The sequence below is a fragment of the Streptomyces sp. SUK 48 genome, from assembly GCF_009650765.1.
GTDB lineage: Bacteria > Actinomycetota > Actinomycetes > Streptomycetales > Streptomycetaceae > Streptomyces.
In genome coordinates this window covers 2,464,584-2,695,269 of sequence record NZ_CP045740.1, presented here as the reverse complement: position 1 = coordinate 2,695,269, position 230,686 = coordinate 2,464,584, and the positions used below count along the sequence as shown (strand labels likewise).

Sequence of the window (230,686 nt, the reverse complement as noted above, 5' to 3'; positions counted from 1 at the left end):
GTTCGGACAGAGCTTCACGGGCTGGGTGCGCTGACCGCACCCAGCCCCGCCCGACCGCTCCACTCAGACCACGTCCCACCAGCGGGGACGCCCCAAGGACTCATGAGGACGGCACAGCCATGCCTGCTTTCGACACCCCCGGACCCATTTCCGTCACCGCCCATGTGGGCGCGGGATCCATCCGCTTCATCGCGAGCGACCGCCCCGACACCGTCGTGGAGGTGCTGCCCGGCGGCAAGCGGGGCAAGGACGTACGGGCCGCCGAGCAGACCGAGGTCGCGTACGTGAACGGCGAGCTGAGCGTGCGGACCAGGGAGCGCGCCTTCATCGGACCCTCCGGCACCGTGGAGGTGACGGTCGAACTGCCCACGGGCTCGCGCGTCGACGTGGGCGGCTCCTGGGTCCAGGTGTTCGGCGAGGGCGGGCTCGGCGAGGCCCGGGTGAAGACCTCGGTCGGCGATGTCCGCCTCGATACGGCGGGGCCGCTCAAGCTGACCGTCTCCCACGGCTCGATCAGCGTCGACCGGGTCGCGGGCGGCGCCGAGATCACCACCAGCTCCGGCAGCCTGCGCGTCGGCACCGTGCAGGGGTCCGCGGTCCTGAAGAACTCGCACGGCAGCACGGTCGTCGGCGTGGTCACCGGCGAGCTGCGGGTGAACGGCGCCAACGGCGACATCGACATCGAGTGCGCCGAGGGCGATGTCGTCGCCACCACCGCCCACGGCACCCTGCGCGCCGTCGAGGTCGTGCGCGGCCGGGTCCAGCTGGAGACCTCCTACGGCGCCATCGAGGTCGGGGTCCGCGAGGGCACCGCCGCCTGGCTCGACGTCAGCTCCGAGCGTGGGCATGTGCGCAACACGCTCACCGCCTCCGGGGCCCCCGAGCGTTCCGAGGAGACCGTCGAGGTCCGCGCCCGTACCCGCTACGGAAGCATCGACGTGCGCCGCGCCCGGCACTGAGCGGCGACCCGCGACCGGCCCGCTTCCCACGCCGAGCGGCGACCCTCGGCCGGCCCGCCTCCCACTCCGTCTCAGTTCGCTTCACCTCACCTCACCTCACCTCTCACTTCACCTCGGCCTTCGAACGGGGGGCGTCATGCCTTCTTCTGTCATGCACACACCAAGAAAGGGTGACGGCGCGCGGACACCCGCCGCCGTCTCCGCCTTTGATCTGCGCAAGTCGTACGGCGACAAGACCGTCCTCGACGGCATCGACCTGCGCATCCCGGCCGGCACCGTGTTCGCGCTGCTCGGACCCAACGGGGCCGGCAAGACCACCACCGTGCAGATCCTGTCCACGCTCCTCGCCGCCGACGGCGGGCAGGCCCAGGTCGCCGGACACGACATCGCCACCGACCCGGACGGGGTGCGCTCCGCGATCGGCGTCACCGGGCAGTTCGCCGCGCTCGACGACCTGCTCACCGCCGAGGAGAACCTGCTCCTCATGGCCGACCTGCTCCGCCTCGGCAAGCGGGAAGGGCGTGCCCGTACGGCCGAGTTGCTCGAACGGTTCGGCATCGCGGATGTCGCCCGCGAGCGGGCCGCGACCTTCTCCGGCGGTATGCGGCGCCGGCTCGACCTCGCCATGACCCTGGTCGGCGACCCCCGGGTGATCTTCCTGGACGAGCCGACGACCGGCCTCGACCCGCGCAGCCGCCGCACCATGTGGGACATGGTGCGCGAACTGGTCGCGGGCGGTACGACGGTCTTCCTCACCACCCAGTACCTGGAGGAGGCCGACCAGTTGGCCGACCGGATCGCCGTGCTGGACGGCGGCCGGATCGTGGCCGAGGGCACCGCCGACGAACTGAAGGCGCGCATCCCCGGCAGCCATGTACGGCTGCGGTTCACCGACCCGGCCGCGTACGAGCGCGCGGCCGCGGCCTTCCCCGGCGCCGCCCGGGACGACGACGAACTCGCCCTGCGGGTCGCGGGCGACGGGGGACTCGACACGCTGCGGACCCTGCTCGACCGGCTCGACGCCGCCGGCGTGCGGGCCGCCGGTCTCTCCGTGCACACCCCCGACCTCGACGACGTCTTCCTCGCCCTGACCGGCCAGGGCACCGCAGTATCCGGCACCCCGCTGCACCTCGAGGAGAACCGATGAGCACGTTCGCCCACGCCGTGCACGACTCGCGGACCATGCTGCGCCGCAACCTCAAGCACGCCGTCCGCTACCCCTCCGTGGGGTTCGGCGCCGCCATGATGCCGATCCTGATGCTGCTGCTGTTCGTGTACGCCTTCGGGGGCTCGATCGGCGCGGGGATGGGCGGCCGGGACGCGTACATCGGCTATCTCACCCCCGGGATCATCATCATGGGCGTGGCCGCCGGTTCGATGTCGACCTCGATCGCGGTCTGCAACGACATGACCGAGGGCATCATCAACCGCTTCCGCACCATGAACATCACCCGCTCCTCGTTCATGACGGGGCACGTCCTCGGCAGCGTCGTCCAGACGATGCTCTGCTGCGTCCCGGTCGTCGGCGTCGCCCTCGCGGTCGGCTTCCGCTCCGGGGCGAGCCCGCTGGAGTGGCTCGCCGCGGCCGGTCTGCTCGCGGCCATCGCGTTCGCGGTGACCTGGCTGTCGGTGGCGCTCGGCCTGATCTCCAAGACGGTCGAGTCCGCCAGCAACAAGCCGCTGCTGATCCAGTTCCTGCCGTTCCTCGGCTCGGCGTTCGTGCCGGCCGGGTCGATGTCGCCGGGGCTGCGCTGGTTCGCGGAGAACCAGCCGTTCACGCCGATGACCGAGACGCTGCGCGGACTGCTCTGCGGCACCGCGATCGGCGACAACGGGTGGATCTCGCTGGCCTGGTGCGCCGGGATCGCGCTGACCGGCTACCTCTGGTCGCGCTCGCTGTTCAACACCGGCACCAGGCACTGACGGGCCGACCGGGCCGATCCCTCCGGGGGTTCAGTCCAGCCCGATCCCTCCGGGGGTTCAGTCCAGCCAGTGGTCCCGGCCGATGGTGATGAGCCGCAGCTGCCGGGTGGCCAGCCGGGCCACCCGGTCCCGCTCGTCCGCGGGACCCTCCAGCGCCTCCAGGAACAGGGAGGCGCTGATCAGCATCTGGTCGACGTACAGACGCGCGAGCATCAGCAGGTCGTCGTCGCTCCAGCCCGCCGCCCCGGGGTCCTGGGCGAGAGTGGCCCTCACCTCCTCGGCGAACCGGGCCAGTTGGCCGCCGATGGCCTCGCGCACCGGCTGCACCCCGCCGTGCCGCTCGCGGGCGATGAAGCGGACGTGGGAGGGGTGGGCCGCCACATAGCGGGCGATCAACTCCACGGCGCGCGAGATGCGTTCCTCGCTGTCGCCGGTCGTGGACACCGTCTCGCGCACCATCGGGTGCAGGCTGCCGAGCGCCTCGTCGACCAGGGCGACGCCGAGGTCGGGGATCGAGCGGAAGTGCCGGTAGAAGGCGGTGGGGGCGACCCCGACGGCCCGGGTGACCTCGCGCAGGCCCAGGCTGCTCAGGCTCTGCTCCTCCAGCAGCGCGAGCGCCGCGTCGAGGAACGCCTGCCGCGTCTTCTGCTTCTGGGCCTGCCGGGCGCCGAGGGTGTGACTCATGTCATCCAGTTAACAACTGTTCTCTGGAATTGGAAAGCCGCCGGACGCGCTAGACTCAAAGTCAGTGAACAACTGTTACTACAACTGTTCACCGAAACTTTACAGAGCTGGAACGCGAGGCATCCCGGAGGGGGATTCGATCCCATGCTGTTCCTCGTCGCCGCACTCATGCTGCTCGGTGTGGTGCTGGGCACCGTCGCCCACGCGCCGCTGCCCGTCACCGGCGTACTGGCCGCCGTCATCGCCGTCTGGCTCGGCGTCTTCGCCGTCCGCGAGCGGCTCGGCCGCCGCCGGCGCACCCCGGCCAACTGACCGCCACCGACCTTCGGGAGTCGAGCACCATGCAACTCACCGCACCGGCCGCGGGCCGCACCGAGGCCCCCGCCCGCAACCGCGACGCCGACGGCATGGCCGTCGCGTCCTTCATCCTCGGCCTCCTCGGCCTCCTCGTCCTGAACCTCTTCCTCGGCCCGGTCGCCATCGCCCTGGCCGCGGTCTCCCTGTGGCGCGGCACCGCCCGCCGCGGCCGCGCCTACCTGGGCCTGGCCCTGGGCGTCGCCGACCTCGCGGTCCTGCTGGTCGCCATCCAGGTCTCGAACACGGTCTCCTGGAGCCTGTGACCCGGCGGGCGGCACTCGTGGCGACGGGGAAGGCGGGCACCGCTGGGGGAGGGCGCACCGCCGAGGAGAAGGCCGCGCCGTAGAATCTCCCCACCATGGCTTACCTCGACCACGCCGCGACCACCCCCATGCTCCCGGAGGCGGCAGAGGCTCTGACCGCGCAGCTGGGCATCACGGGCAACGCCTCCTCCCTGCACGCCTCCGGCCGCCGGGCCCGCCGTACGGTCGAGGAATCCCGCGAGACCCTCGCGGACGCGCTCGGCGCGCGACCCAGCGAGGTCGTGTTCACCTCCGGCGGCACCGAGGCGGACAACCTCGCCGTGAAGGGCCTGTACTGGTCCCGCCGCGCCGCCGACCCCGCCCGTACCCGCGTCCTGTCCAGCCCCGTCGAGCACCACGCCGTCCTGGACGCCGTGCACTGGCTCGGCGAGCACGAGGGCGCCACCGTCGAGTACCTCCCCGTCGACGCCCACGGCCGCGTCCACCCGGACGCCCTGCGCGAGGCCATCGCCCGCGACCCCGGGAACGTCGCGCTGGCCACCGTGATGTGGGCCAACAACGAGATCGGCACGATCATGCCGATCCGCGAACTCGCCGACGTCGCCGCCGAGTTCGGCGTCCCGCTGCACGCCGACGCCGTCCAGGCGTTCGGTCAGGTCCCCGTCGACTTCGGCGCCGGCGGTCTCGCCGCGATGACCGTCTCGGGGCACAAGATCGGCGGCCCGTACGGCATCGGCGCCCTGTTGCTGGGCCGCGAGTACACCCCCGTCCCCGTCCTGCACGGCGGCGGCCAGGAGCGCCACGTACGCTCCGGCACCCTCGACGTCCCCGCCATCGCCTCCTTCGCCGTCGCGGGGCGCCTCGCGACGGAGCGGCGCGGCGAGTTCGAGCGGGAAGTGGGCGCCCTGCGCGACCGGTTGGCCGAGGCCGTGCTGGCCGCCGTACCGGACGCGATCCTCGGCGGAGACCCCGCCCCCGGCGGCCGGCTGCCCGCCAACGCGCACTTCACCTTCCCCGGCTGCGAGGGCGACTCCCTGCTGCTCCTGCTGGACGCCCAGGGCATCGAGTGCTCCACCGGCTCCGCCTGCACCGCGGGCGTCGCCCAGCCCAGCCATGTCCTGCTCGCCGCCGGCGTGGACCCCGACCTGGCGCGCGGCACTCTGCGCTTCTCCCTCGGCCACACCTCCACCCAGGCGGACGTGGACGCCGTCGCCCGGGCCATCGGCCCCGCCGTGGAACGCGCCCGCGCGGCCGGCCTCACCTGAACCCGCGACGGTGGGCGCCCCCGGAAAAGGGCATGAAAAACGACCTACGAGGCGGGTTCCCTTCGCCGGTATGGTCCGGATCAGGTGTCTGGAGGTCGCCTTCCGGTCCGTCCTGCGACCTTCCGGCCTCTCAGCCCGAGCGTCGACGTCGGCACCAGCGGATCCCTCGCGGTCTCACGCTGACGTCGGCTACTCCGCTTGGACTCCCTCACTCGTCTCGTAGGTCTGTCTTCAGAATAAGCCCGCCCATACCAGACATAAAGGGCCTGGTCCATGATTTTTCCGGGTTCCGGCACCCCGCCGCCCGGTCCCCGCGGCCCCGTACCCTGGAAGGGTTATGACTGAGACCCCGCAGCGCCCCCTCCGCGTCCTCGCCGCCATGTCCGGCGGGGTCGACTCCGCCGTCGCCGCCGCGCGCGCCGCGGAAGCCGGCCATGACGTCACCGGCGTCCATCTCGCGCTCTCCGCCAACCCCCAGTCCTTCCGTACCGGCGCGCGGGGCTGTTGCACCATCGAGGACTCCCGCGACGCCCGCCGCGCCGCCGATGTCATCGGCATCCCCTTCTACGTGTGGGACCTCGCCGACCGCTTCCGCGAGGACGTCGTCGAGGACTTCGTCGCCGAGTACGAGGCCGGCCGCACCCCCAACCCCTGCCTGCGCTGCAACGAGAAGATCAAGTTCGCCGCGCTCCTGGACAAGGCGCTCGCCCTCGGCTTCGACGCCGTCTGCACCGGCCACTACGCCCAGGTGATCGTCCGCGCGGACGGCTCCCGCGAGCTGCACCGCGCCTCCGACATGGCCAAGGACCAGTCGTACGTGCTCGGCGTCCTGGACGACAAGCAGCTCGCGCACGCGATGTTCCCGCTCGGCGACACGGTCACCACCAAGGAGGAGATCCGCGCCGAGGCCGAGCGCCGGGGCCTCGCGGTCGCCAAGAAGCCCGACTCGCACGACATCTGCTTCATCGCCGACGGCGACACCCAGGGCTTCCTCGCCCGGCGGCTCGGCAAGGCCGAGGGCGACATCGTGGACGAGTCCGGCACCCGCCTGGGCACCCACGAGGGGGCGTACGGCTTCACGATCGGCCAGCGCAAGGGCCTGCGCATCGGCACCCCGGCCCCCGACGGCAAGCCGCGCTACGTCCTCGACATCTCCCCGGTGGACAACACCGTCACCGTCGGCCCGGCCGCCGCCCTGGACGTCACCGCCCTCACCGCGATCAAGCCCCGCTGGTGCGGCACGGCCCCCACCGGGCCCGGCACCTACACCGCCCAGCTGCGCGCCCACGGCGGCGAGACCGAGGTACGGGCCGAGCCGGTCGACGGCGGACTCCGGGTCGCCTTCACCGAACCGGTCCGCGGCGTCGCCCCCGGCCAGGCGATCGTGCTGTACGACGGCACGCGCGTCGTCGGCTCGGCCACGATCGCCTCCACCACCCGGGCGACGACGGCGGCGTAACCCGGGCTATCCGGCGAAGAAGTCCGCCAGCACCGGCCCCAGCACCTCCGGCTCCACCATGTGGGTCTGGCCCTCCAGGACCCGGTACGCGCCGCCGGGCACCGCGTCCGCGATGTCCCGGCCCGCCTGCCGCATCCACTCCGGGCTCGCGCCGCCCGCGACCGCCAGCAGCGGCACGGAGACGGCCGCGAGGCGGGCGCGGGGGAGCAGCCCGTCGCCCAGCACGGCGTCGTCGTGGGCGAGGCTCGGCGCGGCGGCCTCCAGGCCCGGCCACATGGGGGACTGGCGGGCGCGCTGGATCATCTCCTCGCCGAGTCCGGTGAGCCGCAGGAACAGCTCGACCGCGGCCCCGCGCCGGCCGTCCGCGAGCGCCTCTCCCAGGTCCCGCTTGTACGCGGCCTCGCGTTCGGCGCCGCCCGCCAGATGGTCCGCGTACGGCACCTCGTACACCGCCGTACGGGTGATGGGCAGCCCGCTCGCCGCCGCCTGGAGCACCAGCGCGCCGCCGGAGGAGACGCCGAACAGCGCGGCCTTTCCGCCCACCGCGTCGAGCAGCGCGGCCAGGTCCTCGACCTCGCGGTCCACCGCGTACGGCGCCGTGTCGCCGCTCTCGCCGCGGCCCCTGCGGTCGTAGACGACGGCCGTCACCCGGTCCGCGAGCCGCTCGGCCAGGGGGGCCAGGGTGCCGCCGGTGGACATCGCGCCGCTCACCAGGATCACCACGGGCCCCCGCCCGGTCACCGCGTAGGCGAGGGAGGTGCCGTCGCGGGAAGTCGTCTTCTTGTCCATGTCCGTGCAGACTGCCGCACGACGGCGGACTCGTCGGTCACGACACGTCGACGTCGTAGAAGCAGAGGTGGTCCTTGATCGGGGCGACGTCCGCCTTGGGCTCCGGGTACGCCCAGACCAGGTCGGGCGCGTCCGGCAGCGACCAGTAGGACGCCGTGCCCTTGAACGGGCAGACGGTGTGGGTCCCGGACGGGGTCAGCAGGTCGAGGCGCACGTCCTCGGCCGGGATGTAGTAGCGATCCGGGCAGCCCGTCTCGCGCAGTACGAGGGGGCGGTCGGTCTCCGCGAGCACCTGGTCGCCGTGCACCACGCGCACGCGCCGCTCGACGGCTTCGATGGTGATGGTGTGTCCTTGGGCCATACCCGGGACAGCGCCGGCGGGCGCCCGGTTCTTCCCGCGTCCGGCGCCCGGTTCTCCCCGCGTACGGTAGGAGCCATGAACATCTGCGTCTTCCTCTCCGCCGCCGACCTCGACGAGCGGTACACCGGCCCCGCCCGTGAGTTCGCGAAGCTGATCGGCAAGGGGGGCCACACCCTGGTCTGGGGCGGCTCCAACGTCGGCCTGATGAAGGTCGTCGCCGACGGGGTGGAGGAGGCGGGCGGCCGGCTGGTCGGCGTGTCCGTGGAGTTCCTGGCCAACAAGACCCGGCCCGCCGCCGACGAGATGGTGATCGCCGCCGACCTCGCCGAGCGCAAGAAGCTGCTCCTGGAGAAGGCCGACGCCGTGGTCATCATGGTCGGCGGCACCGGCACCCTGGACGAGGCCACCGAGATCCTGGAGCTGAAGAAGCACGGCCGCACCGAGAAGCCGGTGGTGCTGCTGAACACGGCCGGGTTCTACGACGGGCTGCGCGAGCAGTTCCGCCGCATGGAGGAGGAGGGCTTCCTGCCCCGCCCTCTGGCCGACCTGGTCTTCTTCGCCGAGGAGCCGGCCGGGGCGCTCGCCCACCTGGAGGAGCGGCTCGGCGCCCGCTGATGCGAGCATGGCGGGTATGGCTACACATGTGATCACCGGGGCCGGTTCCGGCATCGGCGCGGCCCTCGCCCGCCGGCTGCACGCGCGCGGGGACGAACTCGTGCTGCACGCGCGGGACGCGGGCCGCGCGAAGGAACTGGCCGCGGACTTTCCCGGGGCCCGCACCCTGGTCGGCGACCTCGCCGAACCGGACCGGCTCTCCTGGGCGTTCTCCCACCAGACACTCCCGGACCGGGTGGACTCCCTGCTGCACATCGCCGGCGTCGTGGATCTCGGCGAGGTCGGCGAGCTGACCCCCAAGTCCTGGCGCCACCAGCTCGACGTCAACCTCGTCGCGCCCGCCGAACTGACCCGCCTCCTGCTGCCTCAGCTGCGCGCCGCCCGCGGCCACGTCCTCTTCGTCAACTCCGGCGCGGGCCTCGCCGCGGGCGCCGGCTGGGCCGCCTACGCCGCCGCCAAGCACGGCCTCAAGGCCCTCGCCGACGCCCTGCGCCAGGAGGAGCACGCCGCGGGCGTCCGCGTCACCTCCGTCTACCCGGGCCGCACCGCGAGCCCGATGCAGGCCAAGGTGCACCAGCAGGAGGGCAAGGAGTACGACGCCGGGAAGTGGATCGACCCCGAGTCGGTCGCCACGACGATCCTGATGGCCCTCGACCTGCCCCGGGACGCCGAGGTCAACGATCTGACGGTACGGCCGGGCCGCTGACCTGACGGTGCGACCGGGTGGCTGGCCTGACGGTGCCGCCCGGTCGCCGGCCCGACGGTACGACGGGCGGACGAGCCGCGCCCGCGGGTTCCGTAGGCTTCTCCGGTGAGCGAAAACAGCGTGTTCAGGTTCGCCGGGGCCACCGGGATCGGGTCCATGCCCGGCGGGGACGCCCGGGAGGCCGTCAAGACCGTCACCGGGTCCTTCGAGGACTTCCCGTACCTGCCCGAACTGCCCGCCCGCGGCCCCGGCGCCGACATGATCGGCCGGACCGCCGGGATGCTGGTCGAGCTGTACGCGCGGGTGGAGCCCAGCGGCTGGCGGATCGGCGACCGGCCGGGGCGGGACACCCGGCGGGCGCGGGCCTGGCTGGGGGAGGACCTGGACGCGCTGGAGGAGTTCACCCAGGGGTACGAGGGCGACCTCAAGGTGCAGGCGGTCGGGCCCTGGACGCTCGCCGCCGCCCTGGAACTGCGAGGCGGCGAGGCCGCCCTGTCCGACCCCGGCGCCTGCCGCGACCTCGCCGCCTCGCTCGCCGAGGGACTGCGGCTGCACCTCGCCGAGGTGCGGCGCCGCGTCCCCGGCGCCCGCGTCCTGCTCCAGCTCGACGAGCCCTCCCTCACCGCCGTGCTGCGCGGCCAGGTCCGCACCGCCAGCGGCTACCGCACCCACCGTGCCGTGGACCGCCAGCTCGTCGAGCACACCCTGCGCGACGTCGTCGGCGCCCACCCGGACGGACCCGTCGCCGTCCACTCCTGCGCCCCCGACGTCCCGTTCGCGCTGCTGCGCCGGGCCGGCGTCGACGCCGTCTCCTTCGACTTCGCGCTTCTCACCGAGCGTGACGACGACGTGATCGGTGAGGCCGTCGAGGCGGGCACCCGGCTGTTCGCCGGTGTCGTGCCCGGCACGGACGGCCCATTGTCGGACCCTGCCGGTAGCGTCAGGGGTGTCAGGACGTTGTGGCGCAGGCTGGGCTTGCACCCGGGCCTGCTCGCCGAGGCGGTCACCCTCACCCCGGCGTGCGGTCTCGCGGGCGCTTCCCCCGCCTACGCGCGCCAGGCGCTCGCCCACTGCGTCCGGGCGGCGAGATCCCTCGCGGACAACCCAGAGTAACGGGAGGACAACACGGTGGCCGGCGACAAGCAGGCGGAGACCACGGCGGTGCCCGCCGAGGCGCGCGACAGGCACGCGCAGCTGGCGGAGCAGATCGAGGAGCACCGCTTCCGGTACTACGTGAAGGACGCTCCCGTCGTCAGCGACGCGGAGTTCGACCAGCTCCTGAAGTCCCTGGAGGCGCTGGAGGAGCAGTACCCCGAACTGCGCACCCCCGACTCGCCCACCCAGAAGGTGGCGGGGTCGTACGCGACGGAGTTCACCGCGGTCGAGCACCGCCAGCGCATGCTCTCCCTCGACAACACCTTCAACGACGAGGAACTCGCCGCCTGGGCCGACCGCATCGCCCGCGAACTCGGCGACCAGACCTACCACTTCCTGTGCGAGCTGAAGGTCGACGGCCTCGCCGTCAACCTCACGTACGAACACGGCCGCCTCACCCGCGCCGCCACCCGCGGCGACGGCCGCACCGGCGAGGACATCACGCCCAACGTGCGGACGATCGCGGACATCCCCGACCGGCTGGGCGCCGACGAGGTCCCCGACCTGGTCGAGATCCGCGGCGAGGTCTACTTCCCGATGGAGAAGTTCCTCGAACTGAACGAGCGCCTGGTCGCGGCCGGCGACAAGCCCTTCGCCAACCCGCGCAACGCGGCGGCCGGTTCGCTGCGCCAGAAGGACCCCCGGGTCACCGCCACCCGCCCGCTGCACATGGTGGTGCACGGCATCGGCGCCCTGGAGGGCTTCAGCGGCATGACCCGCCTGTCCCAGGCGTACGACCTGCTCAAGACCTGGGGCCTGCCCACCTCCTCGCACAACCGGGTGGTCGACGGCCTCGACGGCGTCCGGGACTTCATCGCGCACTACGACGGCGAGAACCGCCACTCCGTGGAGCACGAGATCGACGGCGCCGTCATCAAGCTGGACGAGATCCGCCTCCAGGGCCGCCTCGGCTCCACCGCGCGCGCCCCCCGCTGGGCCATCGCCTACAAGTACGCGCCGGAGGAGGTCAACACCAAGCTCATCGACATCAAGGTGGGCGTCGGCCGCACCGGCCGGGTCACGCCGTACGCCCAGGTGGAGCCGGTCACCGTCGCGGGCAGCGAGGTGGAGTTCGCCACCCTGCACAACCAGGAAGTCGTCAAGGCCAAGGGCGTGCTGATCGGCGACACCGTCGTGATCCGCAAGGCCGGCGATGTCATCCCGGAGATCCTCGGCCCGGTGGTCGACCTGCGCGACGGCGACGAGCGGGAGTTCGTGATGCCCGGCGAGTGCCCCGAGTGCGGCACCCCGCTGCGGCCCATGAAGGAGGGCGACATCGACCTCCGCTGCCCCAACGGGCGCACCTGTCCGGCCCAGTTGCGCGAGCGGGTCTCCTATCTCGCGGGCCGCGAGTGCCTGGACATCGAGCACTTCGGCGGGGTGGCCGCGGCCGCCCTCACCCGTCCGCTGGAGCCGGCCGAGCCGCCGCTGGTGGACGAGGGCGACCTCTTCGACCTGACGGTCGAGAAGCTGCTGCCCATCAAGGCGTACGTCCTTGACCCGGACAGCGGACTGCCCAAGCGCGACCCGAAGACCGGCGAGGAGAAGGTCGTCACGGTCTTCGCCAATCAGAAGGGCGAGCCGAAGAAGAACACTTTGGCGCTGCTGGAGAACATCGAGGCGGCCAAGTCCCGTCCGCTGGCCCGTTTTCTGAACGGACTGTCCATCCGGCACGTCGGCCCGGTCGCCGCCCAGGCCCTCGCCCGCGAATTCCGCTCGGTCGACCGCATCGAACAGGCCACGGAGGAGGAGCTGGCGGCCACCGACGGCGTCGGCCCCATCATCGCGACCGCGGTCAAGGAGTGGTTCACCGAGGAGTGGCACCGCGAGATCGTACGCAAGTGGAAGGCCGCGGGCGTCCCGCTGGAGGACCAGGTCAGCGGGGAGGCGGAGGGTCCGCGTCCGCTGGAGGGGCTCACCGTGGTGGTCACCGGCACGCTGGAGAACTTCACCCGGGACGGCGCCAAGGAGGCACTCCAGAGCCGCGGCGCCAAAGTGACCGGCTCTGTTTCGAAGAAGACCTCTTTCGTGGTCGTCGGTGACAATCCGGGATCGAAATACGACAAGGCCATGCAATTGAAGGTTCCGGTGCTCGATGAGGACGGATTCGGCGTCCTGTTGGAGCAGGGTCCGGACGCCGCGACGGAGGCCGCGCTTCCGACCGAGGAGTAGCGGTTGAAGGCCACCCGTTCGGCGCATACCAGTTGCATACGGGTGGCCCCGGGCGCATTCGGGCAACCGCCGACGACCGGTGCCCGTGGAAGCCCCGCGCGGCCTAGTGTTGAGTTGTGCACCTGCCGTGCCCGGCGGCGGACGGGGACATTTCCCTGCCCGCCGTGGGCGCGGCAAGGATTTCTTCAGCGCGAAGCCGTCGATGGTGTCGGACATCGGGCCGCGTGGCGTGGGCACCGCCGGCTGTGAGAGGGACGGGAATGGAACCGACCGAGAGCGTCGCCCCGGACTCACGGCTGCGCCTGCGCCGCCGCGCGCTCGCCTGGCGGGAGATCCTGCGGCCCGGCCGCGCCGGCGGCCCCGCCCGCCCGCGCGTCCGCCCGCCCGCGCCCGGCCCCGTCACCCCGCCGGGCACCCGGGTGCCGCTCGCCATCGAACCCGCGCCCGGCCTGGCCGGCGCGGGCGTCAGCCTCGGCGGCGAGCCGGAGTCCGGACGGCCGGGCCCCTGGCCCGCGCTGCCCGCGGCCGTCACGGCGGCCGCGGGCCTCGTCCTGGCCGCCGGTTTCCTGCGCGCCTCCGGCGGCCGGCACGCCCTCTTCCCGTGCGGCGCCCCCGGCTGGTCGCTGGCCCTGCTCACCGGGATCATCGTCGGCCACCTCGTCATGCTGGGCCGCGCCCGCTGGTGGGGCGGCACCGGCTCGGGCGCCGCCCTCACCCTCGCCGTGCTGCTGCGCTACGGCTGGGCGCCCGCCGGCATGGTCAGCCTGACCGTCGTCGTCCTGGTCGGCATCGCCCGCCGGCACCGCTGGCGCCAGGGCGTGCTGCACGGCGCGACGGACATCCTCGGCATCGGCGTGGCCGCCCTGCTGCTCGGCGCGCTCGGCCGGGTGCCCAGCGTGGAGCAGCCCTGGCGGGCGCCCAGTTGGAGTCTCGCCACCGTGCCCGAGGTCGCGCTGGCCGCCGTCGCCTATCTCGCCGTCAGCCGCGGCCTGCTGTGGTACCTCACCGCGCCGCGCGAGCACGGACTGCCGAGCGTGCCCCGGCCCGCGCTGGTCCGGCAGGGCCTGGTGGCCGTGGCGCTGCTCGGCATCGCGCCGCTGCTGTGCGTGGTCGCCGACGCCCGGCCGGTGCTGCTGCCGCTGTTCGCCATCCCGCTCATCGCCCTCGACTCCGCCCTGTGGATGGCCCGCGCCCGCGCCGAGGAGCAGCTGCGCGACCCGCTGACCGGGCTGCCCAACCGGCAGTGGCTCCAGGAACGGATCTGGACCGCGCTGGACGACGCCGACCGCATCGGCGCCCGTTCCGCGCTGATGCTGATCGACCTCGACCGCTTCCGCTCGGTCAACGACACCCTCGGTCATCTCGCCGGTGACCGGCTGCTGTTGCAGATCGCCGAGCGGCTGCGGCTCGCCCTGCCGCGCGGCGCGGAGGCGGCCCGGCTCGGCGGCGACGAGTTCGCGGTCTTACTGCCCGTCGCCGACTCCATCACGTCGGCGATGCGGGTCGCCCGCGGCCTGGTGACCGCCCTCAGCTCCCCGCTCGACCTCGACGGCCTCACCCTCGTGCTGGAGGCCAGTGCCGGGGTCGCCGTCTTCCCGGACCACGCGCTGGACGCGGAGGGGCTGCTGCGGCGGGCCGACGTGGCCATGTACCAGGCGAAGCGGGACCGTACGGGCGTCGAGGTCTACGAGTCCAAGCGGGACTCCAACACCCCGGACCGGCTCGGCCTCCTCGGCGATCTGCGCCGGGCGCTGGACGCGCACCAGGTGCAGCTGCACTACCAGCCCAAGGTGCGCTTCGACGGCCAGGTCGCGGGCCTCGAGGCGCTGGTGCGATGGATGCACCCCGAGCGCGGGAAGGTGCCGCCGGACGAGTTCATCGCGATCGCCGAGTCCTCCGGGCTGATGCCCCATCTCACCGAGTACGTCCTGGAGACCGCCCTCGAACAGGTCGCCCGCTGGCGGGCGCAGGGCATCCGGGTGCCGGTCGCGGTCAACGTCTCGCCGCGCGATGTGCACACGCCCGGCTTCGCGGGCTCGGTCGCCGCGCGGCTGGCCCGGCACGGGGTGCCGGCGGCCGCGTTGCAGCTGGAGATCACCGAGCACGTCCTGCTGGAGGACCCGCAGCGGGCCGCCGACACCCTCGCGGCGCTGACCGGGCACGGCGTGAAGATGTCCCTGGACGACTTCGGGACCGGGTACTCCTCCCTGGTGCATCTGCGGCGGCTGCCGGTCAGCGAGCTGAAGATCGACCGCTCGTTCGTGGCCCGGCTCGCGGTGGACGCCGAGGACGCGGAGATCGTGCGCTGCACCGTCGACCTCGCGCACTCCCTCGGGCTGCTCGTCGTCGCGGAGGGCGTGGAGGACGACGAGACCTGGGAGCGGTTGCGGGACCTGGGCTGCGACGCGGTGCAGGGGTGGCTGGTGGCCGCGGCGATGCCGCCGGAGGAGGCGACGTCCTGGCTGCGCTTCCGCCAGACCAGCGTCGGCTCGCCCCTTCGCCGCCCCCTGCCGGAGGGCGAGGTACCCGTCCCGGGCGGCAGCGGCCCCCCGCCGGCGACAGCGGGCGGCCGCTAGCCCCACCTGCGACGGCGGGCGGCCGCCAGCCCCCGCCGCGACCCCTCGATCCCCCGATCTCGCTCCCGTCCCCGTCTCCCCGCCAACTCCCCCTACTTTCCTGCGAACCGGTCCACCAGCAGCTCCAGGCGCCGCTCGTGCGCCCACTCCGGCAGCCGGCCGCTGCGCATCAGGGTCGCCAGTCCGTGCAGGGCCGCCCAGAAGGTCTCGGTCAGCAGGCCGGCGTCCTCCTCGGTGGTGAGCGGTGCCACCGCGGCCAGCAGTTCGCCGAAGGCGTCCTGGAGCGGGGCCGGCGCCTCCGGGGTGGCGAACGGCAGGTCCACCAGGTGGGTGAACATCGCGTCGTACAGGGCGGGCCGGCGCCGGGCGAAGGCGGTGTAGGTCCGGGCGACCGCCGTGAGCGCGGCCCGCACGCCGTCCGCGTCCGCGCGTGCCGCCCGTAGCTCCGCCGCCAGGTCGGCGCAGCCGTCGACCGCGACCGCGGCCATGATCGCGTCCTTGCCCGTGAAGTGGCTGTAGAGGACCGGCTGGCTGTACTCGATCTCGGCGGCCAGCCGGCGCGTGGTCACCGCGTCCCAGCCCTCCGCCTCGGCGAGTTCCCGGGCGGCCGTCACGATCAGCTGCCTGCGCTCGGCTCGTTCGCGCTCCCTGCGCGTCTGGATCGTCATACCCGGAATCCTAGCAACGCTAGGCAATCTACCGGCGCTCTGCTAGCGTCACTCCTATTCCTAGCGTTGCTAGAAAATGTGGGAAGCGGGAAACCACCTCAACGGGAGACGTCATGACCATCGCCGCGTACACGCTGGCCGTCCTGCTCGACCTGTTCTGCCTCTTCCTCGGCTACCGGTTCTGGTTCCAGCCCGCCGCGGCCGCCGCCGGCTACGGCGTCCCCGCCGACCCCCGGGGCGACGCCGGTGCCTATCTGGCGGTCAAGGGCGGCCGGGACGGCACCTTCGGCCTGGTGGGTCTCGCCCTGCTGGCGTTCGCCGGCGCGCGCGCCGAGGCGTGGTTCATGCTCTGCGTGGCCCTCGTCCCGCTCCTCGACACCGTGACCGTCCTGCGCCACGGCGGCCGGAAGGCCGTCGCGTTCGGGATTCATTCCGCCACCGCCGCGGTTGTGCTCGTCTGCGCCGCGCTGCTGTTCGCGGCCTGATCGCACCGCACCGTGGGGAGAGGGACATGTCGCTTTTCGTGCCGAGGTTCGATGACACCGCGCTGGTGCGGGAGGCCGGGGCCGAGGTGGTCGGCCAGGACCCCGTCGCCGTACGGCTGCTGGCGGACAGCAGCGCCACCGGCGGCGCCCTGTCCACGGTGCGCGTCACGCTCGCGGCGGGCGCCGACGGAGCCCGCCCGCATGTGCACCACCGCTCCGCCGAGATGTTCTATCTGCTGGACGGCGCCGCCGAGGTGCTCTCCGGCGAGGAGGTGGTCACCGCCGAGCGCGGCGATCTGATCGTCGTACCGCCGGACCGTCCGCATGCCTTCGCCGCCGTCCCCGGCGCCACCGCCGACCTCCTGGTCGTCATCGCCCCGGGCGTCGAGCGCTTCGAGTACTTCCGCCATCTCCAGCGCATCCGCCTCGGCGAACTCACCCCGGAGAGCCTGCTGGAGGTACAGGAGCGGTACGACAATCACTTCCTGGAGAGCCCCGCCTGGGACACCCGCCACCCCTGAGCACACACCCCCGGGCCAAACCGTTTACCGGCCGAGCCCCCCGCCCCATAGGATTGGGTCTTAAACAACACGCACTCACCCCAGAGGATCGCTGCATGCCTGGCATCACGCGCGAGGAGGTCGCCCACCTCGCCCGGCTGGCGCGTCTGGAGCTGAAGCCCGAAGAACTCGACCACTTCGCCGGCCAGCTCGACGACATCATCGGCGCGGTCGCCCGCGTCAGTGAGGTCGCCGACCAAGACGTACCGCCGACCTCGCACCCGCTCCCGCTGACGAACGTCATGCGGGCGGACGAGGTCCGTCCCTCGCTCACCCCCGAGCAGGCGCTCTCCGGCGCCCCCGCCCAGGAACAGCAGCGTTTCAAGGTGCCGCAGATCCTGGGGGAGGAGTGACCATGACGGACAACATCATCAAGCTCACGGCCGCGCAGATCGCCGAGAAGATCGCCTCCGGCGAGCTGACGGCGGTCGCGGTCACCGAGGCCCACCTCGCCCGCATCGAGGCCGTCGACGAGAAGGTGCACGCCTTCCTGCACGTCGACCGCGAGGGCGCCCTCGCCCAGGCCCGCGCCGTGGACGAGAAGCGGGCCCGCGGCGAGCAGCTCGGCCCGCTGGCCGGCGTCCCGCTCGCGCTCAAGGACATCTTCACCACCGAGGGCGTGCCCACGACCGTCGGCTCGAAGATCCTCGAAGGCTGGATCCCGCCGTACGACGCGACGCTCACCAAGCGCCTCAAGGCCGCCGACGTCGTCATCCTCGGCAAGACCAACATGGACGAGTTCGCCATGGGGTCCTCCACCGAGAACAGCGCCTACGGCCCGACCGGCAACCCCTGGGACCTCACCAAGATCCCCGGCGGCTCCGGCGGCGGCTCCTCCGCCGCGCTCGCCTCCTACGAGGCTCCGCTCGCCATCGGCACCGACACCGGCGGCTCCATCCGCCAGCCGGCCGCCGTCACCGGCACCGTCGGCGTGAAGCCGACGTACGGCGCGGTCTCCCGCTTCGGCATGGTCGCCTTCTCCTCCTCCCTCGACCAGGGCGGCCCCTGCGCCCGTACGGTCCTGGACGCGGCCCTGCTGCACGAGGTCATCGCCGGCCACGACCCGATGGACTCCACCTCCATCGACGCCCCGGTGCCGCCGGTGGTCGAGGCCGCCCGCAACGGCAGCGTGGCGGGCATGCGCGTCGGCGTCGTCAAGCAGTTCCGCGGCGAGGGCTACCAGGCCGGCGTCATCCAGCGCTTCGACGAGTCCGTCGAGCTGCTGAAGGAGCTGGGCGCCGAGATCGTCGAGCTGGACTGCCCGTCCTTCGACCTCGCGCTGTCGGCGTACTACCTGATCGCGCCCTCGGAGTGCTCCTCCAACCTCGCCCGCTTCGACGGCCTGCGCTACGGCCTGCGGACCGGCGACGACGGCGCGCACTCGGCCGAGGAGGTCACCTCCCTGACCCGCGAGGCCGGCTTCGGCCCCGAGGTCAAGCGCCGTATCATGCTCGGCACGTACGCGCTGTCGAGCGGCTACTACGACGCCTACTACGGCTCCGCGCAGAAGGTCCGCACCCTCATCACGCGGGACTTCGAGAAGGCGTTCGAGCAGGTCGACGTGATCGTCTCCCCGACCACCCCGACCACCGCCTTCGCGATCGGCGAGCGCGCCGACGACCCGATGGCGATGTACCTCGCGGATCTGTGCACCATCCCGACCAACCTGGCGGGCAACGCGGCCATGTCCCTGCCCTGCGGTCTCGCCCCGGAGGACAATCTCCCGGTGGGCCTGCAGATCATCGCCCCGGCGATGCAGGACGACCGTCTGTACAAGGTGGGCGCCGCCGTCGAGGCCGCCTTCGTGGAAAAGTGGGGACACCCGCTGCTTGAGGAGGCTCCGTCGCTGTGAGCAAGCTGTCCAAGGCCAAGGACTTCAAGAGGTCCAAGTCCGGTACGTACCTGTCCATGGTCACCACCGCGTTCGGCGCGATCGGTGTCACCAAGCAGATCAAGAAGGCCCGCGCCGAGCACGACACGCTGCGGCTGATCGACGCCGCGGTCTCCGCCGCCGCGATCGTGACCGGCCTCGCGATCCTCTACCGCGAGCTGAAGCGGCTGGGCGACGACGACGTCCTGCTGGGCTGAGAGGGAAGTTTTCACCGTGACCACCACGACCGACCTGGTGTCGTACGAGGACGCGCTGGCGTCGTACGACCCCGTCATGGGCCTCGAGGTCCATGTCGAACTCGGCACCAAGACCAAGATGTTCTGCGGGTGCTCCACGGAGCTGGGCGCCGAGCCCAACTCGCAGACCTGCCCCGTCTGCCTCGGCATGCCCGGCGCGCTCCCGGTCGTCAACGCGACCGGCGTCGAGTCGGCCGTCCGGATCGGCCTCGCGCTGAACTGCTCGATCGCCGAATGGTGCCGCTTCGCCCGGAAGAACTACTTCTATCCGGACATGCCGAAGAACTTCCAGACCTCCCAGTACGACGAGCCGATCGCCTTCGACGGCTACCTCGACGTGCAGCTGGAGGACGGCGAGACCTTCCGCGTGGAGATCGAGCGCGCCCACATGGAGGAGGACACCGGCAAGTCGACGCACGTCGGCGGCGCCACCGGCCGTATCCACGGCGCGTCCCACTCCCTGCTGGACTACAACCGCGCCGGCATCCCGCTCATCGAGATCGTCACCAAGCCGATCGTGGGCGCCGGCGAGCGCGCCCCCGAGGTGGCCAAGGCGTACGTGCGCGAGCTGCGCGAGGTCATCCGTGCCCTCGGCGTGTCCGAGGCCCGCATGGAGATGGGCCAGATGCGCTGCGACGTGAACCTGTCGCTGATGCCCAAGGGCGCCGAGAAGTTCGGCACCCGCTCGGAGACGAAGAACGTCAACTCGCTGCGCTCGGTGGAGCGGGCGGCCCGCTTCGAGGTCATGCGGCACGCGGCCGTGCTCTCCTCCGGCGGCAGCATCGTCCAGGAGACCCGCCACTTCCACGAGGACACCGGGTCGACGACCTCGGGCCGCGTGAAGGAGGAGGCCGAGGACTACCGGTACTTCCCGGAGCCCGACCTGGTCCCCGTCGCGCCCGCGCGCGCGTGGGTCGAGGAGATCCGCGCGGCGCTGCCCGAGCTGCCGCTGGTGCGCCGTACCCGGCTGCTCGCCGACTGGGGCATCTCCGCGACGGAGATGCAGGCGATCCTGAACGCCGGCGCGCTGGACCCGATCGTCGCCACCATCGAGTCCGGGGCCGACGCGGCCTCCGCCCGCAAGTGGTGGATGGGTGAACTGGCACGCAGCGCCAACGAGTCCGGCACGTCCCTGGACGAGCTGGCGATCACCCCGCAGCAGGTGGCCCGGGTCACCGAGCTGGTCGCGAAGGGCGATCTGAACGACAAGCTGGCCCGCCAGGTCATCGAGGGCGTTCTCGCGGGCGAGGGCACCCCGGACGAGGTCGTCGACAAGCGCGGCCTCAAGGTCGTCTCCGACGACTCGGCGCTCGGCACCGCCGTGGACGAGGCCATCGCCGGCAACCCCGGCATCGCGGACAAGATCCGCGGTGGCAAGGTGGCCGCGGCCGGCGCCCTGGTCGGCGCGGTCATGAAGGCCACCCGCGGCCAGGCCGACGCGGCCCGCGTCAAGGAGCTGATCCTGGAGAGGCTCGGCGTCAGCGAGGGCTGAGACACCGTCAACCCGTGGGGGGACGCGCCGCACCGGCGCGTCCCCCCACGGGTTTTCCGTACCTTCTGTGAGTAAGCCCACGAACGCGGCAAAGGATCACTTTTGCCTGCAAGAGTGTCCAACGATTGCTCATACGTTCTTTGCGGGCTGTTCAGTTTATGGACGATCGTTCCCGGCCAAAGATCCACAAACCGTCCCTGGGAGCACGTCCGTGGCAGCCCTCGCGCGCTGGTGCGTCCGGCACCGACTGATCGCCGTCCTGCTGTGGCTGTGCGCCTTCGGCGGGGCCACTGCGGCCGCTTCCGTCGTCGGCACGTCGTACTCGAACGACTATTCGGTACCTGGTACCGAGTCGGGCCGCGCCGCGCAGCTCCTCCACGACGGCTTCCCGGGCCTCGGCGGGGACAGCGACACCGTCGTCTGGCACACCGCCAAGGGCACCGTCCGCACCGCCGGCGTCGAACAGAGCATGACCACCGCCCTCGACCGGATCGCCCGGCTGCCCGGCGTCGCCTCCGTGGACGGGCCGTACGACGGCCAGGGCGGCCGGCAGATCAGCGCCGACGGGCACACCGCCTACGCCACCGTCACCTTCGCGCGGCAGGCCGAGGACATCGGCAGGAACGAGGCCCAGGCCGTCGTGAGCACCGCGAAGGCGGCCGGGGGCGACGGGCTCCAGGTGGAGCTGGGCGGCAGCGCCATCGGGCTCACCGAGACACCGGACGACCGCACCGCCGAGGTGGTCGGCGTCCTCGTCGCCGCCGTCGTCCTCTTCCTCGCCTTCGGCTCCCTCGCCGCCTCCCTGCTGCCGATCGCCACCGCCCTGATCGGCGTCGGCACCGCCCACGCCGGCATCGGACTGCTCGGCCACGCCATGACGGTCGCCGACTTCGCGCCCATGCTCGGCATGCTCGTCGGCCTCGGCGTCGGCATCGACTACGCGCTGTTCATCGTCACCAGGCACCGGCGCGGCCTCAAACGCGGCCTGGACGTCACCGAGGCCGCCGTGAACGCCGTGGCGACCACCGGACGCGCCGTCGTCTTCGCGGGCGCCACCGTGTGCATCGCCCTGCTCGGCATGCTGATCCTGCGCCTCAGCTTCCTCAACGGCGTCGCCGTGGCCGCCAGCCTGACCGTCGTCCTCACCGTCGCCGCCTCGGTCACCCTGCTGCCCGCCCTGCTGTCGTACATCGGCCCGCGCGCCCTCGGCCGCCGCGAACGCCGCCGGCTCGCCGAGCACGGACCGCGCCCCGAGGTGCCCACCGGCCTCGCCGCCCGCTGGTCCGCGCTCGTGGAACGGCGCCCCAGACTGCTCGGCGCGCTCGCCGTCGCCGTGATCGCACTGCTCGCGCTGCCCACCCTCTCCCTGCACCTCGGCACCTCCGACCAGGGCAACGACCCCCGCACCTCCACCACCCGCAAGGCGTACGACCTGCTCGCCGACGGCTTCGGGCACGGCGTCAACGGGCCGTTGACCCTCGTCACCCGGGTGGACGGCGCCGCCGACCGGCTCGCCCTGGACAACCTCGACACCACCCTGCGCGCCACCCCCGGTGTCGCCTCCGCCACCCCGGCCGCCTACGCCACCGGCGGCGAGAGCGCCTACCTCACCGTCGTGCCCGACTCCGCGCCCCAGTCCCAGCGCACCAGCGCCCTGGTGGACCGGCTGCGCGAGACCGTGCTGCCCCGCGCCGAGCAGGGCACCTCCCTCGACATCCAGGTCGGCGGGGTGACCGCCAGCTACGACGACTTCGCCGACGTCATAGTCGGCAAACTTCCCCTGTTCGTCGGCACCGTCATCGGACTCGGCTGCCTGCTGCTGCTCGTCGCCTTCCGCTCGCTCGGCATCCCGCTCAAGGCCGCCGTGATGAACATCGCCGCCGTGGCTGCCGCGTTCGGCGTGGTCGTCGCCATCTTCCAGTGGGGCTGGGGCAGCGAACTGCTCGGCCTCGGCCGCGCGGGCCCCATCGAGCCCTTCCTGCCCGTGATCATGGTCTCGGTGCTCTTCGGGCTCTCCATGGACTACCAGGTCTTCCTGGTCAGCCGGATGTACGAGGAATGGCTGGCGACCGGCGACAACCGGCGCGCCGTCCGCGTGGGCCTCGCCGAGACCAGCCGGGTGATCAACTCCGCGGCCGTGATCATGATCTCGGTGTTCCTGGCCTTCGTGCTCAGCGGCGACCGCGTGATCGCCATGTTCGGCATCGCGCTCGCCGCCGCCGTCGCCCTGGACGCCTTCGTGCTGCGCACCCTGCTGGTACCCGCCCTGATGCATCTGCTCGGCGCCGCCAACTGGTGGCTGCCCGGCTGGCTGGACCGCGGGCTGCCGCGGATCAGCATCGAGCCGCCGGAGTGCCGCGCCGCGCATGAGAGGCTCGGACCGGTCCCGGACGACCGGACCGGCCGGGACCGGATCCACGAACAGCAGAAGGAAGCACAGCGCGATGTACGCGATATCCCTGGGTGACGGCGCCGAACTGCGCCCGTTGGAGGTCTGGCACGCCGCGGAGATGCTGGCCAACATCGACCGGGGGCGCGCCTTCATCGGGCGGCACATCGGACTGCCCGAGGTGGTGACCGACCTGGACGGCGCCCGCGCCTACCTGCGGTCGTACGGCGAGAAGCGCGCCACCGACACCGGCGCGCTGCACGGCATCTGGCAGGACGGGACGCTCGTCGGCGGCCTGCTCTTCCGTACCTGGGACACGCCGAGCGGGGTGTGCGAGGCCGGCTGCTGGCTGGAGCCCGCGGCGGCCGGGCGCGGGCTCGTCACCCGGGGCATGCGGCTCCTCGTCGACTGGGCGTTCGAGACACGCGGCATGCACCGCGTGGAATGGCGGGTGGCCACCGCCAACCAGCCCAGCATCAACGTGGCCCGGCGGCTCGGCATGACCCGTGAGGGTGTACTGCGCGAGAACTACCCGCACGACGGGGAGCGCACCAGCACCGAGATCTGGTCGGTGCTGGCCCCCGAATGGCCCACGGCACGCGAGGGCGCCGCGCAACACGCCCATTGACGATCATTAAGCGCCCTCTCAGACGGCATCCGTACGGTTGCTGCCATGGCAACGAAGACATCGGAAGACGCCGCGGCCGGTACGACGGCGGCGCGGCACGACGACGAGACGGCACAGGGGGCCGAGACCGCGGGGCAGGACACCGCGGGGAAGGACACCGCGGGGAAGGCGGAGACCGAGGGCGTGAGCGCCGAGGGCGCGCCGGCCGGGGGCACCGAGGGGGCGGCCGAGAGCGCGCCCGCCGCACAGACGGCATCGGAGCCCGTGGACGAGTTCGAGGACGAGGCGGCGGACGCCAAGGCGCCCTCCGGGGTCGGCCAGGGTGCCGGTGCCGTGGTCTCCGCCGCGCTGGGCCTGGTCTCGCTCAGCGGTGGCTGGATCGGCACGGTCGCGGGCGCCCGCCAGCAGCTCGTCGGCCAGCTGCGGACGTCCTCCACCGCGGGCGTCGCGACCCAGATCAAGGCGGTCTACGGCGACGCCTGGCACACCACCGCGCTGTGGGCCGGCTTCTTCGCGCTGCTCGCGCTGATCACCGGCGTGGTCGTCCTCGCCCGCCCCGCCTTCGGCACCCCCGGCCGCTCGCAGGCGCCCTGGATCAAGTCGGTGGCCTGGGCCGGCGTCTCGCTCGGCGTCATCGGCCTGCTGCTGGCCGTCCTGAAGTACTCGGACGCGCTGCTGGCACTGCCGTCGGCGAGCTGAGCGGGGAGTAACCCGCCCAAGTACAGGGGTCTCGGGGAATGCGTGCCTATGTCACGGGTCCCCGAGGCCCCTTACGTGTGCGGGGCGCGGGACAATGGCGTCGGTCCCGGGACAACCGGCAAGGGGGAGCAGCTGTGTTCGACGCCTTCAGTGAACTGTTCACGCCTGGTCGCAAGCACACCCGCGACGAACAGAACCGTCTCGAACTGACCCGGGAGGAGGTCGGGGACAGCGACCCGGGCCGCGGCCCCATAGACCTGACCTCCGGCAAGGCGGTCATACGCCTGTCCGCTCCGAACCCGGACCCCACCGAGCCCGGCAAGATCCAAACGAGAGGCCCTAACTCACCTGAAGCTCCAGCACCCTGTCATCCCCCTTCTTCGGATGCCCCCGCCCGTCCGTGTTGCTCGTGATCAGCCACAGCTTGCCGTCGCCCGCCGGGGCGACCGTGCGCAGGCGGCCGTAGGTGCCGGTGAGGAAGGACTGGGGGGCGGCCGCGGCGCGGGTGCCCTGGAGAGGGATGCGCCACAGGCGTTCGCCCTTGAGGGCGGCCATCCAGATGACGCCGTGGACGTAGGCGATGCCGCTGGGGGAGGCGTCGTCGGTGTGCCACGCGGCGATGGGGTTCTGGAAGCGCGGGTTCGTGGACCTGCCCTCGGCGTCGGGCCAGCCGTAGTTGCCGCCGGGCTTGATGGCGTTCAGTTCGTCCCAGGTGTCCTGGCCGAACTCGGAGGCGAACAGGCGCTGGCGGTCGTCCCAGGCGAGACCCTGGACGTTGCGGTGGCCCAGGGAGTAGACGGGGGAGCCGGGGAAGGGGTCGCCGGGGGCCGGTTCGCCGTCCGGGGTCAGCCGGAGGATCTTGCCGCCCAGGGAGTTCCGGTCCTGGGCGAGGCCGCGCCGGCCGCTCTCGCCGGTGCCGGCGTACAGCATGCCGTCGGGGCCGAAGGCGATCCGGCCGCCGTTGTGGACGGGGCCCTTGGGGATGCCCTTGAACAGCGTGTCGGGGGCGCCCAGTTGCTCACCGGCCGGTTTCTTGTCGTCGTAGAGCATGCGGACGACGCGGTTGTCCGAGGCGGAGGTGAAGTAGGCGTAGATCATGTGGTCCGAGGCGTAGTGCGGGGACAGCGCGATGCCCAGCAGGCCGCCCTCGCCCGCCGGGGAGACCCCGGAGACCGTGCCCAGCTCCGTCTTGCGGCCCGTGCCCGGGTCGATGCGGGTGATCGTCCCGTCGTCGCGGGAGGAGACCAGCAGATCGCCGTCCGGCAGCACGGCGAGACCCCACGGTGACTTCAGGCCCTCGGCCACCGTGCGCAGCACCCGTACCGAGCCCCTGGCCGGTGCCGCCGACTCCGAGGCGGGGGCGGCGGGCGCGGTGCTCGGGGGCGCCGTGCGGGGGAGTTGGCCCGGGAAGCCCACGCCGGGGGAGCCGGAGGAGCAGCCCGCCGTCAGCAGGAGGGCGGCGGCCGCGGCCAGCACGGTCGGCACAGCTCGGCGTCGCACGATCACGATCCCTTCGGGGCGGCGTTCCAGCGAGATCTTCCCCTCCCCAGGGTCCCTCAGTCCCACGACCCCCGCGCCCCCGGCAGCCGCCCTATCTCCGCCAGGTCCGCCGCCGACAGCCGCAGCCCGGCCGCCGCCGCGTTCTCCGCGGCCCAGCGCTCCCGTTTCGTGCCCGGCAGCGCGATCACATGGCGGCCCCGCGACAGCACCCAGGCCAGCGCGACCTGCGCCGGGGTGACCTCGGGGCCGTGCCGCCGGGCGACGCGGCGCAGGCCGGCCACGATCGGCTGGTTGGCGGCCATCATCTCGGCGGTGAACCGGGGGTGCCGGGCGCGGACGTCGTCCGGTTCGAAGCCCTCGCCCGGGGTGAGCGTGCCGGTCAGGAAGCCGTTGCCCAGCGGCATCGCCGCAAGGAAGCCCACGCCCCGCGCCTCGCACCAGGGCAGCAGCGTCCGCAGCGCCTCCGGCGACCACACCGACAGCTCGGCCTCGACCGCGGCCACCGGGAACACCTGCTGCGCCCGCTGCAACAGGCGCAGGGTGCCGTCGTGCAGGCCGGTGCCCGAGCGGCGGCCGCCGCGCGCGCCCAGCGCGCACAGGCCGAGCGAGCGCACCTTCCCGGCCCGCACCAGCTCGGCCATCGCGCCCCAGGTCTCCTCGATCGGCACCTCGGGGTCGGGGCGGTGCAACTGGTACAGGTCGATCACATCGGTCTGGAGGCGGCGCAGCGAGGCGTCGCAGGCCCGTTTCACATAGCCGGGGCGGCCGTTGGCCACGATGTGCTGCTCGCCCACCAGCAGCCCCACCTTCGTGGAGACGAACGCGTCGGCCCGCCGCTCCTTCAGCACCCGCCCGAGCAGCAGCTCATTGGTGAACGGGCCGTACATGTCCGCGGTGTCCAGCAGGCCCGACCCCAGGTCCAGCGCCCGGTGCACGCATCTCACCGACTCGTCGCCCCGTTGCCGTGAGGTGGTGTACGCCCAGCTCATCGGCATGCACCCGAGTCCGACGGCCCCCACCGCGAGCGCCCCCGCGCCGATCGTCCTGCGCTCCACCTGCTCCGGAACCTCCCCTAGCCTGACCCCCAACCTAACCTCTGCGCCGCGCGTACCTGACATAGCCTCCTGACCATGAGCGCAGACGTATGGCTTCCGCTTCCGCCCGAGGAGATCGAGGGGCTGCCCGGGGGCTCCGGTACCTGTTCTGGGACGGGGGCGAGGACGGCGACCAGGAGTTTCCGGGGGACCCCGCGCGGTGTGTGATGTACGTGGTGCCGTACATGAAGCGGTGGTCGGTGAAGGTGCGCCCGCTGGAGCGGTTGAGCAATGTCCGGGTGATCCAGACCCTCACGGCCGGCGTCGACGACATCACGGCGCGGCTTTCGGCCATCGTGCCGGGGGTACGGCTGTGCAACGCGCGCGGGGTGCACGAGGCGAGCACCGCCGAGCTGGCGCTCACCCTGACCCTGGCCGCGCTGCGCGGCATCCCGGACTTCGTGCGGGCCCAGCAACAGGGGCACTGGCAGGGGGCGTTCCGGCCCGCGCTCGCCGACAAGAACGTGCTCATCGTCGGCTACGGCTCGATCGCCGCCGCCATCGAGGACCGGCTCACGCCCTTCGAGCTTGCGCGGGTGGCGCGCGTCGCACGCTCCCGGCGCACCACGGCGCGCGGTCCCGTGCATCCGATCGCCGATGTGCTTTCTCTGCTTCCGGAAGCCGATGTCGTGATTCTGTCCACCCCCCTCACCGACGCCACCCACGGTCTGGTGGACGCCGAGTTCCTCTCCCGGATGAAGGACGGGGCCCTCCTGGTGAACGTCTCCCGAGGGCCGGTCGTGGACACGAACGCGCTGCTCGCGGAGCTGGAGCGGGGCCGGCTCCTGGCCGCCCTGGACGTCACCGACCCCGAGCCGCTGCCGCCCGGCCACCCCCTCTGGAAGGCCCCCGGCGCACTGATCACCCCGCATGTCGGCGGACCCACGTCCGCCTTCCTGCCGCGCGCCCAGCGGCTGCTGGTCGATCAGTTGACCCGGTTCGTGAACCACGAGCCGCTGCGGAACGTGATCCTGACGACGGGTCCGGACGCGAAGGACCCGGTCAAAACGGCCCCGGAAGATCCGGCCGGAACAGATCCGGAGGGCCCGGACACCCCGGGAACGAACGGGCGTTAGGGCTTTTCCGGCACCCTCCGCGACCTCTCGGACGCGGCCCGTGCCCGCATCCCCGCTGGTCGTCACGGAGCGTAGAGAAGCTATGTCCCTGAGTGACGAACCTGGTGTATCGTCCCGACAGGGGCAGCGCCGCCTACATCGGCGCCGGGGATGACATTTCAGATCTTGTGAGGGGGGCGACGGGCGATGCACGGCCTATGGACGAACGATCCGACGCGATGGAGCCGCCGAAGGCGGCCCTGGCGTACGGCCGCGGGCAGCCGCGGCCGGCACACCGCTCACCACACCCACCACCCGCGCCGGCCGGCCGGCCCCCGCAGGCACACACGCCCGGTCCGCCGGGTGCGGCGGGACACGAGCGCCTCACCCACCGGGAGGCCCCGGTGAACGCGCCCACGCCGACCACCACCGTCCACGCAGAGGTGCGCGCGCCGCACCCGCACCAGGACCCGCCGGTGCGCGGCCGGGTCCGCATCGGGCGCACCCGCGCCTCCGAGCAACTCGTCCTCGCCCTCGTGTGCGCTGCGTACGCCGTCGGCGCCGCGTTCGACTGGGGCACCGACGAGATCGCGCTGGTCATGGGCGACTTCGGGCTCAGCGCCGCGGCCGGCGCCGCCGCCGTCTCCTGCTTCCTCTACGCCCGCGGCCTCCGGGTGCGCTACCGCCCCGCCTGGCTGCTGTTCGGCCTTTCCTCGGCCATGGCGTCCCTGGGCAACGCCGTCTGGGGCTGGTACGAGGTCGTGCTCGGCCGGCCCGTGCCCAGCCCGTCGTACGCCGATCTGTTCTTCCTGTGCTTCGCGCCGCCCGCGATCGTGGGCCTGCTGGTGCTCGCCAGCCGTCCGGTGACCCGGGCGGGCTGGATCTGTCTGGGCCTGGACGCCTGGCTGATCGGCGGTTCCCTGCTCACTCTGTCGTGGAGCCTCGCGCTCGCCCAGGCGGCCCGGTTCGACGGGCCGAGCGTGGCGCACACCGCGCTGTCGCTGGCGTACCCGCTGCTGGACATCGCGCTGGTCAGCATGGTGCTCGCGCTGCACTTCCGGCGCGCGCCCGGCAACCGCACCGCCGTCAACACCGCGATCGGGGCGCTCGCCCTGACCGTGATGTGCGACGCGCTGTTCACCTCGCCGCTGCTGCACAGCAGTTACCGCTCCGGGCAGCTGCTGGACGCGGGCTGGTTCGCCGGTTCGCTGCTCCTCGCCTACGCCCCCTGGGCCACACCCCGGCCCGGGAGCACACCGGCGCCGCCGCACGGGCGCACCCGCGCGGCCTCCGGGCACCTGCCCGCACCGCGCGCCGCCGGGCACGGGGCACCGTCCGCGGCCGCCCCGAGCGCGCCCGTCCCGACCGCCGAGCACAGCCGGGACGCGGGCACCGGGCAGGACGCCGGTTCCGGGCACGACGGGTACGCGGGCGCCGGGCGCGACGCGTACCAGGGCGCCGGGCACGGCGGGTATTCGGACCAGGAACCGAGCCGCCACGCGGACACCGGGGACGGCCCGTTCGCCGGCGCCGGGCACGGTCCGCACCCGGCCCCCGACCCCACCGACCCCGCTCCTGACGCCGGTGCCGACCCCGTCCGCCACCCGGCCGACCGCCCGATCACCGGCTCGCTCGCCGCGCTCACCCCGTACCTCGCGGCGGCGGTGTGCACCCTGGGCATCCTGTACAACGTCCTGAACGGCCGCCGGCCCGACCACGTCGTGCTGATCACCGCGGGCTGCGTGGTGCTGGCGCTGGTGATCCGCCAGGGCATCATGCTGCTGGACAACATCACCCTGACCCAGGAACTGGCGCAGCAGGAGAACCACTTCCGCTCCCTGGTGCAGGGCTCCAGCGACGTCATCATGATCGCCGCGCCCAACGGCATCCTGCGCTACGTCTCCCCGGCCGCCGCCGGGGTCTACGGCCGTCCCGCCGAGGAGCTGGTGGGCACCGAGCTGGCCGCCCTGATCCACCCCGAGGACCTGGGCTGCGTGGTGCACGAGGTGCGCCGCTTCCTCGCGGCCAGCCCGCTGACCGAGCCCACCACCCGCATCGAGTGCCGCTTCCGCTCCGGCGGCGGCGGAGGCTGGCTGAACGTGGAGTCCACGGTCAACCGCCACCACGGCGGCCTGATCTTCAACAGCCGGGACGTCACCGAACGCGTGCGCCTCCAGGCGCAGTTGCAGCACAACGCGGAGCACGACCCGCTGACCGACCTGCCCAACCGCGCGCTGTTCACCCGGCGCGTCCAGCAGGCCCTGTCCGGCCGCCGGGCCACCGACCGGGGCGCCGCCCTGCGCGGCACCGCGGTGCTCTTCATCGACCTCGACGGCTTCAAGGCCGTCAACGACACCATCGGGCACCAGGCGGGCGACGAACTCCTCGTCCAGGCCGCCCGACGGCTCCAGGACGCGGTCCGCCAGGGCGACACCGCCTCCCGGCTGGGCGGCGACGAGTTCGCGGCCCTCATCGTCGGGGACGGCACCCATGACCGCGCCGCCCGGGAGCGCAACATCCTGGAGCTCGCCGACCGTCTCCGGATGACCCTCTCCCAGCCCTACGCGATCGACGGCAACGATGTCCGGGTCAACGCCTCCATCGGTGTCTCCTTCGCCGAACCCGGCCTCGGCGCAGGTGAGCTGCTGCGCAACGCCGACCTCGCGATGTACCGCGCGAAATCGGCCGGAAAGGGCCGGGTCGAGCTGTACAAGCCGCAGATGCAGCAGGACGTCGTACGCAAGGCGGAGCTGGCCACCCGGCTGCGCGCCGCGCTGCACGACGGGGAGTTCGCGCTGCTGCACCAGCCCGTGGTGCGGCTGGACGACGGCCGGATCACGGCGGTCTCGGCACAGGCCCGCTGGCGCTCCTCGCAGGGGGTGCTGTTCACCCCGGCCGAGTTCCTGCGGGTGGCCGAGGACGGCGACAAGACGGCCGAGCTGGACCGCTGGATCCTCCAGGAGGCCGTGGCGGGGGCCGCCGAGCGGGCCGCGAGCGGGCTCGTCGTCCCGGTGACGGTGCGGATGAGCGCGCGGCGGCTGCTGGACCGCTCGCTGCCGCCCGGCTCCGTGGAGGCGCTGCTGACCAGATACGGGCTGCCGCCCGGGGCGCTGGTCATCGAGCTGTCCGACACCGATCCCGGGCTCGGCCTGGACGAGCTGGAGCGGCGGCTGACCGCGCTGAGCCGGCTCGGGGTGCGCATCGCGCTGGACGGCTTCGGCAGCGGCCACGCGGCGATCACCGCGCTGCGGCGGCTGCCCGTGGACATCCTCAAGCTCGACCGCGCTCTGGTCGAGGGCGTGGTGGACTCCGCGCGGCTGCACAAGATCACCAGCGGGCTGCTGCGGATCGCCAACGACCTCGGCATCCAGTCCGTGGCCGAGGGCGTGGACCTGCCCGAGCAGGCGGTGGCGCTGCGCGCGATGGGCTGCACCCATGGCACCGGCGCGGCGTTCTCCGGACCGCTGGACGAGTACCGGCTGCGCCGGGCGCTCGGCGCCGGCTCCGTCCCGGTGCCGCACCCCGGAACCGGCGCGCACGCACCGGCCGGAGCGCATGCCTCGGGTGGAGCGCACGCCTCGGGTGGAGCGCACGCCTCGGCCGGAGCCCACGCGGGGACCGCTCTGCACGCGCCGAGCGGGCCCCACGCGTCGGCCGAACCGGCGTTCGCGGGCAGAGTTCGGGAAACCCAGGGGCGGCTGGGTGCCGCGGGGGTGTACACCGGAGGAGTACCCGCTGTTTTCGGAGGCGGCAGTGCCCTTCGCTCACATTCTGAGACGCCCGTCCCACCCACTTGACACGTGGTGCGCCCCGGGGGGAGGGTCAGTGCCATGCGCACCCGAATTCTCGTACTTGGACAGCGCGTCGGCTGAGCTGGGACCCACCGGAATGCGATCCGGAATCCCCAGCGACCCTCACCGGCGCGCTCCCCTCGCTTGCCTCACGGCACGAGGGGTTTTTTGTTGCACGAGCGACCCTCGTACGACCGACGAACTCCGCCCGAACCTCGCAAAAACCCTCAGCATCGAGAAGAGAAGCCGATGACCGAGCAGGCCACCGGGGCCCATCATCCGCAGCCCCGGCCCCGATCCGGCGGGCAGCACTCCGCCCCCGTCGAGCACGTCACGGGCGCGCAGTCCCTCATCCGCTCCCTCGAGGAGGTCGGGGCGGACACGGTGTTCGGAATTCCCGGCGGCGCGATCCTGCCGGCGTACGACCCGCTGATGGACTCCACCCGGGTGCGCCACGTCCTGGTCCGCCACGAGCAGGGCGCGGGCCACGCGGCCGAGGGGTACGCGCAGGCCACCGGCAAGGTCGGCGTCTGCATGGCGACGAGCGGGCCGGGCGCCACCAACCTGGTCACCCCGATCGCCGACGCCCACATGGACTCGGTGCCGATGGTCGCGATCACCGGCCAGGTGTCGTCGAAGTCGATCGGCACCGACGCCTTCCAGGAGGCGGACATCGTCGGCATCACGATGCCGATCACCAAGCACAACTTCCTGGTGACCAAGGCCGAGGAGATCCCGCGGGTCATCGCGCAGGCGTTCCACATCGCCTCCACCGGGCGCCCCGGCCCGGTGCTGGTCGACATCGCCAAGGACGCCCTCCAGGCGAAGACCACCTTCTCCTGGCCGCCGGTCATGGACCTGCCCGGCTACCGCCCGGTCACCAAACCGCACGCCAAGCAGATCCGCGAGGCCGCCAAGCTGATCACCGCCGCCAAGCGGCCGGTCCTCTACGTCGGCGGCGGCGTCCTGAAGGCCAAGGCGACCGCCGAGCTGAAGGTCCTCGCCGAACTCACCGGAGCGCCCGTCACCACCACCCTGATGGCGCTCGGCGCATTCCCCGACAGCCACCCGCTGCACGTGGGAATGCCGGGCATGCACGGTGCGGTCACCGCCGTCACCGCGCTGCAGAAGGCCGACCTGATCGTCGCCCTCGGAGCCCGCTTCGACGACCGCGTCACCGGCAAGCTGGACAGCTTCGCGCCGTACGCCAAGATCGTGCACGCCGACATCGACCCGGCCGAGATCGGCAAGAACCGCGAGGCGGACGTGCCGATCGTGGGCGACGCCCGCGAGGTCATCGCCGACCTGGTGCAGGCGGTGCAGAAGGAGCACAGCGAGGGCAACCAGGGCGAGGCCGCCCGCACGGGATACGCCGCCTGGTGGCAGGACCTCAACCGGTGGCGCGAGACCTACCCGCTCGGCTACGACCGGCCCGAGGACGGCTCGCTGTCCCCGCAGGCCGTCATCGAGCGCGTCGGACAGCTCGCCCCCGAGGGCACCATCTTCGCGGCGGGCGTCGGTCAGCACCAGATGTGGTCCGCGCACTTCATCCAGTACGAGCGGCCCGCCACCTGGCTGAACTCCGGCGGCGCCGGAACCATGGGCTACTCGGTCCCGGCCGCCATGGGCGCCAAGGCCGGCCGGCCCGAGCAGACGGTCTGGGCGATCGACGGCGACGGCTGCTTCCAGATGACCAACCAGGAACTGACCACCTGCGCCCTGAACAACATCCCCATCAAGGTCGCCGTCATCAACAACGGCGCGCTCGGGATGGTCCGCCAGTGGCAGACTCTGTTCTACAACCAGCGCTACTCCAACACCGTCCTGCACAGCGGTCCCGACGACGTCGACCCCGAGGCCCGGGGTACGCGGGTGCCGGACTTCGTGAAGCTGGCCGAGGCGATGGGCTGCGTGGGGCTGCGCTGCGAGCGCCCCGAGGACCTGGACAAGGTCATCGAGGAGGCCAACTCCATCAACGACCGTCCGGTGGTCGTGGACTTCATCGTCCACCAGGACGCCATGGTGTGGCCGATGGTCGCCGCCGGCACCTCGAACGACGAGATCATGGCCGCCCGGGACGTCCGCCCCGACTTCGGCGACAGCGAAGACGACTGAGCGAGAGAGACGTAAAAAGACCATGTCCAAGCACACGCTCTCCGTCCTGGTGGAGAACAAGCCGGGCATCCTCGCCCGGATCGCCGCCCTGTTCTCCCGCCGCGGCTTCAACATCGACTCGCTCGCGGTGGGCGTCACCGAGCACCCCGACATCTCCCGGATCACCATCGTGGTCGGTGTCGAGGAACTGCCGCTGGAGCAGGTGACCAAGCAGCTCAACAAGCTCGTCGAGGTGCTGAAGATCGTCGAGCTGGAACCCGCCCAGGCGGTCCAGCGCGAACTCGTTCTGGTGAAGGTCCGTGCGGACAACGAGACCCGCTCCCAGATCGTGGAGATCGTCCAGCTGTTCCGCGCCAAGACCGTGGACGTCTCCCCGGAGGCCGTGACCATCGAGGCCACCGGCTCCGGCGAGAAGCTGTCCGCCATGCTCAAGATGCTGGAGCCGTTCGGCATCAAGGAGCTGGTCCAGTCCGGCACCATCGCCATCGGCCGCGGCGCCCGTTCGATCACGGACCGCTCGCTGCGCTCCCTGGACCGCTCCGCGTAACACCCGGCACGGCGGCGTACGGGCGGCCGGTCCGCACCGCTCGCCCGTATGCCGAGACCCCCGAACCACACCACCGACCACCGTCATACGGTGGGACGCACCACCTGCACACATAGGGAGAGAACCCAAAGTGGCCGAGCTGTTCTACGACGCTGACGCCGACCTGTCCATCATCCAGAACCGCAAGGTCGCGGTCATCGGTTACGGCAGCCAGGGTCACGCGCACGCCCTGTCGCTGCGCGACTCCGGTGTGGACGTCCGGGTCGGTCTGCACGAGGGCTCCACGTCCAAGGCCAAGGCCGAGGAGCAGGGCCTGCGCGTGGTCACCCCGGCCGAGGCCGCGGCCGAGGCCGACGTCATCATGATCCTGGTCCCGGACCCGATCCAGGCCCAGGTCTACGAGGAGTCCATCGCCGCCAACCTGAAGGACGGCGACGCGCTGTTCTTCGGCCACGGCTTCAACATCCGCTTCGGCTTCATCAAGCCCCCGGCCGGCGTGGACGTCTGCATGGTCGCCCCCAAGGGCCCCGGCCACCTGGTCCGCCGCCAGTACGAGGAGGGCCGCGGCGTGCCCTGCATCGCCGCCGTCGAGCAGGACGCCTCCGGCAACGCCTTCGCGCTGGCCCTGTCGTACGCCAAGGGCATCGGCGGCACCCGCGCCGGCGTCATCAAGACGACCTTCACCGAGGAGACCGAGACCGACCTCTTCGGCGAGCAGGCCGTCCTGTGCGGTGGCACGGCCGCTCTGGTCAAGGCGGGCTTCGAGACCCTGACCGAGGCCGGCTACCAGCCGGAGATCGCCTACTTCGAGTGCCTGCACGAGCTGAAGCTGATCGTGGACCTCATGTACGAGGGCGGCCTGGAGAAGATGCGCTGGTCCATCTCCGAGACCGCCGAGTGGGGCGACTACGTCACCGGCCCGCGCATCATCACCGACGCCACCAAGGCGGAGATGAAGCAGGTCCTCGCCGAGATCCAGGACGGCACCTTCGCCAAGAACTGGATGGACGAGTACCACGGCGGCCTGAAGAAGTACAACGAGTACAAGAAGCAGGACTCCGAGCACCTGCTGGAGACCACCGGCAAGCAGCTGCGCCAGCTGATGAGCTGGGTGAACGAGGAGGCGTAAGCCTCACGTCAGGGGGCCGGGGCATGCTGCTCCGGCCCCCATTCGCCACGATCTCCGACAGCACTCCACATTGGAGTTCCCCGTCCGGGTGATCCTTCCGCAGCGGCGCAATCCGTAGCGCACGGCGCCACTAGACTGCTGCACAACATACGCGTCAGGCCCACAGCGTCGTGCGTCTTCCACGCGGCTAGCACCCCTCCGCCAGCGGCCGTCGGGACGGCCGTCCGCATTGGACTTGTGAGGACCCACGTGAGCTCGAAACCCGTCGTACTCATCGCCGAAGAGCTTTCGCCCGCGACCGTCGACGCCCTGGGCCCGGACTTCGAGATCCGGCACTGCAACGGAGCCGACCGGGCCGAGCTGCTGCCCGCCATCGCCGACGTCGACGCGATCCTGATCCGTTCCGCCACCAAGGTCGACGCCGAGGCCGTCGCCGCGGCCAGGAAGCTCAAGGTCGTCGCCCGCGCGGGCGTCGGTCTGGACAACGTGGACGTGTCCGCCGCCACCAAGGCCGGCGTGATGGTCGTCAACGCCCCGACCTCCAACATCGTGACCGCGGCCGAGCTGGCCTGCGGTCTGCTGCTGTCCACCGCCCGCAACATCCCGCAGGCCAACGCCGCGCTCAAGAACGGCGAGTGGAAGCGCAGCAAGTACACGGGTGTCGAGCTGGCCGAGAAGACCCTCGGCGTCGTCGGCCTCGGCCGCATCGGCGCCCTGGTCGCGCAGCGGATGTCCGCCTTCGGCATGAAGGTCGTCGCCTACGACCCGTATGTGCAGCCGGCCCGCGCCGCCCAGATGGGCGTCAAGGTGCTGTCCCTGGACGAGCTCCTCGAGGTCTCCGACTTCATCACCGTCCACCTGCCGAAGACCCCCGAGACCCTCGGCCTCATCGGCGACGAGGCGCTGCGCAAGGTCAAGCCGAGCGTGCGCATCGTCAACGCCGCGCGCGGCGGCATCGTGGACGAGGCGGCGCTGTACGCGGCGCTGAAGGAGGGCCGCGTCGCCGGCGCCGGCCTCGATGTGTACGCGAAGGAACCGTGCACCGACTCCCCGCTGTTCGAGCTGGACGAGGTCGTGTGCACCCCCCACCTGGGCGCCTCCACGGACGAGGCCCAGGAAAAGGCGGGCATCGCGGTCGCCCGCTCGGTGCGCCTCGCCCTCGCCGGCGAACTGGTCCCGGACGCGGTCAACGTGCAGGGCGGGGTCATCGCCGAGGACGTCAAGCCGGGCCTGCCGCTGGCCGAGCGCCTCGGCCGCATCTTCACCGCGCTCGCCGGTGAGGTGGCCGTGCGCCTGGATGTCGAGGTCTACGGCGAGATCACCCAGCACGACGTGAAGGTGCTCGAACTCTCCGCCCTCAAGGGCGTGTTCGAGGACGTGGTCGACGAGACGGTGTCGTACGTGAACGCGCCGCTGTTCGCCCAGGAGCGCGGTGTCGAGGTCCGCCTCACCACCAGCTCCGAGGCCAGCGAGCACCGCAATGTGGTGACCGTGCGCGGCACCCTGGGCACCGGCGAGGAGGTGTCGGTCTCCGGCACCCTGGCCGGCCCGAAACACATCCAGAAGATCGTCGCGGTCGGAGAGTACGACGTCGACCTCGCCCTCGCCGATCACATGCTGGTGCTGCGCTACGAGGACCGTCCCGGTGTCGTCGGCACCGTCGGCCGCATCCTCGGCGAGGCCGGTCTGAACATCGCCGGCATGCAGGTCGCCCGTGCCGCGGTGGGCGGCGAGGCCCTCGCCGTCCTCACGGTGGACGACACGGTGACGCCGAACGTACTGGCCGAGGTCGCCGCCGAGATCGGCGCCGCGTCGGCCCGCTCGGTCAACCTGGTCTGACCCGCTTCGAAGAAGACCGGACGGAAGGCCGGACGCGCCGAGGACCTCCTCGGCGCGTCCGGCCTTCCGCCGTCTTCCGGCCCGCGCTCTTTCACCGCCGTGCCGCCCCTACAGCCGCGCCCTCTTCAGCGCCATGTGCAGCAGCAGCCGGTCCTCGCCGTCGTCCAGATCGAGGCCCGTCAGCTGTTCCACGCGGTTGAGGCGGTAGTAGAGGGTCTGCCGGTGGATGCCCAGCTCGGATGCCGTACGGCCGGCCTGGCCCGCGCAGTCGAGATAGACCTCGGCGGTGCGGGCCAGTTCGCGGTGGGCGGGGGAGAGGAGGGGGCCGGCCGCCGGGTCCTGCGCGGATTCCGGGGGCAGCGACGTCAGCAGGCGGTACGGTCCGATGCCCCGCCACTGCGCGACCGGCCCGAGGTGCCGTTCGGCCAGCGCGGCCTGCGCCGCGGCGCGCGCCTCCTGCCAGACCGTGCCCAGCTCGGCCAGCCCGGTGCGGGGGTCCCCGATCCCGGCGGCGGGCCCGCCGAACCCGGCCGCCCCGAGGCCGCCGCCGTACCGGCCCGCCCCGGCGGCTCCCGCGGCGACCGCCGCCGCCACGGCGGCCCCGGCCCCCCGCGGCACCGCCCCGCGCGCCCCCTTGCCCGACGTCCCCCCGGCTCCCTTGCCCGAGGTGCCCCGCGTCCCGGTGCCGGAACCACCCGGTTCCGGGCCCTCCTCCGCCGGGGCCGCCGCCGAACCGCCCCGCGCGCCCCCTTGTCCGAAGTCCCCCCAGGCCCCCTCCGCCTCCTCCAGCACCCGGCCCGCCGCCGCCAGCGCCGGTGCCGCGACCGCCGTGGAGCGGAGCCGGACCAGTACCGCGAGGCTCTGGGCCGCCGTGCCCCAGGGGATCGTGCACAGGGCCGCCGCATGCGGGACGGAGCGGGTGGAGGGGGCGTCGTCCGGGTCGGGGGAGGGCCAGGGGGCCACGCAGATCAGGGTGTGGGGGCCGTCCGCGCGGGGGCCGAGCGCGGTGCGCAGTTCGGCCACCGCCATGTCCCGCTGCCAGCCGCCCTCCGCCGTGAGGACCGCCCGCAGTTCCCGGCTCAGGCCCGCCCCGGCCTCCGCCTCGTCCGCCAGCAGCGCGCCGATCCGGCCGGCCACCCGCATCGCGGCGTCGAGCTGGTCGTCCGCCGGCCCGGGCTCGCCCTCCAGGAGCCAGACGTAGCCGACGACGACGCCCCGGTGCCGCACCGGCAGGCAGATCCGGCCGCGGTAGACCCCGGCCTCGGGGCTCGGCGGGATACGGACCGGACCGGTGGCGCGGGTGATGCCGAAGCCCTCGAACCAGGTGCGCACCCCCGCCGTGGAGCGCCGGGTCAGGATCGAGCGGGTGCGCACCGGGTCCAGCGCCGAGGCGTCCAGCTCGGATTCGCTGTCGTACGTGCCGAAGGCGAGCAGCTCGAAGTCGCGGTTCTCCAGGGTCGCGGGCGCGCCCAGCAGCTCCGAGATCTCGTCGACCAGTTCCTGGTAATCACCCTTGTAATCCGCCGCCACCCGGGCATTCTCCCCCATTTTCCGGCCATCTTCATACAGATGTCTGAGATCCCGGGCACGGATGCGTGACAGCTGTCGATGGCCGACGATCAAAGCGATCCGTAGGTTTCACGGTGGTTCTCCGTGCCGTACCCGAATCGTCGGGTGATGGCCTCATTTGGTGCTTGTCTGTGGAGGTGCCCCGTGCTGGGTCCCGTGATTCTCGCCGCTTCGCGCAGCGACCGGATGCGTCGCCTGATCTCGGCGGCCCCCGTGACCAAGCAGGTCGTCGACCGCTTCATCCCGGGTGAGACGGTGTCCGACATCGTCCCGATCATCAAGGACCTGACGGGCCAGGGTCTTCAGCTGACGATGGACGTCGTCGGCGAGGACATCACCACCGCCGAGCAGGCCGCCCACGCCCGCGACGCCTACCTCGCGCTGGTCGACCACCTCAAGGACCTGGAGCTCGGCGAGAAGGTCGAGATGTCGGTCAAGCTGTCGATGTTCGGCCAAGCGCTGGAGGGCGGCCACGAACTGGCGCTCGCCAACGTCCGCCCCGTCGTCGAGGCCGCCGCCGCGATCGGTACGACCGTGACGCTGGACGCGGAGGACCACACCACCCTCGACTCGATGTTCGCCATCCACGAGGAGCTGCGGAAGGACTTCCCGCAGACGGGCTGCGTCATCCAGGCGTACCTGTTCCGCACCGAGGCCGACGCCAAGCGGCTCGCCGACGCGGGCAGCCGGGTCCGCCTGGTCAAGGGCGCCTACAAGGAGCCCGCCGAGGTCGCCTACCAGCAGAAGCACGAGATCGACAAGGCGTACGTGCGCGTCCTGAAGACGCTCATGGACGGCGAGGGCTACCCGATGATCGGGTCCCACGACCCGCGCCTGATCTCCATCGCGCAGGAGCTCGCCCACAAGGCCGGTCGTAAGCTCGACGAGTACGAGTTCCAGATGCTGTACGGCATCCGCGGCGACGAGCACCTGCGGCTGGCCGCCGAGGGCCACCGCATGCGCGTCTACACGGCGTACGGCACCGACTGGTACGGCTACTTCATGCGCCGCCTGGCGGAGAAGCCGGCGAACCTGCGCTTCTTCCTCCGCAGCATGGTCAGCAAGGGCTGAGCCCACCCACCCGCTCACGTACAAGGAGTTCGGATCTCATGGACGCTGTGACCCAGGTCCCCACCCCCGTCAACGAGCCGGTGCACGGCTATGCCCCCGGCTCGCCCGAGCGCGCCCGCCTGGAGGCCAAGCTCAAGGAGCTGGCCGAGAACCCGGTCGAGCTGCCGATGACCATCGGCGGCGAGAAGCGCCTCGGCGGCGGCGAGCCGTTCGAGGTCGTGCAGCCGCACAACCACAAGGCCGTCCTCGGCACCGGCCGCCACGCCACCCGGCAGGACGCCCAGGACGCCATCGACGCGGCCCTGGCCGCCGCCCCGGCCTGGCGCGCGATGGCCTTCGACGACCGCGCCGCGATCATCCTGCGCGCCGCCGAGCTGCTGTCCGGCCCGTGGCGCGAGACGATCGCCGCCTCCACCATGCTCGGCCAGTCCAAGACGGCCCAGCAGGCGGAGATCGACAGCCCCTGTGAGCTGGTCGACTTCTGGCGCTTCAACGTCCACTACGCCCGCAACATCCTCGCCGAGCAGCCCCCGGCGAACTCCCCGGGCGTGTGGAACCGCATGGACCACCGCCCGCTGGAGGGCTTCGTCTACGCGATCACGCCGTTCAACTTCTCGGCGATCGCGGCGAACCTGCCCACCGCCCCCGCCCTGATGGGCAACGTGGTGGTCTGGAAGCCGTCCCCGACCCAGACGCACGCCGCCGTGCTGCTCATGCAGCTGCTGGAGGAGGCCGGTCTGCCCAAGGGCGTCATCAACCTCGTCACCGGTGACGGCATCGAGGTCTCCGAGGTCGCCCTGGAGCACCGGGACCTCGCGGGCATCCACTTCACCGGTTCGACCAAGACCTTCCAGTACCTGTGGAAGACGGTCGGCAACAACATCGAGAAGTACCGCTCGTACCCGCGTCTGGTCGGCGAGACCGGCGGCAAGGACTTCCTGGTCGCCCACCCGAGCGCCGACCGCGCGATCCTGAAGACCGCCCTGACCCGCGGTGCCTTCGAGTACCAGGGCCAGAAGTGCAGCGCCACCTCCCGCGCGTACATCCCGGCCTCCCTCTGGAACGCCGGTTTCAAGGAGGAGTTCGCGGCCGAGGTCGACCACCTCACCATGGGTGACGTGACGGACCTGTCCCACTTCATGGGCGCCGTCATCGACGACCGCTCCTTCGCCAAGAACAAGGCCGCGATCGACCGCGCCCAGGCGGATGAGACCTGCACGATCGTCGCGGGCGGCACGTACGACGACTCGGTCGGCTACTTCGTGCGCCCGACCGTCATCGAGTGCTCCGACCCGGAGAACGAGGTCTTCACGACCGAGTACTTCGGCCCGGTGCTCGCGGTGCACGTGTACGAGGACGACCGGTACGACGAGATGCTGACCCAGATGGAGTCGGTCTCGGACTACGCCCTCACCGGCTCGGTCATCGCGGGCGACCGCGCCGCGGCCGCGTACACGATGGAGAAGCTCCGCTTCGCCGCGGGCAACTTCTACATCAACGACAAGTCGACCGGCGCCGTGGTCGGCCAGCAGCCCTTCGGCGGCGGCCGCGCCTCCGGCACCAACGACAAGGCCGGTGCCCCCCAGAACCTGATGCGCTGGACCCTGACCCGCGCCATCAAGGAGACCCTGGTCCCGCCGACCGACTACACGTACCCGCACATGGGCTGACCCTCGCCCTGACCCGAGCAACGGGCCGGGAAGCCTGCCCCCGAGCAGGCTTCCCGGCCCGTTTCCATTGCCGGGCACCCCGGGCGGGGCGATGACCGCGACCGGGGTAGGTTCCGTCCCATGACCGACGACTGGCGGACGGACCGGCTGTGCTCGGCGTACTGACAGCAGGTCGCCCTCGAACCGTCGGGGTCGGGGACCCGATCGACGGGGCGGTGCCGGGCGCGCCAGCCTGACACGGCGTCAATCCGCCTTTCGCATCATGACCTTGCCCGCTGCGCAGATGCGGTACGGCGAAGTCGTACAACTCCTCCTGCGCGTCAAGGTGGTCGGAGACCGGGAAGCCCTCGACGCGCAGCCGGCGTGCCACCACTGCGACGTGGTCGAGGGCGACGGGGCGGTCCTGTGCCGTCTGCTTGCGTCGCCGCCCCGGAGCCGGCCGCCGCCGTCCGCGCCCTGATCCGGACCCTGTGCTCGCTGGAGCTGCCCGGCGGTCCCCGGGAGCCCCGACGCCTCGGACAGCCCGCACTCGAACGCGCGTAAGCGCAGCTCAGAGCCGTTCGGGGAGGTTCGCCGTCTCAGATAGTAGGAAGTCCGAGTAACTATGCAGACAGACGCGGGCCACTCCCTTAGCTTGGAGGAAGCCGAACGTCTCGCTCGATCCAGCGAATGGCGGTCGTGAGCCGGGCCCCGTGCAGGCAACCCCTGCGGCCAGCGCTCCCCGCCTGCTCCGGCGTCTCGAACACTCCCCATTGCCGTGTTCCCTTCATGCCGAGGAGTCGATTTCCATGGCCGAGACGACCGTCCGCCGCCGCGTCCGCCACGTGCCCCGCACCGGCGAGTCCGACCGCAAGAACGCCGCCGCCGCCCTCCAGCGCGCCCTCGACCGCCGGGACAACGGCGGCCAGACCGGCCACTGACCAGCCAGGCCGCCGGACCTTCCGACCGCCACAGCCTTTCGAGCCGCTCGCCATGACACGGGCCGTCCGGATACTGGACGGCCCGTGTCATCAACTGGGACGAGGAGTAGGGTCGCCCGCATGTCTCGCAGCATCAATCTCGCAGTGATCCCCGGTGACGGCATCGGCCAGGAGGTCGTGGCCGAAGGTCTGAAGGTCCTCTCCGCCGTCCTTCCGCAGGATGTGAAGCTGGAGACCCAGGACTACGACTTCGGCGCCCGGCGCTACCACGCCACCGGTGAGACCCTCACCGACGCGGACCTCGCGCAGCTGAAGCGGCACGACGCCATCCTGCTCGGCGCCATCGGCGACCCGTCGGTGCCCTCCGGCGTCCTGGAGCGCGGCTTCCTGCTCAAGCTCCGCTTCGCCTTCGACCACCACGTCAACCTGCGGCCGAGCAAGCTGCTCCCGGGCGTGTCCACCCCGCTGGCCGGACAGCCGGAGATCGACTTCGTCGTCGTCCGCGAGGGCACCGAAGGCCCGTACACCGGCAACGGCGGCACCATCCGCAAGGGCACCCCGCACGAGGTCGCCACCGAGGTGTCCGTCAACACGGCGTACGGCGTCGAGCGCGTCGTCCGCGACGCCTTCGCCCGCGCCCAGGCCCGCCCGCGCAAGAAGCTGACGCTGGTCCACAAGAACAACGTGCTGACCTTCGCCGGCCACCTGTGGACCGACATCTTCAACCGGGTCGCCCAGGAGTTCCCCGAAGTCTCGACCGACTATCTGCACGTCGACGCGGCCACCATCTTCCTGGTCACCCAGCCCGAGCGCTTCGATGTGATCGTCACCGACAACCTCTTCGGCGACATCATCACCGACCTCGCCGCGGCCGTCTCCGGCGGTATCGGCGTGGCCGCGTCCGGCAACATCAACCCGGGCCGCGCGTACCCGTCCATGTTCGAGCCGGTGCACGGCTCGGCCCCGGACATCGCGGGCCAGGGCAAGGCCGACCCCACGGCCACGGTCCTCTCCGTCGCCCTCCTGCTGCGTCACCTCGGCTACGACGCCGAGGCCGACCGCATCGACGCGGCGGTCGCCGCCGACCTCACCGAGCGCGCGGGCCGGCCCGCCCGGAGCACCTCCGAGATCGGCGACGCGCTCGCCTCCCGAGTAGCCGGCTGATCCGGCGCTCCCCTCGTAAGAAGCCGCCGGGTCGCCCGACCGCCCGGCGGCTTCCGCATGTCTGCGCCGGGTGAAACGATCGCCCCGGGCCGCCACCACGACCCCAGGGCCGCCGCCCACCCGATTCCATCGGCCGGGGCCCGCGCGCGATAATCGAACGCGGAGCCGCGGTATGAGGGAAAGCTCGGACGCCCGAGCACCGGCCGCCAGCCGGTGTCAGGCGTGAGCGCGGCCCGTCACGACAACCGGTGAAGGACAATCACTCATGACGACGCCCACGATCGAGCTCAAGCCCTCCGCCAGCCCCCTCGCCGCCGCCGAGCGCGAGGCGATCCTGGCCAGCCCCGGGTTCGGCCGCCACTTCACCGACCACATGGTGACGATCCGGTGGACCGAGGGCCGCGGCTGGCACGACGCCCAGCTCGTGCCGTACGGCCCGATCTCCCTCGACCCCTCCACCCAGGTGCTGCACTACGGCCAGGAGATCTTCGAGGGACTGAAGGCGTACCGCCAGCCCGACGGCTCGATCGCGCTGTTCCGTCCCGAGGCCAACGCCCGCCGTTTCCGCACCTCGGCCCGCCGTATGGCGATGGCCGAGCTGCCCGAGGACCTGTTCATCGCCGCGCTGGACGCGCTGCTCGTCCAGGACGCCGACTGGGTCCCGCCGCACGGCGGCGAGGCGTCCCTCTACCTGCGCCCCTTCATGATCGCCACCGAGGCCGCCCTCGGCGTGCACCCGGCCAACGAATACATGTTCCTGCTCATCGCCTCGCCCTCCGGCGCCTACTTCGCCGGCGGCGTCAAGCCGGTCACCATCTGGGTCGCCGAGGACCATGTCCGCGCCGTCCCCGGCGGCACCGGTGACGCCAAGACCGGCGGCAACTACGCCGCCTCCCTGCTCCCGCAGGCCGAGGCCGCGTCCCACGGCTGCGACCAGGTCGTCTACCTGGACGCGGTCACCCGCACCAACGTGGAGGAGAGCGGCAGCATGAACGTCGCCTTCGTCTACGGCGACCGGATCGTCACGCCGGCCCTGACCGGCTCCATCCTGGAGGGCATCACCCGCGACTCCCTGCTCCAGGTCGCCCGCGACCTCGGCTACCAGGCCGAGGAGGGCGTGGTCACCCTGGAGCAGTGGCGCGCGGACGCGGCCTCCGGCGCGCTGACCGAGGTCTTCGCCTGCGGTACGGCCGCGGTGGTCACCCCGATCGGCCATGTGAAGACCAAGTCCGACGAGTGGACCCACGGCGACGGCACCCCCGGCGCGGTCACCATGCGGCTGCGCGAGGCCCTGCTGGGCGTCCAGCGGGGCATGACCGAGGACAAGCACGGCTGGATGCACAAGATCGGCTGACGACCGGCTCCCTCACGCTGGGCCGCCGCGGATTCCCTTCGGGGGATCGCGGCGGCCCTGCGCGTTTTTTGGATCGGTGTTCGATCCGTCACGTGCCCGCCCACCACCGCACCCCTTCTCTTCCTCGGAATCTCCGTTTAGAGTGCTGTTCTAAACGGTTAGAGCGTCACTCTAAAAGTGGGTGCGCGCTCGCCAGGGTTGACGAGAAGGAGGGCCCGCGCCGTGCGACTGACCCCCACGGAACGTGACCGGTTGCTGCTCTTCGGCGCCGCCGAATTGGCCCGCGCCCGCCGGGCCCGGGGCCTGCGGCTGAACGTGCCGGAGGCGACCGCGCTGATCGCGGACACCGTCTGCGAGGCCGCCCGGGACGGCCGGCGCCTCGCGGAGGCCGTCGAGGCGGCGCGCGGCGTGCTCGGGCCCGCGGACGTGCTGCCCGGGGTCGCCGACGTGGTGACCGAGGTGATGGTCGAGGCCGTCTTCGACGACGGCTCCCGGCTCGCGGTGGTCTCCGACCCGATCGGCGGCGGCCTGGGCGCGGACGCCCCCGGCGCGCTGCTGCCCGGCCCGGCGCACGCCGACCCCGAGCCGGTGCTCCGGCTCACCGTCACCAACACCGCGACCGTGCCGGTCTCCGTCACCTCCCACTTCCACTTCTTCGAGGCCAACCCGCGCCTCGACTTCGACCGCGCGGCCGCCTACGGCATGCGGCTCGCCGTACCCGCCGGCTCCTCGGTGCGCTTCGGGCCGGGCGAGAGCGAGGAGGTCGGCCTGGTGCCGATCGGCGGGGAGCGGATCGCGATCGGTTTCGCCGGGCTGGTCGACGGGCCGCTGGACGCGCCGGGCGCGCGGGCGGAGGCCCTGCGCAGGGCCGCGGCCTGCGGCTATCTGGGGGTCAGTGGCGACGAGGACGACCTGAGCGACGAGGGCGACCTGAGCGACCAGGGCGACCTAAGTGACCAGGACGACCTGAGCGACGAGGAGAAGGGGCAGGACCGATGAGCCGTTCCAAGGGGCGCGAGATCAGCCGGGCCATCCATGTCGACCCGGGCGCCTACGCCGCCACCCACGGCCCCCGCGCGGGCGACCGCGTCCGGCTCGGCGACTCGGGCCTGACCATCCGGGTGGAGTCCGACGCGCAGCGCTACGGCGACGAGTTCCTCGCCGGGTTCGGCAAGACGGCCCGTGACGGACTGCACCTCAAGGCCGCCGCCGTGCGCGAGACCTGCGACGTCGTGATCAGCAACGTCGTGGTGATCGACGCGGTGCAGGGCATCCGCAAGGTGTCCATCGGCATCCGCGAGGGCCGCATCAGCGCGATCGGCCGCGCGGGCAACCCGGACACCCTCGACGGCGTGGACGTCGTGGTCGGCACCGGCACCTCGATCGTCTCCGGGGAGGGGCTGATCGCCACCGCGGGCGCCGTCGACACCCATGTCCACCTGCTGTCGCCGCGCATCATGGAGGCGTCCCTCGCCTCCGGCGTGACCACGATCATCGGGCAGGAGTTCGGCCCGGTGTGGGGCGTCGGCGTCAACTCCCCCTGGGCACTGCGCCACGCCTTCAACGCCTTCGACGCCTGGCCGGTCAACATCGGTTTCCTGGGCCGGGGTTCGTCCTCGCACGAGGCACCGCTGATCGAGGCGCTGGCCGAGGGCGGCGCGAGCGGCTTCAAGGTGCACGAGGACATGGGCGCCCACACCCGCGCCCTGGACACCGCGCTGCGGGTCGCCGAGGAACACGACGTCCAGGTCGCCCTGCACAGCGACGGGCTGAACGAGTGCCTCTCGGTCGAGGACACCCTCAGGGTGCTGGAGGGCCGCACCATCCACGCCTTCCACATCGAGGGCTGCGGCGGCGGACACGTCCCCAACGTGCTGAAGATGGCCGGGGTGCCGAACGTCATCGGCTCCTCCACCAACCCCACCCTGCCCTTCGGCCGGGACGCGGTCGCCGAGCACTACGGCATGATCGTCTCCGTCCACGACCTCAAGCCCGAGCTGCCCGGCGACGCGGCCATGGCCCGCGACCGCATCCGGGCCGGCACCATGGGCGCCGAGGACGTGCTGCACGACCTGGGCGCGATCGGCATCACCTCCTCCGACGCCCAGGGCATGGGCCGCGCGGGCGAGACGGTACGCCGGACCTTCGCCATGGCCGGCAAGATGAAGACCGAACTGGGCCCGCTGGAGGGTGACGGCGAGGGCGACGACAACGCCCGCGTGCTGCGCTACATGGCCAAGCTGACCATCAACCCCGCGATCGCGCACGGCCTTTCGCACGAGGTCGGCTCCATCGAGGTCGGCAAGCTCGCGGACCTCGTGCTCTGGCGCCCCGAGTACTTCGGCGCCAAGCCGCAGCTGGTCCTCAAGTCCGGCTTCCCCGCGTACGGCGTCGTCGGCGACCCCAACGCGGCCACCGACACCTGCGAACCCCTCGTCCTGGGGCCGCAGTTCGGGGCGTACGGCGCGACGGCGGCCGACCTCTCGGTCGCGTTCGTCGCACAGGCGGCCGTGGACCAGGGCAACGACACCATGCCGACGCGCCGCCGCCGGGTCGCGGTGCGCGGCACCCGCGGCATCGGCCCCGCCGACCTGCGGCTGAACGCCCGTACCGGAGCGGTCGACGTCGACCAGCGCACCGGCCTGGTCACCCTCGACGGCGACCCGCTGCGCTCGGAGCCCGCCGACTCGGTCTCCCTCAACCGCCTCTACTTCCTGTGACCTTCGAAGACGCCTGTGAACCTGGCACCCCTCCTGTGAACCCCGAAACGGACCCCCAGATGAGCACCCCTGCCGCCGACGGCTTCCGCATGCCCGCCGAGTGGACCCCGCACGAGCGCACCTGGATGGCGTGGCCGGGCCCCAACCCCACCTTCGACGACGCCGACGACCTCGCCGCCTCCCGGCACGCCTGGGCCTCGGTGGCCCGCGCCGTGCGCCGCTTCGAACCGGTGACCGTGGTCTGCGGCCCCGGTGCGTCGGCCGGGGCGCGGGAGCTGCTCGGGCCGGACATCGACCTCGTGGAGCGCGAGCTGGACGACGCCTGGATGCGCGACATCGGCCCCACCTTCCTGACCAACGACGAGGGTGAACTGGCCGCAGTGGACTGGACGTTCAACGGCTGGGGCGCCCAGGACTGGGCCCGCTGGGAGCACGACGCGAAGATCGGCGGCCATGTCGCCGACCTCGCCCGGGCGAGGACGTACGCCTCGGCGCTGGTCAACGAGGGCGGCGGCATCCATGTCGACGGCGAGGGCACCGTGCTGCTCACCGAGACCGTGCAGCTGGGCCCCGAGCGCAACCCGCACTGGACGCGGGAGCGGGCCGAGGCGGAGATCCACGCCCACCTCGGCACCAGCAAGGCCATCTGGCTGCCGCGCGGCCTGACCGCCGACTATCCGCCGTACGGCTTCGGCACCCTGGGCCATGTCGACATCGTGGCCGCCTTCGCCCGTCCCGGCGTCGTCCTCGCCCACCACCAGCCGGACCCCGCCCACCCCGACCACGAGGTCAGCAAGGAGATCATCGGCCTCCTCAGGTCCTCGACCGACGCCCAGGGCCGCCCCCTGGAGGTCGTGGAGGTCCCCGCGCCGACCGTCCTGGAGGCCGACGGCCACTGGGCCGACTACTCCTACATCAACCACTACCTCTGCAACGACGGCGTCGTCCTGTGCGCCTTCGACGACCCCCGTGACGAGACGGCCGCCGTCCTCTTCCGGCGCCTCTTCCCCGACCGCACCGTCACCCTGGTCGACGCCCGCCAGATCTTCGCGGCCGGGGGCGGCATCCACTGCATCACCCAGCAGCAGCCGTCGACGCTCCGGGTCGGGTAGAACATACGGATGAACGTCCTGGTCTGCGCGGGCTGCGGCCGCCGGCTCTGTGAGCCGGTGCGCCTGCTGGCCGAATTGCCCGAACGCCCCCCGAACAGCGGGGCCAAGAACGCCGACGGGTTCCGGGAGGCGCCCCCCACCGTGCCGCGCGGGACCTGCGCGGTGGACCCCGAGCCGTCGGGGGCGCCGTTCGTGCCGCACCCGGATCCCGAGTGGATCGGGGCCGCGGTGCCCGGCGTCTGCGTCGCGGACCCGGAAGGCCCGGGCTTCCTGATGTCCGCCGGCCCCCGGGACACCCTGGTCGTCCACCCCGAGGACACCCGCGGCCACCTCCTGGGCAACGACGACTGCCGGGACTCCGGCTGCTGCGGACCCACCGGACAGCAGGGGCCCAACTTCCTCTGCCCGGGCTGCCGGACGCCGGTGGCGACGCTGTTCGCCGAGTGCTACGGGCCGTACGAGACCCACTTCCTGCCCACCGCCGTACGGCTGGTCCCCGCGTGAGCGAGGCGTCCGCGCCGCGCCGGCGCACCCCCGCCCCGCCCCGCGAGGAGCTGCTCGCCGCGGCCATGGGCATGATCGCCGAGCGCGGTCTGGAGAAGCTCACCATGGCGGCGCTCGGCCGCGAGGTCGGGATGAGCAGCGGGCACCTCCTCTACTACTTCCGCTCCAAGGACGAACTGCTGCTCCAGACCCTGGAGTGGAGCGAGGGCCGGCTCGGGGCGGCGCGCGGCCGGCTGCTCGCGGGGGAGGGCTCGGCCCGGGAACGGCTGGCGGCGTACGTCGATCTGTACGTCCCCGAGGGCCACCGCGATCCGCACTGGACCCTGTGGCTCGAGGTCTGGAACCGTTCCCAGAACGCCGACGACGACGCGCGCGCCCGCCAGTCCGCGATCGAGGGGGCGTGGCACCGGGACCTCGTCGCCCTGATCGCGGAGGGCGTCTCGCGGGGGGAGTTCAGGGCGGTGGACGCGGACCGCTTCGCGACGCGGACGCGTGCGCTGCTGGACGGGTTCTCGATCCATGTCGCCATCGGGCTGCGGGGGGTTTCGCGGGAGCAAGTGCTCGCGCATGTGAGGGAGTTCATCGAGGACGGTCTGGTCGCCCGCTTGCCCTAGGGATGTCGGTGGTTCGGCGGGTGCGGGTGCGTCGTGGTGGCTCGCGCGGTTCTCCGCGCCTCTGTGGGGCGCATCGTCCGTTCAACTCGCGGGCAGGTAAGGGCCCATGGGAATCCACCACTGGAAGAAGATCTGGGTCGGGTCGGCGGGGAACATGGTCGAGTGGTTCGACTGGTTCGTGTACGCCAGCTTCGCCACCTATTTCGCCGGGGCGTTCTTCCCGAGTGGGAACCCCACCGCGCAGCTGATGAACACCGCCGGCATCTTCGCCGTCGGGTTCTTCATGCGGCCCGTCGGCGGCTGGCTGCTCGGGCGGGTCGGCGACCGCAGGGGCCGCAAGGCGGCGCTGACGCTGACCGTCACCCTGATGTCGGCCTCGGCGGTGCTGATCGCCGTCGCGCCCACGTACGCGGTCGCCGGGTACGGCGGCGCCCTCGTCCTGCTCGTCGCCCGGCTGCTCCAGGGCCTGTCGGTGGGCGGCGAGTACGCGGCCAGCGCCACCTACCTCACCGAGGCCACCGATCCGAAGCGGCGCGGCTTCGCCTCCAGCTTCCAGTACGTGTCCATGACCGTCGGCCAGATCATCGGCCTCGGCCTCCAGATCGTCCTCCAGCGCACCCTGTCCGACTCCGCCTTGCACAGCTACGGCTGGCGCATCCCCTTCGTCGTCGGCGCCCTCGGCGCGGCCGTCGTCTTCTATCTGCGCCGCACCATGCCGGAGAGCGAGGTGTACGACGAGGACGCCTCGGCCGCCGAGGAGCGCGGCACCCTGCGCGCCCTGTGGCGGCACCGGCGCGAGGCGTTCCTCGTCATCGCGCTCACCATGGGCGGCACGGTCGCGTACTACACGTACACCACCTACCTGACCAAGTACCTCTCCAACTCGGCGGGCCTGTCCAAGGACACCGCGACCCTCGTCTCCTTCACCGCGCTGATCGTCTTCGCCGCGCTCCAGCCGCTCGCCGGGGCCCTGTCCGACCGGATCGGGCGCCGGCCGCTGCTGATCACCTTCGCGGTCGGCTCCACCGTCCTGACCGTGCCGATCATGACCCTGCTGGGGCACGCCGGCGGCTACTGGTCCGCGCTCGGCCTCGCGCTGCTCGCGCTGGTGATCGTCACCGGCTACACCTCGATCAACGCCTGTGTGAAGGCCGAGCTGTTCCCGACGAGTGTCCGCTCCTTGGGCGTCGCCCTCCCGTACGCCCTCGCCAACGCCCTCTTCGGCGGCACCGCCGAATACATCGCGCTGTGGTTCAAGAAGGCCGGGATCGAGTCCGGGTTCTTCTGGTACGTGGCGGGATGCGCGGCCGTATCGCTCATCGTGTACGTCACCATGCGGGAGACGAAGGACCTGGATCTGGCCGGGACGCGCGGGGCCGGTGGAGTGGCGGAGTCCAGCGCGGCGACCGCATCCTGAGACGGACGGTGAGCCGGGGGCGGTGCTGTGCCAGACTTCCCCCGTGCTTACGTTCGCCACGATTATTGGCAGCAGGCGCGCCGGTCCGCAGTGACCATCTCGCACGACCAGGTGCGGGTGGCCACCGTTCGTCCTCGACCCGCGCGCAGACCTCTCGCATCCGCGAGGGGTTTTTTCGTTTTACGGCCCACCTTCAGCCGTGAACCGAGCGCGGGGGATTATTGGGGGGACGGTGGAGCCGGTCATTCCGGTAAGACCGAAGATCCACAACAGGAGCCTTGAGACCATGACCGAGACGGCAACCAGCGAGCTCGACGACTCGTTCCACGTCTTCGACACCACGCTGCGCGACGGCGCGCAGCGCGAGGGCATCAACCTCACCGTCGCGGACAAGCTCGCCATCGCCCGGCACCTGGACGACTTCGGCGTCGGCTTCATCGAGGGCGGCTGGCCCGGCGCCAACCCCCGCGACACCGAGTTCTTCGCCCGCGCCAAGAACGAGATCGCATTCCGCACCGCCCGGCTCGTCGCCTTCGGTGCCACCCGCCGCCCCGGGGCCAAGGCCGCCGACGACCCGCAGGTCAGGGCGCTGCTGGAGTCCGGCGCCCCGGTGATCACGCTGGTCGCCAAGGCGCACGACCGGCATGTCGAGATGGCGCTGCGCACCACGCTGGACGAGAACCTGGAGATGGTCCGCGACACCGTCTTGCACCTGCGCGAGCAGGGCCGCCGGGTCTTCGTGGACTGCGAGCACTTCTTCGACGGCTACCGCGCGAACCCCGAGTACGCGAAGGCCGTCGTCCGCGCCGCCGCCGAGGCCGGGGCCGACGTGGTGGTGCTGTGTGACACGAACGGCGGCATGCTGCCCGCCCAGGTGCACGCCGTCGTCGCCACCGTGCTCGCCGACACCGGCGCCCGGCTCGGCATCCACGCCCAGGACGACACCGGCTGCGCGGTCGCCAACACGCTGGCCGCGGTCGACGGCGGTGCCACGCATGTGCAGTGCACGGCCAACGGCTACGGCGAGCGGGTCGGCAACGCCAACCTGTTCCCGGTGGTCGCCGCGCTGGAGCTGAAGTACGGCAAGCAGGTGCTGCCCGAGGGCCGGCTGCGCGAGATGACCCGGATCTCGCACGCCATCGCCGAGGTCGTCAACCTCACGCCGTCCACGCATCAGCCGTACGTGGGTGTCTCCGCGTTCGCGCACAAGGCCGGGCTGCACGCCTCCGCGATCAAGGTCGACCCGGACCTGTACCAGCACATCGATCCCGCGCGGGTCGGCAACTCCATGCGGATGCTGGTCTCCGACATGGCGGGCCGCGCCTCCGTGGAGCTCAAGGGCAAGGAACTCGGCGTCGACCTCGGCGGCGACCGCGAGCTGATCGGGCGGGTGGTGGCCCGGGTCAAGGAGCGCGAGCTCAAGGGCTACACCTACGAAGCGGCCGACGCCTCCTTCGAGCTGCTGCTGCGCGGCGAGGTCGAGGGCAAGGCGCTGAAGTACTTCGACGTGGAGTCCTGGCGGGCGATCGCCGAAGACCGCCCCGACGGCAGCCATGCCAACGAGGCCACGGTCAAGCTGTGGGCCAAGAGCGAGCGCATCGTGGCCACCGCCGAGGGCAACGGCCCGGTCAACGCCCTCGACCGCGCCCTGCGGGTCGCCCTGGAGAAGATCTACCCCCAGCTCGCCGCCCTCGAACTGGTCGACTACCGCGTCCGCATCCTGGAAGGCCGCCACGGCACCTCCAGCACCACCCGCGTCCTCATCTCCACCTCCGACACCACCGGCGAGTGGTCCACGGTGGGCGTCGCGGAAAACGTCATCGCCGCCTCCTGGCAGGCCCTGGAGGACGCGTACACCTACGGCCTGCTGCGCGCGGGCGTGGTACCGGCGTAACGCTCCACGGGTACGACGACCGGAGCGCCCCGCCGTGAGGGGTCCGGGGCGCCCCCGTGAAGAGGGGACGCCCCGTCCTCAGGGCGCGCGCCAGATGTTGTCGAACGCGGCGTTCTCGATGCGCCGGCGTTCCCGGACCGCCGTCAGTTCGGTGATCGCGTCGCCGACGGTGGCCAGGACGGTGAGGACCGCGTCGTCGGCGTTCTCGTTGCCGTCCGTGCGGTCCTCGCCGATGCCCAGCGGGACGGCGAGGGCGGTCAGGACCGGCTCGTGGGACCACCAGCGCTCGGCCGCGTGCCGGCGGGCGGGCGTGTCCGGCTGCGGGGCGTCCCCGCCGCGCCGGGGCAGCAGGCGCCGGCGTTCCCCGGTGAGCTGACCCGCGCGGTCCAGGTCGTCCCTGTAGGCGGCGGCGAGCCCGCGGCCCCGGCGCCACAGCCAGTCCTCGACACTCTCGTACGGCTCCGCGCGCACCAGCGCCGCGCCCGCCTCGTCCAGCATCCGGTCACCCGTGCTCAGCTCCGCCCCCGGCACGACGCGCTCGCCGTCCAGGGTGAGCGCCCGCGTCCCCAGCAGATCGATCAGCTCGGCCCCCGCGAGGGCCAGCGACAGATCGCCCTGCTCGACGGGGCGCGCGCCGGGCACGTCCACGCTGACGAGGAACAGATCCTGCGGTGTGGTCATGAGAGGACTCCAGCGGGGTGGCGACGGGACTCATCGGCGAGCGGCGGACCGGCCGGGGGACGACCGGCTCCCTCATCGTCCCCCGGCCGGCCCCGGGCCGCTCGTCACCGAAGCTGCCATTTCTGGTTGGCGGCGCCCGTGCAGGACCAGATCTGCGCGCGGGCCCCGTTGGCCGAGGAGTTGTCGGTGACGTCCAGGCACTTGTTCGCGGCGAGGTTCACCACGTCATGGGTGGAGGCGTTGTACGACCACTGCTGGGCGCCGGTCCCGTTGCAGTCGTAGAGCTGCGTCTTCGCCCCGTCGGCCGTCGAGCCCGAGGTGACGTCCAGGCACTTGCCGAGCGCCCGCACGGAGCCGTCGGGCCGCACGGTCCACTGCTGGGCGGCGCTGCCGTTGCAGTCGTAGAGCTGTACGGCCGTCCCGTTGGCGCCGGACGCGCCGGCCACGTCCAGGCACTTGCCGGCCAGGCCGGTGAAGGCACCGCCGGTCGCGCCGCCCCCGGACTGCGTGCCGGACCACGTGAAGGTCGCCGAGGTCCTGCCGGGCAGCGAGTAAGTGGCGTGCTGAGAACCCCAGTCGATGGTGACCGTCTGCGCGGCGGAGGAGCCGTTGTAGGCGATCAGCGCCTTGCTGCCGTCCGGGTTGCGCCAGGCCACGTTGGGCACGGCGCTGGACGCGGTGGAGGCGATCCGCTGGGCGCCGGGCCGTACGAACTTGGTCAGCTGCCCCATGTCGTAGTACTCGACGGTGTAGTCCACGCTCCCGCTCCTGCCGTCCCCGTCGTGCACGGTGACCAGGCCGGTGCAGGTGCCGCAACCGCCGTTGTGCGGGCCCATGTTCTGGTCCACGGCCAGCGACCACTTGGTCACCGACTTCGCCCAGTTGCGGGTGTAGTCGATGATGTTCGCCATGTCCTCGTGCTGCTGGTCCGCGATCCAGGTGCCCCCGGAGTGCTCGGTGCCGAAGGCGTCCAGCGAGGGGTACTTGGCGTGGATCGTCGACTGCTCGGAGACGTCACCGCCGTAGCCGTGCCAGGCGATGCCGCCGAAGTTGGGGTGGTCGCGGATCGCCGGATCGTCCACGGACTGCGCGGCGTAGGAGTCGTAGCTGTCCCAGTTCCAGTCGTGCGCGAGGACCTTGGTGCTCAGGCCCGCCGACTGCAACTGCGGCAGCAGGTCGTTCTTGAGGAAGTAGGCGAGACCGCTCGCGTTCCAGCTCATCGACGGGTAGCCGGAGCAGCAGGTCGGCTCGTTCTGCGGGGTCACGTACGAGACGTCGATCCCCTGGTCCCGGTACGCCTGGAGATACTTGACGAAGTAGGACGCGTAGGCGCCGTAGTCCTCCGCCTTCAGCCAGCCCCCGTCGAGCGAGCCGCTGTCCTTCATCCAGGCCGGGGCGGTCCACGGCGAGGCCATCACGGTCAGCGCGGGGTTCAGCTGGAGCGCCTGCCTGGTCAGCGGCGCGACGTCCGCGAGGTCGTGCGCGAGGGAGAACCGGTTCAGGTCCGGGTCGCTCTGCCCGGCCGGCACGTCGTCGTACGTGTAGCCGTAGCGGGCGAGGTCCGAGGCGCCCATCGGGTTGCGCAGGAAGGACAGCCCGATGCCGTCCGTCGGCGAGAACAGCTTGCGCATCGTCGCGTCCCGGGTCGCCTGGGACAGGGCGCCGCTGCTGTTCAGCAGCCAGGCCGCGGTGTCGGTGAACGAGGCACCGGCGCCGGTGAAGGTCTGGTACCGGGTGTTCTCGTCCACGGTGATGTCGGTGCCGCCACCGCCGGTCCCGGACTGGAAGGCGAACGGCGCCTGCGCTTCGAGACCGCGCACGACATGGCGGCCGCCGGAGTCGTCGGTCGTGGTGAGCCACGCGGTGACCTGCTCACCGGCGGCATGGGCGGGGGGTACGGCCGCGGTGAATCCGGCGGCGGAGAGCAGCCCGGCCAGCAGCAGCCGGAGCGCGCGGGGGGATCTCCTCATGGTGCGTCGCCCTTCCTCTCGGGTCGACAGAACGATGACGGGCGGTGGTGAGCGGTGCTGAGGGGTGGTGTGCGGGGCGGAGCAACTGACATGCGGTCTTGACGAGTTGGGGAGGCGTCAGTTAACTCACGCCGTGAGCTAAGCCATGAGTGAACCATGAGAGCCGAGGGAAGGTCTATGCGCAGGCCAAGAACCGCCCTGCTCGTCCCCGGGGCACTGCTCGCCGCCCTGCTGCCCCTGTCCGCCGCGGCACACGCCGCCGCCGATCCGCCGCCGGTGCCCGTCGACCGCTTCGAGGGCGAGGTGCCCTTCGCGTCCCAGCCCGCCGACGGCATCTTCACCTGGGGCGGCGACAGCGACGACCCGCCCACGCTGAGCCTCGCCGACCGCGCCGACGCCCCCGAGGGCGCCAAGGTGCTCACCGGCAGCTACGACATCAGCGGCTACGGCGGCTTCACCCATGACTTCGCCGCGGACCGGCCCGCCCACGACTGGTCCGCCCACCAGGGCATCCGCTTCTGGTGGGAGGGGCACGACAACGGCAAGAAGATCGCCTTCGAGATCAAGGACGGCGGCGCGAACGGCGAGGCGTCCGAGCTGTGGACGACGTCCTTCACCGACGACTTCACCGGCTGGAAGCAGATCCGGATCCCGTTCGGCGACTTCACCTACCGCACCGACTACCAGCCGGTCGGCGGCATCGACCACATCCTCGGGCTGACCCGGATGTGGGGGTACGCGGTCACGCTGCCCGTCGGCCTCAAGGGCGACTTCGCCATGGACGACGTGGAGTTGTACGGCAAGGCAGACCAGGCGCTGCACGCCTCCGTCGCCACCGACGCCTCCGTCTACCCGGTGACCGAGGGCGGCACCGCCCACGTGCGGGTCACCCTCGCCACCACGGGAGCGAAGCCGGTCGACGACCCGGTGACCGTCACCTACGCCACCGGCGGCGGCACCGCCACCGCCGGCCAGGACTACACCCCGGTCTCCGGCACCCTCACCTTCCCGGCGGGCACACCGTCCGGCAGTACGCGGACCATCGCGGTGCCCACCCGCAAGGACCGGACCGCCGAGTCCGCCGAGACCATCCCGCTGAAGCTCACCGTCGACGGCGCCAAGGCCCCCACCGAGACCCCGCAGGTCGTCATCGACGCCCACGGACTGCCGTACCTGAACCCGAAGCTGCCGGTGAAGAAGCGGGTCGCCGATCTGCTGTCCCGGATGTCGCTCGCGGAGAAGGCCGGGCAGATGACCCAGGCCGAACGCGCGGGCCTGACCACCCCGGGCGACATCGCCGCGTACGATCTCGGCTCGCTGCTGTCCGGCGGCGGCTCCACACCCACGCCCAACACCGCCGAGGGCTGGGCACGGATGATCGACGGCTTCCAGCTCCAGGCGCGGGCGACCAGATTCCAGATCCCGCTGATCTACGGCGTGGACGCGGTGCACGGCCACAACAACCTCTACGGCGCCACCGTCATGCCGCACAACATCGGCATCGGCGCCACCAGGGACCCCCGACTGGCCGAGCGGAGCGGCGCGGTGACCGCCGCCGAGGTGCGCGCGACCGGCGTCCCCTGGGACTTCGCGCCCTGCCTGTGCGTGAGCCGCGACGAACGCTGGGGCCGCTCCTACGAGTCCTTCGGCGAGGACCCCGCGCTCGTGGAGTCCATGGAGACGATGATCCAGGGCCTCCAGGGCCGGGCCGACGGCGGCGACTTGAGCCGCGACGACAAGGTCCTCGCCACCGCCAAGCACTTCGTCGGCGACGGCGGCACCGCCTACGGCTCCTCCACCACCGGCAGCTACACCATCGACCAGGGCGTCACCACCGTCACCCGGCAGCAGCTGGAGGACATCCACCTCGCGCCGTACAAGAGCGCGGTGAAGCGGGGGATCGGCACCGTGATGCCGTCGTACTCCTCCCTCGACCTCACCGGCGACGGCAAGGGGCCGGTCAAGATGCACGCCCGCGGCGACATGATCAACGGTGAACTCAAGGGCAAGCTGGGCTTCGACGGCTTCGTCATCAGCGACTGGAACGCCATCGACCAGCTCCCCGGCGACTACCCGGACCACGTCCGTACGGCCGTGAACGCGGGCGTCGACATGATGATGGTCCCGTACACCTACAAGGACTTCAGCTCCACGCTGGCCGACGAGGTGAAGGCGGGCCGGGTCTCCGAGGCGCGGATCGACGACGCGGTCTCCCGCATCCTCACCCAGAAGTTCGAACTGGGCCTGTTCGAGCACCCGTACGCCGACACCAGCGGCGCCGCCGCCATCGGCTCCCCGGCCCACCGTGCCGTCGCCCGCCGGGCGGCCGCCGAGTCGCAGGTGCTGCTGAAGAACGACGGCGGGCTGCTGCCGCTGAAGAAGAGCGAGAAGGTGTACGTCGCCGGGTCCAACGCCGACGACATCGGCAACCAGACCGGTGGCTGGACCCTCACCTGGCAGGGCGCCTCGGGCAGCACCGTCCCCGGCACCACCATCCTCCAGGGCATGCGGCAGGCCGGCGGCGACGTCACCTACTCCAAGGACGCCTCCGCCCCGACCGCCGGGTACGACGTCGGCGTGGTCGTCGTCGGGGAGACCCCCTACGCCGAGGGCGTCGGCGACGTGGGCAACGGCCACTCGCTGTCCCTGTCGGCGGCCGACCAAGCGGCGGTGGACACCGTGTGCGGAGCCATGAAATGCGTGGTGCTGATCGTCTCCGGCCGGCCCCAGCTCATCGGCGACCGGCTCGGCGAGATCGACTCCCTGGTGGCCTCCTGGCTGCCCGGCAGCGAGGGCGAGGGCGTCGCCGACGTCCTCTACGGCGCCCGCCCCTTCACCGGACAGCTCCCGGTCACCTGGCCGAGGTCCGAGTCCCAGCTGCCGATCAACGTGGGCGACGCCGCGTACGACCCGCAGTTCCCCTACGGGTGGGGCCTGACCACCCGCACCACCGTCCCGCACGACGGCGCGGGCACGTGGACCTCGCTGGCCGCGCGGGCGGCGACGGCGCAGCGGCACGGGGACCGGGCGACCGGGGCGTACCTGGTCGACCAGGCCCGGCTGCTGGTCCAGCGGAAGGTGGGGCAGCGGATGACGGCGGCCGTGGCGAAGCCCTTCGCGGACGCGGACCATCTGCTGCTGACCGGCCACTACGGGCAGGCGCTGGCGAAGCTGGCGCAGGCGTACCGGGCGGCCTGACCGGTACCCCCTGACCGGTCCGCCCTGAATCACCCCCTAAGGGAGGCTTCGGGTAGCGTCGAGACATGAAGGCCGTCCCGCGGACCCGAAGCCTCCCCGCCCTGCTGCTCGCCGTGCTCGCCCTGGTCCTCGCGACCGGTCTCGCCCCCGGTGCGAGCGCGGCCACCGCTCCCGCCCCCGCCGCGAGTGCGGACACCGGCGTCTCCGCCGTCGCCCGCGCCCTGCGCGCCGGCCCGGTCTACGTCGACCCGGCGGCCTCCGCGCAGCTGTCCCGCGCGGACGCCGACGCGCTGGCGAAACGGATCAAGGACGCGAACAAACCGCTGTTCATCGCCGTCCTGCCGGCCGGCTACCCCACCACCGGCCTCTTCTCCGACCTGCGGGCCGCCACCGGCATCACCGGCCTGTACGGCATCCGGCTCGGCGACCGCTTCGACGCCCGCGCCGACGCCTCCGTGATGTCGCCGACCGCCCGGCAGAACCTGGTGACCAGCGTCCGCGGCGAGAGCGCCAAGGCCCAGCTGACCGACTTCACCGACCGCGCGCTGGCCGACATGGGCGGCCGCGCGCCCCGCAGCTGGCACACGGCGGGCAGCCAGGGCGGCTCCGGCGCGGGCCTGATCGCGGTCGCCGCGGTGCTGGTGGCGGGCGCCGCGGGCGCGTACACGCTGGTGCGGCGGGGCCGGCGACGGCGCGAGCGGGAGCAGCGGGCCGCCCTGGAGCGGCTGCGGGTGGTGGTGGACGAGGACATCACCGCGTTCGGCGAGGAGCTCGACCGCCTCGACTTCCACCCGGCCGAGCCCGGCGCCGACGACGCGATGCGCGGCGACTACGAGCACGCCCTGGACGCCTACGAGCGCGCGAAGCAGCGGATGGCCGAGGCGGGCAGACCGGAGGACGTCCGGCCGGTCACCGAGGCGCTGGAGGACGGCCGCTTCTCGCTCGCCCGGCTGGCCGCGCGCCGCGCGGGCCGCCCGCTGCCCGAGCGCCGGCCGCCCTGCTTCTTCGACCCCCGCCACGGTCCCTCGGTCGCCGACGCCGCCTGGCGGCCGCCCGGCGGCGCCCCGCGCGAGGTGCCGGTCTGCGCCGCCGACGCCACCCGCCTCGCCGACGGCCGCGATCCCGTGGTCCGCGAGGTCGACACGGAGTACGGCCGGCGCCCCTACTGGGACGCGGGCCCCGCCTACGGCCCCTGGGCCGGCGGCTACTTCGGCGGCGGCATCCTCCCCGGCCTCCTCTTCGGCACCGTGCTCGGCGGCATGATGTCCACGCCCTCCTACGCGGCCGACTACGGCGCCGGGTACGGCGACTTCGGCGGCACCGGCTTCCAGGGCGGCGATGTCTCCGGCACCGACTTCGACCCCGGCGACTTCGGCGGCGGATTCGGCGACGGCGGGGGCTTCGGCGGGGGAGACGGGGGCGATTTCGGGGGCGGGTTCGGGGACTGAGCCGTACCCGTCAGGGGTCTTCCCCGCGCATGCGGGGCGGTCAGACCTCCGTGCCCGGTATCTCCATCGACCCGACCCGCTCCAGCAGCGCCGCCGCCAGCGTCAGCACCCCCCGCTCCGTCTCCCCGAGCGTGCTCAGGGCCGCGGCGAGCCAGATGTCCCGCTCGGCCATGTCCCGCTCCAGGGCCCGCCGCCCCGGCGCGGTGAGGGTCAGCACGGACTGCCGGCGGTCGCCCTCGTCCGGCTCCCGGGCGATCAGCCCCTCCGCCTCCAGCTCCGCGAACACCCGCGTCAGCGACTGTGGCCGCTGCCGCTCCCGTGCCGCGATCCGCCCCGGCGTGGCGGGCCCGTGCGCGTGCAGATGTCCCAGCACCGCGAGCTGATTGGGGCTCAGGCCCCCCTCTCCGCGCTCCTGTCGCAGCCGCCGGTTGATCCGGACGACGGCACTGCGCAGAGCGGCGGCGTCGGCGAGATGATCCATCCGCGGATCGTACGCACGTGCTTATCAAAGGGCCGACCTCCAAGCGCTGTTCTCGGACAGTGCGCCGGAGACCGATCAGCAGCGCTTATGAAGCGGCCGGACCACGACGGGCCGGTGCGGCCGCCGTGACCGCGAGGGCCGCCCCGCTCTCCCGGGCGGCGCCCCGTCACCGGCGGGCGCCGCCGGAAGGTCACCGGCCCGGCTCACGCGTTCTTGATCGCGGAGACGTCGAAGTTCAGCTTGATCTTGTCGGAGACCAGGACACCGCCCGTCTCCAGCGCCGCGTTCCAGGTCAGGCCCCACTCGGAGCGCAGCAGCTCGGCCTTGCCCTCGAAACCGGCCCGCTCGTTGCCGAACGGGTCCTTGGCGACGCCGTTGAACTCCAGGTCGATGGTGATCGGCCTGGTGACGCCGAGCAGCGAGAGGTCGCCGGTGATGCGGTAGTCCTCGCCGCCCAGGGACTCCGCCCTGGTGGAGCGGAACGTCATGGTCGGGAACTCGTCGATCTTGAAGAAGTCGGCCGACTTCAGGTGGCCGTCGCGGTCGGCGTTGCCGGTGTCGATGCTCGCCATCGCGATGTCGAGGGTGGCGGTGGACTTGGCCGGATCCTGGCCGTCCAGGTGAAGGCTGCCGGTGAAGTCCTGGAAGCTGCCGCGCACGTTGGTGACCATCGCGTGGCGGGCCACGAACTCGATCGTGGTGTGCGCGGGGTCGATCGTGTAGTCGCCGGTCAGTGCGGCCAGATCGGGTCCTGCGCCCTGCGCGGGGGTGGTGGTCGTGTCGTCCTTGCGGCCGAAGATGCCCATGACGTCCTCCTGGAGCCATTCTGTTTAACGTTCAACGAATCCGGTGACTCAGACGGTAGACCTATTCCGTTCGGTTTTCAACCTCATCCGCAGCGTGGCGTACCGATGACTCAAAGTCACTATGCGCGTCGGCCGGGAGATGCGCATACGGTGGGGGCCGGGTCGCGGCCGAGGGCCGTCCGAGGGGTGCCGTCACTCCAGGGATGGCATGCCCGTTCCCACGAATGCGGGATGCTTCCCCGGTGCTGCCGTTGTGGTGTTCCCACAACGCAAGGCGCCTCTGAGCAGTCGGAACGGCTGCACTTCGCTGTGGTTCTGTTCACTCGTACCAGGAAAACGGGCGTGAGACTGTACGGAGTCGACGGCTCGCTTTCCTTGGTGTCCTTCGTAAGGTCGCTACATGACCGTTTTGGAAGAGACGACGGGTGAGCCGACCGGCGAGCCGACGGACGCGCGCGGACGGGTCGCCGAACTGCACGACATCCGTGCGCAGGCCGTGGCCGGCCCCAGCGAGAAGGCGACCACGGCGCAGCACGCCAAGGGCAAGCTGACGGCGCGGGAGCGGATCGAGCTGCTCCTGGACCCGGGTTCCTTCCAGGAGGTCGAGCAGCTGCGCCGGCACCGGGCCACCGGCTTCGGCCTCGAGGCCAAGAAGCCCTACACCGACGGTGTCATCACCGGCTGGGGCACGGTCGAGGGCCGTACGGTCTTCGTGTACGCCCATGACTTCCGCATCTTCGGCGGCGCGCTGGGCGAGGCCCACGCCACCAAGATCCACAAGATCATGGACATGGCCATCGCGGCCGGCGCGCCCCTGGTCTCCCTGAACGACGGCGCGGGCGCCCGCATCCAGGAGGGCGTCAGCGCGCTCGCCGGGTACGGCGGCATCTTCCAGCGCAACACGAAGGCGTCGGGCGTCATCCCGCAGATCTCCGTGATGCTGGGCCCGTGCGCGGGCGGCGCGGCGTACTCGCCGGCCCTCACGGACTTCGTCTTCATGGTCCGCGAGACCTCGCAGATGTTCATCACGGGCCCGGACGTGGTCAAGGCCGTGACGGGCGAGGAGATCACCCAGAACGGCCTCGGCGGCGCGGACGTGCACGCCGAGACGAGCGGTGTCTGCCACTTCGCGTACGACGACGAGGAGACCTGCCTCGCCGAGGTGCGCTACCTCCTGTCGCTGCTGCCGCAGAACAACCGCGAGAACCCGCCGCGCACGGAGTGCTCCGACCCGGCCGACCGCCGCTCGGACGTCCTGCTCGACCTGGTCCCCGCCGACGGCAACCGGCCGTACGACATGACCAAGGTCATCGAGGAGATCGTCGACGACGGTGAGTTCCTGGAGGTCCACGAGCGCTGGGCGCGCAACATCATCTGCGCCCTCGCCCGCATCGACGGCCAGGTGGTCGGCATCGTCGCCAACCAGCCGCAGGTCCTCGCCGGCGTCCTGGACATCGAGGCGAGTGAAAAAGCTGCGCGCTTTGTCCAGATGTGTGACGCTTTCAATGTTCCGATCGTGACCTTCCTGGACGTGCCCGGGTTCCTCCCCGGCGTCGACCAGGAGCACGGCGGGATCATCCGGCACGGCGCGAAGCTGCTGTACGCCTACTGCAACGCCACCGTGCCGCGGATCTCGCTGATCCTGCGCAAGGCGTATGGAGGTGCCTACATCGTCATGGACTCCCAGTCGATCGGCGCCGACCTCACCTACGCCTGGCCCACCAACGAGATCGCCGTGATGGGCGCGGAGGGCGCGGCCAACGTCATCTTCCGCCGCCAGATCGCGGAGGCCGAGGACCCCGAGGCCATGCGAGCCCGCATGGTCAAGGAGTACAAGTCCGAGCTGATGCACCCCTATTACGCCGCCGAGCGCGGTCTGGTCGACGACGTCATCGACCCGGCCGAGACCCGCGAGGTGCTGGTGAAGTCGCTGGCGATGCTCCAGACCAAGCACGCCGACCTCCCCTCCCGCAAGCACGGCAACCCCCCGCAGTAACCGAGCGGACATCTCTCTTACGGAGACTGACACCCATGAGCACTGCCGACATCCGCGTCGAGAAGGGCCACGCCGACCCCGAAGAGGTCGCCGCCATCACGGCCGTCCTCCTCGCCCGCGCCGCCGCCCGCCCCGCCGAGCCGAGCCACCACCGCCCGCACCCCAAGGCCGGCTGGCGCCGCCTGGACCGCGAGCCGGGCTTCCGCGCCCCGCACAGCTGGCACGGCTGAGCGAAGAAGACATGAAGGCAGGGCCCCTCTTCGGAGGGGCCCTGCCTTTTGTGCCGAGCAAAGAGCTGCCCGCGGACGGCGTACAGCCATCCGGGGCAGCCCGACAAGCCGCGATCCGGACTACCGCAGACGGGCCATCAGCGCGTGCTCGACCAGCGTGATGAGCGTCGACTTGGCGTCGGCCCGATGCCGCGCGTCCGTCGTGATGATCGGGGTGTCCGGGCCGATCTGCAGCGCCTCGCGCACCTCTTCCGGGTTGTACGGCTGATTGCCGTCGAAGCCGTTGAGGGCGATGACGAAGGGCAGACCGCTGTTCTCGAAGTAGTCGACAGCCGGGAAGCAGTCGGCGAGCCGCCGGGTGTCGACGAGAACGACGGCGCCGATGGCGCCGCGGACGAGGTCGTCCCACATGAACCAGAAGCGGTCCTGACCCGGCGTACCGAAGAGGTACAGGATGAGGTCCTGGTCGAGGGTGATACGGCCGAAGTCCATGGCCACCGTGGTGGTGGTCTTGTCTCCGGTGTGGGTGAGGTCGTCGATGCCGGCCGAAGCGGACGTCATCACGGCCTCGGTGCGCAGCGGGTTGATCTCCGAGACGGCGCCGACGAACGTGGTCTTGCCCACGCCGAAGCCGCCCGCCACCACGATCTTCGCCGAGGTGGTGGAGCGACTCTGAGAAACCGGCCCTCCGCTAGAGCTTGCGAAGTCCACTGAGCACCCTTTCGAGCAGTGTCACGTCTGGCTGGCCACCGGCGTTCTCGTCGCCGCCGGGCTGATGGATGGCGACCAGGCCCGCCTCCGCCAAGTCGGCGACGAGGATCCTGGCCACGCCGAGGGGGATCGTCAGCAGGGCCGAGACCTCGGCCACCGACTTGATCTCCCGGCAGAGATTGCAGATCCGCTGATGCTCGGGCAGTTGGCCCTGCATCTGGTGCGGAGCAGCGGTGGTGTGCACCAGCGCCTCGATGGCGAGCTGGTAGCGCGGGCGGGTCCGGCCGCCGGTCATGGCGTACGGACGCACCAGGGGGTTGTTCGCCGCGGGCGCCGGCTCGGCGCGGCGCTGCGGCTGCACCGGCTGGATGCGCGGGGCCGGCGGCTGGTCGTACGGCGAGGGGCCGGGACCCTGGGGCCGGTCGTACGGCGAGGGGGCGTACGGACGCCGGTGCTGCGGGGCGGAGGGGAAGTCGTACGGGTTCGCCGAGCCGTCGCCGTGGCCCTGGGCAGGGCCGTACGACCAGTTGCCCGAGGGCGAACCTCCTGGGGGTGTTGCCACTTTCTCCTCCTCCGACTGCGTCGGGCACCCATCCGTGTGGAGCCGCGTCCCGAAACCTTAAGGCCCCGGGACACGAATACGCACCGTCCGATTACTAGTTGAGAAGGCTTCCCTGGAGCTCCGCGCGGAGATCCGGGGTGAGGACCGTGCCCGCGCGGTCCACCAGCAGGGCCATCTCGTACCCGATGAGGCCGATGTCCGCTTCCGGGTGGGCCAGCACCGCGAGGGACGATCCGTCCGAGATGGACATGAGGAAGAGGAATCCCCGCTCCATCTCCACAACCGTCTGGTTGACGCTGCCGCCCTCGAAAATGCGCGAGGCACCGGCGGTCAGCGAGGTCAGACCGGAGGCGACGGCGGCGAGCTGGTCGGCGCGGTCACGGGGGAAGCCTTCGGACATCGCCAGAAGGAGTCCGTCGGCGGAGACCACCACCGTGTGGGACACCCCCGGGGTGTTGTCCACGAAGTTGGTGATCAACCAGTTCAGGTTCTGTGCCGCCTGGCTCATCGGGCTCACACTAACGCTCCTGGTTGTAGGTGCTGTCAGGACCACTGTGCTGATTCCCAGTGGCCTGGCCGTTCGTTTCACTGCCTGCGGTGCGTCCGCGCTGGACGCCTCGGCGCAGGTTGCTCAGCCTGCCCCGGACGTCCTCCGGGGCGCGGGAGACCTGGGGGCCTCCCTGGGGGGTGGACTCGGCGCTGCCCTCGACCAGGTTGGCCTTGGGCACCCGCCGCGGCAGCCCGGAGGCGGTGACCCCGCCTGCCTTGGGCTTGCGCAGCTGGGAAGCCTGCTGCCAGCGCTCGTCGTTCGCCGAACGCCAGTCGTCGTCTTTGCCGCCGTCGTTCGCCGGATGCTCCGCGCCGTCACCGTGGTGCTCCGGTGCGGCAGCCGGCGTCTCCTGCTGCGCGGGGGCCGCGCCGTCGAAACCGTTCGGGACGGAACCCCGGCGGGGCAGCCCGGCGCCGGTCAGCCCGTGCGCGCCGGGAACGCCCGCTCCGGGACTGTCGAAGCCTACGCGGTTCTGCTCTCCCGTGTCGGCCGGCGCGGATTCCGTTTCCGGAGCGTAATGGGCCGGGTAGCCGTTCTGATAGGCGCCCTGCTGCTGCCAGTCGCCCTGGTAGGCGGGCTCCGCATAGCCGTTCTGCGGGTAGCCGCCGTTCGCCGGGTAGCCCTGCGTGCCCGCCGGCTCACCGTTCTGCGGGTAGTACTGCCCGTCGTACGACCGCTCGTAGGACGCGGACGGCGTCTCCGTGTACGGCTCCTGGTACGCCTGCTCCTGGTACGGCTGCTCCTGGTACGGAGTCTCCTCGTACGGCTGCTGCGGCTGCGCGGGGTAGCCGGTGTGCTGCTGCTGCCCGTCGAACAGCGGCTGTGCGTACGTCTCGCCGGTGTCCTGGCGCGGTTCGGCCGGCTGCGGCTGGCCGTGGGTCTGCGCCTCCAGGGCGGCACGGCGCCCCTCGCGCAGCAACGAGCGGCCGACCGGGTCCAGTTCGCGGATGTCGTCGGGGACCTCGGTGTACTGGCTGTCGTCGAAGCCCAGTTCGGCGGCCGTGCGCAGCGGCTGCGCCTCCGGGTGCTCCGCCCGGAACTGCTGCTCCGGGATGATCTGCGAGACCGTGAACTCCTCGCGGTCCAGCGCGGTGTCGCCGCCACCGCCGTGCGTGATCGCGTCCGGCAGCATGACCAGCGAGGTGGTGCCGGCCTGCTCGCCCGAGGGGCGCAGCTGGACCCGGATGCCGTGCCGGTCGGACAGCCGGCCGACCACGAACAGGCCCATGCGCTGGGAGATCGCCGCGTCCACGGTCGGCGGGTTGGCCAGCTTGTGGTTGATGTCCGCGAAGTCCTCGGCGGTCAGACCGATGCCCTTGTCGTGGATCTCGACCATGACGCGGCCGTCGGGCAGCCGGGTCGCGGTGACCTTGACCTTGGTCTGCGGCGAGGAGAACGTGGTGGCGTTCTCCAGCAGCTCGGCCAGCAGGTGCACGAGGTCGGTGACCGCGCGGCCGTGGATCTCCGCGTCCGGGACACCGGACAGCTCGATGCGCTCGTACTGCTCCACCTCGGAGGAGGCGGCGCGCAGCACGTCGACCAGCGGGACCGGCTGGTCCCAGCGGCGGCCGGGCTCCTCGCCGGCGAGGACCAGGAGGTTCTCGCCGTTGCGGCGCATACGGGTGGCCAGGTGGTCCAGCTTGAAGAGGTTCTCCAGCTGGTCCGGGTCCGCCTCGTTGTTCTCCAGGTCGGTGATCAGGGTCAACTGGCCCTCGATCAGCGACTGGTTGCGCTGCGACAGGTTGGTGAAGATCGCGTTGATGTTGCCCCGCAGCAGGGCCTGCTCGGAGGCGAGCCGGATCGCCTCGCGGTGCACCTGGTCGAAGGCGCGGGCGACCTCGCCGATCTCGTCCTTGGTGTGGATCGGGATCGGCGCGACCCGGGTGTCGACCCGGCCGGGGTCGGTGCGCGAGAGCTGGTCGACCAGCATCGGCAGGCGCTGCTCGGCGATGCCGAAGGCCGCGTTGCGCAGCTGGCGCATCGAGCGGCTCATCTGCCGCGCGACCGCGCCGGCCAGCAGGAAGGCGAGCAGCAGGGCGATGACCACGATGGTGCCGGTGATGATCGCGGAGGTACGGGCGTCGTCGGCGATGCCGGACGCCTCGTTCACGGCCTTGTCGGCCATGTTCGACTCGATCGTGCGGTACGCCTTGTACTTGAGCGTGTTGACCGCGTACCAGTTCTGCGCGCTGACCCCGTTCGCGGCGAGCGCGTCACGGGTGGCCGGGCTGGTGTCCTTCATGGTGGCCAGCGCCGCGACCATGGTGTTCGGGTTGCTCGGCGGCGGCACGTAGTTCGGGTCGTCCTCCTTGGCCTGCGCGGCCTCGGCCTTGGCGTCCGCCGCGACCTTCTTCTGCGCGTCGGCCAGCACCTGCGAGTCCTGCGCGGTGCCACCGCCCTGGTACTCCTCGATGGCGATGCGTTCGAGGTAGGCGTACGAGGACAGGGAGACCCGCTGGGTGGACAGGTTCGGCGCGTCCGGACCCGGCTTGACCAGCAGATGCGTGCCGATGGACCGCTCCAGCGACAGCGCCGCCTTGGTCAGCGACATGGCGTAGACGGTACGGCCGTACGACGTGATGTTGCCGGTGCCCAGACCGAGCTCGTTGGCGAACTCCATCAGGGGGTGGGCGACCTCGACGTACGCCTCCTCGGTCTGCACGCCGGTGAGCTTGGAGGTGTAGGCGGTCTTGCGCAGGACCTGGATCTCGGGCTCGGCCTTGCGGAACAGCTTCAGCCGACGCTCCAGACCGGGCGTGTGCGGCATGCTCTTCGTCGCCTCGGTGAAACCGGCGGCGGCCTCGTCGGTGTTCCTGCGCGCGTTCTCGATCGTCGCCTTGCTCTTGCTGTCCTTCTTGTTCAGCAGGAGCGGCGCGGCGGTGATGTCGCGCTCGTTCTCCACGGCGTCCGCGTAGACGAGGGCCGCGCGCACCAGCCGGGCGGTGTTCTCGGCGTCACGGGCCTGCTGCCAGGTGTCGATGGAGCTGTTCACCTGGAAGCCGCCCATGACCAGGCCGACGGCCGCGGGTATGAGCAGGATGGCGTTCAGTCTGGTGGGCACCCGCCAGTTGCGCGGGGAGAAACGGCCGCCGCCCGACGCGGGAGTGTCCGCCGGCTCCGCGTCCGGCACCAGCGCGGGCGCCGCGGCGCGCGGCGGCGGGGTGAAGTTGCCCCGTGCCGACGGCTCGGGACCGTTCTTGCTTCGCCTCACTCGACCAACAACCTCTCGGCGGTCGGCACCTACGTCGTGCCGCAGTCTCTCAGAGCCCGCTCGGCCGACGACGACGCAGTACGTCAGGGACCATGGGGCAGTTCAGGCATTCCAGCACGTGGACCAGCGCACTTCCAAACAGTGGAAAACCTGTGCCGGTTCGGCTGTAAACGAGAGATAAAACGGTCATAAAGAGCGAGCCCCGCCAAAAGGCGGGGCAATCGTGCGCGCAGCGGCATCGGGTGACCGCGTCGCGTGGTGGACTCGGGCGATTCCTCTCCCGAACTGTTATGAACACCGCGGCCGACCGTGTCAAAGGCCACAGTCGGCCCCGCGCACCCCCGTACGGCAACTGCCGTACGGGGCGTCGCACTTGAGTGCTACCGCGAGCGGCGACCGGGTCCGGTCACCGCAGCCGCGCCATCAGCGCGTGCTCGACCAGCGTGATCAGCGCGCTCTTCGCGTCGGCGCGGTGCCGGGCGTCGGTGGTGATGATCGGGGTGTCGGGCCCGATCTGGAGCGCCTCGCGCACCTCGTCCGGCGTGTACGGCTGGTGGCCGTCGAAGCCGTTGAGGGCGATGACGAAGGGCAGGCCGCTGTTCTCGAAGTAGTCGACGGCCGGGAAGCAGTCGGCGAGCCTGCGGGTGTCGACGAGGACGACGGCGCCGATGGCGCCGCGCACCAGGTCGTCCCACATGAACCAGAAGCGGTCCTGACCCGGCGTACCGAAGAGGTACAGGATGAGGTCCTGGTCCAGGGTGATACGGCCGAAGTCCATGGCCACCGTGGTGGTGGTCTTGTCCCCGGTGTGCGTGAGGTCGTCGATGCCGGCCGAGGCCGAGGTCATCACGGCCTCGGTGCGCAGCGGGTTGATCTCCGAGACGGCGCCGACGAACGTGGTCTTGCCCACGCCGAAGCCGCCCGCCACCACGATCTTCGCCGAGGTGGTGGCCCGTCCCGCGTCAGAGCTTGCGAAGTCCACTGAGCACCCTTTCGAGCAGCGTCACGTCCGGAGCGCCGCCGTTGTTCTCGTCCCCGCCCGGCTGGTGGATGGCGACCAGGCCGGCCTCGGCCAGGTCGGCGACCAGGATTCGGGCCACGCCCAGCGGCATGTTCAGCAGTGCGGAGACCTCGGCCACCGACTTGACCTCACGGCACAGGTGGCAGATCCGCTGGTGCTCGGGAAGCAGCCCCATGAGCGCGGCGGGGTCGGCCGTGGTGCTGATCAGCGCCTCGATGGCGAGCTGGTAACGCGGCCGGGTCCGGCCGCCGGTCATGGCGTAGGGCCGCACCAGCGGCTGGTCGCCCTCGTCCCCGTACGGTTCCGCGTACGGATCGTGATGGGCGGTGGGCGGGGTCATGGATCCTCCGGGCGGGACAGCAAGTCGGTCAGTCAAGCCGTCTGACGGGGCCGGTGGGGGGTTTGTGGCGGCCGGACGGTGTTTTCGTGAGCTGGGTGGTGCCGGGGCCGGTCAGTGAAGCAGACTGCCCTGTAGTTCGGCGCGCAGGTCCGGGGTGAGGACCGCCCCCGCGCGGTCGACGAGCAGTGCCATCTCGTAGCCGACCAGGCCGATGTCGCACTCGGGGTGGGCCAGTACCGCGAGGGAAGACCCGTCCGAGATCGACATCAGGAAGAGGAACCCCCGCTCCATCTCCACCACCGTCTGGGCCACGGTGCCGCCCTCGAAGATCCGGGAGGCCCCGGCCGTCAGCGAGGTCAGACCGGAGGCGACGGCCGCCAACTGGTCGGCGCGGTCCCGCGGGAAGCCCTCGGACATCGCCAGCAGCAGGCCGTCGGCGGAGACCACCACCGTGTGGGACACCCCGGGGTGTTGTCCACGAAGTTGGTGATCAACCAGTTCAGGTTCTGTGCCGCCTGGCTCATCGGACTCAACTAACGCTCCTGCTGGTGAGTGGGGCTCGGGTAGCTGCCCGTCTGACCGGTACCGGTACCGGCCTGACGACCCTGGGCGATGCCCCGACGGAGATTGGTCAGCCGGCCGCGTACGTCGTCGGGCGCACGGGAGACCTGCGGACCGGTTTGGTGCTGTTGCTGCTGAGCCGTGCCCGGCACGAGGTTCGCCCGGGGCACCCGGCGCGGCAGACCGGACGTGGTGATACCACCCGCGGCGGGCTGGCGCACCCGCTCCGCCTGCCGTACGAGTTCGTCGTTCGGCGAGGCGCGCCAGGAGCCGGTGGCGGGGGCCGCCTCGGGCTGCGCGGCCTGCTGCTGCTCGGCGGGCGCGCCCTGCTGCTGACCCTGTTCCTGACCCTGTTCCTGGCCCTGCTGCTGGCCGGCCGCGCCGTGGAACCAGTTGGTCTCCAGCGTGTCGAACAGCGGGGTACGGCCGTCACCGGGACCGCTGGCCGGCGGCAGCGCCTCCGGCTCGCGCACCGGGCGCTCCTGGTGCACCGGCGCCTGCTGCGGGGCCGGCGGGCGCGGGGCGCCGAAGTCGTCCCGGGCGGGCGGCTGCGGGCGCTCGAACTGCCCGGTGTGTGCCGGGTCGGCACGGCCGGGCAGCGCGTGCTGACCGGTGCCGCTGTTGTCGTAGGCACCCGGGGCCGCGTACCGGCCGGTCTCCTGGACGGGCTGCTCCGGGCGGGCCGGCGTCCCGAAGACGTCCGGGCGCACGAACGCGTTGTCGTCCTGCTGACCGGCCGGGGCCTCGTACCGCCCCGGCTGCTGCGCCGCGTCCGGCCGCGGGAACTGGCCGGTCTGCTGAGCGGCGTCGGGGTGCGGGTACTGGCCCGCGTCGGGGCGCTGGAACTGACCGGTCTGCTGCGGGAGTTCCGCCTGCGGGAACTGGCCCGTGTGCTGATCGGCCCCCGGGAACTGCCCGGTGTGCTGGTTGGCGTCCACCTGCGGGAACTGCCCGGTGTGCTGCGGCGCTTCCGGCCGCTGGAACGGTCCGGTGTGCTGGCCGGCGTCCGGGCGCTGGTACTGGCCCGTGGTGTCCGGCCGGGCGAACTGGCCGGTGTCCTGCGGGGATTCGGGCCGCTGGAACGGTCCGGTGTGCTGGCCGGCGTCCGGGCGCTGGTACTGGCCCGTGGTGTCGGGCCGGGCGAACTGGCCGGTCTGCTGCGGGAGTTCCGGACGGCCGTACTGGCCCGCGCCCTGGGAGCCGGGCAGCTCGGGACGGCCGAAGTCGCCCGTGGGCACGGGGCCGTGCGGATCGATCCGCGGCATCTGCGCGGTCGAGCCCGGACCCTGCCGGTCGTCGATCGCCGGCATCTGCGCGGTGCCCGACGGGTCCTGCTCGTCGTGGCCGCGCGGGGTGTCGAGGGAGGCCCGGCCGTCGTTCCAGTCCTGGCCGCGCCGGGAGTCGCCACCGGGCAGCTCGGCCCGCGGACCGCCGCGCGGCGGCAGCTGGGGCTGGCGGCCCTGGTCGCCGCCGCCGGGGCCGCGCTGAGTGCCGCGGCCGCCGAACAGGTCCTGCTGGGGACCGGCCGGGTTGGCGGCCTGGAGGCCCTGCGGCACGGCCGGGTTGGCGGCCTGGAGGTTCTGCGGGGCGTTCGGCGCCTGGGCGCCGAAGCCGGGGGCACCGCCGCGCTGCGGACCGCGCGCGCCGCCCGGAGCGCCACCGGGGGCACCACCGGGCGCGCCGGGACGGCCGCCCTGGCCGGTGCCGGGCAGCGCGGCCCGGGGACCCTGGCCGGCGCCGACCTGGCCGCGGGTACCGCTGCCGCCGGAGCCGAGCAGACCACCGCCGTTGCCCGGGGCGCCCGCGCCACCGCGGCGGGCCGCGGCCGCACCGGCGGCGGCCTGCGCGGCGGCCGGACCGCCGACCGCGCCGGGGCCGCCGGCCTTGCCGGGAGCCTTCTTGCCGCCCTGGGCGACGTCCACGGGCAGCATGACCAGCGCGGTCGTGCCACCGGAGTCGGAGGGGCGCAGCTGGATGCGGATGCCGTGCCGCTGCGAGAGCCGGCCGACCACGAACAGACCCATGCGGCGGGAGACGGAGACGTCCACGGTGGGCGGCGAGGCGAGCCGCTCGTTGATCGCTGCGAGGTCCTCGGGGGAGAGGCCGATGCCGGTGTCGTGGATCTCGATCAGCACTCGCCCGTCGGGCAGCGCGTGACCGGTGACCTTGACCTTGGTCTGCGGGGAGGAGAACGAGGTGGCGTTCTCCAGCAGCTCGGCGAGCAGGTGCACGAGGTCGTTGACGACCCGGCCGGCGACCTCGGTCGTCGGCACGGAGGCCAGCTCGATGCGCTCGTACTGCTCCACCTCGGAGGCGGCGGCGCGGAGCACGTCGACCAGCGGCACCGGACGGGTCCAGCGGCGGCCCGGCTCCTCACCGGCGAGGACGAGGAGGTTCTCGCCGTTACGGCGCATACGGGTGGCGAGGTGGTCCAGCTTGAACAGCGAGGAGAGCTGGTCCGGGTCGGCCTCGCGGGACTCCAGTTCGGAGATGAGCGACAGCTGGCGCTGGATCAGACCCTGGGAGCGGCGCGAGAGGTTGGTGAACATCGCGTTGACGTTGCCCCGCAGCAGGGCCTGCTCGGCGGCGAGGCGGACCGCCTCGCGGTGCACGTCGTCGAAGGCCGCGGCCACCTGGCCGATCTCGTCCCGGGAGTGCACACCGACCGACTCGACGGAGGTGTCCACGTCCTGCGGGTCGGACTCCGAGAGGTGCTTGACCAGCTCGGGCAGGCGTTCCTGGGCGACCGTGGTGGCGGTCTCCTGGAGCCGGCGCAGCGAGCGGATCATGGAGCGGGCCACGACGAACGCGCCGACCAGCGAGACACCGAGCACCAGCAGGATCAGCACACCGGAGATGATGGCGTCGCGCTGGGTGGCGCTCTTGAGCTCGCGCGCCTTCTGCTCCATGTCCTCGAGCAGCGTGTGCTCGATCTTCTTCATCTGCTCGATCTTGGTCGAGCTGTCGTCCACCCAGTCGCGGTAGGAGCGCGGGGGCAGGTCGGACAGGCCGCCGCGCTGCGCGAAGGCGCGCTTGGCGTAGGTGTCCGCGGACTCGATCGTCGGGTTGTTGCCACCGTCGATCGGCTTGAGCAGCTCCTCCGCGTTCTGACTCGCGTAGATCTTGCGGAAGATCGCCAGCTCGGAGTTCTCGCTCTCGTACGCCGACTCGCCGTACAGGCGGTCGTTCTCCGAGAGGTCGGCCTTGCTGGTGGTGGTCGAGGGCAGCGCCGCGGCGATGGTCGCGCGCTGCACCGACGCGTACTCCTTGGCGGTGGAGAACGCCGCCAGGGCGCGGGTGCGCGAGATCATCTCGGGGTTGCTGGACGCCTCGGCCATGTCCTGGGACAGGTCGATCAGCTGGGTGATCAGCCGGTGGTACGACTCGATGGTCTGGGTCGAGTTGCCCGTGGACTCGTAGGCGGACCGGCGGATCTTCGCCAGGTCGTCCAGCTGGTTGGCGAGGCCGACGAGCGCGTCGCGCACGCCCTGGAGCTGGCCGTCCTTGCTGGCCTCGTCGATCTGCTCGGAGGCGTCGAGGAAGTTGGCGCGGGCCCGGTCGGTCTTCTGCTGGTAGCCCTTGACCGTGTAGTCGCTCGCGCTGAGCCCGTGCGACATGGGACCGGCGGACTGGTCGCGCTCCTCCTGGAGCGCGGCGGCCAGCTCGGTGGCCTGCTTGGTCATGTCCGTCAGCAGCTTCATGTTGTCGAGCTGCTGGATGTCGTTCAGGTTCTCGTTGATGCGCAGGGCGCCCAGCGAGGTCGCCGCGACCACGGGGAGCGCGAGCAGCGAGACCAGACGGGTGGAGATGCGCCAGTTGCGCAGCGCCATGCGGGAGCCGGAGCTGGCCGGCACCGACGCCGGCTTCGCGGCCGGGGCGGGCTTCGCGGCCGACGCGCCGCCCGCGGACTTGCCGGAGCCCTTGCCAGAGCCCTTGCCGGAGCCGGACTTCTTGCCGGAGGCGGAGCCCTTGGGGGAGGCGCCCTTGGAGGAGGCGGCCGACGCGCCGGGGCGTGCGCGGTCGGGGCCCTCACCGGGCGGGGTCGGGCCCGGGTTCTGGGCGTGCTGGGGAGAGGCGCTGCCCTTCATGGGGCCAGTCCCGTCGTGCGGCTCCGGCTCCGCCGAAGCGCTGCCATCCCTCTTGAAACGTCCCTGCACTAGCGTCGCAACCTCTGGACCAGGCGTCCCTCCGCGCGAGCGGACGAACACGGTGTCGGCGTCGTGGAAGGCGCCCTGAAAACGCCCCCCGGTGGTCTTGAGTGACCGGCGCAGGTTCCCCCTTGTCTCGCCGCCACTCGGCGCTGCGTTGCGCCCCTGCGCGCCGGGTCGATCCTGCGGCGGTCCGTGGAATTCCAGCACAGTGGCGGATCTCCAACAAGGGCCGCGTGCCGAGCTGTGACAACCGTGACAGGGTGTGCATGTCGGGTCACCAGTCGTGGAAGTAGATCTCATCCATAACGGACGTATCCCTGCGAGTTGCCGCCCGGTGGCACGTGTCCCAGTCGCCATGATCGGCAGCGGAATGGGGGCTTCCCGCCCTCAATGTCCGTTTCGTTAGGGCGGGTTGTAGGCCGGAATTGACCTGTATGTCCCCACGTTGGTGAGCAAAATCACATAACCATCAGGGCTGGTTGGCGAGTTGGTCAGGGAATCGGATGTTTAGCCTGACGCTTTACATGAGGGACGTATCTGTCACCCCGCACTGTCACCCGCCGACACAGGACTAGGACGCGTACAACCGTGAAGACGACGATGATGTTCCGCAACATAGCCAACCCGCGACGCACGACCCTGGCGCACCTCGACGACGCCGGCGAGCTGCAGACGCCCGCGCTGCCGGAGCAGTCCGTCGAACTCCCCGCCCAGACGGCCAACCCCCGGCGCACCATCCTGATGGACCTCCCCGAGGCCGCGGTGGCCGTCGCCGCCGAGTGACCGCCGAAGCGGCCGCGGTACCCCGGGGCGCGGCCCGGAAGATCACCCGACGGCGATGATCTTCCGGGCCGCGCTCGTCTTTTCGGCGGCCCCCGCGACGGGTCGCTCACCTTTTCCGGCGCATTCGCGCCGCGGCGTTTATCGGCTACGGCGACGGTGGGTGCCGTAGCCTTCCCGCTCCCCGGCGTCCGACCCGGGCTGACAGCATCACCGCAGGTCAGGCTCCCGGCACGGGTTCGGCGTCCCTCCGGCGGTGCCCCCGAAAACACCGGAAACGGGAATTCCCCTTAAGCGCATTACGGCCCCGGAAAAGCCCCTCGCCATGCCCTCCCGGCCGAACATCGCGCCGCCCGACCGGTTAACCTTGGGCGTCAGTACGCCGGTTCTCAGTGAGGGGCGCAAGCACCCGTGCGCATCGCCAGGTTCTCCATCGACGGGAACGTAGCCTTCGGCGCGGTCGAGGGCGACAGGGAGGACGAACTCGTCCTCGACATCATCAAGGGCATTCCCTTCGCCGACCACGAGCTGTCCGGCACCAAGGTGCCGCTGAGCAAGGTCAGGCTGCTCCCGCCGGTCCTCCCCAACAAGGTCGTGGCCTTCGGCCGCAACTACGCCGAACACGCCCGGGAGCTGGGCAACGAGGTGCCCGAGGCCCCGTTCGCCTTCTTCAAGCCGTCCACCTCGGTGATCGGCCCCGGGGACGAGATCCGCTACCCCTCGTTCACCGAGGAACTGCACCACGAGGCCGAGCTGGCCGTCGTCATCGGCCGCATGTGCCGCGAGGTGCCCCGCGAGCGCGTCAAGGACGTGATCTTCGGCTACACCTGCGCCAACGACATCACCGCCCGCGACGTCCAGCGCCGCGAGAAGCAGTGGGCCCGGGCCAAGGGCTTCGACGGCTCCTGCCCGCTCGGCCCCTGGGTGGAGACCGACATCGACCTCGCCCGGGCGGGCGACCTCACGGTGCAGCTCACCGTCAACGGCGAGCAGCGCCAGCTGGGCCGCACCAGCGAGATGATCCACCCCATCGAGGACCTGATCGTCAACATCACCGAGGCCATGACGCTGCTGCCCGGCGACGTCATCCTCACCGGCACTCCGGCAGGGGTCGGCCCCCTGAACGCCGGCGACGACGTCGCCGTCACCATCGAAGGCATCGGCACTCTCACCAACAAGGTTGTCAAGCGTGGCTAGCGCACCCTCCCCGTCTCCCGTCCGCGTCCGTTTCTGCCCCTCGCCCACCGGCAACCCCCATGTGGGCCTGGTCCGCACCGCCCTGTTCAACTGGGCGTTCGCCCGGCACCACCAGGGCACCCTGGTCTTCCGTATCGAGGACACCGACGCGGCCCGCGACTCCGAGGAGTCCTACAACCAGCTGCTCGACGCGATGCGCTGGCTCGGCTTCGACTGGGACGAGGGCCCCGAGGTCGGCGGCCCGCACGCGCCGTACCGGCAGTCGCAGCGCATGGACATCTACGCCGACGTCGCGCGAAAGCTCCTCGACGGCGGGTACGCCTACCACTGCTACTGCTCCCAGGAGGAGCTGGACTCCCGCCGCGAGGCCGCCCGTGCCGCCGGCAAGCCCTCCGGTTACGACGGCCACTGCCGGGACCTGTCCGCCGAGCAGGTCGAGCGGTACCAGGCCGAGGGCCGGCAGCCGATCGTCCGGTTCCGGATGCCCGACGAGACGATCACCTTCGACGACCTGGTGCGCGGCGAGCTGACCTTCACCCCGGAGAACGTGCCGGACTACGGCATCGTCCGGGCCAACGGCGCCCCGCTGTACACGCTGGTCAACCCCGTCGACGACGCGCTGATGGAGATCACGCACGTGCTGCGCGGCGAGGACCTGCTCTCCTCCACCCCGCGCCAGATCGCGCTGTACAAGGCGCTGACGGAGCTGGGCATCGCCCGGCAGACCCCGGCCTTCGGCCACCTGCCGTACGTGATGGGCGAGGGCAACAAGAAGCTCTCCAAGCGCGACCCGCAGTCCTCGCTGAACCTCTACCGCGAGCGCGGCTTCCTGCCCGAGGGCCTGCTCAACTACCTGTCCCTGCTGGGCTGGTCGCTCTCCGCGGACCAGGACATCTTCACGATCGAGGAGATGGTCGCGGCCTTCGAGATCTCCGACGTGAACCCCAACCCGGCGCGCTTCGACCTGAAGAAGTGCGAGGCGATCAACGCCGACCACATCCGGCTGCTGGATGTGAAGGAGTTCACCGAGCGCTGCCGCACCTGGCTGAAGGCCCCGTTCGCCCCCTGGGCGCCGGAGGCGTTCGACGAGGCCAAGTGGCAGGCCATCGCCCCGCACGCCCAGACCCGTCTGAAGGTGCTCTCCGAGATCACCGAGAACGTCGACTTCCTGTTCCTGGAGGAGCCGGTCTTCGACGAGGCGTCCTGGACCAAGGCGATGAAGGAGGGCAGCGACGCCCTGCTGCGCACGGCCCGCGAGAAGCTCGAGGCGGCGGACTGGACGTCGCCCGAGTCCCTCAAGGAGGCCGTGCTGGCCGCCGGCGAGGCCCACGGCCTCAAGCTCGGCAAGGCGCAGGCCCCGGTGCGCGTCGCCGTCACCGGCCGCACCGTCGGCCTCCCGCTCTTCGAGTCCCTGGAGATCCTGGGCAAGGAGACGACCCTGGCCCGCATCGACGCGGCCCTGACGAGGCTCGCCGCGTAGGGCCCACCGCACGCAGCAGGGGCGGCACCCGGGACTCCGGGTGCCGCCCCTGTCTCATGGTCACTGCGCGTCGGCCTCGTCGACCAGGTAGGCGCTCTCGTCGAAGATCTCCAGCACGACGATGACCATGATCGCGCCGGCCACCATGTACTCCAGCACCACGCCCGGGGCCACGTACGCCTTGCGCAGATGCTCGTCCGGGCCGAGCTGGGCGGTCGAGGTCTTGCGGAACGGATCGCGGGCCAGTATCCGCAGGGCCTTGTCCAGCTGCGCCTGGCGCGAGCCGGGCAGGGAGTCGTAGGTCGAGCGGGCCTCGACGGTGAACTGGATTCGGTACTCGCTCATGGCCCCACGCTACGGCATCCGTACGCCACGGAACGGGGAACGGTTCATGCCGAGGGCAGCGCTACGTGGGGCACTACGAGGCGGCCTGGGGACTGTTCCCGGACGGGCTGCCCGCGCTGGAGGCGCTCGCGCACACGCACCGGCACGCGGTCCTGACGAACTTGAGCCTCATCGTCAAGCCGTGCCCCGGCGCCTTCCTGGCCGCCTGCGCGGCGCTGGACCTCGCCCCGCACGAGGCGGCGTACGTCGGCGACCATCCGGAGATCGACGGGCGCGGGGCCGCCGAGGCCGGGCTGCTGTCCGTGTGGATCGATCGCGGTACGACGTCCGTGCGGGTCGCCGGGGACGTCGTCGCGCACCGCATCGCCAGCCTGTCCGAACTCCCCGCGCTGCTCCGCTCGGATACTCGTTTTGGAGCCCCGTCCACCTTCGGGTAATGTTCTTCCTGCGCCGAGGGGAACGGGCCGAAAGGCCGGAACCCGGAGGAGCAGACTAGAACAAGAACCCTTCAGGGGGTTGAGTTCCAGTGGCCTATGGTGTAATTGGCAGCACGACTGATTCTGGTTCAGTTAGTCTTGGTTCGAGTCCAGGTAGGCCAGCTCGCAGAGCTTATCTGCAAAGCCCCCGTTGTGTAGCGGCCTAGCACGCTGCCCTCTCAAGGCAGTAGCGCCGGTTCGAATCCGGTCGGGGGTACTGATCCTGATCTTGTCGGGATCGCTAGGGCCCCCGTTGTGTAGCGGCCTAGCACGCCGCCCTCTCAAGGCGGTAGCGCCGGTTCGAATCCGGTCGGGGGTACGACTGGTCTAAACCATCATTGGTCTATGGTGTAATTGGCAGCACGGCTGATTCTGGTTCAGTTAGTCTTGGTTCGAGTCCAGGTAGACCAGCTCGGACCTGCGGAAACGCAGCGTCCAGGCCCCCGTTGTGTAGCGGCCTAGCACGCCGCCCTCTCAAGGCGGTAGCGCCGGTTCGAATCCGGTCGGGGGTACAGAATGAAGGCCCTTCGCTTCGGCGGAGGGCCTTCGCCGTTCTCCGGCCCCGCTCACCCGAAGCCGTACCGCCGCGTCGTCTCCTCCTCCTGCGCGAGCCGGTGCAGCGCCCGCAGCACGGGCTCGTTGAGGATCGCCCCGAGGATCGCGAACTCGATCCGCTCCGCCCCCGGCGGCAGCGTCTCCATGTTGTCCAGGTCCAGTACGGCCGTGCGGTGCATCAACTCCGCGTACGGCGCGAGCTGTTCGGCCCCCCAGTCGTAGCCGAGCCGGCGGAACGCGGCCACCGTCACCACCAGCGAGCGGTACGCCGGGGAGAGGCTCGCGAGGCACTGGGCGTTCTCCCAGCCGAGCCGGTCCACGAGCGCCGCGACCTCCTCGTGCGCGGCCCGTACGTACGCGTCGTCCTCGTCCGGCTCCGGCACCTGCGGCAGCGCCCACAGCGCGGCGCCCAGCCGGATCGAGCTGCCCAGGGACTCGTCGTCCACATGCCCGAGCACCTCGCGCACCTTCGCCACCGGCAGCCGCCCGACCTGGATCATCGCCCGCACCAGACGCAGCCGGCGCAGATGCTCCTCGTCGTACTCCGCCGTGGTCGCGTTCAGCTGCCGGCCCGGCGGCAACAGGCCCTCGCGCAGGTAGTACTTGATCGTCGCGGTGGACACCCCGCTGAGTCTGCTCAGTTCGGCCAGCCGCATGTCTTGCGCCCCTTCTTGGATAAGAGCACTATCCAAGCACGCGATGAAGGGGGAGCCCATGGTGTCCCGTACGACCGCCGACGCGAAGGGCGAGGTCGTCGTCCTGCTGATAGGGATGCGCATCAACCGCTTCCGGGCGGTGCATCTGTGGGTGCCGGTGATGCTCGCGATGCTCCGCATGCTGCGGGAGCTGGCGAAGGACCCGGAGCGCGGGCTGCGGGAGAAGGTGCTGCTCACGGCGTCGCCGCGAACGTACTACGTCGTGCAGTACTGGGAGTCCAAGGAGAAGCTGTACGCCTACGCCACGGCGCCCGACGCCTTCCACCACAAGGTCTGGGCGAAGCTGAACCGCAAGGAGAGGGCGGGCAGGCTGCGCGGCGAGGTCGGCATCTGGCACGAGGCGTACGTGGTGCCGGAGGGGTCGTACGAGGCGATCTACGCGGACATGCCGGCGTTCGGGCTGGCGAGGGCGCACGGCCAGGTGCCGCTCGCCGAGCGCGGGCGGTACGCCAAGGACCGGTTCGCCTACCGGTCGGCGTCCGCGTCTGCGGGGGCCGGGGCGGGGGAGAAGAGCGCCTGAGGCCGGCTGCCGCACCCCGCGTGGGTCCACCGCGGCGTTGAGGCGGACCCACGCGGGACAGGGCGCTCAGCCCGTGCGGCGCAGGGCCTCCGAGAGGCGGGTCGCGGCGTCGATGACGGCCTGGGCGTGCATCCGGCCCGGGTGGCGCGTCAGGCGCTCGATCGGGCCGGAGACCGAGACGGCGGCCACCACGCGGTTGGAGGGGCCGCGCACCGGGGCCGAGACGGACGCGACGCCCGGCTCGCGCTCGCCGATGGACTGCGCCCAGCCGCGGCGCCGCACGCCGGACAGCGCCGTCGCCGTGAAGCGGGCGCCCTGGAGACCGCGGTGCAGCCGCTCGGGCTCCTCCCAGGCCATCAGGATCTGCGCCGAGGAGCCGGCCTTCATCGTGAGCGTGGAGCCGACCGGGACGGTGTCCCGCAGACCGGACAGCCGTTCCGCCGCGGCCACGCAGATCCGCATGTCACCCTGGCGGCGATAGAGCTGCGCGCTCTCGCCCGTGACATCGCGGAGGTGGGTGAGCACCGGGCCCGCCGTCGCGAGCAGGCGGTCCTCGCCCGCCGCCGCCGCGAGCTCCGCGAGGCGCGGTCCGAGGATGAACCGGCCCTGCATGTCGCGCGCCACCATGCGGTGGTGTTCCAAAGCCACGGCCAGGCGGTGGGCCGTGGGTCGTGCCAGTCCGGTGGCTCCGACCAGACCCGCGAGGGTGGCCGGACCGGACTCCAGAGCGCTCAGGACGAGGGCCGCCTTGTCCAGAACGCCGACGCCGCTACTGTTGTCCATGCAACGATACTCACGTCTCACTCTGTGAAACGCAAGTTCAATTTTCCTCGGAACGCGCCACTCTGGATGGACACGGCGGCCCGTCCATCGATGGGCCCGGCGGCGGACGCCCGGAATCTGGGGTGCGGGCGCCGCCCTCAAGATCTCTAGTTGGGCCGGACGCACACCTGCCGGCCGGAGGGAAAGCGATGGGTAGGACACTCGCGGAAAAGGTCTGGGACGACCACGTCGTCCGGCGCGCCCAGGGCGAGCCCGACCTCCTCTACATCGACCTGCACCTGCTGCACGAGGTGACCAGCCCGCAGGCGTTCGACGGGCTGCGCCAGAACGGCCGCCAGGTGCGCCGCCTCGACCTCACCATCGCGACCGAGGACCACAACACCCCGACCCTCGACATCGACAAGCCGATCGCCGACCCGGTCTCGCGCGCCCAGCTGGAGACGCTGCGCAAGAACTGCGCCGCGTTCGGGGTGCGGCTGCACCCGCTGGGCGACGTGGAGCAGGGCGTCGTGCACGTGGTCGGCCCCCAGCTGGGCCTGACCCAGCCCGGTACGACCGTGGTCTGCGGCGACTCCCACACCTCCACGCACGGCGCGTTCGGCGCGCTGGCGTTCGGCATCGGCACCTCCCAGGTCGAGCATGTCCTGGCCACCCAGACGCTGCCGATGACCCGCCCCAGGACCATGGCGATCACCGTCGACGGCGAACTGCCCGAGGGCGTCAGCGCCAAGGACCTGATCCTGGCGATCATCGCGCGGATCGGCACCGGCGGCGGCCAGGGCTACGTCCTGGAGTACCGCGGCTCCGCCATCGAGAAGCTCTCGATGGAGGCCCGGATGACCATCTGCAACATGTCGATCGAGGCCGGCGCCCGCGCGGGCATGATCGCCCCCGACGAGATCACCTTCGACTACCTCAAGGGCCGCGCGCACGCCCCCGAGGGCGCCGAGTGGGACGCGGCCGTCGCGCACTGGAGGACGCTGCGCACGGACGACGACGCGGAATTCGACGCCGAGGTCGTCATCGACGCCGCCGCGCTGTCCCCGTTCGTCACCTGGGGCACCAACCCCGGCCAGGGTGCGCCGCTTTCGGCCCAGGTCCCCGATCCCGCTTCGTACGAAGACGCATCGGAGCGCCTGGCCGCCGAAAAGGCCCTGGAATACATGGGGTTGGAGGCCGGAGCGCCGCTGCGCTCGATCGAGGTGGACACCGTCTTCGTAGGTTCGTGCACCAACGGGCGGATCGAGGACCTGCGCACTGTCGCCGAGATCCTGAAGGACCGCAAAGTCGCCGACGGCGTACGGATGCTGGTCGTGCCGGGCTCCGCGCGGGTCGGCCTCCAGGCGGCCGCCGAGGGTCTGGACGTGGTCTTCAAGGAGGCCGGCGCCGAGTGGCGGTACGCGGGCTGCTCGATGTGCCTGGGCATGAACCCGGACCAGCTGGCCCCGGGCGAGCGCTCCGCCTCCACCTCCAACCGCAACTTCGAGGGCCGGCAGGGCAAGGGCGGTCGTACCCACCTGGTGTCGCCGCAGGTCGCGGCGGCCACCGCCGTCCTGGGCCATCTGGCCTCCCCGGCCGACCTGACCGACGACCGTACGCCCGCTGGAGTCTGAGAACGATGGAAGCCTTCACCACCCACACCGGCCGGGCCGTCCCGCTGCGCCGCAGCAATGTCGACACCGACCAGATCATCCCCGCCCACTGGCTCAAGAAGGTGACCCGGGACGGGTTCGAGGACGGGCTCTTCGAGGCATGGCGCAAGGACCCCGCCTTCATCCTCAACCGCCCGGAGCGGGAGGGTGCCACCGTGCTGGTCGCGGGCCCCGACTTCGGCACCGGCTCCTCCCGTGAGCACGCCGTCTGGGCGCTCCAGAACTACGGCTTCAAGACCGTGATCTCCTCCCGTTTCGCGGACATCTTCCGTGGTAACTCGCTGAAAAACGGCCTGCTCACCGTGGTTCTGGAGCAGAAGATCGTGGACGCGCTGTGGGAGCTGACCGAGGCCGACCCGAGTGCCGAGATCACGGTGGACCTTCAGGCGCGCGAGGTGCGCGCCGAGGGCGTCACCGCCTCCTTCGAGCTGGACGAGAACTCCCGCTGGCGGCTGCTGAACGGCCTGGACGACATCTCCATCACCCTCCGGAACGAGGACGACATCGCCGCGTACGAGCAGCGGCGGCCCTCCCACAAGCCGCAGACCCTCCAGGGCTGACCCGGTAGCCTGCCCCGCATCCCGTAGGGGTCGGCTTTCGGCCACCCAACAAACCCCCCTGTACCCCCGATCGCCCCGATCGGGGGTACAGGCATGTCCGGACCCGTACGGACCCCCTGGCGCTGGGGATCTTCTCAACTTGGCGTGTTATGAAGGGGGTTGGGAGGGTAGATGGGGCAGAGGATCGCGCCGTCCGCAAGGGCCTGGAAGGCCATTTGTGGCGGGAGTTGCCCCCTGGGCAGGCGACAACTCGCCCCAGATGGCACAATCTGTGCATGGAACACGACGGCCAACTCCAGCTCTATACGGCGGTCGCGAACCAACTCAAGGAAGCGCACGCAAGAGTGCGCGCACTGCAAGTCCCGGAGGGCGTACGGATGGCGCTGACCCGGAAGCTGCTGGTCATTACGGCCGCGGCCAAGCACGATCTCGCCGGTGCGGCAAGGCGGCTTGAGCGGTTCACCGCGGACCTCGACGAGGGTCGGATCCCCGACGAGGACCGCTGAACAGCCCGAGAACGCCGAGTCCGTTGCGGCACAAGGGTGATAAGCCCGTTTCGTGTTTGATTTGCGGTATATATCTGCCTAACGTGCGAAAAAGCTTGAACACATTCGTTCTGGCGATGTCTCCGAAGGGGAAGACGTGAACAAGGCGCAGCTCGTAGAAGCGATTGCCGAGAAGGTTGGCGGCCGCCAGCAGGCGGCGGAAGCCGTCGATCATGTTCTGGACGCCATCGTCCGCGCGGTCGTCGCGGGCGAGCGGGTCTCGGTCACCGGTTTCGGTTCCTTCGAGAAGGTGGACCGCCCCGCCCGGTACGCCCGTAACCCCCAGACGGGCGAGCGGGTTCGGGTCAAGAAGACCTCCGTGCCGCGTTTCCGCGCCGGTCAGGGCTTCAAGGACCTGGTGAGCGGCTCGAAGAAGCTCCCGCGCGGTGGCGAGGTCTCGGTGAAGAAGGCGCCCAAGGGCAGCCTGACCGGGGGCGCCGCGGCGACGGTGAAGAAGGCCGCCGCGAAGAAGACGGCCAAGGCGGCCGCGAAGAAGACCACCGCCAAGAAGACGACGGCGAAGAAGACCACGACCGCGGCGGCGAAGAAGGCCACCACGAAGAAGGCGACCGCCAAGAAGACCACGGCGACGGCCAAGACCGCGACGGCGAAGAAGACCACGGCCAAGAAGGCCACCGCGAAGAAGGCCCCGGCCAAGAAGGTCACCGCGAAGAAGGCGCCGGCCAAGAAGTCCACGGCCCGCAAGACCACCGCGAAGAAGGCCACCGCGCGCAAGGCGTAGGTCGTCGACCAGGGCACTCACGCGCCGGGCCGGACTCCCGCCGGAGTCCGGCCCGCGGCGTGTGCGAGGGGAGTTACAGGGTCTGGAGCGTGACGAGGGTGATTCGCGGGGACCCCTCGGCCCCCTCCGTCTCGATCCGCACCCGCTGTCCGGGCCGCAACAGCCGCAGACCGCCCCGGTCGAACGCGGCGGCGTCGAAGGGCACGGGGGTCCCGTCGTCGAGCAGCACCTGCCCGCTCCGGGTCTCGCTGTCGTACGTGTACGCGGTGGCCTGCATGGGATTCAGGGTAATGCCTGGTCGGTGGCCAGGTACGGGGATGCGGTCAGGCCCCGGGTGCCAGCAGGCCGACGCACGCGGCGGTCGTGTACGGCCCGGTCCCCAGCGCCAGCGCCGCCCGCAGGTCGTCCCCCGTATCCACGTCCTGCCGCACCGAATCCACGCCCCGCAGCACAAGCTCCCGCGCCCCCGATCCCCGGTGCCGGGCCCGCGACCCCGGGCCGAACCGCGGGTCCAATTCCCGGTGCGCGCCCGCCGCGAGCAGGGTCGTACCGACCCCCGCCGCATCCGCGAGAAACGCCCTGGGGAATTCCGCGGCCGCGCCCAGCACCCGTGCCAGTTCCGCCGCCCGCAACGCCGGCAGATCGGCGTTCAGCGCGGCCACGGCGGCCCCCGGGCGCACCAGCCGCACCGCCTCCGCCCCGTGCGCCAGCGCCGCGTTCAGGCCCCGCGCCGGGGTGTCGGGGACGATCCGCGCGCCCAGCGCGGACAGCTCGCGCCCGGCGCGCCCGTCGTCCGTGACGACCACCACATCCGCGACCCCCGGACACGCGAGGCCCGCGGCCACCGTGTCCTGGGCGAACGCGAGGACCAACCCCGGGCGCACCCCGTCCGCCGCGGTGTCCGCGAGCCTGCTCTTGGCCCGGGACAGGGGCTTCAGGGGGATGACCAACGTCCACTGCACCGGCGTACCGCCCCTCTCTCGTCGCGATCATTGTCACCCGCGGCCGTCGGCCCAGGGCTTTCGGCAGGCGCGCGAAGCGCCTTGGAAGGGCGGGGGCCGGCGACGGGCGGGCGTACGGTGTTCTCGACAGACCGGCACTCCGGGGCGACACTTGTGCGGCCCCCGCCGGGGTCAGTCCCGTGGATCCCCCTAGAGGAAGGTGTCCTTGTGCCCCGCCGCAGAATCGGCTTCTGGTACCGCTTCGCCGCGGTGATCTGCAAACCGCCGCTGGTGGTTCTGATCAAGCGGGACTGGCGTGGAATGGAGCACATTCCGGCCGAGGGCGGATTTATCACCGTGGTGAACCACAATTCCCACGTGGACCCCTTCGCATACGCGCACTATCAGTACAACACCGGGCGGGTTCCGCGATTCCTCGCGAAGAGCGGCCTTTTCAAGAAGGGAATCGTGGGCGCCGCGATGCGCGGCACCGGACAGATTCCCGTCTACCGCGAGTCCACGGACGCGCTGAGCGCCTTCCGCGCCGCGATCGACGCCGTGGAGCGCGGTGAGTGCGTCGCCTTCTACCCCGAGGGCACCCTGACCCGCGACCCCGACGGCTGGCCGATGACCGCGAAGACCGGCGCCGCCCGTGTGGCCCTGCAGACCAAGTGCCCGGTGATCCCGGTCGCCCAGTGGGGCGCCAACGAACTGCTGCCGGCCTATGCGAAGAAGCCGAACATCTTCCCGCGCAAGACCCACCATGTGCTGGCGGGCCCGCCCGTGGACCTGTCGCGCTTCTACGACAAGGAGCTGACCCCGGACCTCCAGAAGGAGGCCACCGAGGTCATCATGGCGGCGATCACCCGCCTCCTGGAGGACATCCGCGGCGAGAAGGCGCCCGAGACGCCCTACGACCCGCGCCGCGAGCGGATCGAGCAGCGGCGCCGTACGCAGGCGCAGGCCAAGGTCGCGCAGGAAGAGGAGCAGAGCAAGTGAGCACGCCTGTGCGGGTGGCCGTCATGGGCACCGGTTCCTGGGGCACCGCCTTCGGCATGGTGCTCGCCGACGCCGGCTGCGACGTGACCCTGTGGGCCCGGCGGCCCGAGCTGGCCGAGACGGTCAACTCCACCCGGATCAACCCCGACTACCTGGCCGGTGTGGAGCTCCCGGAGAACCTGCGGGCCACCGCGGACGCCGCCGAGGCGCTGCGCGACGCGGAGTTCACGGTCCTCGCCATCCCCTCCCAGACCCTGCGCCAGAACCTCGCCGAGTGGCTTCCGCTGCTCGCCCCGGACACCGTGCTCGTCTCCCTGATGAAGGGCGTCGAACTCGGCTCCGCGATGCGGATGAGCGAGGTCATCGAGGACGTCGCCAAGGTCGGCCCGGAGCGCGTCGCCGTCGTCACCGGGCCCAACCTGGCCCGCGAGGTCGCCGCCCGGATGCCCGCCGCCGCCGTGGTGGCCTGCGCCGACGAGGCCGTGGCCCGGCGGCTCCAGGCGGCCTGCCACACGCCGTACTTCCGGCCGTACACCGAGACCGACGTGGTCGGCTGCGAGCTGGGCGGCGCGGTGAAGAACGTCATCGGGCTCGCCGTCGGCATCGCGGACGGCATGGGGCTCGGCGACAACGCCAAGGGCTCGCTGATCACCCGGGGCCTCGCGGAGACCGCGCGGCTCGGGGTCGTGCTCGGCGCCGACCCGCTGACCTTCGCCGGTCTCGCCGGTCTCGGTGACCTGGTCGCCACCTGCTCCTCGCCGCTGTCGCGCAATCACACCTTCGGCACCAACCTCGGCAAGGGCATGACCCTGGAGGAGACCATCGCGGTCACCCGCCAGACCGCCGAGGGCGTCAAGTCCTGCGAGTCGGTGCTGGATCTGGCCCGCAGGCACGGCGTCGACATGCCGATCGCCGAGACGGTCGTCGGCATCGTGCACGAGGGCAAGCCGCCGGTCGTCGCGCTCAGGGAGCTGATGTCGCGCAGCGCGAAGCCTGAACGACGCTGAGCGAAGCCGCCCGTTTCTGTGCGTTCCGGGGCGGAGTCGACGCTGTATCCGGGCTCTACCAACAGGTACTCTCAACCCGATATGAGCACCGAGAACCTTCCCCAGAGCCCTGAGCAGCCGTCGCGCAAGCCCCGCGTGGCCGTCGTGTTCGGTGGCCGCAGCTCCGAACACGGGATCTCCGTGGTCACCGCCGGCGCCGTCCTCAAGGCCATCGACCGGACGAAGTACGACGTCCTGCCGATCGGCATCACGCGGGACGGCCGCTGGGCGCTGACGGCCGACGAGCCGGAGCGGATGGCCATCACCGACCGCGCCCTGCCCGCCGTCGAGGACCTGGCGGAGTCGCACGAGGGCGATGTGGTGCTCCCCGTCGCCCCCGCCAACCGCGAGGTCGTCTACAGCGAGCCCGGCTCCGTGCCCAAGGCGCTCGGCGAGGTCGACGTCGTCTTCCCGGTGCTGCACGGCCCCTACGGCGAGGACGGCACCCTCCAGGGTCTGCTGGAGCTGTCCGGGGTGCCGTACGTGGGCGCGGGCGTGCTCGCCTCGGCCGTCGGCCAGGACAAGGAGTACATGAAGCGGGTCTTCACCTCCTTCGGGCTCAAGGTCGGCCCGTACGTGGTGATCCGCCCCCGCGAGTGGCAGCAGGACGAGGCCGCCGCCCGCAGGAAGATCGTGGACTTCGCCGGTGAGCACGGCTGGCCGCTGTTCGTGAAGCCCGCCCGGGCCGGCTCGTCCATCGGCATCACCAAGGTCGACGACCTCTCCGGCCTGGACGAGGCGATCGCCGAGGCCCAGTCGCACGACCCGAAGATCCTGATCGAGGCGGCGATCACCGGCCGCGAGATCGAATGCGGCGTCCTGGAGTTCGAGGACGGCCCGCGGGCCTCGGTCCCGGCGGAGATCCCGCCGCCGGACGCGCACGCGTACTACGACTTCGAGGCCAAGTACATCGACTCCACGCCCGGTATCGTCCCGGCGCCGCTCACCGAGGCGGAGACCGCGGAGATCCGGCGGCTCGCGGTGGACGCGTTCGAGGCGGCGTCCTGCGAGGGGCTGGTGCGCGCGGACTTCTTCCTCACCGAGGACGGGGAGTTCGTGATCAACGAGATCAACACGCTGCCCGGGTTCACGCCGATCTCGATGTACCCGCAGATGTGGCAGGCGACCGGGGTCGGCTACCCCGAGCTGATCGACCTGCTGGTGCGGGCCGCGCTGCGCAGGTCCACCGGACTGCGCTGAGCGGCGGGCGAGCGGTCAGCCGCGCATGGAGGCCATCCCCGCGGGGATGGCCTTCTTCACGGCCGCGGCCAGATCCTCCAGCACCTGGGTGCTGTCGTCGGGGCCCGACAGCTTCTTCGGCAGGGTCACCTGGACGTACGCCCTGCGGTTCGCGGTCGTGAACCGCCAGGTGCCGTCGCCCTGCTTCTCCATCAGCCAGTCCACGCCGTTGACCCCGCCCGCGATCGCGTCGGGGTCCTGGCCCTCGGCCACCTTGGGGTCGATCATCTTCGGCGGCCGGACGATCCCGCAGCGCAGTATGATCGCCGGGTTTCCCCAGCCCGCCGTGTAGACGGACCGGGGTTCGGGGTCGGCGCGCCGCTGCCCGTCCACCGTGGCGGGCAGCACCGTGTGCAGACTCCGGCACAGCGGGGCGGTCTTCGCGTCGGGCCGGGGAGCCGCGACCGTGGCGCTGTCGTCCGCGGCGCAGCCCGCGACCGCGAGCAGCAGGACCGGCGCGGACAGGGCGGCGAGCAGGGCGGGGGGCCGGTGACGGAAGAAGTTCACCGGCCAAGCGTAGACGGGGGCTACAGATGCACGACCGGACAGGTCAGGGTGCGGGTGATGCCGTCCACTTGCTGGACCTTGGCGACCACCATGCGACCGAGTTCGTCGACGGTTTCGGACTGGGCGCGCACGATGACGTCGTACGGACCCGTGACGTCCTCGGCCTGGATCACTCCAGGGATCTTGCTGATGGTCTCGGCGACGGTCGACGCCTTGCCGACCTCCGTCTGGATCAGGATGTACGCCTGTACCACGGAACCTCCAGGGCGGCCACGAGGATCATGTGGGGAAAAGGAACGCCACGGTATCGCGTCGCCGCTCCCCGCGGGGAGACCTGCGGGAACCGGGCTTGCGCGCCAGGGTGCAGGCACGACGGAAGTTGACGGTCGTCCGGGACCGTATCGGCGGTCGTTCCCGACCGCGTCGGGGTCATCTCGACGGTATCGGGGACACTGATGAGGCGCGAGTCAGCACGGTCAGGCGAAGGCAGAGAAGGGGAGTCAGGGACATGAAGGGCACGGTTGGTGAGCTCGGGGAATTCGGGCTCATCAGGGAGCTCACCTCCCGTCTCACCACCACCCCGGCGGTCCGTATCGGCCCGGGTGACGACGCCGCAGTGGTGGCCGCGCCGGACCGGCGGGTGGTGGCGAGCACCGACGTCCTGCTGGAGGGACGGCACTTCCGCCGCGACTGGTCCACGGCCTACGACGTGGGGCGCAAGGCGGCCGCGCAGAACCTCGCGGACATCGCCGCGATGGGCGCCGTACCGACCGCCCTGCTGCTGGGTCTGGTGGTGCCGGCCGAACTCCCGGTCAGCTGGCCGACCGAGATGATGGACGGGCTGCGCGACGAGTGCCAGGTCGCGGGCGCCGCGGTGGTGGGCGGGGACGTCGTACGGGGCGACACCATCACGGTGTCGATCACCGCGCTCGGCGATCTGCGCAACCAGGAGCCGGTGACCCGGGCCGGCGCCCAGCCCGGCGACCTGGTGGCCGTCACGGGCTGGCTGGGCTGGTCCGCGGCCGGTTACGCGGTGCTCTCCCGGGGCTTCCGCTCGCCGCGCGCCTTCGTGGAGGCGCACCGCCGTCCCGAGCCGCCGTACCACGCGGGTCCGGCCGCCGCCTCGCTCGGCGCGACCGCGATGTGCGACGTGAGCGACGGGCTGATCGCGGACCTCGGCCACATCGCCGAGGCCAGCAAGGTCCGTATCGACATCCGCTCCGGCGCGATCGACGTGCCCACGCAGATGAACGACATCGGGCAGGCCGTCGGCGTGGACCCGCTCCAGTGGGTGCTGACCGGGGGAGAGGACCACGCGATCGTGGCGACCTTCCCGCCGGACACCAAGCTCCCGGCCCGCTGGAAGGTCATCGGCGAGGTCCTGAACCCCTCCGCGCTGCCGCAGGTGACGGTGGACGGGGCGCCCTGGACCAGCGCGGGCGGCTGGGACCACTTCGGGGACATAGAGCCGTGACCCCGCCCCGGGTGCTCACGGTGGCCGGCTCCGACTCCGGCGGCGGCGCCGGGATCCAGGCCGACCTCAAGACGATGCTCGCGCTCGGCGTGCACGGGATGAGCGTGCTCACCGCGGTGACCGCGCAGAACTCCCTGGGCGTGCAGGGCGTTTGGGCCCTCCCGGCGGAGGCGGTGCGGGCCCAGTACCGCAGCGTCGTGGACGACATCGGCGTCCAGGCCGTGAAGACCGGCATGCTGGGCTCGGCCGAACTGGTCGAGACCGTCGCCGAGTTGATCGCCGACACGGACGCGCCCGCCGTGGTCGACCCGGTCGGCGTCTCCAAGCACGGCGACGCGCTGCTCGCCGCCTCCGCGCTGGACGCCGTGCGCACCAGGCTGCTCCCGGCGGCCACCGTGGCGACCCCGAACCTGGACGAGGTGCGCCAACTCACCGGCGTCCAGGTCGAGTCGGAGGACGATCTGCGACGCGCCGCGGACGCCGTACTGGCCTTCGGGCCGCGCTGGGTGCTGATCAAGGGCGGGCATCTGGCCGGGGACGCGGTGGACCTCCTGACGGACGGCACCGCGGCGGGCGAGCACCGGCTGCGCGCGCCCCGCCACGACAACCGGCACACCCATGGCACCGGCTGCACCCTCGCCTCCGCCATCGCCTCCGGCCTGGCCCGCGGCCTCACCGTCCCGGAGGCGGTCACGGCGGCCAAGGAATACGTCACCGGCGCGATCGCCGCGGGCTTCGCCCTGGGCACGGGAATCGGACCGGTGGACCACGGGTGGCGGTTCAGAGAGTGAGCGGGGCCTTCGCGGGGGTGTGAGCGGGGGCTTCGGGGCGCGGCGTCGCACGGGTGTGGGCGGGTCGGGGCCCGCGCGGGCGTGGGCGCGGGTCTTCGGAACCGGCGGCGGCACCCAGGGGTGCGGAGTCGCGTGGCGGACGCGCACGGATGTGAGCCCGGTTCCGTGAGTCCCGGACGGTTGTCCGTATGAGTCGGATCCGCGCTTGGGCTGTGCGTGGCTCGGGGCTCGCGCCCGGGGTGCTCGCATTGCATGCGTCGGGCTTGCGTCCGGGACGTTCGTCCGTGTCGCGTGTGCGTTTGGAGGTTGCGGGGGTCGGGGCTCGCGCCCTGGGTGCTCGCGCTGCGGGTGCCGGGTATGCGCCCTGGACGCTCGCTCGTCCTAGCCGGGCCCCTTCGGCGGGCCTGTGGTTCGGGGCCGGGGCTCGCCCCGGGTGCTCGCGTTGCGTGCGCCGGACCCACATGCCGGACGGCCGCCCGTCCGCGCCGGGCGTGTGCGCCGGATCCGCGTCCCGGACACCCGCCCGTCCGCGTCGGACACCCGCCCGTCCGCGTCGGAGTCGTGCGCCGGGCCCGTCCGCGCCGAGCCCGTCCGCGTCGGAGCCATGCGCCAGGCCCGTCCACGCTGAGCCCGTCCGTGCCGGAGTCATCCGTCGGGCCCGCCCGTGCGCAAGTCCGTCCGCGTCGGACCCGTCCGCGGGGCCCGCCCGAACCCGGCCCATCCGCCGGAACCGCGCAACGTGGGACGGCGCTACACCGTGGCCGCGCGCAGGCGCTGGTCCAGGAAGAGGGCCGCGCGGTCCAGGGCCTCGTCGGCCTCGTCCAGGTCGCCGGCGAACGCCTGGAACACATGCGGGACATCGGCCGTGATGTCCAGGATCACATCCACCCCGGCGGCCCTGGCGCGCGCGGCGAGGCGGGTGGAGTCGTCCAGCAGGAGTTCGTTGGTGCCCACCTGGAGCAGCATCGGCGGCAGCCCGGTCAGGTCGGCGCAGACGGCGGGGCTGAGCAGCGGCTGTCGCGGGTCGGCGCCCGCGAGGTACATCGTCCCGCTGTGCTCGATGGACGCGCGGGTGAAGAAGGGGTCGACGTCCGCCTTGGCGTCGATGCTCTCGCCGGTGCGGGTCGCGTCCAGGCCCGGGGAGAACGCCAGGATCGCGGCGGGCAGCGGCAGGCCCGCGTCCCGGGCGGCCAGGCAGGTGGTGACGGCGAGGCCGCCGCCCGCGGAGTCCCCGGCGAACACGACGGCCGCGGGGTCGGCGCCGCCGTCCAGCAGGGCACGGTAGGCGCCGAGCGTGTCCTCGATCGCGGCCGGGAACGGGTGCTCCGGGGCCAGCCGGTAGTCAAGCGAGTACGCCGTGCGGCCGGTCCGCGTCACGAGGTGCCCGGTCACCGCCAGCGCGGCCTCGGGGGAGCCGCTCACCCAGCCGCCGCCGTGGAAGTACAGGATCGTCCCGGCGCGCGGACGCTCCCCGGGTGCCACGCGCAGCGCGGGCCGGCCGCCGAGCGCGGTCCGGGTCGTACGGATGCCGCCCGGCACGGTCATCTGGCTCATCAGCGCCTCGAACCCGGCCCGGATCTCCTCGATCGTCCGGGCTCCCTCGGGACGCGGCCGCCGCAGCATGGCGTCGATCCGGGCGCGCTGTTCCTTGCTCATGGGTGTGCTCCCCCTCGTTGATGGATTCCTCTACACTATATGCCGTGGCATATAAAACGACCGGAGACACCGCCGGGCTCCTGGATCTCTTCTCCGACCTGGTGCGCTGCGAGACGCGGCTGTACAACGCCCTCAACGACCGGCTCCGCGAGCGGCACGGGATCGTGACCTCGCAGTTCGAGTTCCTGCGCTATCTGCGCGGCCACGAGGGGGCGCGGGTGGCGGATCTCGCGGCGGAGTTCGCGATCGGCATCGGGGCGACGAGCAAGGGCGTCGACCGGCTGGAGAAGCAGGGCTGGGCGGTCCGTACGCCGAATCCGGCCGACCGCCGTTCCTCACTGCTGGCGCTGACCGAGGACGGCGCGGAGCTGGTCCGCGCGGCGGAGGAGACGTTCGGCGCGACGCTGGCCGAACTGGTGGGAGGGGCGCTCGACGCCGCCTCGGTGACGGCGGCCACCCGCGCCCTCGCGACGCTGCGTGCCGCCCTCGAGGACCGGCAGGTCGGCACGCCCACGGGCTGAGGCGAGGGATGCCGTACCCGGGGCCGGTCCCAGGACCCGCTTGCGGGTACGGCAAAAAGCCGGTCCATCCTGAGATGGACCGGCTCAGTGCAGCGAACCAGCAAATGGCCGCGCGCTCAGCTGTAGCGTCAGCGCGAGACCTTGCCGGCCTTGATGCACGAGGTGCAAGCGTTCACGCGCTTCGGCGTCCCGCTCACCACGGTACGCACACGCTGGATGTTCGGGTTCCAGCGGCGGGACGTACGGCGGTGCGAGTGCGAGATGTTGTTGCCGAAGCCCGGCCCCTTGCCGCAGACGTCGCAGTTGGCAGCCACGGGTCACTCCAAAGACTTCAGATGCACTTACGGTTGATCCCGGCAGGCCGGGATCGAGATCGTACGACCTGAGATCTGGTTGGCTTTGCCAGGGGGAGAGCCCGATGGGATCGGGCAACCGGAGCAGCATAGCAAGCCTGCGTCGGTAGAGCGAAACTACCATGGTCGCGAGGGGTCCCGCCCCCGGCCCGCTTCCGTCGGGCACCGCCCCGGGGTCTACGCTGCGACCACGTCAAGCAGGCTCAGGGAGGCGCAGGTGGCGCAGGTGCCGCAGACATTCCTCGATGGTCTCGCGGTGCGCACCTGGTGCGGTCTGGCCCTGCGCGCCCTGGGACGGGCGCGTGAGGAGATCGACGCGATCAACGTCTATCCGGTGGCCGACGGCGACACCGGGACCAACCTCTATCTGACCCTGGAGTCCGCCGCGACGGCCGTGGAGGCCGTGTTCGCCGGGTACGAGACGCGGCCCGCCGGTCCCACCCTCGCGGACGCGCTGCGCGCGATGGCCCACGGCGCGCTCATCGGCGCCCGGGGCAACTCCGGCACGATCCTCGCGCAGCTGCTGCGCGGCATGGCCCAGGTGCTCGCGGCGGACGCCGCCGCGCCGCGCTGCGACGGACCCGCGCTGCGGCTCGCCCTGCGCCGGGCCGCCGACTCCGCCCGGCAGGCGGTGGCGCATCCCGTCGAGGGCACGGTGCTGACGGTCGCCTCGGCCGCCGCCGACGCGGCCGAGCGGGCGGACGGCGACTGCGGGACGGTCGCCCGGGCCGCCCACGAGGGCGCCCGCGCGGCCCTCGCGCGGACCCCGGCCCAGCTGGGCGTCCTGGCGCGGGCCGGGGTGGTCGACGCGGGAGGCAGCGGTCTGGTGGCGGTGCTCGGCGCGCTGGTGGAGGCGTGCACGGGGGAGGCCGTGGCCGCGGAGGCCGTACCGGACCGAACGGCCCCGACGCCGAAAGCCGCGTCCGACCTCGAATCCGACCCCGGGCCCGACGGCGGGGGCGGGGCTTGCGCCGTCGCCGAGGACGGTGGCCCGGCATATGAGGTGATCTACCTCCTGGAGGCCGACGACACCGCCGTGGCCCGGCTGCGCACCCGGCTCGACGCCCTCGGCGACTCCCTGGTCGTCGTCGGCGGGGACGGGCTGTGGAACGTCCATGTGCACGTGGACGACGCGGGTGCCGCCGTGGAGGCGGGCGTGGAGGCCGGGCGCCCGTACCGGATCAGGATCACGCACTTCGGGCTCGGCGACGTGCACACCGGCGGGCCGCGTCCCCCGCGCGAGCGGGCCCAGCGGGCCGTGGTGGCCGTCGTACCGGGTCAGGGCCTCGCCGAGCTGTACACGGAGGCCGGCGCGACCACCGTGCTCGCGCGGCCCGGGGAGCCGCCCGCGAGCGGGGAGCTGCTGGCGGCGGTACGACGGGCCCACGCGCGCGAGGTCGTGCTGCTGCCCAACGACGCCGACCTGCGCGACACCGCGGCCGCGGCGGCCGAGCAGGCCCGGACCGAGGGGGTCCGGGTGGCGCTGATCCCGACCCGCTCGGCGGTGCAGGGCATCGCGGCGCTCGCCGTGTCCGAGCCGGGGCGCCGGTTCGACGAGGACGTCGTCCAGATGACCTCGGCCGCGGGCGCCACCCGCTACGCGGAGGTCGTCGTCGCCGAGCACCGGTCCTGGACGACGGCCGGGATCTGCCAGGCCGGGGACGTGCTCGGGCTGATCGACGGCGACGTGGCGGTGATCGGGTCGGACGTCACCGCCACCGCCGAGACCGTCCTGGACCGGATGCTCCAGGCCGGCGGCGAACTGGTCACCCTCGTCGTCGGCGACGACGCGCCCGAGACCGTCACCACCCGCCTGGAGACCCGGGTACGGGAGTCCTACCTGGCCGTCGACACGGTGGCCTACCGGGGCGGCCACCAGGGAGCACTACTGCTCATCGGCGTGGAGTAGAGGGCACGCCCCCGGACCGCTTCCCGCGCGCCGGGCAGCCGGCCCCGTCCCACCCCGCGCCGTCCGCCGCCACGGGGACCGTCGCTACGGCGGGGACGCGGGCGTTCCCCTGCTCGGCGCGATGTCCCCCCCGGCTCACTCCGCCCTTGTGAGCATCCGGGTGGCCTCCGCGCGCCGGGAGCGGACCGTCTCGTCCGTCTCGTCCGCGTTCTCGTAGGCGGCCAGTACGGCGTGGGCGCGGGCCGCCGCCTCCTCGGGGCGGCCCAGCTCGGCCGCGAGCCCGGCCGCCGTGAGTTCGGCGGCGGTGCGGTCGTGCAGACCGGCCACGCCGAGGGAGCCGAACAGGGTGATCGCCCGCTCGAAGCGGGCCGCCGCGCCCGCGCCCCCGGCCTGGGCGAGGAGGTCGCCGAACTGGCGCTCGGTCTGGGCCAGTTCGCGGGTGAGGTCGGCTCGGGCACGAGAGTCCGCCGCGCTCTCCCGCGCGCGCTCGCACACGTCCACCGCCTCGGCCATCAGCCCCTCCGCCGCCGCCGTCCCGGAGTCCTCGCGCAGCGCCAGCCACGCGCGGGCCCGCAGGGAGCGGACCAGGAGGCGGGTGTCACCGAGGGAGCGCCACAGCTCGCCCGCGCGGGCGTAGGCCCGGTCGGCCTCCGCCACCAGGCCCGCGCTGCCCAGGGAGTCGGCGGCGAGGTGCGCGAGCGTGGCGTGGTCGCGCTGCTCGGGCCAGTGCCGGGCGATGTCCGCGGCCAGCAGCCGCTGCTCGGCCGCCGCCCGGTGCTCGCCCAGCTCCTCCAGGCAGTCCCCGAGCCACCAGCGGGCCTGTACGACGGCCTCGTCGCCGTGCGTCCCGGCGCGCAGGTCGGCCAGCGCCGACTCCAGCACCTCGGCCGCCTCCGCGCACCGCCCTTGGCGCAGCAGGTAGCCGCCCAGCCGCTGCCGCGCCCAGGCCCCCGACGTGCCGGACTCCCCGGCCTCGTCCGCCCGGTGGGTGGCCCGCAGCGCGTGCTCCGCGGCGGCGGCGACGTCACCGCGCGCGGCCGTCAAGTCGGCTATTCGCAGGTGCAGTTGGACCTCTCCCGCCGGTTCCACGTACGGGCCGCCGTGCTCCAGCGCCGCCCGCAGCGCCCGCTCGGCCTCCTCCCGGTCACCGGCCTCCTCGGCCAGCGCGGCGGCCTGGACCTCGTACTCCACCGCACACCACGGCAGCCCGGCGCGCACGTACGTCGCGGACGCCCGCCGGAGCAGGTCCGCCGCCCCCGCGCCGTCGCCGGCGGCACCGGCCAGCTCGGCGAGCATCCCCCAGGACTCGGCGACCCGCGCGGTCAGCCGCACCTCCCCCTCGCCCCGCGTGCCGTGCCCCTCGATCAGGGCCGGCACCTCGCGCACCGCGGCGTTCGCGTCCGCGACGGGGCCCGCGCCGGTGCGCGCCCGGTGCATCAGGATCCGCGCCCTGCTCATCAGGACCGACGCGGTCTGCCGTACCCCGGTGGCCTCGGCGGCGTACAGCGCGCGGACCTCCTCGGCCAGGCCGGTCACCCGGGCCAGGGCCGCGTCCGGCTCGCCCCGCAGCGCGCGGAAGTAGGCGCCCCGGGCGCGGGCGGCCAGGGCCTCGCCCGGATCGCCCGCCGCCGCGTACAGCTCGGCCGCCCGCTCGAACAGCTCCGCGCCCTCGGGACCCCGGGACATCGCCTCGTGGTCGACGGCCGACGCGCGGTCCGCCGGGGCGAGTCCGTCGTCACCGGCCGCCCGCGCCACCGCGGCCCAGGCGTCCATCGCCTCCGGACGCAGGGTGTCCGCCAGCCGGCGCGCCTCGGCGACCAGGTCGGGGAGTGACGTTTCGGCGGCCGGTGCCGGCGGGGGAGCGGCAACCGCCGGGGCGGCCGGCACCGCGCGCGGGGCGCGGACGCCCAGCGGGAGCCGGTTGACCAGCGGCCGCCCGGCCATCCGCGCCCGCGTCCGGTCGCCGACGTACGGCGTGCCGTTGCGCGCGTCGAACCGCTCGGCCAGCGCCAGCGCCTCGGTGCGGGCGTGGGCCGCGAGGTCCCGCGCCGTCCAGGCGCGCCCGCCGGGACCCGGCACCCGCTCGCCGCCCAGGCCCAGCTCGGTCAGCCGGCCGGTCAGCAGGGTCACCACGGCCAGGAAGTCCAACCGGCTGCGCGGATGCCCGGTGTCCGTGAAGTAGGCGGGCCGCTCGGCCAGCAGCTCCAGACCGCGCGCCTCGTTGCCGGTCAGCGCGCAGAACTCCACATGCTCGGCGTACGCGGTCCGCATGCTCTCCATGGGCCGCACCAGCCGCAGCCCCCGCAGATGGTGCGCCCGGGCCTCCTCCGTACGGCCCAGCCGCAGCAGCGGGACCAGGGAGGCGGCCAGCACCGAGTGCGGTTCGTGCGCACAGCTGAACTCGCCCTCCAGCACCGGCCGCCACGCCGTGAGCGCCGCCGCGTCGCGGCCCCGCTCCACCTGCCACAGGCCCTGCCCGTACAGCTCGCAGGCATGGCAGTCGGCCATCTCGTCCCGGTCCGCGGCCAGCCACGCGGCGTACGCCCGCTCCGCCCGCGCCAGGTCCCCGATGTGCGCGGCCACACTGAACTCGGCCCCGCGGACGGCCCGTTCGGAGTGCCCGGCGAGCCGGTAGCGGTGCTCCATCTCGCCCAGCCACTTCTCGATCGAGGCGAGCGGGATGTGCGGCTGGTCCAGCATGCCCGCCGACATCCACTTGAAGACCCAGTGCAGCGAGTGCGTCTCGTACGCGTCGAAGTCCCCGGGCCGCTCGTCCCACAGGCGCAGCAGCCGCGCGAAGGGGACGAACATCTTGTCCTTCTCGGAGCTGTAGTTGTAGACGCTCAGCTGGTGTCCGAGCGCCTCGATCACAGCCAGCGGTACGTTCAACCCCTCCGCCGCGGACAGCAGTTGCTCCGCACGGGCGTTGCGGGCCGGGCCCTCGGGCCGCTCGGCGTTCTCCGCCATCGCCCGGCGTAGCGCCGCCAGATCGGTGATCTCAGTCATCGGCCGCCCCCCGCGTCGCCCAGTCCAGCAGGTCGATGAACGCCCGGTTCAGCAGCGCGGAGTCGGCGGGCCGCAGCGGGCGCTGCGCCCTCAGCAGCGCCTGCCCGTACAGCGACTCGACCGCGGTGCCGATCAGTTCCGCGTCGTCCAGCGAACTCACCCTGCGGATCAGCGGATTGAGATGGTTGAGCACCAGCCGGGCGCGGGGCGCGCCGCCGCGCAGCGAACCCAGGATGCCCGCCCACAGATCGTCGGCCTGCTCCTCGGCCGCCGCCCGGGCCTGTTCGTGCCGCGCCGACCGGTCGTCCAGGTGCAGCGCGGGCACCGACAGCGGATGGAAGGCGCGCAGCACGACGTCGCAGCCCAGCGGGTCCAGCTTCGCCCGCGCCGCCGCCAGGAACCCGGTGAGCAGCAGCTCCACGCCCGGTTCGACACCGTCCAGATGCGCGGTCACGGTGTCCGCGTCCAGCTCGGCGACCACCGTCCCCGGCCGCACCGACGGCAGCGCCTCGATCAGCTCGCTGTCGTACGTGTAACCGCCGTTGACCACGCCCACGCCCTGCGCCGAGGCGATCGCCGCGACCTGCCGGTACTCCTCGACGCCCCGGGTGAAGTGCACCACCGGGTGGCGGCGCGCGAACTCCGCCAGCGACACCTGCCCGTCGGTCGTCTCGAACGGCAGCCACGGCAGCATCGTGCGCAGCATCTCGTGGTCGTGCCGGGCCAGCGACTTGACCCCGAGGTGGTGCACGGCGAGGAACGCCGCGAGCCGCTCCGGGTCACCGGCCGCGAGCCCGGTCAGCCAGTCGCGGATCCGCTCGCCGAGCGCGTCCCGCACGGCAGCCAGCGTCTCGTCCTCGTACAGCGACTCCCGCGAGGCGGTGGGCCGCAGGCTGTCGGTGTCCAGCACGCAGCGCACGAAGAACGCCCAGTCGGGCAGCAGCTGTTCGGCCCGCTCGGTCAGCAGCATGCCCTTGAGGTGCACCCGGTGCGTCGCCCGCTGCGCCGGGCTCACCGCCGACGGCAGCACATGGGCCACCCCGCGGAGGCCGGCCAGCGGCACGTCCAGGTCGATCGAGTCCAGCGGGGTGAATCCGAACTGCTCCTGGCAGTGCCGGGCCAGCGCCACCCGGCGCGCGCCGGGGCTCAAATAGGACCGGTCCCAGGGCGCGGGCAGCTCGGTGATCCGCTCCTCGCCCACCCGGACGTCGTACGGCAGCAGCGCCCCGAAGTCCCGGGCCAGCGCGCGCACCCGCTCCGGAGCCAGCCACTCGGCCGCCCCGGGCCGGGGCGTCAGCTGCACCGTCGTACCGGGCTCGGACCGCGCCGAGTCGGGCAGGGTCCGCACGGTGTACGACCCGTCGTCGCGCGCCGTCCACTCCACCGGGGGCGCGTCCGGGGTGCGGGCGCTGCGGCTGACCACCCGGATCCGCTCGGCGACGACGAAGCAGGCGAGCAGGCCGATGCCGAACTGGCCGAGGAAGCCGGAGCGGGTCTCCTGGAGCCCCTCGGCGCGCTTGGAGCTGCGCCCGATGGTCGCCAGCAGTTCGTGCACGTCCGACTCGGTGAGCCCGATGCCGCTGTCCTCCACGCGCAGCCCGCCGTCCGCCGGGTGCAGCCGGACCAGCGCCGGGGCGTCGGGCGCGAGGGCCCGCCGGGCGGTGACGGCGTCCACGGCGTTCTGGAGCAGCTCGCGCAGATAGACCTTCGGGCTGGAGTAGAGGTGATGGGAGAGGAGATCGACCAGACCGCGCAGATCGACCTGGAACGTGTGGGGTGGGAGAGGCGGCTGGGCGGACTGGGATGACTGTGAGGTCTGGGAATCCATCGTCACTGCGCCGGAGGGGGAGGACGCGGCGCGGGGTCGGGCGGTCCCGCAGCGAAGGGCGGTGACCGCGAAGGACGGCCGGAACGCGTCATCCTAGGGCCCCGGCCACCGGGCCGACCAGGGGTTTCCGGTATCCGAACGGCATCCCGCGGCGAACCCGCAGGGCAGGCGTCTGCGGCATTGTCGGTGCCGTGGTGTGCAATGGATCTCGTGCCCGCACCGGAAGAACCACTGAAACAGCCACTGAAGTCAGTGCTCGGCCCCGCCACCGCGAAGGTGATGGCCGAGCACCTGGGCCTGCACACCGTCGGCGACCTCCTGCACCACTACCCGCGCAGGTACGAGGAGCGCGGCCAGCTCACCCACCTCGCCGACCTCCCCATGGACGAGCACGTCACCGTGGTCGCCCAGGTCGCCGACGCCCGCCTGCACTCCTTCGCCTCCTCCCGGGCGCCCCGCGGCAAGGGCCAGCGCCTGGAGGTCACCATCACCGACGGCAGCGGCCGCCTCCAGCTGGTCTTCTTCGGCAACGGCGTGCACAAGCCGCACAAGGACCTGCTGCCGGGCACCCGCGCGATGTTCGCGGGCAAGGTCTCCCTCTTCAATCACCGCCTCCAGCTCGCCCACCCCGCCTACGAGTTGCTGCGCGGCGACGGCGAGGAGGCCGTCGAGACCTGGGCGGGCTCCCTGATCCCGCTCTACCCGGCCACCGCCAAACTGGAGTCCTGGAAGATCGGCAAGGCGGTGCAGACGGTCCTGCCCGCCGCCCAGGAGGCCCTCGACCCACTGCCGCCCGCCCTGCGCGAGGGCCGCGGGCTGCTCCCGCTCCCCGAGGCCCTGCTCAAGATCCACCGCCCGGGCACCAAGGCCGACATCGCGGACGCCCGCGCCCGCCTCAAGTGGGACGAGGCGTTCGTCCTCCAGGTCGCCCTGGCCCGCCGCCGGTACGCCGACGCGCAGCTCCCGGCTCTCGCCCGCCGCCCCAAGGCGGACGGCCTCCTGGCCGCCTTCGACGACCGGCTGCCGTTCACCCTCACCGAGGGCCAGCTGAAGGTCTCCCGCGAGATCTTCGCCGGCCTCGCCACCGAACACCCCATGCACCGGCTCCTTCAGGGCGAGGTCGGCAGCGGCAAGACGCTGGTCGCCCTGCGCGCCATGCTCGCCGTGGTCGACGCGGGCGGGCAGGCCGCCATGCTCGCGCCGACCGAGGTGCTGGCCCAGCAGCACCACCGGTCGATCACCGAGATGATGGGCGACCTCGCCGAGGGCGGCATGCTGGGCGGCACGGAACACGCCACCAAGGTGGTGCTGCTCACCGGCTCCATGGGCGCCGCGGCCCGCCGCAAGGCCCTGCTCGACCTGGCCACCGGCGAGGCCGGCGTCGTCATCGGCACCCATGCCCTGATCGAGGACAAGGTCCAGTTCCACGACCTCGGCCTGGTCGTCGTGGACGAACAGCACCGCTTCGGCGTGGAGCAGCGCGACGCCCTGCGCGGCAAGGGCAGACAGCCCCCGCACCTCCTCGTGATGACGGCCACCCCGATCCCGCGCACGGTCGCCATGACCGTCTTCGGCGACCTGGAGACCTCCGTCCTCGACCAGCTCCCGGCCGGCCGCTCCCCGATCGCCAGCCATGTCGTCCCGGCCGCCGACAAGCCCCACTTCCTGGCCCGCGCCTGGGAACGGGTGCGGGAGGAGGTGGAGAACGGCCATCAGGCATACGTCGTCTGCCCCCGGATCGGCGACCACGGCGACGACGTCGACGAGGCGACCGACCCGAAGAAGGCGGCCAAGAAGAAGTCCGCCGAGGACGAGGCCGAGAAGCGCCCCCCGCTCGCCGTCCTCGACGTGGCCGACCACCTGGCCAAGGGGCCCCTCCAGGGCCTGCGGGTCGAGGTGCTGCACGGCAGGATGCACCCCGACGACAAGGACGCCGTGATGCGCCGCTTCGCCGCGGGCGAGACCGACGTCCTGGTCGCCACCACGGTCATCGAGGTCGGCGTGAACGTCCCGAACGCCACCGCGATGGTCATCATGGACGCCGACCGCTTCGGCGTCTCCCAGCTCCACCAGCTGCGCGGCCGGGTGGGCCGCGGCTCCGCGCCCGGCCTGTGCCTCCTGGTCACCGAGATGCCCGAGGCCAGTCCCGCCCGCCAGCGGCTGAACGCGGTCGCCGCCACCCTCGACGGCTTCGAGCTCTCCCGCATCGACCTCGAACAGCGCCGCGAGGGCGACGTCCTCGGCCAGGCCCAGTCCGGCGCCCGCTCCAGCCTGCGCGTGCTGGAGGTCATCGAGGACGAGGAGGTCATCGGGGAGGCCCGGAGCGAGGCGACCGCCCTGGTGACGGCGAACCCGGACCTGGACCGGCTGCCGGGCCTGCGCACCGCGCTGGACGCGCTGCTGGACGAGGAGAGGGAGCAGTATCTGGAGAAGGGCTGAGGCACCCGGCCTGCCAAACTGGATGCGCAACCACCCCGAACAGCGGCAACCGCCCCCGAACAAGGAACGAAGATGACCCGCGTGATCGCCGGCAAGGCAGGCGGACGGCGCCTGTCCGTACCGCCCGGCACAGGAACCCGGCCGACCTCCGACCGCGCACGCGAAGGTCTCTTCTCCACCTGGCAGTCCCTCCTCGGCGGCCCCCTGGCGGGCGAACGCGTCCTCGACCTCTACGCCGGCTCCGGCGCCGTCGGCCTGGAGGCCCTCTCCCGCGGCGCGGGACACACCCTCCTCGTCGAGGCCGACGCCCGCGCCGCGCGGACCGTCCGCGAGAACGTGCGGAACCTGGGCCTTCCCGGCGCCGAGGTCAGAGCGGGCAAAGCCGAACAAGTCATCAGGACCGCGCCCCCCGCCGCCCCGTACGACCTGGTCTTCCTCGATCCCCCCTACGCCGTCACCGACGACGATCTTCGCGAGATTCTCCTCACACTCCGCTCGGAGGGGTGGCTCGCGAAGGACGTGCTGGTCACCGTGGAGCGCAGCACCAGAGGCGGTGAATTCCGGTGGCCGGACGGCTTCGAGGCGATCCGATCCCGTCGCTACGGCGAGGGAACGTTTTGGTACGGTCGCGCCGCCTCTACGTGCGAAGACGCACGATGACCGGACCGGAGAGCGAGGGATCACAAGTGCGCCGCGCCGTCTGTCCCGGGTCGTTCGACCCGATCACCAATGGACATCTCGACATCATCGCCCGAGCCGCCCGGCTGTACGACGAGGTCTACGTCGCGGTGATGATCAACCAGTCCAAGAAGGGCCTGTTCGAGGTCGAGGAGCGGATCGAGCTGATCCGCGACGTCACCTCGGAGTTCGCCAACGTACGGGTCGAGACCCACCACGGCCTGCTCGTGGACTACTGCAAGCAGCGCGACATCCCCGCCATCGTCAAGGGCCTGCGCGCCGTCAGCGACTTCGACTACGAGCTCCAGATGGCCCAGATGAACAACGGCCTCACCGGTGTCGAGACGCTGTTCGTGCCGACCAACCCCACCTACAGCTTCCTGTCCTCCTCGCTCGTCCGGGAGGTCGCGGCCTGGGGCGGCGACGTCTCCCACCTGGTGCCGCCGCAGGTCCTCGCCGCACTCAACAGGCGGCTGCGCAAGGACTGATGGGACTTGGGACTACAGTCGTCCCGTCCGTCTCCGATCCGGCTGTAGGAAGTGGCGAGCACAGGTGGACGTGCACAAGAAGCTCGACGAGATCGTCTCCGCGGTCGCCGGCGCACGGGCCATGCCCATGTCGGCGTCCTGTGTGATCAACCGCGCCGACCTGCTCGCGCTGCTGGAAGAGGTGCGCCAGGCCCTGCCCGGCTCCCTCGCGCAGGCGCAGGAGCTGATCGGCGACCGGGAGCAGATGGTCGAGCAGGCCCGCCAGGAGGCCGATCGGATCATCGAGACCGCGCACGCCGAACGCGGCTCGCTGGTCTCCGGCACCGAGGTCGCCCGCCGCTCCCAGACCGAGGCCGACCGGATTCTCACCGAGGCCCGCCAGGAGGCCGAGGAGGTCCGCGCCGAGGCCGACGACTACGTCGACTCCAAGCTCGCCAACTTCGAGGTCGTCCTCACCAAGACCCTGGGCTCGGTCGGCCGCGGCCGCGAGAAGCTCCTCGGCACCGGTCCGGGCCTGGACGAGAACGGCTACGAGGACGAGGACGCCCCCGAGCGCAGCCTGGACCCCGAGACCCTGCGGCACAACGCCGACGCGTACGTGGACACCAAGCTGGGTGCCTTCGAGGCGGTGCTCGCCAAGACCCTGGAGGCGGTCGGCCGCGGCCGGCAGAAGCTGCACGGCCGGATCGCCACCGACGACCTCGGCGCCCTCGCCGACGACACCACGACCTTCCAGCACTCCAGCGACGCCGACTACCTCGCCGACCTGGCCGCCCTCGCGGACGCCCCGGCCGGGCGCCCGGCGGCCCGCCAGGAGCAGCCGTCGTACGAGCCCCGGCCGGAGCGGCCCGCCTACGACCCGGCGCCCGAGCCCGCGTACGACCCGGCGCCCGAGCCCGCGTACGACCAGCAGCCGGAGCAGCCGGCGTACGACCAGCAGCCCTCGTACGAGCCGCAGCCCGCCTACGGCGCCTACGACCAGCAGCAGGCCGCCTACCCCGGTTTCCCGCAGCAGGGGGCCTACGGCGGGCAGGACCCGTACGGCTACCAGCAGCAGGGCGACCCCTACACCTACCAGGCCGGCTACACCCAGCAGGCGGGCTACGACCCCCAGCAGCAACAGCCGCCCCAGGCGCCGCAGCAGTCCCAGCCGCAGCAGGACTACGCTCTGGACGAGACCAGCCTCTTCGACACCGGCATGATCAGCGCGGAGCAGCTGCGGGCCTACGAACAGGGCCGCGGCACCCGCTGACGGGGCCGGATTGGGCCCTGGGCGCAAGGTCCAGTATCCTGGCTCTTCGGTCGCGCGTGCCCTGACGCTCGCGTACGGAATCGCCCGCGACCACGCCGCCCGGAAACACCGTCGGGCGGTGTCCCTTCGAGTTCGTAGATCGAAAGCAGGAATGGCTTCCAACGCCCGCCTCGACCACCGCAACCCCCTCGTGTTCGATACCCACGAGCTGGGCCGGCGTCCTGGTGCGCTGCAGCGCCTGACCCGTGAGATCGACGCCCCCACGGATCTCGGCATCCCGGGAGTCATCGAAGTGCCGGAAGGCACCCCGGTGGAACTCGGCCTCCGGCTTGAGTCGGTCATGGAAGGGGTGCTTGTCACAGGCACCGCCCGTGCAACGGCCAAGGGGGAGTGCGTAAGGTGTCTGGAGCCGGTCGAGCTGGAGCTCGAAGCGGACTTCCAGGAGATGTTCTCGTACCCTGACGCCGACGACCGGGGCCGCGTGATCGCGGAACCGGGCGACGACGCCGAGGACGACGAGGACAGGCTCTTCATCGAGGACGGACTTTTCGACCTCGAGCCTGTGCTGCGCGATGCGGTGGTGCTCGCACTGCCGATGCAGCCGGTGTGCCAGGAAGACTGCCCGGGTCTGTGCTCCGAGTGCGGAGCCCGGCTCGCGGACGACCCGGAACACCATCATGACGCCGTCGACATCCGTTGGGCGGCTTTGCAGGGACTCGCCGGCACCACGACGGACGGCGAGAAGGACGAGATGAGCGGCGCCGAAGCGGGCGTCGACGAGAAGCAGGAGAAGTAGCCGTGGCTGTTCCGAAGCGGAAGATGTCGCGCAGCAACACGCGCCACCGCCGGTCGCAGTGGAAGGCTGCGGTCCCCACCCTGGTTGCGTGCGAGCGCTGCCACGAGCCCAAGCTGCAGCACATCGCGTGCCCGTCTTGCGGCACCTACAACAAGCGCCAGGTCCTCGAAGTCTGAGCGGTTGGTGAGAGGCCCGATGACAGACGCGAAAGCCGCCAGTCCCCGCCAGCGCGGGGCTGGCTCACCGGCCTCGTCCCACACAGTTCTGGAAGGGCGGCTCGGCTACCAGGTCGAGTCCGCCCTTCTGGTGCGTGCGCTCACCCACCGTTCCTACGCGTACGAGAACGGCGGTCTGCCGACGAACGAGCGGCTGGAGTTCCTCGGGGACTCCGTGCTCGGCCTCGTCGTGACGGACACGCTGTACCGCACCCACCCCGACCTGCCCGAGGGCCAACTGGCCAAGCTGCGGGCCGCGGTGGTCAACTCGCGTGCGCTGGCGGAGGTGGGGCGCGGCCTCGACCTCGGCGCCTTCATCCGGCTCGGCCGGGGTGAAGAGGGCACGGGTGGCCGGGACAAGGCGTCCATCCTCGCCGACACCCTTGAAGCGGTGATCGGCGCGGTCTATCTCGACCAGGGCCTCGACGCGGCGTCCGAGCTGGTGCACCGGCTCTTCGACCCGCTGATCGAGAAGTCCTCCAACCTGGGCGCGGGCCTGGACTGGAAGACGTCGCTCCAGGAGCTGACCGCGATCGAGGGACTCGGCGTGCCCGAGTACCTGGTCACGGAGACCGGCCCCGACCACGAGAAGACCTTCACTGCTGCCGCCCGCGTCGGAGGCGTCTCGTACGGCACCGGCACCGGCCGCAGCAAGAAGGAGGCGGAGCAGCAGGCCGCCGAGTCCGCCTGGCGTGCCATCAAGGCCGCCGCGGACGAGCGCGCCAAGGCGGCGACGGAGGCCGAACAGGCCGTCGTGGAAGCCGCCAAGGACGACGACACGTCGTCCGCCACCGCCTGACGACAGCACGACAGCAGCACCGAGCGCCCGCCCCACCGATTCCGGACGGGGCGGGCGCTCGGCTCATACCGCGTCCTTCTGTTTCCCAGAGCTGTTTCGCAGAGCCGTTTCCCAGAGCCTTTCCCACAGCGCCGTTCTACGGGGGTCCCGATGCCCGAGTTGCCCGAGGTCGAGGTCGTCCGGCGGGGGCTGGCGCGATGGGTGGCCCATCGCACCGTCGCCGAGACCGAGGTGCTGCACCCGCGCGCCGTGCGCCGCCATGTGGCCGGCGGCGAGGACTTCGCGCACCGGCTCAAGGGGCATCACATCGGCGACCCGAGCCGGCGCGGCAAGTACCTGTGGCTGCCGCTGGAGGAGACGAACCAGTCGGTCCTCGCGCACCTCGGGATGAGCGGGCAGCTGCTGGTGCAGCCGCGGGAGGCGCCGGACGAGAAGCATCTGCGCATCCGGGTCCGGTTCGCCGACTCGCTCGGCACCGAGCTGCGGTTCGTGGACCAACGCACCTTCGGCGGGCTGTCGTTGCACGACAACACCCCGGACGGGCTGCCCGACGTCATCGCGCACATCGCCCGCGACCCCCTCGACCCGCTCTTCGACGACGAGGCGTTCCACCAGGCGCTGCGGCGCAAGCGCACCACCGTCAAACGGGCCCTGCTGGACCAGTCGTTGATCAGCGGTGTCGGCAACATCTACGCGGACGAGGCCCTGTGGCGCGCCCGCATCCACTACGAGCGTCCGACCGCCGGCCTCACCCGCCCGGTCACGGCCGAACTCCTCGGCCACATCAGGGACGTGATGAACGCGGCCCTCGCCGTCGGCGGCACCAGCTTCGACAGCCTGTACGTCAACGTCAACGGCGAGTCGGGCTACTTCGACCGTTCGCTCGACGCCTACGGCCGCGAGGGCGAGCCCTGCCGCCGCTGCGGCACCCCCATGCGGCGCCGCCCGTGGATGAACCGGTCCAGCTACTTCTGCCCGAAGTGTCAGCGGGCGCCGCGCGTCTCGTCGTAACGCCCGCGCGCGGCCAGCACCTCGTCCATGGCGCCCTCCACGCACTCGATGAGGGCCAGCAGCCGCTTCGCGACCTCGCGGCCGAGCGGGGTCAGCTCGTAGTCGACGCGGGGCGGGTTGGTCGGCTGGGCCTCGCGGTGCACCAGGCCGTCGCGCTCCAGCGCGTGCAGGGTCTGGGAGAGCATCTTCTCGCTCACCCCGTCGACGCGGCGGCGCAACTCGTTGAAGCGCAGTGAGCCCTCGTACAGGGCCCCGAGGGTCAGTCCGCCCCAGCGGCCCGTGACGTTCTCCAGCGTGCAGCGGGAGGGGCATGCCTTGGCGAAGACGTTGTAGGCGAGCTCGTCGGGCTCCTGGGGCAGTGCGGTCATGACACAAGAGTACGCCCATGCAGCGCTAACTGCGGGGTTGCGCTAACTTTTGGTTAGTGCTTTCCTGTGCTCACCGTTATCGAGCTGCCCTTCCGAGGAGAGTCATGACCAGCCCCGTTGTTTCGATCGCCTACCACTCGGGCTTCGGCCACACCGCCGTCCTGGCCGAGGCCGTCCGCGCCGGTGCCGTCGAGGCGGGCGCCGAGGCGCACCTGATCAAGGTGGACGAGATCACCGAGGAGCAGTGGGGGATACTCGACCGCTCGGACGCGATCGTCTTTGGCTCGCCCACCTACATGGGCACCGCCTCCGGTGCCTTCCATGTCTTCGGCGAGGCGACCTCCTCGCGCTGGGCCGGCCAGGGCTGGCAGGACAAGCTGGCCGCCGGGTTCACCAACTCGGGCTCCAAGAGCGGCGACAAGCTGCACACGCTCCAGTTCTTCCAGACGCTCGCCGCGCAGCACGGCATGCACTGGGTGAACCTCGGGCTGCTCCCCGGCTGGAACAGCAGCTCCGCCTCCGAGAACGATCTCAACCGTCTGGGCTTCTTCGCCGGCGCCGCCGCCCAGACCGACACCGACCAGGGCCCCGAGGGTGTGCACAAGGCGGACATCGCCACGGCCGAGCACCTCGGACGCCGGGTGACCGAGACTGCGCGGACGTTCGCGCGGGGCCGGGTCGCCGCGTAACTCCACTGCGCAGCAGGGGAGTCCGGCACTACCGGGCAGGGGGGCTCGGCAGGAAGGGGTCGGCAGGGGGCTCGGCAGGGGGCTCGGCCTCAGCTGCCGAACTCCTCGGTCCACCAGGGGCCGCCCGCGCCGAAGTGCACGCCGACGCCGAGGGTGTGGAAGTCGCAGTTCAGGATGTTGGCGCGGTGCTCGGGGCTGGCCATCCACGCCTTCACCACGGCCGCCGCGTCCGCCGGGCCGCGCGCGATGTTCTCGGCGCCGAGCCCGCTGACGCCGGCCGCCGCCGCCCGGTCCCACGGCGACTTCCCGTCCGGGTCGGTGTCCGAGAAGAAGCCCCGCGCCGCCATGTCGTCGCTGAACTTCTCGGCCAGGCCGGTCAGCGCCGAGTTCGCGGACAGCGCGCTGCACCCCGCCTTGGCCCGCTCGTCGTTGACCAGCTTCAGCACCTCCGCCTCGGCGGCGGCCTGCGCGGAGACGGTCACGGGCGGGGCGGTCGGTCCGGGGGCCGCGGTCTTCGACGCCGTGGGGCGCGGCTTCGCCCTGGTGGGGGAGGGCTTGGGCTTGGGAGGGGCGGGGGCGGCCGGGGTGGTCCTGGGGGCGCTGGGCTTCGTGGACGCCGACGGGGCCGACGCGGACTTCGACGGGCTCGGCGGGGCGGAGGCCGAGGGCGAGGCCGGCGCGGACGTCGAGGGCGCCGGTGACGAGGACGGCGACGAGGAGGGCGTCGGGGCGGTGGAAGAGGGTGTCCGCGTGGTGCCCTGACCGGCCGCCGACCCGCCGGAGCCGGTGCCGCCGCCGGTGCCCCCGCTGCCCGTACCGCCGATGTCCACGCTGCCGGACGCGCCGCCCTGCTCGTCGGCCGTGTTGCCGGGGGAGTCCACCGCCCGGATATGGTCGCCGCCGGTGGTGTGCGAGCTGCCGTCGAGGCGGTAGCCCTGGAAGCCCGGGACCACACCCGCGGCCACCGCGGCCGTGCCCAGGGCGACGGCCACGCACATCCCGAGCAGCGTCATGCTCACCGCCCGCCCCGCCTGCTTCGGCCGCCGCCGGCCACGGGCGGGATTCTCGTCCGGGCCCTCACCGGGGCCGCCACCGGAACCCGCGCCCGACCCGCCACCGGGACCGCCGACCGCCCCGAAACCGCTCACCGGACCAGCCGGAGGACCAGCCGAACCACCGGCCGCACCCGTACCCGGGTCCGCACCCGTACCCGGGTCCGAATCCCCATCCGAATACGCCGCATCCCCCGGCCCCGCCGCGAAGAGATACGCGTCGGCCTTGGCCTTCGCCGCCGCGTACGCCTCGGGGTTCAGATAGGGCGCGGTGCCCATCGGTATCGGCGCCGTGGGCGCGGACGCCGGATCGTCGCTCCCGGCGGCGGAGGCGCGCGGGTCGTCGCCCTCCGCGGCGCGGCCGGCGTCCGAGCGTCGGTGGCGTCCCATGACCTTGCCCTCTTCCTCGTACTTCCTTGATGCTTCTGGCCAGCCCAACCCACTCGATCGAGTGGGTTTCCCCGGGGATGCGCCCGCGAGCGGACCGTACCTCATGCCCTTCGAGGGCGATGTGTCCCGAACGACACCGGCCGGTTAGGTTGCCCCCATGAGTGAGGATGTTCGACTGGTCGCCTGGGTGCGTGGGCACGTGCAGGGCGTGGGATTTCGCTGGTTCACCCGTGCCAAGGCGCTGGAGATCGGCGGCCTGAGTGGTTTTGCTCTCAATTTGGCGGACGGCCGGGTCCAGGTCGTCGCCGAGGGCGCGCGCGAGGGCTGCGAGGGGCTGCTCGACTGGCTCCAGGAGGCCGACACGCCCGGCCGTGTCGACGGCGTCACCGAGATCTGGGACACACCCCGCGGCGGCTACGACGGCTTCGCGATCCGCTGAGCCGAAGCCGTCCCGCACGCGGCCGCCGGGCCCCCTCGAACGGCGGCCCGGAGCGGAAACGGCCTGGTGGTTGCCAAGGCGGGCGCAGCATGGGAGGCTCCGCAGATACAGCTGATCGCTGCGCCCCAGGGCTTGGACGACGCGCTGCGCCGCCGTGTCTTGCCGGCCGCGCGCCCCGGTCCGCCCGCCAATACGGGGTGTGATCGTGTTGACCGTCAAACTTTTTGGTGAGACGCTGAAAGCCCCGCGCACCTTAGCTGTTTGGCATGGAGCAACAGCAGAGCAACACCTGGATGTGCCAAGCACCGCGGGTGCGAATCCCTCACGACCCACACCGCATCGGTCGGTCACTCAGTGTGGAGGACCATCCATCATGGCAAAGGCGCTTCTCGGTTACGTCGGCGGCTCCGACCCGCGACTCCTCGCCGAGATGCGACGGCTTCAGCAGCGCGTACAGGACCTGGAGTCCGAGCTGGTCAGGATCCAGGCGGAGAACGACGCGCTGGCGGCTGCCGCCTCTCAGGACAGGATCATGGAGAGCATCGACGCACGCCAGGCGGAGCCTGCGCTCACCTGATCACTGCATCGTTCCACGACAGCAGCAGTGGTTGGGCAGCCCGTATCAACCGCTCAGCAGACCGGACGACCGGCATCCGAGGCCGTCCATAGAATCGCAAGGGACGCTTCGGCGTCCCTTCTTTCTTCCCCCGCGCATCCTTTCACCTTCTTCAACATCTGGTGTGCCCTGCCTGTCCGGCGGTGAAACCGCGCGGTCGCGAGGGTTCATGGAGTGAGACAGCGGCGGCCGGTAGAGTCCGGCGGCGTGCACCTCAAGGCCCTGACCCTGCGCGGTTTCAAGTCGTTCGCCTCCGCGACCACGCTCCGGTTCGAACCCGGGATCACCTGCGTCGTCGGACCGAACGGCTCGGGCAAGTCCAATGTGGTGGACGCGCTGAGCTGGGTCATGGGCGAGCAGGGCGCCAAGTCGCTGCGCGGCGGCAAGATGGAGGACGTCATCTTCGCCGGCACCACCGGGCGTCCCCCGCTGGGCCGCGCCGAGGTGTCCCTGACCATCGACAACTCCGACGGGGCGCTGCCCATCGAGTACGCCGAGGTCACCATCACGCGGATCATGTTCCGCAACGGCGGCAGCGAGTACCAGATCAACGGCGACACCTGCCGCCTCCTCGACATCCAGGAACTGCTCTCCGACTCCGGCATTGGCCGCGAGATGCATGTGATCGTCGGCCAGGGCCAGCTGGACTCCGTGCTGCACGCCGATCCGATGGGCCGCCGCGCCTTCATCGAGGAGGCGGCCGGTGTCCTCAAACACCGCAGGCGCAAGGAGAAGGCGCTGCGGAAGCTGGACGCGATGCAGGCCAACCTCGCCCGCGTCCAGGACCTCACCGACGAACTGCGCCGCCAGCTCAAGCCGCTCGGCCGGCAGGCGGCGGTGGCCCGCCGGGCCGCCGTCATCCAGGCCGACCTGCGCGACGCCCGGCTGCGGCTGCTCGCCGACGACCTCGTACGACTGCGCCGGGCGCTGGACGCCGAGATCGCCGACGAGGCCGCGCTCAAGGAGCGCAAGGAGGCCGCCGAGCAGGAGCTGAGGAAGGCCCTGCACCGCGAGTCCCTCCTGGAGGACGAGGTACGGCAGCTCGCGCCCCGCCTCCAGCGCGCCCAGCAGACCTGGTACGAGCTGTCCCAGCTGGCCGAGCGGGTGCGCGGCACGATCTCGCTGGCCGACGCCCGGGTCAAGAGCGCCACCTCCGCGCCGCCCGAGGAGCGCCGCGGCCGCGACCCCGAGGACCTGGAGCGCGAGGCCGCCCGGGTCCGCGAGCAGGAGGCCGAGCTGGAGGCCGCCCTGGAAGCGGCCCGGCACGCCCTGGACGACACGGTCGCCCACCGCGCCGAACTGGAGCGGGAACTGGCCGTCGAGGAACGCCGGCTCAAGGACGTGGCCCGCGCCATCGCCGACCGTCGCGAGGGCCTGGCGCGGCTGAACGGGCAGGTGGGCGCGGCCCGTTCGCGCGCCGCCGCCGCACAGGCCGAGATCGACCGGCTGGCCACGGCCCGCGACGAGGCACGGCAGCGCGCGGTACGCGCCCAGGAGGAGTACGAGGCGCTCAGGGCCGAGGTCGACGGGCTCGACGCGGACGACACCCACCTCGCCGAGCGGCACCAGGAGGCCAGGGGGCGGCTCGCCGACGCCGAGACCGCCCTGACCGCCGCCCGCCAGACCGCCGCCACCACCGAACGCCGCCGCGCCGCGACCCAGGCCCGCCGCGAGGCACTGGCCCTGGGCCTGCGCCGCAAGGACGGCACCGGCATACTGCTGGACTCCACGACCCACCTCACCGGCCTCCTCGGCCCGGCGGCGGAACTCCTCACCATCACCCCGGGCTACGAGATCCCCCTGGCCGCCGCCTTCGGCGCCGCCGCCGACGCCCTCGCCGTGACCAACCCGGCCTCGGCCGCCGACGCCCTCCGCCTCCTGCACAAACAGGACGGAGGAAGGGCGGCCCTGCTCATCACCGGCTCACCGGAGGCGCCCCTCAGGGGCGCGGGGAACTGCGCGAGCAACCACGACGCACCCGCACCCGACGGCGGACCGACCCTGGCCGAAAAATACGTCCGCGCCCCCTCGGATCTGATGCCGGCGATCCGCAGACTCCTCCACCACACCGTCGTGGTCGACACCCTGGACGCCGCCGAAGACCTCATCCGCTCTCACCCCCACCTCACCGCCGTCACCGCCGAAGGCGACCTCCTCGGTGCCCACTTCGCCCACGGCGGCTCCGCCGGCGCCCCCAGCCTGCTGGAGGTCCAGGCATCCGTGGACGAGGCCGCCGCCGAACTCGCGGAGCTCTCGGTGCGCTGCGCCGAGCTGGCCGAAGAAGAGAACGCGGCGACGGACCGCCGTACCGAGGCCGCCGCCCTCGTGGAGGAGCTGGGCGAACGGCGCCGCGCGGCCGACCGGGAGAAGTCCACCGTCGCCCAGCAGCTCGGCCGCCTCGCCGGCGAGGCCCGCGCCGCCGCCGGTGAGGCCGAGCGCTCCACCGCCGCCGCCGCGCGGGCGCAGGACGCGCTGGACCGGGCGGTACAGGAGGCCGAGGAGCTCGCGGAGCGGCTCGCCGTCGCCGAGGAGACGCCGGTTCAGGAGGAGCCGGACACCGCGGTGCGCGACCGGCTCTCCGCCGACGGCGCCAACGCGCGGCAGACCGAGATGGAGGCCCGCCTCCAGGTCCGTACCCATGAGGAGCGGGTCAAGGGCCTGGCCGGCCGTGCCGACTCCCTCGACCGCGCCGCCCGCGCGGAGCGGGAGGCACGGGCGCGGGCCGAGCAGCGCCGGGCCCGGCTGCGCCACGAGGCGGCCGTCGCCCGGGCGGTGGCCGACGGCGCCCGGCAGCTGCTGGCGCACGTCGAGGTCTCCCTCGTCCGCGCCGATCAGGAGCGCACCGCCGCCGAGGCCGCCAAGGCCCGGCGCGAGCGGGACCTGACCGCCGCCCGCACCACCGGACGTGAACTGAAGTCGGAACTCGACAAGTTGACGGATTCGGTCCATCGCGGTGAGGTACTCGGCGCCGAGAAGCGGCTGCGGATCGAGCAGCTGGAGACCAGGGCGCTGGAGGAGCTGGGTGTCGAACCGGCCGGGCTGGAGACGGAGTACGGGCCGCACCAGCTCGTGCCGCCCTCGCCCCCCGCCGACGGCGAGACGCTGCCGGAGGACCCGGACGACCCCCGTAACCAGCCGCGCCCCTTCGCACGGGCCGAGCAGGAGAAGCGGCTCAAGGCCGCCGAGCGCGCCTACCAGCAGCTCGGCAAGGTCAATCCGCTGGCCCTGGAGGAGTTCGCGGCGCTGGAGGAGCGGCACAAGTTCCTCAGCGAGCAGCTGGAGGACCTGAAGAAGACCCGTGCCGATCTGCTCCAGGTGGTGAAGGAGGTCGACGAGCGGGTCGAGCAGGTCTTCACCGAGGCGTACCGGGACACCGCGCGTGAGTTCGAGGGCGTCTTCGGCCGGCTGTTCCCGGGCGGCGAGGGCCGGCTCGTGCTCACCGACCCCGACCACATGCTCACCACGGGCGTCGACGTGGAGGCGCGGCCGCCGGGCAAGAAGGTCAAGCGGCTCTCCCTGCTCTCGGGCGGCGAGCGGTCGCTGACGGCCGTCGCGCTGCTGGTGTCGATCTTCAAGGCCCGGCCGAGTCCCTTCTACGTGATGGACGAGGTCGAGGCCGCGCTGGACGACACCAACCTCCAGCGGCTGATCCGGATCATGCAGGAGTTGCAGGAGTCCTCGCAGCTGATCGTGATCACGCACCAGAAGCGCACGATGGAGGTGGCGGACGCGCTGTACGGCGTCTCCATGCAGGGCGACGGTGTGTCGAAGGTCATCTCGCAGCGCCTGCGCTGACCCATTTCAAGATCAACCACAACTGGCGATCAAGATCACCTCACTCCCTGTTCATTTCTTGAACACGGAGCGATCTGCGGTATCTCGTAACTCACAGCTTTATCCCTATTGACTTCGAAAGTTGAAGGCATAGTCTTCCCCACGTTGCATTTTTCCTTCAGGTGTAAGTAGCGCAGGCGTATGCGCCACTGGAGACCTGGAAGGGCTCACCCACCCCGGCAGCGTTGCCGTGGCCCGAGGAGTTTCACGTGACCAGCACAGCGCAGGCACCTCAGTCAGGAGCCGGGACGGCTCATCCCGAACATCTCGGGCATGTCATATTCATCGCCGCGGCCGCGGCGATGGGCGGCTTCCTCTTCGGCTACGACAGCTCCGTCATCAACGGCGCCGTCGAGGCCATCCGCGACCGTTACGACATCGGCTCCGCCGCGCTCGCGCAGGTCATCGCCATCGCCCTGATCGGCTGTGCCATCGGCGCCGCCACCGCGGGCCGGATAGCCGACCGGATCGGCCGTATCCGCTGCATGCAGATCGCGGCCACGCTGTTCACGATCAGCGCCGTAGGCTCCGCGCTGCCCTTCGCGCTGTGGGACCTCGCCTTCTGGCGCATCGTCGGCGGTTTCGCCATCGGCATGGCCTCCGTGATCGGCCCCGCCTACATCGCCGAGGTCGCCCCGCCCGCCTACCGCGGCCGGCTCGGCTCCTTCCAGCAGGCCGCGATCGTCGTCGGCATCGCCATCTCCCAGCTGGTCAACTGGGGCCTGCTGAACGCCGCCGGCGGCAACCAGCGCGGCCACCTCATGGGCCTGGAGGCATGGCAGGTCATGCTGGGCGTCATGGTGGTCCCGGCCGCCCTGTACGGCCTGCTGTCCTTCGCCATCCCCGAGTCCCCGCGCTTCCTGCTCTCCGTCGGCAAGCGTGAGCGCGCCAAGGAGATCCTGGCCGAGGTCGAGGGCACGGGCACCGACCTGGACAAGCGCGTCGCCGACATCGAGCACGCCATGAAGAGCGAGCACCGCTCCACCTTCAAGGACCTGCTGGGCGGCGGCTTCTTCTTCAAGCCGATCGTCTGGGTGGGCATCGGCCTGTCGGTCTTCCAGCAGTTCGTCGGCATCAACGTCGCGTTCTACTACTCCTCGACGCTGTGGCAGTCGGTCGGTGTCGACCCGACGGACTCGTTCTTCTACTCCTTCACCACGTCCATCATCAACATCGTCGGCACCGTGATCGCGATGATCTTCGTGGACCGGATCGGCCGCAAGCCGCTCGCGCTCATCGGCTCGGTCGGCATGGTCGTCGGCCTGGCGCTGGAGGCGTGGGCGTTCTCGTACCACCTGGTCGACGGCAAGCTGCCCGCCACGCAGGGCTGGGTCGCCCTGGTCGCCGCGCACATCTTCGTCCTCTTCTTCGCCCTGTCCTGGGGTGTGGTCGTCTGGGTCATGCTCGGCGAGATGTTCCCGAACCGGCTCCGCGCCGCCGCCCTGGGCGTGGCCGCCGCCGCGCAGTGGATCGCCAACTGGGCGATCACCGCGAGCTTCCCGTCGCTGGCCGACTGGAACCTCTCCGGCACGTACGTCATCTACACGGTGTTCGCCGCCCTCTCCATCCCCTTCGTCCTGAAGTTCGTCAAGGAGACGAAGGGCAAGACGCTGGAGGAGATGGGCTGAGCCTCGCGGACCGCGAGGCACCCCCGAACCCGGGGAGAAGGGCCTTCAGACCCCGCTGCCCCTCTCCTCGTCACTCCCCTCGCCCCCGGCCCGGCCACTGCCCGGTCCGGGGGCGAGGGCTTTTCGTCCTGTTCAGCCGGGTTCGCCGAGACGGGCGAGGCCGTCCAGGATGCGCCGCAGTCCGAAGGTGAAGGCGTGCTCGGGGTCGTACATGCCCTGGTGCGCCTCTCCCGCGGCGCGGCCGACGCGCGCGGCGAGGGGGAAGCGGGCGGGATCGAAGACCTTGGCCAGCAGGGGTTCGTGTGCGGCCCACCACTGCCGGTCGGACAGCGCGCTGTCCCGGACGGCCGCCTGGGTGTCGAGGGCCGAGCCCTCGAACGCGGCCAGTTCGTGCTCGTACTTGGTCATCACGCCGGGGCCCAGCGGTGGCCGCGCCGTGGACAGGGCGGCGACCCAGGGGGGCGGCCGCACAGGCCGCGGTTCTCCCGCGCCACGGCCTCGACCCGGCCGCGCCACGGGGCGTCCGGCCGGGTGCCGCGCGGCATCCGCAGGTATACGGAGTCCAGCATGAGGTCGAGCAGCCCGGCCTTGCCCGGCACATAGTCGTAGGGCGTCATCGGCGCGGCCCCAGTAGGCGGGCGATGCTGCGCTGGTCAGCGCCTCGACGCCGGCGGAGTCGGCGAGTTCGACGGCGACCCGGGCGACGGCATCGACCGACAGGCCCTGCCGGGGGCCGCGCCACGCCCCCTCGGCTCCGGGTTCGCGCCACAGCGGTTCCAGGATGCGCGCCGGGTCGCCCGCGCCTCCGTGTTCCTCGGCCATGGCCCCGTTCTTCCTGTTCTTCCTGCCGGAACCCCGGGCCATCTGGGCTTCCGCGAGGCCATGGCCGCCGGCGGCTTCGCCTCGCTGGGTCGCGCGCACACGCCCGATGTGATCCTGCTGCGACGCGGCACCGAGGTCCGGCCGTAGGGCTTCCGGGACCAGCGCGCCGCAGGGGTGATCCTCGCGTTCGCCGTGGACGATCCGGACGCCGGGCACGAGCGGCTGAAGAACGAGGGCGCCCCCGTCGCCCTGCCGCCGCGCGAGGAAGCCTGGGGCGGCGCACACACGTGACGCACAGCAGAACCCCCTCCGGCGCGGGGCGCTGAAGGGGGTGTGCGTCGTGGCGTCGGACGGTCAGACCGCGGCGGTCGCCTGCTCGCCGGTCGGGCCGGAGACAGACGCGGCAGACCCAGTGGCCCCGGTGGCCCCCGCCGTCTCGTCGGCGCCGGCCGGAGCCTCGATCGCCGGCTTCGGCAGGGCCAGGTACAGCACGCCCGAGATCACGATCGTGGCGACCCAGCCGAGGCCGTACTCGCCGATGACGTTGTTCTTGGCCAGCGGGCCGGTGAACCAGTCCGAGGTGGTGAACATCAGACCCGAGACCAGGCCGATCGCCCACGCGGCCACGGCGGCGGGGGAGAAGCCGCCCTTGTACCAGTAGGCGCTGGTGCGCGTCGTGTCGGCCATCGCCCGGCCGTCGTACTCCGTACGGCGGAACATGTCCGCGCCGAACACGCCGACCCACGCGGAGAACGCGACCGCGAGCAGGGACAGGAAGGCGATGAAGGAGCCCATGAAGCTCGTCGCCACCAGCATCAGCACCCCGCCGAACACCAGCGAGATCACCGCGTTGACCGACACCGCCCAGTGCCGCGGCACCTTGAAACCGAGGGTCTGCGCGGTGAAGCCCGCCGAGTACATCGACATCGAGTTGATCAGCAGCATGCCGACCAGCGCGATGAACAGGTACGGCACCGCGATCCACGTCGGCAGGATCTTGCCCAGGAAGGACACCGGGTCGGCGGCCGAGGCCAGGTCCGGGGTGGCGACCGCCATCACCGCGCCCATCAGCACCATCGGCAGCACGACCACACCGGCGCCGCCGACCGCCGTGCCCACGATCGCCTTCGAGGAGGCCGTGCGCGGCAGATAGCGGGTGAAGTCCGGGGCCGTCGGGATCCAGCTGACGCCACCGGCCGCGATCATGCCGATGCCGGTGATCACCGCGGCCGTGGAACCGGCGCTGTGGTCCATCACCTTCGACCAGTCCGTCTTCACCGCCAGGTAGACGAGGACCAGCACCGAGAACGCGCCGAAGAAATAGGTGGCGTACTTGTTGCACTTCTGCACGGCGTTGATACCGAGCCCGGAGATCGCGAACGTCGCCACCACGAAGACCAGCAGCGTCACCATGTCCAGGACGCTGTTCGCCTTGATGCCGCACACGATCTCCAGGATGGAGAGCATGGCGTAGGCGCCGGTCACCGCGTTGATCGTCTCCCAGCCCCAGCGGGCCACCCAGATCAGCGAACCCGGCAGCAGATTGCCCCGCTGTCCGAACACCGCGCGGGACAGCGCCATGCCCGGCGCCCCGCCCCGCTTGCCGGCGATGCCGATCAGACCGACCAGGCCGTACGACACTACGGGCGCCGCGACCGCGACGACCAGCGCCTGCCAGATGTTCAGGTGGTACGCCACGACGAGGCTCGCGCCCATCGTCAGCAGCAGGACGCTGATGTTGGCGCCGACCCAGGTCGGGAACAGCTCACGGGTCCGGCCGGTCCGCTCGTGGTCCGGGACCTGCTCGATGCCACGCGTCTCGAGAGCGCCTTCGGTCTCGACGGTTTTGCTCATGGGGAAGGGTGCCCTAGAGGTGGGGGGAAGGGGACGGTCGGACTCTACGCGCGTCAACGCAGCCCGGACCATCGTACTTTGCTCCGACTCCTCGCCAAACGTGGCGTTTGTCTCTCGGAGGAAGTCACAAGCCCCCTCCCGGCGGAACCCATGGCCGATACTGGGGGGCGTTATGGAAACCATCATCCTTGCTGTAGTCATCGCCGTGGTCGTGCTCGGCGCGCTCGGCGGGCTGATCGTGGGCACCCGACGCCGGAAGTCGCTGCCCCCGCCGCCCCCGAAGGCGCCCGACATCACCGCGCCCCCGGCCGAGCCGCATGTCGGCGAAGAGGCCGAGACGCCGCGCGACGAACCCCGCCGGACGATCGAGGAGGTGGATCTCCCGGGCGGCCCGCCGGTCGCCGTCGAAGAGCCTCCCGTCCCCACCGTCGAGGCTCCGGAGATCGAGATCCCGGAGCCCACCGCGGGCCGGCTGGTCCGGCTCCGCACCCGCCTGTCCCGCTCCCAGAACGCCCTCGGCAAGGGCCTGCTCACGCTGCTCTCGCGCGAGCACCTGGACGACGACACCTGGGAGGAGATCGAGGACACCCTGCTCACCGCCGACGTCGGTGTGCAGCCCACCCAGGAACTGGTCGAGAGCCTGCGCGAACGCGTCAAGGTGCTCGGCACCCGCACCCCCGAGGAGCTGCGCGGCCTGCTGCGCGAGGAACTCCTCAAGCTGGTCGGCACCGATGTCGACCGCACGGTGAGGACCGAGCCCGCCGACCGCAAGCCCGGCATCGTGATGGTCGTCGGCGTCAACGGCACCGGCAAGACCACCACCACCGGCAAGCTCGCCCGCGTCCTGGTCGCCGACGGCCGCACCGTGGTGCTCGGCGCCGCCGACACCTTCCGTGCCGCCGCCGCCGACCAGCTGCAGACCTGGGGCGAGCGGGTCGGTGCCTACACCGTGCGCGGTCCCGAGGGCGGCGACCCCGCCTCCGTGGCCTTCGACTCGGTGAAGGAGGGCAAGGAGATGGGGGTCGACGTCGTCCTCATCGACACCGCGGGACGGCTGCACACCAAGACCGGTCTCATGGACGAGCTGGGCAAGGTCAAGCGCGTGGTGGAGAAGCACGCGCCGCTGGACGAGGTGCTGCTGGTCCTGGACGCCACCACCGGGCAGAACGGTCTGGTGCAGGCCCGGGTGTTCGCCGAGGTCGTGGACATCACCGGCATCGTGCTGACCAAGCTGGACGGCACGGCCAAGGGCGGCATCGTGGTCGCCGTCCAGCGCGAGCTGGGCGTGCCGGTCAAGCTGATCGGCCTCGGCGAGGGCGCGGACGACCTGGCGCCGTTCGAGCCCGAGGCGTTCGTGGACGCGCTGATCGGAGACTGACCGTCGCCGGACGACCGTCCGAGACGAAGAAGTGCCCGCCCTCAAGGTGCAGTCGAGGACGGGCACTTCGCTTTTCCGGGCCGTGCGCCGGCCGCTTTCCCGGCGTCCCTACGCCCGCCACCGCGACCGGTGCGCCACATAGGCCAGCGTCCCCAGCAGCAGCCGGGCCGCCGGGGGCGGGTCGCGGAGTCGAGGGCGGGCGGGCGCAGCCAGCGCACCGGGCCCCGGCCGCCCCGGTCGCAGGGCGGCGCGGTGATGTACGTACCGGACCCGAGGCCGCGCAGATCGAGGGTGCGCGGGTCGTCCCAGCCCATGCGGTACAGCAGCCGGGGCAGCTCGGCCGCGGCGCCCGGGGCCACGAAGAAGTGCGCCCGGCCCTCCGGGGTCACGGCCACCGGGCCCAGCGGCAGACCCATCCGCTCCAGCCGCACCAGGGCGCGCCGGCCGGCCGGCTCGGAGACCTCCACGACGTCGAACGAGCGGCCCACCGGGAGCAGCACCGAGGCGCCCGGGCACTCCGCCCACGCCTTGGCCACGTCGTCGAGCGTGGCCCCGGCCGGCACCTCGGGCGCGAAGTCGAGCGGATGCGCGCCCGGCTCCGGGCAGTCCTCGAACCCGCAGGAGCAGGCGCCCGCCGCGGCCCGCGCGCCCGGCACCACGTCCCAGCCCCACAGCCCGGTGAACTCGGCGACGGTGGTGCACTCCGCGGACCGGCCACGCCGACGCGTGCCGGAACGGATCTCGCGAATGCCGCCGATCGTGAAGCCCATGCCCCCTCCAACGGGTCCAGCGCGCCGGTGGTTACGACACGGAACGAGACGGAAGCGGAACGTAACGCTACGGCTCCGACCGCCCTCGCCGTGACGGAACCGGGGCGGCGCTCTGAAGCACGGCGGGTGGCGCACCGGGATCCACGCGCCCCTTTGTGCATCGCTCCGCCCGCTTCCGTTCTTCCTGTGTCAAGTGAATCGCGTGCGACGGAACGGGAGTTCATTCGAAGGGGTGGCGAATGGTGGCGTTTCTCTGATCCGCGTGGCTGAGCCGGTGATCAGGGGGTTACTGTGAGTGTGCGGAATCCTCGGGGCACATGCGCCTGTGGGTATGCCCGGGGCAACCCGGGTGCCCCACGGAAGCGACTCGGCGGTAACCCGGAAATGCCCCGAGAGCGGCTCGGTATCGCGTTCGAAGGCTGGGAACCGGGGGACGCCGGACCGTATTTACCGGCATTCTGATAGGGCTTGGCGCACTCGGCGGCCAAGGGGTCTCAGGGATGGGGGCGTTCCAGTGGGCGGCAATGGCGGAAGCGGGACAAGCGCTGCAAACGCTGACAAGCGCCCCAATGAGCTGCTCGGCTCGTGGTTCGTGCGCAGCGGCTGGTCCAAGGGCGAGCTGGCCCGCCAAGTGAACCGCAGGGCACGCCAGTTAGGTGCCAACCACATCTCCACCGACACCTCCCGGGTGCGCCGCTGGCTGGACGGCGAGAACCCGCGCGAACCGATCCCGCGCATCCTCTCCGAGCTGTTCTCCGAGCGCTTCGGCTGCGTGGTCTCCATCGAGGACCTGGGCCTGCGCGCCGCCCGCCAGTCGACCGCCGCCTCCGGGGTCGACCTGCCCTGGACCGGCCCCCAGACCATCGCCCAGCTCGGCGAGTTCTCCCGCAGCGACCTGATGCTCGCCCGGCGCGGCTTCCTCGGCACCTCCCTCGCGCTGTCCGCGGGCCCCACCCTGATCGAGCCCATGCAGCGCTGGCTCGTGCCCACCCCCGGCACCCCGGCCGCGCCCGCCCCCGAACCCGCCCTCGACCCCCGCAGGCCCGGCCGCCTCTCCAAGCCGGAGCTGGAGCTGCTGGAGTCCACCACCAAGATGTTCCGCCAGTGGGACGCCCAGTGCGGCGGCGGACTGCGCCGCAAGGCCGTCGTCGGCCAGCTGCACGAGGTCACCGACCTGCTCCAGGAACCCCAGCCCGAGGCCACCACCCGCAAGCTCTTCAAGGTCGCCGCCGAACTGGCCGAACTGGCCGGCTGGATGTCGTACGACGTGGGGCTCCAGCCCACCGCGCAGAAGTACTTCGTCCTCGCGCTGCACGCCGCCAAGGAGGCGGGGGACCGGCCGCTCGGCTCGTACATCCTCTCCAGCATGAGCCGCCAGATGATCCACCTCGGCCGGCCCGACGACGCCCTGGAGCTGATCCACCTCGCCCAGTACGGCAGCCGCGACTGCGCCGGGCCGCGCACCCAGTCCATGCTGTATGCGATGGAGGCCCGCGCCTACGCCAACATGGGCCAGCCCGGCCGCACCAAACGCGCGGTGCGCATGGCCGAGGACACCTTCTCCGAGGCCGACGAGTGGGACGAGCCGGACCCCGACTGGATCCGCTTCTTCTCCGAGGCCGAGCTGTACGCGGAGAACTCCCACTCCTTCCGCGACCTCGCCTACAGCGCGGGCCGCAGTCCCGCCTACGCCTCCCTCGCCGAGCCGCTGATGCGCCGCGCGGTGGACCTGTTCGCCAAGGACGGCGAGCACCAGCGGTCGTATGCGCTCAACCTGATCGGCATGGCCACCGTGCACCTCCTCCAGGACGAGCCGGAAGCCGGCGCCGAGTTCGCCTCGCGGGCGCTGACCGTGGCCAAGAAGGTCCGCTCCGAGCGCGTGAACACCCGTATCCGAAAGACGGTCGGCACGGCCGTGCGCGACCACGGCGATCTCGGTGCCGTGGTCGACCTCGCCGAACAGCTCGCCGTCGACCTCCCCGAGTCCGAGGCCGTCTGACCCGGACCCCGCCCCAGAACCCCGGCCGCGGCCGGACCTCCCGAACCGCCCGACTCGGCTCCCCCAACGCCAGGTCATCGAGAGGCCCGCGCCGCGGCCGGTTCATGGGCACGTAACACACAGGACGTCTTCGTCACCCCGGTGAAACAACGCGTGGCTTCCGTGGAAACGGTGCTACGTCAGTCTCTGGCGCATACCGGCCCCCACATCACCCACCGGACCGCCGAGGCACCGCCCGCACGGGGCGCCCCGATCGACGAGGAGACGCCGATGGCCCCAGCCATCATGCTTGCGGCGGACGCACCCAAGCTGTCGTCCGCCAACACAGGCTTCATGCTCATTGCTTCCGCCCTGGTGCTGCTCATGACCCCGGGCCTGGCCTTCTTCTACGGAGGCATGGTCCGCGTCAAGAGCACCCTGAACATGCTGATGATGAGCTTCATCAGCATGGGCATCGTCACCATTCTGTGGGTGCTCTACGGCTTCTCGATGAGCTTCGGCACGGACCACGGCTCCCTGATCGGCTGGACCTCCGACTTCGTCGGCTGGACCGGCATCGGCAAGATGGACCTGTGGCCGGGTTACACCATTCCGGTCTTCGTCTTCGCCGTCTTCCAGATGATGTTCGCGATCATCACACCGGCCCTCATCAGCGGCGCCCTCGCCGACCGGGTGAAGTTCAGCGCCTGGGCCGTCTTCCTCGTGCTGTGGGTCACCCTCGTCTACTTCCCCGTCGCCCACTGGGTCTGGGGCACCGGCGGCTGGGCCTACGAACTGGGCGTGATCGACTTCGCCGGCGGTACGGCGGTCCACATCAACGCCGGTGCCGCCGCCCTCGGCGTCATCCTCGTCATCGGCAAGCGCGTCGGCTTCAAGAAGGACCCGATGCGCCCGCACAGCCTGCCCCTGGTCATGCTCGGCGCCGGTCTGCTGTGGTTCGGCTGGTTCGGCTTCAACGCCGGCTCCTGGCTCGGCAACGACGACGGCGTCGGCCCCCTGATGTTCGTCAACACCCAGATCGCCACCGCCGCCGCCATGCTCGCCTGGCTCGGCTACGAGAAGATCCGGCACGGCGCCTGCACCACCCTCGGCGCCGCCTCCGGCGCGGTCGCCGGCCTCGTCGCCATCACCCCCTCCGGCGGCGCGGTCACCCCGCTCGGCGCGATCGCGGTCGGCGCCATCGCCGGTGTCGCCTGCGCCGCGGCCGTCGGACTGAAGTTTCGCTTCGGCTACGACGACTCCCTCGACGTCGTCGGCGTCCACATGGTCGGCGGCATCATCGGCTCCCTGCTGATCGGCTTCTTCGCCAGCGGCAAGGGCCAGTCCACCGCCACCGGCGTCTTCTACGGCGACCACTCCTTCACCCAGCTGTGGAAGCAGTGCGCCGGCGTCGGCGGCGTCCTCGCCTACTCCCTGATCGTCTCCGCCGTCCTCGCCTTCCTCCTCGACAAGACCATCGGGATGCGGATCAGCCAGGACGAGGAGGTCTCCGGCATCGACCGCGCCGAGCACGCCGAGAGCGCCTACGACTACAGCGGCGCGGGCGGCGGCGTCCTCGGCTCCGCCCTCTCCGCCGCGGCCGGCGCGAGCGGCGGGAAGCAGCCGGAGAATCAGGGCGACAAGAAGAGCGGGAAGCAGACCAAGAAGGTGGACGCATGAAGCTCATCACGGCCGTCGTCAAGCCGTACCGGCTCGACGAGATCAAAGAGGCCCTTCAGTCCTTCGGCGTCCACGGACTGACGGTCACCGAGGCCAGCGGCTACGGTCGGCAACGGGGCCACACCGAGGTCTACCGCGGCGCGGAGTACACCGTCGACCTGGTCCCCAAGATCCGCATCGAGGTCCTCACCGAGGACGACGACGCCGAGGAACTGATCGAGGCCATCGTCAAGGCCGCCCGCACCGGCAAGATCGGCGACGGCAAGGTCTGGTCGGTCCCGGTCGAGACGGCCGTACGCGTGCGCACCGGGGAACGCGGCCCGGACGCCCTCTGAGATCAGTCCTGGAACACCGGAACGGAACAGGAGTCGCTGGGTGACGGGAACGGATGAGCGGACATCGGCCGAGAGCCCCGGACCCGGCGGCTACGCGGCGGCCCGGCTGCGCCTCCTCACCGAGGGGGCGCGGACCGGGCCGCCGCGCCGCGCCGCCCTCGCCGAACTGACCGACGACTGGCTCGCCGGACTCTTCACCGCGGGGGCCGGGAAACCCCAGGGCATCTCCCTCGTCGCGGTCGGCGGCTACGGCCGCGGCGAGCTGTCGCCGCGCAGCGACCTGGACCTCCTGCTGCTGCACGACGGCTCCGACCCCACCGCGGTCGCCGCCCTCGCCGACCGCCTCTGGTACCCCGTCTGGGACCTCGGCCTCGACCTCGACCACTCCGTGCGCACCCTCGCCGAGGCCCGCAGGACGGCCGGCGAGGACCTCAAGGTGCAGCTCGGCCTGCTGGACGCCCGCCATCTCGCCGGCGACCTCGGCCTGACCGCCGGGCTGCGCACCGCCGTCCTCGCCGACTGGCGCAACCAGGCCCCCAAACGGCTGCCCGAGCTGAAAGAGCTGTGCGACGAACGCGCCGACCGCCAGGGCGAGCTGCGGTTCCTCCTGGAACCCGACCTCAAGGAGGCCCGCGGCGGCCTGCGCGACGCCACCGCCCTGCGCGCCGTCGCCGCCTCCTGGCTCGCCGACGCCCCCCGCGAGGGCCTGGCCGAGGCCCGCCGCACCCTGCTCGACGTCCGCGACGCCCTCCATCTGAGCACCGGCCGCGCCACCGACCGGCTCGCCCTCCAGGAACAGGACCAGGTCGCGGCCGAACTGGGCCTGCTCGACGCCGACGTCCTGCTCCGGCAGGTCTACGAGGCGGCCCGTGTCATCTCCTACGCCGCGGACGTCACCTGGCGCGAGGTGGGGCGCGTGCTCCGCTCGCGCGCGGTACGCCCGCGCCTGCGCGCCATGCTGGGCGGCGGCAAGCAGGTCGCCGAGCGGTCCCCGCTCGCCGAGGGCGTGGTGGAACAGGACGGCGAGGTGGTGCTCGCCCGCGCCGCCCGCCCCGAACGCGACCCCGTGCTCCCGCTGCGCGCCGCGGCCGCCGCCGCCCAGGCGGGCCTCCCGCTCTCCCCGTACGCCGTACGACGCCTGGCCGCGGCCGCCCGCCCGCTGCCCACGCCCTGGCCCGCCGAGGCCCGCGAGCAACTGGTCACCCTGCTCGGCTCCGGCCGCCCCACCGTCGAGGTCTGGGAGGCGCTGGAGGCCGAGGGGCTGATCAGCGGGCTGCTCCCGGACTGGGAACGGGTCCGCTGCCGCCCCCAGCGCAACGCGGTCCACGTCTGGACCGTCGACCGCCATCTGATCGAGACCGCCGTCCGCGCCGCCGCCCTCACCCGGCATGTGCACCGCCCGGACCTCCTCCTGGTCGCGGCCCTGCTGCACGACATCGGCAAGGGCTGGCCCGGCGACCACTCGGTGGCCGGCGAGATCATCGCCAAGGACGTGGCCACCCGCATCGGCTTCGACGCCGAGGACGCCGCCGTCCTGGCGACGCTGGTCCGCCACCACCTCCTGCTGGTCGACACGGCCACCCGCCGCGACCTGGACGACCCCGCCACGGTCCGCTCCGTCGCCGACGCCGTCGGCACGCAGGGCACCCTGGAACTCCTGCACGCCCTGACCGAGGCCGACGCCCTCGCCACCGGCCCCGCCGCCTGGTCCTCCTGGCGCGGCTCCCTCGTCGCCGACCTGGTCCGCCGCGTCGGGGCGCTGCTCGCCGGAGACGTCCCGGACGAGCCCGCGCCCGCCGCGCCCACCGCCGAGGAGGAACGCCTGGCCGTCGAGGCGTTCCGCACCGGCGGCCCGGTGCTCGCGCTGCGCGCCCGCAGCGAGCCGGTGCCCGCCGAGGAACCGCCCGGCGCGCCCGAGCCCCTCGGCGTCGAGCTGCTCATCGCCGTACCCGACCAGAGTGCCGTGCTGCCCGCCGTCGCCGGTGTCCTCGCCGTGCACCGGCTCACCGTCCGCACCGCCGAGCTGCGCACCCTGCGGCTGCCGCAGGACGTAGCTGTGGAGGGGGCGGGGGACGGCTCGGTGCTGCTGCTCGACTGGCGGGTCGCCGCCGAGTACGGCTCGCTGCCCGAGGCCGCCCGGCTGCGCGCCGACCTGGTCCGCGCCCTGGACGGCTCGCTCGACATCCCGGGCCGGCTCGCCGAGCGGGACGCCGCGTATCCGAGGCGCCGGGGGCTGCTCGCCCCGCCGCCCCGGGTGACGGTCGCCCCGGCCGCCTCCCATCACGCCACCGTGATCGAGGTCCGCGCCCAGGACGCCCCCGGTCTGCTGCACCGCATCGGCATGGCCCTGGAGAAGGCGGGCGTGCGGGTCCGCAGCATGCACGTCTCGACCCTGGGCGCCAACGCGGTCGACGCCTTCTACGTGACGACCGGCGCGGGCGAGCCGCTGCCGGAGCAGGACGCGGGGTCGGTGGCGCGGGCGCTGGAGGAGACGCTGCGGGCGCCCTGACGGACACCGAATGCGACGGGCGGGGACTGATGACCTGCCGGGCCGGATACCCTGGAGGGCAGCCCAGACCCCTCCGACCCCGAGGACCGACGCCACCGTGTTCGATACCCTCTCCGACCGCCTCAGCGCGACTTTCAAAAACCTCCGCGGCAAGGGCCGGTTGTCCGAGGCGGACATCGACGCCACGGCACGCGAGATCCGCATCGCGCTCCTCGAAGCGGACGTGGCCCTGCCGGTCGTCCGTACGTTCATCAAGAACGTCAAGGAGCGTGCCCTCGGCGCCGAGGTCTCCAAGGCGCTGAACCCGGCGCAGCAGATCCTCAAGATCGTCAACGACGAGCTCGTCACCATCCTCGGTGGCGAGACCAGGCGCCTGCGCTTCGCCAAGCAGCCGCCCACCGTGATCATGCTCGCGGGTCTCCAGGGTGCCGGTAAGACCACCCTCGCGGGCAAGCTCGGCCGCTGGCTCAAGGAGCAGGGCCACTCCCCGCTGCTCGTCGCCTGTGACCTCCAGCGCCCCAACGCCGTCAACCAGCTCAGCGTCGTCGCCGAGCGCGCGGGCGTCGCCGTGTACGCGCCGGAGCCCGGCAACGGCGTCGGCGACCCGGTCAAGGTCGCCAAGGACTCCATCGAGTTCGCGAAGACCCGGGTCCACGACATCGTCATCGTCGACACCGCCGGCCGCCTCGGCATCGACCAGGAGATGATGCAGCAGGCCGCGGACATCCGCGACGCGGTCTCCCCGGACGAGATCCTCTTCGTCGTCGACGCGATGATCGGCCAGGACGCCGTCAACACGGCCGAGGCGTTCCGCGACGGCGTCGGCTTCGACGGTGTCGTCCTCTCCAAGCTCGACGGCGACGCCCGCGGCGGTGCCGCGCTGTCCATCCGGCAGATCACCGGCAAGCCGATCATGTTCGCGTCGAACGGCGAGAAGCTCGACGAGTTCGACGCGTTCCACCCGGACCGGATGGCCTCCCGCATCCTCGACATGGGTGACCTGCTCACCCTGATCGAGCAGGCGGAGAAGACCTTCAGCCAGGAAGAGGCCGCCAAGATGGCCTCCAAGCTGGCGTCCAAGAAGGGCCAGGACTTCACCCTGGACGACTTCCTGTCCCAGATGGAACAGGTCAGGAAGATGGGCTCGATCTCCAAGCTGCTCGGCATGCTGCCGGGCATGGGGCAGATCAAGGACCAGATCCAGAACATCGACGAGCGGGACGTCGACCGCACCGCCGCGATCATCAAGTCGATGACCCCGGGTGAGCGCCAGGACCCGACGATCATCAACGGCTCCCGCCGCGCCCGTATCGCCAAGGGCTCCGGCGTCGAGGTCAGCGCCGTGAAGGGCCTGGTCGAGCGGTTCTTCGAGGCCCGCAAGATGATGTCCCGGATGGCCCAGGGCGGCGGCATGCCGGGCATGCCGGGAATCCCGGGCATGGGCGGCGGCCCCGGCCGGCAGAAGAAGCAGCAGAAGAAGGCCAAGGGCAAGCAGCGCTCCGGCAACCCGATGAAGCGCAAGCAGCAGGAGCTGGAGGACGCCCAGCGCCGCGAGACCGCGGCCCAGAACGGCAACGCCTTCCAGCTGCCGCAGCAGGGCGCCGAGGAGTTCGAGCTGCCGGACGAGTTCAAGAAGTTCATGGGCTGACGGTCGTACGAAGCGGTCGTACTACATAACGGCTGTACGACTTCGAAGGGCGTCTCCTCTCCGAGGAGGCGCCCTTCATCATGTGCCGTGTGCCGATATCTGACTTAACGTCCCTATATGAGCAACGCGCCGCCCCCGCGCAAGGACCCGGAGCAGCCGTGGCGCGCCGAGGGCACCCCGAAGGGCCCCGGCGGCCCGGTGGGGGAGGGCTCCGGGGCGGGAAGTGGTGGGGGCTCCTCGTCACCGCGGTGATCGTCTTCCTGCTGGCCTATCTCGGCCTGAACTACCTCGGCCAGGCCAATCAGCCGACGATCTCCTACACCGAGTTCAGCCGGCAGGTCTCCGAGGGCAATGTCGCCACGATCTACTCCAAGGGCGACGCGATCCAGGGGCAGCTGAAGACGTCCCGGAGCAATCCCGAGGGCGGTGGCCGGTACACCAAGTTCAAGACGCAGCGTCCCGCTTTCGCGGACGACCGGCTGTGGCAGAACCTGAGCAGTCATGGCGTCACGGTGACCGCCCGGCCGATGGTGCAGGAGCGCAGCTTCCTGTCCAATCTGCTGCTCTCCCTGATCCCGATCCTCGTCCTGGTCGCGGTGTGGGTGTTCTTCGCCCGCAAGCTCGGCGGCGCGCTGCCCGGCGCGGGCGGTCTGTTCGGGCGCCGGGCGCCGCCCAAGCCGGTGGGGCCCGAGCCGGACACCCGGCGTACGACGTTCGCGGACGTGGCCGGGATCGACGAGGTCAAGGGCGAGCTGGACGACGTGGTCGACTTCCTGGAGCACCCCGACGCCTACCGCAGGATGGGCGCCAAGCTGCCCCGGGGCGTGCTGCTGGCCGGTCCGCCCGGCACCGGCAAGACCCTGCTCGCGCGGGCGGTCGCGGGCGAGGCCGGGGTGCCGTTCTTCTCGGCCTCGGCGTCGGAGTTCATCGAGATGATCGTCGGTGTCGGCGCCTCCCGGGTGCGCGAGCTGTTCGCGGAGGCCCGCAAGGTGGCGCCGTCGATCATCTTCATCGACGAGATCGACACCATCGGCCGGGCGCGCAGCGGCAGTACGGCCATGAGCGGGCACGACGAGCGCGAGCAGACGCTCAACCAGATCCTCACCGAGATGGACGGCTTCTCGGGCTCGGAGGGCGTGATCGTCATCGCGGCGACCAACCGCGCCGACATCCTGGACCCGGCGCTGACCCGCCCCGGCCGCTTCGACCGGGTGGTCTCGGTGGCCCCGCCGGACCGTGCGGGCCGTGAGGCGATCCTGCGGATCCACACCCGGGACGTGCCGCTGGAGCCGGATGTGGACCTGGCCCGGATGGCGCGCGCGACCCCCGGTATGACGGGCGCCGACCTGGCCAACCTCGCCAACGAGGCCGCGCTGCTCGCGGTCAAGCGCAAGCAGGAGCGGGTGACCGGCGCGGATCTCTCCGAGGCGCTGGAGAAGGTCCAGCTGGGCGCCGAGCGGACCCTGGTGATGCCGGAGGAGGACCGGCGGCGTACGGCGTACCACGAGAGCGGCCACGCGCTGCTGGGCATGCTCCAGCCGGGCGCGGACCCGGTCCGCAAGATCACCATCGTGCCGCGCGGACGGGCGCTCGGGGTGACGATGTCCTCGCCCGAGGTGGAGCGGTACGCCCATTCGGAGGAGTATCTGCGCGGTCGGATCATCGGTGCGCTGGGCGGCATGGCCGCGGAGGAGGTCGTCTACGGCGTGGTCACCACGGGCGCGGAGAGCGACCTCGAACAGGTGACGAACATCGCCCGCGCGATGGTCGCCCGCTGGGGCATGAGCGAGCGCGTCGGCCGGCTGTCCGCGCTGCCGAGCGACGCTCAGCAGGCGTACGGCCTGGCCGCCGCGCCCGGGACGCTCGATGTGATCGACACCGAGATGCGGCGGATCGTGGACGAGTGCTACGACGAGGCGCGGCACAAACTCCGCGACCACCGGGGCCAGCTGGACGCGCTGGCGCTGGCGCTCCTCGAGCACGAGACGCTGGAGGAGGCGGACGCGTACCGGATCGCCGGGATCACGCGGCTGGTCAAGGACCCCGAGGAGCCGCGCTGACCCCGCCTCACGGGACGCGGGCGATCAGATAGCGGAAGACGTTGGGCATCCGGACGGTGCCGTCGGCGCGGCGGTACGGGTGCAGGGCCTCTGCCAGCTCCTTGCCGACCTGCTCGGCGTCGGTCGCCGCGATCGCCGCGTCGAAGAGCCCGGTGGACAGCAGTCCGCGCACCGCGCTGTCCCGGTCGGCGTATCCGAACGGGCAGGAGACCCGCCCGGAGCCGTCCGGGCGCAGCCCCGCCCGCTGGGCGGCCTCCTCCAGATCGTCCCGCCGGGCCGGGCGCCAGCCGCCGTTGCTGCGCAAAGGATCAGCCAGTTTCGCCGCGACCCGCAGCACGGTGGAGGTGGCGCAACGTTCCTGCGGACCCCAGCCGGCGAGCACCACGGCGGTGCCGGACGCCGCGCCGGGGAGGGCCCGCGTGAGCAGGGCGCCGAGCGCCTGCGGGTCGCCCGAGGGGCAGCGGACCGGGTCGAGCGCGGTGATCAGGTCGTACGGCCCGCCGCTCCCGGCGCCGGCCGGCGAGTCGTGGAGCAGTTCCGCGCGCGGGGCGCCGCCGTGCGACGGGCGCAGCCGTTCCCGGGCGAGGGCCAGGAGGCCGGGGCAGGGGTCGGTGCCGGTGACGGCGGCGCCCCGGGCGGCCGCGAGGAGCAGGGCGAGGCCCGCGCCGCAGCGCAGGCCGAGCAGACGGGTGTCCGGGCCCACGTCGAGCCGTTCGTACACGGCCTCGTGGAGCGGGACGAGCATGCGTTCCTGTATCTCGGCCCAGTCCCGCGCACGGGCCTCCGCGTCCTCCTGAGCTGTGGGATCCACGGGGGGCGGATACTGCCGTACGAGCGAAGCTGTCATGGATCAAGCGCTCCCATCCGCCGACGGTTCGCCGCTGTGTCCGGTCGTGTGTGGCCCCCGTGTCCGTCCTCGCGGACGTTCCACGTATGCCAGGTAACTCCCGCCTCGCGGCCCCGTCCAGAGGTCGAGGGGGACCGCTTGGGCGCGGGGCGCCGGTGTGGCGAGAATTCACATCCCGGCAATCAGGCTGCCCTTACGGTGATCACGCCGGAGGACGGGCCGGTGCCGAGGGGTGCGGTCGCGCACGGTAACGTCGCGACCGTCACGGGCGCTGACCGAGGTGGGACTCGGCGTCGAGAGCGGCCGAATCGCCCCTTGCGCATCCACGGGCCATCGTCGTGACAGGGCGTACCGGGCGGATCGTAGTGCCGTCTACGCACCGGCTTGTTACGAGCTGTGAGGCTTCCTCCGCACATCGGCGCACGCGCCCTCGTCAGGACGCATCAGTGCCAACTGACGGGTACGTGCAAATTATTTGGGATGCCCCGGAATAGGAACACAGCGTGCCCTCCGCTCGTTGTCATTACGTGAGCACGACACAGACACCACCTGTTCTCGCCGCAGAGCTGGCACAGGCGTGGGCCGATATTCAGCGGTACCACCCCGATCTGCCGGATCTCGCCGCGCCAGAGTCCCTGATCGGAGAGTCGTCGTCCGCGTGCGGACACGAGCTCTCCTTCGAACGGCTGCTCCATGAGGCAGTCCACGGCATCGCCGCCGCGCGCGGGGTCCGCGACACCTCCCGCGCCGGTCGCTACCACAACCGACGGTTCCTCTCGATCGCCGAGGAGCTGGGCCTGGACCACCCGGAGGAACCGCATCCCAGCAGCGGCTTCTCCCTGGTCACGCTCAACCCCGAGGCGAAGCGGCGCTACCGCCCGACCATCGAACGCCTCCAGCGCGCCCTCAAGGCGCACTCGGCGGCCACCACGGAGGACACCTCCCGCACCTTCCGGGGTCCCGCCGCCCGCCATGGCTCCTCCGGCGGCGGCGTCCGCGTCAAGGCCGTCTGCGACTGCGGTCGCAACGTCCGCGTGGTCCCCTCCGTCCTCGCCCAGGCCCCCATCGTCTGCGGCGGCTGCGGCAAACCCTTCCGCATCCCGGAGATGTCGGGCGCCGCCTGACCCTCCCGCCCGGCATCTCGTGGGTGCCGGACCCCACACCACGACCGCACACCGCGCCCGTCGGCACCCCAGGCCGGCGGGCGCGGCGCGGTGCCCCCGTCCCCCGGCGTGCCGCGGCTCCGGCCCCCGGCCAAGAGGGGTCCGCCGGGTATGGCAGAATGGATGGCTGTACTCGACAGCCGCACAGGACCCCTCTCTCCTCCGGCTGACGCGTCCGTCGGGCACACGGGTACCGCAACCCCACGCGGCAACGCGCCGTGCCCCACCACGTCAAAACCAGGAGAATCCACTCCCGTGGCAGTCAAGATCAAGCTGAAGCGTCTGGGCAAGATCCGTTCGCCTCACTACCGCATCGTCGTCGCCGACTCCCGTACCCGCCGTGACGGCCGGGCCATCGAGGAGATCGGCAAGTACCACCCGACCTACAACCCGTCGGTCATCGAGGTGGACGCCGACCGCGTGGCGTACTGGCTCGGCGTCGGCGCCCAGCCGACCGAGCCCGTTCTCGCCATCCTGAAGAAGACCGGCGACTGGCAGAAGTTCAAGGGCGAGCCCGCCCCGGCGCCGCTGCTCGTCGCCGAGCCGAAGCCGGCCCGTCCGTCGTTCGACGCCCTCGGTGGCGACGACGACGCCAAGGGTGAGGCCATCACTCAGAAGAAGAAGGCTGAGAAGAAGGACGAGGCCGCGGCTGAGTCCGAGTCGACCGGGGCCTGAGCAGCATGCTCGAAGAGGCGCTTGAGCACCTCGTGAAGGGCATCGTCGACAACCCCGACGATGTGCAGGTCGCCTCGCGCGACCTGCGCCGCGGGCGTGTGCTGGAGGTTCGGGTGCACCCCGAGGACCTCGGCAAGGTGATCGGCCGCAACGGTCGTACCGCACGCGCTCTGCGTACCGTCGTGGGCGCCATCGGCGGTCGCGGTGTCCGCGTCGACCTGGTCGACGTGGACAACGTCCGCTGACGCTTCATCGCAACCGGCTCGGGCCGGGGAGGGCCACTCGGCCGTCCCCGGCCCGCAGTCGTATGAGCTCGTCGTATGAGTTCGCCGTAGGAGCCCGCAGTCGTATCAGCAGGACACGCGCGGCAGATGACAGGAGAATCGGACAGGTGCAGCTGGTAGTCGCACGGGTCGGCCGTGCCCATGGCATCAAGGGCGAGGTCACCGTCGAGGTACGTACCGACGAGCCGGAGCTGAGGCTGGCCCCCGGCGCCGTACTCGCCACGGATCCCGCCGCCACGGGACCGCTGACCATCGAGACGGGCCGCGTCCACAGCGGCCGTCTGCTCCTGCGCTTCGCGGGCGTCACCGACCGGACCGGCGCCGAGGCCCTGCGCAACACGCTCCTGATCGCCGACGTGGACCCGGAGGAGATGCCGGAGGGTGAGGACGAGTACTACGACCATCAGCTGATGGACCTGGACGTGGTCACCGAGGACGGCGTGGAGGTCGGCCGGATCACCGAGATCTCGCACCTGCCCTCGCAGGACCTGTTCATCGTGGAGCGCCCGGACGGCACCGAGGTCATGATCCCCTTCGTGGAGGAGATCGTCGCCGAGATCGACCTGGCGGAGCAGCGGGCCGTCATCACGCCCCCGCCCGGCCTGATCGACGACCGCGCCGAGATCGCCTCCAGCCGTGAGGCGGGAGTGGCGGAGTCCGAGGAAGGCGAGCCGAAGGAGTCCGAGCCGAAGGAGTCCGAGCCGGAGGAGTCCGAGCCGGGGGACGACGCGTAATGCGCCTGGACGTCGTCACGATCTTCCCCGAGTACCTGGACCCCCTGAACGTCTCGCTCGTCGGCAAGGCCCGCCACCGCGGACAGCTCGCCGTCCACCTCCACGACCTGCGCGCATGGACGTACGACCGGCACAACACGGTCGACGACACGCCGTACGGCGGCGGCCCCGGCATGGTCATGAAGACCGAGCCCTGGGGCGACGCCCTGGACACCGTCCTGGCCGACGGCTACGAGAGCGGCGCCCACGCCCCCGCGCTGATCGTCCCCACCCCCAGCGGCCGGCCCTTCACCCAGGAACTCGCGGTGGAGCTCTCCGAGCGGCCCTGGCTGATCTTCACACCGGCCCGCTACGAGGGCATCGACCGGCGTGTCTTCGACGAGTACGCCACCCGGATGCCCGTCTACGAGGTCTCCATCGGCGATTACGTCCTCGCCGGCGGCGAAGCGGCCGTCCTCGTCATCACCGAGGCCGTCGCCCGGCTGCTGCCCGGCGTCCTCGGCAACGCCGAGTCGCACCGCGACGACTCCTTCGCGCCCGGCGCCATGGCGAACCTGCTGGAAGGCCCCGTCTACACCAAGCCGCCCGTCTGGCGTGACCGGGACATCCCGGACGTGCTGCTCAGCGGCCACCACGGCAAGATCGCCCGCTGGCGCCGCGACGAGGCCCTGCGCCGTACGACCCGCAACCGGCCCGATCTCATCGAGCGCTGCGACCCGAAGGTCTTCGACAAGAAGGACCGCGAGATGCTGTCCATCCTGGGCTGGGAGCCGGATCCGGACGGTCACTCGTACGGCCGATTTTGGCGCCGGGCCCCCGGCATGGAAGAATAAGCCGCTGCTGTGCGCTCGTCCGGTGTGCGCCCCTGCCACAGGGGGACAAGACGCCCGACCCGACCCGCGCGGCAGCCTCCTGTACATCTTCACTCCCGTTGATGACCTGTGGCATCAGCGAAGAAAGCAGACGAAATGTCTCACCTGCTCGACACCGTCGACTCCGCGTCGCTGCGCAGCGACCTCCCGTCCTTCCGCCCGGGTGACACGGTCAACGTCCACGTGCGCGTCATCGAGGGCAACCGCTCCCGTGTGCAGCAGTTCAAGGGCGTTGTGATCCGTCGCCAGGGCTCCGGTGTCCGCGAGACCTTCACGGTCCGCAAGGTCTCGTTCTCCGTCGGCGTCGAGCGCACCTTCCCGGTGCACACCCCGATCGTCGAGAAGATCGAGCTGGTCACCCGTGGTGACGTGCGCCGCGCCAAGCTGTACTACCTCCGTGAGCTGCGCGGCAAGGCCGCGAAGATCAAGGAGAAGCGCGACAACTGAGCGCCTCCCCGGAGTCATAGCGGGGCCGGATAACATCTCGCCCCGATGGACACCGAAGCACAGCCGACGAAGCGCGACCGCACCTCCCGCCCGGATTCCCCGGGCCCGGAGGAGCGGTCGCGTTTCGCGTTGTCGACGCGGATCACCGCATGGCTCCCGGGCGGCCGCGTCACCCTGACTCTCTTCGCCTGCCTGGTGTTCCTGCTCCTGCTGAGCACCTTCGTCGCGCAGCCCTTCCAGATCCCGAGCGGGTCCATGGAGGAGGGGCTGCGGATCGGCGACCGCGTCCTCGTGAACAAGCTGACCTACCGCTTCGGTGCCGGGCCCGCGCGCGGAGACGTGATTGTGTTCGACGGAAGCGGGTATTTCGGGGACGGCGACTACATCAAACGGGTCGTCGGGGTGGGCGGGGACCATGTGGTCTGCTGCGACAAGCGGGGGAGGATCGAGGTGAACGGCCGCGCGGTCGACGAGTCGGCGTTCCTCTACCCCGGGGACAGCCCCTCCAGCGTGCCGTTCGACGTCCAGGTGCCCCCGGGCGCCCTCTTCGTCCTCGGTGACCACCGCGGCGACTCCAGCGACTCCCGGGACCACCTCGGCTCGCCGGGCGGCGGCATGATCCCGGTCGGCCGCGTCATCGGCCGGGCCGACTGGATCGTCTGGCCGTACGCCCACTGGACCCATCTGACCCGGCCGTCCGCCTACGCGCGCGTGCCCGCCGCGACGGGCGGCGCCCATGGGTAACCGCGGCAAGCCGCGCGCGGGCTCCGCCCCGGCCGGCCCCGGTGCGTCCGGCACCGCCTCCCGGCGCAGCTCCGCGCCCGGTGGCGGCCGTACCCGCGCGGAACGGCGGAAACTCCAGCGCAAGGTCAAGCGCAAGCGCAGACGTTCAGCCGTTCGGGAGATCCCTCTCCTGGTGGGTGTCGCCGTGCTGATCGCGCTGGTCCTGAAGACCTTTCTCGTCCAGGCGTTCGTGATCCCGTCCGGCTCCATGGAGCAGACGATCCGTATCGGCGACCGTGTCCTGGTCGACAAGCTGACGCCCTGGTTCGGCGCCGAGCCGCACCGCGGGGACGTCGTCGTCTTCCACGACCCGGGCGGCTGGCTGGCGGGCGAACAGGCCGCCCAGAAGCCCGACCCGGTCGTGGTCAAGCAGCTCAAGCAGGGCCTCAGCTTCATCGGGCTGCTGCCGTCCGACAACGAGAAGGACCTGATCAAACGGGTCATCGGGGTCGGCGGCGACCACGTCAAGTGCTGCGACGCGCAAGGGCGGATCACCGTCAACGGCGTGCCGCTGTCCGAGAAGGACTACCTCTATCCGGGCAACGACCCGTCCGACATGCGCTTCGACATCACCGTCCCCAAGGGCCGGCTGTGGGTGATGGGCGACCACCGGGCCGACTCGGCGGACTCCCGCTACCACCGGGACTCCCCGTACGGCGGAACGGTGTCGCTGAAATCGGTGGTCGGACGGGCCATGTGGATCGGCTGGCCGGTCGGCCACTGGACGCGCCTTGAGGAACCTAAAACCTTTGCAAGCGTTGCCCGTGCCGGGACGCGGACGGCTGCGGCTCCGCCCCTGTCGCATAGGGTTGACCATGAGAATCCGAACGGAATGACCCCGCTCCCGACCCCTGCGGAACTCCCGCTCGTTATGGGAGTGGTGGGCCTGCGCCGTCTGTGGCGCGGGCGGCGGCACGGAGTAAGGAGTTGGCGTGGGGGATGTGGCGGTTGGCGCACGGTCGGGTCACGACGGCGAGGAGCACCGCGGAAACCCCGCGGAGGCGCACGACTCAGGTTCGGACGGCGCGATGACCACCGGAAATGACGCGACGGGCGACGACGGCGGGCCGCGCGAGGGGCAGGGCTTCGGCGGCGGCGGTTCCGGCGGCACCGGCGACGCCACGCCGCCGCCCAGGAAGCCGCGCTCCTTCTGGAAGGAGCTGCCGATCCTGATCGTGATCGCGCTGGTCCTCGCGCTGCTGATCAAGACCTTCCTGGTCCAGGCGTTCTCGATCCCCTCCGCCTCGATGGAGAACACCCTCCAGATCGGCGACCGCGTCCTGGTCGACAAGCTCACCCCGTGGTTCGGCTCCGAGCCCGAGCGCGGCGAGGTCGTCGTCTTCCACGACCCGGACGACTGGCTGGCCGGCGAGCCCGCGCCGAACCCGAACGCGGTGCAGAAGGTCCTCAGCTGGGTCGGGCTGATGCCCTCCGCCAATGAGAAGGACCTGATCAAGCGCGTGATCGGCGTCGGCGGCGACACCGTCGAGTGCAAGGGCACGGGCCCCCTGCTGGTCAACGGCAAGGCGCTGAACGAATCGTCGTACGTCTACCCCGGCAACACCCCGTGCAGCCAGGACGACCAGGGCGGCCAGTTCAAGGTGAAGGTCCCCAAGGGCTTCATCTGGGTGATGGGCGACCACCGGCAGAACTCCCGGGACTCGCGCTACAACCAGACCGACAAGAACCACGGCTTCGTGCCCGTCGACAAGGTCGTCGGCCGCGCCATCGTCAAGGCATGGCCCATCAGCCACTGGGGCACCCTGCCCGTCCCGGACACCTTCGACCAGCCCGGCCTCGGCAATCAGCAGTCCTCCGCCGCCGCCTCGCTGACGGTCGCCCCCGAGGGCGTGGCCGTCGCGGCCGTCGCCCCCGTCGTGGTGTGGCGGCGCCGGCGCACGGACCGGCTGCGTTCGGACGCCCTGCCGAAGTCGGCCGGCGCACCGCGCTGAGCCCCGCGCCCCCGCTTTCCCGGGCCGCGTGTGAAGCTCCGGGAAAGCTGTGCCCCAGGTCTCGAAAGAGGGGCTGACCTCGCTCGGTACCGACAGGTAGGGTGCGGGTCCATGGGTGGTGAGAGTACGACGCGTACGGCCCCGCACAGCGGCGGCACCGGGACGGCGGCGAGCGGCGGCCGGCTCGGGCAGCGGCTGTCCTCGGTGGCCGTGGCTCTGGGCCTGGTGCTGTTCCTCGGCGGCTTCGGGTGGGCGGCGCTGAGCTATCGGCCGTACACCGTGCCCACCAGTTCCATGACGCCCACCATCGACGCGGGCAACCGCGTGCTCGCCCAGCGGGTGGACGGCGGCGAGGTGCGCCGCGGCGATGTGGTCGTCTTCCGCGACAACAGCTGGGTCACCGGCTCCGACGTCGTCAAGCGCGTGGTCGCGGTCGGCGGCGACACCGTCTCCTGCTGCACGGACGGCAAGCTGACCGTCGACGGCAAGCAGATCGACGAGCCGTATCTGCCCAAGGGCACCCTGGCCGAGAACCAGAACTTCGCCACCGTGACCGTCCCCAAGGGCCGGCTCTTCCTGCTCGGCGACGAACGCCAGGGCTCCCTGGACTCCACCGCCCACCTCACCGACGCCGCCAAGGGCACCGTCGCCCGCACCGCGGTGATCGCCCGGGTGGACGCCGTCGTCTTCCCGTGGAAGGGCGGCCTGAAGCGCCCCACCGGATTCGAGGCGCTGGGCACCCTCTCGCAGCCGGGTCCGCTGCCCACCATCGAACTGCTGATCGTCGTCGGCGCCGTGCTGGTCCTCGGCGGCGGCGCCTACGGTCCGATCGCCAAGCGGTCCGGCCGCTCCCGGGCCCGTGCCGCCCGCGCGGAGGCGGCCGGTGCCCGCTGAACCCGAGTGCGGGCAGCCGTCCGAGGGCGGCCCGCGCAAGGTGGCCCGCGTGGTGCTGCTCGACCCCGAGGACCGCATCCTGCTGCTGCACGGACATGAGCCCGACGACCCCGCCGACGACTGGTGGTTCACCCCCGGCGGCGGTGTGGAGGGCACCGAGACCCGCGCCGAGGCCGCGCTGCGGGAACTCGTCGAGGAGACCGGCATCACCGAGGTCGAGCTCGGCCCGGTGCTGTGGCGGCGCCGCTGCTCCTTCCCGTTCGCGGGCCGCCGCTGGGACCAGGACGAGTGGTACTACCTGGCCCGTACGACCCAGACCGCGACCGCGCCGACCGGCCTGACGGAGCTGGAGCGGCGCAGCGTCGCCGGAGCGCGCTGGTGGACGTGCCGGGAACTGACCCGGGCACATGAGACGGTGTATCCGACCAGACTCGCCGAGCTGCTGCGCACGCTGCTCGACGAGGGTCCCCCGGCCGGCCCGGTGACCCTCGATACGGAAATCGTCTGAGGGCCGGCGGAACTGGCGCACAATGGGTGGATCGCACGGCTGAAGGGGAACATGCCATGAGCGCCGAGGACCTCGAGAAGTACGAGACCGAGATGGAGCTGAAGCTCTACCGGGAGTACCGAGATGTCGTCGGTCTGTTCAAATACGTGATCGAGACGGAACGGCGCTTCTACCTCACCAACGACTACGAGATGCAGGTGCACTCGGTCCAGGGCGAGGTGTTCTTCGAGGTGTCGATGGCCGATGCCTGGGTCTGGGACATGTACCGGCCGGCTCGGTTCGTCAAGCAGGTCCGGGTGCTCACGTTCAAGGACGTGAACATCGAGGAGCTGAACAAGAGCGATCTGGAACTGCCGGGCGGCTGATGACCTGCGGGTTTCGCCCGCTTGAGCCATCCGGGTGACGAGGTTTTCCACAACCGCCCGGTCGTCCACCAAGATCCACTTTGCTGGGCGGGATGCGTGACGGTTGGCGCCGGAGGTGGTGCCGACATGAACGCACGAGAGGCGATCGGCAGGTACGGAGAGGACCTGGCCGCGCGGCGGCTGGCCGAGGGCGGGATGACGATCCTGGCGCGCAACTGGCGCGCCGGGCGCGGCGGCGAGATCGACATCGTGGCCAGGGACGGCGAGGTCCTGGTCGTCTGCGAGGTCAAGACCCGCACGGGCGGCCGTTACGAACATCCCATGGCCGCGGTGACCCCCGAGAAGGCTGCCCGGCTGCGCGACCTCGCCGAACACTGGATCCACGCCCACGGCGGCGCCCCACCGGGCGGCGTCCGCATCGACCTGGTCGGCGTCCTCGTCCCCGGCCGCGGCGCCCCGCTGGTCGAGCATGCCCGGGGGGTGGCCTGAATGGCATTCGCCCGCACCTGCTCCGTCGCCCTGGTCGGCGTCGAGGGCGTGGTCGTCGAGGTCCAGGCCGACCTCGAACCCGGCGTCGCCGCCTTCACCCTGGTCGGCCTCCCGGACAAGAGCCTGACGGAGAGCAGGGACCGGGTGCGTGCGGCGGTGGTGAATTCCGGCGCGCCCTGGCCCGCCAAGAAGCTGACGGTCGGGCTCAGCCCCGCGTCCGTGCCCAAGAGCGGAAGCGGCTTCGACCTGGCGGTCGCCGCGGCCGTCCTCGGAGCCGCGGAACGGATCGACCCCCGGGTGCTCGCCGACATCGTGATGATCGGCGAGCTGGGCCTGGACGGCCGGGTGCGCCCGGTGCGCGGCATCCTGCCCGCGGTCCTCGCGGCGGCCGACGCGGGGTACGAACAGGTGGTCGTGCCCGAGTGCGCCGCCGCGGAGGCCGCGCTGGTCCCGGGTGTCTCGGTGCTCGGCGTCCGCAGCCTGCGCCAGCTCATCGCGGTACTGGCCGAGGAACCCGTGCCCGAGGAGGAGCCCGACGAGCTGGGCCGCCCGGATCCGCTGCTGGCCGGGCTGCGGGTGCCGGGCACCGGCGCCGCCACCGGCATGCACAGCCTGGGCGCGGCCCAGCACGAGTCAGAGCACGACCTGGCGGACGTCGTCGGCCAGACCTCGGCGCGTACGGCCGTGGAGGTGGCCGCCGCCGGCGGACACCATCTCTTCCTCGAAGGGCCGCCCGGCGCGGGCAAGACGATGCTGGCCGAACGCCTGCCCGCGGTCCTGCCGAGGCTCACCAGGGAAGAGTCCCTGGAGGTCACGGCGGTGCACTCGGTGGCGGGGCTGCTGCCACCGGGCAAACCGCTCATCGACATCGCCCCCTACTGCGCCCCGCACCATTCGGCGACGATGCAGTCGCTCGTGGGCGGCGGCCCCGGCATCGCGCGCCCGGGGGCGGTCTCCCTCGCCCATCGCGGAGTGCTGTTCCTGGACGAGGCACCCGAGTTCCACAGCCAGACCCTGGACGCCCTGCGGCAGCCCTTGGAGTCCGGGCATGTCGTGATCGCGCGCAGCGCGGGAGTGGTCCGCTTTCCGGCGCGCTTCCTGATGGTGCTGGCCGCCAACCCGTGCCCCTGCGGCCGCTTCTCCCAGCGTGACGCCCTGTGCGACTGCCCGCCCTCGGCGATCCGGCGCTACCAGGCCCGGCTCTCCGGGCCCCTGCTGGACCGGGTGGACCTGCGCGTCGAGGTCGATCCGGTCACCCGGGCCCAGCTCACCGCGCCCGGCGCCCGGGGGGAGTCCACGGCGACCGTCGCGGACCGGGTCCGAGGAGCCAGGGAGCGTACGGTCGCCCGCCTCGCCGGAACACCCTGGCGCACCAACGCCGAGGTGCCCGGCAGGGAGCTGCGCAGCCGGTTCCAGGCCGTCAGCGGCGCGATGGACGAGGCCGAGCGCGGCCTGGAGCGGGGCGTGCTCACCGCCCGCGGCATCGACCGGGTGCTGCGCGTCGCCTGGACGGTCGCCGATCTCGTCGGACACGACCGCCCGGACGCGATCGACGTCGCCCTCGCCCTGCAATTGCGCACCGGCGTCCCCCGCGGGGTCCCGATGGCCATCGGCGCGCTGGCATGAGCGGCGGCGGCACCGAGGCGGGATGGCCGGTCCAGGGACCGTCCTACGAGAGGTCGTCGGTTCCCGGACCGACCGGAGAGGGGCTGCCGGTCCCTGGGCCGGCCTCGGGGGACCGGGCGGGGGCGGGCTGCGTTGGCGCTGGCTGTGGCTCTGGGCCCGAGGGTGGCCAAGGGGCTGGCCGCAGCCCTGGCGCCGACCGGCGCCCTGGGCTTGGACGCGGCTGTGGCGCTGGCCGTGGCCCTGGTCCCGGTCATGGCTTCGCCCTCGGCGGTGGCTCTGGCTCCGACGGTGGTTTTGGGTCTGGGCCTGGCTGTGGTTCCGGGCCCGACCGTGGCTCCGGTACCGATGGTGGCTCTGGCTCCGACGGTGGTCTTGGGCCTGGCTGTGGCTCTGGCTCCGACGGTGGCCCTGGGTCGGGCTGTGCCCCTGGCCCCGACCGGCGCCCTGGGGCTGGCCGCGACTCTGGTGCCGACCGTGACCCTGGGCCGATCCCTGGCCCCCACCCTGACCGGGGCCCTTGCCTTGGTCACGGGGCGGGGGCCGGCCCTGATGCGGACGAGGGGCGCGGCTCCGGAACGGGCCGTAGCCAGGCGGCTTTCCGGGACCTCGGGTCGGCCTGGGTCGGTCGACCGCGCCCCCGCCCTGCTCCAACCGTGGCCCCCGGCCTTGGCCCTGACCCTGCCCCGCGCCAGGGCCCGAACCCTGACCCGGACTCCACCCCCGGTCCCACGAGGGGCCCGGACCCCGGTCAGACCATGAGCCCGGACCCTGATCCCACCGCGGACCTGCGTCCGAACCCGGGCGCCGACCCCGACCCCCCAGCGGACGCGGAGACCCTCGGCCGGATCTTCCTTGGGCGGGTGATCGAGCCCGGGGACGAGGTCGGGGGGCGGTGGGTGAGGGAGTTCGGGGTGGGGGAGGTGGTGCGGCGGGTCAGGGACGGGGGCGCGGCGTTGCCGGGGGTCGGCAAGGTGCGGTGGGCCGGGCTCGTGGCGCGGGCCGCGCGGGCGGCCGAGCCGGGGCGGGATCTCGCGCGGGCACGCGCGGCGGGCGCCCGCTTCGTGGCGCCCGGCAACCCCGAGTGGCCGCGACAGCTGGACGACCTCGCCGACGCCCGCCCCCTCGGGCTCTGGGTCCGCGGCGGCCCCAGCCTGCGCATGTGGGCCCTGCGCTCCGTCGCCGTGGTCGGCGCCCGCGCCTGCACCGAGTACGGCACCCACGTCGCCGCCACCCTCGCCGCCGGCCTCGCCGAGCGCGGCTGGGTCGTCGTCTCCGGCGGCGCCTACGGCATCGACGCCGCCGCCCACCGCGGCGCCCTCGCCGCCGCCGGAGCCACCGTCGCCGTTCTGGCCAGTGGGGTCGACCGCCCCTACCCGCGCGGCCACACCACCCTGATCGAACGGATCGCGCAGCAGGGCCTGGTGATCGGCGAGCTGCCCCCGGGCGAGCACCCGACCCCGAGCCGCTTCATCCTGCGCAACCGCGTCATCGCCGCCCTGACCAGGGGCACCGTCGTCGTGGAGGCCGCCTGCCGCAGCGGCTCGCTCGCCACCGCGCGGGCCGCGCAGCGCCTGGGCAGACACACCATGGGGGTGCCGGGCCCGGTCACCAGCGCGCTCAGCGCCGGGGTGCACGAACTGCTGCGCGGCGAGGCCGTCCTCGTCACCGACGCCGCCGAGGTGAGCGAACTCGTCGGCGACATGGGCGACCTGGCCCCGCCCCGCACCGGCCCGGTACTGCCTCGCGACCTGCTGACACCGGCCGCCCGGACCGTCCTCGCCGCGCTGCCCGGCGCCCGCGCGGCCCCCGCCGGGGAGATCGCGGCGGGGGCCCGCACCACCCCGGACGAGGCGATCGCGAAACTGTACGAACTCCGAGCACTTGGATACGTCGAACGACACGGCGATGGCTGGAAGTTGACACGCCAGGCGGTCATCTCGGCCCGGACGGGTCGCCCCCCATGCTGACCGAGCGTGTTCGGCCGTCCGGGGGAACACCCGACGCCCTTGGAGTTTCCCGGAGTTGGCGTCCATCCGCCATCACACAGAGCGAGCTGCGGAAGGTGATGCCCAAGGGGCCTCCGGGACCCGCGCAGGGGTGGTGCCTCGTCGTTCGCGCACCGCGACTCCCCAGTCACGCTACGCTCACGAAGACGTCTCCACAGACCACCCAACTCGACATCAGACCGACACCTCACCCAGGCGGCCGCTTTCGACCCCCGACCATCCCGCACCGCACTCACGGTCACGGCACTTGACGGCACTTCACGGCAGAACGGCACAAGGCGACGAATGCCCCAGCACACCTCCGGGTCCGACCGGGCGGCGATCCCCCCAGCCGCCCGCGACGGTGGCAGCGTGCGGCCGCCCGCTCCCTCGACGCTCGACGAGCTGTGGCGGTCGTACAAGGCGACGGGGGACGAACGGCTGCGGGAGCAGCTGATCCTGCACTACTCGCCGCTCGTGAAATACGTGGCGGGCCGGGTGAGCGTCGGCCTGCCGCCCAATGTGGAGCAGGCCGACTTCGTCTCCTCCGGGGTGTTCGGGCTGATCGACGCGATCGAGAAGTTCGACATCGACCGGGAGATCAAGTTCGAGACGTACGCGATCACCCGGATCCGCGGCGCCATGATCGACGAGCTGCGGGCGCTGGACTGGATCCCGCGCTCGGTGCGGCAGAAGGCGCGCAATGTCGAGCGCGCCTACGCCACCCTGGAGGCCCGGCTGCGGCGCACCCCGAGCGAGAGCGAGGTGGCCGGGGAGCTGGGCATGGAGGTGGACGAACTGCACGCCGTCTTCAGCCAGTTGTCGCTCGCCAACGTGGTCGCCCTGGAGGAGCTGCTGCATGTCGGTGGCGAGGGCGGGGACCGGCTCAGCCTCATGGACACGCTGGAGGACACCGCCGCGGACAATCCCGTGGAGGTGGCCGAGGACCGTGAGCTGCGAAGATTCCTCGCGCGGGCCATCAACACGCTGCCCGACCGGGAGAAGACGGTCGTCACGCTCTACTACTACGAGGGCCTCACGCTCGCCGAGATCGGCAATGTCCTCGGGGTCACCGAGAGCCGGGTCAGCCAGATCCACACCAAGTCGGTGCTCCAGCTGCGGGCCAAGCTGGCCGGCTTTGGACGCTGAGCGGACGCCGTCGCGCGCGGGCGCGTCCTAGAGTGGTCGACGTGCCAAGGATTCGAGCGGCCTCCGTGGCCGAGCACCGGTCGATGCAGCGAGCCGCTTTGCTGGACGCGGCTCGTTCCCTGTTGTCCGAGGGCGGGACGGAGGCGCTGACCTTCCCCGCGCTGGCCGAGCGCACCGGGCTCGCGCGCTCCTCCGTGTACGAGTACTTCCGGTCCCGGGCGGCCGTGGTCGAGGAGCTGTGCGAGGCCGACTTCCCGCTCTGGGCGGCGGAGGTGGCCGCGGGCATGGAGCGCGCGGGCTCCCCCGAGGGCAAGGTCGAGGCGTACGTCCGCCGGCAGCTGGCCCTCGTCGGGGACCGGCGGCACCGGGCGGTCGTGGCGATCTCCGCGAGCGAGCTGGACGCCGGGGCCCGGGAGAAGATCAGGGCGGCCCACGGCGAGCTGGTCGCGATGATCGTCGAGGCGCTGGGGGAGCTGGGCCAGGCGCAGCCGCGGCTCGCGGCGATGCTGCTCCAGGGCGTCGTGGACGCGGCCGTACGACGCATCGAGATCGGCGCGGAGGACCCGGCGGCGGTGACGGAGGCCGCGGTCAGGATGGCGCTTCGGGGTGTGCGGGGCTGAGCACCGCGGGGGTCAGCCGGTGAGCACCGGCAGCAGTCTCGACGGCCCCCGCCCCAGCAGCCACGGCGGCAGCAGGGACAAGGGGTTCAGATAGGTCCCGCCCCGCAGCAGACCCCAGTGGACGCAGGCCGCGGCCCCGCAGTGCGCCCCCGTCGCCGCCACCACCCCGACCACGTCACCGGCCGCCACCTCCGTCCCCTTCTCCACCGAGGGGCTCACCGGTTCGTACGTCGTCCGCAGCCCCGTCCCCGCCAGCTCCACCGTCACCACTCCCCGCCCGGCCACCCGTCCCGCGAAGGACACCCGGCCCGCCGCCACCGCCCGTACCGGGCTCCCGGGCGCGGCCGCCAGATCCACGCCCCGGTGCCCGGGGCCGTACGGCGTGGCCGGCGGCTCCCAGCCGCGCAGGACCGGTGGCCGTACCCCCACCGGCCAGACCCGGGCGATGGCCGGCACCCCGGCCCCGGCCCCCGTCGCATCCGAGGCCGGCCCCGCCGAGGGCCCCCTGGAAGGTCCCGCTGAAAGGGGCCCCGTAGGCGGCCCCGTCGAAGGCCCCGTCGGTGAAGACCGCGCCCACGCCCGGCCCCCGGACCCGGTCCCCGCCCCGATCCCGTACACCACCAGCGTCAAGGCCGTCACCAGGACCGCCCACCTTGTCCCGCACCCCACACGTCGTCGCATGCCCCCACCGTCCCGCACCCCGCCGTCCCGGCTCCTTCACCTGTGGGCTACTCCCCGGTTGTGGACAGCTGCGTCACCCGGTGGCCCGGCGGTCCCGTACACTTCTTCTGGCGATCCGGGTCACCGGGTCGACTTCGCACGCCCCGGTACGGCATCCGGAAACGGTTCGTACCAAGCGCCTCTCGGTCCTTCGCGGCACGGCGCACGCGGGCGTCAGGCGCGACCGCCGTCCGGCGGGCGCGGCACAACCGAGAAACTCAAGGAGATGGCCATGGCCGTCGTCACGATGCGGGAGCTGCTGGAGAGCGGCGTCCACTTCGGTCACCAGACCCGTCGCTGGAACCCGAAGATGAAGCGCTTCATCTTCACCGAGCGCAACGGCATCTACATCATCGACCTGCTCCAGTCGCTGTCGTACATCGACCGCGCCTACGAGTTCGTCAAGGAGACCGTCGCCCACGGCGGCACGGTCATGTTCGTCGGCACGAAGAAGCAGGCGCAGGAGGCCATCGCGGAGCAGGCCACCCGCGTCGGCATGCCCTTCGTCAACCAGCGCTGGCTGGGCGGCATGCTCACCAACTTCTCGACCGTCTACAAGCGTCTGCAGCGCCTCAAGGAGCTCGAGCAGATCGACTTCGAGGACGTCGCGGCCTCCGGTCTGACCAAGAAGGAGCTGCTGGTCCTCTCCCGCGAGAAGGCCAAGCTGGAGAAGACCCTCGGCGGTATCCGCGAGATGCAGAAGGTGCCCAGCGCCGTCTGGATCGTGGACACCAAGAAGGAGCACATCGCCGTTGGTGAGGCCCGGAAGCTGAACATCCCGGTCGTCGCGATCCTCGACACCAACTGCGACCCCGACGAGGTCGACTACAAGATCCCGGGCAACGACGACGCGATCCGCTCCGTCACCCTGCTCACCCGCGTGATCGCCGACGCCGTCGCCGAGGGCCTCATCTCCCGCTCTCGCGTCGCCACCGGTGACAAGGGCGAGAAGGCCGCGGGCGAGCCGCTCGCCGAGTGGGAGCGCGACCTGCTCGAGGGTGAGAAGAAGGACGAGGCTCCTGCCGCCGAGGCCGCCGCCGAGGCCCCTGCCGCCGAGGCTCCTGCCGCTGAGGCCGAGGCCACCGAGGCGCCCGCCGCCGAGGCTGAGGCTCCCGCCGCCGAGGCCGCTCCGGCCGAGGAGAAGGCCGCCGAGGGCGAGCAGGTCTGATCCGCCGCGTCAGCGTTTGACAGTGGGGGCGGCGACATCGACTCCGCCCCCGCTGTTCACCCATAGGTCGGTACGACGTATGCGTTCCGTGTCTCCATGTGGAGCGCACACCGTGCGGATCTGAAGATCTCCCAGACTTCGAGAAAGACTCACTGACTCATGGCGAACTACACCGCCGCCGACGTCAAGAAGCTCCGTGAGCTCACGGGCGCCGGCATGATGGACTGCAAGAAGGCGCTGGACGAGGCCGAGGGCAACGTCGACAAGGCCGTCGAGGCGCTGCGCATCAAGGGCCAGAAGGGCGTCGCCAAGCGCGAGGGCCGCTCCGCCGAGAACGGTGCCGTGGTCTCCATCATCGCCGACGACAACGCCTCCGGCGTCCTGGTCGAGCTGAAGTGCGAGACGGACTTCGTCGCCAAGGGTGACAAGTTCCAGGCCGTGGCCAAGACCATCGCCGAGCACGTCGCGAAGATCTCCCCGGCCGACATCGAGGCCCTGCTCGCCTCCGAGATCGAGCCCGGCAAGACCGTCCAGGCGTTCGTGGACGAGGCCAACGCCAACCTCGGTGAGAAGATCGTCCTGGACCGCTTCGCGCGGTTCTCCGACGGCTACGTCACCGCCTACATGCACCGCACCATGCCCGACCTGCCCCCGCAGATCGGTGTCCTGGTCGAGCTGGACAAGCCGAACGCCGACGTCGCCAAGGGCATCGCCCAGCACATCGCCGCGTTCGCGCCGAAGTACCTGGCCAAGGAAGACGTCCCGGCCGACGTCGTCGAGTCCGAGCGTCGCATCGCCGAGGAGACGACCCGCGCCGAGGGCAAGCCCGAGGCCGCGATCGCCAAGATCGTCGACGGTCGCGTCAACGGCTTCTTCAAGGACGCCACCCTGCTGGGCCAGCCGTACGCGCTGGACAACAAGAAGTCGGTCCAGAAGGTGCTGGACGAGGCCGGTGTCACCCTGAAGCGCTTCACGCGCATCAAGGTCGGCATCTGAGTCCGTACCGCGATCGACGCGCGACCCGCGGAGAAATCCCGATAGGGTCGACAGCAGTCGTCCGCGACCACCGCCACACCCGGGTGTGGGGCGGACGGCAGCAGATCTGACGAGGAGGCCATTGCCGCGTATGGGAGCGAATAGCGACCCCACCGGCAATGGCCTTCTTCGTATGTGCAACACGTGAAAGAGGCGGGATCTCCCATGACCGACAAGGCCCAGAAGAGCGACGACGGCAAAGTACGCGGCCGGTTTCTGCTGAAGCTGTCCGGAGAGGCGTTCTCCGGTGGCGGCGGCCTGGGTGTCGACCCGGACGTGGTGCACAAGATCGCTCGCGAGATCGCGGCCGTCGTACGGGACGGCGCGCAGGTCGCGGTCGTCATCGGCGGCGGCAACTTCTTCCGCGGCGCCGAACTCCAGCAGCGCGGCATGGACCGCGCCCGCTCCGACTACATGGGCATGCTCGGCACCGTGATGAACTGCCTCGCCCTCCAGGACTTCCTGGAGAAGGAGGGCATCGACAGCCGGGTGCAGACCGCCATCACCATGGGCCAGGTCGCCGAGCCGTACATCCCGCTGCGCGCCGTGCGCCACCTGGAGAAGGGCCGCGTGGTCATCTTCGGCGCCGGTATGGGCATGCCCTACTTCTCCACCGACACCACCGCCGCCCAGCGCGCCCTGGAGATCGACGCCGAGGCGCTGCTCATGGGCAAGAACGGGGTGGACGGAGTCTACGACTCCGACCCCAAGACCAACCCCGACGCCGTCAAGTTCGACGCCCTCGGCTACGGCGAGGTCATCACCCGGGACCTGAAGGTCGCCGACGCCACCGCGATCACGCTGTGCCGCGACAACAAGCTCCCGATCCTCGTCTTCGAGCTTCTCGCCGAGGGCAATATCGCCCGTGCCGTCAAGGGTGAGAAGATCGGCACGCTGGTGGGTGACCACGGCAGCCGGAACTGACCGGCACGCCCCCCGTCGCCCGGGTACGACACCTGTCCGAGGGACGGACGGGACGCGCCTCGGCCGGGGGATGGACAATGTCCTGCCGGTCGGGAACCGTGCAGGAAGAAGACGCGACGCAGCCGGCCGGCGAACCGCTGAGGAACCGCGGCCGGGCCTCACTCAAGACACGCAGGAGCAAGTGGTGATCGAAGAGACCCTCCTCGAAGCCGAGGAGAAGATGGAGAAGGCCGTCGTGGTCGCCAAGGAGGACTTCGCCGCGATCCGCACCGGCCGTGCGCACCCGGCGATGTTCAACAAGATCGTGGCCGACTACTACGGTGCCCTGACGCCGATCAACCAGCTGGCCTCGTTCTCCGTGCCGGAGCCGCGGATGGCGGTCGTCACGCCGTTCGACAAGAGCGCGCTGCGCAACATCGAGCAGGCGATCCGCGATTCCGACCTGGGCGTCAACCCCAGCAACGACGGCAACATCATCCGGGTGGTGTTCCCCGAGCTGACCGAGGAGCGCCGTCGCGACTACATCAAGGTCGCCAAGGGCAAGGCCGAGGACTCCAAGGTCTCCATCCGTTCCGTGCGCCGCAAGGCCAAGGACGCCATCGACAAGATGATCAAGGATGGCGAGATCGGTGAGGACGAGGGCCGCCGTGCGGAGAAGGAGCTGGACGACCTGACGGCGAAGTACGTCGCTCAGGTGGACGAGCTCCTCAAGCACAAGGAATCGGAACTGCTCGAAGTCTGATGAGCGACTCTTCCTGGGGGGCGCCGCCACCGGCGGGGCAGACCGGCTACTGGGGGCCCGCCGAGGGCGGGCCCGTCCAGGGCGGGGACGCCCCGGCGGGTCCCGCGTACGATGCGCCCGCGGCGCAGCACACGCGCCCCATGCCCATCGTGCCCGATGTACCCGCGTATGGCGGAGACCAGGACGACACCCGGGGGGCTGCTCGGCTGAGCGGCCCCTTGTTCCGGGACGAGCCCCAGCCGCAGCACGGGACACCGCCGCGGTACGGCGCGGAGCCCCCGTACGGGGAGCGGCCGCCGTACGAGCAGCCGCAGCAGCAGCCGTTCGAGCAGCGGCCGCAGTACGGGCAGCAGCCCTACGGGGCGCAGCCGCAGGCCCCGTACGGGACGCCCCAGCCGACCCCGGCTCCGACCCCGAGCCCGAGCCAGAATCCGGTACCCATGCCCGACGCCCCGCAGCCGGCGCCAGCGCCGGCGCCGCAGAAGAAGAGCGCGGGCCGCGACCTCAGCGCGGCCATAGGCGTCGGCGTGGGTCTCGGCGTGGTGATCATCGCGTCGCTGTTCATCGTCAAGGCCGTGTTCGTCGGGGTGGTCGCGGTCGCCGTCGTCGTCGGTCTGTGGGAGCTGACCAGCAGGCTCCAGGAGCGCAAGCAGATCAAGGCGCCGCTCGTGCCGCTCGCGGTCGGCGGTGCGGCGATGGTGGTGGCCGGCTATGTGCGCGGCGCCGAGGGCGCCTGGGTGGCCATGGCCCTCACCGCGCTCGCGGTGCTGGTCTGGCGGATGACGGAGCCACCGGAGGGCTACCTCAAGGACGTCACGGCCGGTGTCTTCGCGGCGTTCTACGTGCCCTTCCTGGCCACCTTCGTCGCCCTGATGCTCGCCGCGGACGACGGTCCCTGGCGGGTCCTGACCTTCCTGCTGCTCACCGTGGTCAGCGACACCGGCGCCTATGCGGTCGGCTGGCGCTTCGGCAAGCACAAGCTCGCCCCGCGGATCAGCCCCGGAAAAACCCGCGAGGGCCTGTTCGGCGCGGTGTCGTTCGCGATGGTCGTGGGCGCGCTGTGCATGCAGTTCCTGATCGACGGCGGCCACTGGTGGCAGGGGCTGCTGCTGGGTCTCGCGGTCGCGGCCAGCGCCACCCTGGGCGACCTCGGCGAGTCCATGATCAAGCGGGACCTCGGCATCAAGGACATGGGCACCCTGCTGCCGGGGCACGGCGGCATCATGGACCGTCTGGACTCCCTGCTGCCCACGGCGCCGGTGGTCTGGCTGCTGCTGGTGCTCTTCGTCGGCTCCACCTGACGAAACCCGCTGTCGCGTGCCGTCACGGCCGTACGGGCCCCCGTCCTGGTTCCCAGGGCCGGGGCCCGTCGTCGTACGGCCGTCCGCTCATCCGGCCCCGCGGGGCCTCGCCCCTGGCGCGCGGGCGCCCGTGTTTGGCCACACGATGGTGACAAAGAGCGGCCCCTGGTAGGGAGAGCGAGAGATGCCCGAAGTCACCACCCCGTACGCGACCGGCACCCCGTGCTGGGTCGACCTGATGGCGTCGGACCAGCAGGCCGCGCTGGACTTCTACCGCGACCTGCTGGGCTGGCAGGGCCAGCCGGGACCGGCCGAGTTCGGCGGCTACACGGTCTGCGAGCTGCACGGCAAGGCCGTGGCGGGCCTCGGTCCCAAGCCCCAGGACATGCCGGAGCCGCCGCCCACCGTCTGGACCAGCTACCTGGCGTCCACCGACGCCCAGGCCACCCAGGACGCGATCGTCTCGGCGGGCGGCACCCTGATCGTCCCGGTGATGGACGTCGGCGATCTCGGCCGCATGCTGATCGCCGCCGACCCGCAGGGCGCCGTCTTCGGCGTCTGGCAGCCCGGCGCGTTCTCCGGCGCCCAGGTGGTCAACGAGGCGGGCGCCCTGACCTGGAACGAGCTGCACACCAGCGACGTACCCGGCGCCACCGGCTTCTACGGCGAGGCGTTCGGCATCGAGATCGAGCCCATGGAGGGCGCGGACTCCTACTGGGTGCTGCTGGTCGGCGGCCGCCCGGTCGGCGGCGTCACCCAGCTGGCGAACGACCCGCCCGGCACCCCGGCCCACTGGCTGAGCTACTTCGCCGTCGACGACGTCGACTCCACCGTGGACGCCCTGGTCAGAAGCGGCGGCACGGTCCTCGCCCCGCCCTTCGACATGATGGCCGGCCGCATGACCGTGGTCGCCGACCCCCAGGGCGCCCCCTTCGCGATGATCAAGCCGAAACCGATGTAAGCCACCCGTCGGCCGGCCGGCTCCCGTACCGGCCGGACCCCCGGAGCCGAGCGGCCGGACCGCGATACGCGCCACAATCCAGCGGCCGCGGGTCACCCCAATGGATCTGCGACACTGGTACCACCATGCCCATTCCCGGAGAACTCACCTTTGTCGCGCCGCGCGGAGCCAAGAAGCCGCCGCGGCATCTCGCCGATCTCTCGCCCGCCGAGCGCAAGGAAGCGGTGGCCGGGATCGGTGAGAAGCCGTTCCGTGCCAAGCAGCTGTCGCAGCACTACTTCGCGCGGTACGCGCACGACCCGGAGCAGTGGACCGACATCCCGGCCGGCTCCCGGGAGAAGCTGCGCGAGGCGCTGTTCCCGGAGCTGATGACGGTCGTCCGGCATCTGGCGACCGACGAGGGCACCACCCGCAAGACGCTGTGGCGGCTGTTCGACGGCACCCTCGTGGAGTCGGTCCTGATGCGGTACCCGGACCGGGTCACCATGTGCATCAGCTCGCAGGCGGGCTGCGGGATGAACTGCCCGTTCTGCGCCACCGGCCAGGCGGGCCTGGACCGCAATCTGTCCACCGCGGAGATCGTCCACCAGATCGTGGACGGCATGCGGGCGCTGCGCGACGGCGAGGTGCCGGGCGGCCCGGCGCGGCTGTCGAACATCGTGTTCATGGGCATGGGCGAGCCGCTCGCCAACTACAAGCGGGTCGTCGGCGCCATCCGCGCGCTCACCGACCCGGCGCCGGACGGCCTCGGTCTCTCCCAGCGCGGCATCACCGTCTCCACCGTCGGCCTGGTCCCCGCCATCCACCGGTTCTCCGACGAGGGCTTCAAGTGCCGCCTGGCGATCTCGCTGCACGCCCCCGATGACGAGCTGCGCGACACCCTCGTCCCCGTGAACACGCGGTGGAAGGTGCGCGAGGTGCTGGACGCCGGATTCGAGTACGCCGAGAAGAGCGGGCGCCGGCTGTCGATCGAGTACGCGCTGATCCGCGACATCAACGACCAGGCATGGCGCGGCGACCGGCTCGGCCGGCTGCTGCGCGGCCGCCCCGTGCACGTCAATCTCATCCCGCTGAACCCGACTCCCGGCTCCAAGTGGACGGCCTCGCGGCCCGAGGACGAGAAGGCGTTCGTGGAGGCGATCGCCGCGCACGGTGTGCCGGTGACGATCCGGGACACCCGTGGGCAGGAGATCGACGGAGCCTGCGGTCAGCTCGCCGCCACCGAGCGGTAGTCTGGGCCCGTTCCATCACATCTTCATATTCCGACAGGGGAGCGCCACAGCGCTGAGAGTGCGGCACCAGGCCGCAGACCCTCTGAACCTCGCCCAGGTCATTCTGGGTAGGAAGTTCGGTCACTACTCAAGCTGTTGCGCCCTGTCCGGGTTCTCCGGGCAGGGCCGCGTTCTTCCTGGCCAACCCCAGGAGGACAACCAAGTGCACAACAAGACCTTCGTGGTCGCGGCGGTCGGCTTCGGCCTGGTCGCGCTGTCCGCGTGCGGTTCGACGCAGGGGCAGGACAAGGCGGACGGCAAGACCGTCACCCTCGTCAGCCACGACTCGTGGGCCGTCTCCAAGAGCGTGCTCGCGGACTTCGAGAAGCGCTCCGGGTACAAGGTCCGCGTCCTCAAGGACGGCGACGCCGGACAGGCCGTCAACAAGGCCATCCTGACCAAGGACAACCCCCAGGGCGACGTCCTCTTCGGTGTCGACAACACCCTGCTCTCCCGCGCCCTCGACAACGGGCTGTTCCAGCCGTACACCGCCAAGGGCCTGGACAAGGTCGGCGCCCGGTACCAGCTCGACGGCAAGCACCGCGTCACGCCCGTCGACTACGGCGACATCTGCGTCAACTACGACAAGGCGTACTTCAGCGCGCACCACCTGGCGCCGCCGCAGTCGTACGCCGACCTCACCAAGCCCGCGTACAAGAACCTCCTGGTCACCGAGAACGCGGCCACCGCCTCGCCGGGCCTCGGCTTCCTGCTGGGCAGCGCCGCGCGGTTCGGGGACCAGGGCTGGCAGGACTACTGGAAGAAGCTCAAGGCCAACGGCGTCAAGGTCGTCGACGGCTGGGAACAGGCGTACTACCAGGAGTTCTCCGGCTCCTCGGAGGGCAAGAAGGCCGGTGGCGACCGGCCGCTCGTCGTGTCGTACGCCTCCTCCCCGCCCGCCGAGGTGATCTACGCCAAGAAGCGCCCCGCCACCGCCCCGACCGGCGTGGCGACCGGCACCTGCTTCCGGCAGATCGAGTTCGCCGGGCTGCTGAGCAACGCGCAGAACCCCAAGGGCGCCAAGGCGTTCCTCGACTTCCTTATCTCCAGGGAGTTCCAGCAGGACATGCCGCTGAACATGTACGTCTACCCGGTGGTCGCGGGCGCCGAGGTGCCCGCCGACTTCACCAAGTACGGTCCTCCGGCGCGGCACCCCGAGACGATGGCCCCCGAGAAGATCGCCGCCAACCGTGATCAGTGGGTCAAGACGTGGACGTCACTCGTACTGAAGTGACCGCCCGCGCGCGGACGCGACGCGGGAGCGCGGCGCGGCTGGGGCTGATGGCCCTGCCCGTCGCGTTCTTCGCCGTGTTCTTCGCCTGGCCCGTCGCCGCGATCGTGGCGCGCGGCCTGAAGACCGGCGGCTCCTGGCAGTTCGGGCGGATCGCGGACGTGGTCGGCCAGCCGGACATCCGGCATGTGCTGTGGTTCACCACCTGGCAGGCGCTCGCCTCCACCGCGCTCACCCTGCTGCTCGCGCTGCCCGCCGCGTTCGTCTTCGCCCGCCTCGACTTCCCCGGCAAGCAGGCGCTGCGGGCCGTCGTCACCGTCCCGTTCGTCCTGCCGACCGTCGTCGCCGGCAGCGCCTTCCTCGCGCTCGTCGGCCACGGCGGACTGCTCGACCAGCTGTGGGGCGTCCGCCTGGACACCACCGTGTGGGCGATCCTGCTCGCGCACGTCTTCTTCAACTACGCGGTCGTCGTACGGACCGTGGGCGGCCTGTGGGCCCAGCTCGACCCGCGCCAGGAGGAGGCCGCGCGGATGCTCGGCGCCTCGCCGTTCGCCGCGTGGCGGAAGGTGACGCTGCCCGCCCTCGGGCCCGCCGTGGCCGCCGCCGCGCTGATGGTGTTCCTGTTCACCTTCACCTCCTTCGGCGTGGTCCAGATCCTCGGCGGCCCCACCTTCTCCACCCTCGAGGTGGAGATCTACCGGCAGACCTCCGAGCTCTTCGACCTGACCACGGCCGCCGTCCTCACCCTCGTCCAGTTCGCCGCCGTCGGCGCGGTCCTCGGCGTCCACGCCTGGACGGTACGGCGCCGGGAGAGCGCCCTGCGCCTGGTCGACCCCGGGCTCACCGCGCGCCGGCCGCGCGGCGCCGGGCAGTGGACCCTGCTCGCGGGCGTCCTCGCCACCGTGGCGCTGCTCCTGGTGCTGCCGCTCGCCGTCCTCGTCCGCCGCTCCCTCGACGCCCCCGGCTTCGGCTACTACCGGGCGCTTGCCCGCACCGACGGCGGTACGTTCCTGGTGGCGCCGGTGCACGCGGTGTGGACCTCGCTCCAGTACGCCGCCGCCGCCACCGCCATCGCCGTGCTGATCGGCGCCCTCGCCGCCGCCGCGCTGGCCCGCCGGGACGCGGGCCGCCTGGTGAGGGGCTTCGACGCGCTGCTGATGCTGCCGCTCGGCGTGTCCGCCGTGACCGTCGGCTTCGGCTTCCTGATCGCCCTCGACAAGCCGCCGCTGGACCTGCGCCAGTCCTGGATCCTGGTGCCGCTCGCCCAGGCCCTGGTCGGCGCGCCCTTCGTGGTCCGCACCATGCTGCCGGTGCTGCGCGCGGTCGACGCCCGGCTGCGGGAGGCGGCGGCCGTGCTCGGGGCCTCGCCCTGGCGGGTGTGGCGGGAGATCGATCTCCCGCTGGTACGGCGGGCGTTGCTGGTCGCGGCCGGGTTCGCGTTCGCCGTCTCGCTCGGCGAGTTCGGCGCGACCGTGTTCATCGCGCGGCCCGACAACCCGACCCTGCCGGTCGCCGTGGCCCGGCTGCTCAGCCGCCCCGGCGACCTCAACTACGGCCAGGCGATGGCCCTTTCGACCATTCTGATGGTGGTGTGCGCCGCCGCCCTGCTCCTCCTGGAGCGGCTGCGGACGGACCGGACAGGGGAGTTCTGATGCTGAGCCTTCAGGGCGCGACCGTGCGCTTCGGCGGGCGGGCCGTGCTGGACGCGGTGGACCTGGAGGTCGCCGAGCACGAGGTGGTGTGCGTGCTCGGACCCAGCGGCAGCGGCAAGTCCACGCTGTTGCGGGCCGTCGCCGGGCTCCAGACCCTCGACGCCGGGCGGGTGTCGCTCGCCGGACGGGACCAGGGCGGGGTGCCCGCGCATCAGCGCGGGGTCGGCCTGATGTTCCAGGACCACCAGCTCTTCCCGCAGCGCGACGTCGGCGCCAATGTGGCGTTCGGGCTGCGCATGCACGGCGTGGCGAAGGGCGAACGGGACGCCCGGGTCGGCGAGTTGCTGGATCTGGTCGGGCTGCCGGGCGCGGCCCGCCGGGCGGTGGTCGCGCTGTCCGGCGGCGAGCAGCAGCGCGTCGCCCTCGCCCGCGCGCTCGCCCCCCGGCCCCGGCTGCTGATGCTGGACGAACCCCTCGGCCAGCTCGACCGCTCCCTGCGCGAACGCCTGGTGGTCGAACTCCGGGAACTCTTCGGGCGGTTGGGTACGACCGTGCTCGCCGTCACCCATGACCAGGGCGAGGCGTTCGCGCTGGCCGACCGGGTGGTGGTGATGCGGGACGGCCGGATCGCCCAGTCCGGCACGCCACTGGACGTCTGGCAGCGCCCCGCCGACGCGTTCGTGGCCCGTTTCCTCGGCTTCGAGAACGTGGTCCCGGCGACGGTCACGGGCGCGGTCGCCGACAGCCCCTGGGGCAAACTGCCGGTCCCGCAGGACGCCCCGCAGGGCGCCAGGACCCTGCTCGTCCGGCCCGCCGGGGTCCGGCTCGTCCCCGCCGACACCGGGCTGACCTGCACGGTCGCCGCCCGCACCTTCAAGGGCACCCATGTCGCCGTCCACCTCCAGCCGCAGGACGGCCCCCGCCTCGAAGCGGCCTGCGCACTGCGGGACGCGCCGGAGAGCGGAGACACGGTGGGCGCGGAGTTCGACGCGGCCGAAATCGTCGTGCTCGACTGATCACGCGCGACCTAGGGTGGGCCCATGACCCGCCTCGCGCATGAGCGTTACTGTGACGAAATCGCCCTGCAAGTAGGGCAGTTGAGGAAGCTGATCACCTCCGGCGCGGATCTGTCGGCCACGGTGCCGACCTGTCCGGAGTGGTCGCTGGAACGGCTCGTCCGGCACCTGGGCGGCGCCCTGCGCTGGTCCGGCACGCTGGTGCGGGAGCGGGCCCAGGAGATGATCCCGTGGGACCGGATTCCGCTCGGCGGCGGCCCCGAGGAGCAGGGCGATCCGGCCGCGCTGGACGCGTGGCTCGCGGAGTGCGGCGAACTGGTCGTCGGCGCGCTGCGCGAGGCGGGCCCCGACCTCGGGGTGTGGAGCTGGACCGGCATGGCCACCAGCGGCTTCTGGGCGCGCCGGATGACCCATGAGATCACCGTCCACCGCGCGGACGCGGCGCTCACCGCGGGGGCGCCGTACGAGGTCGCGCCGGACATCGCCGCCGACGCGCTGGACGAGTGGCTGGAGCTGGTGGAGTGGGTGCAGCGCACCGGTGCCCGTGCGTGGGCCGCGGAGCTGCGCGGGCCCGCCCGCAGCATTCATCTGCACGCCACCGACGCCGCGCCGGCGCTGAACGCCGAGTGGCTGGTCGAGCTGGACGAGAGCGGCGTCAGCTGGCGGCGGGGCCACGAGAAGGCGACGGTCGCGTTGCGCGGGCCGCTCACGTCGGTGCTGCTGGCCTTCTACCGCCGGCTGCCGCTGGACACCCCGGGGCTCGAAGTCGTCGGCGAGCGACCGGTGCTGGAGTTCTGGCTGGAGAACTCCGACTTCGGCTGAGCGGTGGGGAGATACTCCTACCGGGCCCCGCCCCCCAGCCGGGCCAGTGCCTCCGGAGCCTCCTCGATCCGGTCCACCAGCGCGATCCGGGACTCCAGCTCCCGCCCCCGCGCCAGCGATCGGAGCAGCGGCCAGGCCGGCAGCTCCCGGGTCCAGTGGTCCCGGTCCACCAGCACCATCGGCCGCGGTGCGCCGTACGACTCGTAGTAGTTGGGCGTCGCGTTGTCGAAGATCTCCTGTACGGTCCCGGCGGCGCCCGGCAGGAACACCACGCCCGCGGTGGAGCGGGCCAGCAGGCCGTCCTCCCGGGTGGCGTTGGCGAAGTACTTGGCGATGTGGGCGGCGAAGGCGTTCGGCGGCTCATGGCCGTAGAACCAGGTCGGGATGCCGATCGAGGTGCCGCCGTCGGGCCAGCGGGCGCGCACCTCGAAGGCGGCCCGCGCCCACTCCGTGACGGAGGGCCGGAACGAGGGCGCCTTGGCGAGCGGCACCAGCGCCTCGTCCAGCATCGGGTCCGCGAACGGGGCGGCGTACGCGCCGAGGTTCGCCGCCTCCATCGCGCCGGGGCCGCCGCCGGTGGCGACCGTGAACCCGGCACGGGCGAGGGAGCGGCCGAGCCGTGCGGCACCGGCGTACTCGACGGTGCCCCGGGCCATCGCGTGACCGCCCATGACCCCGACCACCGGGCAGCCGTCGAGGACTTCGTCCAGCGCGTCGGAGACGGCGTCGTCATGGATCGCGCGCAGCATCGAGGCGAAGACGTCGCCGTCGTCCTTCGTCCGCCGGAACCAGCCGTGGGCCCGCGCGTCCGGCGTCGCCTCGTACCCCTCCTCCAGCGAGGCGTACAGCTCGTCCGGCGTGTACGGGCGGCCCCGGTACGGGTCGAACGGCACGCCCGGGACCGGCGGGAACACCAGGGCGCCGGACGCGCGCACCCGGGCGGCGGCCTCGGAGGCCATCGGGCAGCCCAGGAAGACGGCGTCGGTGGTGTCGACATGGAGCAGGGCGTCGGTACGGCCCGTCAGGTCCACGGCCTGGACGCGGAAGCGGGCGAGCGAGCCGTGCTCGGCGACGGCGCGGTCGAACTCGGCGAGCGACTCGATCTCCAGGTCGCGGGCGGTGCGCCGCGGCCGGGCGGGTGGGGTGGGCATCCGCCCATGCTAGGGACCGGGCCGCACCCGGCCGCGACGGGGGGTACGGCGATGTCACTCTCGAACTCCCCTACCCTCAGCGGCTCATCGGGCCACCGGCTCACCGGCTCACCGGGTCAGCGGAAAGGCGGCCACGGCCGCGATCGCCAGGGTGAGCGGTGCGAAGAAGGCCAGCAGGGCGAACGCGCGCAGGGCGGCGGCGCCGCGCAGCACCGTCGCGGGGGCGCCGAGCCGCAGCAGCGCGTCGGTGGTCCCGGCGCGGCCCTGGCGGGTCTCGACGGCCACGGTCAGCAGCGTGGCGAAGGCGCACCCGGCGACGACCAGCGCGCCGAGGGCGCTCAGCGGGCCGAAGGGGCGGCCGGGGGAGTCGTACAGGGTGGTCATGGCGTATCCGGCGGCGGTGACCGCGCACAGGATGCCGAGGGGGCGGCCGATCCTGGTGGCCTCCGCCATCAGGCCCCGGCCCGCGAGGAGGCGGAGGGCGCCGGGGCGGGCGCATTGCAGGAGACGGCCGCAGAGGTGGGTGAGGCCGGGGGCGGCGATGACCACGCCGACGGCGGTCAGCAGCCAGCCGAGGAGGAAGAGGCCGGCGCCGGTGGGGACGGCGGTGAAGGAGAAGGGGCGGGTGGGGGGTGTGCGGCCCGCGTACGCCTGGGCGGTCAGGCCCGCGGCGACGAGGGCGACCGCCCAGGGGAGGCCGGCGGGGGTGTCGCCGGGGCCCTTGTCCTCGTCGGCCTTGGCGGGGCGCGGTGGCGGCGCGAACCGGGGGTCGATCCGGCTCTCCGGGTCCGGCGGGGCGCCCGCGGCGGCGGGCGCGGCCCCGCTGCCCGCCGCGTCCGTCCCGGCCGCACGGCTCTCCGCGGCCGGACCCGCGGCCTGCCGGACGAACGGGAGGTACCTCCGCTGCGGCCGGGCCACCAGCCGCGGGTCCCTCGGCCGCAGGGCCAGCGCCACCGCGATCGTCGTCACCCCCGGCACCACCGCCAGCAGGGTCAGGGTCGCCGCGCGGGGGAGGTACTTGCCGGCGGCCAGGAAGGACGCGGCCGCGCCGTCGAACGGCAGTCCCGGCAGGTCGCCCCGCAGATGCAGGAACAGGGAGAGGGCGACGAGCGAGCCGAGCGTGCTGGACAGGGCCGTGACCAGGGCGGAGATGGCCATCAGCCGGGCCGGTCCGAGGCCGATGGCGGACAGGCCGGGGCGCGGGCGGGTGCCGGGGTCGGTGCGGGCCACGGCGAGGGCGAGGTACACCGTCGCGGCGACCGGCACCGCGCACCAGGCGAGCCGCAGCGCGCCCGAGCCCGCGGCCTCGGGGCGCTTCAGGGCGTAGCCGAGGCAGGACAGCAGCAGGAAGCCGGTGCCCGCCGAGGCCGCCGCCACCAGCAGGCGGCGCAGCTGGACGGCGGGCCGGGCCGCGCGGGTCAGACGGAGATCGAGCACGCGGCCCGGCCTTCCGCGTCCGGGACCTCCGGCAGGTGTACGGTCCGCACCGCCCTGCCGTCCAGCAGGTTCACCGTGCGGTCGGCGACGGCCGCGGTCTCCGGGTCGTGGGTGGCGAGGACCACGGTGATGCCGTGCGAGCGGGCGGCGCTGGTGAGGGTGCGCAGCACATGGCCGCGGTCGGCGCGGTGCAGCGGGGCCGTCGGCTCGTCGGCGAACAGCACGGTGGGCGCCGGGGCCAGCGCGCGGGCGATGGAGATCCGCTGGCGTTCGGACTGGCGCAGCCGGTGCGGGCGCTTGCGGGCCAGTTCCCCGATGTCCAGGCGCTCCAGCCACTCCAGCGCGGTGGCCTTGGCCCGGCGGCGGCTGGTGCCGCGCAGCATCAGCGGCAGTGCCGTGTTCTCCCAGGCGTTCAGCTCGGGCACCAGGCCCGGTTCGGGGCCGATCCAGCAGAAGCGGTCGCGGCGCAGCCGTTCGCGGTTCGCCGGGCCGAGGGTGTGCATCGGGGTGCTGTTGAACCAGACCTCGCCCTCGCGCACCGGCTCCAGGCCGGACAGACAGCGCAGCAGGGTCGTTTTGCCACTGCCCCGGGCACCGCTGACGGCGAGGATCTCGCCCTCGCGCACGGCGATCGAGACCCCGGTGAGTCCGGGGGAGCCGTCGGGGTGCGTGAAGTGCAGGGACCGTGCCCACAGCACGTCGTTGTCCGGCGGAGCCTCCATGGGCGTACACCTCGGTTCTGATCCGTTTTCCCGTGCCCGTTCCTCCATACGGGGGAACGAAGGCAGGGCCGATCGGTCACTGGCACGCTAGGCAGCCGCCGGACGGTGGCCGGACAGCACACGGCCCCGGGCCCCCGTTCTCACTCGAACGGGCGGCTCCGGGGCCGGTCGCGGTCACACTGTCAGCTGATTACAGCTTGGTCCACGCCTCCGTGAGGGTGGCCCGCAGGATCTGCTCGATCTCGTCGAACGTCTCCTGGTTGGAGATCAGCGGCGGGGCGAGCTGGATGACCGGGTCGCCGCGGTCGTCGGCACGGCAGTACAGGCCGTTCTCGAACAGCGCCTTGGAGAGGAAGCCGTACAGGACGCGCTCGGTCTCCTCGTCGCTGAAGGACTCCTTGGTGGCCTTGTCCTTCACCAGCTCGATGCCGTAGAAGAAGCCGTTGCCGCGGACGTCGCCGACGATCGGCAGGTCGTGCAGCTTCTGGAGCGTCTGGAGGAAGTTGCCCTCGTTGTCCAGCACGTGCTGGTTGAGGTTCTCGCGCTCGAACAGGTCGAGGTTGGCGAGGCCCACGGCCGCGGAGACCGGGTGGCCGCCGAAGGTGTAGCCGTGCAGGAAGGTGTTGTCACCCTTGTAGAACGGCTCGGCCAGGCGGTCGGAGATGATGCAGGCGCCGATCGGGGAGTAGCCCGAGGTCATGCCCTTGGCGCAGGTGATCATGTCCGGGACGTAGCCGAACTTGTCGCACGCGAACATCGTGCCGAGGCGGCCGAAAGCGCAGATGACCTCGTCGGAGACGAGCAGCACGTCGTACTTGTCGCAGATCTCGCGCACGCGCTGGAAGTAGCCGGGCGGCGGCGGGAAGCAGCCGCCGGCGTTCTGCACCGGCTCCAGGAAGACCGCGGCGACGGTGTCCGGGCCCTCGAACAGGATCTCCTGCTCGATCTGGTCGGCGGCCCAGCGGCCGTACGCCTCCGGGTCGTCACCGAAGATCGGCGCGCGGTAGATGTTGGTGTTGGGCACCTTGTGCGCGCCCGGCACCAGCGGCTCGAAGGGGGCCTTCAGGCCCGGCAGACCGGTGATGGACAGGGCGCCCTGCGGGGTGCCGTGGTAGGCGACCGCGCGGGAGATGACCTTGTACTTGGTGGGCTTGCCGGTCAGCTTGAAGTACTGCTTGGCCAGCTTCCAGGCGGTCTCGACGGCCTCGCCGCCACCGGTGGTGAAGAAGACCTTGTTCAGGTCGCCGGGGGCGTAGTCGGCGAGGCGCTCGGCGAGCTCCACGGCCTTCGGGTGGGCGTAGGACCACACCGGGAAGAAGGCCAGCTCCTGGGCCTGCTTGAACGCGGTCTCGGCGAGCTCCGTGCGGCCGTGCCCGGCCTGGACCACGAACAGGCCCGCGAGACCGTCGAGGTAGCGCTTGCCCTTGTCGTCGTAGACGTAGGTGCCCTCGCCCCGGACGATCGTCGGGACGGGAGAGTTCTCGTACGAGGACATGCGGGTGAAGTGCATCCACAGGTGGTCGTACGCGGTGCGGCTGAGGTCCTTCTGGGTCACGGTTATCGGGTTCCCCACATGTAGGTCTGCTTCTTCAGCTTCATGTACACGAAGCTTTCGGTGGAGCGCACGCCGGGCAGGGCCCGGATGCGTTTGTTGATGACGTCCAGCAGGTGGTCGTCGTCCTCGCAGACGATCTCGGCGAGGATGTCGAACGAGCCCGCGGTCATCACCACGTACTCGACTTCCGACATGTCAGTCAGCACGTCAGCGATCGACTCGACATCGCCCTCGACGTGGATGCCCACCATCGCCTGCCGGCGGAAGCCCACGGTGAGCGGGTCCGTGACGGCGACGATCTGCATCACGCCCTGGTCCAGCAGCTTCTGGACGCGCTGGCGCACGGCCGCCTCCGACAGGCCGACGGCCTTGCCGATCGCGGCGTACGGCCGACGGCCGTCCTCCTGGAGCTGCTGAATGATGGCGAGGGAGACGGCGTCCAACGTGGGACTGCCGTTCCTGGACTCGCGGGGCGAGTCCCTCTGGTCTGCGCTTCGACTGGCCACGCGCCCACTGTGCACGAGGTCTCGTCAGTTTCGCAAGCCCCGATCGATGAAATTCGTTGTTTGAGGGATCAAAGCTTGCGGATTTCGCAGAAGTGGCGGCACTGGGGGTGTTGAAAACGTGGGGGTGCCGACTAGGGTGGGGTGTCTCAGTCACCGGACAGCCGCGAGCGGCCGTCCGGGCTGGGCCGCTCGAACCCTCGAACCAGATCAGGAGGCCGGCAGTGAGCACCGAGCTGCGTCGTCTGCGCAACTACATCGACGGTGAGTTCCGGGACGCCGCCGACGGACGGACCACCGAGGTGGTCAACCCCGCGACCGGTGAGGCGTACGCGACCGCGCCGCTGTCCGGACCGGCGGACGTGGACGCCGCCATGGAGGCCGCCGCCCGCGCCTTCCCCGCCTGGCGGGACGCCACGCCGGCCGAGCGCCAGCGCGCCCTGCTGAAGATCGCGGACGCGTTCGAGGAGCGGGCCGAGGAGCTGATCGCGGCCGAGGTGGAGAACACGGGCAAGCCCACCGGGCTGACCCGCTCCGAGGAGATCCCGCCGATGGTCGACCAGATCCGCTTCTTCGCCGGTGCGGCGCGGATGCTGGAGGGCCGGTCGGCCGGTGAGTACATGGAGGGGCTGACCTCCATCATCCGCCGCGAGCCGATCGGTGTCTGCGCCCAGGTCGCGCCGTGGAACTACCCGATGATGATGGCCGTATGGAAGTTCGCCCCGGCGCTCGCCGCGGGCAACACGGTCGTCCTCAAGCCCTCGGACACCACCCCCGCCTCCTCCGTGCTGATCGCGGAGATCATCGGCTCGGTGCTGCCCAAGGGCGTCTTCAACGTCATCTGCGGCGACCGTGACACCGGCCGTCTGATGGTCGAGCACGAGACCCCGGCGATGGCCTCCATCACCGGCTCCGTGCGCGCCGGCATGTCGGTCGCCGAGTCGGCGTCCAAGGACCTCAAGCGGGTCCACCTGGAGCTGGGCGGCAAGGCGCCGGTCGTCGTCTTCGAGGACACCGACATCCCCAAGGCCGTCGAGGACATCTCGGTGGCGGGCTTCTTCAACGCCGGCCAGGACTGTACGGCCGCCTGCCGCGTCCTCGTCCACGAGTCGATCCACGACGAGTTCGTGGCCGCGCTGGCCAAGGCCGCCGAGGAGACGAAGACCGGGCAGCCGGACGACGAGGACGTGCTCTACGGCCCGCTGAACAACCCCAACCAGCTCAAGCAGGTCGAGGGCTTCATCGAGCGGCTGCCCGCGCACGCGCGGGTGGAGGCCGGCGGCAAGCGGGTCGGCGACAAGGGCTACTTCTTCGCCCCGACCGTGGTCTCCGGCGTCAAGCAGGACGACGAGATCATCCAGAAGGAGGTCTTCGGCCCGGTCATCACCGTCCAGTCCTTCACGGACGAGGACCAGGCCGTCGAGTTCGCCAACGGCGTGGAGTACGCCCTGGCCTCCTCGGTGTGGACCAAGGACCACGCCCGCGCGATGCGCATGTCCAAGAAGATGGACTTCGGCTGCGTGTGGATCAACACCCACATCCCGCTGGTCGCGGAGATGCCGCACGGCGGCTTCAAGAAGTCCGGCTACGGCAAGGACCTCTCGGCGTACGGCTTCGAGGACTACACCCGGATCAAGCACGTGATGACGTCGCTGGGCTAGCCCTCCCGGAACCTCACCGGCGGCCCCCGCGCAGGAGCACCTTCCTGCGCGGGGGCCGCCTTTTCGGTGAACCCCGCTGATCGACAAGGTGTCGGACAGGGGCCTCCCCGCTCGACGCAGCGTCGATTGTGTGTCCGGACGGGGGAGCGGCATCCTTCCGGGGTGCCCCAGACTTCTTCGCGTACGACCGTGTCCCGCCGTTCCCTGCTGCGCGCGCTCGGCGGCACCGCCGCGCTCGGCGCGCTGGCCGGCTGCGGAGTGCCCGCCGCCTACGTCCGGCCAGGCGATCGCTCGGTGAGTGACGAGTCCGCCGCCGATCACCGGCTGACCTGGGCGAACTGGCCGCTGTACATCGACACCGACGACAAGAACCCGAATCGCCGGCCCACCCTGGACGCGTTCGAGAAGCGCACCGGGATACGGGTGGAGTACGTCGAGGAGATCAACGACAACGACGAGTTCTTCGGCAAGATCAGCCCCGCGCTGATGAACCACCAGTCCACCGGCCGCGATCTGATCGTCATCAGCGACTGGATGTGCGCCCGGTTCGTACGGCTGGGCTGGGTGCAGGAGATGGACCGCGTGCACCAGCCGAACGTGGCGAAGTACCTCGACCCGCTGCTGCGCACGCCCGCCTTCGACAAGGGCCGCAGGTTCACCGTGCCGTGGCAGTCCGGCATCACCGGCATCGCCTACAACCGCAAGAAGCTCGGCCGGGAGATCCGCGCGGTCAAGGACCTGTGGGCGCCCGACCTCAAGGGCCGGGTGACCCTCCTGTCCGGCCTGGACGAGTCCTTCGCGCTGCTGATGCAGGGCAACGGCGTGGACGTCACCCGGTGGACCGCGCACGACTTCCACACCATGTGCGACGAGGTGGAACGGCAGGTCCGCCGGGGCCAGATCCGCCGCTTCACCGGCAACGACTACACCAAGGACCTGGTCAGCGGCGACGTCCTGGCCTGCCAGGCGTACTCGGGCGACGTCATCCAGCTCCAGGCGGACAACCCCGACATCCGCTTCGTCGTCCCCGAGGAGGGCGCCGAGCTGTGGTCGGACTCCCTGATGATCCCCGACCGGGCCGGGCACCAGGCCAACGCCGAGCGGCTGATCGACTACTACTACGAGCCCGAGGTCGCCGCGAAGCTGGCCGCCTGGGTCAACTACGTCTGCCCGGTCCCCGCCGCCAAGGACGTCCTGGCGGACGCCTCCGACAAGGACACCGCGGCCCTCGCCGACAACCCCCTGATCTTCCCCGACTCCACGATGCGCTCCCGCCTCGCCATCGCCCGCGACATCACCTCCGCCCAACGCGTGGAATTCGCCCGCCGCTGGAACCAGATCGTGGGTCTGTGAGCCGGGAGACGGAAAGGAGCCGCGCCACTGCCTCCGAACTCGTGCCGACACGGACCGAGTACGCGATCACGCGTCGGTCGGCGGTGATCGGTGGTCAGCAGGCTCTGGCATCCTGCACGGCGTCCACATCGCCGTGGCCGCCAACGCCCTGTCGACTCGGCTGACGGCCCTGGTTCCGGCCCTGTTCCCGCGCCCCGGTGAGTGATCCGCGCGCTGGTGTCTCACTTCAGGCCGCTGAGCATCACGCCCCGGATGTAGTGCTTCTGGAGCAGCAGGAAGAGGACGAGGACCGGGAGGATGCTCAGGACCAGGCCGGCCATGACGACCGGCATGGTGCGGGTGGGGTCGATGTAGTCCTGGAGGAGCTGGATGCCGACCGGGAGGGTCATCACGTCCGGGTCGGCGGTGGAGATCAGCAGGGCCCAGATGTACTCGTTCCAGGAGTCCACGAAGGTCAGCAGGGCGAGGGTGACGAGGACCGGTTTGGTCTGGGGGAGGACGATGCGCCACCAGAGGGTGAACTCGCCCGCGCCGTCGAGGCGGGCGGCCTCCAGGATCTCGTCCGGCACCGAGACCATGAACTGGCGCATCAGGAAGATCCCGAACCCGTTGACGAGGAACGGCATCACGAGCGCCACGATGCTCACGGTCAGCCCCGCGCCGCCCCGCCCGAGCAGGTCGTTGCCGCCCGCCAGCGGCCAGTGCACCAGGATCAGGAAGTGCGGGACGAAGAAGAGGAACGGCGGGAACATCATCGTGGCCAGCACCAGCCGGAAGACGAAGTCCCGCCCCGGGAAGCGGAGTTTGGCGAGCGCGTACCCGGCGAGCGACGAGGTGAGCAGCACCGAGCCGGTGATCAGCGCCGTCGCCGTGACGCTGTTGCGGAACAGCACCGGCAGATCCAACTGGTCAAGGGCCGCACGGTAGTTGCCGAATCCGAACCCTTCGGGCAGGAAGCGGTACGGCAGCTTCCCCGACTCTCCGGGCCCCTTGAAGGACGTCATCACCATGTCGAGGAACGGCACCACCATGAGCACGGCACCGGAGACGACCAGGAGGTACGACACCCACGGCACCCCGTGCCGACGACGGCTCACGTGTCCTCCCCCCTGCGCCGGAACACCCACAGCTGCGCCAGCGTGATCACCAGCACCACCACGAACAGCACGAAGGCCGCCGCGCTCGCCGTACCCCAGTCGCCGTACGAGAACGCCTGCCGGTACATCTCCAGCGCCGCCACCGCCGTGGCGTCCCCGGGGCCGCCCTTGGTCATCACCGTGATCAGCGCGAACGACTGCAGCCCGGTGAGGAACTGGGTGACGCACACGAACAGCAGCGACGGCCGCAGCAACGGCAGCGTGATCTTCCGGAAGACCGTGGCGGCACCGGCGCCGTCCAGCTCCGCGGCCTCGTAGTACGAGCGCGGGATCGACTTCAGCCCCGCCGTCAGGACGAGGATCGCCGACCCCGCCGAGGCCCACGCCTGGACGACCACCACCGCGGGCAGCGCCGTGTGCGGGTCCTGGAGAAAGGCGACCGAGCCGAGCCCGAGGGCGTTCAGGACGCCGTTGACGAGGCCGCCCGGCTCGTACATGTACTTCCACACATTGCCGACGGCGACCACGGTCGTCACCATCGGCAGGAAGTACAGCGTCCGCCACAGCCCCTGGAACCGCAGCCGGTCGATGCAGGTGGCGACGAGTACCGCGCCCGCGAGCGCGACGGCCACCGTCCCCAGCGCGAACAGCAGGGTGTTGGTGAGGACCGGGGTCAGGAACGTCGAGCCCCGCGCGAACAGCCCCGTGAAGTTGTCCAGGCCGACCGGCCGGATGTCCCCGAGATCGAACCCGGCCCAGCGCGACATCGACAACAGCAGCGCGAAGCCGAGCGGCAGGGCGAGGAAGACCGCGAAGAACAGCAGGGTCGGCGCCAGGAAGAGATAGGCGACCACCGTCTGCCGGCGGCGGGCCCGGGCGGCGAGGCCGGGCCCCGGCCGCCGGGCCCGGGACGCGGGCCGGTCCGCCCGCTCCGGGACGAGCGTGTTCACCACAGGCGCGACACCTCCTGATCGACCTGCCGGCGCGTGGTGCGCAGCGCCTGTTCGACCGACCGCTGTCCGGTCCACAGCGCCTCGATGTTGGCGCGCAACAGCGTCTTGGCCTGCTGCGCGCCCGGCACGTTCGGCTCCGGCACCGCGTACGCCAGCGCGTCCAGGAACGGCCGCAGATTCGGGTCACCGCCGCTGCCGAGCAGCGCCCGCATGTCGCCCGCCCGGCCGGTGAGCGAGCCCACCGACACCTGGAGGGCGCTCATCCGGGTCACGCCCCGCGCGCCGGTCCGCTCCGCGTTGAGCCAGCGCAGGAACTCCCACGCCTCGCGCGGGAACCGGCTGGCCGTGTTGACCCCGAGCAGGAATCCGGTGGCGAGCGTGGCGGGCTTCCCGCCCGCGCGGGGGACCGGCACGGGCGCGACGCCGACGTCCCGGTAGTCCGCGCCCATCAGCGGCTTCAGGCTGCCGGTCCACCAGCCCGCGCTGATCACCATGGCCACCCGCCCGGCGGGGAACGCCTGGTAGACGTTGACACCGGGAGCGCTCGCCCCGCGGCGCACCAGACGGTGCTCCAGCTCGAACACCGCTCGCCCGGCCGGGGAGTCGATCGCGGTGCCCCGGCCGTCCGCGCGCACGAACGTGCCCCCGGCCGCGTTCAGCAGCGCGAGGGTCTGGCCGACGGTGGTGGAGTCGTCGTACGAGGAGAGGCCGAATCCCTGCACCAGCGTGTTGCCGTACCGGTCCCGGCGTGTGGTGCGCTCGGCCGCCTCGGTCAGCTCCGGCCAGGTGCGCGGTGGCCGGCGGACACCGGCCGCGCGCAGCAGCCGCGCGTTGTAGTAGAGGGCGTACGTCTGCGCCTCGGTGGGGTAGCCGTAGACGCGGCCCCCGGCCGACGCGGCGCCGACCGCGGCCGGGCTGTAGCCGCGCCGGATCTCCGCCGCGTGCCCGGGCGGGGTGGGCCGCAGCACCCCGGCGCGGACGAGCTGGCCGGTCCACAGGCAGTACGGCTGGATGATGTCGGCGCCCTGCCCCGCCGCCTGCCGGACCATGAACGTGGTCAGCAGATCGGTGAACTCCACCGCTTTCGTACGGACCTTGACCCGGTCGTGGGTGGCGTTCCACTCGTCCACCGGTTCCTGGAGCGCCGCCTTCAGCGCCCCGCTGGAGTAGTGCGAGAGCAGGGTGAGGACGATCGGGTCCCCGGGCCGGCCGGTGCCCTGGCGCGGTGCGGCGCAGCCCGCGGTGAGCAGGGCGGAGGGCAGCGCGAGCGCGAAGTGCCGCCGGTCCGGGCCGCGTCGGCGCGGTGTCACCGGGCGGCCTCCCGGCGCAGGACCCGGAACACCCGGGTCGTGGTGAACCCGGCGGCGCGGTAGAGGTGGCCCGCGGGCGATCGCGCGCCGGTCCACAGGAACCACGCCCCGTGCGCGCCGCGCGCCCGCATCCGGGCCAGGACCAGATGGAGCAGGACCTTGCCGAGCCCGGTGCCGCGCGCCTCCTCCAGCACCCCGAACGGCCCGAACCGTTCGAGGGCCGACTCGTACGCCCCGTGCATCGCCCACCCCGCGAGGCGTCCCCCGGGCTCCCGGGCGACGACGATCCGGTCCGGTGGCGCCCCGCCCGCCAGGCATTCCCGGATCGCGCGCGCCCAGTCCGGGGTGAAGCGGTTCCCGGCGAGCGCGATCAGCTCCACCAGGTCGTCGTCGGCCGGGGTGCCGAACCGGTAGCCCTGGGCGGTGAGTTCGTCCCGGCGCCGGGCGACGGCGTCCGGCATCCGGTGGCCGACCAGCGAGCGGTCCATCGCGGCGGCCTCGTACCGCGTCCGGAACCCGAGCGAGTCCAGGAGCCGCGCCGCCTCCGGGTAGGCCGCGGCGTCCAGGCCGGGGAGGATGTAGTGCGGGGTGTAGGAGGAGAAGTCCACGGTGGTACGGCCGTGCTCGCGCAGCCAGTCGAGGGCGTCCGTCAGCAGCAGGCGGCCGAGCCCCTGGCCCCGGGCGGCCGGGTCGACGAAGAAGAACGGGATCCAGCCCAGCTCGGACTCCAGATCGGTGCCGTGCGCCGGGGTCAGCCGGCGCACCGCGTAGGCGGCGCCGAGGACGCGGCCGCCGGCCACGGCGACCCGGAGCCCCTCGGGGTCGAAGTTGCCGTCGAGCAGCACGAGGGTGCGGAAGCGGTCCGGGGTGATCGGATCGGCCGGCGCGCTGTGGCACCAGGCGGCCACGAGCGGCGGCCCGTCACCCGCCCGGAACCCCCGGGTCTCCCTCTCACCGAACGGAGTCGATGCCATCGGCGGGCCCGTCCTTCCCGGCGGCGCGGCTCAGGAGCACATCCGGAATGTACAGGCATATGGGGGAGTGGTGCGTGATTGACGGCCCGTCCGGACTCCGTCGACCGCGTGTACGGATTCTCTTCCGGGCCGTGTTTTGAACGCGTTCAATTCAAGCGTACGCTCTGCCCATGAGCGACAGAGCCGCCCTCCTGAAGGGCATTCGCCGCTGGCTGGTCTTCTTCGTGGTGTGTCTGGTGCTGAGCGGGGTCACGGCCTTTCCGCTGGTGCATGAACTGCGCTGGACGGAGAGCGTGTTGCGGGCGCTGGGGGCGCCGGATCTGCTGCCCGGGCTGACGGGCTGGATCGCCCGGGTACGGGACGGACTCGACGCCGTCGACGCGAAGTACCCCTTCGTCCTCTACGGCACCGACTGGCTGGCGTTCGCCCACCTCGTCATCGCGGTCGCCTTCTACGGCCCCTTCCGCGACCCGGTGCGCAACATCTGGGTGATCGAGTTCGGCATGCTCGCCTGCGCCGGCATCGTCCCGCTCGCCCTCGTCTGCGGTCCGGTCCGGGGCATCCCGTTCTGGTGGAGCCTGATCGACATGTCCTTCGGCGTCCTCGGGGTGATCCCGCTGTACGTCGTACGCGCGAAGATCAAGCGTCTTGAGTCGCTGCCGGGGCCGCGGGTGGCCGGAAGCACGCCATGACGTCCTTGCCGCGGGGGCAGCGGTGGATCTCCCAGTCGTGGGCGAGGGCGTCGACGAGGAGCAGGCCGCGCCCGCCCAGCGCGTCGGCGCCGGGCTGCCGCTGCCGGGGCAGGGTGGAATCGGAGTCGTGCACGGTCACATGGAGGCACCCGTTGTCCCAGGTGAGGATCAGCTGCGCCGTGCTGCGGGCATGGACGTGAGCGTTGGTCACGAGTTCGGACACGGTCAGTACGATCGAATCCACCAGGTCCGGGGCGGTCCGGGTCCAGCCGAGCGTCTCCAGATGCGCCCGTGTCCAGTCCCTGGCCGCCTTCGCCCCGCTGTTCAGGGGCAGGGTGCGGGCCCAGCCCACAGCCTTCAACGAAGAGCGGTCTTCCATTTTTCTCCTCCTGGGGCGGTCGGCCATGTTCTCTCCGTCTGCCCGCGTTCGGCGCCTACGCCACCAGGCGCGTGGCACGGACATCGCGGCGGGCGCGAGGTGCGGGAAAAGCGCCCGGGCCGCGCGAGGGGGGAATCGCTGATTGTCGTATCGTTCCTCCGGCAGTACACAAAACGGAGATCGAGTGAGGACAACGTGACGGCTGAGACCAACACGCGCCTTCTGGTCGAGATATTGACCGCACAGCGTGACGACTTCCTCGCTCAGTGGACGAGGACCATCGGCGACGACCTCCAGGGCCGGCTGAGCATGGCGGAACTGGGGTACGAGCTGGGGGAGTTGTACGAGGCCATCCTCAAGGCCCTCGCCATCGGCGGACTCGACGGCCGCGGGGACCACTTCGGCGAGGCGCGCAGCCTGCTGATCGAGCTCTCGCGCAGCCGGGCCCGCCAGGGCTTCACGCCCACCGAGACCGCGCGGAGCGTCTTCGCCCTCAAGGAGGTGCTGGAGCCCTCCCTCGCCGGTGAGACCGCGTCCGTCCAGGCGTACCTCCAGTTCGCCCGGCTGCTGGACGACCTCGGGCTGCTGACGACCGAGGCGTACGTCCGCACCCGGGAGGAGATCATCTCCTCGCAGGCGGAGCAGCTCCTGGAGCTGTCCACCCCGGTGGTCAAGCTGTGGGACGGGGTCGTCGGCGTCCCGCTGGTCGGCACGCTCGACTCGGCCCGCACCCAGGTCGTCATGGAGAAGCTGCTCCAGACCCTGGTCGACACCGACTCCACGCACGCCATCATCGACATCACCGGTGTGCCCACGGTGGACACCCAGGTCGCCCAGCACCTGCTGAAGACCGTCGTCGCCGCCCGCATGATGGGCGCGCGGTGCATCATCTCCGGCATCCGCCCGCAGATCGCCCAGACGATCGTGGCGCTCGGCATCGAGTTCGGCGACATCCCGACCAACTCCTCCCTGGCCGACGCGCTCCGCCAGGCGCTGAAGGAGATCGCCCTGGAGACCGAGGACGATCTGAAGGGTCTGCTGTGACCGACCGCGTTCCCGTCCTCAAGATCGGCGAGACCCTCCTGGTGTCCATCCAGACGGATCTGGAGGACCAGATGGTGATGGACCTCCAGGAGGACCTGTCCAACCGGATCGTGGACACGGGGGCCAAGGGTGTCGTCATCGACATCTCGGCCCTGGAGATCGTGGACTCGTTCGTGGGCCGCATGCTGGCCACCAACGCCTCCATCTCCCGGGTCCTCGGCGCCGAGACCATCGTCGTCGGCATGCGGCCCGCCGTCGCCATGACCCTCGTCGAGCTGGGGCTGTCCCTCAACGGAGTCCGTACCGCTCTCAACCTCGAGCGCGGTCTGAAGCTGCTGCGCCGCCTCGGCGCAGAACGCGCATGAGGGACTTCGGCGCCACGAACGTCGTGGCCGAGGCCATACCGGTCGCCAACAGCAGCGATGTCGTCTCCGCGCGGCAGACCGTGCGCACCCTCTCCCAGCGCAGCGGCATGTCGCTCGTGCACCAGACGAAGCTGGTCACCGCGGCCAGCGAGCTGGGCCGCAACATGCTGATCTACGGCGGCGGTGGCGTGGTGCGCGTGGCGGCCGTCACGGACGGGGGCCGCTCCGGGATCTTCGTGGAGTTCCGCGACCAGGGACCGGGCATCCCGGACATCGAGGTGGCGATGACCGACGGCTGGACCTCGGGCAACGGCATGGGACTCGGACTCAGCGGGGCCAAGCGGCTCGTGGACGAGTTCGACATCGAGACGGGGCCGTCGGGCACCACGGTGCGCATTGTGAAGTGGGGCAGGTGACCAGCACCTTCGTCGCCGAGGCCGGCGATGTCTGCTGGCTGCGCGCGGATGTCGCGCTGGCGGCCGCCGCACGTCATCAGGCCGCCCAGCTCGCCCGTGGCGTCCACCTCTCCCCTGAGCACACGGCCCGCCTCGAACTGTGCGTCACGGAGCTGGCGACCAATCTGCTCAAGCACGCCCACGACGGCGCGCTCGCCCTGCGGGTGGTGCGCGCCCGTGACCGCGCGGCCGTGGAGTGCCTCTCCCTCGACAACGGGCCCGGCATCGACGACGTCCCCCGGGCACTGCGCGACGGCACGTCCGCCACCGGCACCCTGGGCATCGGCCTGGGCGCCATCGGGCGGCTGGCCGACGAGTCCGGGGTGCACTCCCTGCGCGGGCGCGGCACGGTCGTCTACGCGCGCTTCTGGGCGGGCCCGGCCGACGGGGCGCGCCCGGAGCCGGTGGCGACCGGCGGGCTGACCCGCCCGATCACCGGCGAGCAGGTGTGCGGGGACTCCTGGGCCGTGCGCGCGGTCGGCGGCCACGGCCCGGGCGCCCTGACGCTGATGATGTGCGACGGGCTCGGCCACGGGCCGCTCGCGGCGCGGGCCGCCGACCGGGCCCGGGAGGCGTTCCGCGACAGCCGGCACATGGATCCGGCGGCCGTCCTCGGGGACGTGCACCTCGGCCTGCGCGGGACGCGCGGGGCGGCCGTGGCGATCGCCCTGGTCGACCTGGGGGAGGAGCGGGTACGGCTGAGCGGGGTCGGCAACATCAGCGCGCTGGTCGCCACCGAGGGCGGCCGCAGCGGGCTGCTGTCCGTGCCCGGGATCGCGGGCGCGCAACTGCCCCGCCTGCGGACCTTCGAGGCCGCGTTCCCGCCCGGGTCCGCCCTCGTCATGCACTCCGACGGCCTCAGCGACCGCTGGAAGCCGGCGGACCTCCCCGGTCTGTTCGGCCAGGACCCCTCGCTGGTCGCCGCGCAGATCCTCAACCAGGCCGCCGTACGCAGGGACGACGCCGGAATCGTGGTCGCCGTGCGTGGGCAGCGGCCATGACCCCGGGGCCGGCCGGCCACGAGGTGTTCACGATCGCCCTGCGGGAGGGGAGCGATGTGATCGCCCTGCGCCGGTCCACCCAGTCGGTGTGCCGGGCCGCCGGGCTGACCGGCAGCCCGCTGGTACGGATGACCACCGTCGTGAGCGAGGCCGGGGAGAGCCTGCTGGGTGCGCCCGGCCTCACCGCGCGGCTGTGCCTGGAGGGCTCCGGCACCGTCGTGCTGGCCGTACGCCTCGGCTGGCGGGGCGCCTCCCGGCCGCCGTCGCGCCTGCTGGACGCGGCCGGCCGCCTGCTGGACGACAGCGGGCTGCGGTCCGCGCCGGACGGCACCGGACAGGAACTCCTGCTCGCGCAGCGCACGCCCACACCCGCCGCGGCCCTCGGGGAGCTGGCCCTCGAACTGCGCGGCAGGCTCGCCGGCGACGACTCGCGGGCCGACCTGGTGGAGACCCTGCGCACCCAGAACCACCAGCTGCTGGCCGCCCTGGAGGAGTCCCAGCACCAGCAGGAGGAACTCCAGCGGCTGAACGCGGAGCTGGAGGAGACGAACGCCGGTGTCATGGCGCTGTACTCCGAGCTGACGAGCGAACTCCAGGCCACCAACAGCGGGGTGGTCGCGCTCTACGCCGAACTGGAGGACAAGACCCGGCAGCTCGAACTCGCCCACGCGTACAAGACCCGTTTCTGGGCCAACGTCAGCCATGAGCTGCGCTCCCCGGTGAACTCGGTCATCGCCCTGGCCCGGCTGCTGCTCGACTCCCGCGCGGAGCCGCTGACCGACGAGCAGCGCCAGCAGATCGCGCTCGTCCAGGCGTCGGGCAGCACCCTGCTCGCGCTCGTGGACGAACTGCTCGACGTCGCCAAGGCGGAGTCGGGCCGCCTCGAACCCCAGCCCGCCGCGACCGATCTGCGGGCGCTGCTGCACCAGTTGCGCGGCACGCTGCGGGGCACCACGCAGGCCGGCGTCGCGCTGCGCATCCCGGACCACATCCAGCGGGCGCCCCTGGTCACGGACGAGGTCATGCTGACCCGCATCCTGCGCAACGTGCTGTCGAACGCGCTGAAGTTCACCGTCGAGGGCTCGGTCCAGCTCGACATCACCGAGCAGGAGGACGAGCGCGGGCCGCGCCTCGTCCTCACGGTCCGCGACACCGGGGTCGGGATTCCGGCCGACGAACTCGACCGCGTCTTCGAGGAGTTCTACCAGGTACGGGGGCCGCACCAGCGCGGCCGGGCGGGCACCGGCCTCGGACTGCCCTACGCCCGCCGGCTGACCGAGCTGCTGAAGGGCACCCTGACGCTCGACAGCGAGGTGGGACAGGGCACCCGGGTCGTCATCGACATCCCGGCCCTCCTCCCGCCGCCGCGCGAGACGGCGCCCGTGGTGCGCTCCGTGCTGGTCGTCGACGACGACGAGGCGTGGCTGACCGGCTTCCGGGCCCTGCTGGCGGAACTCGCCGGGTCCGTCACCGTGCTCACCGACAGCGAAGCCGTCGTCGCCGCCGTCGAACACGAGCGGCCGGACGTCGTCGTACTCGACCTCAACATGCCCGGCGCGAGCGGCTACCAGGTGCGGCGGCGACTGGCCGACTGCCCGGCCACCGCCGAGGTGCCCGTGATCGTCGTCACCGCGCTGGAACCCGCCGACGTGGACCACGTACGCCTCGCCCCGGTCCGCGCCGTGCTGAACAAGTCCCGCCTCACCCCGGCGATCCTCGCCGCCAGTCTGGGGCAGGAGGAGTACACGGCGGCCGCCCGACGGCCGGCCGCCCGGTCTCCGCTGCCGTCCCCCGCCGAGGAACGTCGATGAACCACCAGCCCGACCCGGACCACGCCCCCGCGCACATCCTGGTGGTCGACGACCTCTCCACCAACCGGTACGTCCTGTCCACCACGCTGCGCCGCGGCGGGCACCACGTCACCGAGGCGGAGGACGCCACCCGCGCGCTCGAACTGCTCGACGGCCTCTGCCCCGGGCCGGAGATCGCCATCATCGACGTGGGACTGCCCGACATGACGGGTTTCGAGGTGTGCGAACGCATCAAGAGCAACCCCGCCACCGCGGCCCTGCCCGTCATCAACATCTCCGCCTCGGCCATCAGCGTGCACGACCGGGCCCAGGGGCTCTACCGCGGCGCCGACGCCTACCTCGTGGAGCCCGTCGCCCCCGACGAGCTGCTCGCGACGGTCACGGCGACCCTGCGCTACGCCCGCGCCCGCCGCCGCGCCGAACTCCTCGCGGACCGGCTGCACCTGCTCAACCGCACCACCCTGGCGATGTACAGCGCCGCCGACGCCCAGGAGCTGGCCAAGGTGACGGCCGAGGGCGCCGCCGCCGTCCTGCGCCGCGACGTGGCCGCACTCCTCACCACCCCGCAGGGCACCCCCCTGATCGCCCGCACCCGGCGCGAACGAGGAGCGGGGGCGCACACGACGACGACCGCCCTGCCCCACCGGCCGGGCGACGAGGACGCCGAGCTGCCCGACCTGGACCTGCTCCCGCTGCCGCCCGCGCTGGGGGAGCCCGCCCGGCGGCGCACCGTCATCGGCCGCACCCGGGCCGACCGGCCGCCCGTGGCGATCGTGGCGCCGGTGGACGCCGTCACCACCCAGGACGACGAGCAGCTGCTGACCCAGCTCACCCAGGCCAGCGCGCTCGCGCTGGAGGCGCTGCGCAGCTTCAGCGAGGAACACGCCCTCGCCCTCACCCTCCAGCGGAGCTTCCTGCCGGAGCGGCTGCCGGAGACCGCCCGGGCGGATCTGGCCGTGCGCTATCTGCCCGCCAGCGAACGCACCGAGATAGGCGGCGACTTCTACGAGGCGATCAGCACGCCCGACGGGCTGGTGGTGGCCGTCGGCGACGTGGCCGGGCACTCCCTCGACGCCGCCATGGTGATGGGCCAGGTCCGCCACGCGCTGCGCGCCTACGCCGTCGAGGGCCACTCACCCGAGGCGATCCTGGACCGCCTCGACCACCTGATCACGTCCGTGGCGCCGGGCGCGACCGTCACGCTCTGCGTCCTGCTGATCGAGTTCGACACCCACCTCGTCCATGTCGCGAACGCCGGCCATCTGCCGCCGCTGCTGCGAAGTCCGGACGGGACGACCCGCTATGTGCGCGAGCACGGCCCCCTGCTCGGCCTCGGACTGCCCCATCCGCCCGCCCGCCGGCTCACCCTGGCGCCCGGGACCCTGGTCGTCCTCGTCACCGACGGACTGATCGAGCGCCGGCACGAGGACCTGGAACGCTCCCTGGAACGCCTCGACGCGGTGGTCCGGGCGGCCCCCGCGGACCCGGAGGAGGCGTGTGCCCACCTCCTCCAGGGCCTGACCCCCGACGGCAGCGACGACGTGGCCCTGATGGCCGTGCGGCTGAACAGGCCGTGCACGCGGCGGGCGGACCGCGCGTCCTAGCGGGAGCGCAGCTCGTGCAGGACGTCGATGCGGTTCGTGGTGATCGAGTCGACGCCCAGGGCCATCAGCCGGCGCAGGGAGCGCCGGGTGTCCGGGGTCCACACCGAGACGAGCCGGCCGGCGCGGTGCACCTGGGCGATCAGGTCGTGGTCGACCAGGGAGAAGCGGTAGTTGAGCCAGCGGGGGTTGATCGCGGCCAGCAGCGCGGGGCGCGGCGGGGCCAGGGTGGTCCAGGTCAGCGCGATCTCCGCGGCCGGGTCCGCGGCGCGCACGGTGAGCATCGTCTCCGCGCCCGCGCTGTAGTACACCCGCTCCCCTGCCCCGCTCTGCCGGACCACGTCCAGGATCCGGTCCATCGTCCGCCGCGTCACCCGCCCGCACAGATCCACCATCACCCGGCTCTCCCCGGTCGCGGCGAGCGCCTCGGCCAGCGTCGGCACCCCGCCGCCGGTGAGCCCGCGCAGCTCCTCGGCGGACAGCGCGCTCAGCGGCCGGTCCACCTCCCACAGCCGCTTCGGCGTGTCGTCGTGCAGCAGCACGGGCACGCCGTCGCGGGTGAGCCGGACATCGAGCTCGACGGCGTCCGCGCCCCGGTCGAGACCGGAGCGCAGCGAGTCGAGGGTGTTCTCACGGAAGCGGTAGGGGTCGCCGCGGTGGGCCACGGCGGTCACGGTCTGCATGGCCTCCATTGTGGTGCGGATCGTGGTGTGCCTCAGCCGGCGAGCCGGCCGGCGGTGTACGTGTCGATCTCCGCCGCGAGCCGCGCCTTGCCCGCCGGGTCCAGGAAGGACGCCTCCACCGCGTTCTTCGCGAGGTCCGCGACGCCGCGCTCGTCCAGGTCGAGGAGGCGGGCGGCCACCGCGTACTCGTTGTTGAGGTCGGTGCCGAACATCGGCGGGTCGTCCGAGTTGACCGTGATCAGCACCCCGGCCTGCGCGAACTGCCGGATCGGGTGCTCGTCCAGGGTGCGCACCGCGCGGGTGGCGATGTTGGAGGTCGGGCAGACCTCCAGCGGGATGCGCCGCTCGGCGAGGTGCGCGAGCAGCGCCGGGTCCTGCGCGGAGCTGGTGCCGTGCCCGATGCGCTCGGCGCCCAGCTCGTTCAGCGCGTCCCACACCGACTGCGGGCCCGTGGTCTCGCCGGAGTGCGGCACCGAGCGCAGACCGGCCGCGATGGCCCGGTCGAAGAACGGCTTGAACTGCGGGCGGGGGACGCCGATCTCTGGCCCGCCGAGCCCGAACGACACCAGGCCCTCCGGCCGGAGCCGGTCGTCGGTGGCGAGCCGCACGGTCTCCTCCGCCGACTCCAGCCCGGCCTCCCCGGGGATGTCGAAGCACCAGCGCAGCACGGTGCCGAACTCGGCCTCCGCGCTCTTGCGGGCGTCCTCGATCGCCTCCATGAAGGCGCGCGCGTCGATGCCGCGCCGGGTGGAGGAGAACGGGGTGAGGGTCAGCTCGGCGTAGCGCACCTGCTGGCGGGCCAGGTCGCGGGCCACCTCGAAGGTGAGCAGCCGGACGTCCTCCGGGGTGCGGATCAGTTCCACCACCGACAGGTACACCTCGATGAAGTGCGCGAAGTCGGTGAAGGTGAAGTACTCGGCGAGGGCCTCGGGGTCGCTGGGGACCTTGGAGTCGCGGTGGCGCGCGGCCAGCTCCGAGACGATGCGGGGGGAGGCGGAGCCCACGTGGTGGACGTGCAGTTCGGCCTTGGGCAGTCCGGCGATGAAGGCGCGCAGGTCGCGGTCGGCGGGGCCGGCGGCGGGTACGGAACTGGCGGACAAGGGGTCCTCCCCAACAAACAGGGCGCCGACGGGCCCTTGCGGGCGCGGCGCGGGTGATCGGCTGATCGTCACGGGCCATCGTAGGCGGGGAGGGGCGGGGGACAGGGCTGGGGAGGGTGGGAGGGGCCGGCCGGGGAGGGTGGGAGCGGCCGGTCGGCGCGGGTGGAGGGGGCGGTCGGGGAGAGCGGGAGCGGGCGGCCGGTGCGCGCGGGAGCAGCCGGCCGGGGAGGGGGAGCGGCCGGTCGGGGCGGGCGGGACCGGCTGGTGGGGGCGGGTCGGGGAGGCCGTAGCATGGCGGGACGAACGACCGAGGGGGAAGTACGCGTGTCAGACGGAACGCAGTCGAGTGGGGCGGCCGGCGGCGGCCACGACCCGTGGGCGCCGCCCGAGCAGGGGCTGTCGCTGAACAAGGACCAGTCCGCCGCGCCGGGTGCGGGACAGCCCCCGGCGCAGCCGCCGTCGGTGCACGAGCAGGCCACCGTGACCGACCTGCCCACCGGCGGGTACGCCCAGCCCCACTTCGCCCCGCCCGCCCCGCAGGGCCAGCCCGCCCCGGGCTTCGGCGCGCCCACCCCGCCCGCGTTCGGCGCCCCCGGCACGGGTGAGCCGGTGCCGCCCCCGCCGATCGCACCCACCGGCCCCGGTGTGCCCCGGTGTCCGCGCCGCCCGCCGGCGGCTACGGCTACCCCGGCTACCCGGCCGGCGGCGGCTACGGCTGGACCGGCATGCCGATGACCCCGCAGAACGGCATGGGCACCGCGGCGATGGTGCTCGGCATCCTCTCGATCTGCCTGTTCTGCCTGTACGGCGTCGCCTCCGTGATCCTGGGCGTCCTCGCGGTGGTCTTCGGCGTCAAGGGACGGCGCCGGGCCGAGCGCGGCGAGGCGACGAACCACGGCCAGGCCCAGGCCGGTCTGATCATGGGCGTCATCGGGATCATCGTCGGCGTCGCCGTGATGGTGCTCCTCGCGATCGGCATCACCGCCGCGATCCACGAGAACCACTCCAACTCCGATCCGTACTACGACGGCTCCCTGCACTCCGTCTCGGCGCCGGCGACGGTGGCGGCCCGGGGCTGACCGCTCCGCTCCATGCCCGCGGACCGGGGAACCACCCGGTCCGGCGGGCATCGCCGTACCTGAGCCCCCGCCCGCCTACCCGCGGCCTACTCCCCGCCTGCCCCCGGCCTACTCCCCGGTCAGCTCCGCCCGGGCCTCCATCAGGGCGAAGCCCAGCAGGTTCAGCCCCCGCCAGCGCTCCGGGTCCCGGGCCGCCTCGTCGTCCGCCGTCAGGCCGATGCCCCAGACCCGGTCCACCGGGCTCGCCTCGACCAGCACCCGCTCGCCCGTGTTCCGCAGGAACGCGCGCAGCGCGGGGTCGGCCGCGAACTTGTGCACGCCGCCCTCGACCACGATCCGGAACCGCTCCCGCTCCCAGGTCTCCTCGTCGAAGCCGCGGACCAGCCGGCCCGCCTTCTTGGCCTGGGCGGGATGCTCTGCGGCGAGGACCGCGCGCTCCGCCCCGGCGTCCTGGAACAGCCGGGCCTTGGCGGCCATCATCCAGTGCTCCGCCGTCGCGTACCGCCTGCCGTCGACCACGAAGGGTGAGGGCCACCACTGGCTCAGACAGCTCGCGCCGATGCTCCCGTCCGGCCGCGGGCGGTGGCCCCAGAAGTGCAGATACTTGATCCGGGACCCCGCCCGGACCTCGCTGACCAGGGCCTGAAGCCCGTCGATCCTCCCCATGCACGCGAGTGTGGCACGCACCACTGACACTCCGTCCGGCTTTTCCTCGCCCGACTCGACACCTGGTCGACAGATTCCGTCGCGTAACCAAAAGGCAACAACGGAATCACTTGTTGGAGGCTTATAGCTCTGTCAGGATCGGCACTCAAATCGAGCTGGAGCTACGCCACCCACCCCCGGGACGGGGGTGATCGGCGGAGGAGAGCGACATGCACAACCCGGGCACCGCCAGCCAGGAACGATTTCCCGCAGCGGACCGTTTCGCGGAAGGCGCTCAGTTCATCGCCGGCCGTCTGACCAAGGGCACCTCCGGGCGCCGCCACGCCGTGGTCGACCCGGCCACCGGCGAGGAGGTGTACACCTACGACCTGGCCGGCACCGAGGACGTCGACGCGGCCGTCGCCGCCGCGCGCGAGGCGTTCCCGGGCTGGTCCTCGGCCACCCCGGGCGAGCGCTCGGACGCCCTGCACCGCTTCGCCGCCGTGCTCGCCGAGCGCGCCGAGGACTTCGCCCGCGCGGAGTCGCTCCAGTGCGGCAAGCCGCTCAAGCTCAGCCGCGAGTTCGACGTCCCCGGGACCGTCGACAACACCGCCTTCTTCGCGGGCGCCGCCCGGCACCTCCAGGGGCAGTCCGCCGGTGAGTACTCCGGCGACCACACGTCGTACGTCCGGCGCGAGCCCATCGGTGTCGTCGGGTCCATCGCGCCCTGGAACTACCCGCTCCAGATGGCCGCCTGGAAGGTGCTCCCGGCGATCGCCGCGGGCAACACCATCGTGCTCAAGCCCGCCGAGCTGACCCCCCTGACCTCGCTGCTCTTCGCCCAGGCCGCCACCGCCGCGGGCCTCCCGGACGGCGTGCTCAACATCGTCACCGGCACCGGCAGGGAGGCCGGCGAGCACCTGGTCGGGCATCCGGACGTCGCCATGACCTCCTTCACCGGCTCCACCGGCGTCGGCAAGCGCGTCGCCGAGGTCGCCACCGCCACCGTCAAGCGGCTCCACCTGGAGCTGGGCGGCAAGGCCCCGTTCGTCGTGTTCGACGACGCCGACCTGGACGCCGCCGTCAACGGGGCCGTGGCCGGCGCGCTCATCAACACCGGCCAGGACTGCACCGCCGCCACCCGCGCCTATGTGCAGCGCCCGCTGTACGAGGCGTTCGTGGAGCGCACCGCCGCCCTGATGGAGACCGTGCGGCTCGGCGACCCGTTCGCCCCCGGCACCGACCTCGGGCCGCTCATCTCGCACGCCCAGCGCGACCGCGTCGCCGGCTTCGTGGACCGCGCCCGTGGCTACGCCCGCGTGGTCACCGGCGGCGAGGCGCCCGGCGGCGACCTGGCCAAGGGCGCCTACTACCGGCCCACCCTCATCGCGGACGCCGCCCAGGACAGCGAGATCGTCCAGTCCGAGATCTTCGGGCCCGTCCTGGTCGTCCTGCCCTTCGACACCGACGACGAGGGCATCCGGCTCGCCAACGACACCCCGTACGGCCTCGCCGCCTCCGCCTGGAGCGGCAGCGTCTACCGGGCCAACCGCGCCACCCGCGACATCAAGGCGGGCTGCGTCTGGATCAACGATCACATCCCGATCCTCAGCGAGATGCCGCACGGAGGCTACAAAGCCTCGGGCTTCGGCAAGGACATGTCGGTGTACTCCTTCGAGGAGTACACGCAGGTCAAGCACGTAATGTTCGACAACACGGCGGTGGTCCGCAAGGACTGGCACCGCACGATCTTCGGGGACCGGTAGAGCGACCCCCGGCCGCGGGTCCCCCCCCCGCCCGCGGTCCGCTCCGCCGGGTTCGACGCCCGCCCCCTCCACGGGCACCCCCTCCCCTCCCGAAAGGCCACCACGCGCATGGAGAGTTACGAGCCCGACCGCCCGACACCGGTCGAAACGGCCGCCATACGCCGGAGTCCTGGCAGCGGCAGGGCCGCGCCGACCCGCCGTTCGCTGCTGCGCGCCTCCGCCGGTGGCGCCCTCGCGATCGGCGGCCTCGGGACGCTGAGCGCCTGCGGCATCCCCGCCGCGTCCAAGAACCAGGGCGGGGTGTCCGCCGACGACCACTCGGCCACCGAGAAGGTCGTCGCCTTCTCCAACTGGCCCGAGTACATCGACGTGGACGACTCGGGCAAGCACCACCCCACCCTCGACACGTTCGCCAAGCGAACCGGCATCCAGGTCAAGTACACCGAGGACATCAACGACAACGACGAGTTCTTCGGCAAGATCCAGCCGGAGCTCGCCGCGGGCCAGGACACCGGCCGCGACCTGATCGTGCTCACCGACTGGCTGGCCGCCCGCATGATCCGGCTCGGCTACGTCCAGAAGCTGGACGCGGCCAACCTGCCGCACGCCTTCGCCAACCTCTCCGACCAGTTCCGCGACCCCGACTGGGACCCGGGCCGCGCCTACTCCTACCCCTGGCAGGGCATCTCCACCGTCATCGCCTTCAACAAGAAGGCCCTGGACGGCATCGAGGTGAAGTCGGTCTCCGACCTCCTGGACAACCCCAGGCTCAAGGGCCGGGTCAGCTTCCTGACCGAGATGCGCGACACCGTCGGCATGACCCTGCTGGACCTCGGCAAGGACCCGGCGAAGGTCACCGCCGACGACTACGACGCGGCCATCGCCCGCCTGCAGAAGGCCGTCGACAAGGGCCAGATCCGCCGCTTCACCGGCAACGACTACACCTCCGACCTGGCCAAGGGCGACATCGCCGCCTGTGTCGCCTGGGGCGGCGACATCGTCCAGCTCCAGGCCGACAACCCGGACGTCGGCTACATCATCCCGGACAGCGGCTACATGACGTCGACCGACAACCTGTTGATCCCCAACAAGGCGCGGCACAAGACGAACGCCGAGCGGCTCATCGACTACTACTTCGAGCCCGAACCGGCCGCCGAGCTCGCCGCCTACGTCAACTACGTGAGCCCGGTCGCGGGAGTCGTTCCCTACCTCGCGAAAATCGACAAGTCGGCCGCGAGCAATCCGCTGATCGTGCCCGACAAGGCCATGCAGGCGAAGTCCCACCCCTTCCGCGCCCTGACGCAGAAGGAAGAGACCGCCTACCAGCAGAAGTTCTCCAAGCTCACAGGGGCGTGACGACCACGATGACGACAGACAACAGCGGCGACGTCCGCCTCTCCGGTATCGGCAAGACCTACGGCGCCTTCACCGCCGTACACCCGCTGGACCTCACCGTGCCCCAGGGCTCCTTCTTCGCCCTGCTCGGCGCCTCCGGCTGCGGCAAGACCACCACCCTGCGCATGATCGCGGGCCTGGAGGAGCCGACCAGCGGCACCGTGCGCCTCGGCGACCAGGACGTCACCCATCTGCCGCCGTACAAGCGGCCCGTCAACACGGTCTTCCAGTCCTACGCGCTCTTCCCGCACCTCGACATCTTCGAGAACGTCGCCTTCGGACTGCGCCGGCGCGGCCTCAAGAGCGTCAAGAAGCAGGTCGAGGACATGCTGGACCTGGTGCAGCTCGGCGAGCAGGCGCGGAAGAAGCCGCACCAGCTCTCCGGCGGCCAGCAGCAGCGCGTCGCCGTCGCCCGCGCCCTGATCAACCACCCCAAGGTGCTGCTCCTCGACGAGCCGCTCGGCGCCCTCGACCTCAAGCTGCGCCGCCAGATGCAGCTGGAGCTCAAGCGCATCCAGACCGAGGTCGGCATCACCTTCATCCATGTCACGCACGACCAGGAGGAGGCCATGACCATGGCCGACACGGTCGCCGTGATGAACGGCGGCCGCGTCGAACAGCTCGGCGCCCCCACCGACCTCTACGAGAACCCGCGGACCACCTTCGTCGCCAACTTCCTCGGCACCTCCAACCTGATCGAGGCCGAGGTCGACACCAGGAGCGGCGACGACATCGTGCTCAAGGCCGCCGGGGACAAGCTGGTGCTGCCCGCCGCCCGATGCAGCGCGCCCACCCCGGCCGGCGGCAGGGTGCTGGTCGGCATCCGCCCCGAGAAGATCGCGCTCGCCCACGCCGACGACGCGGGCGCCATCCCCGAGGGCCGCAACCGCCTCACCGGCAGGATCGCCGACGCCAGCTTCATCGGCGTCTCCACGCAGTACGTCATCGACAGCCCGGCCTGCGCCGAACTCTCGGTCTACGTCCAGAACGTCGAGCGGGACGCCCGTCTGGTCCCCGGCGCGGACGTCGTCCTGCACTGGAGCCCCGCGCACACCTTCGGCCTCGACGCGGCCCAGGCCATCGACGCGGGCACCGGGGAAGAGGTCGCCGCCTGATGTCGACGCTCACCGAGGCGCCCCCGCCGCTCGCCCCCGCCGAACCGCCGGCCAAGCCCCCGCGCAAGCGCGGCCGGTTCACCCCGTACTGGCTGCTGCTGCCCGGCATCCTGTGGCTGGTCGTCTTCTTCGCGCTGCCCCTCGTCTACCAGGCGTCCACGTCCGTGCAGACGGGCTCCCTGGAGGAGGGCTACAAGGTCACCTGGCACTTCGCGACCTACTGGAACGCCCTCTCCGAGTACTGGCCCCAGTTCCTGCGGTCCATCTTCTACGCCGCCGGTGCCACCGTGCTCTGCCTGCTGCTCGGCTATCCGCTGGCCTACCTGATCGCCTTCCGCGCCGGCCGCTGGCGCAACCTGATCATGATCCTGGTGATCGCGCCGTTCTTCACCAGCTTCCTGATCCGCACCCTGGCCTGGAAGACGATCCTCGCCGACAACGGCCCCGTGGTGCACACGCTCAACTCGCTGCACATCCTGGACCTCACCAACTTCCTCGGCTGGACGGCCGGCGACCGGGTGCTGGCCACCCCGCTCGCGGTGGTGTGCGGACTGACGTACAACTTCCTGCCGTTCATGATCCTGCCGCTGTACACCTCGCTGGAGCGGATCGACGGACGGCTGCACGAGGCGGCCGGCGATCTGTACGCCAAGCCGTCGACCACCTTCCGCAAGGTGACCTTCCCGCTGTCGATGCCCGGCGTGGTCTCCGGCACCCTGCTGACCTTCATCCCGGCGGCCGGTGACTACGTCAACTCCGAGCTCCTCGGCTCCACCGACACCCGCATGATCGGCAATGTGATCCAGACGCAGTTCCTGCGCATCCTGGACTATCCGACGGCGGCGGCCCTCTCCTTCATCCTCATGGCCGCGATCCTGGCCATGGTGACGATCTACATCCGCCGGTCCGGAACGGAGGACCTGGTCTAAATGCCCGTCGTCAACTGGCTCAAGCGCCGCCTCGTCGTCATCGCGGGACTCTTCACCCTCGCGTATCTGCTGCTGCCCAACGTCATCGTCACGGTGTTCTCCTTCAACAAACCGAAGGGGCGCTTCAACTACCAGTGGCAGCGGTTCTCCCTGGACGCCTGGAAACAGCCGTGCGGCGTCGCCGACATGTGCAACTCGCTGTCCATCAGCCTCCAGATCGCCGTCTGGGCGACGCTGGGCGCCACCATCCTCGGCACGATGATCTCCTTCGCGCTGGTCCGCTACCGCTTCCGCGCCCGCGGCGCCATCAACTCGCTGATCTTCCTGCCGATGGCCATGCCCGAGGTCGTCATGGCCGCCTCGCTGCTCACCCTGTTCCTCAACATGGGTGCCCAGCTGGGCTTCTGGACGATCCTGATCGCCCACATCATGTTCTGTCTGAGCTTCGTCGTCACCGCCGTCAAGGCGCGGGTGATGTCGATGGACCCGCGTCTGGAGGAGGCCGCCCGGGACCTGTACGCCGGGCCCGTGCAGACCTTCCTGCGGGTCACCCTGCCGATCGCGGCACCCGGAATCGCCGCGGGCGCGCTGCTGTCCTTCGCGCTCTCCTTCGACGATTTCATCATCACCAATTTCAATGCCGGCTCGACCGTCACCTTCCCCATGTTCGTCTGGGGCTCGGCACAGCGCGGAACCCCCGTTCAGATCAATGTGATCGGCACGGCGATGTTCCTTCTCGCGGTGCTGCTGGTCCTCGTGTCGATGCTGATCAACAATCGCCGTAACAGTCAAAAGGCGTAAGCCGAAGAAGCGCACGATGGAACAGCGCGAAAAAGCTCTGTAGGGAGTTGAAATCATGGCCCCAAGCGCCATGAGCAGTGGCCAAGACAACTGGATCGCCTCTCTCTCCGAAGCCCAGCCGGTCTCGTACTGGCTGGAAGACCCCGGAAAGCCGCAGCCCGAGCCCGCCCTCACCGGCTCCGAGACCTGCGACCTGCTGGTCGTCGGCGGCGGCTACAGCGGACTGTGGACCGCGCTCATCGCCAAGGAGCGCGACCCGCAGCGGGACGTGGTCCTGCTGGAAGGCCGCGAGGTGGGCTGGGCCGCCTCCGGCCGCAACGGCGGCTTCTGCGCCGCCTCCCTCACCCACGGCCTGTCCAACGGGCTGACCCGCTGGCCCGACGAGATCCACAAGCTGGAGGAGCTGGGCCGGCGCAACCTCGACGAGATCGAGGCGGCCGTCGCCCGGCACGGCATCGACTGCGAGTTCGAGCGCACCGGCGAGATCGACGTGGCCACCGAGACCTACCAGGCGTGGGAGCTGCGCGACTGGCACCGGGAACTGCGGGAGCAGGGTCTCGCGGACGGCGTCGACTTCCTGGACGAGGACGCCCTGCGCGCCCAGGTGGACTCGCCGACCTTCAAGGCGGGGCTGTGGGACCGCCGGGGCGTCGCCATGCTGCACCCGGCGAAGCTCGCCTGGGGCCTGAAGCAGGCGTGCGTCCGGCTCGGGGTGCGGGTGTACGAGCACACGCCCGCGCTCACCCTCAAGCCGTACGGCGCCGGGATGGCCGTCCGCACCCCGTACGGCGCCGTGCGCGCCCGCAAGGTCGCGCTCGGCACCAACATCTTCCCGAGCCTGCTGCGGCGCGTGCGCTCGTACACCGTCCCGGTCTACGACTACGCGCTGATGACCGAGCCGCTCGGCGACGAGCAGCTCGCGGAGATCGGCTGGCAGGGGCGGCAGGGACTCGGCGACAGCGCCAACCAGTTCCACTACTTCCGGCTGTCCGCCGACAACCGCATCCTGTGGGGCGGTTACGACGCCGTCCACCACTACGGCGGCCGGGTCCGGGCGGAGTACGACGACCGCCCCGAGACCTACGCCAAGCTCGCCGGGCACTTCTTCACCTGCTTCCCGCAGCTGGAGGGCACCCGCTTCACCCACGCCTGGGGCGGCGCGATCGACACCTGCTCCCGCTTCTCGGCGTTCTTCGGCACCGCCCACCAGGACAAGGTGGCGTACGCGGCGGGCTTCACCGGCCTCGGCGTCGGCGCCACCCGCTTCGGCGCGGACGTGATGCTCGACCTGCTGGACGGGGAGCGCACCGAGCGCACCGAGCTGGAGATGGTGCGCAAGCGGCCGCTGCCGTTCCCGCCCGAGCCGTTCGCCTGGACCGGCATCGCGCTGACCAAGTGGTCGCTGGCCCGCGCGGACGCGCACGGCGGCCGCCGGAACCTGTGGCTGCGCACGATGGACAAGCTGGGGCTCGGCTTCGACAGCTAGTTCGTGTGACCCAGGTCACTCCCCAGGGCTCCCGGAACCCGCGTAATGCTCCGGCGGGGCCTCCCTCTCTCCTGTGCGAGGCGACGCGACCGCGTCGCGCACCGAGGAGAGCGGGAGGCTTCCATGGGCGGGACGAAGGCGGCGGTGGAGTGGCTGGCATCCGTGGCACCTGATCCGCGGGGGTGCCGCCGGGAGTGGGAGCGCAATCCGCACGGGGTCGCGCTGCTGCCCGCGGGCCGGGCCTGGGACGTGCTGATCCTCCCGGCCCGTCTGGGCCACCCGACGCTGGACGTGCTGACCCGGATGCTCGACAGGACCGGGCCGGTGCTCGCCGACTTCGGCGACAACCGGATCGGGTTCTTCGTGGCGCCGGGTACGGCGGAGCGCTGGCTCGGCACCGGGGTGCGCGCCGCCGGCCACGGCACCTGGATCGTCGTACCGCATCCGGGCCGGGCGAGCCGGGGAGTGCGCTGGCTGGTGCCGCCGGACGGGTCGGGCACCCTGACCGACACGGCGCTGCTGGAACTCGCGATGCACGAGGCGGCGGCGCGGCTCGTGCTGGGCGCGGGGGAGGACGGGTAGCGCGCGCACGTCTTGACACCAGGATTGGTCTGGACCAAATTGAGTGCCGTTCCACCCTCCAACTCCCCCCTGCCCGGAGGTCTTTGTGGACCGCTCCAGACCCCTGCTCGCCCTCCTCGCGGCCACGGCCCTCGCCGTGCCCGGCCTCACCGCGCTCTCGTCGGCCGCCCGCGCGGCCGACGCGGACGTGCTCCAGAACGGCGGCTTCGAGTCCGGCCTCGCCGGCTGGACCTGCTCCGCCTCCTCCGGTACGACGGTCGACTCGCCTGTGCGCAGCGGAAGTTCCGCGCTCCAGGCCACCCCGGCCGGCAGCGACGACGCCCAGTGCGCCCAGACGGTGAGCGTCCAGCCCAACTCCCAGTACACACTGGCCGGTTACGTCCGGGGGTCGTACGTCTACCTGGGCGCGAGCGGCACCGGCACCACCGATGTCTCCACCTGGACCCAGTCGGCGCCGGACTGGCAGAAGCTGAGCACCACCTTCACCACCGGGCCCTCGACCACCAAGGTCACGGTGTACACCCACGGCTGGTACGGCACGGGTGCCTACGACGCCGACGACCTCTCGCTCACCGGCCCCGGCGGCAGCGGCGGCACCACCCAACCGCCCGCCGTACCGGCCGGGTTGGCCGCCTCCTCGGTCACCTCCTCGTCCGTCGCCCTGTCCTGGTCGGCGGTGAGCACAGCGTCCGGGTACGCGGTCTACCGCGACGGCGTCAAGGTCCAGTCGGCGAGCGGGACGTCGGCCACCGTCACGGGGCTCACCGCCTCGACGGCGTACAGCTTCCAGGTCACGGCGGTCAACGGCGCGGGGGAGTCCGCGAAGTCGGCCGCGGTGGTGGTGACCACGAGCACCGGCGGGTCGGGCGGCGACCCGGGCGGCGGCTCCGCCGGTCTCCCGGCCCACGCCCTCGTCGGCTACCTCCACGCCAGCTTCGCCAACGGCTCCGGCTACACCCGGCTCGCGGACGTGCCCGACAGCTGGGACGTCATCGACCTGGCCTTCGCCGAGCCCACCTCGCCGACCTCCGGGGACGTGGAGTTCACCCGCTGCCCGGTCACGGACTGCCCGAACGCCGAGAGCGACGCCGACTTCAAGGCGGCGATCAAGGCCAAGCAGGCGGCCGGCAAGAAGGTGCTGATCTCCATCGGCGGCCAGAACGGCCAGGTCCAGCTGACCACCACGGCGGCCCGGGACGCCTTCGTCTCCTCCGTCTCGAAGATCATCGACACCTACGGCCTCGACGGCCTCGACATCGACTTCGAGGGCCACTCGCTGTCCCTGGACACCAGCGACACGGACTTCAAGAACCCCACCACGCCCGTGATCGTCAACCTCATCTCGGCGCTGAAGACCCTGAAGGCCAGATACGGCGCGAAGTTCGTGCTGACGATGGCCCCGGAGACCTTCTTCGTGCAGAACGGCTACCAGTACTACGGCACCGGCAAGTGGGGCGGCCAGGACCCGCGCTGCGGCGCCTACCTCCCGGTGATCTACGCCCTGCGCGACGACCTCACCCTGCTGCACGTCCAGGACTACAACTCCGGCCCGATCATGGGCCTGGACAACCAGTACCACTCCATGGGCGGCGCCGACTTCCACATCGCGATGACCGACATGCTCCTCACCGGCTTCCCGGTGGCGGGCGATCCGAACAACGTCTTCCCGCCGCTGCGCCCCGACCAGGTCGCGATCGGCATGCCGGCCTCCACCAACGCGGGCAACGGCTACGTCGCCCCCTCCGAGGTCACCAAGACCCTGGACTGCCTGACGAAGAAGACCAACTGCGGCTCGTACCCGACCCATGGCACCTGGCCGGACCTGCGCGGCCTGATGACCTGGTCGATCAACTGGGACCACTACGCGAACTGGGAGTTCCAGAAGACGTTCGACGGCTACTTCGGCTGACCCCCGGCAGCGCGCCGAGCGCGGTCAGCAGGACCGCGCTCAGGCACCAGCTGGCCAGTACGTCCAGCGGCCAGTGGTAGCCGTGCCGGACCAGCCCGTAGGAGACGCCCAGGACCAGGGCCGCGCAGAGCGCGAGGGCGGTCAGCCGGGCGGCGCGGGAGTACAGCCAGGGCAGCAGGAGCAGGGTCGCGGAGCCGTAGGCCATGGCGGCGGTCGCCGTGTGCCCGGAGGGGAAGTAGCCGGTGGCCGGGGGCACCACGGGGGTCCCCGGCCGGGCGATCCAGTCCTTCAGCGGCACCACGAGCGCCGGGAGCAGCGCCATCAGGACGGCGGCCGCGAGGGGCGGCAGCCACCAGCGCGGGTGCCCGGCGCCCCGGCCGCGCCACAGGGCGTACCCGGCGGCGACGAGGAGGACCGGGACGGCGACCTGGACGTCGCCGAGGTCGGAGAGGAACTGCGCGAAGCCGTCCGGATGGACCAGGTCCCGGCTGAGGCGGGCGTCCGCGCGCAGCAGCGGGCCGTGGCCGACGACCTGCCAGGTGATCAGCAGGAAGAGGACGGCGGGGGCCGGGATGCCGAGGAGCAGTGCGCGGCGGGCGCGGCGGACGGGGTACGACACGGGGGCCAGCTTGGCAGGCGGACGCGCGCGGGGTCGTACCGGGGCGGCGTTCCCGTAGGGCCGGAGAAGGAGGCCGGCCGCCCCGGAACAGGGGGGTGGTCACGGGGCGGCCGCCCGGACCGGAACGTCGCACGCCCCGGGGGGTTTGGGGCGGCGACCGTCCGATCGGTGAGGAGATCCCGGCGTCAGGCGCCGGTTGTGTGCGCGAAGGCACGACCAGGTCGAAGCTGGGGAGGCCCCGGCCTGAAGTCGTCCACGGTCCCCCGTGGACGGGGTGCATCTCTCATCTGGGTAGAACCTACGGCAGGCCGAGGCGCTTGGGCAGACGGATTTCCGTCCCGTCATGCACCCCGCACACCTTCTTCACACGGCCTGCCGCAGCCGGGAAACCGGAGTCCCGGATACGGGCCGGGACCCGGATCTCAGATGCGGGCCAGGGCCTGCTCGACGACGTCCAGACCCTCGTTCAGCAGGTCCTCGCCGATGACCAGCGGGGGCAGGAAACGGACCACGTTGCCGTAGGTGCCGCAGGTCAGGACCAGCACGCCCTCGGCGTGGCACGCCTTGGCCAGCGCGGCGGTGGCCTCCGTGTTCGGCTCCTTGGTGGCGCGGTCCTTGACCAGCTCGATGGCGATCATCGCACCGCGGCCGCGGACCTCGCCGATGATGTCGAACTTCTCGGCCATGGCGGAGAGGCGCTCCTTCATGACCTCCTCGATGCGCTTGGCCCTGGCGTTGAGGTCGAGCTCCTTCATGGTCTCGATGGCACCGAGCGCACCGGCGCAGGCGACCGGGTTGCCGCCGTACGTGCCGCCGAGACCGCCGGCGTGCGCCGCGTCCATGATCTCGGCGCGGCCGGTCACCGCGGCGAGCGGCAGACCGCCGGCGATGCCCTTGGCGGTGGTGATCAGGTCCGGGACGATGCCCTCGTCCTCACAGGCGAACCACTGGCCGGTCCGGCAGAACCCGCTCTGGATCTCGTCCGCGACGAAGACGATGCCGTTGTCGGCGGCGTACTGGCGGATCGCGGGCAGGAAGCCCTTGGCCGGCTCGATGAAGCCGCCCTCGCCCAGCACCGGCTCGATGATGATCGCGGCCACGTTGTCCGCGCCGACCTGCTTGCTGATCTGGTCGATGGCCTGCTTGGCGGCCTCGGGACCGGCGTTCTCCGCGCCGGTCGGCCAGCGGTAGCCGTAGGCGACCGGGACGCGGTAGACCTCGGGCGCGAACGGGCCGAAGCCGTGCTTGTACGGCATGTTCTTCGCCGTCAGCGCCATGGTCAGGTTGGTGCGCCCGTGGTACCCGTGGTCGAACACGACGACGGCCTGCCGCTTGGTGTACGCACGCGCGATCTTCACGGCGTTCTCGACGGCCTCGGCGCCGGAGTTGAACAGCGCGGACTTCTTGGCGTGGTCACCCGGCGTCAGCTCGGCCAGCGCCTCGGCGACGGCCACGTAGCCCTCGTACGGGGTGACCATGAAACAGGTGTGGGTGAAGTCCGCGAGCTGGGCGGAGGCACGGCGTACGACGGCCTCGGCGGAGGCGCCGACGCTGGTCACGGCGATACCGGAGCCGAAGTCGATCAGGCTGTTGCCGTCCACGTCCTCGATGACACCGCCGCCGGCGCGCGTGACGAAGACCGGCAGCGTGGAGCCCACGCCCTGGGCGACCACGGCGGTGCGGCGGGCCTGAAGCTCCTGCGACTTCGGGCCGGGGATGGCGGTGACGACGCGGCGCTCCTGCGGAAGTGCGGTCATGCGGGGCTCCTGGGGGTATTACGGACGCTTGCCTTCTTTTCCCGCAGGCTAAGACGGGTACGGGGAGGTGGGCATGCTCCATGTGGGCGTTGTGCGGTGCCGCGGTTGTCCGCGGTGGACATAGCGAGCGTACGGCCGTACGGCCCCCTCGGCGCCTCCTCCGGCCCCGCGATCCCCGAACTCCCCTCCCCAGGCACTAGATTGCTCGCTGACGGTGGACGGATCGGCTGGTCAGGGGGCAGGGCGGATGCACAACGACGAAACCCACCACACACGCAACACCCGACCCGGCCCGGTACCCCATCCGACGCCACCCCCCGAGGGCGTCGCTCAGGAGCGACCCCCGGTACCCCCACGGCCCTCCGCCCCCCCGGGCATGCCGCCACTGCCCGACGGGTCGGGCTTCCTGACCTGGCTGCGCACCCCCCGTCCCGAGGCCGCGCCCGGAGTATGGCGCCTCGGACACCGGAGCCGCCCGCAGCAGGAGCCCGAGCGGACCCCCGGCCACCAGCTGATCGGAGGTGCGCTGATCGCGTTCCTCGTGGCCTGGCTGATGTGGTCCTTGCTCTCGCACGGCTACCTCGGCAGCTGGTGGGTGCTGCCGGTCCGCCTGCTCGCCCCGGACTCCTGGCAGAACAGTGACAGTGCCGTCGCGCAGGCCCTCCTGTGGGACGGCTACTCCGTCCTCGTCGTCGTCCTCCTCCTGATCGTCGTCGGCCGCCTCGGCCGCTGGGGAGAGGTCTGGCGCCGGTACGGACCGCCCGCCTGGCGGACCACGATGCCGGTGAGCGAGCGACCGCCCACCCCCGAACACGACCCCGCCGAGTTCCCCCACCTCCGGGCCGCCGGGGCGCCGGAGGCCGCCGAGCGGCTGGCGCGGGAGGCGAGGGCCGGGCTGATGCGGGACGTGGATCATGCGCGGATCGACCGGGCCTGGGAGGGGGTGCGGTCGGGACGGCACAGCATGGCCACGTTCACCGGAGCCGTGGTGAAGGACGGCTCCGCCGCCTGCGCGCACCCCTCCGGCCGGCGCGATCTGCCCGTCCGGCAGGCGAGGCACGACCTGGTCACCGGCCAGGTCCGGCTCGGCGCCACCGCCGACGACCCCCGCAATCCGTACCAGTACCGCGGCACCGGCCTCGGCCTCGGCCCCGACCTGCTCGGCACCTCCCTGCTCGCCGTCGGCCCGGCCGGTTCCGGCAAGACCGGCACCCTGGTCCGGCCGCTCGCCGAGTCGCTGTGCCTGCACGCCCTCGCGGGCCGCGCCTCGGTCGTGGTCGTCGGCGCGGCCGGCGCGGGACTCGGCCCGGCGGAGTCGTTCGACGTCGTGATCGGCATCGGCCGGCCGGACTCCGTGTACGACCTCGACCTGTACGGCGGCACGTCCGACCCCGACGAAGCCGCACTCATACTGGCCGAGGCCCTCGCCGGCGACCTTGCCGACCCGCACGCGGGCAGCGACAGCCGCCGTGCCACCACCGTCCTCGCCCAGTTGCTCGGTCCCTTCCGCGCCGTCCACGGCCGCTTCCCCTCCGTGCCCGAGCTGCGCGGCCTCCTCGACGGCGGGGCCGGCCCGCTGGCCGCCCTGCGCAAGGCGCTGACGGGCACCACCCATGAGTCGCTGCTGCGTGAACTCGACGCCAGGGAACGGCAGATGGCCCACCCCGGCGATGTCGGCAGCGTGCTCGCCGACCGGATCGCCCTGCTCGACCGGCCCGCCTTCGCCCCCTTCTTCGACACATCCGGGAGCACCCGGCCGTTCTCGCTCAAGGCGCTCGACCATCCGGTCCGGGTGCGTATCGACCTGCCCCAGCGGGGCCACGCCGACGCCTCCCGGATCCTGGCGCGGCTGGTGCTCGCCCAGTTCACGGCCGCCGTGGCGGTCCGCGAGGACCGGTCGCTGTTCGCCTGCCTGATCCTGGACGACGCCACCGGAGCCGTCACCCCGGAGGCCGTGCGCGGCATCCAGCGGCTGCGCTCGGCGAACGCCGGGGCGGTACTCACCCTGCGCACCCTGGACGACGTGCCCCGGCCGCTGCGCGGCCCGCTGCTCGGCACCGTGGGCTGCCGGATGGCGCTGTCCGGGCTCACCCCCTGGGACGGGCAGGACTTCGCCGAGGTGTGGGGCAAGGAGTGGACCGAGACCCGGGACGTCACCGACCGGCAGATCATCGCCGAGACCCCGGCCGGCAAGGCGGTCCACATGGTGCGCCGGGTCATCACCGGCAAGGCGCCCACCGCCCGCGCCGTCACCGTCCGCCAAGTAGAACGCGAACGCTGGTCCGCGTCCGAGTTGGCGCACGGGGTTCCGGCCGGGCACGCGGTGTTGTCGTTGACCAGTGTGCGGGGGGAGCACGCGCCGCCGTTGCTGGTGGATCTCAGGGCGTGAGCGCTCGGTGGATCTCAGGGCGTGAGCGGGGTGAAGCGGCCAGCGGGGGATCGTACGGTGAGGCAGAATCGGGGGAGGCCGTTGGTACGCGGCGGCCAAGACAGATCTCCGTCACCGTGAAGGCACCATGCCCCCGACGCTCGCCTCACTCGTCCACCACTCGGCGCTGAAGCTGACCGTCCGGGCCGGCGCCGACCACCTCGACGTGCCCGTGCGCTGGGCGCACGTCAGCGAGCTCGCCGACCCCGTGCCCTACATGGAGGGCGGCGAGCTGCTCCTGATCACTGCGCTCAAGCTGGACGCGGAGGACCCGGAGGCCATGCGCCGGTACGTACGGCGCCTCGCGGGCGCGGGCGTCGTCGGGCTCGGCTTCGCCGTCGGGGTCAATTACGAGGAGATCCCGAAGGCCCTCGTCGACGCCTGCGCGCACGAGCCCCTGCCGCTGCTCGAAGTCCCCCGCCGCACCCCCTTCCTCGCCATCAGCAAGGCCGTCTCCGCCGCCATCGCCGCCGACCAGTACCGCGCCGTCACCGCCGGCTTCGCCGCCCAGCGCGAGCTGACCAAGCAGGCCCTGAACGCCGGCCCCGAGGGCCTGCTCACTTCCCTCGCCGCCCAGGTCGACGGCTGGGCCGCGCTCTACGACGCCTCCGGCACCGTCGTCGCCGCCGCCCCCGACTGGGCCGGCCGCCGCGCCGCCCGCCTCACCGGCGAGGTGGAGAGACTCCGGGAGCGGCCCGCCCCCGCCTCCTCCGTGGTCGGCGGACCCGAGCACGAGGACCGCGTCGAACTGCACTCCCTGGGCACCGGCCGCCGCCCCCGCGCCGCCCTCGCCGTCGGCACCGCCGCCGCCCTGGGCACCGCCGAGCGGTACGCCGTGTATTCCGCCATCGCCCTGCTCACCCTCACCACCGAGCGCTCCCGCTCCCTGCACGCCGCCGAACAGCGCATCGGCACCGCCGTCCTGCGCATGCTGCTGGCCGGCGAACCCGACCACGCCCGCGCCGTCGCCGGCGACCTGTACGGCGGGCTGCTGGACGCCCCGTTCCGGATGATCGTCGCCGACGCGGTGCCCGGCGCCCGCGCCGCCACCGCGGCCGGCGGCGACCGGCTCGGCACCCTCGCCGAGGCCCTGGAGGCCGCCGCCGCCCGCTCCGGCGAGGCGGTACTGGTCGTACCGGAGGGCGCGCGGCTCGTCGTCCTGGCCGCGGACGGCGGCGCGGCGGTCGCCGCCTGCGTCGCCTGGGCCGCCGCGCTGGAGGCCGCCCGCACCAGCCCCGAGCACGCGGTCACCGACGAGGACGAGATCGTCGTCGGACTGTCCGCCCCTGCCGGTCCGATCGCCGCCGCGGCCGCCTACAAGCAGGCCGAGCAGTCCCTGTCGGTGGCCCGCCGCCGGGGCCGGGTCCTGGTCGAGCACGAGCGGCTGGCCGCCGGTTCCGTGCTGCCGCTGCTCGCCGACGACGCGGTCAAGGCGTTCGCCGACGGGCTGCTGCGCCCGCTGTACGCGCACGACGCCACCGGCCGCGGCGACCTGGTCGCCTCCCTGCGCGCCTGGCTCTCCCGGCACGGGCAGTGGGACGCGGCCGCCGCCGACCTGGGCGTGCACCGGCACACGCTGCGCTACCGGATGCGCCGGGTCGAGGAGATCCTCGGGCGTTCCCTGGACGACCCCGACGTGCGCATGGAGCTGTGGCTCGCCCTGAAGACCACAGCGACCGACCAGTGACCGGTGCAGTGGTCCGATCACCGGTGCAGTAGTCCAATCAGTAGTGGCCGCCGCCCCTACTGCTACGGCACGGACAAGCGACCCCCGGCCCCCGCCGCCCTACCGTGGAGCACGAAAGCCAAGGACGCCCCCTCAACGCGGAAAGGCCGGGAATCGCACATGACTTCCACCCACGCCTTCTGGCTCGCCGGCCGCCAGGTCACCGGTGAGACCACCTTCGACGTCACCTCGTCGTGGGACGGCCGGCTCGTCGGCACCGTCAGCGTGCCGACCGACGCCCAGGTCGAGGAGGCCGTGGCCGCCGCGTACGCCGCCCGCGACGAGTTCGCCGCCACCCCCGCGCACGTACGGGCCGCCGCCCTCGACCACGTGGCCAAGCGCCTGACCGAGCGCACCGAGGAGATCGGTCAGCTGATCTCCGCCGAGAACGGCAAGCCCATCAAGTGGGCCCGCGGCGAGGTCGGCCGCGCCGCCTCGGTGTTCCGCTGGGCCGCCGAGGAGGCCCGCCGGTTCAACGGCGGCGAGGCCCAGCGCCTCGACACCGACGGCGGCGGCGAGGGCCGGCTCGCGCTGGTCCGGCGCTTCCCGAAGGGCGTCGTGCTCGGCATCGCGCCGTTCAACTTCCCGCTGAACCTGTGCGCCCACAAGATCGCCCCGGCGATCGCGGCCGGCGCCCCGATCATCCTCAAGCCGGCCCCGGCCACCCCGCTGTCCGGCCTGGTCATCGGCGAGCTGCTGGCCGAGACCGAGCTGCCCGCCGGCTCCTGGTCGATCCTGCCGGTCGCCAACGACAAGATGCCCGCCCTGGTCCAGGACGAGCGCCTGCCGGTCATCTCCTTCACGGGTTCCGAGAAGGTCGGCTACGCGATCATGGACTCGGTGCCGCGCAAGCACTGCACCCTGGAGCTGGGCGGCAACGGCGCGGCCGTCGTCCTCGGCGACTTCTCCTCGGACGCCGACCTGGACTGGGCCGCGAACCGCATCGCGACCTTCTCCAACTACCAGGGCGGCCAGTCCTGCATCTCCGTGCAGCGCGTGATCGTGGACGCCCCGGTGTACGACCGGCTGCTGCCGCGCATCGTCGCCGCCGTCGAGGCCCAGGTCACCGGCGACCCGAACGACCCGAAGACCGATGTCGGCCCGCTGGTCAGCGAGGACGCCGCCCAGCGCGTGGAGTCCTGGGTCAAGGAGGCCGTGGAGGCCGGCGCCGCGCTGCTCACCGGCGGCGACCGCGACGGCGCCTCGTACGCGCCGACCGTGCTCACCGACCTGCCCGCGGACGTCACCCTCGCCCGTGAGGAGGTCTTCGGACCGGTCCTCAGCGTGCAGAAGGTGGACGGCGAGGCCGAGGCGTTCGCCGCGGTCAACGACTCCAAGTACGGCCTCCAGGCGGGCGTGTTCACCCACGACCTCCAGGCCGCCTTCCGCGCCCACCGCGCCCTGGAGGTCGGCGGCGTGGTGATCGGCGACGTCCCGTCCTACCGCGCCGACCAGATGCCGTACGGCGGTGCCAAGCAGTCCGGCGTCGGCCGCGAGGGCGTCCGCTCCGCGATGGAGGACTACACCTACGAGCGCGTCCTCGTCCTGACGGGCCTCGCGCTCTGACCTGCCGCAGGTCGCCATGAGCTGACCTGCCACGGACAGGTCGGAACGGAACGGCCGCAGCCCACTGTGCGGGGGCTGCGGCCGTTCTCTTTTCCCGGTCGGGGCGACGGTCGGGCCATGGCCGAGGCGACGGTCGGGCTATAGTCGCGAGGTCGCGAAAAACGATGTTCCCGCCGCGGGCTCACCCGCCGGGCATCGCGCACACATCGACGCGGACGGTTCCGGTCGGTGAGCGTCTCCTTGCCGTGAGGGGGCATCTGGCCCGCTCCCGGCGCTGACCACCGCCGACGCGTGTCGGCGCGACAGAGGGGCGCACCATGCGGAAGACCATCGCCATCGTCGGAGCCGGACCGGGCGGGCTGACGCTCGCGCGGGTGCTCCAGGCCCACGGCGTCGCCGCGACGATCTACGAGAGCGAGGCGTCGGCCGGCACCCGTGCGCAGGGCGGCCTGCTCGACCTTCACGAGGAGACCGGACAGGTCGCGCTGCGCGCCGCCGGTCTGTACGACGAGTTCCTCACCCTGGTCCGGCCGGGCGAGGACGCCAAGCGCGTGGTCGACCGGCACGGCACGGTCCTGTTCGACCGGCCCGGAGACCCCGGTTCGGCCCGGCCGGAGGTGGACCGCGGCGAACTCAGGCGCCTGCTCATCGGCGCGCTGGCGCCGGGGACGATCCGGTGGGGCCACAAGCTCGCCTCCGTCCGGCACCGGGCGGGGGGCGGCTACGACCTCGCCTTCGCGGACGGTTCCGGCGCGCGCGCCGACCTCGTCGTCGGCGCGGACGGCGCCTGGTCGAGGGTGCGTCCGCTGCTCACCCCCGCCACGCCCCGCTACAGCGGAACCTGCTTCATCGAGATCGCCCTCGCCGCGGGCGGCCGAAACCGCCGGGACCACCGGGCGAGCGTGGCCGCGATCGGCGGCGGCACGCTGATGGCGGTCGCGCCGGGCCGGGGGATCATCGCCCATCGCGACGCCGACGGGGGCGTGCGCGGATACGTGGCGCTGAACAAGCCCGAGGAATGGGTGAGGTCGATCGACTTCGGCGACCCGTCCGCCGGCCTGCGCCGACTCGCCGACGAGTTCGACGGCTGGTCGCCGCTGCTCACCGCCTTCGTGACGCACAGCGACGCGGAACCGTGGCTCCGGCCCATCTACGCCCTGCCCGTCGGCCTCACCTGGGACAGGGTGCCCGGCGCGACGCTCGTCGGCGATGCCGCGCATCTGATGTCGCCCTTCGCGGGCGAGGGCGCGAACCTCGCCCTGTACGACGGCGCGGACCTGGCGGCAGAGCTGGTCGAGCACCCCGATCCCGAGGCCGCGCTCACCGCCTACGAGGAACGGCTCTTCAAGCGCGGCGCCGACGCCGCCGACCGCTCGGCGCGGAACCTGGAGATCTTCTTCGGCGAGGAAACACCGCGGAGCGTGGCCACGTTGTTCGGCCGCTCCTGAGTGAATCCGAACAGGCCACGAACGGGAAACGATTGGATCACCGGTTGTGGGCCCCGGAGAGTGCCGGAGGTTTTGGCGAGGGTGAATTCGGCGGTGTCATACGGTACTTCGCCCCATTTTGCGGAGACGGTCCACCGAGAAGGCCGCTCACGGGAGCGGAAAATTCCGTTCACAAGTGCGTGGCGGAACTGTGTGCGACCTGGATAGTGTGCGCCGTCCGCATTCGCGGGCCGTCCACTTTTCGCCAAGGGATTTTCGTGAACCTCGACTTCAGTGCTGAGCCCCTCTTTTCCTGGTACGTCGTTCTGCTCTTCATCAGCGGTGCCGCGATGCTGATCCTGGGTGTCGTCAACGCCGGTGGTCTCAGCAAGGGTTGGCGGGCGTTCAACGTGATCGCCGGTCTCGGGTTCATGGGCTACGGCATCTACCTCGGATTCATCTTCCAGGGGGGCTCGTACCTCATCTTCTTCAAGGCGTTCATCCTGCCCGTCATGGTCGTCGTCAACTTCTTCCGGTCGCGTTCGCACCGGAAGACGATGGCCGCTCAGAAGCCGATGGGCGCCCCGCAGCCGATGCCCGCCCCGTACCCGATGGCGGGCCAGCCCCCGATGGGCGCCCCCGCCCCGCAGCCGATGGGCACCCCGCAGCCGATGCCCGCCCCGTACCCGATGGCCGGCCAGCAGCCCATGGGCGCTCCCGCCCCGCAGCCCGCACCGGCTCCGGAGCGCACCGTCTGACATACGTACGGACGCGAGACGGGCCGCGCCGCCGGACACAGCTCCGGGGGCGCGGCCCGTTTTTCTCGCCGCGCCACCCGACCGGCTCAAGGGGCCGCACGAGGGGTGGCGCGCGGCGTTCGATTCGGGTACGAACGAGCCAGTAGCACCGGTCGGTAGCCACCAGCCCCGGCCGTCCCCTCTCGCGGCGAGGTGATCCCATGTCCGCCCCCACCGAGAACCGCAGCACCGTCACCGAGCGTGAGGCCCGCGAGGTCGCGGAGGCCGCGCGGGAGCGGGACTGGCACCGGCCCAGCTTCGCCAAGGAGCTGTTCCTCGGGCGCTTCCGGCTCGATCTCGTGCACCCGCACCCGATGCCCGCCGAGGAGTCCGTACGGCGTGGCGAGGAGTTCCTGGCCAAGCTGCGCGCCTTCTGCGAGACGGAGATCGACTCCGCGCGGATCGAGCGCGAGGCCCGCATCCCCGACGCGGTCGTGGCCGGCCTGAAGGAACTCGGCGCCCTCGGGATGAAGATCGACCCGCGGTACGGCGGTCTCGGCCTCAGCCAGCTGTACTACAACAAGGCCCTCGCCCTGGTCGGCTCCGTGAGCCCCGCCGTCGGCGCCCTGCTCTCCGCGCACCAGTCGATCGGCGTGCCCCAGCCGCTGAAGATGTTCGGCACGCCGGAGCAGAAGGACGCCTTCCTGCCCCGGTGCGCCCGCACGGACATATCCGCCTTCCTGCTCACCGAGCCCGACGTCGGCTCGGACCCGGCGCGGCTCGCCACCACGGCGGTCCCGAGGGCGACGCGTACGTCCTCGACGGGGTGAAGCTCTGGACCACCAACGGCGTCGTCGCCGATCTCCTCGTCGTCATGGCACGGGTGCCGAAGTCCGAGGGGCACAAGGGCGGCATCACCGCGTTCGTCGTGGAGGCCGGCTCCGAGGGCATCACCGTCGAGCACCGCAACGCCTTCATGGGGCTGCGCGGCATCGAGAACGGCGTGACCCGCTTCCACCGGGTGCGGGTGCCGGCCGCGCACCGGATCGGCCCTGAGGGCGCCGGTCTGAAGATCGCGCTCACCACCCTCAACACCGGCCGCCTCTCGCTGCCCGCGATGTGCGCCGGCGCCGGCAAATGGTGTCTGAAAATCGCCCGAGAATGGTCGGCGGAGCGCGAGCAGTGGGGCAAGCCCGTCGCGCTGCACGAGGCCGTCGGCGCCAAGATCAGCTTCATCGCGGCGACCACCTTCGCCCTGGAGGCGGTGCTCGACCTGTCCTCCCAGATGGCCGACGAGGACCGCAACGACATCCGCATCGAGGCCGCCCTCGCCAAGCTCTACGGCTCCGAGATGGCCTGGAAGATGGCCGACGAGCTGGTCCAGATCCGGGGCGGGCGCGGCTACGAGACGGCCGAGTCGCTCAAGGCGCGCGGCGAACGGGCCGTACCCGCCGAGCAGATGCTGCGCGATCTGCGCATCAACCGGATCTTCGAGGGCTCCACCGAGATCATGCATCTGCTGATCGCCCGCGAGGCGGTGGACGCCCACCTCTCCGTCGCCGGCGACCTCATCGATCCGGCCAAGTCCCTCACCGAGAAGGCGAAAGCGGGCGCGCAGGCCGGGGTCTTCTACGCCAAGTGGCTGCCGAAGCTCGTCGCCGGGCCCGGTCAACTGCCCACCTCGTACGGCGAGTTCCGGCACGGCGTCGATCTGTCCGCCCATCTGCGCTACGTCGAGCGCACGGCCCGCAGGCTGGCCCGCGCGACCTTCTACGGCATGTCCCGCTGGCAGGGCCGGATGGAGACCAAGCAGGGCTTCCTCGGCCGGATCGTGGACATCGGCGCCGAGCTGTTCGCGATGAGCGCGGCCTGCGTGCGGGCCGAGCGGCTGCGCACCCGCGACGAGCACGGCCGGGAGGCGTACCAGCTCGCCGACGCCTTCTGCCACCAGGCCCGTATCCGCGTCGAGGAGCTGTTCGGGCGGCTGTGGAGCAACACCGACGACCTCGACCACAAGGTCGTCGAGGGCGTCCTCGGCGGCGCCTACACCTGGCTGGAGGAGGGCATCGTGGACCCCTCGCAGGACGGCCCGTGGATCGCGGACGCGACCCCCGGACCCTCCGCCCACCCCAACGCCCGCCGCCCCTACGGCGACTAGCGGTACCCGGTCGGAAGTGTCAGCAGTACTTATCGCTGGGGTCCCGCGTCGTCCAGGAGCAGGACCAGACCTTGGCGCCGCTCGCCTTCGTCAGCGTCGCCGTGTCCTTGTCGTTGTTCCAGACGTAGGCGCGGCGGCCCTGGTACTTGTCCGACGAGGTGTCCCTGCCCGACCCGGTGTGGATCTTCATGTACTTCCCGGCGCCGATCGTGACGTTCGGGAAGACGTACCGGTGGTTCGAGACGTCCTTGAGCACCCAGCCCTTGAGCGAGACCGCCGAGCCCCCGGTGTTCTTGATCTGCACCCACTCGCCGTTCAGGCTCGTGTTCGAGCGGTTGTCCGAGCCGGGGCTGTCGAACCAGACGTGGTGGATCTTCACGCCCCCGGCGGCCTGGGCCGGAGTGGTGAGCAGGGTGCCGGCGAGCAGGGCGGCGCCGGCGAGGGCGGGCAGGGCGGCGCGCAGCCGTATGGTCCGCATGAAGAGATCCCCCCAAGGATGTCGTCCGCGAGAAAGAGTTCCGCGAGGAAAAGACGCGAAGACTGAAGTGCTATCACAGGATCTTCACTCTTACTCCGCCTTCGGACACACTCCTTGAGGGGACACCCTGTCCGGGCCGTCACCCCCAGCGGCCACAATGGGGGGATGACCGACAGCCCTGCCCGTCCGGCACCCCTCGCCGACCCCCACCTCGTCTACGACCCCCTCGCGGGCGACGGCCCCAAGGACGTGGTGGTCCTCGGCTCCACCGGATCCATCGGCACCCAGGCCATCGACCTCGTGCTGCGCAACCCCGGCCGCTTCCGCGTCACCGCGCTGTCCGCCAACGGCGGCCGGGTCGCGCTCCTCGCCGAGCAGGCGCACCGGCTGCGGGTGCGCACCGTCGCGGTCGCCCGCGAGGACGCCGTACCGGCCCTGCGCGAGGCGCTCGCCGCCGCGTACGGCCCCGGCGAGCCGCTGCCCGAGATCCTCGCCGGACCGGAGGCGGCCACCGAGGTGGCCGCCTCCGACTGCCACACCGTGCTGAACGGCATCACCGGCTCCATCGGCCTCGCGCCGGCCCTCGCCGCCCTGGAGGCGGGCCGCACCCTCGCGCTCGCCAACAAGGAGTCGCTGATCGTCGGCGGCCCGCTGGTCACCGCGCTGGCCAAGCCCGGCCAGATCATCCCGGTCGACTCCGAGCACGCCGCCCTCTTCCAGGCGCTCGCCGCCGGCACCCGCGCCGAGGTGCGCAAGCTGGTCGTCACCGCCTCCGGCGGCCCCTTCCGCGGCCGTACCAAGGCGGACCTCGCGGACGTCACCGTCCAGGACGCCCTCGCCCACCCCACCTGGGCGATGGGCCCGGTGATCACGGTCAACTCCGCGACCCTGGTCAACAAGGGCTTGGAGGTCATCGAGGCGCATCTGCTGTACGACATCCCGTTCGACCGCATCGAGGTGGTCGTGCACCCGCAGTCGTACGTCCACTCGATGGTCGAGTTCACCGACGGCTCGACGATCGCCCAGGCCACGCCGCCGGACATGCGGGGCCCGATCGCCATCGGTCTCGGCTGGCCCGAACGGGTTCCGGACGCCGCGCCCGCCTTCGACTGGAGCAAGGCGTCCACCTGGGAGTTCTTCCCGCTGGACGACGACGCCTTCCCCGCGGTGAATCTGGCCCGGCACGTCGGACAGCTCGCGGGGACGGCTCCGGCGGTGTTCAATGCCGCCAATGAGGAGTGCGTCGCGGCTTTCCTGAACGGCGCGCTGCCCTTCAACGGGATCATGGAGACCGTCACCCGGGTCGTCGAGGAACACGGCACACCCGGAACGGGAACTTCACTCACGGTGTCGGACGTCCTCGAAGCGGAGACCTGGGCACGGACCCGGGCCCGTGAGATCACAGCCACGACGGCGACCGCGGAGGCGCGTGCATGACGACCTTGATGTTCATCCTCGGCATAGTGGTCTTCGCGTTCGGTCTGCTCGTCTCGATCGCGTGGCACGAGCTGGGGCACCTGTCGACGGCCAAACTCTTCGGCATCCGCGTCCCGCAGTACATGGTCGGCTTCGGCCCCACCGTGTGGTCGCGCAGGAAGGGCGACACCGAGTACGGCATCAAGGCGATCCCGCTCGGCGGCTACATCCGCATGATCGGCATGTTCCCGCCGGACAACGCGGGCCGGATCTCCGCCCGCTCCACCTCACCGTGGCGCGGGATGATCGAGGACGCCCGCTCGGCCGCCTACGAGGAGCTCCAGCCCGGCGACGAGACGCGCATGTTCTACACGCGCAAGCCCTGGAAGCGCGTCATCGTCATGTTCGCGGGCCCGTTCATGAATCTGGTGCTCGCCATCGCCCTGTTCTTCACGGTGCTCATGGGCTTCGGCATCCAGCAGCAGACCACCACCGTCTCCTCCGTCTCGCCCTGTGTCATCGCGCAGAGCGAGAACCGCGACAGCTGCAAGAAGTCCGACCCGGCCTCCCCGGCCGCGGCCGCCGGCATCCAGAAGCGCGACAAGATCGTCTCCTTCGCCGGCAAGCCCACCAAGGACTGGAACACCCTCTCGGACCTGATCCGGGTCAGCGCGGGCAAGGACGTGCCGATCGTCGTGGAGCGCGACGGGAAGCAGCTCACCCTGCACGCGAAGATCGCCACCAACCTGGTCGCCCAGAAGGACTCCAGCGGCACCTACGTGCAGGGCAAGTACGTGAAGGCCGGCTTCCTCGGCTTCAGCTCCGCGACGGGCGTGCAGAAGCAGGGCTTCGGCGACTCGGTGACCTGGATGAGCGACCGGGTCGGGGACGCCGTCGACTCCCTCGCCGCCCTGCCCGGCAAGATCCCGGCCCTGTGGGACGCCGCGTTCGACAACGCCCCGCGCCAGCCGGACTCGCCGATGGGCATCGTCGGCGCGGCCCGTATCACCGGCGACATCGCCACCCTGGACATCCCCGCCTCCCAGCAGGTGGCGATGTTCGTGATGCTGCTCGCCGGGTTCAACCTCTCGCTGTTCCTGTTCAACATGCTCCCGCTGCTCCCGCTCGACGGCGGCCACATCGCCGGCGCCCTGTGGGAGGCGCTGCGGCGCAACCTGGCCCGGGTGCTGCGCCGCCCGGACCCGGGACCGTTCGACGTGGCCAAGCTGATGCCGGTGGCCTACGTGGTGGCCGGGATCTTCGTCTGCTTCACCGTCCTGGTGCTCATCGCGGACGTGGTGAACCCGGTGAAAATCTCCTAGCCATCCGGCGTTCACGGCGGCCCGGGACCCTGGGGTTCCGGGCCGCTTGCCGTGCGGCGTCCGGCCGCCCCCCAATGAGGGGGTTTCCCGGGTGGGATGTGCCCGCGCACGCGCCGGTGCCGTAATCTCGGATGCCGGAGCCCGCCGTAGCACGGGGCCGGATCTTGATCCACGACTTGGGGTTGCACAGCAGATGACTGCGATTTCTCTCGGCATGCCGTCCGTTCCGACCAAGCTCGCCGAGCGCCGCAAGAGCCGGCAGATCCAGGTCGGAAGCGTGGCGGTCGGCGGAGACGCGCCCGTATCGGTCCAGTCGATGACCACGACCCGTACGTCCGACATCGGCGCCACCCTCCAGCAGATCGCCGAGCTGACCGCCTCCGGCTGCCAGATCGTCCGGGTGGCCTGCCCCACCCAGGACGACGCCGACGCGCTGCCCACCATCGCGCGCAAGTCCCAGCTCCCGGTGATCGCGGACATCCACTTCCAGCCCAAGTACGTGTTCGCCGCCATCGAGGCCGGCTGCGCCGCGGTCCGGGTGAACCCGGGCAACATCAAGAAGTTCGACGACCAGGTCAAGGAGATCGCGCAGGCCGCCAAGGAGCACGGCACCCCGATCCGCATCGGCGTGAACGCGGGCTCGCTGGACCGCCGCCTGCTCCAGAAGTACGGCAAGGCCACCCCGGAGGCGCTGGTCGAGAGCGCCCTGTGGGAAGCCTCCCTCTTCGAGGAGCACGACTTCCGCGACATCAAGATCTCGGTCAAGCACAACGACCCGGTCATCATGATCGAGGCGTACCGCCAGCTCGCCGCGCAGTGCGACTACCCCCTGCACCTCGGCGTCACCGAGGCCGGTCCCGCCTTCCAGGGCACCATCAAGTCGGCCGTCGCCTTCGGCGCGCTGCTCTCCGAGGGCATCGGCGACACCATCCGCGTCTCCCTCTCGGCCCCTCCGGTGGAGGAGGTCAAGGTCGGCAACCAGATCCTGGAGTCCCTGAACCTGCGCCAGCGCGGCCTGGAGATCGTCTCCTGCCCGTCCTGCGGCCGCGCCCAGGTCGACGTCTACAAGCTCGCCGAAGAGGTCACCGCGGGCCTCACCGGCATGGACGTCCCGCTCCGCGTCGCCGTCATGGGCTGCGTCGTCAACGGCCCCGGCGAGGCACGCGAGGCCGACCTGGGCGTCGCCTCCGGCAACGGCAAGGGCCAGATCTTCGTCAAGGGCGAGGTCATCAAGACCGTCCCCGAGTCCAAGATCGTCGAGACCCTCATCGAGGAGGCCATGAAGCTGGCCGAGAAGATGCAGGACGAGGGCGTCGAGTCCGGCGAGCCCTCGGTCTCCGTCGCGGGCTGACCGTACTGACCGTACGACAGCACGAGTCCCGTCACCCCTCGGTGGCGGGACTCAGCCGTACCTCCGCCCAGACCGTCTTGCCGGGCTGCCGGGGCGCCACTCCCCACTTGTCGGCGAGCGCCTCCACCAGGATCAGCCCCCGCCCGCCCTCACCGCACGGCACCCGGGGCTCGGGCATCCGTTCGCCCCGGGTGTCGGAGACCTCCAGGCGTACGACCCCGTCCTCCTCGGCGAGCCGCAGATGGAAGTCCCGCCCGGGCACCCGCCCGTGCCGTACGGCGTTGGCGGCGAACTCGGCGGCGATCAGCGTGACGGCCTCGTTGACCCGGCCGTCGTACGCGTGCCCCCACTCGTCCAGCCGCAGCGAGACCAGCCGCCGGGCGAGCCGCGCGCCGCGCGGGGTGGAGGTGAAGCGCATGGCGAATTCCTGGGTGGAGATTTCTGATTTCACGCGGTTACGGTCCCGCACGCTCAGTAGCGTTGAACAGCGGCCGCACCAGGACCACCAGGCGTTGTACAAGGGCGAGGTGCCGCTGTACACGTGCGCGCCGTGACCGAGGGTGGCGCAAGGGCATTGGGGGTGTACATGAGCGAGGAAGCACAGGAAGACCAGGAAGGCCGGGAAACACCGGGCTCGGGCATTCCGCTCGTCTTCGGACGGGTGCTGAAGCGGCTGCGCGTCCAAGCGCGCATGGACCGGGCCGAGTTGGGCCGCCGCACCGGTTACTCGGCCGCGACGATCACGTCGTACGAGGTGGGTCGGCGCATCCCGAACGCGAAGTTCATCCGGCAGGCGGACGAGGTGCTGGACGCGGGTGGGATGCTGATCGACTTCGTCGAGGACATGGAGAGGGCGCAGTATCCGGCGTTCTTCCAGGATGCGGCGGCGCTGGAGAAACAGGCGGTCGCGTTGCACGTGTTCGCCGTGCAGGCGGTACCGGGGCTGTTGCAGACGGAGGAGTACGCGCGTGCGGTGTTCACGATGTGGCGGCCGGTACTGAGTACGGAGACGATCGAGCAGCGGGTGATGGCACGACTGGCCCGACAGGAGATCTTCGCGCGGCAACCGGCGCCCACCGTGACCTTCGTGTTGGAGGAGTCCGTCCTGTGCAGGCAGTTGGGTGGACTCGCTGTCTGGCGTGGCCAGTTGGAGCAGATCCTACTGGTGGGCCAGCGGCGTAATGTGGAGATCCAGGTCATGCCGAACGACAGCGAGGAGCACGCCTCCCTCAACGGCCCGTTCACCTTGATCGAGACGGCGAAAGGACGCAGGATCGCCTACGTACCTGCCTACAAGGCCAGCCGCCTCTTCACCGACCGCGTGACGGTCAGGGAAGTGGAGGAGCAGTACGGTCTTCTGCGGGCCCAGGCCCTGACGCCACGCGAGTCGCTGGCATTCGTAGAGAAGTTGCTGGGAGAGACATGAACGTCGAGAAGCCGTCGGACCTGACGTGGTTCAAGAGCAGCTACAGCAGCGGCGATGGCGGGGAATGCCTCGAAGTCGCCCTTCCCTGGCACAAGTCGAGCTACAGCAGCGGGGCTGGCGGCCAGTGCGTCGAGATCGCCACCTGCCCCACCACCATCCACATCCGCGACTCCAAGCAGCACCCCACCACCGCCCCCACCCTCTCCGTCCCCACCACCGCGTGGCAGGCGTTCCTGGGACTCGTCCAGGCTTGAGGTGTACGACGGCGGGGGCGCGACGGGTGATCCGCCGCGCCCCCTTCGATCAGGGGATCTGGTCGTAGAGGGCCGTCACCTGGTCGGCGTCGAGGGTGTAGTTCCAGGCTTGGACGTCGCTGAGCGTGCCGGGGAGGTAGTCGGAGGTGGCGCCGTTGTACTTGGCGCTGCCGACGGTGAACGGCCCGGTCGAGGCCCACGGCGTGATGCCCGTGACGGTCGCGGCGAGGCTGCCGTTGACGTACAGGCGGCCGGTGTCCGTGGTGGCGTCGAAGGTGCCCACCAGGTGGGTCCAGGCGCCCGCGGTCGCTCCTGAGACGTAGGCGATCTTGTTGGTCGGGCCGGCGGTGTCGGTCTGCGTGAAGTGCAGGGACCAGCCGGGCGTGCCCGTGTGGGCGGTGTCGTACTTGAGGTAGAAGGGGCTGTTCTGGCTGCCCGGCTGCGAGGCGACGGTCGCGTTGTGGGTGGGCAGCGAGGAGAGCTTCACCCACGCGGAGACGGAGTAGCTGCCGGTGGTGTCGAGGACCTGGCCCGCGGCGGTGGCGTCGGCCGTGGTGCCGTCAAGGGTGAGGGCTTCGCCCCGGGTCGGGTCGTCGGTCCAGGTGGTGGTGCCGTTCAGGGTGAGGGGGCTGCTGCCCGCGCTGGAGTCGTCGACGGTGGACGGGGTGTCGGTGCGGGCGGTGTCGGCGGCCTGGACGGAGTCGGGGCCGTCGTCGAGGGCCCAGGTGTCGTGCGGGGAGAGGATCGAGGTCACCTCGGCCGCGTATCCGGCGTTGGTCAGGTTGACGTGGTCACCGGTGTCGGCCTTCGCGCTGAGCTTCTCCTCGCCCGTGGTCGCATCCGTCACCGCTACGGCGCCGTCGAAGTCGGCGTAGTAGACGAGGGGGATGCTGGGGTCCCACGGGTTGTACTGGCTGTCGAGCCAGGCGTTGACGTCCTGGCGGCCGGTGTCGACGTCGGTCGTGCAGGGATCGTCGGGGGTGGCGCCGTCTCCGCTGTAGCCCGCGCAGGGCGCGAGGGAGGCGAGGGTGGAGGTGATGCCCCAGCCCTGGAGCTGCTGGATGAGGGCGGTGTACCCGTTGGCCTCCAGGTCGTCGCTGCCGGTGCCCGCGAGGAGGTCTTCGAGGCCCTCGGTGACGATGACGTTGTCGACGCCGGGCTGATCGAGGATGTCGCGGTCGATACGGGAGAGGACCGACGGGCCGCCGATGGCCTTGCCCTGGTAGGTCTGGGGGTTGTCGGTCATGAGGCTGTTGGACTCGATGCCTTCGGCGATGGTGCCGTAGGGGCCCGGAGTGGTGGGCTCGGCGGCGGCCAGTGCGTCGGAGACGCGGCTGCCGTTGGTGACGGGGTGGGTGTTCGGCTGGAACGCGTCGACGAGACCGTCACCGAGGACGGCCTGGGTGGGCGTGCCGGACGAGGTGATGTCGAGGTTGGTGACCAGGTCCGTGTACCAGCCCTGCCATTGCTGCGCGAAGGGAGTGCCGGTGGTGTCGGTGGTCTTGTCCCCGGCCCCGGTGGCCGTCAGGTACTCGTAGGCGTTGTTGGCGAAGGAGTGCTGGACGAGGTACGGGACGTCATTGCTGAGCTGGTAGGAGACCAGCAGGTACTGGCCCGCGGTGACGGGGAAGGTGAGCGGGTCGCTGTAGACGGATCCGCCCGCGGGGACGGTCACGCTCTGGCTGCCGCCGAACTTCAGCGTGGTGGGGGTGCCGGTGGGCAGCGGGGAAGGCGTGCCCGATCCGGAGTCGGTGGCGACGGTGGCGTGGCCGATGGAGAGTTTGCCGGTGCCGAGCGCGTTGTCCAGCTTGACCCGCAGGGTGCCGCCGGACAGCGAGGGCTTCAGGGCGATGCGGAAGGTCTGGTTGGAGAAGTCGCCGCCCTGGAAGTTGTACTGGCCCTCGGTGGGGTCGGCCCAGGCGCCGGTCCAGGACTGGCCGGAGGGAGTCTTCGCCGCGGTGCCGTTGGCCTCCGGGGTGGTGTGGGTGGTCTCGCGGGTGGCCATGGAGAAGACGTGCAGGGTCTGGGTGTGGTCGCCGGCCTGCTCGCTCACGTCCGGCAGGGTCACCGAGGCCACGGTCTTCGAGGGATCGAGGGGGACCGAGAAGGCGTAGAGGTTGCGGGCACCGGTCTTGGTGGTGGTGGCGGTGTTCACATGGGGCAGGGTGACCGCGGCGATGCTGGTGTCGGCATTCGTCCAGTCGGGCACGGTCAGGTAGTACGCCTTGGTGGAGCCGTCCGTGTACGTGACGGTGCCCTCGGCCGGGCAGGGTCCCTGCGGGTCGGTGCCGTCGAAGCAGTACGTACCGCTGACCCGCATGCCCGCGGGCGTGTAGGGCGCGGTCTGCTGCCCGTTGATGGCACCGGGGGTGGCGATGCTGGTGTAGCCGGAGGCGGCCAGGAACTCCAGGGCGTTGCCGGAGGCGCTGAACGGGATGGTCTGGTTCGCGGCGAGGATGTTGTCGGGCTTGCCGGCGCCGTAGGACGGCAGCTGGAAGGTGGCGCCGTCGACGGTGACCTTCCCGCCGCTGGCCCAGCCGGCGTTGGTCAGATCGGTGGCCGAGAAGCTGTTGCCGTCGCCGTCGAGGTTGCCCTGGGCGGGGGCGGAGTCGGAGCTGATGCCGACATTGTCGTAGCAGTCGGCCAGGCTGGTGCAGTTGGCGTGCGGGTAGTCGCCCTTGTCGCCGGTGGCCAGGAACGAGTAGCCCGTCGTACCGGAGTCGTCGCCCGCGGCGTCGGCCGCGTAGACCCACAGCGTGTGGGGGCCGGGGGAGGGAGGAGCGACCGTCACCGTGGCGGAGGTGCCGGAGGTGATCTTCCTGACCTCGGCGGCCGGCGGGTTGCTGGTGGCCGGCGGCACGTCGAGGGAGTAGACGAACTCGGTGGGGGTGCTGCCCCCGCTGCCGGTCAGGGTGAAGGTGCCCGCTGTTCCGGCGGCGGACACGGCGCCGCCGCCGTTGTCCGTGTCCGGGTACTTGCCGTCCGCGGAGGCCACGGTGGGGGCGTCCGGCGCGGTCGGTTCGGCGGTGAAGTGACAGGTGGGGGACTGGGTGAAGGTGGTCGACGCCTTGCCGTCCGTGACGTCGGCCTGCCAGTCGACGGTGGTGCCGTCGGTCAGTGACTTGACGAAGGACGCGGGAAGACCGAACGAGGCGGTGGAGCCGCTGGAGAGGTCGTCGCCGCTTTGGCCGGTGGCCTTGGTGCCCGACCCGTCCACCCAGTACTGGAAGGTGGCCTGGAGCTTGTCGCCGTCCTTGTCGGACACCTTCGCGCGCAGCACCGGCGGAGTGCTCGCCAGCGTCTTGCCCATGAACGGGTACGGCGCGGTGGTGTCGCAGGCGGCGATGTTGGACCCGGACGCGGCGGACATGCCGGAGGCGCTGGGTACGGCGGGCGTGGTGTCGTACTCGATCTGCAGGGCCGGGTCGTGCGAGAAGCGGGAGAAGCCGCCGCTGAGGTGGCTGCTCTCGGCGCTGTCCTCGGCCAGCGTCGCGGTGAACGATGTCGCGTGCCCGGACGCGGCGTTCCTGATCGGGGTGAGCGCGCTGATGCCCTTCGACACACTGCCCTGCGACGGGCACAGATCGGGGTTCCAGGCGCGCCCGAACGAGGCGGAGGTGGAGTTGCCGCTGTACTTGGGGCGGTTGTTCCAGTCCGTGCCCGAGCCCAGGCCGCCGGAGGCGTGCAGGTTGACGGTGTAGTCACCCGAGCAGGAGGCGGAGTAGACCTCGGTCGCCTCGACGGTGGCACTGTAGATCGTGGCCCCGAAGATGGTCGAGGACAGCTTCCACTGGTAGACGGCGTGCTCGCTGCCCTTGCCGCAGGTGCCTTCGGGCCAGGCGTTGTAGCCGACGCCGAGGCGTCCGCCGTCCGCGTCGGAGCCCGAGTCGTTGTAGAACTTGCTGTTCGGGCAGCCCTGCTTGACCTCGTCGTACGCGGGAGCCGCCGGATCGTAGGGGTGCCAGTTGAACGAAGGGTCGATGTAGACCGGGTAGACGGTCGAACGCGCCGAGAGCAGACGGGTGTCCGGCCTGAGCGCGAGGCGGGACGAGGTGGCGCTCGCGCGGACGGGCGCGACGCGTGCCGCCAGGCCCGGGTGGGCGGTGTCGGAGGGGTCGGCCGCGACCTTCGCCGAGCCTGCTTTCCGGGACGCCGGGAGCTTGGTGTTGGAGTCCCACATCTGCGGGGTGGCGGCCGTCATGAGCTCCCGGCCGCGGCGGTCACGCACCGTAAGCCCCTCGCCGCCGGTGACCGCGAGCTTGCCACCGCTCACCGAGGTCGCGAGTTCGAGGTCGCGCACAGCCGAATTCTTCGCGGCAGCAACGGACTTGACGACCAGGGTGTCGGCGAAGCCGCCGCTCGCCGTGGCGGTGAGCACCAGGTCGACGGAGGGGAAGACCGAACGGTACGTGGCCGTCGTGCCGTCGACCACCGGGGCCGGAAGCGGCGCGGGCCACTTGACGGTCATGGTGACGCCGTCGTATCGGCTGGTGACCAGGGTGGTGCTGCCGCCGCCGGAGAAGGACACGCTGCCGTACGCGGTCGCCTTCGGACTCCAGGAGCCCGAAGGCGTCCTGCGCAGACCGGTGTTCACCGCGACCCAGTGGCTGTTCCGCCGGGTCCGGACGGGGCCGGGGGTGGCGGTGAGCGCGAAGCCTCCGGCCGGCTGGGCGGTGACCTGCTGCACGGGCGTGGTCAGCGCGTTCACCACGACCGGCTTCCCGGATGACCGCGCCTGCTCGGCCGCGGCCTGCATGGCCTGCTGCTCATCGCCCGTCGGGCCGTAACCGTCGGACATGACCGGGGTGTCGGGGGAGGACGGCAGCTGATTCGTGACCGGGGCGGGCTGGCCGGACGAGTAGTTCGCCGTGCCCCCGGAGACGTCCGACGGTACGGCGGCGATCGCGGGCGCCGCGGGGAAGGCGAGGGCCGCTGCGAGCACGGTGCCCACAACGGCGGCTTTCGAGAGGGCTGTCGGCCGGGATCTCTCATGTCTGAGGCGGCCTGCGTGCCAGTGCGTCACGGCATCTCCTGTGGGTCACGGCCCGGAGATCACCGGGCCGCGTCGACGCTAAAGCACACGAACCTGCAAACCAGTGGGGGAAGTTGACGAGAGGAGACGGTTCAGCCTTGTTGTGACCAAAATGTGCATGCCATGTGCAGGCAAATAGTTGGTCACTCCTTAGTTGTGAACGTTGAGTGCACAGCATCAACTGATACTTACTGTTCCGGTTCATGATCGGCGAAGTGAGGGCGGGGCACCGTGATACCGGGTGGGCGTAGGCACAGACGTGGCAGAGCCGGCCGGCTCTTCACCGGATGGTCCAGACGTGTTTCGCCGTACACCTGGGCCGCCGCCCTCGTGACCGTCCTCGCCCTGTGCGCCGGACTGGTGCAGGCCGGCGCGCTGCCCGCGGTCGCGGCCGCGGGCAGGCGGCCGACCCCGCAGCAGACCAAGCCCGTGCCGGTCGAGCGGCTGCGCTCGCACTACCCGCGGCCGAAGAAGATGCCGGCCTTCCACCCCGGAAAGGTCTCCTGGCCCACCGGCTCCGCCACGGCCGCTTCGGACCGGTCGGCGCCCGTGCGCGCGGGCTCGCTCCCCGTCTGGCTGGGACCCGCGACCCACCGCACCCGGATGAAGAACGCCACGGCCGGACAGCAGGCTCCGGCGAGTGTCGATGTCCGGGTCGAGTCACGGGCTGCGGCGAAGGCCGCCGGGGTCGACGGCGTCGTCCTCGGCCTGAGCCGGACCAAGGACGCCACGCGGAAGGCCGATGCCGGACTGACCTTGGACACCAGCGCGTTCGCCGACGCCTTCGGCGGCGACTGGGCCTCCCGCCTCCGCCTCGTCTCGCTTCCCGCCTGCGCGCTGACCACGCCCGCGAAGGCGGCCTGCCGCACGCAGACCCCGGTCGCGTCCAGCGACGACGCCAAGGCGCACAAGCTCACCGGTGATGTCACCCTGGCGGCCACAACCGCCGTACCCGCGAAGGCAGTTGACGGAGCCGCCGCGGCGAAGGGCACCGCTGCCAAGCCCAACGCCCTGGCAGGGCAGGCGACCACCCTGATCGCCGCGGTCTCGACCCCCGCCGGTGGCGGCGGCGACTTCTCGGCGACCTCCCTCAACCCGTCCAGCCAGTGGCAGGCGGGTGGCAGTTCGGACGCCTTCACCTGGGCCTACCCGGTCTCCGTGCCGAACGTCCCCGGCGGCCTGAAGCCGACCGTCTCCCTCGGCTACAACTCGCAGTCCCAGGACGGCCTGACCTCCTCGACCAACAACCAGGCGTCGGTGATCGGCGACGGCTTCGACTACAGCCCGGGCTTCATCGAACGCTCTTACCAGTCCTGCGACCAGAACCCCGCCGGCACGACGAAGACCGACGACAACTGCTGGTCGGACAAGAACACGCTCACCATGTCCCTGGGCGGCTCGGCCTCCCCGCTCGTCAAGGACGACGCGACCGGTGACTGGCATCCGCAGAACGACGCCGGTGAACGCGTCCAGCTGAAGACCGGCGCGCCCAACGGCGACAACGACGGCGAGTACTGGGTCGTCACCACCGATGACGGCACGCAGTACTACTTCGGGCTCGCCCAGCTGCCCGGCTACGCCTCCGGGAACACCGCCACCGGCTCCGTATGGACCGAGCCGGTCTACGCCACGGCCTCGGGCCAGCCCTGCTACAACGCCACCTTCGCCAACTCCTGGTGCCAGCAGGCGTACCGGTGGAACCTCGACTACGTCGTCGACACCCACAAGGACGCCCTGTCCTACTGGTACGCCAAGGACACGGCCTACTACGCGCGGAACAAGGGGACCAAGGCCGACACCCCCTACACCCGCGACGGATACCTGACCAAGATCACTTACGGTCAGCGGGACGGCTCGGTCTACTCCACCTCGCCCGCCGCCCAGGTGCTGTTCACGGTGAAGGGGCGCTGCAACACCTCCACCACGGGTTGCGACACCTCCACCCTCTCCAGCTCGACGGCGAGCAACTGGCCGGACGTCCCCTACGACCTCTACTGCGCGCAGAACGCCACCTGCTCCATCACCTCGCCGACCTTCTGGTCGGAGGAGGAACTGACCGGCATCCAGACCCAGGTGCTCGTGGGGACCACGGAGACGAACGTCGACTCCTTCGCCCTGACGCACACCTTCCCCGCGACCGGGGACGCGACCACCCCCGCGCTGTGGCTGTCGTCGATCACCCGCACCGGCCAGGACACCGGCGGCACAGGGCCGACCGCACCGGTGAGCATGCCGCCCCTCACCCTCACCGGCACGCCGCTGTCCAACCGTGTCGACGTCACCGACGGCTACCCGCCCATCACCCGGCAGCGGCTGAACACCGTCGTCACCGAGACCGGCGAGAAGATCGACGTCGCCTACTCCTCGGCGGCCTGCGGCACGGCCACGCCCGGCGACGACAGCACCAACGCGAAGCTGTGCTATCCGGCCTACTGGGTCCCCACCGGGCAGACCGCCCCCGTCAAGGACTACTTCAACAAGTACATCGTCACGGGTGTCACCCAGGAGGACCCCACCCTCAAGGGCGCCGACGGCAAACCGCTCGGCGTCAACGACACCATCGCCACGCACTACACCCCGGTCGGGACGCCCGCCTGGCACTACGACGACAACGTGCTCACCCCGGACAAGCAGCGCACCTGGAACCAGTTCCGCGGCTTCGCCGGCATGAAGGTGACCGTCGGAACGGCGCCCGACCCGGTCACGGAGACCGACTACACCTACTTCCGCGGCATGGACGGCGACACCCTGCCCAGCGGCGGCACCCGCTCGGCCACGGCCACCGACAGCCGGGGCGATCCCGCGGTCAAGGACCTGAACCAGTACGCGGGCATGCCGTACGAGACCGTCCAGTACGACGGAAGCGGCAGCGGCAAGGTCGTCGGCGACACCGTCACCGACCCGTGGACCTCCGCCGCGCGGGCCACCCAGAAGCTCGGCGGCGGTCTCCCCGACAGCCAGGCGTTCCTCACCGGCCAGAGCAAGGAACGGGTCTACACCCCGCTCGCCGGCGGCTCCACCCGTGAGACCGAGACCGACTACACGCACGACGACCGGGGCCGCATCACCAAGACCGACGACCTCGGCGACGTCTCCACCGCCGACGACGACCAGTGCGCCACCGTCACCTACGACGACAACACCGGCGCCTGGATCTTCGACAAGCCGGACGAGAACGTCACCGTCTCGGTCGACTGCGACAAGACGCCCACCGTCCCCGACGACGTGGTCTCCGACACCCGCACCTTCTACGACGGCTCCACCACCCTCGGTGCGGCGCCGTCGGCGGGCGACGTCACGATGACGCAGAACGCGTCCTCGTACACCGGCAGCACGCCCACCTACACCACCATGTCGACGGTCACGAAGGTCGACGCGTACGGCCGGCCGCTGAGCACGACCGACGCGGACAACCGCACGACCACCACCGCGTACACCCCGGCCACGGGCGCCGAACCCACCCAGGTCAAGACGATCGACCCGATGAGCCTGGCCACCACGACCGGCTTCGACCCGGCCCGCGGCCTGACCCTCCAGACCACCGACCCGGCCGGCTACGTCACCAAGCACCAGTACGACGCCCTCGGCCGCACCACCGCCGACTTCAAGCCGGGCATCACGTCCGCCTACGACAAGTACAGCTACGCGATCTCGAACAGCGCACCCTCCGTGGTGACGACGCAGACCCTCGACGACGACCAGTCGTACCGCAGCAGCGAAACGATCTACGACGCGATGCTGCGGGAGTTCGAGACGCAGTCGGCGACGATGGACGGCGGGGTCGACGTCACCGACACCGTCTACAACACCGACGGCCTCAAGGCCAAGGTGACCGATCCCTACTACGCGAAGCTCACGCTCTCCCCGACGCCGGTCCTGGCCCAGGACGGTGACGTACCGTCCGAGACCGGCTACCTCTACGACGGCGCGGGGCGGCCGACCGCGGCGGTCTCCTACAAGCTGGGCACCGAGACCTGGCGCACGACCACCGGCTACGGCGGCGACGTCACGACGACCGTTCCGCCCAAGGGCGCCACCGCCCAGTCCGTGTTCACCGACGCTCGCGGCAACACCAGTGACCTGCGCCAGTACCACACGGGCGTCACCCCGGACCCGACGGACACCGACACGTCCGACTACTCCGACACGACCTACCACTACGACCCGAGCGGCAACCGGACCGAGGAGAAGGACGCGGCGGGCAACGCCTGGTCCTGGACCTACGACCTGCTCGGCAACCAGGTCAAGGCCGCCGACCCGGACACCGGCACCACCGACTCCACCTACGACAACGCCGGCCAGCTGCTCACGGTGACCGACGCCCGCGGCAAGCAGATCACCTATCAGTACGACCTCGACGGCCGGAAGAAGGCCACCTACGACACCACCGGCGGCGCTACGCCCGCCGCGGGCAACCAGACCGCCGCGTGGACGTACGACACCCTGAAGAAGGGCCTGCCGACGGCGTCCACGTCGTACCAGAAGGGCACCACCAGCCCCGCGGTCACCGACACCGTCCTCAGTTACAACACCCTGGGCCTGCCCGGCACCCAGCGCGAGACCCTCGCCAACCTGCCCGCGAACGAAGCGGCCCTGGAACCCTCCGGCGGATACGTCACCACCACCGGCTACACCGCCGTCGCGGGCCTGGAATCCTCCCGGAGCTACCCCGCCATCGGCTCCCTGGCCGGTGAGAACGTCACCTACGGCTACGACAAGTACGGCGAGCCGACCAGCGCCGCGGGCGCCTACGGCACGGGCAACAACTGGACCTACGTACAAGCGGTCGGCTACGACGAACTCGGCAAACCGCTTCAGTACACGATGGGCGGCGGCGCCAACTCCGTCTACGCGACCCTGGGTTACGACCAGCAGACCCAGCGGCTCACCGACACCAAGACGACCGACCTCGCCTCGTCGACGGTGATCGACGACACCGGCTACTCCTACGGCAGCAGCGATCCCGCCACCGGCGGTGTCTCGGCCGGCGCCGGACTGGTCACCTCCGCCACGGACAAGCAGAACGGCGGCGCGTCCACCGACACCCAGTGCTACACGTACGACTACGCCACCCGCCTCAGCCAGGCATGGACCGCCACCGACCAGTGCGCCAAGACCCCGAGCACGGGTGACACCTCCACCGTCGGCGGCCCCCAGCCCTACTGGCAGTCCTGGACCTACGACGCGGCCGGCGACCGCAAGACCCAGACCGACCACGACACCGCGGGCAACACCGCCGACGACACGACCACCACGTACGACTACCCGGCCCAGGGCTCGGACTCCGACCAGCCGCACACGCTGACCAAGACGACCGCGACCGGGCCCGGGGCGACGGCACGGACGGAGAGCCTGACCTACGACGACTCGGGCAACGAGGCCACCGTCACCAGCCAGGCCGGCACCCAGACCATGACCTGGGACGACCAGGGCGACCTCGCGTCCGTCTCCGACACCGCCACCGGCGGCACCACCAGCTACCTCTACGACACCGACGGCAACCTCGTCCTGCGCACCGACCCCGGACAGGCCACCCTCTTCGTCGACGGCGACCAGATCGTCGAGAACACCTCCACCCAGGCCATCAGCGGCACCCGCTACATCACCCTGGGCGGCACCACCGTCGCCGAGCACTCCAGCAACGGCGACATCCAGTACCTCATCCCGGACCGGCAGGGCACCGACACCCTCGCCGTCGACCACCTGACCTACGCGGTCACCCGCCGCGCCTACCTGCCCTTCGGCCAGGACCGCGGCACTCCGCCCTCGAACTGGCCCGGCGACGACGGTTACATCGGCGGCACCCCCGACACGTCGACCGGCCTGGAGAACCTCGGCGCCCGCGAGTACGACCCCACCACCGGCCGCTTCATCTCCGCCGACCCCGTCCTGGAGACCACGTCCCCCGCCCAGCTCGGCGGCTACGACTACTCCGGCAACGACTCCGTCACCAATTCCGACCCCACCGGCCAGATGCTCGTCGACCCGCAGTTCGGGTCGTTCGGCAACGCGCATGTGCTCCAGGACTGGATGCACGACGAGGGCTACACCGACAGCCACGGCAAATCCACGCAGAAGTACCAGAACTATCTCAGCGACTACAACCGGGACTGGGACGCCTACTACTACCAGGCAACGCACCCCCAGCCGAAGCCCAAGAAGAAGTCGTCCGGCATCAGTTGGACTTCCTATCTCAAGAAGGCCGCCAACCTCGCCTACGACTACTCGGGCGCGAAGGACGTAGTCGGCTGCGCCACGAACCCCACTCTCAGCGGATGTGTCAAGGCAGGAACACTCGTCCTCGGGTTCGTCGCCACCGGTGGTGAGGACGAACTCGAAGTAGCGGCGCTGGAAGCGGCTGAGGACGACGGGGCGTCCGTCGCCGAGAGAGTGGGGGAGGCGTGTGAGGAGGACGAGGCGGGGGTTCCCCACAGCTTCATCGGCACCACCCCCGTCCTGAGAGCCGACGGCCACAGCGAGCCCATCAAGGACATCAAGCCCGGAGACAAGGTCGAAGCCACCGACCCTCAAACTGGAACAACCGCGGTCCACACGGTCGAACGCGTCATCAAGACCACGACCGACCGCGACTTCACCAACCTCACGATCCGGCCCACCAAGCCCGGCAAGAACCAGACCGGGACACACAGCGCGACCCTCACCACCACCTGGCACCACCCCTTCTGGAACGCCACCACAGGCCAGTGGGTCGAAGCCTCCCACCTCACCCGGGGAACCCATCTCCGCCAACCCGACGGCACCTACGCCACCGTCACCAATGTCCGCAACTACCACAGCACCGCGGTCACCTACGACCTCACCATCGCCGGCCTGCATACGTACTATGTGCTGGCGGGGGCTACGCCGGTCCTGGTTCACAACTGTCCGGCCGTTTCCGGGGATGATGCGGCCCCCACTGTAAGGATGCGGCATTACACGAACTCTCGAGGCAAGAACGGAATCCTTGAAAGTGGGGTCATCAAGGCGAGTGATCAGAACAAGGTCTTCATGGTCCCGGCCAAGGGGAAACTGATGAGCCCTCGTGACGCTGAGAGTACGCTCGGGATAGGTCGTGGCCGGGGCAATAATGTCCTAGAGTTTGACGCGCCGGCGGACCGTATCGCTAGTCGATATAATGCAAAGTTCGGGATTACGGAATGGGTAGCCGACGGTGATCTGGAAGTATCGAATATTCAGGTTCGCAGATGAATTCTAGAGGAGAAGGGTTGAAGCTCTCCCTGGAAGATGCCGTGAGTATCTTTCGAGATCTCGAAGAGTATGTGATCTCCTTCGATCGGATCATTTCTCGAATTGGATCCGGTGCTGACCCTGTAATTTTCATCGAATACCTTGCGGCGCGTGAGGTGCCAGCCAGGTTGGCGCGTGTTCGTGAGCTTCTGGGTGATGAACTGGAGGCGCTGGTCGGCGAGGAGGCGTTGGAGGCCATCGCAGAGGATGTATTTAGATATTCTGATGGCGATCTCACCTAATCACATGGGGCTGAGCGGGGTCGCTGAGTGCCGGAGGTCATGAAAGCGGATGCGGCGTGGGTTCGGCCCGCGAAACGTGCCGTCGATCCCCGGCCCCCGCCGATCCCGGACTGTTCGACGCGTCGCCGGGAGCGCGCGGCTATAGTGCCAAGACCAGCGCAAACCCCAGGGTGAGGCCCCCGCACTTGTTGACCCAGACCACCTCACGGGTGCTCGATCCGAGCGACCTCGATGCCGCGCTCGCCGTCCTGGACCGCGAGCCGGTCGCGAACGCCTTCGTGACCGCGCGCGTCCAGATCGCGGGGCTCGACCCCTGGCGCCTCGGCGGCGAGATGTGGGGCTGGTACGAGGACGGCATGCTCACGTCGCTGTGCTACGCGGGCGCCAACCTGGTCCCGATCTGCGCCACCGAACGCGCCGTACGCGGCTTCGCCGACCGGGCCCGGCGGGCCGGGCGGCGCTGCTCCTCCATCGTCGGCCCCGCCGACGCCACCTCCGCGCTGTGGCGGCTGCTGGAACCCCACTGGGGCCCCGCCCGCGAGGTCAGGTCCCAGCAGCCCCTGATGGTCACCGACCGGATGCCCGACGACATCGCCCCGGACCCGTACGTCCGCCGCGTCCGCAAGGACGAGATGGAGACGATCATGCCGGCGTGCGTGGCGATGTTCACCGAGGAGGTCGGGGTGTCGCCGCTGGGGGGCGACGGCGGGCTGCTCTATCAGGCCCGGGTCGCCGAACTCGTCGGCTCCGGGCGGTCCTTCGCCCGCCTGGACAAGGACGGCAAGGTCGTCTTCAAGGCGGAGATCGGCGCGGCGACCTCCCAGGCGTGCCAGATCCAGGGCGTGTGGGTGGCCCCCGAGCAGCGGGGCAAGGGCCTCGCCGCCCCGGCCATGGCGGCCGTCCTGCGCTACGCCCTGGCCGACGTGGCCCCCGTGGTCAGCCTGTACGTCAACGACTTCAACACCGCCGCGCGCCGCACCTACCGCAGGGTCGGCTTCCAGGAGATCGGCGCCTTCATGAGTGTGCTCTTCTGAAGCCGGATACCCTCCCGGCATGGATCTAGCGATCGGCCCCCTGGACCTGTCGGCCCGCGTGGACGAGGCCCTGGCGGTCCAAGCGGTGGCGTTCGGCCTCGGCCCGGAGGAAGTCGCCGTACGGCGTCAGATCGTCCAGCGTCACATGCAGTTCCCGGGCGCGCGGGCCCTCGGCGCGAGCGCCGGGGGACTCCTCGTCGGCTTCGTCTACGGCATGCCCAACTCCCGCACCCACTGGTGGTCGACGGTCGTCGAGCCGTACCTGCGCGCGGCCGGCAACGACGCCTGGCTGGACGACTCCTTCGTGATCACCGAGCTGCACGTCCACCCGGACCACCAGAACCGGGGCATCGGCCGCCGGCTGATCACCCGGATCACCGACACGGCCACCGAACCCCGCTCGATCCTCTCCGCGATCGACATCGACAGCCCCGCCCGGGGCCTCTACCACTCCCTCGGCTACACCGACCTGGCCCGCCGCGTGAACTTCCCGAGTGCGCAGCTCCCCTACGCCGTCATGGGCGCCCCGCTGCCGCTGCGCAGGCGATAGGGCGCTCACGCGATAACCGATTTCCGCCCGCCCGGCAAGCCCGGTTAACCTCCTATGCCAGCACCGTCCCCCACTCTCGGCTGCGCTCGATCGGGGGCGCCCCCATCTGTAGGAGTACGAGAACCATGGCCAACGCACAGGTCCAGCGCATGTCCCAGTTGATGGTGAAGACGCTGCGCGACGACCCGGCGGACGCCGAGGTCCTCAGCCACAAGCTCCTCGTCCGCGCCGGCTACGTCCGCCGCACCGCCGCCGGCATCTGGTCCTGGCTGCCCCTGGGCAAGAGGGTCCTCGCCAACGTGGAGCGCGTCGTACGCGAGGAGATGGACGCCATCGGCGCCCAGGAGGTGCTGCTCCCCGCTCTGCTGCCCCGCGAGCCCTACGACGCCACCGGCCGCTGGGACGAGTACGGCCAGGAGCTGTTCCGGCTCAAGGACCGCAAGGGCGGCGACTACCTCCTCGGCCCCACGCACGAGGAGATCTTCACCCTGCTGGTCAAGGACCAGTGCACGTCCTACAAGGACCTGCCGGTGATCCTCTACCAGATCCAGAGCAAGTTCCGTGACGAGGCCCGCCCCCGCGCCGGCATCCTGCGCGGCCGCGAGTTCCTGATGAAGGACTCGTACTCCTTCGACACCGCGGACGAGGGCCTCGCCGAGGCGTACGCCCGGCACCGCGAGGCGTACCAGCGGATCTTCGCGCGCCTCGGCCTGGACTACCGCATCGTCGCGGCCACCGCCGGTGCCATGGGCGGCTCGAAGTCGGAGGAGTTCCTGGCCCCCGCCGAGGCCGGCGAGGACACCTTCGCGGACTGCCCGAACTGCGACTTCGCCGCGAACACCGAGGCGATCAGCTACCCGCTCCAGCCCGTCGACGGCTCCGCCGTGCCCGCGCTGGAGGAGATCCCCACGCCCGCCACCCCGACCATCGAGACGCTGGCCGCTTCGCTCGGCGTCCAGGCGTCCGACACGCTGAAGAACCTGCTGGTCAAGGTGGACGGCGAGATCGTCGCCGTGGGCGTGCCCGGCGACCGCGAGGTGGACCTCGGCAAGGTCGAGGAGCACTTCGCGCCCGCCGCCGTCGAGATGGTCACCGAGGCGGACTTCGCGGGCCGCCCCGACCTGGTGCGCGGCTACGTCGGCCCGCAGGGCCTGGGCGAGAAGGTCAGGTACATCGCCGACCCCCGCGTCGCCCCCGGCACGGCCTGGATCACCGGCGCGAACAAGGCGGACACGCACGCCAAGAACGTCGTCGCGGGCCGTGACTTCGAGGTCGACGAGTACGTGGACGTCGTCGTGGTCCAGGAGGGCGACCCCTGCCCCGCGTGCGGCACCGGCCTGAAGCTGGACCGCGCCATCGAGATCGGCCACATCTTCCAGCTGGGCCGCAAGTACGCCGATGCCCTCAAGCTCGACGTCCTCGGCCAGAACGGCAAGCCCGTCCGCGTCACCATGGGCTCCTACGGCATCGGCGTCTCCCGCGCCGTCGCCGCGCTCGCCGAGCAGACCGCCGACGAGCAGGGCCTGTGCTGGCCCAAGGAGATCGCCCCGGCCGACGTGCACGTGGTCGCCGCCGGCAAGGCCCTCCAGACCGAGCTGGCCCTCGACGTCGCGGGCAAGCTGGCCGCCGCGGGCGTCCGCGTCCTGGTCGACGACCGCGCCGGTGTCTCCCCGGGCGTCAAGTTCACCGACGCCGAACTGATCGGCGTCCCCCGGATCCTCGTCGCGGGCCGCCGCTCGGCCGAGGGCATCCTGGAGCTGAAGGACCGCAAGACGGGCGAGCGCGAGGAAGTCTCCGTGGAGGACGCGATCGCGCGCCTGACCGCGTAGTCACCGGCCGACGTACGACCGACGCCCCCGGGTCTTCCCGGGGGCGTCGTCGCGTTCACCCGGTCCCGGAAAGGCCCGGGGGAGGGCGACGACGCGGCTCCGGGGCCCGGCCTAGAGCTGCGAGGCCCCGCCGTCGACAGGGAACTCCGCGCCCGTCGAGAAGGTCGCGCCGAACGCCAAGTACGCCACGGCCGCGGCCACTTCCTCGGGCGTCCCAAGACGCCGCATCGGGATGGTGCTCCGGTAGCCGTCCTTCACCGTCTCGGCGACATCGGCGGGGACGGAGCGGTCCAGGACGCCCGTGTCGGTCGGGCCGGGGCTCACGGCATTGACCCGCACCCCGCGCGGCAGCAGCTCGCGGGCCAGCGTGCGCGTCATCGACCGCAGCGCCGCCTTGCTCGCCGAGTAGGCGCTGAGCGCGTCGAGGCCCAGGACGTTCACCACCGACGTGGTGAGGACCACCCCGCTCCCCTCGCGCAGCAGCGGCGCCAGCGCCTGCACGGTGAAGTACGGGCCCTTGGCGTTGATGTCGAACAGCGCGTCGAACATGTCCTCCGTCGTCGAGCCGAACGGCGCGGACGCGGTGACACCGGCGTTCACGAACAGCGCGTCCACCGTG

Annotated in this window: 192 protein-coding genes, 5 tRNA genes, 9 pseudogenes and 1 riboswitch (2 of these 207 only partly in view); of the genes and pseudogenes, 149 read left to right on the top strand and 57 right to left on the bottom strand. The window is 71.7% G+C overall.

All coding sequences use genetic code 11. The annotated features are described in order from the left end of the window. The 4 genes from GHR20_RS11265 to GHR20_RS11250 form a co-directional block, all read left to right on the top strand. Positions 1–34: the 3' end of a toxin-antitoxin system HicB family antitoxin gene (locus GHR20_RS11265; protein ID WP_153813092.1), read on the top strand. The gene continues 476 nt to the left of window position 1, outside the view; 34 of the gene's 510 nt are visible here — the last part of the coding sequence; the start codon falls outside the window, past its left edge; its stop codon occupies positions 32–34. 85 nt (positions 35–119) lie between these two features. Continuing rightward, entirely contained in the window at positions 120–959 is an 840-nt protein-coding gene (locus tag GHR20_RS11260) for a DUF4097 family beta strand repeat-containing protein (protein ID WP_153813091.1), read from the top strand. A 151-nt stretch (positions 960–1,110) separates the two neighbouring features. Beyond that, positions 1,111–2,106 (top strand): ATP-binding cassette domain-containing protein, encoded by a 996-nt coding sequence (locus GHR20_RS11255; RefSeq protein WP_153813090.1) that lies wholly within the window; start codon positions 1,111–1,113, stop codon positions 2,104–2,106. Next, complete coding sequence (locus tag GHR20_RS11250) at positions 2,103–2,882, top strand: ABC transporter permease (RefSeq protein ID WP_153813089.1); 780 nt, start codon at positions 2,103–2,105, stop codon at positions 2,880–2,882. Before GHR20_RS11255 ends, GHR20_RS11250 begins: the two co-directional genes overlap by 4 nt. Positions 2,883–2,939: 57 nt before the next feature. On the opposite strand, the gene GHR20_RS11245 is transcribed toward GHR20_RS11250, so the two are convergent. After that, positions 2,940–3,566: a TetR family transcriptional regulator gene (locus tag GHR20_RS11245; protein WP_111586871.1), complete on the bottom strand. Its 627-nt coding sequence runs from the start codon at positions 3,564–3,566 to the stop codon at positions 2,940–2,942. A 144-nt stretch (positions 3,567–3,710) separates the two neighbouring features. Between GHR20_RS11245 and GHR20_RS36755 the strand changes: the two genes are divergently transcribed. The 4 genes from GHR20_RS36755 to mnmA all read left to right on the top strand — a co-directional run bounded on the left by GHR20_RS36755 (position 3,711) and on the right by mnmA (position 6,910). Next, positions 3,711–3,878, top strand: coding sequence for a hypothetical protein (locus GHR20_RS36755; RefSeq protein ID WP_181516692.1), 168 nt, complete (start codon positions 3,711–3,713; stop codon positions 3,876–3,878). Positions 3,879–3,907: 29 nt separating this feature from the next. Then, entirely contained in the window at positions 3,908–4,186 is a 279-nt protein-coding gene (locus GHR20_RS11240) for a DUF4190 domain-containing protein (protein ID WP_111586872.1), read from the top strand. 95 nt (positions 4,187–4,281) lie between these two features. Continuing rightward, positions 4,282–5,451, top strand: coding sequence for a cysteine desulfurase family protein (locus tag GHR20_RS11235; protein WP_153813088.1), 1,170 nt, complete (start codon positions 4,282–4,284; stop codon positions 5,449–5,451). Positions 5,452–5,788: 337 nt separating this feature from the next. Continuing rightward, on the top strand, positions 5,789–6,910 hold the full coding sequence (gene mnmA, locus GHR20_RS11230) for a tRNA 2-thiouridine(34) synthase MnmA (protein WP_148026400.1): 1,122 nt from the start codon (positions 5,789–5,791) through the stop codon (positions 6,908–6,910). Between the two features lie 6 nt (positions 6,911–6,916). Here mnmA and GHR20_RS11225 read toward each other — a convergent pair whose 3' ends face one another. Both GHR20_RS11225 and GHR20_RS11220 read right to left on the bottom strand, forming a co-directional pair. Beyond that, a complete protein-coding gene (locus GHR20_RS11225; protein ID WP_111586875.1) occupies positions 6,917–7,699 on the bottom strand; it encodes an alpha/beta hydrolase in 783 nt (260 codons plus the stop codon). A 37-nt stretch (positions 7,700–7,736) separates the two neighbouring features. Further along, on the bottom strand, positions 7,737–8,060 hold the full coding sequence (locus GHR20_RS11220) for a DUF427 domain-containing protein (RefSeq protein ID WP_111586876.1): 324 nt from the start codon (positions 8,058–8,060) through the stop codon (positions 7,737–7,739). Positions 8,061–8,135: 75 nt separating this feature from the next. Between GHR20_RS11220 and GHR20_RS11215 the strand changes: the two genes are divergently transcribed. From GHR20_RS11215 to GHR20_RS11195, 5 genes are all read left to right on the top strand, one after another. Further along, positions 8,136–8,675 (top strand): TIGR00730 family Rossman fold protein, encoded by a 540-nt coding sequence (locus tag GHR20_RS11215; RefSeq protein ID WP_111586877.1) that lies wholly within the window; start codon positions 8,136–8,138, stop codon positions 8,673–8,675. A 16-nt stretch (positions 8,676–8,691) separates the two neighbouring features. Further along, entirely contained in the window at positions 8,692–9,381 is a 690-nt protein-coding gene (locus GHR20_RS11210; RefSeq protein ID WP_181516694.1) for an SDR family oxidoreductase, read from the top strand. A 105-nt stretch (positions 9,382–9,486) separates the two neighbouring features. Next, positions 9,487–10,494: a methionine synthase gene (locus tag GHR20_RS11205; RefSeq protein WP_153813087.1), complete on the top strand. Its 1,008-nt coding sequence runs from the start codon at positions 9,487–9,489 to the stop codon at positions 10,492–10,494. A gap of 15 nt (positions 10,495–10,509) precedes the next feature. After that, positions 10,510–12,708: an NAD-dependent DNA ligase LigA gene (gene ligA, locus GHR20_RS11200; protein WP_153813086.1), complete on the top strand. Its 2,199-nt coding sequence runs from the start codon at positions 10,510–10,512 to the stop codon at positions 12,706–12,708. A gap of 260 nt (positions 12,709–12,968) precedes the next feature. Beyond that, positions 12,969–15,284, top strand: a complete 2,316-nt coding sequence (locus GHR20_RS11195; RefSeq protein WP_153813085.1) for a bifunctional diguanylate cyclase/phosphodiesterase — start codon at positions 12,969–12,971, stop codon at positions 15,282–15,284. Between the two features lie 92 nt (positions 15,285–15,376). Here GHR20_RS11195 and GHR20_RS11190 read toward each other — a convergent pair whose 3' ends face one another. Further along, positions 15,377–15,952 (bottom strand): TetR/AcrR family transcriptional regulator, encoded by a 576-nt coding sequence (locus GHR20_RS11190; RefSeq protein ID WP_153813084.1) that lies wholly within the window; start codon positions 15,950–15,952, stop codon positions 15,377–15,379. Positions 15,953–16,065: 113 nt separating this feature from the next. On the opposite strand from GHR20_RS11190, the gene GHR20_RS11185 reads away from it, so the two are divergent. From GHR20_RS11185 to GHR20_RS37470, 10 genes are all read left to right on the top strand, one after another. Next, positions 16,066–16,437, top strand: coding sequence for a DUF4267 domain-containing protein (locus GHR20_RS11185; protein ID WP_148026395.1), 372 nt, complete (start codon positions 16,066–16,068; stop codon positions 16,435–16,437). Between the two features lie 26 nt (positions 16,438–16,463). After that, the gene (locus GHR20_RS11180; protein ID WP_148026394.1) at positions 16,464–16,958 is read left to right on the top strand and encodes a cupin domain-containing protein; all 495 of its coding nucleotides are present in this window, start codon (positions 16,464–16,466) and stop codon (positions 16,956–16,958) included. A gap of 95 nt (positions 16,959–17,053) precedes the next feature. Next, positions 17,054–17,350 (top strand): Asp-tRNA(Asn)/Glu-tRNA(Gln) amidotransferase subunit GatC, encoded by a 297-nt coding sequence (gene gatC / locus GHR20_RS11175; RefSeq protein ID WP_006130840.1) that lies wholly within the window; start codon positions 17,054–17,056, stop codon positions 17,348–17,350. 2 nt (positions 17,351–17,352) lie between these two features. Then, positions 17,353–18,849, top strand: coding sequence for an Asp-tRNA(Asn)/Glu-tRNA(Gln) amidotransferase subunit GatA (gene gatA / locus GHR20_RS11170; RefSeq protein ID WP_153813083.1), 1,497 nt, complete (start codon positions 17,353–17,355; stop codon positions 18,847–18,849). Further along, complete coding sequence (locus tag GHR20_RS11165; RefSeq protein ID WP_153813082.1) at positions 18,846–19,085, top strand: hypothetical protein; 240 nt, start codon at positions 18,846–18,848, stop codon at positions 19,083–19,085. Before gatA ends, GHR20_RS11165 begins: the two co-directional genes overlap by 4 nt. A gap of 16 nt (positions 19,086–19,101) precedes the next feature. Further along, positions 19,102–20,616 carry an Asp-tRNA(Asn)/Glu-tRNA(Gln) amidotransferase subunit GatB gene (gene gatB, locus GHR20_RS11160; protein WP_153813081.1) on the top strand — a complete coding sequence of 505 codons (1,515 nt, stop codon included), beginning with the start codon at positions 19,102–19,104 and terminating at the stop codon, positions 20,614–20,616. A 211-nt stretch (positions 20,617–20,827) separates the two neighbouring features. Then, the gene (locus tag GHR20_RS11155) at positions 20,828–23,083 is read left to right on the top strand and encodes an MMPL family transporter (protein WP_153813080.1); all 2,256 of its coding nucleotides are present in this window, start codon (positions 20,828–20,830) and stop codon (positions 23,081–23,083) included. Then, entirely contained in the window at positions 23,061–23,633 is a 573-nt protein-coding gene (locus GHR20_RS11150) for a GNAT family protein (protein ID WP_148026391.1), read from the top strand. Before GHR20_RS11155 ends, GHR20_RS11150 begins: the two co-directional genes overlap by 23 nt. Positions 23,634–23,678: 45 nt before the next feature. Continuing rightward, positions 23,679–24,332 carry a hypothetical protein gene (locus tag GHR20_RS11145; RefSeq protein ID WP_153813079.1) on the top strand — a complete coding sequence of 218 codons (654 nt, stop codon included), beginning with the start codon at positions 23,679–23,681 and terminating at the stop codon, positions 24,330–24,332. Between the two features lie 134 nt (positions 24,333–24,466). Continuing rightward, positions 24,467–24,745: a DUF6191 domain-containing protein gene (locus tag GHR20_RS37470; protein ID WP_153813078.1), complete on the top strand. Its 279-nt coding sequence runs from the start codon at positions 24,467–24,469 to the stop codon at positions 24,743–24,745. Here the strand turns inward: GHR20_RS37470 and GHR20_RS11135 are convergent. Together GHR20_RS11135 and GHR20_RS11130 are read right to left on the bottom strand one after the other, a co-directional pair. Next, positions 24,672–25,838, bottom strand: coding sequence for a PQQ-dependent sugar dehydrogenase (locus GHR20_RS11135; protein ID WP_243878002.1), 1,167 nt, complete (start codon positions 25,836–25,838; stop codon positions 24,672–24,674). The genes GHR20_RS37470 and GHR20_RS11135 overlap by 74 nt on opposite strands. A gap of 50 nt (positions 25,839–25,888) precedes the next feature. After that, positions 25,889–26,887, bottom strand: coding sequence for an aldo/keto reductase (locus GHR20_RS11130; protein WP_153813077.1), 999 nt, complete (start codon positions 26,885–26,887; stop codon positions 25,889–25,891). A gap of 75 nt (positions 26,888–26,962) precedes the next feature. Between GHR20_RS11130 and GHR20_RS11125 the strand changes: the two are divergent. From GHR20_RS11125 to serA, 6 genes and pseudogenes are all read left to right on the top strand, one after another. Beyond that, positions 26,963–28,002, top strand: a pseudogene (locus GHR20_RS11125) (2-hydroxyacid dehydrogenase). A gap of 455 nt (positions 28,003–28,457) precedes the next feature. Beyond that, positions 28,458–31,778, top strand: coding sequence for an EAL domain-containing protein (locus GHR20_RS11120; protein ID WP_243878328.1), 3,321 nt, complete (start codon positions 28,458–28,460; stop codon positions 31,776–31,778). Between the two features lie 243 nt (positions 31,779–32,021). Beyond that, the gene (locus GHR20_RS11115) at positions 32,022–33,887 is read left to right on the top strand and encodes an acetolactate synthase large subunit (RefSeq protein ID WP_111587116.1); all 1,866 of its coding nucleotides are present in this window, start codon (positions 32,022–32,024) and stop codon (positions 33,885–33,887) included. 22 nt (positions 33,888–33,909) lie between these two features. Beyond that, positions 33,910–34,434, top strand: a complete 525-nt coding sequence (gene ilvN / locus GHR20_RS11110) for an acetolactate synthase small subunit (protein ID WP_111587117.1) — start codon at positions 33,910–33,912, stop codon at positions 34,432–34,434. A gap of 130 nt (positions 34,435–34,564) precedes the next feature. Further along, complete coding sequence (ilvC, locus tag GHR20_RS11105) at positions 34,565–35,563, top strand: ketol-acid reductoisomerase (protein WP_111587118.1); 999 nt, start codon at positions 34,565–34,567, stop codon at positions 35,561–35,563. Between the two features lie 249 nt (positions 35,564–35,812). Beyond that, the gene (gene serA, locus GHR20_RS11100; protein ID WP_046423403.1) at positions 35,813–37,402 is read left to right on the top strand and encodes a phosphoglycerate dehydrogenase; all 1,590 of its coding nucleotides are present in this window, start codon (positions 35,813–35,815) and stop codon (positions 37,400–37,402) included. Between the two features lie 108 nt (positions 37,403–37,510). Here serA and GHR20_RS11095 read toward each other — a convergent pair whose 3' ends face one another. Then, a complete protein-coding gene (locus GHR20_RS11095; RefSeq protein ID WP_243878001.1) occupies positions 37,511–38,950 on the bottom strand; it encodes a helix-turn-helix domain-containing protein in 1,440 nt (479 codons plus the stop codon). A gap of 165 nt (positions 38,951–39,115) precedes the next feature. Here GHR20_RS11095 and GHR20_RS11090 point away from each other — a divergent pair, with 165 nt between their 5' ends. From GHR20_RS11090 to cimA, 13 genes and pseudogenes are all read left to right on the top strand, one after another. Next, complete coding sequence (locus GHR20_RS11090; protein WP_153813076.1) at positions 39,116–40,042, top strand: proline dehydrogenase family protein; 927 nt, start codon at positions 39,116–39,118, stop codon at positions 40,040–40,042. 38 nt (positions 40,043–40,080) lie between these two features. After that, positions 40,081–41,712, top strand: a complete 1,632-nt coding sequence (pruA, locus tag GHR20_RS11085; RefSeq protein ID WP_153813075.1) for an L-glutamate gamma-semialdehyde dehydrogenase — start codon at positions 40,081–40,083, stop codon at positions 41,710–41,712. A 262-nt stretch (positions 41,713–41,974) separates the two neighbouring features. Then, the gene (locus tag GHR20_RS38325) at positions 41,975–42,172 is read left to right on the top strand and encodes a hypothetical protein (protein ID WP_194858862.1); all 198 of its coding nucleotides are present in this window, start codon (positions 41,975–41,977) and stop codon (positions 42,170–42,172) included. 328 nt (positions 42,173–42,500) lie between these two features. Beyond that, positions 42,501–42,632 carry a hypothetical protein gene (locus GHR20_RS38130; RefSeq protein WP_111587124.1) on the top strand — a complete coding sequence of 44 codons (132 nt, stop codon included), beginning with the start codon at positions 42,501–42,503 and terminating at the stop codon, positions 42,630–42,632. A 120-nt stretch (positions 42,633–42,752) separates the two neighbouring features. Continuing rightward, on the top strand, positions 42,753–43,796 hold the full coding sequence (locus tag GHR20_RS11070; protein ID WP_153813074.1) for a 3-isopropylmalate dehydrogenase: 1,044 nt from the start codon (positions 42,753–42,755) through the stop codon (positions 43,794–43,796). Between the two features lie 265 nt (positions 43,797–44,061). Next, a complete protein-coding gene (locus tag GHR20_RS11065; RefSeq protein ID WP_148026382.1) occupies positions 44,062–45,150 on the top strand; it encodes a branched-chain amino acid aminotransferase in 1,089 nt (362 codons plus the stop codon). A 222-nt stretch (positions 45,151–45,372) separates the two neighbouring features. Further along, a complete protein-coding gene (gene ureA, locus GHR20_RS11060) occupies positions 45,373–46,149 on the top strand; it encodes an urease subunit gamma (protein ID WP_243878000.1) in 777 nt (258 codons plus the stop codon). Next, positions 46,146–47,870, top strand: coding sequence for an urease subunit alpha (locus GHR20_RS11055; RefSeq protein WP_111587127.1), 1,725 nt, complete (start codon positions 46,146–46,148; stop codon positions 47,868–47,870). Before ureA ends, GHR20_RS11055 begins: the two co-directional genes overlap by 4 nt. 59 nt (positions 47,871–47,929) lie before the next feature. After that, a complete protein-coding gene (locus tag GHR20_RS11050; RefSeq protein ID WP_153813073.1) occupies positions 47,930–48,982 on the top strand; it encodes an agmatine deiminase family protein in 1,053 nt (350 codons plus the stop codon). 9 nt (positions 48,983–48,991) lie between these two features. Then, complete coding sequence (locus GHR20_RS11045) at positions 48,992–49,486, top strand: hypothetical protein (RefSeq protein WP_153813072.1); 495 nt, start codon at positions 48,992–48,994, stop codon at positions 49,484–49,486. Further along, on the top strand, positions 49,483–50,100 hold the full coding sequence (locus GHR20_RS11040) for a TetR/AcrR family transcriptional regulator (protein ID WP_148025293.1): 618 nt from the start codon (positions 49,483–49,485) through the stop codon (positions 50,098–50,100). Before GHR20_RS11045 ends, GHR20_RS11040 begins: the two co-directional genes overlap by 4 nt. 72 nt (positions 50,101–50,172) lie before the next feature. Then, positions 50,173–51,517 (top strand): annotated as a pseudogene (locus tag GHR20_RS11035) (MFS transporter). Positions 51,518–51,803: 286 nt separating this feature from the next. Then, positions 51,804–53,411, top strand: coding sequence for a citramalate synthase (gene cimA / locus GHR20_RS11030; RefSeq protein ID WP_153813070.1), 1,608 nt, complete (start codon positions 51,804–51,806; stop codon positions 53,409–53,411). Between the two features lie 78 nt (positions 53,412–53,489). On the opposite strand, the gene GHR20_RS11025 is transcribed toward cimA, so the two are convergent. Together GHR20_RS11025 and GHR20_RS11020 are read right to left on the bottom strand one after the other, a co-directional pair. Further along, positions 53,490–54,092 (bottom strand): GPP34 family phosphoprotein, encoded by a 603-nt coding sequence (locus GHR20_RS11025; RefSeq protein WP_111587133.1) that lies wholly within the window; start codon positions 54,090–54,092, stop codon positions 53,490–53,492. A 104-nt stretch (positions 54,093–54,196) separates the two neighbouring features. Further along, positions 54,197–56,062 carry a ricin-type beta-trefoil lectin domain protein gene (locus GHR20_RS11020; protein WP_153813069.1) on the bottom strand — a complete coding sequence of 622 codons (1,866 nt, stop codon included), beginning with the start codon at positions 56,060–56,062 and terminating at the stop codon, positions 54,197–54,199. A 177-nt stretch (positions 56,063–56,239) separates the two neighbouring features. Here GHR20_RS11020 and GHR20_RS11015 point away from each other — a divergent pair, with 177 nt between their 5' ends. Together GHR20_RS11015 and GHR20_RS11010 are read left to right on the top strand one after the other, a co-directional pair. Continuing rightward, positions 56,240–59,260 (top strand): glycoside hydrolase family 3 N-terminal domain-containing protein, encoded by a 3,021-nt coding sequence (locus GHR20_RS11015; RefSeq protein WP_153813068.1) that lies wholly within the window; start codon positions 56,240–56,242, stop codon positions 59,258–59,260. Between the two features lie 65 nt (positions 59,261–59,325). Then, positions 59,326–60,708, top strand: a complete 1,383-nt coding sequence (locus GHR20_RS11010; RefSeq protein WP_153813067.1) for a hypothetical protein — start codon at positions 59,326–59,328, stop codon at positions 60,706–60,708. Positions 60,709–60,748: 40 nt separating this feature from the next. Here GHR20_RS11010 and GHR20_RS11005 read toward each other — a convergent pair whose 3' ends face one another. Beyond that, complete coding sequence (locus GHR20_RS11005) at positions 60,749–61,189, bottom strand: MarR family transcriptional regulator (protein WP_111587137.1); 441 nt, start codon at positions 61,187–61,189, stop codon at positions 60,749–60,751. Between the two features lie 203 nt (positions 61,190–61,392). Then, positions 61,393–61,995, bottom strand: coding sequence for a YceI family protein (locus GHR20_RS11000; RefSeq protein WP_111587138.1), 603 nt, complete (start codon positions 61,993–61,995; stop codon positions 61,393–61,395). A 400-nt stretch (positions 61,996–62,395) separates the two neighbouring features. Here GHR20_RS11000 and GHR20_RS10995 point away from each other — a divergent pair, with 400 nt between their 5' ends. Continuing rightward, complete coding sequence (locus GHR20_RS10995) at positions 62,396–63,991, top strand: acyl-CoA carboxylase subunit beta (RefSeq protein WP_148025286.1); 1,596 nt, start codon at positions 62,396–62,398, stop codon at positions 63,989–63,991. Positions 63,992–64,026: 35 nt separating this feature from the next. Continuing rightward, a complete protein-coding gene (locus GHR20_RS10990) occupies positions 64,027–64,221 on the top strand; it encodes an acyl-CoA carboxylase subunit epsilon (protein WP_111587140.1) in 195 nt (64 codons plus the stop codon). Positions 64,222–64,341: 120 nt separating this feature from the next. Here the strand turns inward: GHR20_RS10990 and GHR20_RS10985 are convergent, their stop codons facing one another. The 8 genes and pseudogenes from GHR20_RS10985 to GHR20_RS10950 form a co-directional block, all read right to left on the bottom strand. Continuing rightward, positions 64,342–64,932 carry an ATP/GTP-binding protein gene (locus GHR20_RS10985; RefSeq protein ID WP_071387349.1) on the bottom strand — a complete coding sequence of 197 codons (591 nt, stop codon included), beginning with the start codon at positions 64,930–64,932 and terminating at the stop codon, positions 64,342–64,344. Continuing rightward, positions 64,913–65,494 carry a DUF742 domain-containing protein gene (locus tag GHR20_RS10980; RefSeq protein WP_111587312.1) on the bottom strand — a complete coding sequence of 194 codons (582 nt, stop codon included), beginning with the start codon at positions 65,492–65,494 and terminating at the stop codon, positions 64,913–64,915. Before GHR20_RS10980 ends, GHR20_RS10985 begins: the two co-directional genes overlap by 20 nt. Positions 65,495–65,588: 94 nt before the next feature. Continuing rightward, on the bottom strand, positions 65,589–66,002 hold the full coding sequence (locus tag GHR20_RS10975; protein ID WP_030948713.1) for a roadblock/LC7 domain-containing protein: 414 nt from the start codon (positions 66,000–66,002) through the stop codon (positions 65,589–65,591). 10 nt (positions 66,003–66,012) lie between these two features. Beyond that, the gene (locus GHR20_RS10970; protein WP_194858861.1) at positions 66,013–69,255 is read right to left on the bottom strand and encodes a nitrate- and nitrite sensing domain-containing protein; all 3,243 of its coding nucleotides are present in this window, start codon (positions 69,253–69,255) and stop codon (positions 66,013–66,015) included. 406 nt (positions 69,256–69,661) lie between these two features. After that, positions 69,662–70,237, bottom strand: a complete 576-nt coding sequence (locus GHR20_RS10965) for an ATP/GTP-binding protein (protein WP_085566720.1) — start codon at positions 70,235–70,237, stop codon at positions 69,662–69,664. Further along, on the bottom strand, positions 70,218–70,616 hold the full coding sequence (locus GHR20_RS10960) for a DUF742 domain-containing protein (RefSeq protein ID WP_037654659.1): 399 nt from the start codon (positions 70,614–70,616) through the stop codon (positions 70,218–70,220). The genes GHR20_RS10965 and GHR20_RS10960 overlap by 20 nt, the downstream gene beginning before the upstream one ends. Before the next feature lie 111 nt (positions 70,617–70,727). Then, a pseudogene (locus GHR20_RS10955) lies at positions 70,728–71,140 on the bottom strand (roadblock/LC7 domain-containing protein). A 9-nt stretch (positions 71,141–71,149) separates the two neighbouring features. Then, complete coding sequence (locus GHR20_RS10950; RefSeq protein WP_194858860.1) at positions 71,150–75,334, bottom strand: nitrate- and nitrite sensing domain-containing protein; 4,185 nt, start codon at positions 75,332–75,334, stop codon at positions 71,150–71,152. A gap of 582 nt (positions 75,335–75,916) precedes the next feature. Here GHR20_RS10950 and GHR20_RS10945 point away from each other — a divergent pair. From GHR20_RS10945 to gltX, 3 genes are all read left to right on the top strand, one after another. Next, the gene (locus GHR20_RS10945; protein ID WP_148025284.1) at positions 75,917–76,111 is read left to right on the top strand and encodes a hypothetical protein; all 195 of its coding nucleotides are present in this window, start codon (positions 75,917–75,919) and stop codon (positions 76,109–76,111) included. Positions 76,112–76,519: 408 nt separating this feature from the next. Then, complete coding sequence (locus tag GHR20_RS10940) at positions 76,520–77,305, top strand: fumarylacetoacetate hydrolase family protein (protein ID WP_153813065.1); 786 nt, start codon at positions 76,520–76,522, stop codon at positions 77,303–77,305. After that, positions 77,298–78,785 carry a glutamate--tRNA ligase gene (gltX, locus tag GHR20_RS10935; RefSeq protein WP_153813064.1) on the top strand — a complete coding sequence of 496 codons (1,488 nt, stop codon included), beginning with the start codon at positions 77,298–77,300 and terminating at the stop codon, positions 78,783–78,785. Before GHR20_RS10940 ends, gltX begins: the two co-directional genes overlap by 8 nt. Positions 78,786–78,845: 60 nt before the next feature. On the opposite strand, the gene GHR20_RS10930 is transcribed toward gltX, so the two are convergent. After that, complete coding sequence (locus tag GHR20_RS10930; protein ID WP_153813063.1) at positions 78,846–79,130, bottom strand: hypothetical protein; 285 nt, start codon at positions 79,128–79,130, stop codon at positions 78,846–78,848. Between the two features lie 56 nt (positions 79,131–79,186). On the opposite strand from GHR20_RS10930, the pseudogene GHR20_RS10925 reads away from it, so the two are divergent. The 6 genes and pseudogenes from GHR20_RS10925 to GHR20_RS10900 all read left to right on the top strand — a co-directional run. Beyond that, a pseudogene (locus GHR20_RS10925) lies at positions 79,187–79,567 on the top strand (HAD-IA family hydrolase); the annotation flags it as partial. Between the two features lie 90 nt (positions 79,568–79,657). Then, positions 79,658–79,729: transfer RNA gene (locus tag GHR20_RS10920), tRNA-Gln, on the top strand. Between the two features lie 21 nt (positions 79,730–79,750). Then, positions 79,751–79,823: transfer RNA gene (locus GHR20_RS10915), tRNA-Glu, on the top strand. A gap of 29 nt (positions 79,824–79,852) precedes the next feature. Next, positions 79,853–79,925 (top strand) — tRNA-Glu (locus GHR20_RS10910). Between the two features lie 20 nt (positions 79,926–79,945). Beyond that, positions 79,946–80,017, top strand: a tRNA-Gln gene (locus GHR20_RS10905). A 28-nt stretch (positions 80,018–80,045) separates the two neighbouring features. Continuing rightward, positions 80,046–80,118 (top strand) — tRNA-Glu (locus GHR20_RS10900). A gap of 54 nt (positions 80,119–80,172) precedes the next feature. Here the strand turns inward: GHR20_RS10900 and GHR20_RS10895 are convergent. Continuing rightward, positions 80,173–80,817: a MerR family transcriptional regulator gene (locus GHR20_RS10895; RefSeq protein ID WP_153813061.1), complete on the bottom strand. Its 645-nt coding sequence runs from the start codon at positions 80,815–80,817 to the stop codon at positions 80,173–80,175. Between the two features lie 58 nt (positions 80,818–80,875). Here GHR20_RS10895 and GHR20_RS10890 point away from each other — a divergent pair, with 58 nt between their 5' ends. After that, on the top strand, positions 80,876–81,397 hold the full coding sequence (locus GHR20_RS10890) for a DUF4188 domain-containing protein (protein WP_153813060.1): 522 nt from the start codon (positions 80,876–80,878) through the stop codon (positions 81,395–81,397). A 66-nt stretch (positions 81,398–81,463) separates the two neighbouring features. Here GHR20_RS10890 and ndgR read toward each other — a convergent pair whose 3' ends face one another. After that, positions 81,464–82,180, bottom strand: coding sequence for an IclR family transcriptional regulator NdgR (ndgR, locus tag GHR20_RS10885; RefSeq protein WP_037654641.1), 717 nt, complete (start codon positions 82,178–82,180; stop codon positions 81,464–81,466). Between the two features lie 188 nt (positions 82,181–82,368). Between ndgR and leuC the strand changes: the two genes are divergently transcribed. The 4 genes from leuC to GHR20_RS10865 all read left to right on the top strand — a co-directional run bounded on the left by leuC (position 82,369) and on the right by GHR20_RS10865 (position 85,679). Beyond that, entirely contained in the window at positions 82,369–83,793 is a 1,425-nt protein-coding gene (leuC, locus tag GHR20_RS10880; protein ID WP_153813059.1) for a 3-isopropylmalate dehydratase large subunit, read from the top strand. Positions 83,794–83,798: 5 nt separating this feature from the next. Next, positions 83,799–84,392 (top strand): 3-isopropylmalate dehydratase small subunit, encoded by a 594-nt coding sequence (gene leuD / locus GHR20_RS10875; RefSeq protein WP_153813058.1) that lies wholly within the window; start codon positions 83,799–83,801, stop codon positions 84,390–84,392. A 275-nt stretch (positions 84,393–84,667) separates the two neighbouring features. Next, positions 84,668–84,898, top strand: coding sequence for a hypothetical protein (locus GHR20_RS10870; RefSeq protein ID WP_111585543.1), 231 nt, complete (start codon positions 84,668–84,670; stop codon positions 84,896–84,898). 136 nt (positions 84,899–85,034) lie between these two features. Beyond that, positions 85,035–85,679, top strand: coding sequence for an HU family DNA-binding protein (locus GHR20_RS10865; protein ID WP_111585544.1), 645 nt, complete (start codon positions 85,035–85,037; stop codon positions 85,677–85,679). A gap of 73 nt (positions 85,680–85,752) precedes the next feature. Here GHR20_RS10865 and GHR20_RS10860 read toward each other — a convergent pair whose 3' ends face one another. Both GHR20_RS10860 and cofC read right to left on the bottom strand, forming a co-directional pair. Beyond that, positions 85,753–85,956: a hypothetical protein gene (locus GHR20_RS10860; protein ID WP_111585545.1), complete on the bottom strand. Its 204-nt coding sequence runs from the start codon at positions 85,954–85,956 to the stop codon at positions 85,753–85,755. A gap of 46 nt (positions 85,957–86,002) precedes the next feature. After that, positions 86,003–86,641 carry a 2-phospho-L-lactate guanylyltransferase gene (gene cofC / locus GHR20_RS10855; protein WP_153813057.1) on the bottom strand — a complete coding sequence of 213 codons (639 nt, stop codon included), beginning with the start codon at positions 86,639–86,641 and terminating at the stop codon, positions 86,003–86,005. A gap of 207 nt (positions 86,642–86,848) precedes the next feature. On the opposite strand from cofC, the gene GHR20_RS10850 reads away from it, so the two are divergent. The 3 genes from GHR20_RS10850 (at position 86,849) to GHR20_RS10840 (ending at position 89,865) form a co-directional block, all read left to right on the top strand. Continuing rightward, positions 86,849–87,619, top strand: coding sequence for a lysophospholipid acyltransferase family protein (locus GHR20_RS10850; RefSeq protein WP_153813056.1), 771 nt, complete (start codon positions 86,849–86,851; stop codon positions 87,617–87,619). Further along, positions 87,616–88,626, top strand: coding sequence for an NAD(P)H-dependent glycerol-3-phosphate dehydrogenase (locus GHR20_RS10845; protein ID WP_111585548.1), 1,011 nt, complete (start codon positions 87,616–87,618; stop codon positions 88,624–88,626). Before GHR20_RS10850 ends, GHR20_RS10845 begins: the two co-directional genes overlap by 4 nt. Before the next feature lie 81 nt (positions 88,627–88,707). Continuing rightward, positions 88,708–89,865 carry a D-alanine--D-alanine ligase family protein gene (locus GHR20_RS10840; protein WP_153813055.1) on the top strand — a complete coding sequence of 386 codons (1,158 nt, stop codon included), beginning with the start codon at positions 88,708–88,710 and terminating at the stop codon, positions 89,863–89,865. Between the two features lie 15 nt (positions 89,866–89,880). Here the strand turns inward: GHR20_RS10840 and GHR20_RS10835 are convergent, their stop codons facing one another. Next, a complete protein-coding gene (locus GHR20_RS10835; RefSeq protein WP_111585550.1) occupies positions 89,881–90,411 on the bottom strand; it encodes a DUF3515 domain-containing protein in 531 nt (176 codons plus the stop codon). A gap of 20 nt (positions 90,412–90,431) precedes the next feature. After that, complete coding sequence (locus tag GHR20_RS10830; protein WP_037654619.1) at positions 90,432–90,665, bottom strand: Lrp/AsnC ligand binding domain-containing protein; 234 nt, start codon at positions 90,663–90,665, stop codon at positions 90,432–90,434. Positions 90,666–90,919: 254 nt separating this feature from the next. Between GHR20_RS10830 and GHR20_RS10825 the strand changes: the two genes are divergently transcribed. Together GHR20_RS10825 and thiD are read left to right on the top strand one after the other, a co-directional pair. Then, positions 90,920–91,885, top strand: coding sequence for a thiamine-phosphate kinase (locus tag GHR20_RS10825; RefSeq protein WP_148025275.1), 966 nt, complete (start codon positions 90,920–90,922; stop codon positions 91,883–91,885). After that, complete coding sequence (gene thiD / locus GHR20_RS10820) at positions 91,882–92,676, top strand: bifunctional hydroxymethylpyrimidine kinase/phosphomethylpyrimidine kinase (RefSeq protein WP_153813054.1); 795 nt, start codon at positions 91,882–91,884, stop codon at positions 92,674–92,676. Before GHR20_RS10825 ends, thiD begins: the two co-directional genes overlap by 4 nt. 750 nt (positions 92,677–93,426) lie before the next feature. Here thiD and GHR20_RS10815 read toward each other — a convergent pair. Continuing rightward, positions 93,427–94,332, bottom strand: a complete 906-nt coding sequence (locus tag GHR20_RS10815) for an alpha/beta hydrolase (RefSeq protein WP_153813053.1) — start codon at positions 94,330–94,332, stop codon at positions 93,427–93,429. Between the two features lie 44 nt (positions 94,333–94,376). Here GHR20_RS10815 and GHR20_RS10810 point away from each other — a divergent pair, with 44 nt between their 5' ends. Then, a complete protein-coding gene (locus tag GHR20_RS10810) occupies positions 94,377–94,853 on the top strand; it encodes a MarR family transcriptional regulator (protein ID WP_243877999.1) in 477 nt (158 codons plus the stop codon). Between the two features lie 128 nt (positions 94,854–94,981). On the opposite strand, the gene rpmB is transcribed toward GHR20_RS10810, so the two are convergent. Further along, the gene (gene rpmB / locus GHR20_RS10805; protein ID WP_003973430.1) at positions 94,982–95,167 is read right to left on the bottom strand and encodes a 50S ribosomal protein L28; all 186 of its coding nucleotides are present in this window, start codon (positions 95,165–95,167) and stop codon (positions 94,982–94,984) included. Positions 95,168–95,423: 256 nt separating this feature from the next. Here rpmB and GHR20_RS10800 point away from each other — a divergent pair, with 256 nt between their 5' ends. Next, positions 95,424–97,115 (top strand): DAK2 domain-containing protein, encoded by a 1,692-nt coding sequence (locus tag GHR20_RS10800; protein WP_153813051.1) that lies wholly within the window; start codon positions 95,424–95,426, stop codon positions 97,113–97,115. Positions 97,116–97,250: 135 nt separating this feature from the next. On the opposite strand, the gene GHR20_RS10795 is transcribed toward GHR20_RS10800, so the two are convergent. Then, positions 97,251–100,121: a tetratricopeptide repeat protein gene (locus GHR20_RS10795; RefSeq protein ID WP_153813050.1), complete on the bottom strand. Its 2,871-nt coding sequence runs from the start codon at positions 100,119–100,121 to the stop codon at positions 97,251–97,253. Continuing rightward, a complete protein-coding gene (locus tag GHR20_RS10790; RefSeq protein ID WP_153813049.1) occupies positions 100,114–101,949 on the bottom strand; it encodes an HSP90 family protein in 1,836 nt (611 codons plus the stop codon). The genes GHR20_RS10795 and GHR20_RS10790 overlap by 8 nt, the downstream gene beginning before the upstream one ends. Positions 101,950–102,150: 201 nt before the next feature. Between GHR20_RS10790 and recG the strand changes: the two genes are divergently transcribed. The 8 genes from recG (at position 102,151) to mutM (ending at position 109,627) form a co-directional block, all read left to right on the top strand. Beyond that, on the top strand, positions 102,151–104,388 hold the full coding sequence (gene recG / locus GHR20_RS10785) for an ATP-dependent DNA helicase RecG (RefSeq protein WP_148025268.1): 2,238 nt from the start codon (positions 102,151–102,153) through the stop codon (positions 104,386–104,388). A 72-nt stretch (positions 104,389–104,460) separates the two neighbouring features. Continuing rightward, a complete protein-coding gene (gene rsmD, locus GHR20_RS10780; RefSeq protein WP_111585559.1) occupies positions 104,461–105,048 on the top strand; it encodes a 16S rRNA (guanine(966)-N(2))-methyltransferase RsmD in 588 nt (195 codons plus the stop codon). A gap of 26 nt (positions 105,049–105,074) precedes the next feature. Then, a complete protein-coding gene (gene coaD, locus GHR20_RS10775; RefSeq protein WP_220093234.1) occupies positions 105,075–105,554 on the top strand; it encodes a pantetheine-phosphate adenylyltransferase in 480 nt (159 codons plus the stop codon). A 64-nt stretch (positions 105,555–105,618) separates the two neighbouring features. Then, the gene (locus tag GHR20_RS10770) at positions 105,619–106,806 is read left to right on the top strand and encodes a cell division initiation protein (RefSeq protein ID WP_153813048.1); all 1,188 of its coding nucleotides are present in this window, start codon (positions 105,619–105,621) and stop codon (positions 106,804–106,806) included. Positions 106,807–106,957: 151 nt separating this feature from the next. Continuing rightward, complete coding sequence (locus GHR20_RS10765) at positions 106,958–107,602, top strand: DUF177 domain-containing protein (RefSeq protein WP_111585562.1); 645 nt, start codon at positions 106,958–106,960, stop codon at positions 107,600–107,602. Between the two features lie 2 nt (positions 107,603–107,604). Further along, positions 107,605–107,778 (top strand): 50S ribosomal protein L32, encoded by a 174-nt coding sequence (rpmF, locus tag GHR20_RS10760; protein WP_007493396.1) that lies wholly within the window; start codon positions 107,605–107,607, stop codon positions 107,776–107,778. A gap of 19 nt (positions 107,779–107,797) precedes the next feature. Beyond that, positions 107,798–108,616 carry a ribonuclease III gene (gene rnc / locus GHR20_RS10755; RefSeq protein WP_111585563.1) on the top strand — a complete coding sequence of 273 codons (819 nt, stop codon included), beginning with the start codon at positions 107,798–107,800 and terminating at the stop codon, positions 108,614–108,616. A gap of 150 nt (positions 108,617–108,766) precedes the next feature. Beyond that, the gene (gene mutM, locus GHR20_RS10750; RefSeq protein ID WP_148025266.1) at positions 108,767–109,627 is read left to right on the top strand and encodes a bifunctional DNA-formamidopyrimidine glycosylase/DNA-(apurinic or apyrimidinic site) lyase; all 861 of its coding nucleotides are present in this window, start codon (positions 108,767–108,769) and stop codon (positions 109,625–109,627) included. Here the strand turns inward: mutM and GHR20_RS10745 are convergent. Next, positions 109,600–109,995 (bottom strand): helix-turn-helix domain-containing protein, encoded by a 396-nt coding sequence (locus GHR20_RS10745; protein WP_153813047.1) that lies wholly within the window; start codon positions 109,993–109,995, stop codon positions 109,600–109,602. The two genes, mutM and GHR20_RS10745, sit on opposite strands and share 28 nt — an antisense overlap. Positions 109,996–110,099: 104 nt before the next feature. On the opposite strand from GHR20_RS10745, the gene GHR20_RS10740 reads away from it, so the two are divergent. Then, a complete protein-coding gene (locus GHR20_RS10740) occupies positions 110,100–110,684 on the top strand; it encodes a flavodoxin family protein (protein WP_111585566.1) in 585 nt (194 codons plus the stop codon). Between the two features lie 89 nt (positions 110,685–110,773). Here the strand turns inward: GHR20_RS10740 and GHR20_RS10735 are convergent, their stop codons facing one another. Beyond that, positions 110,774–112,126, bottom strand: a complete 1,353-nt coding sequence (locus tag GHR20_RS10735) for a CAP domain-containing protein (RefSeq protein WP_153813046.1) — start codon at positions 112,124–112,126, stop codon at positions 110,774–110,776. A 157-nt stretch (positions 112,127–112,283) separates the two neighbouring features. Between GHR20_RS10735 and GHR20_RS10730 the strand changes: the two genes are divergently transcribed. The 4 genes from GHR20_RS10730 (at position 112,284) to GHR20_RS10710 (ending at position 118,643) form a co-directional block, all read left to right on the top strand. Next, complete coding sequence (locus tag GHR20_RS10730) at positions 112,284–112,565, top strand: acylphosphatase (protein WP_153813045.1); 282 nt, start codon at positions 112,284–112,286, stop codon at positions 112,563–112,565. A 373-nt stretch (positions 112,566–112,938) separates the two neighbouring features. After that, positions 112,939–113,142, top strand: a complete 204-nt coding sequence (locus GHR20_RS10725; RefSeq protein ID WP_111585681.1) for a hypothetical protein — start codon at positions 112,939–112,941, stop codon at positions 113,140–113,142. Positions 113,143–113,388: 246 nt separating this feature from the next. Continuing rightward, positions 113,389–116,976: a chromosome segregation protein SMC gene (gene smc, locus GHR20_RS10715; RefSeq protein WP_153813044.1), complete on the top strand. Its 3,588-nt coding sequence runs from the start codon at positions 113,389–113,391 to the stop codon at positions 116,974–116,976. A gap of 248 nt (positions 116,977–117,224) precedes the next feature. Next, the gene (locus GHR20_RS10710) at positions 117,225–118,643 is read left to right on the top strand and encodes a sugar porter family MFS transporter (protein ID WP_153813043.1); all 1,419 of its coding nucleotides are present in this window, start codon (positions 117,225–117,227) and stop codon (positions 118,641–118,643) included. Positions 118,644–118,775: 132 nt separating this feature from the next. On the opposite strand, the gene GHR20_RS38320 is transcribed toward GHR20_RS10710, so the two are convergent. From GHR20_RS38320 to GHR20_RS10700, 3 genes are all read right to left on the bottom strand, one after another. Then, positions 118,776–119,051, bottom strand: a complete 276-nt coding sequence (locus tag GHR20_RS38320) for a TetR/AcrR family transcriptional regulator C-terminal domain-containing protein (protein WP_343336002.1) — start codon at positions 119,049–119,051, stop codon at positions 118,776–118,778. Further along, entirely contained in the window at positions 119,051–119,260 is a 210-nt protein-coding gene (locus GHR20_RS38315; protein WP_343336001.1) for a hypothetical protein, read from the bottom strand. The genes GHR20_RS38320 and GHR20_RS38315 overlap by 1 nt, the downstream gene beginning before the upstream one ends. Before the next feature lie 559 nt (positions 119,261–119,819). Beyond that, entirely contained in the window at positions 119,820–121,319 is a 1,500-nt protein-coding gene (locus GHR20_RS10700) for a cytosine permease (RefSeq protein WP_243877998.1), read from the bottom strand. 172 nt (positions 121,320–121,491) lie between these two features. Between GHR20_RS10700 and ftsY the strand changes: the two genes are divergently transcribed. Continuing rightward, on the top strand, positions 121,492–122,697 hold the full coding sequence (gene ftsY, locus GHR20_RS10695; RefSeq protein ID WP_111585570.1) for a signal recognition particle-docking protein FtsY: 1,206 nt from the start codon (positions 121,492–121,494) through the stop codon (positions 122,695–122,697). 108 nt (positions 122,698–122,805) lie between these two features. Here the strand turns inward: ftsY and GHR20_RS10690 are convergent. Then, a pseudogene (locus GHR20_RS10690) lies at positions 122,806–123,467 on the bottom strand (bifunctional DNA primase/polymerase). Positions 123,468–123,981: 514 nt separating this feature from the next. On the opposite strand from GHR20_RS10690, the gene GHR20_RS10685 reads away from it, so the two are divergent. From GHR20_RS10685 to ftsH, 6 genes and pseudogenes are all read left to right on the top strand, one after another. Then, positions 123,982–125,466, top strand: a complete 1,485-nt coding sequence (locus GHR20_RS10685) for a hypothetical protein (protein ID WP_153813042.1) — start codon at positions 123,982–123,984, stop codon at positions 125,464–125,466. Between the two features lie 270 nt (positions 125,467–125,736). Continuing rightward, positions 125,737–127,125 carry an ammonium transporter gene (locus GHR20_RS10680; RefSeq protein WP_153813041.1) on the top strand — a complete coding sequence of 463 codons (1,389 nt, stop codon included), beginning with the start codon at positions 125,737–125,739 and terminating at the stop codon, positions 127,123–127,125. After that, entirely contained in the window at positions 127,122–127,460 is a 339-nt protein-coding gene (locus GHR20_RS10675) for a P-II family nitrogen regulator (protein WP_085566762.1), read from the top strand. Before GHR20_RS10680 ends, GHR20_RS10675 begins: the two co-directional genes overlap by 4 nt. A 40-nt stretch (positions 127,461–127,500) precedes the next feature. Continuing rightward, positions 127,501–129,969: a [protein-PII] uridylyltransferase gene (locus GHR20_RS10670; RefSeq protein WP_153813040.1), complete on the top strand. Its 2,469-nt coding sequence runs from the start codon at positions 127,501–127,503 to the stop codon at positions 129,967–129,969. A gap of 97 nt (positions 129,970–130,066) precedes the next feature. Further along, a complete protein-coding gene (gene ffh, locus GHR20_RS10665) occupies positions 130,067–131,617 on the top strand; it encodes a signal recognition particle protein (RefSeq protein ID WP_111585575.1) in 1,551 nt (516 codons plus the stop codon). A gap of 117 nt (positions 131,618–131,734) precedes the next feature. Beyond that, a pseudogene (ftsH, locus tag GHR20_RS10660) lies at positions 131,735–133,677 on the top strand (ATP-dependent zinc metalloprotease FtsH). A gap of 7 nt (positions 133,678–133,684) precedes the next feature. Here ftsH and GHR20_RS10655 read toward each other — a convergent pair. After that, a complete protein-coding gene (locus GHR20_RS10655) occupies positions 133,685–134,524 on the bottom strand; it encodes an SAM-dependent methyltransferase (RefSeq protein ID WP_153813039.1) in 840 nt (279 codons plus the stop codon). Positions 134,525–135,051: 527 nt separating this feature from the next. Between GHR20_RS10655 and GHR20_RS10650 the strand changes: the two genes are divergently transcribed. The 17 genes from GHR20_RS10650 (at position 135,052) to GHR20_RS10570 (ending at position 149,070) form a co-directional block, all read left to right on the top strand. Next, on the top strand, positions 135,052–135,648 hold the full coding sequence (locus GHR20_RS10650; RefSeq protein WP_037654570.1) for a hypothetical protein: 597 nt from the start codon (positions 135,052–135,054) through the stop codon (positions 135,646–135,648). A 294-nt stretch (positions 135,649–135,942) separates the two neighbouring features. Continuing rightward, positions 135,943–136,362: a 30S ribosomal protein S16 gene (gene rpsP, locus GHR20_RS10645; protein ID WP_111585578.1), complete on the top strand. Its 420-nt coding sequence runs from the start codon at positions 135,943–135,945 to the stop codon at positions 136,360–136,362. A 5-nt stretch (positions 136,363–136,367) separates the two neighbouring features. Next, complete coding sequence (locus GHR20_RS10640) at positions 136,368–136,607, top strand: RNA-binding protein (RefSeq protein WP_037654567.1); 240 nt, start codon at positions 136,368–136,370, stop codon at positions 136,605–136,607. 146 nt (positions 136,608–136,753) lie between these two features. Next, positions 136,754–137,380 (top strand): ribosome maturation factor RimM, encoded by a 627-nt coding sequence (gene rimM, locus GHR20_RS10635; protein ID WP_153813038.1) that lies wholly within the window; start codon positions 136,754–136,756, stop codon positions 137,378–137,380. Then, on the top strand, positions 137,380–138,213 hold the full coding sequence (trmD, locus tag GHR20_RS10630; RefSeq protein WP_153813037.1) for a tRNA (guanosine(37)-N1)-methyltransferase TrmD: 834 nt from the start codon (positions 137,380–137,382) through the stop codon (positions 138,211–138,213). The genes rimM and trmD overlap by 1 nt, the downstream gene beginning before the upstream one ends. A gap of 135 nt (positions 138,214–138,348) precedes the next feature. Then, positions 138,349–138,699 (top strand): 50S ribosomal protein L19, encoded by a 351-nt coding sequence (rplS, locus tag GHR20_RS10625; RefSeq protein ID WP_111585582.1) that lies wholly within the window; start codon positions 138,349–138,351, stop codon positions 138,697–138,699. Positions 138,700–138,744: 45 nt separating this feature from the next. Then, positions 138,745–139,443, top strand: coding sequence for a signal peptidase I (gene lepB / locus GHR20_RS10620; RefSeq protein ID WP_153813036.1), 699 nt, complete (start codon positions 138,745–138,747; stop codon positions 139,441–139,443). After that, a complete protein-coding gene (gene lepB / locus GHR20_RS10615) occupies positions 139,436–140,527 on the top strand; it encodes a signal peptidase I (RefSeq protein WP_148025249.1) in 1,092 nt (363 codons plus the stop codon). The genes lepB (GHR20_RS10620) and lepB (GHR20_RS10615) overlap by 8 nt, the downstream gene beginning before the upstream one ends. Then, positions 140,415–141,434: a signal peptidase I gene (lepB, locus tag GHR20_RS10610; protein WP_111585585.1), complete on the top strand. Its 1,020-nt coding sequence runs from the start codon at positions 140,415–140,417 to the stop codon at positions 141,432–141,434. The genes lepB (GHR20_RS10615) and lepB (GHR20_RS10610) overlap by 113 nt, the downstream gene beginning before the upstream one ends. A gap of 111 nt (positions 141,435–141,545) precedes the next feature. Then, complete coding sequence (lepB, locus tag GHR20_RS10605; protein WP_111585586.1) at positions 141,546–142,328, top strand: signal peptidase I; 783 nt, start codon at positions 141,546–141,548, stop codon at positions 142,326–142,328. Next, the gene (locus GHR20_RS10600; protein ID WP_148025247.1) at positions 142,318–142,836 is read left to right on the top strand and encodes an NUDIX hydrolase; all 519 of its coding nucleotides are present in this window, start codon (positions 142,318–142,320) and stop codon (positions 142,834–142,836) included. The genes lepB (GHR20_RS10605) and GHR20_RS10600 overlap by 11 nt, the downstream gene beginning before the upstream one ends. 56 nt (positions 142,837–142,892) lie before the next feature. After that, positions 142,893–143,201 (top strand): DUF2469 domain-containing protein, encoded by a 309-nt coding sequence (locus GHR20_RS10595; protein WP_003965949.1) that lies wholly within the window; start codon positions 142,893–142,895, stop codon positions 143,199–143,201. Positions 143,202–143,327: 126 nt separating this feature from the next. Next, on the top strand, positions 143,328–143,690 hold the full coding sequence (locus GHR20_RS10590) for a YraN family protein (protein ID WP_194858859.1): 363 nt from the start codon (positions 143,328–143,330) through the stop codon (positions 143,688–143,690). Beyond that, positions 143,691–145,316 carry a YifB family Mg chelatase-like AAA ATPase gene (locus tag GHR20_RS10585; RefSeq protein ID WP_153813034.1) on the top strand — a complete coding sequence of 542 codons (1,626 nt, stop codon included), beginning with the start codon at positions 143,691–143,693 and terminating at the stop codon, positions 145,314–145,316. A gap of 755 nt (positions 145,317–146,071) precedes the next feature. Next, on the top strand, positions 146,072–147,283 hold the full coding sequence (dprA, locus tag GHR20_RS10580; RefSeq protein WP_153813033.1) for a DNA-processing protein DprA: 1,212 nt from the start codon (positions 146,072–146,074) through the stop codon (positions 147,281–147,283). Between the two features lie 324 nt (positions 147,284–147,607). Beyond that, a complete protein-coding gene (gene whiG / locus GHR20_RS10575; protein ID WP_111585591.1) occupies positions 147,608–148,450 on the top strand; it encodes an RNA polymerase sigma factor WhiG in 843 nt (280 codons plus the stop codon). A 65-nt stretch (positions 148,451–148,515) separates the two neighbouring features. Beyond that, the gene (locus tag GHR20_RS10570) at positions 148,516–149,070 is read left to right on the top strand and encodes a TetR/AcrR family transcriptional regulator (protein WP_153815926.1); all 555 of its coding nucleotides are present in this window, start codon (positions 148,516–148,518) and stop codon (positions 149,068–149,070) included. Positions 149,071–149,082: 12 nt separating this feature from the next. Here the strand turns inward: GHR20_RS10570 and GHR20_RS10565 are convergent, their stop codons facing one another. Next, on the bottom strand, positions 149,083–149,679 hold the full coding sequence (locus tag GHR20_RS10565) for a M23 family metallopeptidase (RefSeq protein ID WP_194859113.1): 597 nt from the start codon (positions 149,677–149,679) through the stop codon (positions 149,083–149,085). Positions 149,680–150,022: 343 nt separating this feature from the next. Here GHR20_RS10565 and rpsB point away from each other — a divergent pair, with 343 nt between their 5' ends. The 11 genes from rpsB to GHR20_RS10510 all read left to right on the top strand — a co-directional run bounded on the left by rpsB (position 150,023) and on the right by GHR20_RS10510 (position 161,913). Then, positions 150,023–150,958, top strand: a complete 936-nt coding sequence (rpsB, locus tag GHR20_RS10560) for a 30S ribosomal protein S2 (protein WP_111585593.1) — start codon at positions 150,023–150,025, stop codon at positions 150,956–150,958. Positions 150,959–151,117: 159 nt separating this feature from the next. Further along, positions 151,118–151,954 (top strand): translation elongation factor Ts, encoded by an 837-nt coding sequence (tsf, locus tag GHR20_RS10555; protein WP_153813032.1) that lies wholly within the window; start codon positions 151,118–151,120, stop codon positions 151,952–151,954. 204 nt (positions 151,955–152,158) lie between these two features. Next, positions 152,159–152,917, top strand: a complete 759-nt coding sequence (pyrH, locus tag GHR20_RS10550; protein WP_046421052.1) for a UMP kinase — start codon at positions 152,159–152,161, stop codon at positions 152,915–152,917. 184 nt (positions 152,918–153,101) lie between these two features. After that, entirely contained in the window at positions 153,102–153,659 is a 558-nt protein-coding gene (gene frr, locus GHR20_RS10545; protein ID WP_046421122.1) for a ribosome recycling factor, read from the top strand. Further along, complete coding sequence (locus GHR20_RS10540) at positions 153,659–154,960, top strand: phosphatidate cytidylyltransferase (protein WP_153813031.1); 1,302 nt, start codon at positions 153,659–153,661, stop codon at positions 154,958–154,960. Before frr ends, GHR20_RS10540 begins: the two co-directional genes overlap by 1 nt. A gap of 184 nt (positions 154,961–155,144) precedes the next feature. Next, entirely contained in the window at positions 155,145–155,921 is a 777-nt protein-coding gene (locus GHR20_RS10535; RefSeq protein WP_148025239.1) for a VOC family protein, read from the top strand. Positions 155,922–156,046: 125 nt separating this feature from the next. Continuing rightward, positions 156,047–157,153 carry a 23S rRNA (adenine(2503)-C(2))-methyltransferase RlmN gene (rlmN, locus tag GHR20_RS10530; RefSeq protein WP_148025238.1) on the top strand — a complete coding sequence of 369 codons (1,107 nt, stop codon included), beginning with the start codon at positions 156,047–156,049 and terminating at the stop codon, positions 157,151–157,153. A 25-nt stretch (positions 157,154–157,178) separates the two neighbouring features. Beyond that, a riboswitch (TPP riboswitch) is annotated at positions 157,179–157,285 on the top strand. A 70-nt stretch (positions 157,286–157,355) separates the two neighbouring features. Next, positions 157,356–158,426 (top strand): thiamine ABC transporter substrate-binding protein, encoded by a 1,071-nt coding sequence (locus tag GHR20_RS10525; protein ID WP_153813030.1) that lies wholly within the window; start codon positions 157,356–157,358, stop codon positions 158,424–158,426. 47 nt (positions 158,427–158,473) lie between these two features. Further along, positions 158,474–160,075 (top strand): iron ABC transporter permease, encoded by a 1,602-nt coding sequence (locus tag GHR20_RS10520; protein WP_153815925.1) that lies wholly within the window; start codon positions 158,474–158,476, stop codon positions 160,073–160,075. Further along, the gene (locus GHR20_RS10515; RefSeq protein ID WP_194858858.1) at positions 160,075–161,091 is read left to right on the top strand and encodes an ABC transporter ATP-binding protein; all 1,017 of its coding nucleotides are present in this window, start codon (positions 160,075–160,077) and stop codon (positions 161,089–161,091) included. Before GHR20_RS10520 ends, GHR20_RS10515 begins: the two co-directional genes overlap by 1 nt. Before the next feature lie 24 nt (positions 161,092–161,115). Next, complete coding sequence (locus GHR20_RS10510; protein ID WP_153813029.1) at positions 161,116–161,913, top strand: maleylpyruvate isomerase family mycothiol-dependent enzyme; 798 nt, start codon at positions 161,116–161,118, stop codon at positions 161,911–161,913. A 17-nt stretch (positions 161,914–161,930) separates the two neighbouring features. On the opposite strand, the gene GHR20_RS10505 is transcribed toward GHR20_RS10510, so the two are convergent. The 5 genes from GHR20_RS10505 to GHR20_RS10485 all read right to left on the bottom strand — a co-directional run bounded on the left by GHR20_RS10505 (position 161,931) and on the right by GHR20_RS10485 (position 167,299). Next, positions 161,931–163,064: an LOG family protein gene (locus GHR20_RS10505; RefSeq protein WP_153813028.1), complete on the bottom strand. Its 1,134-nt coding sequence runs from the start codon at positions 163,062–163,064 to the stop codon at positions 161,931–161,933. Between the two features lie 108 nt (positions 163,065–163,172). Next, on the bottom strand, positions 163,173–164,501 hold the full coding sequence (locus GHR20_RS10500) for a hypothetical protein (RefSeq protein WP_153813027.1): 1,329 nt from the start codon (positions 164,499–164,501) through the stop codon (positions 163,173–163,175). After that, positions 164,483–165,223 (bottom strand): ATP-binding cassette domain-containing protein, encoded by a 741-nt coding sequence (locus GHR20_RS10495; RefSeq protein ID WP_111585602.1) that lies wholly within the window; start codon positions 165,221–165,223, stop codon positions 164,483–164,485. The genes GHR20_RS10500 and GHR20_RS10495 overlap by 19 nt, the downstream gene beginning before the upstream one ends. Positions 165,224–165,413: 190 nt before the next feature. After that, positions 165,414–166,796 carry an aspartate aminotransferase family protein gene (locus GHR20_RS10490; RefSeq protein ID WP_241670747.1) on the bottom strand — a complete coding sequence of 461 codons (1,383 nt, stop codon included), beginning with the start codon at positions 166,794–166,796 and terminating at the stop codon, positions 165,414–165,416. Next, on the bottom strand, positions 166,781–167,299 hold the full coding sequence (locus tag GHR20_RS10485) for an Lrp/AsnC family transcriptional regulator (protein ID WP_111585604.1): 519 nt from the start codon (positions 167,297–167,299) through the stop codon (positions 166,781–166,783). Before GHR20_RS10485 ends, GHR20_RS10490 begins: the two co-directional genes overlap by 16 nt. A gap of 206 nt (positions 167,300–167,505) precedes the next feature. Between GHR20_RS10485 and GHR20_RS10480 the strand changes: the two genes are divergently transcribed. Beyond that, complete coding sequence (locus tag GHR20_RS10480; RefSeq protein ID WP_111585605.1) at positions 167,506–168,942, top strand: gamma-aminobutyraldehyde dehydrogenase; 1,437 nt, start codon at positions 167,506–167,508, stop codon at positions 168,940–168,942. Between the two features lie 162 nt (positions 168,943–169,104). Continuing rightward, the gene (locus tag GHR20_RS10475) at positions 169,105–170,295 is read left to right on the top strand and encodes an extracellular solute-binding protein (RefSeq protein WP_153813026.1); all 1,191 of its coding nucleotides are present in this window, start codon (positions 169,105–169,107) and stop codon (positions 170,293–170,295) included. 221 nt (positions 170,296–170,516) lie between these two features. Here GHR20_RS10475 and GHR20_RS10470 read toward each other — a convergent pair whose 3' ends face one another. The 4 genes from GHR20_RS10470 to GHR20_RS10455 are packed head-to-tail and all read right to left on the bottom strand — an operon-like array spanning position 170,517 to position 174,629. Continuing rightward, complete coding sequence (locus GHR20_RS10470) at positions 170,517–171,392, bottom strand: carbohydrate ABC transporter permease (RefSeq protein WP_148025232.1); 876 nt, start codon at positions 171,390–171,392, stop codon at positions 170,517–170,519. Beyond that, on the bottom strand, positions 171,389–172,342 hold the full coding sequence (locus tag GHR20_RS10465) for a sugar ABC transporter permease (RefSeq protein ID WP_243877996.1): 954 nt from the start codon (positions 172,340–172,342) through the stop codon (positions 171,389–171,391). The genes GHR20_RS10470 and GHR20_RS10465 overlap by 4 nt, the downstream gene beginning before the upstream one ends. Then, the gene (locus tag GHR20_RS10460; protein ID WP_153813024.1) at positions 172,339–173,655 is read right to left on the bottom strand and encodes an extracellular solute-binding protein; all 1,317 of its coding nucleotides are present in this window, start codon (positions 173,653–173,655) and stop codon (positions 172,339–172,341) included. Before GHR20_RS10460 ends, GHR20_RS10465 begins: the two co-directional genes overlap by 4 nt. Continuing rightward, positions 173,652–174,629: a GNAT family N-acetyltransferase gene (locus GHR20_RS10455; RefSeq protein ID WP_153813023.1), complete on the bottom strand. Its 978-nt coding sequence runs from the start codon at positions 174,627–174,629 to the stop codon at positions 173,652–173,654. The genes GHR20_RS10460 and GHR20_RS10455 overlap by 4 nt, the downstream gene beginning before the upstream one ends. A 170-nt stretch (positions 174,630–174,799) precedes the next feature. Here GHR20_RS10455 and GHR20_RS10450 point away from each other — a divergent pair, with 170 nt between their 5' ends. After that, a complete protein-coding gene (locus GHR20_RS10450) occupies positions 174,800–175,321 on the top strand; it encodes a hypothetical protein (protein ID WP_111585611.1) in 522 nt (173 codons plus the stop codon). Here GHR20_RS10450 and GHR20_RS10445 read toward each other — a convergent pair. Then, the gene (locus tag GHR20_RS10445) at positions 175,269–175,700 is read right to left on the bottom strand and encodes an ATP-binding protein (RefSeq protein WP_111585612.1); all 432 of its coding nucleotides are present in this window, start codon (positions 175,698–175,700) and stop codon (positions 175,269–175,271) included. The two genes, GHR20_RS10450 and GHR20_RS10445, sit on opposite strands and share 53 nt — an antisense overlap. Positions 175,701–175,895: 195 nt before the next feature. Here GHR20_RS10445 and GHR20_RS10440 point away from each other — a divergent pair, with 195 nt between their 5' ends. Genes GHR20_RS10440 through GHR20_RS10415 form a run of 6 tightly spaced genes read left to right on the top strand, consistent with a single transcriptional unit; the run spans position 175,896 to position 181,980 of the window. Next, the gene (locus GHR20_RS10440) at positions 175,896–176,744 is read left to right on the top strand and encodes an STAS domain-containing protein (protein WP_153813022.1); all 849 of its coding nucleotides are present in this window, start codon (positions 175,896–175,898) and stop codon (positions 176,742–176,744) included. Further along, positions 176,741–177,109, top strand: a complete 369-nt coding sequence (locus tag GHR20_RS10435) for an STAS domain-containing protein (protein WP_111585614.1) — start codon at positions 176,741–176,743, stop codon at positions 177,107–177,109. The genes GHR20_RS10440 and GHR20_RS10435 overlap by 4 nt, the downstream gene beginning before the upstream one ends. After that, positions 177,106–177,525 carry an anti-sigma regulatory factor gene (locus GHR20_RS10430; protein ID WP_148025226.1) on the top strand — a complete coding sequence of 140 codons (420 nt, stop codon included), beginning with the start codon at positions 177,106–177,108 and terminating at the stop codon, positions 177,523–177,525. The genes GHR20_RS10435 and GHR20_RS10430 overlap by 4 nt, the downstream gene beginning before the upstream one ends. Next, positions 177,522–178,565: an ATP-binding protein gene (locus tag GHR20_RS10425; RefSeq protein WP_343336000.1), complete on the top strand. Its 1,044-nt coding sequence runs from the start codon at positions 177,522–177,524 to the stop codon at positions 178,563–178,565. Before GHR20_RS10430 ends, GHR20_RS10425 begins: the two co-directional genes overlap by 4 nt. Further along, on the top strand, positions 178,562–180,376 hold the full coding sequence (locus tag GHR20_RS10420) for an ATP-binding protein (protein WP_153813020.1): 1,815 nt from the start codon (positions 178,562–178,564) through the stop codon (positions 180,374–180,376). Before GHR20_RS10425 ends, GHR20_RS10420 begins: the two co-directional genes overlap by 4 nt. Further along, entirely contained in the window at positions 180,373–181,980 is a 1,608-nt protein-coding gene (locus GHR20_RS10415) for a fused response regulator/phosphatase (RefSeq protein ID WP_153813019.1), read from the top strand. Before GHR20_RS10420 ends, GHR20_RS10415 begins: the two co-directional genes overlap by 4 nt. On the opposite strand, the gene GHR20_RS10410 is transcribed toward GHR20_RS10415, so the two are convergent. Both GHR20_RS10410 and GHR20_RS10405 read right to left on the bottom strand, forming a co-directional pair. Next, the gene (locus GHR20_RS10410) at positions 181,977–182,660 is read right to left on the bottom strand and encodes a glycerophosphodiester phosphodiesterase (RefSeq protein ID WP_153813018.1); all 684 of its coding nucleotides are present in this window, start codon (positions 182,658–182,660) and stop codon (positions 181,977–181,979) included. The two genes, GHR20_RS10415 and GHR20_RS10410, sit on opposite strands and share 4 nt — an antisense overlap. 32 nt (positions 182,661–182,692) lie before the next feature. Next, positions 182,693–183,839: pseudogene (locus GHR20_RS10405) on the bottom strand (adenosine deaminase). A gap of 212 nt (positions 183,840–184,051) precedes the next feature. Between GHR20_RS10405 and GHR20_RS10400 the strand changes: the two are divergent. After that, positions 184,052–184,839 (top strand): annotated as a pseudogene (locus GHR20_RS10400) (DUF4190 domain-containing protein). 108 nt (positions 184,840–184,947) lie between these two features. Here GHR20_RS10400 and GHR20_RS10395 read toward each other — a convergent pair. Next, positions 184,948–185,505 carry an NADAR family protein gene (locus tag GHR20_RS10395; protein ID WP_153813016.1) on the bottom strand — a complete coding sequence of 186 codons (558 nt, stop codon included), beginning with the start codon at positions 185,503–185,505 and terminating at the stop codon, positions 184,948–184,950. A 209-nt stretch (positions 185,506–185,714) separates the two neighbouring features. Here GHR20_RS10395 and GHR20_RS10390 point away from each other — a divergent pair, with 209 nt between their 5' ends. From GHR20_RS10390 to GHR20_RS10355, 8 genes are all read left to right on the top strand, one after another. After that, positions 185,715–187,250 carry a gamma-aminobutyraldehyde dehydrogenase gene (locus GHR20_RS10390; protein WP_153813015.1) on the top strand — a complete coding sequence of 512 codons (1,536 nt, stop codon included), beginning with the start codon at positions 185,715–185,717 and terminating at the stop codon, positions 187,248–187,250. A gap of 108 nt (positions 187,251–187,358) precedes the next feature. After that, a complete protein-coding gene (locus GHR20_RS10385) occupies positions 187,359–188,606 on the top strand; it encodes a spermidine/putrescine ABC transporter substrate-binding protein (protein ID WP_111585623.1) in 1,248 nt (415 codons plus the stop codon). 8 nt (positions 188,607–188,614) lie between these two features. Beyond that, positions 188,615–189,760: an ABC transporter ATP-binding protein gene (locus GHR20_RS10380; RefSeq protein ID WP_153815923.1), complete on the top strand. Its 1,146-nt coding sequence runs from the start codon at positions 188,615–188,617 to the stop codon at positions 189,758–189,760. After that, positions 189,760–190,689, top strand: a complete 930-nt coding sequence (locus tag GHR20_RS10375) for an ABC transporter permease (RefSeq protein ID WP_111585624.1) — start codon at positions 189,760–189,762, stop codon at positions 190,687–190,689. Before GHR20_RS10380 ends, GHR20_RS10375 begins: the two co-directional genes overlap by 1 nt. Beyond that, positions 190,690–191,490, top strand: coding sequence for an ABC transporter permease (locus GHR20_RS10370; protein ID WP_111585625.1), 801 nt, complete (start codon positions 190,690–190,692; stop codon positions 191,488–191,490). A 55-nt stretch (positions 191,491–191,545) separates the two neighbouring features. After that, positions 191,546–192,976, top strand: coding sequence for an FAD-dependent oxidoreductase (locus tag GHR20_RS10365; protein ID WP_148025217.1), 1,431 nt, complete (start codon positions 191,546–191,548; stop codon positions 192,974–192,976). A 123-nt stretch (positions 192,977–193,099) separates the two neighbouring features. Beyond that, positions 193,100–193,558 carry a hypothetical protein gene (locus tag GHR20_RS10360; protein WP_153813014.1) on the top strand — a complete coding sequence of 153 codons (459 nt, stop codon included), beginning with the start codon at positions 193,100–193,102 and terminating at the stop codon, positions 193,556–193,558. Between the two features lie 85 nt (positions 193,559–193,643). Next, positions 193,644–195,467: a glycoside hydrolase family 18 protein gene (locus GHR20_RS10355; protein WP_153813013.1), complete on the top strand. Its 1,824-nt coding sequence runs from the start codon at positions 193,644–193,646 to the stop codon at positions 195,465–195,467. Here GHR20_RS10355 and GHR20_RS10350 read toward each other — a convergent pair. Together GHR20_RS10350 and gabT are read right to left on the bottom strand one after the other, a co-directional pair. Beyond that, the gene (locus GHR20_RS10350; RefSeq protein ID WP_243877995.1) at positions 195,406–196,086 is read right to left on the bottom strand and encodes a phosphatase PAP2 family protein; all 681 of its coding nucleotides are present in this window, start codon (positions 196,084–196,086) and stop codon (positions 195,406–195,408) included. The two genes, GHR20_RS10355 and GHR20_RS10350, sit on opposite strands and share 62 nt — an antisense overlap. A gap of 422 nt (positions 196,087–196,508) precedes the next feature. After that, a complete protein-coding gene (gene gabT, locus GHR20_RS10345) occupies positions 196,509–197,843 on the bottom strand; it encodes a 4-aminobutyrate--2-oxoglutarate transaminase (protein WP_111585629.1) in 1,335 nt (444 codons plus the stop codon). Between the two features lie 247 nt (positions 197,844–198,090). Here gabT and GHR20_RS10340 point away from each other — a divergent pair, with 247 nt between their 5' ends. The 6 genes and pseudogenes from GHR20_RS10340 to GHR20_RS10315 all read left to right on the top strand — a co-directional run bounded on the left by GHR20_RS10340 (position 198,091) and on the right by GHR20_RS10315 (position 207,885). Then, positions 198,091–200,232 carry an ATP-binding protein gene (locus tag GHR20_RS10340; protein WP_153813012.1) on the top strand — a complete coding sequence of 714 codons (2,142 nt, stop codon included), beginning with the start codon at positions 198,091–198,093 and terminating at the stop codon, positions 200,230–200,232. 127 nt (positions 200,233–200,359) lie between these two features. After that, positions 200,360–201,958 carry a PucR family transcriptional regulator gene (locus GHR20_RS10335; protein ID WP_153813011.1) on the top strand — a complete coding sequence of 533 codons (1,599 nt, stop codon included), beginning with the start codon at positions 200,360–200,362 and terminating at the stop codon, positions 201,956–201,958. Between the two features lie 159 nt (positions 201,959–202,117). Next, entirely contained in the window at positions 202,118–203,563 is a 1,446-nt protein-coding gene (locus GHR20_RS10330; protein WP_153813010.1) for an aldehyde dehydrogenase family protein, read from the top strand. Positions 203,564–203,880: 317 nt separating this feature from the next. Next, positions 203,881–205,011 (top strand): NAD(P)/FAD-dependent oxidoreductase, encoded by a 1,131-nt coding sequence (locus GHR20_RS10325; protein WP_153813009.1) that lies wholly within the window; start codon positions 203,881–203,883, stop codon positions 205,009–205,011. 257 nt (positions 205,012–205,268) lie between these two features. Further along, positions 205,269–205,748: a hypothetical protein gene (locus tag GHR20_RS10320; protein WP_153813008.1), complete on the top strand. Its 480-nt coding sequence runs from the start codon at positions 205,269–205,271 to the stop codon at positions 205,746–205,748. A gap of 200 nt (positions 205,749–205,948) precedes the next feature. Next, positions 205,949–207,885: pseudogene (locus tag GHR20_RS10315) on the top strand (acyl-CoA dehydrogenase family protein). A gap of 19 nt (positions 207,886–207,904) precedes the next feature. Here the strand turns inward: GHR20_RS10315 and GHR20_RS10310 are convergent. Next, positions 207,905–208,363 carry a lamin tail domain-containing protein gene (locus GHR20_RS10310; RefSeq protein WP_111585635.1) on the bottom strand — a complete coding sequence of 153 codons (459 nt, stop codon included), beginning with the start codon at positions 208,361–208,363 and terminating at the stop codon, positions 207,905–207,907. A gap of 165 nt (positions 208,364–208,528) precedes the next feature. On the opposite strand from GHR20_RS10310, the gene dxr reads away from it, so the two are divergent. From dxr to ispG, 3 genes are all read left to right on the top strand, one after another. Continuing rightward, positions 208,529–209,800, top strand: coding sequence for a 1-deoxy-D-xylulose-5-phosphate reductoisomerase (gene dxr, locus GHR20_RS10305; RefSeq protein ID WP_153813007.1), 1,272 nt, complete (start codon positions 208,529–208,531; stop codon positions 209,798–209,800). Continuing rightward, entirely contained in the window at positions 209,797–211,101 is a 1,305-nt protein-coding gene (locus tag GHR20_RS10300; RefSeq protein WP_148024185.1) for a site-2 protease family protein, read from the top strand. The genes dxr and GHR20_RS10300 overlap by 4 nt, the downstream gene beginning before the upstream one ends. Positions 211,102–211,294: 193 nt before the next feature. Further along, the gene (gene ispG, locus GHR20_RS10295; protein WP_111585638.1) at positions 211,295–212,452 is read left to right on the top strand and encodes a flavodoxin-dependent (E)-4-hydroxy-3-methylbut-2-enyl-diphosphate synthase; all 1,158 of its coding nucleotides are present in this window, start codon (positions 211,295–211,297) and stop codon (positions 212,450–212,452) included. A 31-nt stretch (positions 212,453–212,483) separates the two neighbouring features. Here ispG and GHR20_RS10290 read toward each other — a convergent pair whose 3' ends face one another. Then, positions 212,484–212,903, bottom strand: a complete 420-nt coding sequence (locus GHR20_RS10290; protein WP_243877994.1) for an ATP-binding protein — start codon at positions 212,901–212,903, stop codon at positions 212,484–212,486. Between the two features lie 135 nt (positions 212,904–213,038). Between GHR20_RS10290 and GHR20_RS10285 the strand changes: the two genes are divergently transcribed. Next, the gene (locus GHR20_RS10285; RefSeq protein ID WP_153813006.1) at positions 213,039–213,878 is read left to right on the top strand and encodes a helix-turn-helix transcriptional regulator; all 840 of its coding nucleotides are present in this window, start codon (positions 213,039–213,041) and stop codon (positions 213,876–213,878) included. Then, positions 213,875–214,132 (top strand): DUF397 domain-containing protein, encoded by a 258-nt coding sequence (locus GHR20_RS10280; RefSeq protein WP_153813005.1) that lies wholly within the window; start codon positions 213,875–213,877, stop codon positions 214,130–214,132. The genes GHR20_RS10285 and GHR20_RS10280 overlap by 4 nt, the downstream gene beginning before the upstream one ends. Before the next feature lie 49 nt (positions 214,133–214,181). On the opposite strand, the gene GHR20_RS38125 is transcribed toward GHR20_RS10280, so the two are convergent. Further along, complete coding sequence (locus GHR20_RS38125; protein ID WP_275549642.1) at positions 214,182–219,074, bottom strand: LamG-like jellyroll fold domain-containing protein; 4,893 nt, start codon at positions 219,072–219,074, stop codon at positions 214,182–214,184. Between the two features lie 420 nt (positions 219,075–219,494). Here GHR20_RS38125 and GHR20_RS10270 point away from each other — a divergent pair, with 420 nt between their 5' ends. The 5 genes from GHR20_RS10270 to GHR20_RS10250 all read left to right on the top strand — a co-directional run bounded on the left by GHR20_RS10270 (position 219,495) and on the right by GHR20_RS10250 (position 230,067). Beyond that, on the top strand, positions 219,495–226,373 hold the full coding sequence (locus GHR20_RS10270; RefSeq protein ID WP_153813004.1) for an HYD1 signature containing ADP-ribosyltransferase family protein: 6,879 nt from the start codon (positions 219,495–219,497) through the stop codon (positions 226,371–226,373). Between the two features lie 17 nt (positions 226,374–226,390). Further along, positions 226,391–226,654 (top strand): hypothetical protein, encoded by a 264-nt coding sequence (locus tag GHR20_RS10265; RefSeq protein WP_148024176.1) that lies wholly within the window; start codon positions 226,391–226,393, stop codon positions 226,652–226,654. A 185-nt stretch (positions 226,655–226,839) separates the two neighbouring features. Beyond that, positions 226,840–227,688 carry a GNAT family N-acetyltransferase gene (locus GHR20_RS10260; RefSeq protein WP_161215156.1) on the top strand — a complete coding sequence of 283 codons (849 nt, stop codon included), beginning with the start codon at positions 226,840–226,842 and terminating at the stop codon, positions 227,686–227,688. 19 nt (positions 227,689–227,707) lie between these two features. Beyond that, positions 227,708–228,238, top strand: coding sequence for a GNAT family N-acetyltransferase (locus GHR20_RS38310; RefSeq protein ID WP_153813003.1), 531 nt, complete (start codon positions 227,708–227,710; stop codon positions 228,236–228,238). A gap of 125 nt (positions 228,239–228,363) precedes the next feature. Further along, a complete protein-coding gene (locus tag GHR20_RS10250; protein WP_153813002.1) occupies positions 228,364–230,067 on the top strand; it encodes a proline--tRNA ligase in 1,704 nt (567 codons plus the stop codon). 111 nt (positions 230,068–230,178) lie between these two features. Here GHR20_RS10250 and GHR20_RS10245 read toward each other — a convergent pair whose 3' ends face one another. Next, positions 230,179–230,686, bottom strand: the 3' portion of a protein-coding gene (locus GHR20_RS10245) for an SDR family oxidoreductase (protein WP_111585647.1). It continues 236 nt past the right edge of the window; 508 of the gene's 744 nt are visible here — the last part of the coding sequence; its start codon lies beyond the right edge, outside the window — the gene reads right to left on this strand; its stop codon occupies positions 230,179–230,181.

Coding starts and splice junctions, on each gene's coding strand:
- GHR20_RS11260 (WP_153813091.1), top strand. CDS start 120: ATGCCTGCTTTCGACACCCCCGGACCCATTTCCGTCACCGCCCATGTG.
- GHR20_RS11255 (WP_153813090.1), top strand. CDS start 1,111: ATGCACACACCAAGAAAGGGTGACGGCGCGCGGACACCCGCCGCCGTC.
- GHR20_RS11250 (WP_153813089.1), top strand. CDS start 2,103: ATGAGCACGTTCGCCCACGCCGTGCACGACTCGCGGACCATGCTGCGC.
- GHR20_RS11245 (WP_111586871.1), bottom strand. CDS start 3,566: ATGAGTCACACCCTCGGCGCCCGGCAGGCCCAGAAGCAGAAGACGCGG.
- GHR20_RS36755 (WP_181516692.1), top strand. CDS start 3,711: ATGCTGTTCCTCGTCGCCGCACTCATGCTGCTCGGTGTGGTGCTGGGC.
- GHR20_RS11240 (WP_111586872.1), top strand. CDS start 3,908: ATGCAACTCACCGCACCGGCCGCGGGCCGCACCGAGGCCCCCGCCCGC.
- GHR20_RS11235 (WP_153813088.1), top strand. CDS start 4,282: ATGGCTTACCTCGACCACGCCGCGACCACCCCCATGCTCCCGGAGGCG.
- mnmA (WP_148026400.1), top strand. CDS start 5,789: ATGACTGAGACCCCGCAGCGCCCCCTCCGCGTCCTCGCCGCCATGTCC.
- GHR20_RS11225 (WP_111586875.1), bottom strand. CDS start 7,699: ATGGACAAGAAGACGACTTCCCGCGACGGCACCTCCCTCGCCTACGCG.
- GHR20_RS11220 (WP_111586876.1), bottom strand. CDS start 8,060: ATGGCCCAAGGACACACCATCACCATCGAAGCCGTCGAGCGGCGCGTG.
- GHR20_RS11215 (WP_111586877.1), top strand. CDS start 8,136: ATGAACATCTGCGTCTTCCTCTCCGCCGCCGACCTCGACGAGCGGTAC.
- GHR20_RS11210 (WP_181516694.1), top strand. CDS start 8,692: ATGGCTACACATGTGATCACCGGGGCCGGTTCCGGCATCGGCGCGGCC.
- GHR20_RS11195 (WP_153813085.1), top strand. CDS start 12,969: ATGGAACCGACCGAGAGCGTCGCCCCGGACTCACGGCTGCGCCTGCGC.
- GHR20_RS11190 (WP_153813084.1), bottom strand. CDS start 15,952: ATGACGATCCAGACGCGCAGGGAGCGCGAACGAGCCGAGCGCAGGCAG.
- GHR20_RS11185 (WP_148026395.1), top strand. CDS start 16,066: ATGACCATCGCCGCGTACACGCTGGCCGTCCTGCTCGACCTGTTCTGC.
- GHR20_RS11180 (WP_148026394.1), top strand. CDS start 16,464: ATGTCGCTTTTCGTGCCGAGGTTCGATGACACCGCGCTGGTGCGGGAG.
- gatC (WP_006130840.1), top strand. CDS start 17,054: ATGCCTGGCATCACGCGCGAGGAGGTCGCCCACCTCGCCCGGCTGGCG.
- gatA (WP_153813083.1), top strand. CDS start 17,353: ATGACGGACAACATCATCAAGCTCACGGCCGCGCAGATCGCCGAGAAG.
- GHR20_RS11150 (WP_148026391.1), top strand. CDS start 23,061: ATGTACGCGATATCCCTGGGTGACGGCGCCGAACTGCGCCCGTTGGAG.
- GHR20_RS11145 (WP_153813079.1), top strand. CDS start 23,679: ATGGCAACGAAGACATCGGAAGACGCCGCGGCCGGTACGACGGCGGCG.
- GHR20_RS11115 (WP_111587116.1), top strand. CDS start 32,022: ATGACCGAGCAGGCCACCGGGGCCCATCATCCGCAGCCCCGGCCCCGA.
- ilvN (WP_111587117.1), top strand. CDS start 33,910: ATGTCCAAGCACACGCTCTCCGTCCTGGTGGAGAACAAGCCGGGCATC.
- GHR20_RS11095 (WP_243878001.1), bottom strand. CDS start 38,950: ATGGGGGAGAATGCCCGGGTGGCGGCGGATTACAAGGGTGATTACCAG.
- pruA (WP_153813075.1), top strand. CDS start 40,081: ATGGACGCTGTGACCCAGGTCCCCACCCCCGTCAACGAGCCGGTGCAC.
- GHR20_RS38325 (WP_194858862.1), top strand. CDS start 41,975: ATGACCTTGCCCGCTGCGCAGATGCGGTACGGCGAAGTCGTACAACTC.
- GHR20_RS38130 (WP_111587124.1), top strand. CDS start 42,501: ATGGCCGAGACGACCGTCCGCCGCCGCGTCCGCCACGTGCCCCGCACC.
- GHR20_RS11070 (WP_153813074.1), top strand. CDS start 42,753: ATGTCTCGCAGCATCAATCTCGCAGTGATCCCCGGTGACGGCATCGGC.
- GHR20_RS11065 (WP_148026382.1), top strand. CDS start 44,062: ATGACGACGCCCACGATCGAGCTCAAGCCCTCCGCCAGCCCCCTCGCC.
- GHR20_RS11055 (WP_111587127.1), top strand. CDS start 46,146: ATGAGCCGTTCCAAGGGGCGCGAGATCAGCCGGGCCATCCATGTCGAC.
- GHR20_RS11050 (WP_153813073.1), top strand. CDS start 47,930: ATGAGCACCCCTGCCGCCGACGGCTTCCGCATGCCCGCCGAGTGGACC.
- GHR20_RS11045 (WP_153813072.1), top strand. CDS start 48,992: ATGAACGTCCTGGTCTGCGCGGGCTGCGGCCGCCGGCTCTGTGAGCCG.
- cimA (WP_153813070.1), top strand. CDS start 51,804: ATGACCGAGACGGCAACCAGCGAGCTCGACGACTCGTTCCACGTCTTC.
- GHR20_RS11025 (WP_111587133.1), bottom strand. CDS start 54,092: ATGACCACACCGCAGGATCTGTTCCTCGTCAGCGTGGACGTGCCCGGC.
- GHR20_RS11020 (WP_153813069.1), bottom strand. CDS start 56,062: ATGAGGAGATCCCCCCGCGCGCTCCGGCTGCTGCTGGCCGGGCTGCTC.
- GHR20_RS11015 (WP_153813068.1), top strand. CDS start 56,240: ATGCGCAGGCCAAGAACCGCCCTGCTCGTCCCCGGGGCACTGCTCGCC.
- GHR20_RS11010 (WP_153813067.1), top strand. CDS start 59,326: ATGAAGGCCGTCCCGCGGACCCGAAGCCTCCCCGCCCTGCTGCTCGCC.
- GHR20_RS11005 (WP_111587137.1), bottom strand. CDS start 61,189: ATGGATCATCTCGCCGACGCCGCCGCTCTGCGCAGTGCCGTCGTCCGG.
- GHR20_RS11000 (WP_111587138.1), bottom strand. CDS start 61,995: ATGGGCATCTTCGGCCGCAAGGACGACACGACCACCACCCCCGCGCAG.
- GHR20_RS10995 (WP_148025286.1), top strand. CDS start 62,396: ATGACCGTTTTGGAAGAGACGACGGGTGAGCCGACCGGCGAGCCGACG.
- GHR20_RS10990 (WP_111587140.1), top strand. CDS start 64,027: ATGAGCACTGCCGACATCCGCGTCGAGAAGGGCCACGCCGACCCCGAA.
- GHR20_RS10975 (WP_030948713.1), bottom strand. CDS start 66,002: ATGAGCCAGGCGGCACAGAACCTGAACTGGTTGATCACCAACTTCGTG.
- GHR20_RS10960 (WP_037654659.1), bottom strand. CDS start 70,616: ATGACCCCGCCCACCGCCCATCACGATCCGTACGCGGAACCGTACGGG.
- GHR20_RS10930 (WP_153813063.1), bottom strand. CDS start 79,130: ATGAGCGAGTACCGAATCCAGTTCACCGTCGAGGCCCGCTCGACCTAC.
- GHR20_RS10895 (WP_153813061.1), bottom strand. CDS start 80,817: ATGCGGCTGGCCGAACTGAGCAGACTCAGCGGGGTGTCCACCGCGACG.
- GHR20_RS10890 (WP_153813060.1), top strand. CDS start 80,876: ATGGTGTCCCGTACGACCGCCGACGCGAAGGGCGAGGTCGTCGTCCTG.
- ndgR (WP_037654641.1), bottom strand. CDS start 82,180: ATGGACAACAGTAGCGGCGTCGGCGTTCTGGACAAGGCGGCCCTCGTC.
- leuC (WP_153813059.1), top strand. CDS start 82,369: ATGGGTAGGACACTCGCGGAAAAGGTCTGGGACGACCACGTCGTCCGG.
- leuD (WP_153813058.1), top strand. CDS start 83,799: ATGGAAGCCTTCACCACCCACACCGGCCGGGCCGTCCCGCTGCGCCGC.
- GHR20_RS10870 (WP_111585543.1), top strand. CDS start 84,668: ATGGAACACGACGGCCAACTCCAGCTCTATACGGCGGTCGCGAACCAA.
- GHR20_RS10860 (WP_111585545.1), bottom strand. CDS start 85,956: ATGCAGGCCACCGCGTACACGTACGACAGCGAGACCCGGAGCGGGCAG.
- GHR20_RS10840 (WP_153813055.1), top strand. CDS start 88,708: ATGAGCACCGAGAACCTTCCCCAGAGCCCTGAGCAGCCGTCGCGCAAG.
- GHR20_RS10825 (WP_148025275.1), top strand. CDS start 90,920: ATGAAGGGCACGGTTGGTGAGCTCGGGGAATTCGGGCTCATCAGGGAG.
- GHR20_RS10815 (WP_153813053.1), bottom strand. CDS start 94,332: ATGAGCAAGGAACAGCGCGCCCGGATCGACGCCATGCTGCGGCGGCCG.
- GHR20_RS10795 (WP_153813050.1), bottom strand. CDS start 100,121: ATGACTGAGATCACCGATCTGGCGGCGCTACGCCGGGCGATGGCGGAG.
- GHR20_RS10790 (WP_153813049.1), bottom strand. CDS start 101,949: ATGGATTCCCAGACCTCACAGTCATCCCAGTCCGCCCAGCCGCCTCTC.
- recG (WP_148025268.1), top strand. CDS start 102,151: ATGGATCTCGTGCCCGCACCGGAAGAACCACTGAAACAGCCACTGAAG.
- rsmD (WP_111585559.1), top strand. CDS start 104,461: ATGACCCGCGTGATCGCCGGCAAGGCAGGCGGACGGCGCCTGTCCGTA.
- GHR20_RS10765 (WP_111585562.1), top strand. CDS start 106,958: ATGGCTTCCAACGCCCGCCTCGACCACCGCAACCCCCTCGTGTTCGAT.
- rnc (WP_111585563.1), top strand. CDS start 107,798: ATGACAGACGCGAAAGCCGCCAGTCCCCGCCAGCGCGGGGCTGGCTCA.
- mutM (WP_148025266.1), top strand. CDS start 108,767: ATGCCCGAGTTGCCCGAGGTCGAGGTCGTCCGGCGGGGGCTGGCGCGA.
- GHR20_RS10745 (WP_153813047.1), bottom strand. CDS start 109,995: ATGACCGCACTGCCCCAGGAGCCCGACGAGCTCGCCTACAACGTCTTC.
- GHR20_RS10740 (WP_111585566.1), top strand. CDS start 110,100: ATGACCAGCCCCGTTGTTTCGATCGCCTACCACTCGGGCTTCGGCCAC.
- GHR20_RS10735 (WP_153813046.1), bottom strand. CDS start 112,126: ATGGGACGCCACCGACGCTCGGACGCCGGCCGCGCCGCGGAGGGCGAC.
- GHR20_RS10730 (WP_153813045.1), top strand. CDS start 112,284: ATGAGTGAGGATGTTCGACTGGTCGCCTGGGTGCGTGGGCACGTGCAG.
- GHR20_RS10725 (WP_111585681.1), top strand. CDS start 112,939: ATGGCAAAGGCGCTTCTCGGTTACGTCGGCGGCTCCGACCCGCGACTC.
- GHR20_RS38320 (WP_343336002.1), bottom strand. CDS start 119,051: ATGACCAAGTACGAGCACGAACTGGCCGCGTTCGAGGGCTCGGCCCTC.
- GHR20_RS38315 (WP_343336001.1), bottom strand. CDS start 119,260: ATGACGCCCTACGACTATGTGCCGGGCAAGGCCGGGCTGCTCGACCTC.
- GHR20_RS10700 (WP_243877998.1), bottom strand. CDS start 121,319: ATGAGCAAAACCGTCGAGACCGAAGGCGCTCTCGAGACGCGTGGCATC.
- ftsY (WP_111585570.1), top strand. CDS start 121,492: ATGGAAACCATCATCCTTGCTGTAGTCATCGCCGTGGTCGTGCTCGGC.
- GHR20_RS10680 (WP_153813041.1), top strand. CDS start 125,737: ATGGCCCCAGCCATCATGCTTGCGGCGGACGCACCCAAGCTGTCGTCC.
- GHR20_RS10675 (WP_085566762.1), top strand. CDS start 127,122: ATGAAGCTCATCACGGCCGTCGTCAAGCCGTACCGGCTCGACGAGATC.
- GHR20_RS10655 (WP_153813039.1), bottom strand. CDS start 134,524: ATGACAGCTTCGCTCGTACGGCAGTATCCGCCCCCCGTGGATCCCACA.
- GHR20_RS10640 (WP_037654567.1), top strand. CDS start 136,368: ATGCTCGAAGAGGCGCTTGAGCACCTCGTGAAGGGCATCGTCGACAAC.
- trmD (WP_153813037.1), top strand. CDS start 137,380: ATGCGCCTGGACGTCGTCACGATCTTCCCCGAGTACCTGGACCCCCTG.
- rplS (WP_111585582.1), top strand. CDS start 138,349: ATGTCTCACCTGCTCGACACCGTCGACTCCGCGTCGCTGCGCAGCGAC.
- lepB (WP_153813036.1), top strand. CDS start 138,745: ATGGACACCGAAGCACAGCCGACGAAGCGCGACCGCACCTCCCGCCCG.
- lepB (WP_148025249.1), top strand. CDS start 139,436: ATGGGTAACCGCGGCAAGCCGCGCGCGGGCTCCGCCCCGGCCGGCCCC.
- lepB (WP_111585586.1), top strand. CDS start 141,546: ATGGGTGGTGAGAGTACGACGCGTACGGCCCCGCACAGCGGCGGCACC.
- GHR20_RS10595 (WP_003965949.1), top strand. CDS start 142,893: ATGAGCGCCGAGGACCTCGAGAAGTACGAGACCGAGATGGAGCTGAAG.
- GHR20_RS10590 (WP_194858859.1), top strand. CDS start 143,328: ATGAACGCACGAGAGGCGATCGGCAGGTACGGAGAGGACCTGGCCGCG.
- GHR20_RS10585 (WP_153813034.1), top strand. CDS start 143,691: ATGGCATTCGCCCGCACCTGCTCCGTCGCCCTGGTCGGCGTCGAGGGC.
- dprA (WP_153813033.1), top strand. CDS start 146,072: ATGAGCCCGGACCCTGATCCCACCGCGGACCTGCGTCCGAACCCGGGC.
- whiG (WP_111585591.1), top strand. CDS start 147,608: ATGCCCCAGCACACCTCCGGGTCCGACCGGGCGGCGATCCCCCCAGCC.
- rpsB (WP_111585593.1), top strand. CDS start 150,023: ATGGCCGTCGTCACGATGCGGGAGCTGCTGGAGAGCGGCGTCCACTTC.
- tsf (WP_153813032.1), top strand. CDS start 151,118: ATGGCGAACTACACCGCCGCCGACGTCAAGAAGCTCCGTGAGCTCACG.
- pyrH (WP_046421052.1), top strand. CDS start 152,159: ATGACCGACAAGGCCCAGAAGAGCGACGACGGCAAAGTACGCGGCCGG.
- GHR20_RS10540 (WP_153813031.1), top strand. CDS start 153,659: ATGAGCGACTCTTCCTGGGGGGCGCCGCCACCGGCGGGGCAGACCGGC.
- GHR20_RS10535 (WP_148025239.1), top strand. CDS start 155,145: ATGCCCGAAGTCACCACCCCGTACGCGACCGGCACCCCGTGCTGGGTC.
- rlmN (WP_148025238.1), top strand. CDS start 156,047: ATGCCCATTCCCGGAGAACTCACCTTTGTCGCGCCGCGCGGAGCCAAG.
- GHR20_RS10520 (WP_153815925.1), top strand. CDS start 158,474: ATGGCCCTGCCCGTCGCGTTCTTCGCCGTGTTCTTCGCCTGGCCCGTC.
- GHR20_RS10515 (WP_194858858.1), top strand. CDS start 160,075: ATGCTGAGCCTTCAGGGCGCGACCGTGCGCTTCGGCGGGCGGGCCGTG.
- GHR20_RS10510 (WP_153813029.1), top strand. CDS start 161,116: ATGACCCGCCTCGCGCATGAGCGTTACTGTGACGAAATCGCCCTGCAA.
- GHR20_RS10505 (WP_153813028.1), bottom strand. CDS start 163,064: ATGCCCACCCCACCCGCCCGGCCGCGGCGCACCGCCCGCGACCTGGAG.
- GHR20_RS10495 (WP_111585602.1), bottom strand. CDS start 165,223: ATGGAGGCTCCGCCGGACAACGACGTGCTGTGGGCACGGTCCCTGCAC.
- GHR20_RS10455 (WP_153813023.1), bottom strand. CDS start 174,629: ATGGCATCGACTCCGTTCGGTGAGAGGGAGACCCGGGGGTTCCGGGCG.
- GHR20_RS10450 (WP_111585611.1), top strand. CDS start 174,800: ATGAGCGACAGAGCCGCCCTCCTGAAGGGCATTCGCCGCTGGCTGGTC.
- GHR20_RS10445 (WP_111585612.1), bottom strand. CDS start 175,700: ATGGAAGACCGCTCTTCGTTGAAGGCTGTGGGCTGGGCCCGCACCCTG.
- GHR20_RS10430 (WP_148025226.1), top strand. CDS start 177,106: ATGAGGGACTTCGGCGCCACGAACGTCGTGGCCGAGGCCATACCGGTC.
- GHR20_RS10420 (WP_153813020.1), top strand. CDS start 178,562: ATGACCCCGGGGCCGGCCGGCCACGAGGTGTTCACGATCGCCCTGCGG.
- GHR20_RS10415 (WP_153813019.1), top strand. CDS start 180,373: ATGAACCACCAGCCCGACCCGGACCACGCCCCCGCGCACATCCTGGTG.
- GHR20_RS10410 (WP_153813018.1), bottom strand. CDS start 182,660: ATGCAGACCGTGACCGCCGTGGCCCACCGCGGCGACCCCTACCGCTTC.
- GHR20_RS10395 (WP_153813016.1), bottom strand. CDS start 185,505: ATGGGGAGGATCGACGGGCTTCAGGCCCTGGTCAGCGAGGTCCGGGCG.
- GHR20_RS10390 (WP_153813015.1), top strand. CDS start 185,715: ATGCACAACCCGGGCACCGCCAGCCAGGAACGATTTCCCGCAGCGGAC.
- GHR20_RS10385 (WP_111585623.1), top strand. CDS start 187,359: ATGGAGAGTTACGAGCCCGACCGCCCGACACCGGTCGAAACGGCCGCC.
- GHR20_RS10380 (WP_153815923.1), top strand. CDS start 188,615: ATGACGACAGACAACAGCGGCGACGTCCGCCTCTCCGGTATCGGCAAG.
- GHR20_RS10375 (WP_111585624.1), top strand. CDS start 189,760: ATGTCGACGCTCACCGAGGCGCCCCCGCCGCTCGCCCCCGCCGAACCG.
- GHR20_RS10370 (WP_111585625.1), top strand. CDS start 190,690: ATGCCCGTCGTCAACTGGCTCAAGCGCCGCCTCGTCGTCATCGCGGGA.
- GHR20_RS10365 (WP_148025217.1), top strand. CDS start 191,546: ATGGCCCCAAGCGCCATGAGCAGTGGCCAAGACAACTGGATCGCCTCT.
- GHR20_RS10360 (WP_153813014.1), top strand. CDS start 193,100: ATGGGCGGGACGAAGGCGGCGGTGGAGTGGCTGGCATCCGTGGCACCT.
- gabT (WP_111585629.1), bottom strand. CDS start 197,843: ATGACCGCACTTCCGCAGGAGCGCCGCGTCGTCACCGCCATCCCCGGC.
- GHR20_RS10340 (WP_153813012.1), top strand. CDS start 198,091: ATGCACAACGACGAAACCCACCACACACGCAACACCCGACCCGGCCCG.
- GHR20_RS10335 (WP_153813011.1), top strand. CDS start 200,360: ATGCCCCCGACGCTCGCCTCACTCGTCCACCACTCGGCGCTGAAGCTG.
- GHR20_RS10330 (WP_153813010.1), top strand. CDS start 202,118: ATGACTTCCACCCACGCCTTCTGGCTCGCCGGCCGCCAGGTCACCGGT.
- GHR20_RS10325 (WP_153813009.1), top strand. CDS start 203,881: ATGCGGAAGACCATCGCCATCGTCGGAGCCGGACCGGGCGGGCTGACG.
- GHR20_RS10310 (WP_111585635.1), bottom strand. CDS start 208,363: ATGCGGACCATACGGCTGCGCGCCGCCCTGCCCGCCCTCGCCGGCGCC.
- dxr (WP_153813007.1), top strand. CDS start 208,529: ATGACCGACAGCCCTGCCCGTCCGGCACCCCTCGCCGACCCCCACCTC.
- GHR20_RS10300 (WP_148024185.1), top strand. CDS start 209,797: ATGACGACCTTGATGTTCATCCTCGGCATAGTGGTCTTCGCGTTCGGT.
- ispG (WP_111585638.1), top strand. CDS start 211,295: ATGACTGCGATTTCTCTCGGCATGCCGTCCGTTCCGACCAAGCTCGCC.
- GHR20_RS10285 (WP_153813006.1), top strand. CDS start 213,039: ATGAGCGAGGAAGCACAGGAAGACCAGGAAGGCCGGGAAACACCGGGC.
- GHR20_RS10280 (WP_153813005.1), top strand. CDS start 213,875: ATGAACGTCGAGAAGCCGTCGGACCTGACGTGGTTCAAGAGCAGCTAC.
- GHR20_RS38310 (WP_153813003.1), top strand. CDS start 227,708: ATGGATCTAGCGATCGGCCCCCTGGACCTGTCGGCCCGCGTGGACGAG.
- GHR20_RS10250 (WP_153813002.1), top strand. CDS start 228,364: ATGGCCAACGCACAGGTCCAGCGCATGTCCCAGTTGATGGTGAAGACG.